Source organism: Marivita sp. GX14005 (assembly GCF_023370775.1).
Classification (GTDB): domain Bacteria; phylum Pseudomonadota; class Alphaproteobacteria; order Rhodobacterales; family Rhodobacteraceae; genus Marivita.
Window position 1 is genome coordinate 1 of record NZ_JAMCCQ010000003.1, and the last position, 223967, is coordinate 223967.

General features: G+C 63.6%; 228 protein-coding genes, 6 tRNA genes and 2 pseudogenes (1 of these 236 running past the window's edge). 110 read left to right on the forward strand and 126 right to left on the reverse strand.

Going from position 1 to position 223967, the window contains the following annotated elements; translation table 11 throughout:
- Window positions 1-53 precede the first annotated feature (53 nt).
- From M3465_RS10125 to M3465_RS10155, 7 genes are all read right to left on the reverse strand, one after another.
- Window positions 54-1085: an AI-2E family transporter gene (locus M3465_RS10125; protein ID WP_249501635.1), complete on the reverse strand. Its 1032-nt coding sequence runs from the start codon at window positions 1083-1085 to the stop codon at window positions 54-56.
- A 199-nt stretch (window positions 1086-1284) separates the two neighbouring features.
- Window positions 1285-2160 carry a translation elongation factor Ts gene (gene tsf / locus M3465_RS10130; RefSeq protein WP_249501636.1) on the reverse strand — a complete coding sequence of 292 codons (876 nt, stop codon included), beginning with the start codon at window positions 2158-2160 and terminating at the stop codon, window positions 1285-1287.
- Between the two features lie 81 nt (window positions 2161-2241).
- The gene (gene rpsB, locus M3465_RS10135) at window positions 2242-3081 is read right to left on the reverse strand and encodes a 30S ribosomal protein S2 (protein ID WP_249501637.1); all 840 of its coding nucleotides are present in this window, start codon (window positions 3079-3081) and stop codon (window positions 2242-2244) included.
- Window positions 3082-3282: 201 nt separating this feature from the next.
- Window positions 3283-4140, reverse strand: coding sequence for a HupE/UreJ family protein (locus M3465_RS10140; protein WP_249501638.1), 858 nt, complete (start codon window positions 4138-4140; stop codon window positions 3283-3285).
- 88 nt (window positions 4141-4228) lie between these two features.
- Window positions 4229-4750: a gamma carbonic anhydrase family protein gene (locus M3465_RS10145; RefSeq protein ID WP_249501639.1), complete on the reverse strand. Its 522-nt coding sequence runs from the start codon at window positions 4748-4750 to the stop codon at window positions 4229-4231.
- On the reverse strand, window positions 4747-5388 hold the full coding sequence (gene gmk / locus M3465_RS10150) for a guanylate kinase (RefSeq protein ID WP_249501640.1): 642 nt from the start codon (window positions 5386-5388) through the stop codon (window positions 4747-4749). The genes M3465_RS10145 and gmk overlap by 4 nt, the downstream gene beginning before the upstream one ends.
- Before the next feature lie 3 nt (window positions 5389-5391).
- A complete protein-coding gene (locus M3465_RS10155; RefSeq protein ID WP_249501641.1) occupies window positions 5392-6282 on the reverse strand; it encodes a YicC/YloC family endoribonuclease in 891 nt (296 codons plus the stop codon).
- Window positions 6283-6442: 160 nt separating this feature from the next.
- Between M3465_RS10155 and M3465_RS10160 the strand changes: the two genes are divergently transcribed.
- On the forward strand, window positions 6443-7027 hold the full coding sequence (locus M3465_RS10160) for a PAS domain-containing protein (RefSeq protein ID WP_249501642.1): 585 nt from the start codon (window positions 6443-6445) through the stop codon (window positions 7025-7027).
- An 84-nt stretch (window positions 7028-7111) separates the two neighbouring features.
- The gene (gene uraH, locus M3465_RS10165; RefSeq protein ID WP_249501643.1) at window positions 7112-7501 is read left to right on the forward strand and encodes a hydroxyisourate hydrolase; all 390 of its coding nucleotides are present in this window, start codon (window positions 7112-7114) and stop codon (window positions 7499-7501) included.
- A 131-nt stretch (window positions 7502-7632) separates the two neighbouring features.
- Here uraH and M3465_RS10170 read toward each other — a convergent pair whose 3' ends face one another.
- On the reverse strand, window positions 7633-9003 hold the full coding sequence (locus M3465_RS10170) for a class II 3-deoxy-7-phosphoheptulonate synthase (RefSeq protein WP_249501644.1): 1371 nt from the start codon (window positions 9001-9003) through the stop codon (window positions 7633-7635).
- Between the two features lie 182 nt (window positions 9004-9185).
- Here M3465_RS10170 and M3465_RS10175 point away from each other — a divergent pair, with 182 nt between their 5' ends.
- Complete coding sequence (locus M3465_RS10175; RefSeq protein WP_249501645.1) at window positions 9186-10196, forward strand: GlxA family transcriptional regulator; 1011 nt, start codon at window positions 9186-9188, stop codon at window positions 10194-10196.
- Window positions 10197-10200: 4 nt separating this feature from the next.
- On the opposite strand, the gene M3465_RS10180 is transcribed toward M3465_RS10175, so the two are convergent.
- The gene (locus M3465_RS10180; protein WP_249501646.1) at window positions 10201-11082 is read right to left on the reverse strand and encodes a polysaccharide deacetylase family protein; all 882 of its coding nucleotides are present in this window, start codon (window positions 11080-11082) and stop codon (window positions 10201-10203) included.
- Between the two features lie 185 nt (window positions 11083-11267).
- Here M3465_RS10180 and M3465_RS10185 point away from each other — a divergent pair, with 185 nt between their 5' ends.
- The 6 genes from M3465_RS10185 to M3465_RS10210 all read left to right on the forward strand — a co-directional run bounded on the left by M3465_RS10185 (window position 11268) and on the right by M3465_RS10210 (window position 17171).
- Window positions 11268-12461 (forward strand): ABC transporter substrate-binding protein, encoded by a 1194-nt coding sequence (locus M3465_RS10185; RefSeq protein WP_249501647.1) that lies wholly within the window; start codon window positions 11268-11270, stop codon window positions 12459-12461.
- A gap of 90 nt (window positions 12462-12551) precedes the next feature.
- A complete protein-coding gene (locus tag M3465_RS10190) occupies window positions 12552-13331 on the forward strand; it encodes an ABC transporter ATP-binding protein (protein ID WP_249501648.1) in 780 nt (259 codons plus the stop codon).
- A complete protein-coding gene (locus tag M3465_RS10195) occupies window positions 13328-14158 on the forward strand; it encodes an ABC transporter ATP-binding protein (RefSeq protein ID WP_249501649.1) in 831 nt (276 codons plus the stop codon). Before M3465_RS10190 ends, M3465_RS10195 begins: the two co-directional genes overlap by 4 nt.
- 99 nt (window positions 14159-14257) lie before the next feature.
- Window positions 14258-15268: a branched-chain amino acid ABC transporter permease gene (locus M3465_RS10200; protein WP_249501650.1), complete on the forward strand. Its 1011-nt coding sequence runs from the start codon at window positions 14258-14260 to the stop codon at window positions 15266-15268.
- Window positions 15265-16554 (forward strand): branched-chain amino acid ABC transporter permease, encoded by a 1290-nt coding sequence (locus M3465_RS10205; RefSeq protein ID WP_249501651.1) that lies wholly within the window; start codon window positions 15265-15267, stop codon window positions 16552-16554. The genes M3465_RS10200 and M3465_RS10205 overlap by 4 nt, the downstream gene beginning before the upstream one ends.
- Complete coding sequence (locus tag M3465_RS10210; RefSeq protein ID WP_249501652.1) at window positions 16551-17171, forward strand: response regulator transcription factor; 621 nt, start codon at window positions 16551-16553, stop codon at window positions 17169-17171. The genes M3465_RS10205 and M3465_RS10210 overlap by 4 nt, the downstream gene beginning before the upstream one ends.
- On the opposite strand, the gene M3465_RS10215 is transcribed toward M3465_RS10210, so the two are convergent.
- Window positions 17168-18466, reverse strand: coding sequence for an ATP-binding protein (locus M3465_RS10215; RefSeq protein WP_249501653.1), 1299 nt, complete (start codon window positions 18464-18466; stop codon window positions 17168-17170). The genes M3465_RS10210 and M3465_RS10215 overlap by 4 nt on opposite strands.
- A 79-nt stretch (window positions 18467-18545) precedes the next feature.
- Between M3465_RS10215 and M3465_RS10220 the strand changes: the two genes are divergently transcribed.
- The 3 genes from M3465_RS10220 (at window position 18546) to M3465_RS10230 (ending at window position 21695) form a co-directional block, all read left to right on the forward strand.
- Entirely contained in the window at window positions 18546-19466 is a 921-nt protein-coding gene (locus tag M3465_RS10220) for an MBL fold metallo-hydrolase (protein ID WP_249501997.1), read from the forward strand.
- 64 nt (window positions 19467-19530) lie between these two features.
- A tRNA-Asn gene (locus M3465_RS10225) sits at window positions 19531-19605 on the forward strand.
- 224 nt (window positions 19606-19829) lie between these two features.
- Window positions 19830-21695, forward strand: a complete 1866-nt coding sequence (locus M3465_RS10230) for a site-specific integrase (RefSeq protein ID WP_249501654.1) — start codon at window positions 19830-19832, stop codon at window positions 21693-21695.
- A gap of 99 nt (window positions 21696-21794) precedes the next feature.
- On the opposite strand, the gene M3465_RS10235 is transcribed toward M3465_RS10230, so the two are convergent.
- The 3 genes from M3465_RS10235 to M3465_RS10245 all read right to left on the reverse strand — a co-directional run bounded on the left by M3465_RS10235 (window position 21795) and on the right by M3465_RS10245 (window position 28271).
- The gene (locus M3465_RS10235; protein ID WP_249501655.1) at window positions 21795-23756 is read right to left on the reverse strand and encodes an AAA family ATPase; all 1962 of its coding nucleotides are present in this window, start codon (window positions 23754-23756) and stop codon (window positions 21795-21797) included.
- Between the two features lie 208 nt (window positions 23757-23964).
- Entirely contained in the window at window positions 23965-26511 is a 2547-nt protein-coding gene (locus M3465_RS10240) for a DEAD/DEAH box helicase (RefSeq protein ID WP_249501656.1), read from the reverse strand.
- Window positions 26508-28271, reverse strand: a complete 1764-nt coding sequence (locus M3465_RS10245; protein WP_249501657.1) for a site-specific DNA-methyltransferase — start codon at window positions 28269-28271, stop codon at window positions 26508-26510. Before M3465_RS10245 ends, M3465_RS10240 begins: the two co-directional genes overlap by 4 nt.
- 500 nt (window positions 28272-28771) lie before the next feature.
- Between M3465_RS10245 and M3465_RS10250 the strand changes: the two genes are divergently transcribed.
- From M3465_RS10250 to M3465_RS10255, 3 genes and pseudogenes are all read left to right on the forward strand, one after another.
- A complete protein-coding gene (locus M3465_RS10250; protein ID WP_249501658.1) occupies window positions 28772-29092 on the forward strand; it encodes a hypothetical protein in 321 nt (106 codons plus the stop codon).
- Window positions 29093-29260: 168 nt separating this feature from the next.
- A pseudogene (locus M3465_RS17195) lies at window positions 29261-29509 on the forward strand (relaxase/mobilization nuclease domain-containing protein); the annotation flags it as partial.
- A 469-nt stretch (window positions 29510-29978) separates the two neighbouring features.
- Complete coding sequence (locus tag M3465_RS10255; protein WP_249501659.1) at window positions 29979-30338, forward strand: hypothetical protein; 360 nt, start codon at window positions 29979-29981, stop codon at window positions 30336-30338.
- 396 nt (window positions 30339-30734) lie between these two features.
- Here the strand turns inward: M3465_RS10255 and M3465_RS10260 are convergent, their stop codons facing one another.
- From M3465_RS10260 to M3465_RS10275, 4 genes are all read right to left on the reverse strand, one after another.
- Window positions 30735-31547, reverse strand: a complete 813-nt coding sequence (locus M3465_RS10260) for a hypothetical protein (RefSeq protein ID WP_249501660.1) — start codon at window positions 31545-31547, stop codon at window positions 30735-30737.
- Window positions 31548-31641: 94 nt separating this feature from the next.
- Window positions 31642-32226, reverse strand: coding sequence for a hypothetical protein (locus M3465_RS10265; protein WP_249501661.1), 585 nt, complete (start codon window positions 32224-32226; stop codon window positions 31642-31644).
- A 139-nt stretch (window positions 32227-32365) separates the two neighbouring features.
- Window positions 32366-32677 (reverse strand): hypothetical protein, encoded by a 312-nt coding sequence (locus tag M3465_RS10270; protein WP_249501662.1) that lies wholly within the window; start codon window positions 32675-32677, stop codon window positions 32366-32368.
- Window positions 32678-32717: 40 nt separating this feature from the next.
- On the reverse strand, window positions 32718-33059 hold the full coding sequence (locus tag M3465_RS10275) for a hypothetical protein (protein ID WP_249501663.1): 342 nt from the start codon (window positions 33057-33059) through the stop codon (window positions 32718-32720).
- 313 nt (window positions 33060-33372) lie between these two features.
- On the opposite strand from M3465_RS10275, the gene M3465_RS10280 reads away from it, so the two are divergent.
- Window positions 33373-33753 carry a helix-turn-helix domain-containing protein gene (locus M3465_RS10280; protein ID WP_249501664.1) on the forward strand — a complete coding sequence of 127 codons (381 nt, stop codon included), beginning with the start codon at window positions 33373-33375 and terminating at the stop codon, window positions 33751-33753.
- Window positions 33754-33784: 31 nt separating this feature from the next.
- Here the strand turns inward: M3465_RS10280 and M3465_RS10285 are convergent, their stop codons facing one another.
- Window positions 33785-33976 (reverse strand): hypothetical protein, encoded by a 192-nt coding sequence (locus tag M3465_RS10285; RefSeq protein ID WP_249501665.1) that lies wholly within the window; start codon window positions 33974-33976, stop codon window positions 33785-33787.
- Window positions 33977-34098: 122 nt separating this feature from the next.
- On the opposite strand from M3465_RS10285, the gene M3465_RS10290 reads away from it, so the two are divergent.
- The 8 genes and pseudogenes from M3465_RS10290 (at window position 34099) to M3465_RS10325 (ending at window position 45163) form a co-directional block, all read left to right on the forward strand.
- Window positions 34099-34635, forward strand: a complete 537-nt coding sequence (locus M3465_RS10290; RefSeq protein WP_249501666.1) for a hypothetical protein — start codon at window positions 34099-34101, stop codon at window positions 34633-34635.
- A gap of 133 nt (window positions 34636-34768) precedes the next feature.
- Complete coding sequence (locus M3465_RS10295) at window positions 34769-35713, forward strand: GIY-YIG nuclease family protein (RefSeq protein ID WP_249501667.1); 945 nt, start codon at window positions 34769-34771, stop codon at window positions 35711-35713.
- Between the two features lie 849 nt (window positions 35714-36562).
- Window positions 36563-36859 (forward strand): annotated as a pseudogene (locus M3465_RS17150) (ATP-binding protein); the annotation flags it as partial.
- Window positions 36860-36930: 71 nt separating this feature from the next.
- Window positions 36931-37920 carry an AAA family ATPase gene (locus tag M3465_RS10305; RefSeq protein WP_349305039.1) on the forward strand — a complete coding sequence of 330 codons (990 nt, stop codon included), beginning with the start codon at window positions 36931-36933 and terminating at the stop codon, window positions 37918-37920.
- A 648-nt stretch (window positions 37921-38568) separates the two neighbouring features.
- Complete coding sequence (locus M3465_RS10310; protein ID WP_249501668.1) at window positions 38569-40386, forward strand: peroxidase family protein; 1818 nt, start codon at window positions 38569-38571, stop codon at window positions 40384-40386.
- Window positions 40387-40401: 15 nt separating this feature from the next.
- Window positions 40402-42645, forward strand: a complete 2244-nt coding sequence (locus M3465_RS10315; protein ID WP_249501669.1) for a GDSL-type esterase/lipase family protein — start codon at window positions 40402-40404, stop codon at window positions 42643-42645.
- A 9-nt stretch (window positions 42646-42654) separates the two neighbouring features.
- Window positions 42655-43695, forward strand: a complete 1041-nt coding sequence (locus M3465_RS10320) for a caspase family protein (protein ID WP_249501670.1) — start codon at window positions 42655-42657, stop codon at window positions 43693-43695.
- A gap of 13 nt (window positions 43696-43708) precedes the next feature.
- Window positions 43709-45163, forward strand: a complete 1455-nt coding sequence (locus tag M3465_RS10325) for a hypothetical protein (RefSeq protein WP_249501671.1) — start codon at window positions 43709-43711, stop codon at window positions 45161-45163.
- Here M3465_RS10325 and M3465_RS10330 read toward each other — a convergent pair.
- Together M3465_RS10330 and otsB are read right to left on the reverse strand one after the other, a co-directional pair.
- Complete coding sequence (locus tag M3465_RS10330; protein WP_249501672.1) at window positions 45160-46557, reverse strand: alpha,alpha-trehalose-phosphate synthase (UDP-forming); 1398 nt, start codon at window positions 46555-46557, stop codon at window positions 45160-45162. The genes M3465_RS10325 and M3465_RS10330 overlap by 4 nt on opposite strands.
- 39 nt (window positions 46558-46596) lie before the next feature.
- Window positions 46597-47376, reverse strand: coding sequence for a trehalose-phosphatase (otsB, locus tag M3465_RS10335; RefSeq protein WP_249501673.1), 780 nt, complete (start codon window positions 47374-47376; stop codon window positions 46597-46599).
- A gap of 166 nt (window positions 47377-47542) precedes the next feature.
- Between otsB and M3465_RS10340 the strand changes: the two genes are divergently transcribed.
- The 6 genes from M3465_RS10340 to M3465_RS10365 are packed head-to-tail and all read left to right on the forward strand — an operon-like array spanning window position 47543 to window position 55293.
- A complete protein-coding gene (locus tag M3465_RS10340; RefSeq protein WP_249501674.1) occupies window positions 47543-48340 on the forward strand; it encodes a UTP--glucose-1-phosphate uridylyltransferase in 798 nt (265 codons plus the stop codon).
- A gap of 39 nt (window positions 48341-48379) precedes the next feature.
- Window positions 48380-49528, forward strand: a complete 1149-nt coding sequence (locus M3465_RS10345; protein WP_249501675.1) for a glycosyltransferase family 4 protein — start codon at window positions 48380-48382, stop codon at window positions 49526-49528.
- Window positions 49528-51774, forward strand: coding sequence for an amylo-alpha-1,6-glucosidase (locus M3465_RS10350; RefSeq protein ID WP_249501676.1), 2247 nt, complete (start codon window positions 49528-49530; stop codon window positions 51772-51774). Before M3465_RS10345 ends, M3465_RS10350 begins: the two co-directional genes overlap by 1 nt.
- A 43-nt stretch (window positions 51775-51817) precedes the next feature.
- Window positions 51818-52777 carry a TAXI family TRAP transporter solute-binding subunit gene (locus tag M3465_RS10355; RefSeq protein WP_249501677.1) on the forward strand — a complete coding sequence of 320 codons (960 nt, stop codon included), beginning with the start codon at window positions 51818-51820 and terminating at the stop codon, window positions 52775-52777.
- A gap of 26 nt (window positions 52778-52803) precedes the next feature.
- The gene (locus M3465_RS10360) at window positions 52804-53241 is read left to right on the forward strand and encodes a DUF1850 domain-containing protein (protein WP_249501678.1); all 438 of its coding nucleotides are present in this window, start codon (window positions 52804-52806) and stop codon (window positions 53239-53241) included.
- Window positions 53242-53247: 6 nt separating this feature from the next.
- A complete protein-coding gene (locus M3465_RS10365; RefSeq protein WP_249501679.1) occupies window positions 53248-55293 on the forward strand; it encodes a TRAP transporter permease in 2046 nt (681 codons plus the stop codon).
- Here the strand turns inward: M3465_RS10365 and M3465_RS10370 are convergent.
- On the reverse strand, window positions 55290-56216 hold the full coding sequence (locus tag M3465_RS10370) for a carbohydrate kinase family protein (RefSeq protein WP_249501680.1): 927 nt from the start codon (window positions 56214-56216) through the stop codon (window positions 55290-55292). The genes M3465_RS10365 and M3465_RS10370 overlap by 4 nt on opposite strands.
- A gap of 150 nt (window positions 56217-56366) precedes the next feature.
- Here M3465_RS10370 and M3465_RS10375 point away from each other — a divergent pair.
- A tRNA-Gly gene (locus tag M3465_RS10375) sits at window positions 56367-56440 on the forward strand.
- Window positions 56441-56555: 115 nt separating this feature from the next.
- Here M3465_RS10375 and M3465_RS10380 read toward each other — a convergent pair.
- From M3465_RS10380 to dctP, 3 genes are all read right to left on the reverse strand, one after another.
- Window positions 56556-57839: a TRAP transporter large permease gene (locus M3465_RS10380; protein ID WP_249501681.1), complete on the reverse strand. Its 1284-nt coding sequence runs from the start codon at window positions 57837-57839 to the stop codon at window positions 56556-56558.
- 3 nt (window positions 57840-57842) lie between these two features.
- The gene (locus M3465_RS10385) at window positions 57843-58454 is read right to left on the reverse strand and encodes a TRAP transporter small permease subunit (RefSeq protein ID WP_249501682.1); all 612 of its coding nucleotides are present in this window, start codon (window positions 58452-58454) and stop codon (window positions 57843-57845) included.
- 69 nt (window positions 58455-58523) lie between these two features.
- Window positions 58524-59204, reverse strand: a complete 681-nt coding sequence (gene dctP, locus M3465_RS10390) for a TRAP transporter substrate-binding protein DctP (protein ID WP_249501683.1) — start codon at window positions 59202-59204, stop codon at window positions 58524-58526.
- Window positions 59205-59214: 10 nt separating this feature from the next.
- Here dctP and M3465_RS10395 point away from each other — a divergent pair, with 10 nt between their 5' ends.
- From M3465_RS10395 to M3465_RS10405, 3 genes are all read left to right on the forward strand, one after another.
- Window positions 59215-59811: a LysR family substrate-binding domain-containing protein gene (locus M3465_RS10395; RefSeq protein ID WP_249501684.1), complete on the forward strand. Its 597-nt coding sequence runs from the start codon at window positions 59215-59217 to the stop codon at window positions 59809-59811.
- Window positions 59812-59917: 106 nt separating this feature from the next.
- Window positions 59918-60625, forward strand: a complete 708-nt coding sequence (locus M3465_RS10400) for a Crp/Fnr family transcriptional regulator (RefSeq protein ID WP_249501685.1) — start codon at window positions 59918-59920, stop codon at window positions 60623-60625.
- Complete coding sequence (locus tag M3465_RS10405) at window positions 60622-61191, forward strand: DUF4202 domain-containing protein (RefSeq protein ID WP_249501686.1); 570 nt, start codon at window positions 60622-60624, stop codon at window positions 61189-61191. Before M3465_RS10400 ends, M3465_RS10405 begins: the two co-directional genes overlap by 4 nt.
- On the opposite strand, the gene M3465_RS10410 is transcribed toward M3465_RS10405, so the two are convergent.
- Genes M3465_RS10410 through M3465_RS10420 form a run of 3 tightly spaced genes read right to left on the reverse strand, consistent with a single transcriptional unit; the run spans window position 61172 to window position 64036 of the window.
- Window positions 61172-61441 (reverse strand): nitric oxide reductase F protein, encoded by a 270-nt coding sequence (locus tag M3465_RS10410; protein ID WP_249501687.1) that lies wholly within the window; start codon window positions 61439-61441, stop codon window positions 61172-61174. The genes M3465_RS10405 and M3465_RS10410 overlap by 20 nt on opposite strands.
- Window positions 61438-61941: a cytochrome c oxidase subunit 3 gene (locus tag M3465_RS10415; protein ID WP_283255034.1), complete on the reverse strand. Its 504-nt coding sequence runs from the start codon at window positions 61939-61941 to the stop codon at window positions 61438-61440. The genes M3465_RS10410 and M3465_RS10415 overlap by 4 nt, the downstream gene beginning before the upstream one ends.
- 55 nt (window positions 61942-61996) lie before the next feature.
- Complete coding sequence (locus M3465_RS10420) at window positions 61997-64036, reverse strand: NosR/NirI family protein (RefSeq protein ID WP_249501689.1); 2040 nt, start codon at window positions 64034-64036, stop codon at window positions 61997-61999.
- 122 nt (window positions 64037-64158) lie between these two features.
- On the opposite strand from M3465_RS10420, the gene M3465_RS10425 reads away from it, so the two are divergent.
- From M3465_RS10425 to M3465_RS10465, 9 genes are all read left to right on the forward strand, one after another.
- On the forward strand, window positions 64159-65910 hold the full coding sequence (locus M3465_RS10425) for a cytochrome D1 domain-containing protein (protein ID WP_502846110.1): 1752 nt from the start codon (window positions 64159-64161) through the stop codon (window positions 65908-65910).
- A gap of 78 nt (window positions 65911-65988) precedes the next feature.
- On the forward strand, window positions 65989-66768 hold the full coding sequence (gene cobA / locus M3465_RS10430; RefSeq protein WP_249501690.1) for a uroporphyrinogen-III C-methyltransferase: 780 nt from the start codon (window positions 65989-65991) through the stop codon (window positions 66766-66768).
- Window positions 66761-67072, forward strand: a complete 312-nt coding sequence (locus M3465_RS10435) for a c-type cytochrome (protein ID WP_249501691.1) — start codon at window positions 66761-66763, stop codon at window positions 67070-67072. The genes cobA and M3465_RS10435 overlap by 8 nt, the downstream gene beginning before the upstream one ends.
- A complete protein-coding gene (locus M3465_RS10440; protein WP_249501692.1) occupies window positions 67069-68217 on the forward strand; it encodes a cytochrome D1 domain-containing protein in 1149 nt (382 codons plus the stop codon). The genes M3465_RS10435 and M3465_RS10440 overlap by 4 nt, the downstream gene beginning before the upstream one ends.
- A gap of 1 nt (window position 68218) precedes the next feature.
- Window positions 68219-69214 carry a siroheme decarboxylase subunit beta gene (gene ahbB, locus M3465_RS10445; protein WP_249501693.1) on the forward strand — a complete coding sequence of 332 codons (996 nt, stop codon included), beginning with the start codon at window positions 68219-68221 and terminating at the stop codon, window positions 69212-69214.
- Window positions 69211-69660, forward strand: coding sequence for an Lrp/AsnC family transcriptional regulator (locus tag M3465_RS10450; protein WP_249501694.1), 450 nt, complete (start codon window positions 69211-69213; stop codon window positions 69658-69660). The genes ahbB (M3465_RS10445) and M3465_RS10450 overlap by 4 nt, the downstream gene beginning before the upstream one ends.
- Window positions 69657-70145 (forward strand): siroheme decarboxylase subunit beta, encoded by a 489-nt coding sequence (gene ahbB, locus M3465_RS10455; RefSeq protein WP_249501695.1) that lies wholly within the window; start codon window positions 69657-69659, stop codon window positions 70143-70145. Before M3465_RS10450 ends, ahbB (M3465_RS10455) begins: the two co-directional genes overlap by 4 nt.
- Window positions 70146-70148: 3 nt before the next feature.
- Window positions 70149-71372, forward strand: coding sequence for a heme d1 biosynthesis radical SAM protein NirJ (gene nirJ, locus M3465_RS10460; RefSeq protein WP_249501696.1), 1224 nt, complete (start codon window positions 70149-70151; stop codon window positions 71370-71372).
- The gene (locus M3465_RS10465; RefSeq protein WP_249501697.1) at window positions 71347-72894 is read left to right on the forward strand and encodes a cytochrome D1 domain-containing protein; all 1548 of its coding nucleotides are present in this window, start codon (window positions 71347-71349) and stop codon (window positions 72892-72894) included. The genes nirJ and M3465_RS10465 overlap by 26 nt, the downstream gene beginning before the upstream one ends.
- Window positions 72895-72905: 11 nt before the next feature.
- Here the strand turns inward: M3465_RS10465 and M3465_RS10470 are convergent, their stop codons facing one another.
- On the reverse strand, window positions 72906-73814 hold the full coding sequence (locus M3465_RS10470; protein WP_249501698.1) for an FAD:protein FMN transferase: 909 nt from the start codon (window positions 73812-73814) through the stop codon (window positions 72906-72908).
- 153 nt (window positions 73815-73967) lie between these two features.
- On the opposite strand from M3465_RS10470, the gene M3465_RS10475 reads away from it, so the two are divergent.
- Complete coding sequence (locus M3465_RS10475) at window positions 73968-74669, forward strand: Crp/Fnr family transcriptional regulator (protein WP_249501699.1); 702 nt, start codon at window positions 73968-73970, stop codon at window positions 74667-74669.
- On the opposite strand, the gene M3465_RS10480 is transcribed toward M3465_RS10475, so the two are convergent.
- A complete protein-coding gene (locus M3465_RS10480) occupies window positions 74638-74874 on the reverse strand; it encodes a DUF1858 domain-containing protein (RefSeq protein WP_283255025.1) in 237 nt (78 codons plus the stop codon). The genes M3465_RS10475 and M3465_RS10480 overlap by 32 nt on opposite strands.
- Window positions 74875-75008: 134 nt before the next feature.
- Here M3465_RS10480 and M3465_RS10485 point away from each other — a divergent pair, with 134 nt between their 5' ends.
- From M3465_RS10485 to aroQ, 7 genes are all read left to right on the forward strand, one after another.
- Window positions 75009-75461 (forward strand): c-type cytochrome, encoded by a 453-nt coding sequence (locus M3465_RS10485; protein WP_249501700.1) that lies wholly within the window; start codon window positions 75009-75011, stop codon window positions 75459-75461.
- A 12-nt stretch (window positions 75462-75473) separates the two neighbouring features.
- Window positions 75474-76844: a cbb3-type cytochrome c oxidase subunit I gene (locus tag M3465_RS10490; protein ID WP_249501701.1), complete on the forward strand. Its 1371-nt coding sequence runs from the start codon at window positions 75474-75476 to the stop codon at window positions 76842-76844.
- A gap of 2 nt (window positions 76845-76846) precedes the next feature.
- Entirely contained in the window at window positions 76847-77644 is a 798-nt protein-coding gene (locus M3465_RS10495) for a CbbQ/NirQ/NorQ/GpvN family protein (protein ID WP_249501702.1), read from the forward strand.
- 6 nt (window positions 77645-77650) lie between these two features.
- On the forward strand, window positions 77651-79549 hold the full coding sequence (locus M3465_RS10500) for a nitric oxide reductase activation protein NorD (RefSeq protein WP_249501703.1): 1899 nt from the start codon (window positions 77651-77653) through the stop codon (window positions 79547-79549).
- Between the two features lies 1 nt (window position 79550).
- Window positions 79551-79727, forward strand: a complete 177-nt coding sequence (locus M3465_RS10505; RefSeq protein ID WP_249501704.1) for a protein NnrT — start codon at window positions 79551-79553, stop codon at window positions 79725-79727.
- Window positions 79724-79951: an NnrT protein gene (locus M3465_RS10510; protein WP_249501705.1), complete on the forward strand. Its 228-nt coding sequence runs from the start codon at window positions 79724-79726 to the stop codon at window positions 79949-79951. Before M3465_RS10505 ends, M3465_RS10510 begins: the two co-directional genes overlap by 4 nt.
- Window positions 79952-80046: 95 nt before the next feature.
- On the forward strand, window positions 80047-80484 hold the full coding sequence (gene aroQ / locus M3465_RS10515) for a type II 3-dehydroquinate dehydratase (RefSeq protein WP_249501706.1): 438 nt from the start codon (window positions 80047-80049) through the stop codon (window positions 80482-80484).
- Here the strand turns inward: aroQ and M3465_RS10520 are convergent.
- Complete coding sequence (locus tag M3465_RS10520; protein ID WP_249501707.1) at window positions 80481-81590, reverse strand: Ppx/GppA phosphatase family protein; 1110 nt, start codon at window positions 81588-81590, stop codon at window positions 80481-80483. The two genes, aroQ and M3465_RS10520, sit on opposite strands and share 4 nt — an antisense overlap.
- 267 nt (window positions 81591-81857) lie before the next feature.
- Here M3465_RS10520 and M3465_RS10525 point away from each other — a divergent pair, with 267 nt between their 5' ends.
- The 4 genes from M3465_RS10525 to M3465_RS10540 are packed head-to-tail and all read left to right on the forward strand — an operon-like array spanning window position 81858 to window position 84843.
- Window positions 81858-82154 carry a virulence factor gene (locus tag M3465_RS10525; protein WP_249501708.1) on the forward strand — a complete coding sequence of 99 codons (297 nt, stop codon included), beginning with the start codon at window positions 81858-81860 and terminating at the stop codon, window positions 82152-82154.
- A 28-nt stretch (window positions 82155-82182) separates the two neighbouring features.
- A complete protein-coding gene (locus M3465_RS10530) occupies window positions 82183-83103 on the forward strand; it encodes a methylenetetrahydrofolate reductase (RefSeq protein ID WP_249501709.1) in 921 nt (306 codons plus the stop codon).
- 1 nt (window position 83104) lies between these two features.
- Complete coding sequence (locus M3465_RS10535) at window positions 83105-83764, forward strand: HAD family hydrolase (protein WP_249501710.1); 660 nt, start codon at window positions 83105-83107, stop codon at window positions 83762-83764.
- Entirely contained in the window at window positions 83761-84843 is a 1083-nt protein-coding gene (locus M3465_RS10540) for a methyltetrahydrofolate cobalamin methyltransferase (protein ID WP_249501711.1), read from the forward strand. The genes M3465_RS10535 and M3465_RS10540 overlap by 4 nt, the downstream gene beginning before the upstream one ends.
- Window positions 84844-84954: 111 nt before the next feature.
- Here M3465_RS10540 and M3465_RS10545 read toward each other — a convergent pair.
- The 8 genes from M3465_RS10545 to tgt form a co-directional block, all read right to left on the reverse strand.
- Window positions 84955-85030 (reverse strand) — tRNA-Val (locus M3465_RS10545).
- Window positions 85031-85144: 114 nt separating this feature from the next.
- Window positions 85145-85219, reverse strand: a tRNA-Val gene (locus M3465_RS10550).
- Between the two features lie 19 nt (window positions 85220-85238).
- A complete protein-coding gene (locus tag M3465_RS10555) occupies window positions 85239-85535 on the reverse strand; it encodes an HU family DNA-binding protein (RefSeq protein ID WP_249501712.1) in 297 nt (98 codons plus the stop codon).
- Window positions 85536-85740: 205 nt separating this feature from the next.
- Window positions 85741-86556, reverse strand: a complete 816-nt coding sequence (locus M3465_RS10560) for a MauE/DoxX family redox-associated membrane protein (RefSeq protein ID WP_502846111.1) — start codon at window positions 86554-86556, stop codon at window positions 85741-85743.
- Complete coding sequence (locus M3465_RS10565) at window positions 86553-87083, reverse strand: DUF305 domain-containing protein (protein ID WP_249501713.1); 531 nt, start codon at window positions 87081-87083, stop codon at window positions 86553-86555. The genes M3465_RS10560 and M3465_RS10565 overlap by 4 nt, the downstream gene beginning before the upstream one ends.
- A gap of 129 nt (window positions 87084-87212) precedes the next feature.
- A complete protein-coding gene (gene lon, locus M3465_RS10570) occupies window positions 87213-89621 on the reverse strand; it encodes an endopeptidase La (protein ID WP_249501714.1) in 2409 nt (802 codons plus the stop codon).
- Between the two features lie 261 nt (window positions 89622-89882).
- The gene (locus tag M3465_RS10575; RefSeq protein ID WP_249501715.1) at window positions 89883-90959 is read right to left on the reverse strand and encodes a PRC-barrel domain-containing protein; all 1077 of its coding nucleotides are present in this window, start codon (window positions 90957-90959) and stop codon (window positions 89883-89885) included.
- Between the two features lie 110 nt (window positions 90960-91069).
- A complete protein-coding gene (tgt, locus tag M3465_RS10580) occupies window positions 91070-92191 on the reverse strand; it encodes a tRNA guanosine(34) transglycosylase Tgt (protein ID WP_249501716.1) in 1122 nt (373 codons plus the stop codon).
- A gap of 97 nt (window positions 92192-92288) precedes the next feature.
- Between tgt and M3465_RS10585 the strand changes: the two genes are divergently transcribed.
- The 3 genes from M3465_RS10585 to M3465_RS10595 are packed head-to-tail and all read left to right on the forward strand — an operon-like array spanning window position 92289 to window position 93423.
- On the forward strand, window positions 92289-92651 hold the full coding sequence (locus M3465_RS10585; RefSeq protein ID WP_249501717.1) for an SUF system Fe-S cluster assembly protein: 363 nt from the start codon (window positions 92289-92291) through the stop codon (window positions 92649-92651).
- A gap of 4 nt (window positions 92652-92655) precedes the next feature.
- Window positions 92656-92994, forward strand: coding sequence for a TfoX/Sxy family protein (locus tag M3465_RS10590; RefSeq protein ID WP_249501718.1), 339 nt, complete (start codon window positions 92656-92658; stop codon window positions 92992-92994).
- 30 nt (window positions 92995-93024) lie between these two features.
- Window positions 93025-93423 carry a HesB/IscA family protein gene (locus M3465_RS10595; protein WP_249501719.1) on the forward strand — a complete coding sequence of 133 codons (399 nt, stop codon included), beginning with the start codon at window positions 93025-93027 and terminating at the stop codon, window positions 93421-93423.
- Window positions 93424-93427: 4 nt separating this feature from the next.
- On the opposite strand, the gene M3465_RS10600 is transcribed toward M3465_RS10595, so the two are convergent.
- Window positions 93428-94336: an isopenicillin N synthase family dioxygenase gene (locus tag M3465_RS10600; RefSeq protein ID WP_249501720.1), complete on the reverse strand. Its 909-nt coding sequence runs from the start codon at window positions 94334-94336 to the stop codon at window positions 93428-93430.
- A gap of 124 nt (window positions 94337-94460) precedes the next feature.
- Between M3465_RS10600 and tpiA the strand changes: the two genes are divergently transcribed.
- Entirely contained in the window at window positions 94461-95201 is a 741-nt protein-coding gene (tpiA, locus tag M3465_RS10605; protein ID WP_249501721.1) for a triose-phosphate isomerase, read from the forward strand.
- A 162-nt stretch (window positions 95202-95363) separates the two neighbouring features.
- Here tpiA and M3465_RS10610 read toward each other — a convergent pair whose 3' ends face one another.
- Entirely contained in the window at window positions 95364-96143 is a 780-nt protein-coding gene (locus tag M3465_RS10610; RefSeq protein WP_249501722.1) for an SDR family oxidoreductase, read from the reverse strand.
- Between the two features lie 138 nt (window positions 96144-96281).
- Here M3465_RS10610 and M3465_RS10615 point away from each other — a divergent pair, with 138 nt between their 5' ends.
- The 4 genes from M3465_RS10615 (at window position 96282) to M3465_RS10630 (ending at window position 101864) form a co-directional block, all read left to right on the forward strand.
- A complete protein-coding gene (locus M3465_RS10615) occupies window positions 96282-96746 on the forward strand; it encodes a hypothetical protein (RefSeq protein ID WP_249501723.1) in 465 nt (154 codons plus the stop codon).
- 46 nt (window positions 96747-96792) lie between these two features.
- Window positions 96793-98400 (forward strand): peptide chain release factor 3, encoded by a 1608-nt coding sequence (locus tag M3465_RS10620; RefSeq protein WP_249501724.1) that lies wholly within the window; start codon window positions 96793-96795, stop codon window positions 98398-98400.
- An 80-nt stretch (window positions 98401-98480) separates the two neighbouring features.
- Complete coding sequence (locus tag M3465_RS10625) at window positions 98481-100208, forward strand: glycosyltransferase family 2 protein (protein ID WP_249501725.1); 1728 nt, start codon at window positions 98481-98483, stop codon at window positions 100206-100208.
- A gap of 198 nt (window positions 100209-100406) precedes the next feature.
- Entirely contained in the window at window positions 100407-101864 is a 1458-nt protein-coding gene (locus tag M3465_RS10630; protein ID WP_249501726.1) for a DEAD/DEAH box helicase, read from the forward strand.
- A 132-nt stretch (window positions 101865-101996) separates the two neighbouring features.
- On the opposite strand, the gene gph is transcribed toward M3465_RS10630, so the two are convergent.
- The 37 genes from gph to M3465_RS10815 form a co-directional block, all read right to left on the reverse strand.
- Window positions 101997-102653, reverse strand: a complete 657-nt coding sequence (gph, locus tag M3465_RS10635; RefSeq protein WP_249501727.1) for a phosphoglycolate phosphatase — start codon at window positions 102651-102653, stop codon at window positions 101997-101999.
- Window positions 102650-104317 carry a ribonuclease J gene (locus M3465_RS10640; protein ID WP_249501728.1) on the reverse strand — a complete coding sequence of 556 codons (1668 nt, stop codon included), beginning with the start codon at window positions 104315-104317 and terminating at the stop codon, window positions 102650-102652. Before M3465_RS10640 ends, gph begins: the two co-directional genes overlap by 4 nt.
- Window positions 104314-105093 carry a type III pantothenate kinase gene (locus tag M3465_RS10645; protein ID WP_249501729.1) on the reverse strand — a complete coding sequence of 260 codons (780 nt, stop codon included), beginning with the start codon at window positions 105091-105093 and terminating at the stop codon, window positions 104314-104316. The genes M3465_RS10640 and M3465_RS10645 overlap by 4 nt, the downstream gene beginning before the upstream one ends.
- Window positions 105094-105105: 12 nt before the next feature.
- Window positions 105106-105840 carry a biotin--[acetyl-CoA-carboxylase] ligase gene (locus tag M3465_RS10650; protein ID WP_249502002.1) on the reverse strand — a complete coding sequence of 245 codons (735 nt, stop codon included), beginning with the start codon at window positions 105838-105840 and terminating at the stop codon, window positions 105106-105108.
- 126 nt (window positions 105841-105966) lie between these two features.
- Entirely contained in the window at window positions 105967-107409 is a 1443-nt protein-coding gene (gene nuoN, locus M3465_RS10655) for an NADH-quinone oxidoreductase subunit NuoN (protein ID WP_249501730.1), read from the reverse strand.
- Window positions 107410-107422: 13 nt separating this feature from the next.
- Entirely contained in the window at window positions 107423-108967 is a 1545-nt protein-coding gene (locus M3465_RS10660; RefSeq protein ID WP_249501731.1) for an NADH-quinone oxidoreductase subunit M, read from the reverse strand.
- Window positions 108967-111114, reverse strand: a complete 2148-nt coding sequence (nuoL, locus tag M3465_RS10665) for an NADH-quinone oxidoreductase subunit L (protein ID WP_249501732.1) — start codon at window positions 111112-111114, stop codon at window positions 108967-108969. Before nuoL ends, M3465_RS10660 begins: the two co-directional genes overlap by 1 nt.
- 4 nt (window positions 111115-111118) lie before the next feature.
- Window positions 111119-111424, reverse strand: a complete 306-nt coding sequence (gene nuoK / locus M3465_RS10670) for an NADH-quinone oxidoreductase subunit NuoK (RefSeq protein WP_249501733.1) — start codon at window positions 111422-111424, stop codon at window positions 111119-111121.
- Between the two features lie 95 nt (window positions 111425-111519).
- Window positions 111520-112122: an NADH-quinone oxidoreductase subunit J gene (locus tag M3465_RS10675; protein ID WP_249501734.1), complete on the reverse strand. Its 603-nt coding sequence runs from the start codon at window positions 112120-112122 to the stop codon at window positions 111520-111522.
- Window positions 112119-112529 carry a carboxymuconolactone decarboxylase family protein gene (locus M3465_RS10680; protein WP_249501735.1) on the reverse strand — a complete coding sequence of 137 codons (411 nt, stop codon included), beginning with the start codon at window positions 112527-112529 and terminating at the stop codon, window positions 112119-112121. Before M3465_RS10680 ends, M3465_RS10675 begins: the two co-directional genes overlap by 4 nt.
- Window positions 112526-113020 (reverse strand): NADH-quinone oxidoreductase subunit NuoI, encoded by a 495-nt coding sequence (nuoI, locus tag M3465_RS10685; RefSeq protein ID WP_249501736.1) that lies wholly within the window; start codon window positions 113018-113020, stop codon window positions 112526-112528. The genes M3465_RS10680 and nuoI overlap by 4 nt, the downstream gene beginning before the upstream one ends.
- Window positions 113021-113031: 11 nt before the next feature.
- Complete coding sequence (gene nuoH, locus M3465_RS10690) at window positions 113032-114060, reverse strand: NADH-quinone oxidoreductase subunit NuoH (RefSeq protein ID WP_249501737.1); 1029 nt, start codon at window positions 114058-114060, stop codon at window positions 113032-113034.
- 7 nt (window positions 114061-114067) lie between these two features.
- Window positions 114068-114442, reverse strand: a complete 375-nt coding sequence (locus tag M3465_RS10695; RefSeq protein WP_249501738.1) for a YNQ4 family lipoprotein — start codon at window positions 114440-114442, stop codon at window positions 114068-114070.
- A gap of 33 nt (window positions 114443-114475) precedes the next feature.
- Window positions 114476-116491, reverse strand: coding sequence for an NADH-quinone oxidoreductase subunit NuoG (gene nuoG, locus M3465_RS10700; protein WP_249501739.1), 2016 nt, complete (start codon window positions 116489-116491; stop codon window positions 114476-114478).
- A gap of 167 nt (window positions 116492-116658) precedes the next feature.
- Window positions 116659-117054 (reverse strand): DUF5333 domain-containing protein, encoded by a 396-nt coding sequence (locus tag M3465_RS10705; protein ID WP_249501740.1) that lies wholly within the window; start codon window positions 117052-117054, stop codon window positions 116659-116661.
- A gap of 93 nt (window positions 117055-117147) precedes the next feature.
- Window positions 117148-117471, reverse strand: coding sequence for a hypothetical protein (locus M3465_RS10710; protein ID WP_249501741.1), 324 nt, complete (start codon window positions 117469-117471; stop codon window positions 117148-117150).
- A 63-nt stretch (window positions 117472-117534) separates the two neighbouring features.
- Window positions 117535-118833, reverse strand: a complete 1299-nt coding sequence (gene nuoF / locus M3465_RS10715) for an NADH-quinone oxidoreductase subunit NuoF (RefSeq protein WP_249501742.1) — start codon at window positions 118831-118833, stop codon at window positions 117535-117537.
- Window positions 118834-118836: 3 nt separating this feature from the next.
- Entirely contained in the window at window positions 118837-119055 is a 219-nt protein-coding gene (locus M3465_RS10720) for a DUF5337 domain-containing protein (protein WP_249501743.1), read from the reverse strand.
- A 29-nt stretch (window positions 119056-119084) separates the two neighbouring features.
- Window positions 119085-119963 carry a helix-hairpin-helix domain-containing protein gene (locus tag M3465_RS10725; protein ID WP_249501744.1) on the reverse strand — a complete coding sequence of 293 codons (879 nt, stop codon included), beginning with the start codon at window positions 119961-119963 and terminating at the stop codon, window positions 119085-119087.
- Window positions 119964-119993: 30 nt separating this feature from the next.
- Window positions 119994-121310: an NADH-quinone oxidoreductase subunit E gene (locus M3465_RS10730; protein ID WP_249501745.1), complete on the reverse strand. Its 1317-nt coding sequence runs from the start codon at window positions 121308-121310 to the stop codon at window positions 119994-119996.
- An 8-nt stretch (window positions 121311-121318) separates the two neighbouring features.
- Entirely contained in the window at window positions 121319-121630 is a 312-nt protein-coding gene (locus M3465_RS10735) for a hypothetical protein (RefSeq protein ID WP_249501746.1), read from the reverse strand.
- On the reverse strand, window positions 121627-121914 hold the full coding sequence (locus M3465_RS10740; protein WP_249501747.1) for a hypothetical protein: 288 nt from the start codon (window positions 121912-121914) through the stop codon (window positions 121627-121629). Before M3465_RS10740 ends, M3465_RS10735 begins: the two co-directional genes overlap by 4 nt.
- Window positions 121911-123140 (reverse strand): NADH-quinone oxidoreductase subunit D, encoded by a 1230-nt coding sequence (locus M3465_RS10745; RefSeq protein WP_249502003.1) that lies wholly within the window; start codon window positions 123138-123140, stop codon window positions 121911-121913. Before M3465_RS10745 ends, M3465_RS10740 begins: the two co-directional genes overlap by 4 nt.
- The gene (locus tag M3465_RS10750; protein ID WP_249501748.1) at window positions 123140-123313 is read right to left on the reverse strand and encodes a hypothetical protein; all 174 of its coding nucleotides are present in this window, start codon (window positions 123311-123313) and stop codon (window positions 123140-123142) included. Before M3465_RS10750 ends, M3465_RS10745 begins: the two co-directional genes overlap by 1 nt.
- A complete protein-coding gene (locus M3465_RS10755; RefSeq protein ID WP_249501749.1) occupies window positions 123313-123942 on the reverse strand; it encodes an NADH-quinone oxidoreductase subunit C in 630 nt (209 codons plus the stop codon). The genes M3465_RS10750 and M3465_RS10755 overlap by 1 nt, the downstream gene beginning before the upstream one ends.
- A 24-nt stretch (window positions 123943-123966) precedes the next feature.
- Window positions 123967-124500 carry a NuoB/complex I 20 kDa subunit family protein gene (locus M3465_RS10760; protein WP_283255026.1) on the reverse strand — a complete coding sequence of 178 codons (534 nt, stop codon included), beginning with the start codon at window positions 124498-124500 and terminating at the stop codon, window positions 123967-123969.
- The gene (locus M3465_RS10765) at window positions 124491-124856 is read right to left on the reverse strand and encodes an NADH-quinone oxidoreductase subunit A (protein ID WP_249501750.1); all 366 of its coding nucleotides are present in this window, start codon (window positions 124854-124856) and stop codon (window positions 124491-124493) included. Before M3465_RS10765 ends, M3465_RS10760 begins: the two co-directional genes overlap by 10 nt.
- Window positions 124857-125095: 239 nt before the next feature.
- Complete coding sequence (locus tag M3465_RS10770) at window positions 125096-125467, reverse strand: hypothetical protein (RefSeq protein WP_249501751.1); 372 nt, start codon at window positions 125465-125467, stop codon at window positions 125096-125098.
- Window positions 125464-126240 (reverse strand): crotonase/enoyl-CoA hydratase family protein, encoded by a 777-nt coding sequence (locus M3465_RS10775; RefSeq protein WP_249501752.1) that lies wholly within the window; start codon window positions 126238-126240, stop codon window positions 125464-125466. Before M3465_RS10775 ends, M3465_RS10770 begins: the two co-directional genes overlap by 4 nt.
- Window positions 126241-126328: 88 nt before the next feature.
- On the reverse strand, window positions 126329-127000 hold the full coding sequence (locus M3465_RS10780; RefSeq protein ID WP_249501753.1) for a glutathione S-transferase family protein: 672 nt from the start codon (window positions 126998-127000) through the stop codon (window positions 126329-126331).
- Window positions 126997-128937 carry an acetyl/propionyl/methylcrotonyl-CoA carboxylase subunit alpha gene (locus tag M3465_RS10785; protein ID WP_249501754.1) on the reverse strand — a complete coding sequence of 647 codons (1941 nt, stop codon included), beginning with the start codon at window positions 128935-128937 and terminating at the stop codon, window positions 126997-126999. Before M3465_RS10785 ends, M3465_RS10780 begins: the two co-directional genes overlap by 4 nt.
- 68 nt (window positions 128938-129005) lie before the next feature.
- Entirely contained in the window at window positions 129006-130607 is a 1602-nt protein-coding gene (locus M3465_RS10790; protein WP_249501755.1) for a carboxyl transferase domain-containing protein, read from the reverse strand.
- Window positions 130604-131098 carry a lysozyme inhibitor LprI family protein gene (locus M3465_RS10795; RefSeq protein WP_249501756.1) on the reverse strand — a complete coding sequence of 165 codons (495 nt, stop codon included), beginning with the start codon at window positions 131096-131098 and terminating at the stop codon, window positions 130604-130606. The genes M3465_RS10790 and M3465_RS10795 overlap by 4 nt, the downstream gene beginning before the upstream one ends.
- On the reverse strand, window positions 131095-132657 hold the full coding sequence (locus M3465_RS10800) for an AMP-binding protein (RefSeq protein WP_249501757.1): 1563 nt from the start codon (window positions 132655-132657) through the stop codon (window positions 131095-131097). Before M3465_RS10800 ends, M3465_RS10795 begins: the two co-directional genes overlap by 4 nt.
- Entirely contained in the window at window positions 132654-132950 is a 297-nt protein-coding gene (locus tag M3465_RS10805) for a hypothetical protein (protein WP_249501758.1), read from the reverse strand. The genes M3465_RS10800 and M3465_RS10805 overlap by 4 nt, the downstream gene beginning before the upstream one ends.
- Window positions 132947-133348 (reverse strand): DUF1622 domain-containing protein, encoded by a 402-nt coding sequence (locus tag M3465_RS10810; RefSeq protein ID WP_249501759.1) that lies wholly within the window; start codon window positions 133346-133348, stop codon window positions 132947-132949. Before M3465_RS10810 ends, M3465_RS10805 begins: the two co-directional genes overlap by 4 nt.
- A gap of 31 nt (window positions 133349-133379) precedes the next feature.
- A complete protein-coding gene (locus M3465_RS10815) occupies window positions 133380-134543 on the reverse strand; it encodes an isovaleryl-CoA dehydrogenase (protein WP_249501760.1) in 1164 nt (387 codons plus the stop codon).
- A gap of 152 nt (window positions 134544-134695) precedes the next feature.
- On the opposite strand from M3465_RS10815, the gene M3465_RS10820 reads away from it, so the two are divergent.
- Entirely contained in the window at window positions 134696-135142 is a 447-nt protein-coding gene (locus M3465_RS10820) for a CreA family protein (RefSeq protein WP_249501761.1), read from the forward strand.
- Between the two features lie 13 nt (window positions 135143-135155).
- Here M3465_RS10820 and M3465_RS10825 read toward each other — a convergent pair whose 3' ends face one another.
- On the reverse strand, window positions 135156-135818 hold the full coding sequence (locus M3465_RS10825) for an HAD-IA family hydrolase (RefSeq protein ID WP_249501762.1): 663 nt from the start codon (window positions 135816-135818) through the stop codon (window positions 135156-135158).
- A 105-nt stretch (window positions 135819-135923) separates the two neighbouring features.
- Between M3465_RS10825 and glmU the strand changes: the two genes are divergently transcribed.
- Together glmU and glmS are read left to right on the forward strand one after the other, a co-directional pair.
- Window positions 135924-137273, forward strand: coding sequence for a bifunctional UDP-N-acetylglucosamine diphosphorylase/glucosamine-1-phosphate N-acetyltransferase GlmU (glmU, locus tag M3465_RS10830; RefSeq protein ID WP_249501763.1), 1350 nt, complete (start codon window positions 135924-135926; stop codon window positions 137271-137273).
- Between the two features lie 3 nt (window positions 137274-137276).
- Window positions 137277-139094 carry a glutamine--fructose-6-phosphate transaminase (isomerizing) gene (gene glmS / locus M3465_RS10835; RefSeq protein WP_249501764.1) on the forward strand — a complete coding sequence of 606 codons (1818 nt, stop codon included), beginning with the start codon at window positions 137277-137279 and terminating at the stop codon, window positions 139092-139094.
- A 6-nt stretch (window positions 139095-139100) separates the two neighbouring features.
- On the opposite strand, the gene M3465_RS10840 is transcribed toward glmS, so the two are convergent.
- Window positions 139101-139571 (reverse strand): hypothetical protein, encoded by a 471-nt coding sequence (locus M3465_RS10840; RefSeq protein WP_249501765.1) that lies wholly within the window; start codon window positions 139569-139571, stop codon window positions 139101-139103.
- Between the two features lie 78 nt (window positions 139572-139649).
- On the opposite strand from M3465_RS10840, the gene moaA reads away from it, so the two are divergent.
- Window positions 139650-140654 carry a GTP 3',8-cyclase MoaA gene (gene moaA / locus M3465_RS10845; protein ID WP_249502005.1) on the forward strand — a complete coding sequence of 335 codons (1005 nt, stop codon included), beginning with the start codon at window positions 139650-139652 and terminating at the stop codon, window positions 140652-140654.
- A 69-nt stretch (window positions 140655-140723) separates the two neighbouring features.
- Here the strand turns inward: moaA and M3465_RS10850 are convergent, their stop codons facing one another.
- Window positions 140724-141137 (reverse strand): SufE family protein, encoded by a 414-nt coding sequence (locus M3465_RS10850; protein ID WP_249501766.1) that lies wholly within the window; start codon window positions 141135-141137, stop codon window positions 140724-140726.
- 133 nt (window positions 141138-141270) lie between these two features.
- On the opposite strand from M3465_RS10850, the gene M3465_RS10855 reads away from it, so the two are divergent.
- Window positions 141271-141786 (forward strand): hypothetical protein, encoded by a 516-nt coding sequence (locus M3465_RS10855; protein ID WP_249501767.1) that lies wholly within the window; start codon window positions 141271-141273, stop codon window positions 141784-141786.
- Between the two features lie 12 nt (window positions 141787-141798).
- On the opposite strand, the gene rnd is transcribed toward M3465_RS10855, so the two are convergent.
- The 3 genes from rnd to purM all read right to left on the reverse strand — a co-directional run bounded on the left by rnd (window position 141799) and on the right by purM (window position 144673).
- A complete protein-coding gene (gene rnd / locus M3465_RS10860) occupies window positions 141799-142956 on the reverse strand; it encodes a ribonuclease D (protein WP_249501768.1) in 1158 nt (385 codons plus the stop codon).
- 80 nt (window positions 142957-143036) lie between these two features.
- Window positions 143037-143630 (reverse strand): phosphoribosylglycinamide formyltransferase, encoded by a 594-nt coding sequence (gene purN / locus M3465_RS10865; RefSeq protein WP_349305037.1) that lies wholly within the window; start codon window positions 143628-143630, stop codon window positions 143037-143039.
- Entirely contained in the window at window positions 143627-144673 is a 1047-nt protein-coding gene (gene purM / locus M3465_RS10870; protein WP_249501769.1) for a phosphoribosylformylglycinamidine cyclo-ligase, read from the reverse strand. The genes purN and purM overlap by 4 nt, the downstream gene beginning before the upstream one ends.
- A gap of 113 nt (window positions 144674-144786) precedes the next feature.
- On the opposite strand from purM, the gene M3465_RS10875 reads away from it, so the two are divergent.
- A tRNA-Ile gene (locus M3465_RS10875) sits at window positions 144787-144863 on the forward strand.
- A 12-nt stretch (window positions 144864-144875) separates the two neighbouring features.
- On the opposite strand, the gene M3465_RS10880 is transcribed toward M3465_RS10875, so the two are convergent.
- Window positions 144876-145580, reverse strand: coding sequence for a sirohydrochlorin chelatase (locus M3465_RS10880; protein ID WP_249501770.1), 705 nt, complete (start codon window positions 145578-145580; stop codon window positions 144876-144878).
- Window positions 145581-145612: 32 nt separating this feature from the next.
- Window positions 145613-146380, reverse strand: a complete 768-nt coding sequence (locus M3465_RS10885; RefSeq protein ID WP_249501771.1) for an SDR family NAD(P)-dependent oxidoreductase — start codon at window positions 146378-146380, stop codon at window positions 145613-145615.
- Between the two features lie 132 nt (window positions 146381-146512).
- Between M3465_RS10885 and M3465_RS10890 the strand changes: the two genes are divergently transcribed.
- Window positions 146513-147442 carry a lysophospholipid acyltransferase family protein gene (locus tag M3465_RS10890; RefSeq protein ID WP_502846112.1) on the forward strand — a complete coding sequence of 310 codons (930 nt, stop codon included), beginning with the start codon at window positions 146513-146515 and terminating at the stop codon, window positions 147440-147442.
- On the opposite strand, the gene M3465_RS10895 is transcribed toward M3465_RS10890, so the two are convergent.
- The gene (locus tag M3465_RS10895; RefSeq protein WP_249501772.1) at window positions 147406-148104 is read right to left on the reverse strand and encodes a DUF1223 domain-containing protein; all 699 of its coding nucleotides are present in this window, start codon (window positions 148102-148104) and stop codon (window positions 147406-147408) included. The genes M3465_RS10890 and M3465_RS10895 overlap by 37 nt on opposite strands.
- A 226-nt stretch (window positions 148105-148330) precedes the next feature.
- On the opposite strand from M3465_RS10895, the gene acnA reads away from it, so the two are divergent.
- Complete coding sequence (gene acnA / locus M3465_RS10900; protein WP_249501773.1) at window positions 148331-151120, forward strand: aconitate hydratase AcnA; 2790 nt, start codon at window positions 148331-148333, stop codon at window positions 151118-151120.
- Between the two features lie 303 nt (window positions 151121-151423).
- Here acnA and M3465_RS10905 read toward each other — a convergent pair whose 3' ends face one another.
- The 5 genes from M3465_RS10905 to ccmA are packed head-to-tail and all read right to left on the reverse strand — an operon-like array spanning window position 151424 to window position 154165.
- On the reverse strand, window positions 151424-151963 hold the full coding sequence (locus tag M3465_RS10905) for a DsbE family thiol:disulfide interchange protein (protein WP_249501774.1): 540 nt from the start codon (window positions 151961-151963) through the stop codon (window positions 151424-151426).
- Complete coding sequence (gene ccmD / locus M3465_RS10910; RefSeq protein WP_249501775.1) at window positions 151956-152114, reverse strand: heme exporter protein CcmD; 159 nt, start codon at window positions 152112-152114, stop codon at window positions 151956-151958. Before ccmD ends, M3465_RS10905 begins: the two co-directional genes overlap by 8 nt.
- Complete coding sequence (locus M3465_RS10915) at window positions 152111-152839, reverse strand: heme ABC transporter permease (RefSeq protein ID WP_249501776.1); 729 nt, start codon at window positions 152837-152839, stop codon at window positions 152111-152113. The genes ccmD and M3465_RS10915 overlap by 4 nt, the downstream gene beginning before the upstream one ends.
- Window positions 152840-152897: 58 nt before the next feature.
- Window positions 152898-153554: a heme exporter protein CcmB gene (ccmB, locus tag M3465_RS10920; protein ID WP_249501777.1), complete on the reverse strand. Its 657-nt coding sequence runs from the start codon at window positions 153552-153554 to the stop codon at window positions 152898-152900.
- Entirely contained in the window at window positions 153551-154165 is a 615-nt protein-coding gene (gene ccmA / locus M3465_RS10925; protein WP_249501778.1) for a heme ABC exporter ATP-binding protein CcmA, read from the reverse strand. The genes ccmB and ccmA overlap by 4 nt, the downstream gene beginning before the upstream one ends.
- A 322-nt stretch (window positions 154166-154487) precedes the next feature.
- Here ccmA and M3465_RS10930 point away from each other — a divergent pair, with 322 nt between their 5' ends.
- The gene (locus M3465_RS10930) at window positions 154488-155126 is read left to right on the forward strand and encodes a LysE family translocator (RefSeq protein WP_249501779.1); all 639 of its coding nucleotides are present in this window, start codon (window positions 154488-154490) and stop codon (window positions 155124-155126) included.
- Window positions 155127-155447: 321 nt separating this feature from the next.
- Here M3465_RS10930 and M3465_RS10935 read toward each other — a convergent pair whose 3' ends face one another.
- From M3465_RS10935 to yajC, 4 genes are all read right to left on the reverse strand, one after another.
- Entirely contained in the window at window positions 155448-155804 is a 357-nt protein-coding gene (locus tag M3465_RS10935; RefSeq protein WP_249501780.1) for an Mth938-like domain-containing protein, read from the reverse strand.
- Between the two features lie 69 nt (window positions 155805-155873).
- The gene (gene secF, locus M3465_RS10940; protein WP_249501781.1) at window positions 155874-156842 is read right to left on the reverse strand and encodes a protein translocase subunit SecF; all 969 of its coding nucleotides are present in this window, start codon (window positions 156840-156842) and stop codon (window positions 155874-155876) included.
- Window positions 156843-156858: 16 nt separating this feature from the next.
- Window positions 156859-158520, reverse strand: coding sequence for a protein translocase subunit SecD (secD, locus tag M3465_RS10945; protein ID WP_249501782.1), 1662 nt, complete (start codon window positions 158518-158520; stop codon window positions 156859-156861).
- A 30-nt stretch (window positions 158521-158550) separates the two neighbouring features.
- Window positions 158551-158841, reverse strand: a complete 291-nt coding sequence (gene yajC / locus M3465_RS10950) for a preprotein translocase subunit YajC (protein ID WP_249501783.1) — start codon at window positions 158839-158841, stop codon at window positions 158551-158553.
- A gap of 204 nt (window positions 158842-159045) precedes the next feature.
- Here yajC and M3465_RS10955 point away from each other — a divergent pair, with 204 nt between their 5' ends.
- Genes M3465_RS10955 through M3465_RS10965 form a run of 3 tightly spaced genes read left to right on the forward strand, consistent with a single transcriptional unit; the run spans window position 159046 to window position 161769 of the window.
- Window positions 159046-159726, forward strand: coding sequence for a trypsin-like serine peptidase (locus M3465_RS10955; RefSeq protein ID WP_249501784.1), 681 nt, complete (start codon window positions 159046-159048; stop codon window positions 159724-159726).
- 44 nt (window positions 159727-159770) lie between these two features.
- Complete coding sequence (gene serS, locus M3465_RS10960; RefSeq protein WP_249501785.1) at window positions 159771-161063, forward strand: serine--tRNA ligase; 1293 nt, start codon at window positions 159771-159773, stop codon at window positions 161061-161063.
- A gap of 4 nt (window positions 161064-161067) precedes the next feature.
- A complete protein-coding gene (locus M3465_RS10965) occupies window positions 161068-161769 on the forward strand; it encodes a TspO-related membrane protein (protein ID WP_249501786.1) in 702 nt (233 codons plus the stop codon).
- A gap of 51 nt (window positions 161770-161820) precedes the next feature.
- Here the strand turns inward: M3465_RS10965 and M3465_RS10970 are convergent, their stop codons facing one another.
- Both M3465_RS10970 and M3465_RS10975 read right to left on the reverse strand, forming a co-directional pair.
- Window positions 161821-162060: an EF-hand domain-containing protein gene (locus M3465_RS10970; protein WP_249501787.1), complete on the reverse strand. Its 240-nt coding sequence runs from the start codon at window positions 162058-162060 to the stop codon at window positions 161821-161823.
- A 188-nt stretch (window positions 162061-162248) separates the two neighbouring features.
- Window positions 162249-163121: an NAD(P)-dependent oxidoreductase gene (locus tag M3465_RS10975; protein WP_249501788.1), complete on the reverse strand. Its 873-nt coding sequence runs from the start codon at window positions 163119-163121 to the stop codon at window positions 162249-162251.
- A 138-nt stretch (window positions 163122-163259) separates the two neighbouring features.
- Here M3465_RS10975 and M3465_RS10980 point away from each other — a divergent pair, with 138 nt between their 5' ends.
- A complete protein-coding gene (locus tag M3465_RS10980; protein WP_249501789.1) occupies window positions 163260-165731 on the forward strand; it encodes a penicillin acylase family protein in 2472 nt (823 codons plus the stop codon).
- A gap of 89 nt (window positions 165732-165820) precedes the next feature.
- Here M3465_RS10980 and M3465_RS10985 read toward each other — a convergent pair whose 3' ends face one another.
- On the reverse strand, window positions 165821-166444 hold the full coding sequence (locus tag M3465_RS10985; RefSeq protein WP_249501790.1) for a thiamine phosphate synthase: 624 nt from the start codon (window positions 166442-166444) through the stop codon (window positions 165821-165823).
- A gap of 143 nt (window positions 166445-166587) precedes the next feature.
- Here M3465_RS10985 and M3465_RS10990 point away from each other — a divergent pair, with 143 nt between their 5' ends.
- Genes M3465_RS10990 through M3465_RS11000 form a run of 3 tightly spaced genes read left to right on the forward strand, consistent with a single transcriptional unit; the run spans window position 166588 to window position 170006 of the window.
- Window positions 166588-167334, forward strand: a complete 747-nt coding sequence (locus M3465_RS10990; protein ID WP_249501791.1) for an RNA methyltransferase — start codon at window positions 166588-166590, stop codon at window positions 167332-167334.
- A 54-nt stretch (window positions 167335-167388) separates the two neighbouring features.
- A complete protein-coding gene (gene ctaA, locus M3465_RS10995) occupies window positions 167389-168537 on the forward strand; it encodes a heme A synthase (RefSeq protein ID WP_249501792.1) in 1149 nt (382 codons plus the stop codon).
- The gene (locus M3465_RS11000; RefSeq protein WP_249501793.1) at window positions 168534-170006 is read left to right on the forward strand and encodes a carboxypeptidase M32; all 1473 of its coding nucleotides are present in this window, start codon (window positions 168534-168536) and stop codon (window positions 170004-170006) included. The genes ctaA and M3465_RS11000 overlap by 4 nt, the downstream gene beginning before the upstream one ends.
- Window positions 170007-170107: 101 nt before the next feature.
- Here the strand turns inward: M3465_RS11000 and M3465_RS11005 are convergent, their stop codons facing one another.
- The gene (locus M3465_RS11005) at window positions 170108-170380 is read right to left on the reverse strand and encodes an usg protein (RefSeq protein ID WP_249501794.1); all 273 of its coding nucleotides are present in this window, start codon (window positions 170378-170380) and stop codon (window positions 170108-170110) included.
- Between the two features lie 240 nt (window positions 170381-170620).
- Here M3465_RS11005 and gyrA point away from each other — a divergent pair, with 240 nt between their 5' ends.
- Window positions 170621-173311: a DNA gyrase subunit A gene (gene gyrA, locus M3465_RS11010; protein WP_249502008.1), complete on the forward strand. Its 2691-nt coding sequence runs from the start codon at window positions 170621-170623 to the stop codon at window positions 173309-173311.
- A 418-nt stretch (window positions 173312-173729) separates the two neighbouring features.
- Here gyrA and olsA read toward each other — a convergent pair whose 3' ends face one another.
- The 3 genes from olsA to M3465_RS11025 all read right to left on the reverse strand — a co-directional run bounded on the left by olsA (window position 173730) and on the right by M3465_RS11025 (window position 175648).
- Window positions 173730-174566: a lyso-ornithine lipid O-acyltransferase gene (gene olsA, locus M3465_RS11015; protein WP_249501795.1), complete on the reverse strand. Its 837-nt coding sequence runs from the start codon at window positions 174564-174566 to the stop codon at window positions 173730-173732.
- A complete protein-coding gene (locus M3465_RS11020) occupies window positions 174563-175333 on the reverse strand; it encodes a GNAT family N-acetyltransferase (protein ID WP_249501796.1) in 771 nt (256 codons plus the stop codon). Before M3465_RS11020 ends, olsA begins: the two co-directional genes overlap by 4 nt.
- A 132-nt stretch (window positions 175334-175465) precedes the next feature.
- Entirely contained in the window at window positions 175466-175648 is a 183-nt protein-coding gene (locus M3465_RS11025) for a DUF3553 domain-containing protein (RefSeq protein ID WP_249501797.1), read from the reverse strand.
- Window positions 175649-175680: 32 nt separating this feature from the next.
- On the opposite strand from M3465_RS11025, the gene M3465_RS11030 reads away from it, so the two are divergent.
- Window positions 175681-176304: a histidine phosphotransferase family protein gene (locus M3465_RS11030; RefSeq protein WP_249501798.1), complete on the forward strand. Its 624-nt coding sequence runs from the start codon at window positions 175681-175683 to the stop codon at window positions 176302-176304.
- On the opposite strand, the gene M3465_RS11035 is transcribed toward M3465_RS11030, so the two are convergent.
- The 4 genes from M3465_RS11035 to M3465_RS11050 form a co-directional block, all read right to left on the reverse strand.
- Window positions 176290-177387, reverse strand: coding sequence for an acetoin utilization protein AcuC (locus M3465_RS11035; RefSeq protein ID WP_249501799.1), 1098 nt, complete (start codon window positions 177385-177387; stop codon window positions 176290-176292). The genes M3465_RS11030 and M3465_RS11035 overlap by 15 nt on opposite strands.
- Window positions 177388-177460: 73 nt before the next feature.
- Entirely contained in the window at window positions 177461-179278 is a 1818-nt protein-coding gene (locus M3465_RS11040; RefSeq protein WP_249501800.1) for an ABC-F family ATP-binding cassette domain-containing protein, read from the reverse strand.
- A gap of 9 nt (window positions 179279-179287) precedes the next feature.
- Window positions 179288-180064 carry a GNAT family N-acyltransferase gene (locus tag M3465_RS11045; protein ID WP_249501801.1) on the reverse strand — a complete coding sequence of 259 codons (777 nt, stop codon included), beginning with the start codon at window positions 180062-180064 and terminating at the stop codon, window positions 179288-179290.
- Entirely contained in the window at window positions 180064-180519 is a 456-nt protein-coding gene (locus M3465_RS11050; protein ID WP_249501802.1) for an outer membrane protein assembly factor BamE, read from the reverse strand. Before M3465_RS11050 ends, M3465_RS11045 begins: the two co-directional genes overlap by 1 nt.
- A gap of 87 nt (window positions 180520-180606) precedes the next feature.
- On the opposite strand from M3465_RS11050, the gene M3465_RS11055 reads away from it, so the two are divergent.
- The 8 genes from M3465_RS11055 to M3465_RS11090 all read left to right on the forward strand — a co-directional run bounded on the left by M3465_RS11055 (window position 180607) and on the right by M3465_RS11090 (window position 186167).
- On the forward strand, window positions 180607-181167 hold the full coding sequence (locus M3465_RS11055; protein WP_249501803.1) for a YceD family protein: 561 nt from the start codon (window positions 180607-180609) through the stop codon (window positions 181165-181167).
- Window positions 181168-181329: 162 nt separating this feature from the next.
- Window positions 181330-181536: a 50S ribosomal protein L32 gene (rpmF, locus tag M3465_RS11060; RefSeq protein ID WP_249501804.1), complete on the forward strand. Its 207-nt coding sequence runs from the start codon at window positions 181330-181332 to the stop codon at window positions 181534-181536.
- Between the two features lie 25 nt (window positions 181537-181561).
- Window positions 181562-182671, forward strand: coding sequence for a phosphate acyltransferase PlsX (gene plsX / locus M3465_RS11065; RefSeq protein WP_249501805.1), 1110 nt, complete (start codon window positions 181562-181564; stop codon window positions 182669-182671).
- Window positions 182668-183639: a beta-ketoacyl-ACP synthase III gene (locus M3465_RS11070; protein WP_249501806.1), complete on the forward strand. Its 972-nt coding sequence runs from the start codon at window positions 182668-182670 to the stop codon at window positions 183637-183639. The genes plsX and M3465_RS11070 overlap by 4 nt, the downstream gene beginning before the upstream one ends.
- Before the next feature lie 94 nt (window positions 183640-183733).
- Entirely contained in the window at window positions 183734-184036 is a 303-nt protein-coding gene (gene ihfA, locus M3465_RS11075) for an integration host factor subunit alpha (protein ID WP_249501807.1), read from the forward strand.
- Window positions 184037-184040: 4 nt separating this feature from the next.
- Complete coding sequence (locus tag M3465_RS11080) at window positions 184041-184877, forward strand: MerR family transcriptional regulator (RefSeq protein WP_249501808.1); 837 nt, start codon at window positions 184041-184043, stop codon at window positions 184875-184877.
- Between the two features lie 59 nt (window positions 184878-184936).
- Window positions 184937-185013 (forward strand) — tRNA-Pro (locus M3465_RS11085).
- A gap of 74 nt (window positions 185014-185087) precedes the next feature.
- Window positions 185088-186167, forward strand: coding sequence for a 2'-deoxycytidine 5'-triphosphate deaminase (locus tag M3465_RS11090; protein WP_249501809.1), 1080 nt, complete (start codon window positions 185088-185090; stop codon window positions 186165-186167).
- On the opposite strand, the gene M3465_RS11095 is transcribed toward M3465_RS11090, so the two are convergent.
- The 8 genes from M3465_RS11095 to M3465_RS11130 all read right to left on the reverse strand — a co-directional run bounded on the left by M3465_RS11095 (window position 186164) and on the right by M3465_RS11130 (window position 194751).
- Complete coding sequence (locus M3465_RS11095; RefSeq protein WP_249501810.1) at window positions 186164-186313, reverse strand: hypothetical protein; 150 nt, start codon at window positions 186311-186313, stop codon at window positions 186164-186166. The genes M3465_RS11090 and M3465_RS11095 overlap by 4 nt on opposite strands.
- 128 nt (window positions 186314-186441) lie before the next feature.
- A complete protein-coding gene (gene scpB / locus M3465_RS11100) occupies window positions 186442-187101 on the reverse strand; it encodes an SMC-Scp complex subunit ScpB (protein WP_249501811.1) in 660 nt (219 codons plus the stop codon).
- Complete coding sequence (locus M3465_RS11105) at window positions 187094-187888, reverse strand: segregation and condensation protein A (RefSeq protein WP_249501812.1); 795 nt, start codon at window positions 187886-187888, stop codon at window positions 187094-187096. The genes scpB and M3465_RS11105 overlap by 8 nt, the downstream gene beginning before the upstream one ends.
- Entirely contained in the window at window positions 187885-188898 is a 1014-nt protein-coding gene (locus tag M3465_RS11110; RefSeq protein ID WP_249501813.1) for a glycoside hydrolase family 3 N-terminal domain-containing protein, read from the reverse strand. The genes M3465_RS11105 and M3465_RS11110 overlap by 4 nt, the downstream gene beginning before the upstream one ends.
- On the reverse strand, window positions 188895-189866 hold the full coding sequence (locus M3465_RS11115) for an SPOR domain-containing protein (RefSeq protein ID WP_249501814.1): 972 nt from the start codon (window positions 189864-189866) through the stop codon (window positions 188895-188897). Before M3465_RS11115 ends, M3465_RS11110 begins: the two co-directional genes overlap by 4 nt.
- 75 nt (window positions 189867-189941) lie before the next feature.
- Complete coding sequence (argS, locus tag M3465_RS11120; protein ID WP_249501815.1) at window positions 189942-191687, reverse strand: arginine--tRNA ligase; 1746 nt, start codon at window positions 191685-191687, stop codon at window positions 189942-189944.
- A gap of 60 nt (window positions 191688-191747) precedes the next feature.
- Window positions 191748-193577: a cation:proton antiporter gene (locus tag M3465_RS11125; RefSeq protein ID WP_249501816.1), complete on the reverse strand. Its 1830-nt coding sequence runs from the start codon at window positions 193575-193577 to the stop codon at window positions 191748-191750.
- Window positions 193578-193590: 13 nt separating this feature from the next.
- On the reverse strand, window positions 193591-194751 hold the full coding sequence (locus M3465_RS11130; RefSeq protein ID WP_249501817.1) for a deoxyguanosinetriphosphate triphosphohydrolase: 1161 nt from the start codon (window positions 194749-194751) through the stop codon (window positions 193591-193593).
- 84 nt (window positions 194752-194835) lie between these two features.
- On the opposite strand from M3465_RS11130, the gene M3465_RS11135 reads away from it, so the two are divergent.
- On the forward strand, window positions 194836-195159 hold the full coding sequence (locus M3465_RS11135) for a HesB/IscA family protein (protein ID WP_249501818.1): 324 nt from the start codon (window positions 194836-194838) through the stop codon (window positions 195157-195159).
- Window positions 195160-195232: 73 nt separating this feature from the next.
- On the opposite strand, the gene M3465_RS11140 is transcribed toward M3465_RS11135, so the two are convergent.
- Both M3465_RS11140 and M3465_RS11145 read right to left on the reverse strand, forming a co-directional pair.
- Window positions 195233-196291, reverse strand: coding sequence for a DUF6902 family protein (locus M3465_RS11140; RefSeq protein WP_249501819.1), 1059 nt, complete (start codon window positions 196289-196291; stop codon window positions 195233-195235).
- Between the two features lie 56 nt (window positions 196292-196347).
- Window positions 196348-196830 carry a DUF6749 family protein gene (locus M3465_RS11145; protein WP_249501820.1) on the reverse strand — a complete coding sequence of 161 codons (483 nt, stop codon included), beginning with the start codon at window positions 196828-196830 and terminating at the stop codon, window positions 196348-196350.
- Between the two features lie 344 nt (window positions 196831-197174).
- On the opposite strand from M3465_RS11145, the gene xth reads away from it, so the two are divergent.
- From xth to grxD, 4 genes are all read left to right on the forward strand, one after another.
- Window positions 197175-197957, forward strand: coding sequence for an exodeoxyribonuclease III (gene xth / locus M3465_RS11150; RefSeq protein ID WP_249501821.1), 783 nt, complete (start codon window positions 197175-197177; stop codon window positions 197955-197957).
- A gap of 72 nt (window positions 197958-198029) precedes the next feature.
- A complete protein-coding gene (locus M3465_RS11155; RefSeq protein WP_249501822.1) occupies window positions 198030-198272 on the forward strand; it encodes a BolA/IbaG family iron-sulfur metabolism protein in 243 nt (80 codons plus the stop codon).
- Window positions 198273-198276: 4 nt separating this feature from the next.
- Window positions 198277-198423: a hypothetical protein gene (locus M3465_RS11160; protein WP_249501823.1), complete on the forward strand. Its 147-nt coding sequence runs from the start codon at window positions 198277-198279 to the stop codon at window positions 198421-198423.
- Window positions 198416-198778, forward strand: a complete 363-nt coding sequence (gene grxD / locus M3465_RS11165; RefSeq protein WP_249501824.1) for a Grx4 family monothiol glutaredoxin — start codon at window positions 198416-198418, stop codon at window positions 198776-198778. Before M3465_RS11160 ends, grxD begins: the two co-directional genes overlap by 8 nt.
- Window positions 198779-198856: 78 nt before the next feature.
- On the opposite strand, the gene M3465_RS11170 is transcribed toward grxD, so the two are convergent.
- Window positions 198857-199261, reverse strand: a complete 405-nt coding sequence (locus M3465_RS11170) for a cell division protein ZapA (protein ID WP_249501825.1) — start codon at window positions 199259-199261, stop codon at window positions 198857-198859.
- A complete protein-coding gene (locus M3465_RS11175) occupies window positions 199261-199809 on the reverse strand; it encodes a hypothetical protein (protein WP_249501826.1) in 549 nt (182 codons plus the stop codon). The genes M3465_RS11170 and M3465_RS11175 overlap by 1 nt, the downstream gene beginning before the upstream one ends.
- Window positions 199810-200047: 238 nt before the next feature.
- On the opposite strand from M3465_RS11175, the gene tkt reads away from it, so the two are divergent.
- Window positions 200048-202093 (forward strand): transketolase, encoded by a 2046-nt coding sequence (tkt, locus tag M3465_RS11180; protein ID WP_249501827.1) that lies wholly within the window; start codon window positions 200048-200050, stop codon window positions 202091-202093.
- A gap of 159 nt (window positions 202094-202252) precedes the next feature.
- Here tkt and M3465_RS11185 read toward each other — a convergent pair whose 3' ends face one another.
- Together M3465_RS11185 and M3465_RS11190 are read right to left on the reverse strand one after the other, a co-directional pair.
- Entirely contained in the window at window positions 202253-202561 is a 309-nt protein-coding gene (locus tag M3465_RS11185) for an N-(5'-phosphoribosyl)anthranilate isomerase (RefSeq protein WP_249501828.1), read from the reverse strand.
- A gap of 46 nt (window positions 202562-202607) precedes the next feature.
- Window positions 202608-203567 carry a DUF808 domain-containing protein gene (locus M3465_RS11190; protein WP_249501829.1) on the reverse strand — a complete coding sequence of 320 codons (960 nt, stop codon included), beginning with the start codon at window positions 203565-203567 and terminating at the stop codon, window positions 202608-202610.
- Window positions 203568-203811: 244 nt separating this feature from the next.
- On the opposite strand from M3465_RS11190, the gene gap (M3465_RS11195) reads away from it, so the two are divergent.
- From gap (M3465_RS11195) to M3465_RS11210, 4 genes are all read left to right on the forward strand, one after another.
- Entirely contained in the window at window positions 203812-204816 is a 1005-nt protein-coding gene (gap, locus tag M3465_RS11195; protein WP_249501830.1) for a type I glyceraldehyde-3-phosphate dehydrogenase, read from the forward strand.
- A 157-nt stretch (window positions 204817-204973) separates the two neighbouring features.
- Window positions 204974-205117: a hypothetical protein gene (locus tag M3465_RS11200; RefSeq protein WP_249501831.1), complete on the forward strand. Its 144-nt coding sequence runs from the start codon at window positions 204974-204976 to the stop codon at window positions 205115-205117.
- A 90-nt stretch (window positions 205118-205207) separates the two neighbouring features.
- The gene (gap, locus tag M3465_RS11205) at window positions 205208-206209 is read left to right on the forward strand and encodes a type I glyceraldehyde-3-phosphate dehydrogenase (RefSeq protein WP_249501832.1); all 1002 of its coding nucleotides are present in this window, start codon (window positions 205208-205210) and stop codon (window positions 206207-206209) included.
- Window positions 206210-206366: 157 nt separating this feature from the next.
- The gene (locus tag M3465_RS11210) at window positions 206367-206531 is read left to right on the forward strand and encodes a hypothetical protein (protein ID WP_249501833.1); all 165 of its coding nucleotides are present in this window, start codon (window positions 206367-206369) and stop codon (window positions 206529-206531) included.
- 69 nt (window positions 206532-206600) lie between these two features.
- On the opposite strand, the gene coaD is transcribed toward M3465_RS11210, so the two are convergent.
- The 3 genes from coaD to M3465_RS11225 all read right to left on the reverse strand — a co-directional run bounded on the left by coaD (window position 206601) and on the right by M3465_RS11225 (window position 208571).
- Window positions 206601-207095 carry a pantetheine-phosphate adenylyltransferase gene (coaD, locus tag M3465_RS11215; protein ID WP_249501834.1) on the reverse strand — a complete coding sequence of 165 codons (495 nt, stop codon included), beginning with the start codon at window positions 207093-207095 and terminating at the stop codon, window positions 206601-206603.
- Between the two features lie 83 nt (window positions 207096-207178).
- Entirely contained in the window at window positions 207179-207613 is a 435-nt protein-coding gene (locus tag M3465_RS11220; RefSeq protein ID WP_249501835.1) for a CBS domain-containing protein, read from the reverse strand.
- A 55-nt stretch (window positions 207614-207668) separates the two neighbouring features.
- Window positions 207669-208571: a LysR family transcriptional regulator gene (locus tag M3465_RS11225; protein WP_502846113.1), complete on the reverse strand. Its 903-nt coding sequence runs from the start codon at window positions 208569-208571 to the stop codon at window positions 207669-207671.
- Window positions 208572-208672: 101 nt separating this feature from the next.
- Between M3465_RS11225 and M3465_RS11230 the strand changes: the two genes are divergently transcribed.
- The 9 genes from M3465_RS11230 to M3465_RS11270 all read left to right on the forward strand — a co-directional run bounded on the left by M3465_RS11230 (window position 208673) and on the right by M3465_RS11270 (window position 217733).
- Entirely contained in the window at window positions 208673-210172 is a 1500-nt protein-coding gene (locus M3465_RS11230) for a CoA-acylating methylmalonate-semialdehyde dehydrogenase (protein ID WP_249501836.1), read from the forward strand.
- A 111-nt stretch (window positions 210173-210283) separates the two neighbouring features.
- Window positions 210284-210733 carry a hypothetical protein gene (locus tag M3465_RS11235; protein WP_249501837.1) on the forward strand — a complete coding sequence of 150 codons (450 nt, stop codon included), beginning with the start codon at window positions 210284-210286 and terminating at the stop codon, window positions 210731-210733.
- Window positions 210734-210886: 153 nt separating this feature from the next.
- Window positions 210887-211327 (forward strand): hypothetical protein, encoded by a 441-nt coding sequence (locus M3465_RS11240; RefSeq protein ID WP_249501838.1) that lies wholly within the window; start codon window positions 210887-210889, stop codon window positions 211325-211327.
- Window positions 211328-211377: 50 nt separating this feature from the next.
- Window positions 211378-212505, forward strand: coding sequence for a carboxylate-amine ligase (locus M3465_RS11245; RefSeq protein WP_249501839.1), 1128 nt, complete (start codon window positions 211378-211380; stop codon window positions 212503-212505).
- Window positions 212506-212583: 78 nt separating this feature from the next.
- A complete protein-coding gene (locus M3465_RS11250; RefSeq protein WP_249501840.1) occupies window positions 212584-213723 on the forward strand; it encodes an acyl-CoA dehydrogenase family protein in 1140 nt (379 codons plus the stop codon).
- 98 nt (window positions 213724-213821) lie between these two features.
- The gene (locus M3465_RS11255; protein ID WP_249501841.1) at window positions 213822-214865 is read left to right on the forward strand and encodes an enoyl-CoA hydratase/isomerase family protein; all 1044 of its coding nucleotides are present in this window, start codon (window positions 213822-213824) and stop codon (window positions 214863-214865) included.
- 4 nt (window positions 214866-214869) lie between these two features.
- Complete coding sequence (mmsB, locus tag M3465_RS11260; RefSeq protein ID WP_249501842.1) at window positions 214870-215742, forward strand: 3-hydroxyisobutyrate dehydrogenase; 873 nt, start codon at window positions 214870-214872, stop codon at window positions 215740-215742.
- Window positions 215743-215821: 79 nt separating this feature from the next.
- A complete protein-coding gene (locus M3465_RS11265) occupies window positions 215822-216025 on the forward strand; it encodes a YgaP family membrane protein (RefSeq protein WP_249501843.1) in 204 nt (67 codons plus the stop codon).
- A 127-nt stretch (window positions 216026-216152) separates the two neighbouring features.
- A complete protein-coding gene (locus M3465_RS11270) occupies window positions 216153-217733 on the forward strand; it encodes a Hint domain-containing protein (protein WP_249501844.1) in 1581 nt (526 codons plus the stop codon).
- Window positions 217734-217736: 3 nt separating this feature from the next.
- On the opposite strand, the gene uvrA is transcribed toward M3465_RS11270, so the two are convergent.
- From uvrA to M3465_RS11285, 3 genes are all read right to left on the reverse strand, one after another.
- The gene (gene uvrA, locus M3465_RS11275) at window positions 217737-220598 is read right to left on the reverse strand and encodes an excinuclease ABC subunit UvrA (protein WP_249501845.1); all 2862 of its coding nucleotides are present in this window, start codon (window positions 220596-220598) and stop codon (window positions 217737-217739) included.
- Between the two features lie 154 nt (window positions 220599-220752).
- Window positions 220753-221865, reverse strand: a complete 1113-nt coding sequence (locus tag M3465_RS11280; protein ID WP_249501846.1) for a sugar-transfer associated ATP-grasp domain-containing protein — start codon at window positions 221863-221865, stop codon at window positions 220753-220755.
- A 221-nt stretch (window positions 221866-222086) separates the two neighbouring features.
- A complete protein-coding gene (locus M3465_RS11285) occupies window positions 222087-222677 on the reverse strand; it encodes a biotin transporter BioY (RefSeq protein ID WP_249501847.1) in 591 nt (196 codons plus the stop codon).
- Between the two features lie 114 nt (window positions 222678-222791).
- Between M3465_RS11285 and M3465_RS11290 the strand changes: the two genes are divergently transcribed.
- Both M3465_RS11290 and surE read left to right on the forward strand, forming a co-directional pair.
- A complete protein-coding gene (locus M3465_RS11290) occupies window positions 222792-223460 on the forward strand; it encodes an SDR family NAD(P)-dependent oxidoreductase (protein ID WP_249501848.1) in 669 nt (222 codons plus the stop codon).
- Between the two features lie 126 nt (window positions 223461-223586).
- Window positions 223587-223967, forward strand: partial view of a 5'/3'-nucleotidase SurE gene (gene surE / locus M3465_RS11295; RefSeq protein WP_249501849.1) — the 5' portion only. It continues 405 nt past the right edge of the window; the window shows 381 of its 786 coding nt (coding positions 1-381); it begins with the start codon at window positions 223587-223589; the stop codon falls past the right edge of the window.

Genomic DNA, 223967 nt, shown 5'->3' on the forward strand with positions numbered 1-223967 from the left:
ACCAGAGTCTTATAATCAGTATTATGTAATTATAAGTGACGGACCACGTCGCATCACACCTTTCCGCTCGCCGATAGTAGAACCGCGATCGGCCGTGTCGTCTTGATTTCCGCCAGCACCAGCACGAGGCTTGCCGTCAGCGGAACCGCCAGAAGCGCCCCCGGCAGACCCCAGAGCGCGCTCCAGACCGCCAGCGCAAGAAGCACGACGAACGGGCTGAGGTTGAAGGCCCGGCCCATCATGCGCGGCTCCAGATAGGCGCCGACGAAGACCTGCGCGGAGGTCAGTGAGATCAGCACGATGCCGACCATCGACAAGGTGCCGAATTGCGCGATGCTCAGAAGCACCGGGAAGATCACGCCGATCAGCGATCCGATATACGGGATATAATTCAGGAACGCGATGAGCACGGCCCAGAACAGCGCGAACTCGATCCCGAGCAGCAGCATGATCGCGAAAGAAATCGCGCCGAGGATCACGTTCAGCACGGTCTTGACGAAAAGATACTGCCCGATGCGTTCGTTGATGCGCGAGAGCAGCGAAATCGCGCGGCTGCCGGCTTCTTCTCCGCCCATCGCGATCATCACCTTGCGCGCCATGACACCGCGCTCCGCGATGAAGAAGCTTGAATAGAGCACGACGAGAAACAGCATCACGCCGAAGCCGCGCAGCGACAGAAGCGCCGGCGCGACCCAAGACCGGAAATCGACCCGGTCGAGCGTCGCGCCGCGCAGGTTCTCCCAGGTCGGTTCGTCCTCGATCCCCAGAAGGCTCGCCGCGCGTGTGACCAGCATCTCGATGTTGGATTCATATCTTGGAAGCGCCAGAGCCACTTGCGCGAGGTTGTTGATGACGAGGATAAAGAACAGAACCACGACGACGGTGAAGACGATGAGGATCACCGCGCGCCGCGCCCAGTCGGGCAATCGCCCGACGATGGGGAGTTTCTTCATGCTCGCCGCCGCGGTCAGCAGGACATAGACCGAGATCGCGGCCGCCAGGACCGGCAGCAGCACGGGCTTGCCGATCCACAAGAGCCATCCCAGCATCAGGGTGAGGGCCACACCATAGGTCACGTTTCTCATGCGTATATCCGGTCTTGTGTCCGGTTGGCCCAAGACCCGCGTGGCCTGCGCGCCCGGCTGTTCCGATCTGTGACCCCTGCCCCTCATCCGGCCCGATGATGCGCATTCACGGCGCGGCTGGCAAGGTGCCGGATACGAAAAACGGCGCAGAAGTGAGCCTCTGCGCCGTTGCTTGCCTGTGACGATATGAAATCGCGCGTCAGCCCTGAGCGGCCTTGGCCACTTCGGCGGCGAAATCCTCGGTCTTCTTCTCGATGCCTTCGCCGACCTCGAGGCGCACGAAACCGGTGATCTCGACACCCGCTTCCTTTGCCGCTTCGCCGACCGTCAGGTCGGGATTGATCACGAAGGACTGGCCCAGCAGCGTGACTTCGCTGAGGAATTTCTTCATGCGGCCTTCGATCATCTTCTCGATGACCTGCTCGGGCTTGCCCGACTCGCGCGCGATGTCGATCTGGATCTGGCGCTCCTTTTCGACCACGGCGGGATCGAGATCGTCTTCGGACAGCGACGCCGGGTTGACGGCGGCGATATGCATCGCGACCTGCTTGCCGAAGCTCTCGTTCTCGCCGGACAGCGCGACCAGAACGCCGATCTTGCCCATGCCGTCGGCCGCGGCATTGTGCACGTAGGACACGACCTGCGTGCCTTCGAGCTTGGCCATACGGCGCAGCGACATATTCTCGCCGATGGTGGCGATCTTGTCGGTGATCGTGTCCTCGACGGTCTTGCCGCCGATATCGGCGGATTTCAGCGCCTCGACATCATCCGCGTTCAGCGCGGCGGTGGCGATGGCATCCACCATGGACTGGAATTCCGCGTTCTTGCCGACGAAATCGGTTTCCGAGTTCACCTCGACGGCGACACCCTTGCCGCCTTCGACCTTCACGGCCACGAGGCCTTCGGCCGCTGTGCGGTCGGATTTCTTGGCCGCCTTGGCCAGACCCTTGGTGCGCAGCCAATCGACGGCGGCTTCCATGTCGCCATCGGTTTCCACCAGCGCCTTCTTGGCATCCATCATGCCGGCGCCGGTCATTTCGCGCAGTTCCTTAACCTGTGCTGCTGTGATCGCCATGTTCGGCTCTCCTTGTCTGAATATCGGGGTGCGGTGCCGCATCCAGGCCGCCCCGCCACGCTAATGCCGAGCGATGCGCGCTCAGCCCTTGTTCTCGAGCTCGTAGGGCGCGTCCTTGGCCTTCACATCGTCGTGGATGGCCTCATCGGAGGGCGCAGCGGCAGGTGCCTCGGTCGTCGCGGGCTCAGCCGGTGCCTCTTCGAGCGCGCCCAGATCGACGCCGGCGGCGCCCAGTTGTGCGGTCATCCCGTCAAGCGCTGCGCGGCTGGCCAGATCGCAATAGAGCGCGATGGCGCGGGCGGCGTCGTCATTGCCCGGAATGATGTAGTCCACGCCATCGGGCGAGCAGTTGGTGTCGACCACGGCCACGACCGGGATGCCGAGCTTGTTGGCTTCGGCCACGGCAAGCGCCTCTTTCTTGACGTCGATGACGAAGAGCAGATCCGGCACACCGCCCATGTCGCGGATCCCGCCGAGCGAGGCTTGCAGCTTGGCCTGATCGCGCTCCATGCCGAGGCGCTCTTTCTTGGTGAGGCCTTCGGCGCCCTGCTCCATCTGCTCATCGATGTTCTTGAGACGCTGGATCGATTTCGACACGGTCTGCCAGTTGGTCAGCGTGCCGCCGAGCCAGCGGTGGTTCATGTAATACTGCGCGCATTTCTCGGCCGCATCGGCAATGGGCTGCTGCGCCTGGCGCTTGGTGCCGACGAAAAGCACGCGGCCGTTCTTGGCGACGGTTTCACGGATCACGTTCAGCGCGGCGTCCAGCATCGGGACGGTTTGCGTCAGATCCATGATGTGGATGCCGTTGCGCGCGCCATAGATGAACTCGCCCATGCGGGGGTTCCAACGCTGCGTCTGGTGGCCGAAGTGAACGCCTGCTTCGAGCAGTTGGCGCATGGAAAACTCTGGAAGAGCCATGTGTCTTTATCCTTTCCGGTTTCAATCCTCGGCGGGGGTATCATCCCGAATGGGACAACCGGTGGACGAACGGGGATGTCTCCCCCGCAGGCCCGACCCCGCCTGCGGTGTCAGTGGCGCGCGTATAGCGCCGGTTATCGCGGGGCGCAAGCCGCGTTTTGCAAAACGCGGGCAAGCGCCTTCGAAGGCGCTTCGCCCCTGTCAGAGGAAAGTGCGTTCGATGAACCACCACGCGCCGATCAGCGCGATGACTGCCGAAGCCGGGCGGGCGGTGAAGCGGCGATAGGCACCCAGCTGATCGACGAGGGTGGCCGAGATCGCGCAAAGCGCCGCAAGTCCGGCCAGCGGCCAGAAGATCATCGGCGCGGGCGCGCCCATCGCGTCGCGGAACATCGGCCCGTCCAACAGCGGCCCGAGCGCCGCAAAACCGATCACGAGCAGAACGTAAAGGAACTGCGCCTTGGTCACATCGCCCTCGCCGCGATCCACCTTGAGCGCATACCAGACCAGCCCGAACGCCAGCGCCAGCACCGCGAGCTGGCCGAATTCGACCCCGATATTGAACCCTGTGAGCGCCGCGATCTCATCGCCCGGTGGCAGGCCGATGGCCATGAGGGCAGCGGCAAGGCCGAGCCCATGCGCCAGACCGAAGCCGAAGATCATCAGCAGCCGCGGCGTGCCGAGCCCTTCCGAACGGTTTCCGGCCGAAAGGACGTTGTCGAGCCCGACATAGACGATGGAGACCGCGATCACCGGCCCCGCGATCTGCACCGGCACCGACCAGAGCCCCAGAACACTCAGCCACAACGCAAGCGAATGGGCGATCGTGAAAGCCGCGATCTGCCGGCCGAGCGGCGCAAGACGGGCGCGGAAAAAGAGAAGCCCGAGAATGAAGAGAATATGATCCAGCCCCTGCGGCAGGATGTGATCGAAGCCGAGCGGGACATAGATGTTCAACGCCTCCGTCCCGTCGCTTGCAGGTGAAGTCGCGATACCTTCTTGCGCCGCTGCGGCGGAAGCCAAGAGTATTGCGCAAACCGTCAGGAGAAGTGGTTTCATCACCCTGTCCTTTGCCCTTTCGCCCTACTCTGCCGCAAGCCGGCACCGGATCAAGGGGTGTCCGCCGCCCGCCCAACGCATCGGGCGTTCAAAGCGGCGTCATGCCATCGCGGAAGCGGCGCATGTTGGCCTGGTAGGCCTTGGCGCTCTGGCGCAGCGCCTCGATGGCGGCCTCGTCGAGCTGTCGCACCACCTTGCCCGGCGCGCCCATGACGAGAGAGCCATCGGGGATTTCCTTGCCCTCGGTGATCAGCGCCCCTGCCCCGATAAGGCAGTTCCTGCCGATCTTCGCGCCGTTGAGCACTGTCGCGCCCATGCCGATCAGGGTGTTTTCGCCGATGGTGCAGCCATGCAGCATGACCTTGTGCCCGATGGTGCACCCTGCTCCTATGGTCAGCGGATAGCCCATATCGGTATGAAGAACGCAGTTTTCCTGGATATTCGTCCCCTCGCCCACGGTGATCGGCTCATTGTCGCCCCGCAGCGTCGCGCCGAACCAGATCCCGACGCCCGCGTTCAGGACGATCCGACCGATCACGTTGGCATCAGGCGCGATCCATGTATCCTCGGCCACCTGCGGGGCGGTGCCGTCAATCGTGTAGAGCGTCATGGCAGATCCTCGAATTCCTGTTGCAGCTTGCGCACATGTTCCACCAGATCCGGCTGCTGCAAGCGCCGGAGCCGCGTGGCGGTGACGATGGTTTTCAAATCCTCGAAGGTGCGATCCAGATCGTCATTGACCAGCACGAAATCATAGCTGCCCCAATGGCTGATCTCGTCCCAGCTTTTCAGCATCCGCTTGCCGATGGTCTCCGCGCTGTCCTGCCCGCGCGCCTCCAGACGGCGGCGCAGCTCGGCGATGGAGGGCGGCAGGATGAAGATCGACAGCGTATGCGGGCCGAGCGAGGAGTTGACGATCTGTTGCGCGCCCTGCCAGTCGATGTCGAAGAGCACGTCGCGGCCCGCCTCGATGGCCGATTGCACCGGCTTGCGGGGCGAGCCGTAGAAATGGCCGAACACATGCGCATGTTCGAGCATGTCGCCCTCGTTCACATCGCGCTTGAAGGCGTCTTCGCTCAGGAAATGGTAGTGCTCACCGTCCACCTCTCCGGGGCGCGGCGCGCGGGTGGTGGCGGAGACCGAAAAGCGCAGGCTCTCGTCCCATTCCAGCAGCCGCCGCGACAGGGTGGACTTCCCCGCCCCCGAGGGCGAGGACAGGATGATCAGAAGGCCGCGCCGGTTTTTCATGTCTCACTCCACATTCTGCACCTGTTCCCTCATCTGCTCGATGACCGATTTGAGATCCAGCCCCACCGCCGTGAGGTCCGACGATTGCGCCTTGGAACACAGCGTGTTGGCCTCGCGGTTGAATTCCTGCATCAGGAAATCGAGCTTGCGCCCCACCGGGCCTTCGGCGGCCAGCAGATCGCGCGCGGCAGCGATATGGGCGCGCAGGCGGTCGATTTCCTCGGTCACGTCGGCCTTGACCGCGATCAGCGCCAGTTCCTGTGCGATGCGCTGCTCGTCGATGCCGTCCTGCGTATCGGTCACCCGCGCGAGCGCGGCGCGCAGGCGGTCCTGTTGCTCCCCGCGCCTCTCCTCGGCGACGCGCGCGGCGGCGGCGGTCAGATGCTCCAACTGGTCCAGTTGATCCGACAGGATCGTTAGCAAAGCCGCACCTTCGGCTTCGCGCGCGGCGATCAAGCTGTCCAGCACAGGGGAAACATCCTCCAGCAGCGCGGCGCGCAGCTTGTCCGGATCGACCTGATCCTGCGGCGCGTCCATCACGCCGCGCAGCGCCAGCAAATCTGCCGCGCTGGACGCGGTCAGGGACAGCCCGCGCATCATCGCCTCCGCCTCGATACGTGACAGCGCATCGAGCACGCGCTCCATCTGCGCGGCGTTCAATTCCAGCGCCGCATCGGCCCCGGCGGACTGCACGCGCAGCGACAGCGTCACGCTGCCGCGCGCCAGGCGCTCGCCCAGCTTCTTGCGCAAGGCCGGCTCCAACCCGTCGATCCAATCCGGCACGCGGATGCGCAGATCGAGCCCGCGCGCATTGACGCTGCGCAGATCCCAGCTCCAGCTCAGCCCCAGCCCCGCGCCCTGCCCCGAGGCGTAGCCTGTCATGGATTGCCGCATCCCACTCTCCTTGCGCTTGCGCCTTCGTGGGTTACGCGCTGGCGCGGGGCGATGCAAGCGAGCGCGGGGCGCTCGGGATTAACCATTTGGGCGATTGGCGCGCGTAAATGCGGCGAATTTGTGTTAATTTGATGGTGGGAAACGGTAAGGGGTGCGGATCATGAGCGGATCGCTTCAGCATGAGATCATCGCCAGACATCAGACGCGGGCGGCACGGATCGTCGAGCGCTATTGGTGCGATCTTGCGGCGCAAGGGGCCATTCCCGAACGCGCGCGGATCGATCCGGCCGAGATACAGGACGCGCTGGAATATGCCTTTATCGCCGAGCATCTCGATTGCGGTCATGCGCGGCTGCGCGTGGCGGGCGGTGCGGTGTCGGCGGTTCTGGGCATGGAAACCACCGGCATGCCGCTTTCGGTCCTGATCGCGCCTGCTGCACGCGATCGGTTCAACGGTCGGGTCGCGCGGGTGTTTCAAGGCCCGGCCCGTCTTGTCCTAAAGCTTCATGCGCATGCCCGCTATGGTCAGCCGCCGCTGGAGGCCGAAATGCGGCTCTACCCGCTCAGGGGCGTTTCAGGCCGGGTGACGCAAAGCCTTGGCACCTTCCTTTGCGGGGGCCAGATCGGCCGCGCCCCGCGCCGTTTCGATCTCGGGTCAGTGACCGAGCAGTCTGCCAGAGCCCCCGCGCCGACCTTTGCGCCGATCCGGCAACACGGCCATTTGCGGCTCGTCGTGTCGAACTGACGCAGGGGCAGGATTCTCGCACCTTGCGCGGAACGGCGGCTTGTCCTGCCGGTTACTCCAACCCAACGCAGGAAAGGAAACGACATGACACGATTGACCGCAACCGGCCTCGTCGCACTCGTCACATGTGCCAGTGCCGCTTCGGCCGAAGACATCTCGACCCATGTTCTCAACATCGCCACCGGCGAAGGCGGCGGCGGGGTTCCGGTCGTATTGCAGATGAAGGAGGGTGACAGCTGGGCCGAAGTCGGCTCCGCCAGCACCCAGGACAACGGCCGCGTCGAGGGCTTCGGTATCACCGCAGAGGACGCGACCTACCGGCTGGTCTTCGACATGACCGGATATGACGCGTTCGAGGGCGATCCCTTCTTTCCCGAGATCACCGTGACCTTCGACATTCAGGACACCGGACGGCATCATCACGTGCCGGTTCTCGTCAGCCCCTACGGATATTCGACTTATCTGGGCAACTGAACGCGCTGCAGAGCCGGCGCTGAGCGGTCATCGCTGGCCGTTTTGAAAGGTCATCGCCGGGCTTGACCCGGCGATCTCCGGGGCCGGGGAGTTCCTCGGGTCAAGCCCGAGGATGACGGAAAACCGCGCCCCTACCCCGCCTTGACTTCTCCTTGCGCCTCGCGCCGGGCGGTCAGTTCCTCGGCAACGAGGAACGCCAGTTCCAGCGATTGGGAGGCGTTGAGGCGCGGATCGCAGGCGGTGTGATAGCGCGCGCTCAGATCCTCCTCGCTGACCGCGCGAACGCCGCCGGTGCATTCGGTCACGTCCTGTCCCGTCATCTCGAAATGCACGCCACCCGGCACCGTGCCTTCGGCATTGTGGACGGCGAAGAACTCCTTGACCTCGCGCAGCACCGCGTCGAAGGGGCGGGTCTTATAGCCGGTCGAGGATTTAATCGTGTTGCCGTGCATCGGGTCGCAGACCCAGGTGACATTCGCCCCCTCCTCGGCAACTGCCTTGACCAGACGCGGCAGATGCTCGCCGACCTTGCCAGCCCCGAACCGCGCGATGAGGGTCAGCTTGCCCTCCTCATTCTCGGGATTGAGGCGCGACATCAACACCTTGAGATCCTCGGCCGTCGTCGTCGGGCCGCATTTCAGGCCGACGGGATTGAGCACGCCGCGCGCGAATTCGACATGCGCGCCATCGGGTTGCCGCGTGCGGTCGCCGATCCAGATCATGTGGCCAGAGCCTGCCAGCCATTTGCCAGACGTCGAATCCTGCCGCGTCAGCGCCTCTTCGTATTCGAGCAGAAGCGATTCATGGCTGGTGAAGAAATCGACCGTCTGCAATGTATGCGCGCGGTCGCTGTCGACGCCGGCGGCCTTCATGAAATCGAGCGTGTCGCTGATGCGGCCGGCCATTTCGCGGTATTTCGCGGCCTTTTCGCCCTCGGTGAAGCCGAGCGTCCATTGATGGACCTTATGCACATCCGCATAGCCGCCCGTCGAGAAGGCGCGCAGCAGGTTCAATGTCGCTGCCGCCTGTGTGTAGGCCTGCAGCATCTTGGCCGGATCGGGGATGCGGGCCTTTGCGGTGAAGGGCAATTCGTTGATGATGTCGCCGCGGTAGCTGGGCAATTCCTGCCCGTTCACCGTTTCGGTCGGCGCAGAGCGCGGCTTGGCGAACTGGCCGGCCATGCGGCCCACCTTGACCACCGGCACCTTGGCGCCGAAGGTCAGGACCATCGCCATTTGCAACATCACCTTGAACGTGTCGCGAATGGCGTTCGCGCTGAACTGGTCGAAGCTCTCGGCGCAATCGCCGCCCTGTAGCAGGAACGCCTCTCCGCGCCCTGCGGCGCCAAGCTCGCGTTGCAGGCGCCGCGCTTCTCCGGCGAAGACGAGCGGCGGATATTTCGCCAACTGGGCCTCGACAGCCTCCAGCCGGTCGGTATCCGTATAGTCAGGCATCTGCACCCGCGGTTTTGCGCGCCAGCCTGATTTTGTCCACTCTGTCATTGTCTCTACTCCGGTCGGGTCCAGTGTCTTTGGTTGCATCGGTCCGCGTGATATACCCAAAGGCGGCCGAGGTGACCAGTCTGGAAATGCCCGGCGGCGCTTGACCCGGCGCGGCAGTTCTGACCATGTGACCGCAACGCGCCGGCATGCGCGGGCAAAGGTCATGGGGAGGGTCTTGATCTATGCTTCCAACACGCCAGAGAGTCGCTCTCGACGATACGCCGGACCGCCCGCGCCGGTTCGTCTTCGTGCTCCTGCCGAATTTCACCATGCTGTGCTTCTGCGCCGCGGTCGAGGCGCTGCGGATCGCCAACCGGATGGCGGAGCGGCAGCTTTACGATTGGACGATCCTCGGCGAAGGCGGCACGGAAATCGCGGCCTCGGCCGGTGTCAGCTTCCGCGTGGAGGACGATCTGATCGAGCTGGCGCGCGACGATACCGTGCTGATCTGCGGCGGGATCGACGTGCAGGCGGCGACCGGCAAGCGCCTGCTGAACTGGATGCGCCGCGAGGCGCGGCGCGGTCTGGTGATGGGCGGGCTGTGCACGGCGGCTCATTCACTGGCGGTGGCCGGGCTGCTCGATGGCAAACGCGCGACGATCCATTGGGAGAACCATGACGGTTTCATCGAGGATTTCCCGGATGTCGAATTGACCAAATCGATCTTCGTGATAGACGGCAACCGGATCACCACGGCGGGCGGCACGGCCTCGGTCGATCTGATGCTCAAGATCATCGCCGACGATCACGGCGAGGAACTTGCGAGCACCGTGGCCGATCAACTCATCTACAACTCGATCCGCACCGATCAGGACACGCAGCGCCTGTCCGTGCCGACCCGCATCGGCGTGCGCCATCCCAAGCTGAGCCGGGTGATCCAAACCATGGAGCAGAATATCGAGGAGCCGATCAGCCCGTCGATCCTCGCTCAACAGGTCGGAATGTCCACGCGGCAGCTCGAACGGCTCTTCCGGCGCTATCTCAACCGCTCGCCAAAGCGCTATTACATGGGGTTGCGCTTGCAGAAGGCGCGCAACCTGCTGATGCAGACCGATATGAGCGTGATCAACGTGGCGCTGGCCTGCGGCTTCGCCTCGCCCTCGCATTTTTCGAAATGCTACCGCGCGCATTACCGCACGACGCCTTACCGCGAACGCGGCGCGCAAGGGGCGCGGATGATGGGTCAGGCCTGAGCGGTCAGCGATCCAGAGTTCGAAAGTGATCGCTGATCGCGCCGGGCGTCGTGAACCAGACGCGGGCATCGGCCCTGTCACGAAGCTCCTGCAGAACGCGCGCAAGATGGTCGAACCGATGCGCCTGCCCCATCAGATAGGGGTGCAGCGCGATCCCCATGACGACCGGCCGCTGCGCGGATTCGCGCAGGTGCAGCGCGAAGGCCGTGCGGATCATGTCGGCGAACGCGCTGGCCTCGCGCTGGCGGGCCATGATCTGCGGCACGTCGTTCAATTCCTGCGGATAGGGCACGGACAGGATCCGGCCGTGTTCGGTCTGCATCCAGACCGGCTGTTCGTCATGCGCCCAGTCGAGCAGATACTCATATCCCGCCTCACAGAGCAGATCGGGCGTGTCGAAGGATTCCGAAATGAGCGGAGCAAGATAGCCCTTTGGGGTCGCTCCAAAAGCATCGGCCAGCCGCGACCGGGCGCGATGGAGCACTTTTGCCTCTTCGGCGGCGGATAGCTGGCCGGGCGCTTGCGTATTTGCATGGCCATGCGCGACGATCTCGTCGCCGCGCGCGCGAAGGCGTTCGATGATCTGCGGGGCATGATCGGCGACGGCGTCATTGACGAGGCCGGCAACTGGAAGGTCGAGCCGGTCGAACAGATCGAACATGCGCCAGATGCCGACGCGATTGCCGTAATCGCGCCACGCGTAATTCATCACGTCCGGCGCCGGTTTGGGCTGCGCGAGCGCGGCACCCTCTTCCGAATCGAAGGAGAACCATTCGATATTCAGCCCGACATAGAGCGCAAGTCGCGCCCCGCCCGGCCAGTCGAAATCGGGCCGCTCGGTGATCGGGGAAAACCCGTAGCGTCCGTGATGTGCGAGATCGGTCAACGCGCGCTCCTTCTTGCGATTTACCGTCCAATGGCGCTTGCCGCCGCATGGTTCCGAAGGCTGAGGTAGAGCTGCGCGCCCGACGCAACGGCAAGCTACCGCAGGTGCGACAGGGCTTTTCTTTTTTTTCTTGCGACTCTAACCTTCGGCTCGAACAGATTGTTGTTCCAACACGGGAGTGAGACATGAAAAAATTGCTGACGGCCACGGCGGCCGGCGCACTGATAACGGGTGCCGCCTTTGCGCAGGATGGCGGCGAGATCAAGATGGGCGTCATTCTGGGCTTTACCGGCCCGATTGAATCCCTGACCCCGGCGATGGCGGCCGGTGCCGAGATGGCGATGCAGGAAGTCACCGAAAGCGGCAAGCTGCTGGGCGGCGCGACAGTGACCCCGGTGCGCGCGGATTCGACCTGCGTGGACAGCGCGGCGGCGACTGCGGCAGCCGAGCGCCTGATCACTTCGGACGGGGTGAAGGCGATCATGGGGGCAGATTGCTCGGGCGTGACGGGCGCGGTGTTGGCCAATGTCGCCGTGCCGAACGGCATGGTGATGATTTCCCCCGCCGCGACCTCCCCCGCCCTGTCGGAGGCCGAGGATAATGGGTTGTTCTTCCGCACCGCACCGTCGGATGCGCGCCAGGGCGAGGTTCTGGCCAATATCCTGATGGAAAAGGGCATCGAGTCGGTCGCGGTCACCTATACGAACAACGATTACGGCAAGGGCTTCGCGGATGCGTTCCAGTCGGCCTATGAAAATGCCGGCGGCAGCGTGACGCTCAGTGCGCCGCACGAGGATGGCAAGGCCGACTATTCCGCCGAAGTGGGCGCGCTCGCATCGGCTGGCGGCGATGCGCTGGTCGTTCTGGGTTATGTCGATCAGGGTGGTGCCGGGATCATCCAGGGCGCACTGGATACCGGCGCGTTCGATCTCTTCGCCTTCGGGGACGGCATGGTCGGTGATCAGCTCACCGCCAATTTCGGCGCCGATCTGGAGGGCAGCATCGGCACCGCGCCGGGCAGCCAGAACGAAGGTGTCGATACATTCGCCGAGATGGCGCAAGGAGCCGGTATCGACGGCACCAGCGTTTATGCCGGCGAAAGCTATGACGCGGCAGCGTTGATGTTGCTGGCGATGGCCGCCGCAGGCTCGTCCGATCCGGCCGATTATGCCGGCAAGATCGAGATGGTCGCGAACGCCCCCGGGGAGCCGATCGGCCCCGGCGAGCTTGACAAGGCGCTCGAAATTCTTGCAGAGGGCGGCGACATCGATTACGGCGGCGCGACCGGCGTGGAGCTTGTCGGCCCCGGCGAGGCCGCCGGCAGCTATGCCGAATACACGATCGAGGATGGCGCCTTGAAAGTGGTCGGCTACCGCTGATCCAACGGCCCATTGGAGGAGATAGGCGGCGCAGGGTTTCCTGCGCCGTTTCAATAGGATGAAGGGCGGAGCTCACGCTTTGAGTAAAGAATGATCGAGGTCAGGAACCTCCACCGGCATTTCGGCGGGTTTCACGCCGTCGATGGCGCGACGCTCAAGATCGAGACCGGCTCGATTACCGGGTTGGTCGGGCCGAACGGGGCCGGAAAGACAACGCTTTTCAACGTGGTGGCGGGCGTTCTTCCACCGACGTCAGGGCAGGTTTTCATGGGCGGCGAGGATATCACCGGCCTGCCGCCGCATGCGCTGTTTCACAAGGGACTGCTGCGCACCTTCCAGATCGCGCATGAATTTGCCTCCATGTCCTGCCGCGAGAACCTGATGATGGTGCCCGGCGGACAGACCGGGGAGACGCTCTGGAACACCTGGTTCGGCCGCAAGCGCATCGCGGACGAGGAACGCGCGCTTCGGGCCAAGGCCGACGAGGTGCTGGAATTTCTGACCATCGAACATCTGGCCGATCACAAGGCGGGCCAAGTCTCGGGCGGGCAGAAGAAGCTGCTGGAGCTGGGCCGCACGATGATGGTCGACGCCAAGGTGGTCTTTCTCGACGAGGTCGGCGCGGGGGTGAACCGCACCCTTCTCAACACCATCGGCGATGCCATCCTGCGGCTCAACCGCGAGCGCGGCTACACGTTCTGCATGATCGAGCATGACATGGATTTCATCGGCCGGCTTTGCGATCCGGTGATCGTCATGGCCGAGGGCAAGGTGCTGTCGAAAGGCACTATCGACGAGATCAAGGCCGATGAGCGGGTGATCGAGGCGTATCTCGGCACCGGATTGAAGAACAAGGATACGGTGGGATGAGCGGCAACCCCTATCAGGACGACCGCGGCAACCGGGACCGGTCCATCACCAACCCGCACGGGCAAGGCACACTGCGCGGAACGGGAACCAAAACGCGCGCCGTTCCGGCGGAGCCGGGCCCCTACCTGATCGGCGAGGCGATGACCGGCGGCTATGGCAAGAGCGGCCCCGATATCCTGCACGGTTGCACCATCGCGGTGGAACGCGGCGAGATCGCCGTGATCGTCGGGCCGAACGGTGCGGGCAAATCCACGGCGATGAAGGCGGTGTTCGGGATGCTCGACCTGCGCGAAGGCCGGGTGCGGCTCGACGGGCAGGATATCACCGAACTGACGCCGCAGGCGCGGGTGCGTGAGGGGATGGGCTTCGTGCCGCAGGTGTCGAATATCTTCACCTCGATGAGCGTCGAGGAAAACCTGGAAATGGGCGCGTTTATCCGCGAGGACGATTTTCGCGGCACGATGGAGCAGGTCTACGAGCTGTTCCCGATCCTGCGCGAGAAGCGACATCAGGCGGCCGGGGAACTGTCGGGCGGGCAGCGCCAACAGGTCGCTGTGGGCCGGGCCCTGATGACACAGCCCAAGGTGCTGATGCTGGACGAGCCGACCGCGGGCGTGTCGCCCATCGTGATGGACGAGCTGTTCGACCGGATCATCGAGGTCGCCCGCACCGGCATCTCGATCCTCATGGTGGAACAGAACGCGCGGCAGGCGCTGGAGATCGCCGACAAGGGTTATGTGCTGGTGCAAGGGCGCAACGGACATACCGGAACGGGCAAGGAACTGCTTGCCGATCCCGAGGTGCGGCGGTCGTTCCTGGGGGGATGACTTTGCCGGACGGGTGCGCGTGAGGGAGATCGGGGATTTGAGTATTTTTGACGAGAAGAAGCAGGGGACGGCACGAATGATCCGAGGCGGGGCGGTCTGATGGACCTTTTGAACGGACTGGTGGCGCTGGCCAATTTCGTGCTGATCCCGGCTATTGCCTATGGCAGCCAACTGGCGCTCGGCGCGCTGGGGGTGACGCTGATCTACGGGATATTGCGGTTTTCGAATTTCGCGCATGGCGACACGATGGCCGTGGGCACGATGTTCGCCGTTCTCGCGACATGGGGCTTGCAAGCCATGGGCGTCGGGTTCGGCCCCCTTCCCACGGCGCTTCTTGCGATCCCATTCGGAATCCTGGGCGCGGCAGCGCTGGTTCTGCTGACGGACCGCTTCGTCTACAGGTTCTACCGCGCGCAGAAGGCCAAACCGGTGATACTGGTGATCGTCTCCATCGGGGTGATGTTCATCTATAACGGCGTCACGCGCATCATCATCGGCCCCGAGGATCAGCGCTTCGCCGATGGCGCGCGTTTCGTGATCTCGGCGCGCGACTTCAAGGAGATGACCGGGCTCGCGGAAGGGCTGGCGCTGCGCACCAGTCAGGTTATCACGGTGATCGCGGCGGTGGCGATCGTGGCCGTGCTGTTCTGGTTTCTCAACAGGACGCGCACCGGCAAGTCGATGCGGGCCTTTTCTGACAACGAGGATCTGGCGCTCCTGTCGGGGATCAATCCCGAGCGCGTGGTGCTGGTCACCTGGCTGATCGTGGCGGCGCTGGCGACGGTGGCGGGCGTGCTGTACGGGCTGGACAAATCCTTTAAGCCGTTCACCTATTTCCAGCTTCTGCTGCCGATCTTCGCCTCCGCCATCGTCGGCGGGCTCGGCAATCCGCTGGGGGCCATTGCCGGCGGTTTCGTGATCGCGTTTTCGGAAGTCGGCATCACCTATGCGTGGAAAAAAGTGTTGGTCTACATGATGCCGCCCGCGCTGGAGCCGGACGGGTTGATGCAGATCCTGAGCACCGAATACAAGTTCGCGGTCAGTTTCGTGATCCTGGTGATCGTGCTGCTGTTCCGGCCGACGGGTCTTTTCCGGGGGAAATCGCTATGAGGGCCTTTCTGCTGTTTGCACTGGTCGCCTGCCTGATCCTCGGCACGGGTGTCCTGCAGAGCTGGAATTCGGCGCTGCTGATCCTCAACATGGGGCTGGTCAGCGCGGTGATGGCGCTGGGTGTGAACCTGCAATGGGGGCTGGCGGGGCTTTTCAATGTCGGCGTGATGGGGTTCGTTGCGCTGGGCGGGCTGGCGGTGGTTCTGGTCTCCATGCCGCCCGTGCCGGCGGCCTGGGCGGCGGGCGGTGTTCAGATCCTCACGGGGCTGGTGATCGGCGCCGCGTCGATCGTGGCTGCGGTTCTTGTCTGGTCGCGTCTGCGCGGGGCTTTGCGCGGCTGGGCGACGGCGGCGGTGTTGCTGGCGGGCATGGTGATCTACCGCATGGTTCTCGATCCGGCGGTGGATGCGGTGGAAGCCGTCGATCCGGCGCTTGCAGGCTATCTGGGCGGGCTCGGCCTTCCGGTGCTGCTGGCCTGGCCGGTAGGCGGGCTGCTGGCTGCCGGGGTGGCCTTGGTGATCGGCAAGACGGCGCTCGGGCTGCGTTCGGATTATCTGGCCATTGCCACGTTGGGCATCGCGGAGATCATCATCGCGGTGCTCAAGAACGAGGACTGGATGGCGCGCGGCGTCAAGAACGTGATCGGCCTGCCGCGCCCGGTTCCCTATGAGGTCGATCTGCAGGCCGATCCCGCCTTCGTAGAGCGCGCGGCGGGGTTCGGGCTCGATCCGACGACGGCTTCGACGCTTTACGTCAAGCTGGAATACGGAATCCTTTTCGCCGTTGTGCTGATCGCGCTTCTGGTGCTGGCGCAGCTTGCGCTCAAGAGCCCCTGGGGGCGGATGATGCGCGCGATCCGCGACAACGAGACCGCCGCGCGCGCGATGGGCAAGGATGTGACCGCGCGGCATTTGCAGGTGTTCATTCTCGGATCGGCCATTTGCGGGGTCGCCGGCGCGATGATGACGACGCTCGACGGACAGCTTACGCCGGGCACCTACCAGCCGCTGCGCTATACGTTCCTGATCTGGGTGATGGTGATCGTCGGCGGGTCGGGCAACAATCTCGGTGCGGTGCTCGGCGGGTTCCTGATCTGGTTCCTCTGGGTGCAGGTGGAGCCGATGGCGCAGGTGCTGATGGGTCTGGTGACGGCCGGCATGGCGGATGGCAGTTGGCTCAAAGGGCATTTGCTGGATTCCGTGCAGCATATGCGCCTGCTCACCATGGGCGTGATCCTGCTTCTGGTGCTTCGCCTGAACCCGCGCGGGCTCCTGCCCGAACGGTGACGGAGACCGCGCCCGAGCCGCCGGCCGCGCTGGTGATCGACGATCACCCGCTTTTCGCGGAGGCCATGGCGCAACTTCTGCGCGGCTTGCGGGATGGACTGCGGATCGAGATGGCAGCGGATCTGGGCAGCGCGTTGGCGCGCATTGCCGATGGGGGGCCATTCGCGCTCATCATCTGCGATCTGGGTCTGCCCGACGCGTCGGGGCCGGAGGTGGTTGCCCGGTTGCGCGCCTCGGCGCGACAGACGCGGCTTCTGGCGGTTCTGGAGCGACCCGACTGGGTGATGGATGCCGCCGCGATGCGCGCGGGTGCCGATCTGGGCATTGCCAAGACAGCGCCCCTGGCAGCGTTCCGCATGGCGCTCGCCGGGCTGGTTCAGGCCAAGGCGGATGGCCACGCGGATCGGCTTGCGAGTTTGACGCCGCAACAGGCACGCATTCTCGCCCTGATCTGTGAAGGCAAGCTCAACAAGCAGATCGCATACGAGCTTTCGATCGCCGAGCCGACGGTGAAAACCCATGTCACGGCGATTCTGCGCAAGCTCGGTGTGCACCGGCGTACGCAGGCCGTCCTACTGGCGCAGAAGGCCGGGTTCACCTGGCCCGGCAAGGGTTAAAGCGCGAGCACGATATCGGCGCGCAAACCGCCCAGCGTGTCGCTTTCGCCGAGCCGCAGCACACCGCCATGCATCCGCGCAATATCGGCCGCGATGGCAAGACCCAGCCCGACACCCGATCCCTTGTCCTGATTGCGCGCGGGATCGAGCCGCACGAAAGGGCGCAGCGCCATGTCGCGCTGCTCGGGCGGGATGCCCGGCCCGTCATCCTCGATGCGGATGCGCAGCGATTTGTCCGTCAGCGCGACCGAGACGTCGCAGCGCGTGCCGTAGCGCGACGCGTTCGCAATGAGGTTCTCGATAGCCCGCCGCATCGCCGTCTGGCGCATCATCGCCTCGCCCTGCCCGTCCGCCGCCGCAAGCGTCACGGGCAGACCGGCGCGCTGGCAATCCTCGACGATGGTCTGCACGAAATCCGGGATCGCGGTGCGTTCCGGCGCGCCGTTGCCCGCATTTCCCCGCGCGAAATCGAGAAAGGCATCGATCAGCCTTTGCATGTCGTCGATATCGCGCTCGAGCGGCACACGCTCGGCTTCCTCCAGCATCGACACACCCAGCCTGAGCCGCGTGAGCGGCGTGCGCAGATCATGGCTCACACCGGACAGCATCATCGTGCGCTGCTCGATCTGTCGTTCGATCCGGCTGCGCATCTCGAGAAACGCATGGCCCGCAGCCCGCACCTCGACCGCGCCCGAGGGGGAATAGGGCACGTGCCGGCCGCGTCCGAAAGCTTCGGCGGCTTCCGACAGCCGGGTGATCGGACGCAACTGGTTGCGCAGGTAGAGATAGGCGATGAGCGTCATCAGCGCGCCGAACACCACCATGTTCACCAGAAGCTGGTGCGGGTTGGAGGCGGAGGCACGTTCGCGGTTGAACTCGATCTTCATCAGCGGCGCACCCTCGGGCCGGACCCAGACGAACACCGTTCGGTCATCGACGAGATGCACGCGCTGAAAGCCGGCGACGTATTCGGCCAGGGTGCGCGCCACGACGATGCCGGAAAAATCATACCAGCGCCGCAGATCGCGCGGCGGCAATTCGGCGGGCGAGGTTTCGAGGAAATCAAGCCGCAGCGCCTCGGCGAGCTCTGCGTTGCGCGGCCAGTCGAGCGCCATCACGGCGTTGATCTCGCGGGCCACCTCGCGGCTCATCTGTTCGGTCACGCCTTCGAAATGCCGCTGGATGAAGACCACGGAAACGACGAGTTGAAGCGCCACCACGGGCAGGATGAGGATCAGCGCGGCCCGCCCATAGAGCCCGCGCGGCATGTATCGTTTGAGCCAGTCGAATGTCATTCCCCACGCTAACGCAGCGCGGCGGCAAACGGAACGCGCCCCGTTGCAATTCGCGCGTCAAGATGCTGCTCTGACGGTCATGCAGTCCGATCTCCAGCCCGATTTCGACCCCGTTCCCGGCGATGCCGAACCGCTCGCGCCCGGCGTGCGCCGCATCCTCGCGCCGAACCCCTCCCCGATGACGTTTCGCGGCACCAATACCTATCTGTTGGGCTGGCGCGAGCTCGCGGTCATCGATCCGGGGCCGGACGATCCGGCACATCTCCGAGCGATTCTGCGCGCCGCCGAGGGTGGTCGGATCACCGCCATCCTGATCAGCCATGCCCATCTCGATCATTCCGCGCTGGCCCGGCCCCTGGCCGAGAGGGCGGGCGCGCCGGTTTACGCCTTTTCGGATGCCTTGGGCGGGCGCAGCGCGCGGATGCAGAACCTTGCGGCATCCGGCCTTGCGCGCGGCGGCGAAGGCGTCGATCTGGCGTTCCGCCCCGATATTGCTCTGGGCGATAACGACTCCGTGACCGGCGATGGCTGGTGCCTGACCGCGCTGCACACGCCGGGCCATTTCGGCAACCATCTGTGCTTCGCATGGGGCGACACGCTTTTTTGCGGCGATCTCGTCATGGGCTGGGCAAGCTCGCTCGTCTCCCCGCCCGATGGGGATCTGACCGATTTCATGGCCTCCTGCCGCCGTCTTCGCGCCGCTCCGTGGTCCGTCTTTTATCCGGGCCACGGCGCGCCGATCGGCCGCCCCGCCGAGAGACTCGACTGGCTCATCGCACACCGCCTGTCACGCGAAGCCGCCCTGCTGGATGCGCTGTCGCAGGGCGCGGCCACATGCACCGAGCTCGCCGCGCGCGTCTATACCGATACGCCCCCTGCCCTGATCCATGCCGCAACACGCAACATTCTTGCCCATATGATTGATCTTCATGGAAGAAACATGGTCTCGGCAGAGCTGCCCTTATCGGCCGAAACACGCTTTCGCCTGCCCCGAAATTAACCCGATTTTTTTCCCGAATCCCACTGGACGCGCCCGCCCACTATTGCTAAACCCCGCCTCGTGTTCCGGCGTAGCTCAGCGGTAGAGCAGTTGACTGTTAATCAATTGGTCGTAGGTTCGATCCCTACCGCCGGAGCCAATTCTACCGCAAAGTATTGATAATAAAAGAAAGCCTTAAACCGCTCCGGTTCAGGTTTTCTTTGTCACACAAACCGTGACACGGTTTGTCACACAAGATGCCCTTTCCTCGACCGGCTGGCTGAATGCGACCTCGAAAGGGGTCAAGTCATGGAACAGGCGTCATATCTTCTAGTCCGAGGGTCAACATGGCAGTATCGTAGAAGAGTGCCGGGTTCGTCCCGCATGATCCAGATACCGCTTGGAACATCCGACCGCGAAGTTGCGGCAAGGCTTTCCCTGCGCCTGACCGCAGAGTTCGAGATGACGCTAGACCGCCTCCTTCGTGCCGACCGCCTTATTCCCGAGGAATTGATCGCGAAATATTTTGACTTTTGTCTACGACGGATTGTGCTGGACCTGAGCACACGAAGCCGTCGAACGCGCATGTCTGGAAAAATTACGCCGGTTGATCGTCGTCATGAAGAGATCACGCGCAAGGTCGTGCGGGACATGATCCAGGACGGACTTTCGGTTGATCTTCCGCCCCACCGGATTCCGGAATACGCCACACCGGATGACCTCGAAATCGCGATGACGGCGCAACGACAGCAGTTCGCCTTTATCTCCCGATCGGCGCGGCGTCCGCATTTCAAGGCGGCGGCGTCGATGATCGTGGGCACGTCCGAAAGAAGTTCGGATCAAGATTTGCAATTGACCGAGGCGTTTTTGCATGCCCATGCGACTGCACTTGAAATCATTGAAAAAGAGCCGAAGGAGAAAGCAACCATCGCAGCCGCGCGATCTGCAGAAGTTTTGTCAGGACTTTATCGTTCGTCGCCTTCGTATGTTGAACCCGCGCTTTCATCTTACACATCGCCCCCAGGGAACAACCGGATACAGATAGATCCGCCGGTCTTGCTAACCGATGGCGTCTCGCTGATAAGTAACCCCCTAACGCATGCTCTCCTCGATGCCCAATTCGATGCAGCGCGGTCCTCTGACGAGCTGCTGGATCGAAGCCCAAGAACCCAGCCTTTTGGCCATGATCTGGCGGGCGCTTGCGAGCGATCGATCAAAAGGGCACAGGCCGCAGGAAAGATGGACGACAAAACCGCAGATGGCCGCCGGATGTCCATAAAATTATTCATGTTCGTCAGTGGGTTGCAGCTAGTAACGGAAGTAGAGCAGCATCATCTCTCGATTTTCGTCAAGGCGCTGAAGGCTCTACCCAGGAACTTCAACCGATCGCTGCATGACCGGAAAAAGTCTTATTCCCAGGTTGTGGCCGAGGCCAAATCATTACCGGTCGACAAGCTTGGTCGTGATCCTGGCACAATCAATCGCCATCTAGAAACGATTGGCGCCGTCTTGAGCCACGCCCGCGTTCAAGACAAAATCGAAGTCGATCGCGACATCGACACGGCGGCCCTCCGCGTTCCCGAAACGAAAAGGGCGAGGAACAAACGTGATGCGTTTGAGCGAACCGAAGTAATGCAACTATTTGAACACCACATCTGGCGAGGCTGCCGCAGCAATGTCAGGCGCCACGAGGCGGGCGACGTCATTGTTAAAGACGGTCTCTATTGGGTCCCGTTGATCGTCCATTACACGGGCGCACGGCTTGAGGAAATTGCCGGTTTGCCAGTTACCGCAATCATGCCTCATGAAACTGATTGGGGCTTCGATATTAGACCGCATGAGGAGCGAAGGTTGAAAAACCTGCAGAGCGAACGGCTGCTTCCTGTTCACGAGCATCTTCTCGAGCTTGGGCTGGTCGAGCATTGGAACAGCATGATCGCTCAAAAAGATGAATTTCTTTTTCCAGAGCTGCGCCCCAAGAGCCAGAAGCTCCCGTTTCATAAGGCGATGAAATACAATTGGGACAAGGCCCGTCGCATGCAGTTAGGCAGCAAAGCCGAAGGACTGACGATGCATAGCCTCCGCCACTACGTGAATATTACCCTCAAGGACAACAAAGCTATCGAAAAATTTGTGCGCCTGGACATCCTTGGCCACGCTGCGGTAGATCTCAACGAAGAAGTCTATACTGAAGGGTCTTCTTTCGAGCAAAAGATGAGCGCAATTAATTCGATACCACGCGCATTTTAAATTGCTACGCGCCGTTGGATTGTTCGGGATGACCAGTTTATCTCTTTCGTAGTCGTTGAATGATGTCTCGCTTCGCAGAAGGCCATGCAAATACTGCGATCAAGCCAGCATCCGATTGTAGACCGAGAACACTTTTTCTGCGCGCTCAAGGGTAGTGAGGATGGCCGCATCGTCACCTTCAAGGATGGTCGGGTTGCGGATCAACCAATCTGCGGGCCGGAAGTGGCTGTATTCGGGTATGTCCTCTGGTAGGATGCGGAAGTAAGCTTCGGCTTGCTTAACCTGCCTCGGCGCGCCTTCGGATGCCGCGAGCTTCGCCCCCGTGATTTCATGTTCGCCGGTTAGGCCGTAGGTCGCATTGATGATCCCGCAGAACAGATCGGGGTGCATGAGGTCTTCAATATCCGCCTCGCCTTGGTCCAGCAGTTCCGCGACCGTATGCAGGCGCTCTGCCGCGAGAACTTCGCTCCTGCGGAGCCGTTCGATCTTGCTCTTGTCGCCCTGGCCTTGGTCGGACAGCACAGCTACGTTCAGATGATTGCCGTGAAACAGAGAGACGAAGGGGCGAACGTTGTCGATGCCGCCCGCAGGGCACATGGTCCACTTCGGGTTGAGGCCTGTGCGCCCGCGACGTTCGAGTTCGTTCGAGAAGGCTTGAAGATAGAGAATGTCGGACGGACCTTCGACAAGAAGGCTGTTCTCTCCGACGAATAGAGATTGCGTGACGGAATACCCAAGAGCCCCTTGCAACGGGAACAAGGTATCCTTGTCGGTGCTCATTACATCTTCCGTGATCTTGGTTCCGAGCGATTGCGGGCGTGTCGGTTCTTTTAGATCAACCACATCCTCGACGACGCGGCAGTCAGCCAAACGTTTCGGCGGCACCATGAACGGCGAGTGCGTCGAAAAGATAACTTGATGCGATGGAAGCAGCTTTTCTTCGATGTAGCGCAAGAGGTCTTCTTGTGCCTTGCCATGCAGTGTCAAACCCGGCTCGTCTAGCAGAATTATCACATTGTCCGTCTCGCGGCGCATCATCGCGAATTGGACGAGGAATGAGAAGAACCACACGAACCCCGCACTGCGCTCCGAGAAAGGCACGCTTGCTCGATGCAATTGATTATATACCCGCGCTCGCGCTACGGCGCCCGCATTGAACGGGGCGGGGTCCTGAGGACGGCCTTCGTTCAGTTCAACTTTAACCTCGAGATATTTGTTCTGCGACCAATACTGGAATATCTGATCGGTAATGTCAGCCGAAGCGGCCTCGCACTTAGCGTTCAATTCCTCATAGCGTGGAGACTGGTTCAACTCGTCAAGGTCTGTTCCGGCAAGACGAAGAAAGTTCAAGAATATTTCATCGCCCGGATCTACCTGACTATGCTGCTTGTCTTGCGCTATTTTCTGCGCCGACAATTGGCCACTCATGCGGTCGTAGTGGGAAGTGTAAAAGAACTTCGGCACGAGACCAGAAACGAGGTCAATGCCCTTGCAGATGACTGACTCCTTTCGATAGCCTGCGAACGTCTCTGAAAGCGCCGCAAGTTTTTCAGAGGGTGTTTCCTGCGCCTTCACAGCCGCAAGAAGGGCGCTGACCGTTGTTGCCTTCTCGACCACCTTCTTTTCCGCGGCGTTCAGGCGTTGCGCGGAAATTGCGTTCTCAATGGCTTTAGCCTCGTCAATGGCAAGCGTCCAACTTGTGCCATCCTGCCGATAACGCTTGCTAATAGTGAACTCGCGCGACGTGATGGCGTCTTTACCAAACTCGTCGGAAAGTAGTTGATGAGCTTCATCTGATAGCTGCCACCAAGTCTCGACGACGACTGCATCTTGATTTGGATGGCGCTCGTCGTATCGCGTCGCAAAACGCCGAGGATAATCCTCAGTCACGCCAAAGGTCGTCTGTGCTTTTCCGAACGGTCTAATGGATTGTAGCGCGGTAAGGGTTGCTGTCTTGCCAGCTTCATTCTTGCCGACGAGGCAGCACAACTCGCCCATGGAGATTTTTCCCGTGTCGAGAATTGACTTGAAATTTTGAACGCGAATGTGGGTAAGTTTCATTCCGGCCTGCCTTTGCTCGCCCTTAAGGTTCAGAAGTTTGGACTATTTGGTGGCGCGCACAAAATATAACGGCCTTACACACGCTATTGCATACAATTACCCGAGTTTCTCCGTGCGTCAACGCGCCCTACCAGATGCATCACCGGATAACGCTCATCGACCGAGACAAGGCATCAAAACACATTCGTAGCGGCATCCGAAGCCGTATTCACTGGATCAGCACCATGTCCTCGATCTCGAACGGTCCGGCGCTGAAAATTCGATTATATGGCTGGTTCCACACAGCTTTCAGGAAGACTCCTTCCGCTTCCCTGAAAGACCAGAAGACCTTCTTGTATTCGCTATGCTCGGAGCGGATTTTGATCGCATTGCTGTCCGAATGCAGCCGCCCGGTTTCTCCGTCATCCTTGATCTCCACCAGTGCGATGCTGTCGCGGGTGCGCCGTCCGCTGACACCGACAACGAAATCGGGGAAGAACCGCTTGCCGGTCGGCAGGATCAGGCGGGTTGCCCACTTCTCGCTTTCCGGGTTCCGCAGCCACCACTTCACCCGACCCGTGTCATCATTGTCCAGCATTTCAACAAAGGCTCGCTCGGGTCGGTTGTAACGACCGATGAAGGCCCCATAGGCCCCCTTCTTGGCCTTCGGAGCGTCCTTCGGGCCAAACTGTTCTGTCGGGATTGGCTCGTTACTCTCCAGGCGGATATGGTGGCCCTGCGCGATACGGACGGCCTCTTTCAGCGCCTGTGGTTGGCGCAGGATGGCCAAGTTGATCGTTCTGCGAATGTCGCGGCTCGTCGCGGCGATACCCTCCTTCTGGCACAGGCGGGCAAGTTCAGCCTCTACGGCTTCGCGGATGCGGCGGGGGTCGATCCCGTCATTGAACATCAGCTGCGCCTGCGCCTGTTCCGCGATCCGGGCTGCCGACATCCTGACGCTCAGGGCGCGCTGATCCGTCTGGCCTGCGTTGAACAGGTCGCGCATCGACAGTTCGGCGTTACTGTTCACCGCCAACAACATAGAGGTCATGGGCACCATGCGGCAAAACTCGCGGGCGATCTGCGGACAAAGGTCGTCTTCGATGTCGAAAAGATTTGGCAATTCCTCTCGCACAAGCGCCGTCGGAATACCCAGGTCTGTGCGCAGCAGATATTTGACCTGATGCTCTTGCGGTGCGGGCTGCGCAGGCGTGACGCGCGGTGACAGGACATCGGGCAGGTCAGGGAAAAGCGGCGGCGAGGCCGGCGCTGAAAATCCCTCGACCGCACTCAAGGCGCTTTCCTGGCGGACGGTAGAGGCGGTGGCATAGTTCGGGTTCAGCAACCCCATCGAAACCTGTCGTTCAGCCCGGTCGGCCTCGGTCTCACCCGGCACGGCCTGCACGGGCGGGGGCGGAAGGGACGTTGCGCCATAGCTTTCCGCCGCGCGCGTGTCGTTGCCCAACACATTCACGTCGAGCGTATCGGTCAGAACCGCGATCCCCTCGCGCACCGCTTTCAGATCGGCGGCAGCTTCATCCAGCCCGACCTGCAACTCGGGGTCCGACATGAAGACATAACCCCGGTCCAGCAGCGGCTCGGTCCCATGCAATGGGCGCACCAGCGGATGCACCCGCATGATCCTGCCGACGATCTGCAAGCCGAAATCCCTGCCGCGAGACGGGCGCACGGATACCAGCGTCCACGCACGCGGCGCATCAAATCCGGTCGCCACGGCCAGCTTGAAAACCAGAACCTCGATCTCGGGGTCATAGGCGAGCGTATGGAACGCCGGGTCCGGCTCGCCCGAGGTGTGGACGGCGATCGCCTTTTCGGGCACCCCGATCTCGATCAACCGCTCCTTTACCCGCGCAACCGGGTCTTCCTTGCCCTCTTGCTGATCCTCGACCTGCACCAGCATAAGCGGCGTCAGACTAATCCCCTTCTCGGCCAGCTTGTCCTTGATGAACGAATGCTGCGACCAACCTGCCGTCAGGGTCGCCACTTCGGTATCAATCAGCGCCCGGTCCTCTTCCTTGAACCGCAGCACGCCGACCATCAGACCGACCTTGTTCAACCCCGCTTTCACCACCGCATCGCGCGCGAAGGTCACACGGCTGGCCACCTTCAGACCGGCATCTTTCTCGAACTTTTCGAGCTTCGCATCGTTGGGCGTTGCTGTAGCCAAGACAGTGTAATCCGGCGACAGGACATTCAGAAAGAAATCAGCCGTGGCCTTGGCGCCCGAGCCGAAATTCAGGTGCGCCTCGTCAATGACCACGCCGATGCGGAAGCCACGCTCGCGCAGTTCGGCGATCATGCTGTCCACCGACAGCGATGCCTCCTTGTCGCTGCGGACCTTGCGGCTTTCCTTCTTGACCACCGCAACCGAGGCCCAGGTCTGCACGAAAACATCGCCATCACGGGCCGCGCTCGCCTCGCGGTCGGCATAGACATCGCGCTGGCGCAATGCGCCGCATTGGGCGGTCAGGGCGCTGCGGGTCTGCGTCACCAGCCCGGCATAGGGGGCGAACCAGAACCAGACCGTTTTGGCGGAAAGCTGCCCGCGCACAGCTTCCAACGCGCGGCCCAGCATCAGGGTCTTGCCCGATCCGGTGGGCGCTTGCAGCAGGATCACCCCCAGCTCGCGCGAGATACGTTCCCGGTGTTCCGGTTCGCGGTCATGCAAGGCTGAAACGGTGCGCAGCGTTTCGGCCATCGCATTGACGGCGTTCTGCTGATACGTCGCGAGCGACAGGCGGAAATCGGCGTTCATTGGCGGAACCGCCCGACAAGTTCGCTGCGCACCGATCGCACGTCCAGGCCGACGACGGCAGCGGTGATCTGGCCCGGAGCCCAGGCATAGACAAAGGCGTTCTCGCGCCGATCCACCACGCCGCGCAGGTGGTCCAGCAGGTCGGTGCCGACCCGGTCCGCGAAGATCAGGGTCTGTTCTTCCGTCTTGTGCTCCTGCCACGGTGCCTGAGTGTAGCAGGTCATGGGCAGGCGATGCAGGGTTTCCAAGGCCGCCCAAACCTCGGCGGGCGCAAGATCCTGGTCGAGATCCTCGAATTCGATCTCGCGGCAGCGCAGATAGGCGAAACCGGCGGCGAGGTCGGCGAATTTCCTGTCGTCCGAGGCGTTCAGGCGGCGGATGCGCTCTGCCGTCACATCGCGGCAGAGGTTCTTGTCGGGGTCGTCCGCGGTCGCCTCGGTGGAGGACACCATGATGAACCGCCGATCCCCGCCATCCTCGGCGTTCAACTCCATCACGGCCTGGGCGGTGGTCGCGGAGCCTGCGAAGAAATCGAGCACGATGTCGCCGGGCCCGGTGGACTGCCGGACGAGTTCGCGGATCAGGGACACGGGCTTGGCGTAGTCAAATGCACGGGAACCGAAGATCGCTTGAACGGTCTTGGAACCCTCTTGGTTCATCCCAGCCGCGATCACATTGACCTCCGGGCCTATCGCCTCCGCATTTGCCCAACTGGACACAGGTTTGGTGTCTTGTTTCAAGTCTTTGAGAAACAACTTCCGGCGAACGCTACCAAGCCCAATCTTCTGTCCCACCCAGAAATCTAGATCAGGAATGTCCCGCCGCAGAAACCGATGCGCCGTTTCCTCATCAATTGCTTGGAGCAATTCAGGGAGGCTCTGAAACTCCTGAAACTCAGTCCGCTTCGTGAAGATGATTTGGCCACTTTCATATAGGTCTTCAAATGTATCCCCTCGCGCCGACTTCATCGAACGCTTCTGGAAACTCCAGACACGATTGGGGTTGCATGGATACCAAAACCCGGTCTCCGGGTCCTGAACCGGGAAATAACTGTTCGGACGCTCTTTGAAGCTGGCATTCTTCTGAAGTGTAGTGCTAGACCAAGGACCTCTTGGATCATTGTCGTCGTTTGAATACTTGCCGACATCAACCGGCGATCCGCCAAAGCGAAAGGCGGACTTTCCATAAACCAAGACATGCTCGTGGTCTTGGCTCAGATAGGCACCTTCACCCTTTGTGCCCGGTCGAGTTTTCCAAACAAACGACCCCACCCGCATCCCCGGCATGGCCTCGTCCATCAGCAATTCCAGCTTCGCCCGCTGCTCGTCGTTGATCGACACGAGGATCACCCCATCCTCGGCCAGCAAATCCCGCGCCAGGGTCAGGCGGCGGAACAGGAATTCCAGCCAGGTCGAATGGAAATAGGCATCCTCGGGGTTGGCGTAATGGTCGTTATAGACCCAATCCTTGGCCCCGGTGTTATAGGGCGGGTCGATGTAGATGCACTTGATCTGCCCCGCCATCGTCATGCGCAGCCAACGCAGGGCGTCATAGTTGTCGCCCTCGATCACCATGTTCCGCCACGGCGCGGGCTTGTCCGACAGGTCCGGAACGACGGTCGCCGCCACAAAATTGGCGTCCACGGCGTTGTCCGCCTCGATCTCATCCCGCTCCCAGACCAGCCCAAGCTTCTTGGTGCGGTCCCGCTTTTTCAGCAGTTCGATCAAATGCTCGCGAGGAAGATCGTCGTATTTGCTCATGCGCGCGCCCCTGCCTTTTTTTCTTGGGGCACCGCCGCGCCCGGTCGATCCGCGTCAGGCAAATCTGCCCGGCGTTCTGAAAGCGATACACTACCCCCGCCCGCGTCTCAACGCCCGAGGCGTGTGTCCGGGGGCAATTTCGATGCGGATGCATTTCCCGCCTGGCCGTGACAGCGCGGGCTTCTCTCCCCGACAAAACGGGCCACCCCTCCGTGTTCGTAAAACACATGCCATCTACCGCCCCGGGGCCGTTTGAAACGGCAGTGTCGCGATCCGTAAAACAGCGGCCCACACCCCCTCGCCTTAGGTTCTTTGCGACAACCAACCGGCCCAAGGCCAACATGGAACGTTGCAAGTCAAACCCGGCAATACGCTGCGCCTCCCACAGCCGGTTATCCACAATAAAACAACTCTCGGGATTTGCGGGATGTCATTTGCACGGTGACAGGGCGGGCAGTCTCCTTATCTCCCCCGCATCGCAACTGGGAAAGACGCAGACCATGCCCGCCAAACCGAAAGCCATGATGAAGACCCTGAAGATGCACGTCCCGATCGAGACGTTGCGGCGGATCGATGAAGCCCGGATCGTAGCCGGCTACACGACGAGAACGGAATATATGATCGATAGCGCACTCAGTGAAACCCCGGTCCATCTGAGAGAGATTGCGCTGCGCATCGGCCAGCTTGGACTGATCTGCAATACTATTCTGATTGGTGATGAGGAGGTCGGGACGGCAACTCTCCAGGGCGAAGATGCCCGGCGCGCTGTTCGCAAGATTATCAAGACCTGTGACGCGGTCCGGTCCGCTTTGGAGGGGTGACGGATGCGGCCCAATCTTCGGTGGCATAGCGACTTGAACGTAGTCCACGGATACGTCCTTAGGCCCGGATCGGAACCGCTGGGCGGCACGATACCGCTTCTTGGTGCGCGCGACCTGAAAAAGCGGCTCCGCGATCTGGTGTCTACCTGTACGGTCCCAGAACCTTTCATGCACTTGACCTTGTCACTTCCTGAGAGTCGTCGGGCCGCAGGAAAGGTCTGGCTGAGACTGGTCGAGACCGCGCTCCGCCTCGTTGGCTGCGAACCCGATGCAATGCCCTGGGTTGCCGCTCGGCACAAAGACAGCTCTTGCGATCACGTTCATTGCATCGTTGTGCTTCGGGAGTTCTCAGGGCGCGAGGTGGTTATTTCGGGAAATCGGGTAAAGAGCGAATCGACCCACAAAGAGCTTTGCCGAATGACTGGCTTGGTGCTGCCGAATTTCTTCATTCCCGAGTTTGGACCGCGGCTGTTGCCAATTACGCCCACACGGAATCTGAACAGCGTCCGTAAAAAGCAACTCCATTCGGATCTTGAGAAGGTGTTTCTGCTCCATCAACCCGAAAGCCTTAGGGACCTGAATCTGCATCTTTCCAAGCGTCCGGGCAGGTATCACGGGTTCCCTGAAAATACATCGACAGGGCATCCGTCCATCGTCTGGCGCAGTATGGAATATGAGTGCTTTACCGGGACACTCGGGCTTGCGTGGAAACCGCGGCTTTTGAGGAAGCGATTTGATCTGGGTAAGACGCTGCGCGCCGTCCGCAATGAAATCGAGCTCGCCAAGCTGGCGACCATCTTTGAAACCCCAACCATGGAGAAGATCTTTGCCAAAACACTCGACGTCGTCCGAACCTGTGCAGCTTCAAAACGAAGCGGCCATGATTTTGGACCAGCTTTTGCAAACAGATCGGAACGTGACCTTTCTGCACCCTCTGATGGATTTGCTTTCCCGGCCTTCGGATCAAAAGGAAACGCTGGGCGAACGGCTGGCGGCACTGCTGGCGGACCTGATCCAGACGCTGAGCAATTTCCAGTCGGAGCAGGCCACGCTGAGCGATGCGCAGGTGGGTCTGACAGAGGCGGTAAACAATGCGAACGAGCGATCCGAGGAGAGATTGATGCAGCTGGAAACGAAGCTGACCAAAATGATCGAAGCGGAGATCGAATCGAGCAGGGAACGTTACGATCGAATGGAGAAGAAGATCGACCGAATGCTCACACTGCTGAGCCTGCCCCTCGACTGACCTTTGCTGCACTCCTGGCCCGCGTCTGCACCGCTGCGGCAAGCTGTGCGGCGGGCTGGCGCGTGAAACCGATGCGCGGCAACCGTGGCGTCGCAATCATTTTCGTTGACAAAAGCGCGGCGAAAGTCGGTCCTGACATAATGAGCATAGCCGCCGACGGAAAAGAAGTCAGGCGTTTCGAAGCGGCCTACCAACCCTACGTCGTGAAGCCAGTGTTAGCGGATCCAGCCGAAGGAGTGGGAAATGCTCCGGATCAGAATGATGGGCCCGGCTTCTAACCGGGCCGCAAGAAGGGTTTTCAGGTGCCGTCAGGTATCACTTGGTCAACTCTGCGATTTCGCACGCCGAACTGAGTTGAGTCGCGCAACGCTCGCACCTCTGAAGTATTGGCGCCGGTCACAGGTCCAATTTCGAGGGGGCGTCATCACCCGTCCCGGTGATCGCATCAGTGATCTGTTTCGCGGCTTCGATCCTGTCCCTATCACGGAGCGCGTAATCCGTAATCGTGAACCGGATGAGTGTGTGCGTTCCCATCTGTTTGAAAGCGACCTCGTATACGACTGAACAGCCCGTCACGACGGTTTCAGGGTCTACGATTTGGAACTGAGCGGGTCCGCCGCAATTCTCCGGCATTGCAGTTGTCTCGCCCGCGGCGATCTTTTCCCCATCAACGCTGTGAATCCAGATCGCCCGGTCAAACCCCAGGTCTTTATCCATGAAGGTGGGTTCACCGAACTCTTGGATCACTTGTTTTCGCAGGGCGTCCAAGCTGGGTGCTTCGGGCAGCGGAATGCCCATGCTACGCGAGACCGATACTGCGACGTTTCCGGTCGCGTTGGTTGACAGGAATCCTTGCATGAACTCAAATTTGGTCTCGTTTTGATACAGATAGGGGTTGTCGTAACCATGCGTCTGGTAACCATAAGTCACATTGAGCCCGATCTGGGTTCCGTTCATTGTGACCGTCATGATGCCTTCTTGCGGATACAGAGGGATACCGCGCGCTGACGCTGCCGCCTCGAGTTCGTCGTAGCTGGCTCCCGGTGCAAGATCAAGGATACGATACGGGTGGTCAGTGACGATATCCGCGGGATCGACTACGGGCGTCAGGTCAAACGACAAGGCAGGCGACGCGGCTAACACGGCGCAAGCCATCAGTGCAACGCGGTAGAAGGTGGACATTGGGATAGGGGCGGATCTCCGGTTCATGTGTCGTGTTCCTTTTTTGAACCATGTTTGAATGATGAAGCGCGGACGATCGCTGCCGCGGGAATGGTCCGCACCGATAAAAGACCGCGATCAATTACGGTTGGGTCAGCAGCTGAAAGATTGCCACAGCGCGGTCGTATTTGAGATTGCGGGCGAGGGTTATCACCTTGGAGCCATACCGGATTCTGACCCGATACCTACGCTTCGCCGAAGACGACGATATCGCGGCGGACGCGCCTAGCATGGCCGAAGTAGTCGCATTCGCCAGCGTTCCCATGACCGCCATCGACGCCCCAGAAACGCCGGATCCGCCAACGATGAAGCCCGGCTGAGCCGTGTAGGAGACGTCCTTGTCCATCGGGTTGTCGATCAACACCTCCGAGACGCGCGGCAGGTCGTAGGCCGCGCCGTCCTTGATGATCGAACCCTGCGTCAACGTGAAAGTTTGGATCTGATACATTTTGTAGATGACAAACCCAATTCCGGCAAACAGGAGAATTGGAAGGAACCAGTAAGATACCGGCAGGATGGAAAGCGACACCGCTAAAATGATCACCATCGATATCGGCAGGATGACATATGCAGACCATGGCAAGCCATCTCCTTTGAAAGAGATGTGTCGTTTGTCCCCGTCGTCGGTGATCGAGTAACCTAGATCGAAATTTGCCTGCTTTGCCATACGTTGATCCTGTGCAGAGTTGGTCGCCGCGCATCGGAAATGCGGGTCGTTGCACCCGTCGGGGTGCCAGTGGTGTTCGTTATGGATGGAGCGACCGGCGTGAGACGGAGGGGGTCTACACTACCTCAGCCGGTCCGCGTCAGCCAGGCACACGCCTGCATTCGAACGTGTCACCGCTCGCCGGGCTATGCCACGTCAGGCTATTTTTCGTCACATCGAACATGGCGAAACGATAGCCATCCGTCATTTCGGCTCCCCAAGCATCTTCGGCGATCTTCTCGATACTTGCGACCGCAACCTTTTTTCCACTGACGACATAGGTTGATCCATCCAGACTGAACTGCATGATCTCGCAATCCCAGTTCCCGTAAACAGGCGGGGCTGTTTCGGCATGTCCATTCGTGGGGGCGAAGAATGTCGCGGTGGCGATGACGATCAGGCTGTGTTTCATTTCTGGCGCCCTTCAAACGGAAAAGATGTCGAATATTTTTTTACCAAGCGCATAGCTTGGCGGTTGTATTGGACCAGCACGCACCGTCCCGGGTGAGCGTTCCGAGCGGATCATGCGCGCGGTTTTCGCCGATCTCCCCATTCCAATACGCAGATGCCTTGCCGTCGCCTTCAACGTAAAGGTAGGCAAAGTGCATTCCGTTCGCGCCGGTAATCTGAAAACTGCCGTCGTTGCTCGAAAGCGTGTGAAATTCGCAAGACCCATCTATGAAGGTTTTACCCTGAACTTCGAGCAAGCATTTGGCTGGCCGCGCTTGCGCCGTGGCCCCGATCGCGATGCTCAAGGTGGATGCGACAAAGAACAGCGACAGCCTGTTTTTCACAATGAAACCCTCCGGTTAAATCAAACGACACAAGTCAGGTGTCGCACAACCCAAGCACGACGGGAATACCCGAAAAAGACGGTATCGAGCGATTGCACAAGGTTAGTCGGCGTGGCAAGTTCGGATTGCGGGTAGCATATTCTGCTCGTGGGGCGTGGAATCCCCTTGATGCGTAGCTCGGTCGACTTATCGGCCGGGTGACCATTGCGTATGTCCAAGCGAAAGCCAAAGGCAATGGTGCCTCGGGCTACGCACGAGGATTCCAACATCCGGCTTTGACCGGAGCGCCTCTTCAACCTGAGGAGTCGTGGCGATGTTCGATAGTTTTCAAGTGCAGCTTTGTGTGACGTCCCGTGATGCTGGACCCGATGCTGACCGGACGCCCTCTTACGATAGGTCAATCGTCAGCTTCAGCACTCCTTTTAAGTCTGACGCGGCACCCGCTGTTCCGAGCCTCGGGACTACTCAGACATGCAACAACCTTGCTCCGATGGCACGGTCGCTTTCCCGACGAGAGGCCGAGGTGCTGCTCTGGGCCGCGCACGGTAAGTCGGCCTGGGAAACCGCGCAGCTTTTGGGGCTGCGCGAAGCGACGGTCAAATTCTATGTTCGAAAAGCGTGCGTGCGCCTCGGTGTGAAGAACAAGACGCACGCTGTTGCCATCGCGCTAACGCACAATCTCATCGAGATGTGACCTCGATCAGCAGGAGCGTTGTGGCCCAAGATCAAGGTTCATAGGAGGTCTCCCGCTTGAGAAACTCGGCCAGAATGCGCCGAATAACCTCTGGACGGGTTGGTAGATCTTCCAGCGTGCGACGATACTCATCGACGGCCGCGATCATCGCTGGCTGCATGCGGATCATGACCGGTTCTGTGTCCGTCGGCGGACGGCCCATCTTCTTCTTTTCTGCAGGCATACGATTTTCTCCGAAAGCTGCTTGACTATCGGATTACATAGTTACATGATACGCAGACCAAGGCAAGAGCAGCAACTCTCGCCTTGGTCCTGACCAAGGCCAATCTTTCACGGAGATCAACAATGGCTGTTTTGATGCCTATCATGCCGCCCGCGGCATTTGAAGTGACTCGCACGTCCGAATTCGGCTGGCACTTTTGTAGCCACCTGATGCCCGCCCTTGCGGCCTACATCGTCGCGGAGCGGGATCTGGATGACGTTGCTGGCGCATATGACCCGGCGTATCTGCAGTATGAGCAGGAGGCAGATAACGCCCGCGCAACACTCACAGACGCGATTGTCGAAAATCTTTTGGTGCCGATCGCGGTCCCGACTGATCGTCCCATGCGCCGTATGGTGATGCTGATCGATGCACTTGTCCGCGCGGAAGACGTCGGCACGTTTAAGGGCTTGCATCGCAGGATGCACTTTTCTTTTTCTGAGTTGTTCCAATCACACGCGGCAGGTCCTTCCGCTCAAGCGGTAAATTCTGTCTTGGAAGATGCTCGCCGCATGGTCGACGCACTGGTTGCCCTGCCGATTTTCGAACGATGGTTGGATGAGGAACTGAGCATCTACCACGCGTCCACTTTCAATTTGCTTGGCACGGAAAGCGTCTAAGCGCCGCTTCCGATCTTCTTCCGCAGCCCGCCGGCCTGTGCCGTCAGCGCGCCGCACGTCCTGCCCCTGCAGCCGGCCACGCGCCGGATGCCACATTCGCATATTCTTTTTCCTACCCAACGGAGGCCAGCCCATGACCGCGTCCAACACAAACACCATGACCATCAACGGAATTTCCTTTCCGATCCATACCGGCACGATCAAACCGGACTGGATCGCGGAGGCTGCCGGGAAAGGGTTTGATATCGTCACCCGCGTTGCCGATCGCTTCCACCTGGCCTTGCGGTGCCGTGTGTGCGGCGGCATGAGCAAGGTCAAGCTCTTCACACTTCGGACGGCGGCGCGACCGCTGTGCTCTCATTGTCTGACGAAAGAATGGGTTGCCGACGCACAGGCGGCGGGGCTTGAGTTCCTGCGGCGCGACCCCGCGAACCGCCACTACGGAATCTATCTGGCCGAATGCGGGCACGAATTGTCGCGCCAGTTTGCCCTTGTGAAGCAAGCGGCCGAGGGGTCGAAGAGAATCCGATGCGGCACGTGCCAGTCCGCGATCGAACATGCCGAGGCGTGCGCCAGGGGGTGGACGCTCGTTGGCCCCGACCCGGCCGGAAACCCCAACTATAGGGCTTACCGCCATGAAGCATGCGGCCATGTGCAGCGGATGGCGCGGGTAAATTTACAATCCGGGCGGCACTCATGCGGAGGATGCGGCGTGGATTGGCCCGCGGCGCCGAGCCACCTCTATGCCATGATGTTCACTGTCGCGAATGGCCGCGAGCTGGTAAAAATTGGCTACTCGAACGACCCTGAAAAACGCCTGCGTTACCATCTCCAGCGCGACCGCGAGATGCCGTGCGAGATCCTGCGCACCGTCGCTGTGCCCACTGGGCAGGAGGCGATCCGCATCGAAAAGGGCCTGCACGCAAAGCTGCGGCGTGAGCACTCGGAATGCGTCGTCGCCCCGGAAGCGTATCGGGGACAGATCCGTGTTCAGTCCGAGATCTATGATGGCAGCCTCACCAACATCATCCTCGCTGAACTCGCCCAGATCGAAGCGCAGCTTTCTGAAGCCGCCTGATTTTCCAGCGTAGCCATTCTTCTGCCCCCGCCCAGTTAGGTGAGGGCCACCGATCCCGTTTCTTAGGAGTGCCCGATCATGGTCAAAACGAAACACATCAACACCGCGTGGCAGGCATACGCATATAGCTTGATCGCGCGCCTGCGGCAGCAACATGGCGTCCTTCCTGCCGGAGGGCATGAGGAATCGGAACTCGACCACCTCTTCAAAAGGTTCCATACGTCGGACGAGACGGCAGACGACGGACCCCTTGTCCCGTCGCGCTACGTTCCGGCACGCGAGCTCCTGATGGTCATCCGCTTCGCGGCGACCATCGGCTCGATCGGTGCGGGACGCGTTATGCGCCAATGCGGCGCGCTGACCGTGATCAACGATGTTCCGCGCGACGAAATCGTTCTGCTCAAGGATGTGCTCAAGATCTGCTTCCCTCGCGATCAACTGGTGCTGGTTGCACCTGAGATTTCCGAGGGCGCCGTCTCGAAACATGCGCATGACCGCTTCGTTCGGCTTATCGCCGAAAGCCTTGACAGGATCGAACCCGTTTTGATCCTCCAGCCTGAAGGGTTGAGCCTACCGAGGCATCTGAAGGTGACCGCCGTGACGACCTTTCCGATGGCACGTATCACGCAAGATGTCGTCTTGACCTATCTTTGCTCAGGTCATCTGGCGGACGAGATGGCAAGCCAACGCGACCCCAAGACGCTGCTGCCCGAGGATCCGGCACTCCGACGCTTGAGCGCTATAGAACTCTGCGTTGCGCTGCGCGCCCCTGATCTGGCGACAGCCCTGCAGCAGCTAGGTGAACTGGCTCAGCCCGACCCATACACGCTAGGACCGAGACTGGAGGACATGGAGGGCGACAGTCCTGCTTTGGCTGCCGCCCGTCGACTGGTGGCTGACCTCCAACTCTGGCGCGCGGGCACAGCTGGATGGCATGAACTCAGCCGCTCGGTATTGCTGTATGGCCCGCCGGGGACAGGAAAGACACATCTGGCGCGCGCGATGGGAAACAGTGCCGGACTCTCGGTGGTCACTGCCAGCTTTGGTGAGTGGCAAGCCTGTGGCCATCTCGGGGACATGCTGCGGGCGATGCGGACCAGCTTTTCCCAAGCGCGCGCGCAAGCGCCTTGTCTCCTCGTCATCGATGAGATTGACGCGGTCGGATCGCGGTCGGACGATGATCGGCACGCGTCGAATTACCGGATCCAGGTCATCAACTGTTTCTTGGCCGAGATGGATTCGATCGCTCGGCAGGAGGGCGTGATCGTGGTCGGCACGGCCAACCACATCGAACGAATGGATCCTGCCGTTGTTTCTTGGCCGAGATGGATTCGATCGCTCGGCAGGAGGGCGTGATCGTGGTCGGCACGGCCAACCACATCGAACGAATGGATCCTGCCGTCTTGCGCGCCGGGCGGATGGATTTGAAGGTGCAGATGCCGATGCCGGATGCGGAGTCTCTTCTGTTTATCCTGCGCGCGCATTTGCGAGATGACATCGCAGACCCTGACTTGCGCGACCTGTCGCACCTCGCTGTCGGCAACAGCGCTGCAGATATCGATGCGGCGATCCGAGCGGCTCGGTCCGACGCGCGCCATTCGCGCAAACTTCTGAGCATTCCTCTGCTGCAAAAGCATCTAGGGATCTCGACGGCATCTGCCGACGAAAGCGTTATCTATCGGGTGGCGGTCCATGAAGCGGGCCACGCCGTCGCTGCGGCTGCTCTGAGTCTCGGCGTAATCACGAGCATGCAGGTCACTGCTGGCGGGGGCATGATCGCTCGGCAACCAGCGCCGCATCATTGCTTGATCGGCGATGTCGACGCCGAAATCGCCTATTCTCTCGCCGGCCGCGCGGCCGAACGCCTTGTCTTCGGCGAGGTATCTGCCGGGGCGGGAGGGCATAAAGATTCTGATCTCGCGAAAGCGACAAGAGCCGCCCTCGAGATCGAGGCTACCTATGGCCTGGGTTTGCTGGGTCCCGTCTGGCACTCCGATCCGCATCAGATGTATCTGGCAACGCCATCTCTTCGAGATCGTGTGCGACAGCGCATCGAGCGCGCGGAAAAACGTGCTGCCGGTGTCCTCTCAGGTCACAGGCAGGCCCTTGAACGACTTGCAAATGAATTGGCCGCAAGACGGTCATTGCGCACCGCCGATATCCGTCGATTTTTGGAAGGCGCGAGTCCCGATCGACAGCACAACTGAAGCAACGCTCCCATCCGATGGACCCGAGTCCGTCTGACAGCGAACAACCTCCATTCAGGAGACTTGCAGTTCCGGCACGGGAGGTTCAACAATCATGCGACGTTCGGGGGCGTCTCTCTCACCCAGAACGTCACACAAAACGTAACACAATCGGTCGCTCCAGCATCACCCAACGACGAAAAGTGCATATATTATCAATAGCTTGCATAAACGCAGGCAATTTTGCTCCGATCCCTACCGCCGGAGCCAGAAATTCCTAGCATTTCAGCTGGGTTGACGACCTCGGGGGGCTTTTCGGGGTCTCTGGTGTCCGATGAGGGCTCGGGTCCTGTCTCGTATTCGGATGAAGGGCGCCCACCTTTGCGTTGTAGGTGATCTATGTCCTTCAGCGATGCCCGCCTGGCGTCGCGTTTCGGCGGAAACAGGCCGGTTTGACCGCGTTCGGTGCGCGGGCGCACGCAGGGCGTGCGAATCGTGGTATAGTAAGGTTCTGTTATTTTGCAGATTTACCAGTACCTCCTTGTTTTCAAATTATTTCAAATCTGGAAGTCATCTGGATCCTGTTAACCTTTCGAGTCACTTTTCGACTCCTGACGACCCGACATCGCGATCCGTGGTGACTTCGATTCAATTCGAAGGATTGTCATCATGCTTTTTACCCTGGGACACGGACAAAAAATCATACTGTCGAACGATGCGGCGCCCGGTGGGGGGCTTGGCGGGCTTGCGCCTGCGGTCGAGGCCGATGCGGTGTCTTATGCGCAGGCCACCGGCGCTGCGCCTTCGTCAGCGCCTTCCGGCGCGGCGGCGATGCCGCAGGCAGGCGGGATGCCGGGCGGACCGTTCGGCTACTTCTTTCCCGATGCGGATGCGGCCCCGAGCGATGCCGATATGGTCGCCCGGCTCGATGCGCTCGCCGATGCGATGGTCGAGGCGCCGAATGATCCGGTCGATGCCGATAGCGCGATTGCGCCGGTCTTTACCTATCTGGGGCAGTTCATCGATCATGACATCACCGCCAATACCGATCGCAAGGCGGATCAGTCGGTCATCGTGCCGCCCGATGGCGACACGCTCGACCCGCTGCCGCGCGATCATGTCACCTCGGCGCTGGTCAATCTGCGCAAAGGCTCGCTCGGGCTGGATAGCCTTTATGGTGACGGGCCGGATGACGGGCCGGCGGCGACCAAGCTGAAGAACGCCCTCCGCTCGCCGGGGTTCGAGGGGATGATGCGGCTCGGTGAGCCGTCGGATGTACCGCCCGAGGTCGGCGTGCGCCCCGATCTTCCGGCCGACGATGCCTGCGACCTGCTGCGGATCGGCACGCTTCTGGACGAAGGCAGCCTGCAGGAAAGCGACATTCTCGGCACGCCGCTGGAGCCCGCGTTTGCAACGAATGGCGCGATCAATCCGGCCGCTGCCGTCATCGGCGATGCGCGCAACGACGAGAACCTGCTGGTCGCGCAGCTTCACGCGGCCTTCCTGCGCTTTCACAACCGAATTGTCGTCTGGCTGCAGGGCCAGGACGATGCGCCGACGGGCGATGCACTTTTCGAAAAGGCCCGCGAATTGACGCGCTGGCATTATCAATGGCTGGTGCTGAACGTTTTTCTACACAAGATCTGCGATGCGTCCGTTGTCTCTGAGGTCAAGGCGAACGAGGCCAAGGCTTACAAGGCGTTCCGCGACCGGGTGATGAAAGGCGCGGGCGGCTATGCGAAGGAGGATCACCTGCCGCTGCCGCTCGAATTTTCGGTGGCGGCGTTCCGTTTCGGCCACTCGATGGTGCGCGGGGCCTATGATCACAACCGCAATTTCGGGCGCGGCGACAACCCGATCACCGAGCGCGCGTCCTTCGACGATCTCTTCCGCTTCACGGGCGGCGGCGGGATGCGCGGATTGCCGACGCTTCCGATCAACTGGATCATCGAATGGGACCGTTTCGTGCATGACCAGCCGAAGGAGGCCGATCACGTCGCGCGCAAGATCGACACCCAACTCGCGCCGCCGCTGGGCAACATGCTCAAGCAAGCCGACGGCGTGTTCAAACATCTGGCCAAGCGTAACCTGCGGCGCGGGCATCGGCTCAACATCCCGTCTGCGCAGGCCTGCATCGAAGGCTTCAACGGCGCGGGCTATGGCAAGATCACGCCGCTCAGCAAGGAAGAGCTGACCTCCGGCCATACCGGGCAGGCCGTTGCGGATGGGAACTTTGCCTATGCGACACCGCTGTGGTTCTACATCCTGCGCGAGGCCGAGGTTCAGACGGGCGGCGCGCATCTGGGCCAGCTGGGCAGCCGCATCGTCGCGGAAACACTGGTCGGCCTGGCGGTCTGCGATCCGTCCTCCTGCTGGCACCAGTCCGGCTCGGATGACGGGCGCTGGCATCCGCAGGACGGCGCGCAGCCCGAAGGTGAGGTCGTGGACGACATGCCGGCGCTGATGCGCGCGGTTCTGTGGCTCTGAGCGGGCGCGCGCGTGATGGCAGACGAACGTCCCCGCCCCGCCCCGATTCCGGTGGACGAATTGCGCCGGATGCTTTTCGACATCGATGTGCCCGAGGAAGACTGCGCCGCCTATATGCTGGTCGATCCGGCCCATAGCCGCGCCTTCGATCCGGCGGTGCGGGTCAACCCGGCGCTTTTGCAACCGCCCGCGGTGGGCAGTGGGCTCGATACCGCGCTGCAGGGCGCCATTGCGCTGGGCGGGCTGAACGGGATCTCCCGGTGGCGGCGCAACCGCCGCTACCGGTCGCGCATTGCCGGCGGCTGGAACGGACTGAAGCTGGTCTCGGAGGGCGATAGCTGGTTTCAGTTCCCTTTCCTGCTGACGGATGTGATCGACCATCTGTCCGAAGAGCACGCGATCCTCAGCCTCGGCGCGGCGGGCGACACGCTGGACGATCTCATCGCGCAGGACGAGGTGGTGGCCGCTGTCATGGCCGAAGCCCCAGACGCGGTGCTCTTGAGCGGCGGCGGCAACGATCTGGTCGGCGGCGGCAATCTCGCCGCCATCGTCCGGCCCTTCGATCCCGCGCTGGATGCGGCGGGTCATATCACTCCTGCGCTGACGGCCGTGCTGTCGGCGGTGATCGGCCATGTGCGCTCCATTGCGACGGCGGTTTCGGCGGCAGCACCGACCACGCCGGTCCTGATCCATACCTATGACCATGCGATCCCCGACAACGGCAAATGGCTGGGTCGGCCCTTGGCGTCGCAGGGTATCGTCGATCGCGGCTTGCAGCGCGAGATCGTGCGCATCCTCATCGACCGTTGGGCAGAGGCGCTCGCGGCGCTGGCCCGCGAGCCGGGGCTTGCGGGAACGCTGCATGTCGTCGATTGTCGCGGCACCGTGCCGGAGGGTGGCTGGCATGACGAATTGCACCCTGAAAGCGGCCCCTATGGGACTGTCGCGGCAAAATTCCAGAGCGTGATCCAGGCTGTGACAGCCCCGCAGCCGGTGGCGGCGCTCGGCGCGCTTGGCACAGGCCGTGCCGTATCCCGGCGCGATCCCTTGCCTGCCACGATCCAGGATCTTGCAGACCGCTTCGACGACAGCGTTCTTCTGTCCGAGATCGGCAGGCGCGCATCGCTCGAACGCATCCAGCCGGCAGGCGTGATGATGGCGCCGCGGGATCCGGGCGGTGTGCCGTCCTCCAGTCTCGAAGGCGGCTATCCGGCGCTGTCGCAGCTCGGACAGCGCATCCTTGCGCGGGCGCACAGGGAGCTGCACAGGCTGCTTTGCGGCGATGACGAGGCCGACAAGGCCGACCGCCAGAGCCTGCGCGACGCCTTCAACATCGGCCAAGGCGCGACTGCGGCGGCGCTTGCGGGGCTTCTGGCGGGCGGCCCGCTTGGCCTGTCGGCCTTCGTTGCCGCGCCCGTGGCCGCACTCATCCTGCGCCGCTTCCTCGCGCCGAGCTGGGAGGAAACCTGCAAGGCCTGGGGCGACATGCTGGACACGGGCGGCTCCGTTCAGGCCAGCCTCGACACCGCGCAACGCGGGCTCGCGGCGGCGCGCCGGAACCCCGACAGGTTCTGCATTGCCTTCAAGAAAGCGCCCTCTGCCGCCGATGCCGAAGCGATGGCGAATTCCAAGGCGGCGGTTCTGGAAAGCGCGAAATGGCCGTTCAATTCGGTCATCCGCATCCGCTTTCTCGAAGGGTCGGACCATCTGAAGGAGCGCGTGCAGCATCACGCGCGCGCATGGATCGCCGAGGATATGGCCGCGCTCACCTTCGAGTTCATCGACAGCGGCGATGCCGATATCCGCATCGCCTTCATACCGGGTGCGGGATCGTGGTCTCTGCTTGGCACAGATTGCAGGAATGAAACCGATCAGAGCAAGCCGACAATGAATTTCGGCTGGCTCGACGACAGTTCTTCCGAAGAGGAGATCCGCGAGGTCGTGCTGCATGAATTCGGCCATGCGCTGGGGCTCATCCATGAACATCAGAACCCCGATGGCGGCATCGAATGGGACGAAGCGGCGGTCGCGGCCGATCTGACCGGCCCGCCCAACTTCTGGGACAAGGACACGATCCGCCGCAACGTGCTCGACCATTACGATCCCGGCAAGCTGATCGCCACGCAGATCGACCCGCTGTCGATCATGATGTATCCGATCCCGGACAAATGGACGAAGGGCGATTTCCAGACCAGCCTGAACAGCCAGTTGAGCCCGACCGACCGTGCCCTGATCCGGCAGGTCTATCCCTCGATCTGAGGCGGCGAAATGGCGCGAAACGACATGGCCTTCGTGATCGGGATCGCCCGATACCCGACATTCGGCGGCAACGCCTCGGACGCCGCGCGCGATCTACAAGGCCCGGTGAACGATGCCGACGCCTTCGTCGATTGGCTCAAGGCGCCCGATGGCGGCGATGTGCCGGAGGCGCATATCTTTGCCGTCACCTCCGATCATTTCCCAGCGGGCGCGCCCGTCGGTCCGGTGGTCCGCGACGTGACGGACAAGCTCGACGCGCTCAGAACGGCGGCGAAGGCGCCGCCCCGCAAGCGGCGTCTTTATATCTATACCAGCGGCCACGGCTTCGGGCGGCGGCGGCTCGAAGGCGGGCTATACCTCGCCGATGCAGCTCCGGCGAACCTGTCGAATTTCTTTGTGTCCGACTATTTCAACTGGTTTCTCGATGCCGCGTATTTCGACGAATGTATCCTGTTCAGCGATGCCTGCATGGATCAGGGCCGTCTTGCCGCGCCCGCCCAGCCGCATTGGCGGCGCGAGATCGCTCCCGGTCGCGGCACGAGCGCGATGGGTGCCTATGCCGCGCGCTTCGCGGGCCGCGCCGTCGAAGGCAGGATGGCCAACGGGCTGTTCCACGGCGCCTTCTCCTATGCGCTGCGAATGGGCCTGCTCGGCGCGGCGGCGGTTGTCGATCCGCAGGGCAAGCGCAAAGTGACCGGCGACAGCCTGCGCGACTACCTCATCGCCACGATGCAGAAATTGATGACCGAGGCCGAACGGCAGGATCCGCGCATCTCGACCGATCCCGATTTCGGCCCGTTCGATCCGGTCACGCTGGTTGAGGACCCGCCGCCATTCGAGCGCCCGGTGACCGTTCTTTTGCCCGGCGCCGTCGCGGATGCGACGCTCAATCTGGAAAACGCGGCGTTCGACAATCTCGGTCCGGTCACGGCAGCGAATGGCTCGCTCGCGCTGTCCCTCCGCCCTGGCCTTTACGCTCTGACAAGCTCCGGCGGCTGGGAAGGTGCGTTCGAATTTACAGGTGTCGAGCAGGAGATCAGTCTCAGATGAAGGAGGTCGCGCCATGCCGAGGTTGACCGTCGAGGCGGCAGACGAAACCGCCGAGATCTTCGTCGTTGCATCGCATTTCGCGCTGGCCGAACGTGGGGTTCGGCGGCTCGAACGGGAGTTGCCTGCCGGGATCTACAAGGTCCGCGCGGTGTCGGCGCGCAGCGAATGGCAGAAAGTCATCGCCCTGCGCGGCGATACCGATATCTCGATACCGCCCATCGAATTCGGTTCTGCCGCGCCGCTTGCACTGACCAACCGGACCCATGAGACGCATATGGCCGCCGCCGAAGACGCGGCGCCTCCCCCGCCCCCCGCGCCGGAAATCGCCGAAGCGGCCCTGCGCCGGCCCGGCGCGCGCCCGGCCGCCGAACACACCGCGTCGTTCAACTTCATGGCCCGCTGGTGGACCCCCTATTATGACGTCGATCCCAAGGGGTTCGCCGATCCGTCCATCGGAGCCAGCCTTCGAAGCGGTGGAGGACGGCGGCTGTTGAACCTCTGGCGACAGGACGAGGCGCAAGGCACGGCCACCAATGCCGGCCCGCGTATATCGGGCGAAGCGTCGTGGTTCGCGGGCGATCTGGACGAGGATCGTTTTTCCGGCGTGTCGTTCAACGCCGCCGCGGGGCTGTATACGCTGAGCCTGTCCGATGGCGACGGCACGATCGAGCAGACCGTGACCCTGCTTCCGGGATGGCGCACGCATGTCTTCGCGCTCTACGAGCCGGATACCGACGCGTTCGGCCACCCGCGCGAGGATGGCGGCAAGCGGCTGGTCGATCTGTCCATCCATATCGCGCGCGGCAAGCTCGAGATGGGCAGCGAGGTCGCGCGGATCACCGATGCCGCGCGGTTCGCGCTGGCCGATGAGCGCTCCACCGCCACGCAGGAGCTTTTGGGTATCGTGCGCGGGAAGTCGGATGCGCCGATGCTCGGGCTCTACGGGGCACATCTGATGCAGCTTCTGAAAGACAAGACGTCAACGGCAAGCGTCGCGCGCTCTGTCGACTACGATCCGGGGCTTTTCGAAGAGGTCGCGCAGAACACCGCCGATTTGTTCGGCCGGAACCATCCCGATATCGTCGCGCTGCTCGGGCCGGAGCCCGGGGCGAAGGCGCAGGTGGTGCCGCCGATGCTCTGGCGGGGCTGGACCGCGCTTCTGGAGCGGTCGCTGGACGCGCCGGCGCTCGTGTCACCGCCGATGTGGCGGCGCACCGCGCTGCGCTCGCACAGCCGGCCGTTCTTTGCCTGGCGCACGCCGCAATATGCCGGAACCGCGACGATGATGCGCGATATCGAACTGACCCGTTCGGTGTTGCAATTTGCAGGCGAGACAGCGGCACTGGAGCCCGATTTCGCCGGGCTGCTCGACGGCACCGTGCCGGATACCCGCCGCCGAGAATTTACCCGGCGTTGCATCACCCGGTTCGAGGCGCCGCGCTCCGTCATCGACATGGTTCTGGGCTAACCGGCCGATTTCATGCCCGCATCGCCCGGTTCGGGCGCAAAGAGCGTTGGCGGGCATTTGCGCAGCCTCGACAGGAAAGCGTCGGCCCATTGCGCGACGTCCGTGCGCTCTACCACCTCCATCAAGGCGGCGTTGCGCTCCTGCCGTTCGGCAAGCGGCATTTCGAAGGCGCGGCCGATGGCGCGGGCCATGTCCTCGATATCGTGCGGGTTGACCAGCAGCGCCGCGCTCATGTCCTCCGCCGCGCCGGCAAAGCGCGACAGGATCAGAACGCCGGGATCATCCGCATCCTGCGCGGCGACGAATTCCTTGGCCACAAGGTTCATGCCATCCGCCAATGACGTGACCGCGCAGGCTTCGGCCATGCGGTAAAGCCGCGCCAATTTCGCGCGCTCCACCTTGCGGTGGATATAGCGGAAAGGTGTCCAATCAAGCTCCGCGAAAGCCCCGTTGAGATGCCCCGCGATGCTTTCCAGCTCGTTCGTGATGTCCTGATAGGCTTTCACCGTGTCACGCGTCGGCGGCGCGATCTGCACAAGGCAGGGGCGCGTGCCTTCGGGCCGGGTTTCAAGATAGCGTCCGAACGCGCGGAAGCGGCCGGGGATGCCCTTGGAGTAATCCAACCGGTCCACCCCGATGATGAACCACTCCGGCGCTTCGCGGCCAAAGGGGTTCGGACCGCCCTCCTGTGCCTGCGCGCGGAAATCCTCGGTCTCGATGCCGATGGGAAAGGCCGCGACCGATGTGATCCGGCTGCCCATCTTGACGGTGCCGTCCATCATGAACTCGGCGCGCGGATCGGCGCGATACATCTCCAGACACCGTGCGACATCGCCCTGCGTCTGAAACCCCAGCAGATCGAAATCGGCCAGCCAATCGGCGAAATCGTCCGGCTTCGGCAGCACCGACAGATCCCCAAGCGAAGGGAACGGGACATGCAGGAAAAACCCGATACGGTTGGTCAGCCCAAGTGCGCGCAATTCCTGCGCAAGAGGGAAGAAATGGTAATCATGCACCCAGATCACGTCATCCGGCCTGGCCATTTGTGCCACGAGCCGCGCCACCCGCGCATTGACCGCGCGATAGCTGCGCTCATAGGCGGCCTGCATGTCCACCAGATCGACCCGGCGATGGCAAAGCGGCCAAAGAACGGAGTTGGCAAAGCCAAGGTAATAGTCGGACATTTCCTCTTCGGTCAGCCGGAAGGCCATCCGCGTCTCCGCCCCGCCCTCCACCGGTTCGAGCCTCTCCTCTCCCGCGCCGGGGTCCGGATGCGCGCCGATCCAGATGCCTTTCGATTGCGCCAGCGCCTCGCGCAGCGCGACGACGAGCCCGCCGGATGCATTTGCGCCGATGGGAATACGGTTGGAAATGGCGATCAGTCTTGATGACATGAATGGTCCTGCGGGCGGGGGTCTGAACGTCTCGGGGCATCAACAATCGCCATCCGCGCTTGTTCCCGCACGCAACGACGCAGAGAGCCAGCCAAGCGCGTCCTGCATGGTGTCCACGCGGTAGCAGGCGCAGGTTTCGCTGCCACCGATGCGCAGCCCGAACCCGCCAAGCGCCTGCGCGGCGGCGATGGCGTCCTCGTCGGTCGTGTCGTCGCCGATCATCACCGGGATACGGCCCTTGAACGGGGAACGGTCCATAAACCCCCGCAGCGCCCGCCCCTTGTCGATCATCGGTAGCGTCGCCTCGCTCACCATATTGCCATGCAGCGCCCGCAGCCCCGTGCCACCGGCGATACGCTCGACAATGGCGCGGCAGTCGGTTTCCATAGATGGCCGCGCCCGATAATGCAGCGCCAACGCGCCCGGCTTGCGTTCGAGCAACAGAGCGTGTTCGGCCGCGAAGGGCCGGAGCGTTTCCCATGCGCGGTCGAGCGCCTCTGTGGACGCCCCTTCGCCTCCCAAAGTCGATCCGTCCGCAGCGCGGCACTCCAGCCCGTGCGAGCCGGAGAGCGCGACGGGAACGCCGCTCAGATGCTGTTCCAGATCCGCCAGCGCGCGCCCGGACAGGATCGCGACCGCGCCGCCGGCGTGTTCGAACAAGGAGAGCAGCAGCGCACGCACCTCGCCGCTCAGGCGGACGTCCTCGGGCTGCGTCACGATGGGGGTCAGCGTTCCGTCGAAATCGAGAAAGAGCGCATGGCGCGACCAGTCGGGGCGCGGCAGCGGTTCCGCCATCTCGTTGATTGTCTCGCCGGACATGGCCGCCCCCCTCTATCACGCCTTTTTGGATGGAGCGGAAACGGGCGGTCGGCGGAATTGTTCCGAACGCGCCGATACGCCCTGCGCCATTCGCTTTATGCGGGAACAATCCCCCCGCGCCCCTGTTCTGTATTCCGACTGACAGCCTGAACGAGGGGAAACCACAATGACACAGCTCGACACGGTGATCCTGCCGATCGCGGGCAACGGCTCGCGGATGCGCCCTGCGACCGATGCGATCGCCAAGGAATTGCTGCCGATCTACGACACGCCGCTCCTGCAATTCGCGCTCGAAGAGGCGGTGGATGCAGGCGCGCGGCGCATCGTTCTCGTCACGCGGGACGACAAGCCGGGGATCCCGGAGTATATCGACAAGCTGCGTGCAAGGCCGGGCGGCCTGCTGGACGGTGTCGAGGTGGTTTTTGCCGATCAGCCCGAACCGCTCGGTCTCGGTCATGCTGTGCTTTGTGCGCGGGGTGATGCCCTGCCCGGCGCCGTGGGTGTCATCCTGCCGGACGATCTGATCCTGGGTGCGCCCGCGCTGGCCGAGATGTGCGGCGTGTATGATCCTGCCTCAATGTCTTGCCTGATCGCGGCGCAGAAGGTGGACCCCGCCGAAGTCGGCAGCTACGGGATTTTCGATCCCGAGGGGGCCGAAAGCCTGTCCGGCCTGCTTCCGGCGCGCGGGCTGATCGAAAAGCCCGCGCCGGAGGACGCCCCGTCGCATTATGCCGCTGTCGGACGTTACATCCTGTCCGATGCGATCTGGGACGTTCTTGAGCAAACGCGCCCAGGCGCTGGCGACGAGATTCAGCTGACCGATGCCATCGCCGCGCTTGGCGGGATCAGCGGGTTCCGCTTCTCGGGATGCCGCTTCGATTGCGGCAACAAGGAAGGCTGGTTCGCGGCGACGGAACGGTTCCGCCGAACCAAGTTCGAGGCCGAAGCAATGGCCGCGGAATAGCCCCGGCGGAGCTGGAGGTGCTTGTAGGGGGAGAATAAGATGAGGATCGCGCAAGTCGCGCCGCTGTTCGAAAGCGTGCCGCCCAGGAAATACGGCGGCACGGAGCGGGTAATTTCAGTTCTGACCCAAGAGCTTAGCTATCTTGGACATGAGGTCACGGTCTTTGCCACCGCCGATAGCGTCGTTCACGGCGAATTGGTGCCTTGTCGCCAGACGCCGCTGGTCGCCGGCGCAGGTGACAGCAGCGAAGCGGCCGATCACATTCTGGAATTCGACCGCGTCCGCAGACGGTTGGACGATTTCGACGTCATCCACTTCCACACCCGGTTTTCGCATTTTCCGATGTTTGAGGATATCGCCCAGCGCACGGTAACCACCTGTCACAACCGTGTCGATTTTCCCGAACTGACGCGGTTTTACACGCGGTTTCGCCATTTCCCGCTGATCGCCCTGTCGCGGGCGCAGCGCAATTCGCGCCCCCATGCCAACTGGGCGGACGTGATCCATCACGGCTACCCGCTCGATTACCTGCCGGCCTATGACCGCCCCAATGCTCGGGACGGGTATCTGGCCTTTCTGGGCCGCATCTGCGCGGAAAAAGGCGTGCTGGATGCGATCCGCATCGCGCGAATGACCGGCAAGCAACTCAAGATCGCGGCGCGGATCAACAATCTCGATCGCGAATTCTGGGATCGCCATGTGCGCAAGCTGGTGGATGGCGAGCAGATCCAGTTCGTGGGCGAGATCTCGGATGCCGAAAAGCCCGAATTCCTCAACTGCGCGTCGGCCCTGCTCTTTCCGATTCAATGGCCCGAACCGTTCGGGCTGGTGATGATCGAGGCCATGGCCTGCGGCACGCCCGTCATCGGCTACGCCACCGGCTCGGTGCCGGAGGTGATCGACAACGGGCAAAGCGGCTTTGTCGTTGCGGATGTCGACAGCGCAGCGGAGGCGGTGCGCCGGCTCGGCGAGATCGACCGCGCCACGGTCCGCGCCTGTTTCGAGGCGCGATTCTCGTCCCGGCGGATGGCCGAACGTCATGTTGCGCTGTATGAAAAGCTCGGTGCGGCAGGCACGAAAAGGAGCGCGAGGGCCATGGTTCAACATCGCGGCGCATTGGATGCCATCACGAACAGTCAAAGCCGCCTACCCGCGCGCGACGAACGACCGCTCGCGAAACCGATCTGATGGCGCATGCAAACAGCACAGAGGCGGTGCCGAACGATTTCGGCCCCGACACGCGCGAGGATTTTCACGTCCTGAAATACCAAAGCGCCTTCGCGGTCTTCACCGGCACCGGCTGCATGAACGGGCCGGAAACCGAATTGCCCGAGATCAACTGCAAGGACGGTCTTTTCGTCGGCGATACGCGGGTTCTGTCGCGGCTGATCCTGCGGCTCAACCGAACGCCCGTGACCACGATGGGCGCGGTCGTCGGGGAAGAAGAAGCGGTGTTTCGCGCCAGCATGGCGAACCGTCAATTTCACGACACGCGCGGACGTCTGGTTGCGCCCTATTCGATCCATCTCGACCGCGAGCGGTTCCTGCGCAACTCGCTGCATGACCGCATGAGCATCACCAATTACAGCGGCGACGAGGTCGAACTGGATCTTTCGCTCGATTGCTGGGCCGATTTTCGCGACATCTTTGAAGTGCGCGGCGTGGAACGCGAGCGGCGGGGCACGCTGCATGCACCGCAAATCGACGACACGCGGCTGATCTTCGGCTATCGCACGCTGGACGATATCGAGATCCGCACGACGCTGGAATTCGACCGTGCGTTCGAGACGCAGGGCGGAAAGGTGCATTTCCGTCTGAAGCTCGCGCCGGGCGCATCGCAGCGCATCGGTGCGGCTGTGCATGTCGAGATGCAACGCGGCGACGCGGTCGTGACCCCGCCGAGCGACGCCTTGGGCGATTTCGAGCGCTGCAAGCGCCACACGGTCGAGGAGTATCGCAACCGCCGCAACCGGCTCAACCTGGTGCGCACAAATCGCCCGGCCTATGATGCATGGCTTGCCAATTCGGCTTCGAACCTCGCATTGCTCGTCACCGAGTTGGATACCGGCCCCTACCCGTTCGCGGGTCTGCCGTGGTTCGCCGCCCCGTTCGGGCGCGATGCGATCATTACCGCGATGCAGGTCTGCTGGCTCTATCCCGAACTGGCGCGCGGCGTGCTCGATTATCTTGCCGCAACGCAGGCAGGCAGCGTCGATCCGCCGAACGAAAGCGCGCCGGGGAAGATTCTGCACGAGGCGCGCGACGGCGAAATGGCCCGCTTGGGCGAAGTGCCGTATCACCGCTATTACGGAGGCATCGACCAGACGCTGCTGTTCGTCATGCTGGCGGAGGAATATTATCGCCGCACCGGCGATCTGGACTGGCTCAGTGGCTTTCGCCCGGCCATCGACAAGGCGCTGGCATGGGCGGCGGAATATGGCGATACCGATGGCGACGGGCTGATCGAGTATCTGCGCAGCACGGATCGCGGGTTGCGCAACCAAGGCTGGAAGGACAGCGGCAACGCGATGTTCCATGCCGATGGCGAGATGGCCTCCGGCCCCATCGCGCTTGTCGAGGTGCAGGCCTATCACCACGCCGCGCAGCGCGCCGCCGGGGCGCTTTATCGGGCGCTGGGCGATGAGGAAGCGGCGCGGCGCTGCGAAGACGACGCGGCGGCGATTGCCGGCAGGCTCGACGCGCTGTTCTGGGATGCCGATCTTGGCGCCTGGGCGATGGGACTGGACGGCGAGAAGCGCCCGATGCGCGTGCTCAGCTCCAATGCCGGGCATGTGCTCTTCGCCGGCGCAACGGATAAGGACCGCGCGGCGCGGTTCGCCGCGGCGTTCGACAGCGCAGACTTCGTCGTCAGGTGGGGCATGCGGACGATCGCCGAAGGCGCGGTGCAGTTCAACCCGATGGGCTATCACAATGGCAGCGTTTGGCCGCATGACAATAGCCTGGTCTGCGCCGGGCTTTGCCGCTACGGCGAAAAGCGCCGCGCCGCGCGGCTGGCAGAGGGGCTCTTCGCCGCCGCGCAGGACTTGTTCGAGCGCGGATTGCCCGAGCTCTATTGCGGCTTCGATGCAAAGGTGATGCCGCATCTTGTGTCCTATCCATCGGCCTGCTCTCCGCAATCCTGGGCCGCCGGCAGCCCGTTCCTGTGCCTCAAATCGCTGATCGGCCTCCAGATCGACGCGACGCGTTTCGAGGGCCGGATCACCCTCTCCGATCCCTGGCTTCCGGCCGATCTCGAACGGCTGGTGGTCCGCGATCTGCGCATTGGGGATGACGCGGCGTCGGTCACGGTGGAGCGTCTTGGACCCGAACGGTTCGAGGCGCGGATCGACTGGGCCTCAGGTGACGGGCACATCGCAGGCCCCGTGCAAAAGCTTGACAGCGCCGGGACTTATGCCGAGCATGCACGCGAGTGACCAGCCGCTGTAAAAGCGGGGGGAACCAATAGGGAGAACCACAATGAGACCATTGAAATACGCGCTGGCCGCGCTGGCGACCGTTGCGAGTGCCGCGTCGGCTCAGGATCTGTCAATCGCCACAGGTGGCACCGGAGGGACATATTACCCATATGGCGGCGGGCTTGCCGAACTGATCGGGCGGCATGTCGAAGGTGCCTCAGCCACAGCGGAGGTGACGGGCGCGTCGGTCGAGAACATGGCCCTGATCGCGCGGCAGGAAAGCGATCTGGCCATCGCGCTCGCCGATACGGTTTACGCCGCCTATAACGGCACCATCGATCCCTTCACCGGCCGCGCGGTCGAAGACGCCCGCGCGCTGGCGTCGATCTATCCCAACGCCGTGCAGATCGTCACGCTTGCCGATAGCGGCATCGAAAGCCTGTCCGATCTTGCGGGCAAGCGGGTGTCGGTCGGTGCGCCCGGATCGGGCACCGAGGTGAATGCGCAGGCGCTTCTCGAGGCGAACGGTATCACCTATGACGATATCGAGGAGCAGCGGCTCAACTTCAACGAAACCGCCGATGCGCTGCGCGACGGCGATATCGACGCGGGCTTCTGGAGCGTCGGGCCGCCCACCTCCTCGATCATGAACCTTGCGGCGACCCGAGATATCCGCCTCATCCCGCTCGCCGAGGCCGAGATCACCAAGGCGGTCGAGATGCAGCCGGTCTTCGCGCCCTACACGCTGCGCGAGGGTATCTATGACGGCGTGGGCGAGCCGGTGCCGACGATCTCGATCCCGAACGTTCTGGTCGTCAATGCCGCGATGGACGAGGAACTGGCCTACCAGATCACCAAGAACATGTTCGAACATGTCGACGAGTTGATCGCCGTGCATCCGGCCGCCAACGATACAACGCCCGATTTCGCGCTCTCCTCCACGCCGATCCCGCTTCATCCCGGCGCGCTGCGCTATTACGAGGAAGCGGGCCATACCGTGCCGGACAAGCTCAAGCCTTGAGCCCGGCGCATTGGGGGCGGCCCTTTATGGCCGCCCTTTTCGTTCTGGCCGGTCCGGCCGCCCCGGACATATTGCGCGTGACCGGCCCGGACGGCACGGCGCTGTTTACCCATCCGGCCCCCGAACGCACGCAGTGGTGCCTGACATGGAACCATTCCGTCACCGGCGGGCCGGTGGCCGATTGCTTTGCCAATCGCGGTGGGCGGATGATCCTGACGCGCAGCTACCTGCATGATTTCGCCGCCGGTCTGGGCGAGGTCGAGGGTCGCGGCCGCTTGCGCAGCGCGGCGGAGGGCGGCTATTGGATCGAAAGCATCGATGAGCCGATAAAGGGCAATACACTGCCCTTGCGCGTTGGCAGCGCGTCGACGGATCATCGGCTGCGCATCGGCGGCACGCAATATGTCTTGTCGCAGATGGCCGCCGGCGCGCGCGTGGCGATCCACCTGACTGACGAGGACTGAGACCTGATGAGCCTGCCCCCTTCCTCCGGCCCCGACACGCCCATCACGGAGCGCGAACAGCCGCGCAGCTTCGGCACCGGGCCAGTGGCGATAACGGTCATGGTGATCGGCGTCGCGCTGTCGCTCTTTCAGCTCTACAGCGCCGGGATCGAGCCACTGGGCCTTTTCTACCAGCGCTCCATCCACCTTGCCTTCATCATGGTTCTGGCGTTCCTGATCTTCCCGGTCTTCGGCCAGCGCCGAAAGCGCGGGGTCATCGGCTGGGCGGTCGATCTGGCGTTCCTCGCCGCCTCGATCGCAAGCGGCGGCTATATCGTCTGGAACCTCGACGCGATCTTCGCCCGCGCGGGGTTCTGGAGCGAGATGGATATCTGGATGGGCATCCTCACCACCGTCACCGTGCTCGAGGCCAGCCGCCGCGCCATCGGGCTCGGGATGACGCTGATCGGCGTGGCCGCCATCCTCTATGCGCTCGCCGGGCCGCGCGGTGCCCTGCCCTGGCTGGGCGAGTGGCTGCCGGGGATCCTGTCGCACCGGGGCAACAGCCTCGACCGGCTGGTGGGGCAGCTTTACCTCGGGCAGGAAGGAATTTTCGGCCTGCCGCTGGGTGTGGCGGCGACCTATATCTTCGTTTTCGTGCTGTTCGGCGCGTTTCTCGAAGTCACCGGTGCGGGCAAGTTCTTCATCGATCTGGCCTATGCCGCGACGGGCCGCAAGCCGGGCGGGCCGGCCAAGGCGGCGGTGCTGGCCTCCGCCGGGATGGGCTCGATCTCCGGCTCGGCGCTGGCCAATGTGGTGACGACGGGCGCCTTCACCATCCCGCTGATGAAAAAGCTGGGCTACCGCCCCGCGCAGGCCGGCGGGATCGAGGCTGCGGCCTCAACCGGGGGGCAGATCACGCCGCCCCTGATGGGCGCGGGCGCGTTCCTGATCTCGGAATACACGCGGATCCCCTATATCGACATCGTGCTTATCTCGATCTTTCCGGCGGTGCTCTACCTCGGGACGGTCTATCTGTTCGTGCATATCGTCGCGATGAAGGCCGGCATGAAAGGCATGCCGCAGGCCGAGCTACCCAATGTCCGGGATGTGCTGGCGGCGGGATGGCAATTCATACTGCCGCTTTTCCTGCTGATCTGGCTGCTGGCCAACAATCTCTCACCAATGCGTGTAGGGTTCTGGGCCATTGTATCGGTCGTCGTCGTCGCGGGGCTGCGCGCCGGGGTCGAGATGATCTGGCTTGATCCGAAACGCGGCAAACCCCTCACGGCGGAGCGTCTGGCGACGGCCGGGCGGCGCGGCGCGGCGCTGCTGATCGAGGCATTGTCGCTCGGCGCGCGCAATGCCGTCGCGGTCTCGATGGCATGCGCGGTGGCGGGGATCATCGTCGGCGTTGTCGGTTTGACGGGACTGGGGCTCAAGTTCTCGTCGATGATGGTGGCGTTCTCGGGCGGCAACCTGGTGCTCGCGCTCATTCTTGTGCTGATCGCCAGCCTGATCCTCGGCATGGGCCTGCCCGTGACGGCCTCCTATATCGTTCTCATCGTATTGGTCGGCCCCGCGCTGTCGCAGGAGTTCGGCATTCCGCTGCTGATCGCGCATCTGGTCGTGTTCTGGTATTCGCAGGACAGCAATGTCACGCCGCCCGTTGCGCTTGCGGGATTCGCCGGGGCGGCCATCGCGAATGCAAAACCGATGGAGACGAGCGTTCAGGCGTGGAAATTCGCCAAGGGTCTCTACCTCATCCCGCTTTTCATGGTTTACAATCCAGAGATGATCCTCGGCGGGCCAATCCTGCTTGTGTTGTGGACGGGGTTCATCGCCATTCTGGCGCTCGCCGCCTTCGCCGCCGCCATCGAAGGCTGGCTGTTCGCACCGATGGATTGGCTCTCCCGTGCTTTGATCGTGCCGGCAACGATTGCGGTATTCCACCCCGATCACGTGATCGAGGCAGCCGGTGCTGCGCTACTCCTCGCGATCCTGGCGGTCAACTGGTGGCGCGGACGCGCGGGCGGCACGCCGCAGGTCGCGCCACGCCGGGCGGAAGGCTAAAGCTCATCCGCCCAGGGCGGGTTCGCCCCGGCGCGGGACACGGTCACCGCCGCCACACGCGCCCCGAAGGCCAGCGCCGCGCGGCCGGCATCGGGCGGCAGGTCGCGCAGCGCCGATTTCGTGAGGAGACCTCGCCCGGCCAGATGCGCCAGAACACCGGCATTGAAGGTATCGCCAGCGCCGATCGTATCGACCACGCGCGCCCGCTCTGCCGGAACATTGAGCCTCGCGCCGCCGCGCAGATAGAGCCGCGCCCCGGCGCTGCCGCGCGTGACGATGAGGAGCGACGGTCCGCGTTCCAGCAGGGTTTCGGCCTGTGCGTCGAGACTGGTGCCGTTGGCCATGATCCACGCCAGATCCTCATCGGACACCTTCACGATATCGGCGAGCGCGATCATTGCCTCCAGCCGGTCGCGATAGCGGGCCTCATCGGCGATGAAACCGGGGCGGATATTCGGATCGAGCATCACGGCCCGCCCCTCCGCGCCCCGTTCGGCCAGTGCGCGATAGGCCTCCGCGCCCGGCTCGCAGGCAAGGCTGATGCCGCCGAAGAACAGCGCCGTCACATCCTTCGGCAGCCTCGGCATGTCGCCGGCGGAGAGCATCCGCCCGGCCGAATTCTCGTCGTAGAACGTGTAGCTGGCTTGACCGTCATCCAGTGCGACGAAGGCCAGCGTCGTCGGCCGGTCGGTCCTGAGGATGAAGCGGCGGTCGACATTGCTGCCTGCCAGCGCTTCATCAAGCTGTTGCCCGAAAAGATCGCGGGACAGTCCGGTGAGCATTCCGGCCGCGGCGCCCAGACGCCCAAGCGCGATGGCGGTGTTGAACACCGCGCCGCCGGGCCGCGGCACATAGCCGAACGCGCCCGATGCGATCCGCTCCGGGACCATGTCGATCAACGCCTCGCCGCAGCACAGGATCATGAAAAGCTCCCTTGTCGCCTCGCGTCGCGCCCCGAGCGGCCGCGAGAGGCAGATCGCACGCGAAAGCCACCGAGTTCAAGCCGGACCGCCCCCATGCCCATCGATTCCGCTTGAAGAGCCCGGCGCCCGAATGATACCACTCCCCTCGCGGCGGGTATGGTGAAAAGGTATCACGCGAGCTTCCCAAGCTTAAGTTACGGGTTCGATTCCCGTTACCCGCTCCAATCTTTCGATCAAGGCAAAAAAACCGCGCCCGAAGGCGCGGCCAGCCAGGGAGGTATCGAAGCTGCGATCCACGATCCTCGCGGTCGATCCCGTTGCCCTGCGCTTCGGTTTCGGTCAGCCGAACAAGTTGGGCAGCCAAAGCGCGATATTCGTGTAAAGCAGCAGCAGGGCGATCATTGTCACGAGTGCCAACAGGAAGGGCAGCGAGCCGATGATCACATCGTTGATCGACCCGCGCGCCCGCACGCCCTGAATGACGTAGAGATTGACCCCGATGGGCGGTGTGATCAGCGCGGTTTCCAGCATCAGCATCATCAGTATACCGAACCAGATCAGATCGAATCCCAGATCAGCCACGATGGGCGCGAGAAGCGGCGTCGCGATCAAGAGGAGGGAAAACGCCTCCATGAAGCAGCCCAGGATCATGAAGGCGATGACGATCACGATCATCGTCTGCATCGGGCTGAGACCCAGACCGTTGATGAAGGCGCTCAGCAGATCGGTCAGCCCGACGACTGCCAGCACGAAATTCAAAAAGATCGCGGCGAAGACGATCAGCATCACCATCGCCGTGGTGCGCATCGTGCTTTCCAGCGCGAGGCGCAGCATCTCGATCTTGAGCGTTCCGGTCCAGGCCGCGAGGCCGAGCGACGCGACGACGCCCAGCGAGGCCGCCTCCGTGGGCGTGGCGATGCCCGCGTAGATCGAACCGACGACAACGAGAAAGATGCCGAGCGGCGGCAAGAGGTCCGGCAGACAGGCCAGACGGGCGCGCCATGTCGTCTTGTCCCGCCGTCCTCCCCAGGCGGGCCTGATCAGACAGGCGACAAGGACCGTCAGCATGAAAAGGAGCGCCAGCATCAGCCCGGGAACGAAGCCCGCGAGGTAAAGCTTGGGCACCGACGTGTCGGTCAGGAGAGCATAAACGATCATGTTGATCGATGGCGGAATGAGGATGCCCAGCGTGCCGCCCGCCGCCAGCGTGCCCATGAAGAGCCGCGGGTTGTATCCGTTCTTCTCGATCTCCGGCATGGCGACGGTGCCGACCGTCGCGGCGGTCGCGATGGACGAGCCGGAGGTGGCGGCAAAGAGCGTGCTTGCGCCGATGTTGGAGTGCATAAGGCCGCCCGGCAGCCACGAGATCCAATGCGTCAGCGCGTTATACATTCGCTCTGCGATCCCCGCGCGGAGCAGGATTTCTCCCATCAGAATGAAAAGCGGCACCGCGATCAGGATAAAATCGATGCTGTTGGTCCAGAAGATATCCCCGGCGGCCAGGTGCAGCGGCATGGGCGAATAGAGATAGGCCAGCACGAAGGCGAGGATGCCGACGACAGCGGCAATCGGAACGCTGAGCGCGATCAATCCGAAAAGAATCCCGGTGGCCGATCCGAGCATGATCTATTCTCCTGCCGATAAGGATGCCGCGCGCGGCGCGGGAGGTGTTACGCCCTTTGTCTCGCCCTCGATCTCTTCCTCCATCGACATTGCGCCGCCCAGTTTCTGAACCTGCCGCGCATCGCCGCGCAGATAGGCGGAGATCAGGCTGACAAGGATGAAGAGAAGCGTCAGGCTGAAAAGGCACCAACCCAGAACCCAGATGCCCTGTGGAATGATGAGCGGTGTTTGCAACGGTGTGATGGAGTGCGATCCGTTTTCCCAAGTGACGCTGACGGTCGCCAGCGCGCGCCAGGTGACGATGACCGCGAAACCGGCGAGCAGCGTGAGCCCAAGAATATCGAGAAGCCCGCGCAGGCGGCGGGGAAAGCGCATGTAAAGCACGTCGATCCGAACATTCGCGCGGTGCAGTGCGGCGTAAGGAAAGGCAAAGGCGGTCGCGATGGCGAACAGATAACCCGAAATCTCGTCCGATCCGCCGAGCGTGACCCCCAGAACCTTTCGGGCGATCACGTCCGCCGACACCATGATCGCCGATAACAGCATCATCGATCCACCGATCCAGACGGCGAATTGCGAGAGGCGGAAGATATAGGCGAAAAGGGTCTGATACATGGACGATCCTTGTCAGGAGGACGCGGGTGGCAGCGCTCCGGTCATCGCCGGAACGCCGCGCGCTTCGGTTCAGCTTTCGGGCGACGGCGCGGTAAAGCCCGCAGCATCCCCGGCGCTTGCGTTCCATGTCTCGACACAATCGGCGCCGCAGCGCGCAGCCCAGCGTTTCAGGACGAAGTTATCGAGGATGGCCTGCCGCGCAGCGGTGTCGCTCTCGCGCGGCTGGTGAAGTTCCGCATCGCCCACGGTGCCCATCGTGCACTCATCCACCGTTCCGGTGAGACAACCGACACCCATCGCCTGTTCGCTCTCGGCGATCTTCCAGCCGCTTGCTTCCATTTCGTCGAAGGCGGTCTGCATGGCGTTGCGCGTGGCCTCATCGAGCCCGTCCCAGAGCTTGGCATTCACGGCAGTGAAGGTGATCGAATAGCCAACCGGCAGCGCGAAGACATGGTTGATAACCTCGTGCCAGCTGGCCTTGAAAGCCGAAACCGGATCGGTGATGGCGCAATCGGCAACGCCTTTTTCGAGCGCCGGAACGACCTCGGCAAAGGGCAATGTAACGGTCACGCCCCCTGCCCCTTCGACAAAATCGCCGAGTGTGGCGGAATGCACGCGCACCTTGCGGCCATCGAGATCGGAAATGCTCTCGATTTTGTCCCGGCAGTAGATCATCGATGCCGGCCAGGGATGGAGCGATTCCGCGCGAGAGGCGCGCAATGTCGCGGAAGGGCGCACGGGGCGTGTCACTGTCGGCTACATGGCCTTCGCGGCCACCGAACTGATGCTGCAAGCGGTCGCTCTATTCGAGCGGCGTCACCCCGAAATCGCGTTGGAGCTTCACTATATTCGCACGCAGGGCCAGAAAATCGCGCTTGCCAATGACGAGATCGATGTCGGCTACTTGATCGGCCCGTATGACAGCAGCGAATGTCACAGCGTCCTGCTCGCTTCAGAGCCGCTTTATGCGGTCACGCCCAAAGGTCACCCGTTGTTGCGCAAGGCGCAGGTCACGCTGGCCGATATCGGCGCGGCGGAGTTGATCCTCGGCGATATGTCGGAATGGGGAGAATTCCGCTACCGGCTGAACGATCTTTTCAACAAGGCCGGTATCGCGCTTGCTCCGAAGCTGGAGGCGTCGAACACGCTGGCGCTGATCGGTCTGGTGACGGCGGGGCTCGGCATCACCGTCTATCCCGAAAGCCTGATCAAGTTTCTGGGCCGCGGGGTCGAAACGCGGCCCATCGCGCAGGCCGGGTATCGCAGCGAGACCGTTCTGGCGTGGAAGCGCAACAACCGCTCCCGCGCTGTGTTGAATTTCATCGAGATCGCAAAGCGGGGTGCCGTCGCGCGCTGAGGCCCGGCCAGATCCGCACAGGGCGGATCATTGGCCTTTTCTTCCGAAAACAGGCATGATTTGAAACGCTCCAATTCGACCAACTTCGTCACAGGACGTCTTAGCCATGGTTCAAAGCCAAGATCGCCGCATCGCCGAAGAGTCCATCCTGATGCGCAACCTGCCCGAAGATGTCAGGGCCGCGCTATTGAAAGAAGCCGTCACGCTCGAATACGGGCGCGGGGAGACGGTGTTCCTTCAGGGCGAACGAGCCGAGGTCATTCACATCGTGCTGGATGGCTGGGTAAAACTTTATCGCATCGCGCCCAACGGCAATGAGGCGGTCGTCAATGTCTTCACACGCAGCGCCAGTTTCGGCGAGGCGGTCGCCTTCAAGCACGAGGATTACCCTGTCTCTGCCGAAGCGGTGACGGAGTGCAAGCTGATGCTCATTCCCGCGCGGATGCTCGTTGCGCTGATGAGAAAGGAGCCGGAGCTTTGCATCGCGGTTCTCGGCTCGACTTTCCAGCACCTGCACGAGATGGTCTCGCAACTCGAACAGATCAAGGCGCAGACCGGGGCGCAGCGGGTGGCCGATTTCCTGGCCGAGCTGAGCACCTGCGACAGCGGCAGCTGCATCGTGACCCTGCCCTATGACAAGGTGCTGATCGCCGGGCGGCTGGGCATGAAGCCCGAAAGCCTGTCGCGCGCCTTTTCGCGGCTGCGCGAGGTGGGTGTGAAAGTAGCGCGCAACCACGCCTCGATCAGCGATATCGACGCGTTGCGCGACTATGCGAATATCGATCCGGCAACAGCTTGGAACAAGGCGCTATGAGCAAGAGAGACACGGCGTTCGACGCCATCGACACCGCCAATGCCCGCGATCCCGATCTCGAGGACGGCCAGCCCGCGAGTTTGCTTTACGGCCAGCGCATGACCGAGGAGCAGCGGCGGCTGTTCCCGGATGCCAGCGAGGCGTTGCAAATCGCGGCGCGCGGGCAGCATATCGAACGCTGGGTGTTGCGCCGCGCCGAATATCCCGAGGGCCGCGAGGGCTATCTGACATGGCGGCGCGATCTGGCGAAGCACCACGCCGAGCGCGTTGCGGCGATCATGGCGGATGCCGGTTACCCGGAGGCGGACAGGGATGCAGCGCGGCGGATGCTGCTCAAGCAGGGGATCAAGCGCGATGCCGAGGTTCAGGCGCTGGAGGACGTGATCTGTTTCGTGTTCCTCAAATGGTATTTCGCGCCCTTCTCGACGACGCAGGATCCCGACAAGCTGTTGCGCATCGTGCAGAAGACCGCGCGGAAGATGTCGCCCGAGGCGCGGGCGCGCGTGCTGCGCGAGTTCGATCTGCCGGACGCGCTTGCGGACTGTTTCAAAGAACCTGCGGCATGAGGTAGAGCCCCAGCAACAGCAGGCACAGCGCGGCGAGTGCGACGTCGAAGCCGCGCTGCCACTCCGGCGCGGTGGCGAGTTCGAGATATTGCGACAGGATGATCCGCGCTTTCCACCAGGCGAGCAGCAGGACCGCAACCCCGGCAACGATCGGCCCCACGGCCCAGACCGCCGAAAGCGACAGCGCGGTCGAGCCGAGGCTGAGCGCGATCAGCGCGGCCCATGCGGTATAGAGCGCGCGCCGGGTCATTGCAGCAGATAGATCACTGGGAAGAGCAGCACCCAGACCAGATCGACCATGTGCCAGAACATCGTTGCATCCTCTATATTGCTGGGGCTGTCGCGCCAGGACACCAGCAGGAGCAGCACTACTCCGGCGGCGACATGCGCGGCGTGAAAGCCGGTGAGCATGTAGTAGAAGTTGAAAAAGGCGTGTGTGTCCCAGACGATGCCCAGGGCGGCCTTGTCGGCATATTCGGCGATCTTGATCCACAGGAACGCCACCCCGAGGCCGGACGCGCCGAACAGCGCCATGCGCGCCTTGCCGCGCTGACCGGCCTTGCGCAGCTGCATCGCCAGCGCGGCAAGAAATCCGCTGGTGATGAGGATGACCGTGTTGATCCCCGCTGCGGTGCGGTTCAGCATGTCCTGCGCCTCGGCAAAGCCGGCCACATCGATGGCCCGCACGGCAAGGAACACGAGCAACCCCGCCCCGAACACCGCGACTTCGCTGATGATGAGGATCCACATCAGCAATTCGCCGGGCAGATCCTCGAACGCGCTTTTTTCGCTCACGCCACTCTCCTCACGCCGCCGTCTTGCGCGCCCTGCGCTTGAGCACCGGGCAGGTTTCCGGATCGTTCAGGATCACCTGGCAGCGCATGCAGAGCACACATTCATTCGGGTTGATCCGCCCCAGCGGGTCGATTGCGCCGACTGTGCATTTGGTCTCGCACAGCCTGCACTCCCGACCACATTGCGGCCGCCGGCGCAACCAGTCGAAGATCTTGAGCTTCGAGGGAATCGCGAGCGCCGCCCCGAGCGGGCAGAGATAGCGGCAATAGAAGCGCTCGATAAAGAGCCCGGCAAGAAGCAGCACAAGTACGAAGGCGACGAACGGCCAGGCCCGCATCATCCGCATGGAGATCGCCGTCTTGAACGGCTCCACTTCAGCGAGGATGAGCGCATCGGTCATCGAATAGAAAGAGACCGCGAGAATTGCCATGAAGAGCGTGTATTTGATGATCCAGAGCCGTTCATGCAGCGCATGCGGCACCGCGATCTGCGGCACGCCGAAGCGCTTCGCGATCATGTTGGTCAGTTCCTGGAGCGCTCCGAACGGGCAGAGCCAGCCGCAAAAGACACCCCTGCCCCAGAAAAGCAGCCCCAGCGCCACGCCCGCCCAGAGGATGAAGATCACCGGCTCGATCAGGAAGGTTTCCCAGCGGAATCCCGTCAGCAGCGATTGCACGAAGGCGATCACCTGAACGACCGAAAGCTGCCCGCCAAGGATCCAGCCCAGATAGACAAGCGTGAGCGTCAAGAAACCGATCCGCAGATACATCCATTGCCGCTTGCGCCGCACCAGCGGTTCCTGAAAGAGCAGGATCAGTGTGAGCGCGATCTGCATGGCCGCGACGGACGCGATGGCGAAGGTGCTGTCCTGCCATGTCTGATGCCAGAGCGGCGCGGCCTCGGGCGGCGGTTTGCGCACGAATTGCGCGGGCAACTGGTAGTCGAGCACCGTGTCGAAGGACACCTCCTCGCCGCTCCCGCCCGCGCGGCTCGCCGTCAGGGTCAACTCGAAGGGTTGCGCGGGGTCGAACCCCTCGCCGCCGATCTGAAACAGACTGCGTTCGCGCAAGGGCGGAGCATCCTCCGGCGCGACCTCGTCGATGCGGGTATAGCCCGCGTCGGTCAGCGGAAAGACAAGGCCGTTCTGACTCAGTTGCAGGCGGTCGAACACGCCGCTGCGCCGCCAGTCGATACCGCGATGCGAATAGACGCCTTGCGATCCGACGAACAGCAGATGCCGGCCCGCGCCCAGTTCGGCGATGGCCTTGTTATAGGCATACTCCCCCAGGATGTTCCGCCCGATGGTCGGCGGGTCCATCAGCCCGGCCCAGAGCGTGATGAAAGGCGCGTCGCCTTCGGGAATCGGCGGGTCGGCCTCGGTCAGCGCGGCGCGCGCCTCGCTCAGGCTCACGCTGCGTTCCTGCACCGCTCCGATGGCGGCCAGTTCCGCCCAGCTTTGCGGCTCGAAACTCAGCTGGTCGATCCCGCCGCCGCCCACCAGACCGCGCCCGATGGCCAGAAGCCGCGCCGTGCGCAGGATCGAATCGCGGATCACGCCTGTCGTGACGGTGGCACGGGAGATGATTTCCGGCATCTCCGGCCCTGCGCCGCGCCCTTCGGGATCGGCCAGATCGATACCCGCGAACCCTCCGACGAAGCGCGAGATGTCCTGGTCCGACAGTCCCAGCGTCAGGATCGGCTCGCTGTGGCGCACCAGTTCCGCGCCTGCGATCCGGCCGTCCATCGAGAGGGCAACCAAAATGTCGATGGGCCGCCCGGAATAGCCGACCGAGCGGATCACCTCCCAGGTGGAGGCGATATGTCCGACTGTCTCCCCGCCCTGCGATATGGCCCAGCCGGGCACCGGCGCGTCGGTGCGCACCACTCCGGGCAGAGTGTCCAGATCGAAGAGGGCCGCCGCGAGAGGCCGCGTGGGCGCAAGCACCGCTGCCTCGTCGCGGGTGGTCGAGGTCGCATCCTGCGCGGGCGCGCCGCCGGGCAAGATGCCGGCGCCAAGGAAGAGCCCGTAAAACAATGCGGAAAGAAGCATTTTTCTGATCATTGCCCCTTTTCGACCCACAACCGGCACGGTGCCTTGACAGAAGTCAAGGAACCGGCGCGCGGCATGGGTCACATTCCCGTCAGGCTCACTTGCTGAATGGAGAAAACCTGATGAAAGCAACGAAAACCAGACGCCACGCCTCGCTTTATGCGGGTGCAGCCATGGCGCTGGGCCTGGCTGTTACTGGCGCATTTGCGCAGGACGCCCCCAAGGAACATGCTGACCAGCCGCAGGATCAATATGTCGGATCGATGACCACGCTCGGCGAGCTTCAGGTCGAGATTCCGGGCCGCAAACCCGGCGATCCCGTCATGACCGACGAGGAATTCCAGAACGCCACGACGATCTATTTCGAGCGTTGCGCGGGTTGTCACGGTGTGCTCCGCAAGGGCGCGACGGGAAAGGCCCTGACCACCGACCTCACGCGCGAGAACGGTTTCGAATACCTGCGCGACTTCATCGTCTACGGCTCCCCGGCCGGTATGCCGAACTGGGGCACCTCGGGTGATCTGTCCGAAGCCGAAGTCGACATGATGGCACGCTACCTGCTGCTCGAGCCGCCCACGCCGCCGGAATGGGGCATGGACAAGATGCGCGAGACCTGGAACGTCGTCGTCGCGCCTGAGGATCGTCCGACCGAGAAGATGAACGATATCGACATCGATAACCTGATGTCCGTGACGCTTCGCGACGCTGGCCAGATCGCGCTGATCGACGGAGCGAACTACAAGATCCACTCGATCATCGATACCGGCTACGCCGTGCACATCTCGCGGATCTCGGCCTCGGGCCGGTATCTCTTCGTGATCGGCCGTGATGCCAAGGTCAACATGATCGACCTGTGGATGGAAGAGCCTGCCACCGTCGCCGAGATCAAGATCGGCATGGAAGCGCGCTCTGTCGAGACTTCCAAGTTCGAAGGCTATGAGGACAAATACGCCATTGCCGGTGCCTACTGGCCGCCGCAATACGTCATCATGGACGGCGACACGCTGGAGCCGCTGCGCATCCAGTCCACACGCGGCACCACCTATGACGAGCAGCTCTACCACCCCGAGCCGCGCGTTGCTGCGATCCTGTCCTCGCACTACCGGCCGGAGTTCATCGTCAACGTCAAGGAAACCGGCAAGATCCTTCTCGTCGACTATTCCGACCTGAAGGCGCTGACCGTGACCGAGATCGACGCCGAACGCTTCCTGCATGATGGCGGTCTCGACCACACGCAGCGGTATTTCATCACCGCCGCGAACGCCCGCAACAAGCTCGTGGTGATCGACACCAAGGAAGGCGAGCTGGAGGCGATCACCGACTCCGAAGGCCTCACGCCGCACCCGGGCCGGGGCGCGAATTTCGAACACCCCGATCACGGTTGGGTCTGGGCGACTTCGCACCTGGGCGACGATTCGGTCGCGCTCATCTCGACCGATCCGGAAGGCGAAAACGCTTGGCAGGTCGTCGAAAGCTTCTACGCTCTCGGTGGCGGGTCGCTCTTCGTCAAGACGCACCCGGAATCGAACCACCTTTACGTCGATGCGACGCTGAACCCCGATCCCGAAATCTCGGCTTCGGTCGCGGTCTACAAGATCGACGAGATGAAGGCGGGCGAAGAGCCGGAAATGATCGTTCTTCCGATCGGCGAATGGGCCGGTATCCCCGAAGGTCAGCCGCGCATCGTGCAGCCTGAATTCAACAAGGCCGGCACCGAAGTGTGGTTCTCCGTCTGGAACGCGAAGGACAAGGTCTCGGCCATCGTCGTCGTGGACGACAAGACGCTGGAGCTGAAGGAAGTGATCAAGGACGAACGCCTTGTCACCCCGACCGGCAAGTTCAACGTCTACAACACGCGCGCCGACGTTTACTAAACCTCTCGCCGGGGGCTGCACAGCGCCGCCCCCGGCACCCCTCACAAGAATTCAAAGGCAGCTTCAGGGATGCGACCTATGACAGTTACGGGCAAAGTTTTTCTCATCGGTTCAGGCCCCGGTGATCCCGATCTGATGACCATGCGCGCCATCAGGATGCTGCAGGAGGCCGATGTCATCGTCTATGACCGGCTCGTTTCCGAAGAAATCCTCGCGCTCGTTCCCGAAGGGGCCGATATGGTTCCCGTCGGCAAGGCGCCCAAACACCACACCGTGCCGCAGGACCGTATCAACAAAATCCTCGCCGAACGCGCGCTCGCGGGCCAGACCGTTGCGCGGCTCAAGGGGGGCGATCCGATGATCTTCGGGCGCGGCTCCGAAGAGGCGGCATATCTCGAAGCGCGCGGCATCGAAGTCGCCTATTGTCCCGGCATTTCCGCAGCGCAGGGCATGGCCGCTTCCACCGGCGTGCCGCTCACCCATCGAGGGCTGGCGACCGGCGTGCGCTATGTCACCGGCCATATGGCCGCCGACCGGACGCTCAACCTCAACTGGGACAGCCTTGCCGATATCGACACCACGCTTGTCGTCTATATGGGCGCATCCAGCATTTCCGAGATTGCCCTGCGCCTGATGCGCGCCGGGATGCCTTCCAGCTTGCCTGTGCTGGCGGTCTCCAGCGTGACCACCCCGCGTGAGACACGGCTTGTCTCCAGCCTGGGGCAGATCGGCGTCGATGCGCAAAGCGCGGAGCTCGAAACGCCGGTGCTGTTCGTGATCGGCCGTGTCGTCTCGCTTTATCAATCGCAGGCGATTCCCGATGAAATTCTGCAAACCATGGCCATCGCCGGTGAATAGACCGCTCGTCCTATCCCTCGTTGCCGCGCTTGCCACCGGGGCCGGCGCGGCCGAGACGCCCCGCGATGCGGAGGCGCTCAAGCATTTCGTGCACCAGGATTGCGGCTCCTGCCACGGGCTGAGCTTGAAAGGCGGGCTCGGCCCCGATATCCGTGCCAAGGCGCTTGAGCATTACGACCCCGAGGTTCTGCGGGAGGTCATTCTCGGCGGGATCCCCGGAACCGCGATGCCCCCCTGGCGCCCGCTCCTGACCGATCCCGAAATCGACTGGATCGTCGACTATCTAATGACCGGAGAAGAATGATGACAATCCGCACAACCGCCGCCGCGCTGGCGCTTGCGCTGATGGGAACCGGCGCGTTCTCGCAGGCCACGGGCGATCTTGGCCTCGTGGTGGAACGCGCGGACGGCGCGCTTCTGGTGGTCGATCAGTCCGACCGCGCCAGCATCGGCCGGATCGAGGGGCTGGGCGATCTTTCCCATGCGTCGCTCGTCTATTCGCCCGACCAGCGCTTTGCTTATGTGTTCGGCCGCGATGGCGGGCTGACCAAGGTGGATATCCTCGAACAGAAGGTGGTGAACCGGGTCATTCAAGGGGGCAATTCCATCGGCGGCGCGATCTCGGATGACGGGCGCTTTGTCGCTGTGTCGAATTACGAGCCGGGCGGCGTGAAGATCTTCGACGCAGACACGCTCGATCTGCTGCACGACATTCCGGCCGAATCCAAGACCGTCGGTCTGGTCGATATCCCCGGAACCCGCTTCGTGTTCAGCCTGTGGGACAAGGGCGAGACATGGATCGTCGATCTGTCCGAAGCCGAGCCCGAAATCACGAAGATCGAAGGCACCGGCACCAACCCTTATGACGCGCTGGTCACGGGCGACGGTCGCACCTATATCGCCGGGCTTTTCGGCGAGGATCACCTGACCGCCTTCGATCTGTGGCAGGACAATCCCGAAGCGCAGGCGATTCTCGATGGCTACTCTGCGGGCCGCGAAGGGCTGCCGGTCTACAAGATGCCGCATCTGGAAGGCTGGGCGCTCGCGGGCGGCGAGTTCGTCTTGCCTGCTGTCGGCCAGCACGAGGTGCTGTGGGTCGATGCGAAGACGTTCGAGCAGACCGGCAAGACCGAGACCCACGGCCAGCCCATCTTTGCCATGGCCCGCCCCGACGGGCGGCAGGTCTGGGTCAACTTCGCGCATCCGCTCAATGACACGATTCAGGTTATCGATACCGTTACGAAAGAGATCATTCACGAATTCAAACCCGGCCCCGGCGTCCTGCACATGGAATTCACCCCGCGCGGGCGCGAAGTGTGGATGTCGGTGCGCGATGCGGACAAGATCATGGTCTATGACACCCAGACCTTCGAAAAGCTGCGCGAGATCGACGCGCGCAGCCCGTCTGGCATCTTCTTTACCGCCCGCGCGCACAAGCTGGGGCTGTGACATGGACGGCGTGACGGATCCCATCACCTCGGCGCTTCTGGACGACTGGCAGCGCGATTTCCCCGTGGAGCCGCGCCCGTTCGACCGGATCGCGGCGGCGCTCGGCATCGAATCGAGCGAGGTGCTGGCGCGCCTGTCGGCTCAGATGCAGGACGGGCGCATCACGCGCGTGGGCGCGACCTGCGCGCCGAACACGGTCTCGGCCAGCACGCTTGCCGCCATCGCCGCGCCGGAAGGCCGGATCGAGGAGGTCGCCGCGATCATCGGTGCGCAGGAGGGCGTCAACCACTCCTATCTGCGCGAGGATGAATGGAACCTCTGGTTCGTCGTCACTGGCCCGGATCGCGCGCATGTGAAGGCAACGATCGCGCGGATCGAGGCGCAGACCGGGCTGCGGGTTCTCGATTTGTATCTGGTGCGGCCGTTCAACGTCGATCTGGGCTTTTCCATGCGCGGCGCGGCGGCTCCGCTCAGCAGTTCGCGCGTGGTGGATATGAGCGCGTTTAAGGATCGCGATAGGCCGATCCTGCAAGCGCTGACCAAGGGGCTGCCGCTGGTGCCCCGACCCTATGTGCAAATAGCGGATGAACTGGGGCGGACCGAACCGGACGTGCTGCACCGCATCGCCGCGCTGGTGCGGGCCAACATCATCTCGCGCCTTGGCGTCATCGTCCGCCACCGCGCACTTGGCTGGCGGGCCAATGCCATGGTCGTCTGGGACATGCCGCATGAGGCGATCACCGAGGCCGGCCCCTTGCTGGCGCGCCAGCCGGGCATTACGTTATGCTACGAACGTGTCACCGTGCCGGGCATCTGGCCCTACCGGCTTTATTCGATGATCCACGCGCGCAGCCGCAAGGACGCTTTCGCCGTTCTGGACCGCGTGCGCGCCCTGCCGGAGTTCGCCGGTGTGGACTACAAACCGCTCTTCTCGACCCGCTGCTTCAAGCAAACCGGCGCGATGATCGACGCAGGCAAGCAGAGGGAAACCGCATGACGCTCGACGAGACAGACCGCCGGATCCTCAACCGGCTGCAAGACGGCTTTCCGATCACCGAACGGCCCTTTGCGCAAGTGGCCGAGGAATTCGGCATCCCCGAGGACGATCTGATCGCGCGGCTGGAGGCAATGAAAGAGGCGCGCGTCATCACCCGTTTCGGCCCCTTCTTCGACGCCGCCGCGATGGGCGGGGCGTTCTGCCTGTGCGCCATGGCGGTGCCGGAGGAGGAGTTCGACGCCGTGGCCGAAAAGGTCAACGCGCATCCCGAGGTCGCCCATAACTATGCGCGCACCCACCGGCTCAATATGTGGTTCGTTCTGGCCACTGAATCCGAGGCCGAGATCGCGCAGACGGCCGAACGGATCGAGCAGGAGACCGGCATCGCGGTGCTGCAATTTCCCAAACTTCAGGAATTCTTCATTCGCTTCCGGGTGGCCGCATGAAACTCGACACGATCGATCGCAGCATCATCACCGCCACGCAATCGGGCCTTCCGCTCGTGCCGCAGCCCTATGCGCAGATCGCCACCGATCTGGGGCTGGACGAGGCAGAGCTGCGCGCGCGCATGCAGGCGATGCAGGAGAGCGGCATCATCCGCCGCATCGCGGTTGCGCCGAACCATTACAAGCTGGGCATGACCGCCAACGGCATGTCCGTCTGGGATGTCGAGGATGCGCGGATTGCAGAACTGGGCCAGCAGGTCGGCAATCTGGACTTCGTCAGCCATTGCTACGAGCGCCCCCGCGCCCTGCCCGACTGGCCCTACAACCTGTTTGCGATGATCCACGGATCGTCGCGCGACGAGGTCGAAACGCTGCGCTCCGAGATCGCCGCCCTTCTGGGCGATGCGTGCCGCGGCGGCGATATTCTGTACTCGACCCGTATTCTCAAGAAATCCGGGCTGCGGCTTCGGCAACAGAAAGGATAGCCCATGTTTCGCATGTCAGAATATATGGAGCAATTGGTTCACCCCACGCCGGTGCGCAAGCGCCGCGGCGCAGGGCCGGTCAAGCCGGTGGTGATCTGGAACCTGACCCGGCGCTGCAACCTCAAGTGCCGCCATTGCTACACGGTGTCTGCCGATGTGCATTTCCCCGGCGAGCTGACGCATGAACAGGCCATGGCCAATGTCGAGGACATGAAGAATTACGGCGTCTTCGCGCTGATCCTGTCGGGCGGGGAGCCGCTGGACCGGTTCGATTTCTTCGATATCGCGCGCGCCGCGCGCCCCCATACGCGGATGCTGGCGCTCTCGACCAACGGCACCAAGATCCATGGCGAAAACGCCGACAAGATCGCCGAGATCGGCTTTGACTATGTCGGCATCTCCATCGACGGGATCGGCGCGACGAATGACTGGTTCCGCGGCGTCGAAGGTGCGTTCGACGATGCCGTGCGCGGGGTGCGCGAATGCAAATCGCGCGGCATCAAGGTCGGATTGCGCTTCACGCTGACCAAGGACAATGCCGAACACCTGCCGGGCCTCTTGCAGCTTTGCGAAGATGAGGGCGTGGACAAGTTCTACCTCTCGCACCTCGTCTATGCCGGGCGCGGGGACAAGAACCGGGGCGAGGATGCGATGCACGCCCATACGCGCAAGGCGCTCGATCTGCTGATCGACCATGCCTGGGCGGGCGCGTCGGGGGCGGGCTACAAGCTCGATATCGTCACCGGCAACAACGACGCCGATGCGGTCTATTTCACCAACTGGGCGCGGCAGCATTTCGACGAGGACACGGTCGAGAACCTGGTGGATCACCTCGAAGCCTGGGGCGGCAATTCCTCGGGGCTGGGCGTCGCCAATATCGACCCGCAGGGCAAGGTGCATCCCGACACCTACTGGTCCGATTACACCATCGGCAGCGTCAAGGACACGCCCTTCTCCGCGCTCTGGAGCGGCGACGATCCGATGCTGGCGCAGCTGCGCACCCGTCCGCGCCCCTTGAAGGGCCGTTGCGGGGCCTGCGCGCATCAATCCATCTGCGGCGGCAACACCCGTATCCGGGCGCTACAACTGACGGGCGATCCCTGGGCCGAAGATCCGGCCTGCTATCTCAGCAACGAGGAGATCGGCATCACGGATGCCGATGCCGACCGCCTGACCGTCACTCCATTCCGAGGAAAACGCCATGATCCGGCGCATCGTTTTACCTAGTCTTCTGGCGCTCGGCGCTATCGCGGCGCAGGCCGATCCGGCGCAGAACTACATCGATTATTGCGCCGAATGTCACGGCGACGACCGCCTTGGCGGGATCGGCCCCGCGCTCATTCCCGAAACGCTAGGCCGGATGCGTGGGCCGAACCTGCACAGCGTGATCGCCGAAGGGCGCGCGGCCACGCAGATGCCCGGCTTTGCCGAGGATCTGGACGAGGTGCAGATTGCCGCCATCGGCGACTACTTGAAAACCCCGCTGGCCGAAACGCCGGTCTGGGAGCCGGACCAAATCGCCGCCACGCGCGAGATGAACCCCGATTACACCCCGGCAGACGCGCCGGTCTTCGACGCCGACCCGATGAACATCACGCTGGTGGTGGAAACCGGCGATCACCATGTCAGCGTTCTGGATGGCGATACGTTCGAGGTGCTCGACCGGTTCGAGACCCCCTTCGCCGTGCATGGCGGGCCGAAATTCAGCCCCGATGGGCGCTATGTCTTCATCATGTCGCGTGACGGCTTCGTGCAGAAATACGACATCTGGTCCCTGCAGGAGGTCGGCCGCGTCCGCGCCGGGCTCAACAGCCGCAACATCGCGATCAGCGCGGATGGCAAGCATCTGGCCGTTGCCAATTACCTGCCGATGACGCTGACGCTGCTATCGGCCGAGGATCTGAGCGTCGAGAAGGTGATGCCGGTGATCGCCAAGTCGGGCGAGCCGAGCCGCGTGTCCGCCGTCTACCAGGCACCGCAACGCAACAGCTTCATCCTCGCGCTCAAGGATGCGCCCGAGATCTGGGAAGTCGCCACCGATCCGAACGCGGAGCCGGTCTACGAGGGCTTCATCCACAGCCGCGAGAAAGGCCGGGTAGAGGCGATCCCCTCATCCGAAGGGCTTTTTGCGCGCCGCCGGATCGTCATTGCCGAACCGCTGGACGATTTTTTCTTCACCGACGATTACCGCCACCTGATCGGCGCGTCGCGCGACGGCGCGCGGGGCGTGGTCGTGAACCTCAATGTCGGGCGCGAGGTCGCCGAGCTTCCACTGCCCGGCATGCCGCATCTTGGCTCGGGCATCAGCTGGGAACTCGATGGCCGCCGCGTCATGGCGACGCCGCATCTGAAGGAAGGCAAGCTGTCGGTGATCGACACGGACGATTGGAGCGTTCTCAAGACCATCGATACCGAGGGGCCGGGCTTCTTCCTGCGCAGCCATGAAAAAACGCCTTATTTCTGGGCCGATGTCTTCTTCGGGCCGAACAAGGACGTGATGCATGTGATCGACAAGGAAAGCCTCGAGATCGTCAAGACGATGCGCCCCGAACCGGGCGCGACCGTGGCGCATGTCGAGTTCACGCGCGACGGGGAATACGCGCTCGTGTCGGTCTGGGAAGACGATGGCGCGGTGATTGTCTATGACGCCGAAACGCTGGAAGAGGTTCGCCGCCTGCCGATGCGCAAGCCCTCGGGGAAATACAACGTCTTCAACAAGATCACATTTTCAGAAGGCACCAGCCACTAGCGCCGTAGCGGTTAAACCAGTGCCTCCAGCCGGGCTTCGGGAAACCGGGCCAGGCTGGCGGCGATCGACGGTTTCGGCATCAGGCAGAACGCGGTCGACAGCCCGTCCGCCACTGCCGCCGAGGGCGCGGAGACGGAAACCAGTTCGTGCAGCGGTTCCGTCTTGCCGCGTGGATCGACGATATGGCCCTGCCCGCCGATCATGCTTCCGCGCGGCGCAGAGGTCGCAAGCGCGCGATCCGAAAGCGTGATCCGCTCCACCAGCTTGCCGCCCGGTGCAGCGATGCCGACGGGCCAACGCCCGCCAGCGGCGATTTCGCCCATATCGACCAGGACGGTGCCAAAGCCACGCGCGCGCAGCAAATCGGCGATCCGGTCAGTGATATATCCCTGCGCGATGCCGTTCAGCGTCAGCGCGCGCCCGGCCCCGATGAAGCGAAGCTCCGCCGGATCGCGCTGCAGCGCCTGCCAGCCGACGCGTCCGATCGAGGCGCGGCGATCCGGCTCGGAAAGCGCGCGGCCTTGCGCGGCGGCCTCCGCCCGCGCGCGCCAGAACGGCTGCACAGCGGGATCGAACAGCCCGCCACTCACCTCGTGCAGCCTGTCGCAAAGGGCCAGCAACTCGGTCAGCTCGGGCGCAGGTGCCCGCAGCACGCCCGTTCGGTTGAGCCGGGCGATCTGCGAGCCGCTATCGTAAAGGCTGAAGATGCGCTCCAGCCGCGCGAGTTCACGCTCCACCGCGCGGAACGTGGCGCGCGCCTCGCGTTCGGTCAGACCGCCGGAGATCGTCAGCCGTGCATCCGCGCCCATCGCGCGGCCGCTCCAGACATGCGGCGCGGCGGCCCCGGCAGGCAGGGCCGCGCAGGCGGCGGTAGAAGCCAGAACGGTCAGAAAACGGCGGCGGGTCGCGGGTTGTGTCATGGTGCCTCAAATCGCATCGGTGTTGCCTCACCATAGGCAGCGGCAGATCGATCCTCCTTGACCGATATCAACCCGCACGGGGATGAAAATAGGGGTCGGCTTTCCCAGTCCGCTCCGCTATCACATGCCGAAAAATCGAACGGGACGGACGCCGTGCGCAAACTCGATGAAAGCCTCTTGTCACATCTTGCCCCTTTCGAAGGCATGGGCCCGGCAGAGATCCGCGAAGTGCTCGATCAATCCATCTCGCACCGGATCAAGAGCGGCGACACCGTGTTTCACGAGGGCGACGCGGCGGAGCGGTTCTTTGTGCTGCTCGACGGATATATCCGCGTCATGCGCATCACCTCTGAAGGCGAGCATGTCACTGTGCTGCATATCCCGCCCGGAGAATTATTCGGCATCGCCAAGGCCTTCGGCCGCAGCCAATATCCCGCCACGGCCGTCGCCGCCTCCGAATCGATCGCGCTGTCCTGGCCGATGCGCCTTTGGTCGGAATTCGCCAAGCGTTTCGAGAATTTCCAGGCTTCCAGCAATCTGGTGATGGGCAAACGCGTCCAGGAAATGAACGACCGGATCATGGAGCTGGCCACCCAACAGGTCGAACAGCGTGTCGCCAATGCGCTCTTGCGCCTGATCCGGCAGACGGGGCGCAAGACCGAAACCGGGATCGAGGTCGATTTTCCCATCACCCGGCAGGATCTGTCAGAGCTCACGGGCACCACGCTGCACACGGTCTCGCGGCTGCTGAGCGCCTGGGAAAAGCGCGGGATCGTGGAAAGCCGGCGCAAGCGGATCATGGTCAGCCGCCCGCACGAGCTTGTCATCCTGGCCGAGAACGCGGCGCTTCGCTGACAGCCTGCGCCAGTTCGCGGCGAAACCTGTCTTCGTTCAGGCGGTATTCCTCGCACGCGTCCGAAATCGTGTGGAACGGGCCCACCTGGCAACCGACGCAGAGCATCCGGCGGCGCAGGAAAACGCGCACCGTGTCCGGGTAGCGCTTCATGATATCCGATAGCGAATCGTCCGTGGTGCGAAAATACTGAAATGTGTCGTCCAAACAGGTGCCCCCCTTTCGTGACGAATTGGAGTTTTTCACACCTATTCAGCGCGAACATTGCGTTCGATCAAAGTGTGCGCAGCCGATCACGAATAGTTTGCCGGCGATAGCAACCAGACAAGGGGGGCCCGTGAATGGCCGAATTCCTGACCAAGTCGCGGGCGCGAAACATCTTTTACGGCGGGTCGATCTTTTTCGTCGTCGTATTTGTCGCGCTGACCGCACATAGCCACAGATATGTGGTCAAAGTATCCACCGCGGGCGCGCCACTGACCGACGAGGTCATTCACGGCAAGCACGTTTGGGAACGCAACAGCTGCATCAACTGCCACACGCTGCATGGCGAGGGCGCCTATTTCGCCCCCGAGCTCGGCAACGTGATGACCCGCTGGGGCGTGCAGGACGATCCCGAGGCCGCCTTCGAGATGATGGACGCCTGGATCGAGGCACAGCCCAGCGGCATCGAGGGGCGCCGCCAGATGCCCTATTTCGAGCTGTCCGAAGAGGACAAGCGCGGACTGGCCGAATTCCTGCGGTGGGCCGATCAGACCGATACCCAGGGCTGGCCGCCCAATGATGCCGGCTAAGGAGGCAGACACATGAAATACAAGACACAACAGATTGCCTATTGGTACTTCTCCGTCGCGATGCTGCTCTTTGGCGTGCAGGTGCTCGGCGGGCTCACGGCGGGCTGGGTTTACGTTCAGCCGAACTTCCTGTCCGAGATCTTCCCTTTCCATATCATCCGCATGGTGCACACCAACGCGCTTATCGTCTGGTTGCTGCTGGGCTTCTTCGGCGCAGCCTATTTCCTCATTCCCGAGGAATCGGAGCGCGAGATCTGGTCTCCGACGCTGGCCTATGTCCAGCTTGCGATCCTGCTTGTCGGCACGCTCGGCGCGGTCATCAGCTATGGCTTCAAGGTGCATGGCGGGCGCGAGTTCCTCGAACAGCCCCTTTGGGTCAAGTTCGGCATCCTCGTTGCCGCGGTAATGTTCCTCGTCAACATCTCCATGACGGTGCTCTCGGGCCGCAAGACCGCCATCACCGGCGTTCTGCTCATGGGTCTCTGGCTGCTCTCGCTGCTGTGGATCTTCGCCTTCATCAATCCGGGCAACCTGTCGCTCGACAAGATGTACTGGTGGTATATCGTCCATCTCTGGGTCGAAGCCACTTGGGAGCTGGTGATGGCCGCGGTTCTGGCCTTTCTGCTGCTCAAGCTGACGGGCGTCGACCGCGAGGTGATCGAGAAATGGCTCTATGTCATCGTCGCCACCGCGCTTTTCTCGGGCATCCTGGGCACCGGGCACCATTTCTACTGGATCGGCCTGCCGGGCTACTGGCAGTGGATCGGCTCGATTTTCTCGACGCTCGAAGTGGTTCCGTTCTTCCTGATGATGGCCTTTGCCTTCGTCATGGTCTGGAAGGGCCGCCGCAACCACCCCAACAAGGCCGCGCTGCTGTGGTCGCTGGGCGCGTCCACCATCGCGTTCTTCGGCGCCGGTGTCTGGGGCTTCCTGCACACGCTGCACGGGGTCAACTTCTATAGCCACGGCACGCAGATCACCGCCGCGCACGGGCACCTTGCCTTCTTCGGCGCCTATGTGGCGATGAACCTTGCGATCATCACCTATGCCATGCCGATCCTGCGGAACCGCCAGCCCTATAACCAGGTGCTGAACATGGCGTCCTTCTGGCTGATGACGGGCGGGATGTCGTTCATGACCTTCACCCTGACCTTCGCAGGCGTCATCCAGACGCACATGCAGCGGGTTCTGGGCGAATACTACATGAGCGTTCAGGACGAGCTTGTGCTCTTCTATGTCATGCGCTTCGGCTCCGGCCTTGCGGTGGTCGTCGGTGCGCTGCTGTTCATCTACTCGATCTTCGTCGTGCGCAAGAAAGAGGTGGTCGAGCCCGGCACGGCCAACCCGGCGCCGGCGGAAACCGACCCGATCCCGGGAGAATGACGATGAACGCCCACACCCAACCGCATGCAGCGCCCTTCTATGCCGCCACCGGCAATGAATGCGCGCTCTTCGATGCGGCTCATAAAAACGGTTTGCCCCTTCTTCTGAAGGGGCCGACCGGCTGCGGTAAGACGCGCTTTGTCGAACACATGGCCGCACGGGCGGGGCGCAAGCTCTATACCGTGGCCTGTCATGACGATTTGTCGGCGGCCGACCTGATCGGCCGTTACCTGCTGCGCGGCGGCGAGACCGAATGGGTCGATGGCCCGCTGACCCGCGCCGTGCGCGAGGGCGGCATCTGCTATCTAGACGAGGTGGTCGAGGCGCGCAAGGACGTCACCGTCGTTTTGCACCCGCTGACCGACAACCGCCGCACGCTGATGATCGACCGCACCGGCGAGGAACTTGTCGCCCCGCCGGGCTTCATGCTGATCGCCAGCTACAACCCCGGCTATCAGAACGTGCTCAAGCGGATGAAACCCTCGACCCGGCAACGGTTCCTGTCCATTACCTTCGATTTCCCCGACCCGGAAACCGAGATCGAGGTTGTGTCGCAGGAAAGCGGCCTTGAAAAAGGGCGCGTGGCACCCTTGGTCAGGCTTGGCGGACATATCCGCAACCTGTCGGGCATGGATCTCGAAGAAGGCGTTTCGACCCGCTTGCTGATCTATGCGGCCACGTTGATGGCGGGCGGCATGGGCGTCGAGAAGGCGCTCGAGGCAGCGGTGATCGAACCGCTGAGCGATGACAAGGACATTCAGACCGCCCTGCGCGATCTGATCACAACTGTATACGGGTAGGACATCATGGCGCTGCATCCTCTTGACCTGATGGAGCCGGAAGAAACCGTCGGCAACCTCTGGCACGACTACGCCAAGGGGATCGGCGCCGAGGCGTCCTTTCCCGATGCGGCGGTCACGCTGTCCGCGCTGCGGCCCAGCCTGACCATGATGTTCCGCGCGCTTGGCGGCGCTCCGGGGGTGGAATTCACCGAAAGCCCCGAGATCGTCGCCAGGCACCGCCGGTCGCAGGCGCGCAAGATGGCCATCGAACGCGACAAGGTCTACCTGCCGATGTTCGACGGCGAACGGCTGCGCTTGCCCCCGGTGATCGAGGCCTTCCCCGATCCCCGTCTCAACCGCAGCGCCTATTTCTGGCTGAGCGGCCTTGCCGCGTTATGCCCGCCCGAGGTGTTCGAGACCGACCACGACACCGGCCCCGCGCGCGATGCGGAAATGATCCGCGCCAATACCGAAACCGGCCAGCGCGTCTTTGCCGCGTGCCCCGGACTGCGCGAGGATTACGCGGCGATGGCGGTGCATATCCTTTCGGCCCGCCCGCGCGTCCGATTGCCCAAGGCCGAGGCACGGATCGAGGAAGCGCTGCGCCGCGCGCTTGGCGGCACCGCACCGACGCTCGCTGCGGATACCGAAGCGTCCCGCCGGTTCATGCCGTTCGCTCCCGTGCCGATCTGGCTCGACTTCAGCCGCGCCGCGCCGGGGGATGCACCCGCCGAAGCGCAGGACGAAACCGCCCCGATACCCGCAGCGGCCGCGACCACAAAGCGCAAGCTGGGGTTCCGCAAGGACCGCGACCAGGCGGGGCGCAAGGACAGTTTCATCATGCACCGTTTCGAATCGATCCTGTCCTGGGTCGAATCGATGAACCTGCATCGCTCCATCCACGATGACGACGACGAGAACGCGCAGAAGGCGGCAGAGGATCACGACAACATCACCCTGTCGAAGAATTCGCGCCGCGCGGCGACGCGGTTGCGGCTGCATCTCGATCTGTCTCCGGCCGATGCCGATCACGAACGGCTTTCGGCGACGCATACCTATCCCGAATGGAACCACCGCTCGCGCGACTACATGCCCGATCATTGCCGCGTTCTCGAAGCGCCGATCGAGCCGGATCCGAACAATGGGTTCGTGCCGAACGCCAAGCGCATGGCCGAGGTGCGCCGCCAGTTCGAAACGCTCCGCCCGCGCCGCATCATGCAGACGCGGCAGATCGACGGATCGGAGCTCGATCTCGACGCGCTGATTTCCGCGCGGGTCGACCTCAAGGCCACCGGGCGCTGCGACGATCGCGTATTCATGGCCTCGCGCCAGACCCAGCGGGATCTGACCGTCGCTTTCCTGGTCGATACCTCCCGCTCCACCGAATCCGCCGTGGGCGATACCTGCGTCATCGACGTGGCGCGCGACGCGCTCGCGGCGCTGGCCTGCGGGATCGATGCGGCGGGCGACAGGCTGGGCATCTGGGGCTTTTCCTCGCTCAAGCGGGATCGCGTGTTCGTCTCGCGGTGCAAGGGCTTCGCCGATCCGATGAACGGTGACGTGATCGACAATATCTGCGCGCTCAAACCCGGCCATTACACGCGACTCGGCCCCGCAATCCGCCATGTCAGCGCGCAGCTGGCCGAAGAATCCTCGGCCCGCAAGCTGCTCATCGTTCTGACCGACGGCAAACCGAACGATCTGGACCATTACGAAGGCCAGCACGGCATCGAGGACAGCCATATGGCCGTCGCCGAAGCGCGGCGCATGGGGCAAACGGTGCACGGCATCGTCATCGACGAGGACGGGCAGGACTGGTTCGCACGTATCTTCGGGCGCGGCGGGTTCCACCTTCTGCCAAGCCCGTCCCGGCTGACCCGCGTGCTGCCGGATATCTATCGCACACTCACTCAGGAGAGCTGACATGCTTCGACTTCTCTGCGCCCTTCTGGTCGCCTTCCCGTCCCTCGCCCTGGCCGAGGAATTCGACCGCCCGATCCCCCAGGCACAATCGGCAACCGCCGAATGGCTGTTCTTCCTCGCCTCGCTGGCACTGGTGGCCGCGCTCGTCGCGGTTCAGATGCTGGTGCGCCGGCGATGACACGCGAAGGCTGGGGCGTCGGGAAGATCGCGCTGGTGCTCTATCCGTTCGGATGGGGCGCGGTCGCGGTCAACCTGTTCTTCTTCAATCTGATCGTCAGCTGGGTCGGCGTTCCGGTCCTGCCGCTGCACTGGGCGCTCTGGGGCGGCGCGGTGCTGGGCGTCCCGGTGACATATGTCTTCGCCCGGCATATCCGCCTGTTGATGGACCGCGCCGATAGCTGACCCATCGGTCACACCGGCGGGCCTGCGCGCGCGGCGCGTCTTGCGCGCGCGGCCGCCGGCTGGCACTGCTGCGCCATCACCAGCGGAGCGGCGCGATGTCCCGGACTGTCTTTCTCATCAACGGCCCCAATCTCAACCTGCTCGGCAAGCGCGAGCCCGAGATCTACGGCATCGAAACGCTGGAGGATGTGACCGCGCGCTGCACCGCGCTGGCGCAGGACGCGGGCCTTGCGCTGGAGGCGATGCAGTCCAACCACGAGGGCGCGATCATCGACATGATCCACCGCGCGCGGAACGAGGCGGCGGCGATCATCATCAATCCCGGTGCCTTCACGCATACATCAATCGCCATTTTGGACGCGCTGAACGCCTATGACGGGCTGGTCTTCGAGGTGCATATCTCGAATGTCCACAAGCGCGAGCCCTTCCGGCATCACTCCTATGTCTCCGCCCGCGCCGATGGCATGCTGGCGGGGTTCGGCGTGCAGGGCTATGAACTGGCGCTGCGCCGGGCCATCAGCCTGCTCGGCTAGAACCCGTCCTCCAGCACCCCGTCCGCCGACATCTGCGCATAGAGAAGCCCCTCGCGCAGCCCCCTGTCGGCCACCGACAGCCGGTCGGTCGGCCAGCAGCGCAAAAGCGCCTGCAGGATCGCCGCGCCGGACATGATGAGCGCCTGCCGGTCGAGCCCGATCCGCGGATCGCGCCGCCGCCCCTCGGGGCCGAGTTCGAGGTAATTGGTGATCACCTTCTCGATCTGGTCCGAGGTCATGCGGAGCCCATCCACCTTGTTGCGATCGTAGCGCCGAAGGCCGAGGTGGCTGGCCGCAACCGTGGTGACGGTGCCGGATGTGCCGACGATCTGGAATCCCTCGCGGGTCTGCTCGTCCTTGTAGGGCGCAAATTCGGTCAGGTTCTCCTCGAAGAACCAGCTCATCAGCGCATAGCGCGCGGAATCGCTTTCGACATCCGAGAACTGGTCGCGCAGCGTCGCCACGCCGAGCGGAACGCTGATCCAATCCACGACGCGGGCCGCCGGGAACGGGCTGTCATTCATGTGAAACCCGGCATGAAGCCGCATCAGCGCGCGTGGGCGTTCAATGGACGGCACCGCGCTCAGGTCGATCCAGACAAGCTCGGTGGAGCCGCCGCCGATATCGACGACAAGCAATTGCTCGGTCTTGGTGCTCACCAGCGGCGCGCAGGAAATCACCGCCAGGCGCGCCTCTTCCTCGGGCTGGATGATCTCGAGCGTCAGGCCGGTCTCGCGCTTGACCTGCCGGATGAACTCGCGCGCGTTCTGCGCGCGGCGGCAGGCTTCGGTCGCCACCAGCCGCATCCGCCGCACCTCGTGCCGGCGCAGCTTTTGCTGGCACACGCGCAGCGCCGAAATCGTCCGGTTCATCGAAGTCCGGCTCAACCGGCCGTATTTTTCAAGTCCGGCGCCAAGCTGCACCGATTTGGAAAAGCTGTCGACCACATGGAACTGGCTGCCCTTTGGCTGGGCCACCAGCATGCGACAGGAATTTGTGCCCAGATCCAGCGCGGCATAAAGCTCGCTCGGATCGGGCCGGGACGGCGCGGGGCTCTCTACCGGTTTCGGGAATGCGCCCGCACCTTTGGGACGCTTTGGCGCCATGACTACGCGCCTTCCGAATATCTAAGTTGCCTTCAACTTAGTGGCGCTTGCGCCTCGGCGCAAGATTCATCGCCAAGAATGCGCGATTATGAAACGCCCTCATGCAAAGCCTTAGAATTTTGGGGCCGCCGCGCCATCGCCTTCGGATCGGGCCTGACGTAATGTGAACCTCGGGTCGCGGAAACGGGCGCAGATGTCGAAATTCGACCCTGCAGCCGCGCCGCGCTCGCATAGGAAGGCACAAGGGATATGAGGGAACGCGAAGTCATGGCGGATGTCACAATCGTCTATTGGCGCGATATTCCGGCGCAGGTCATCGTCGGCAAGGGCCGCCGGGGCGCGAAGGCGCAGCTGGCCGAACGGTTCGAGCAGGCCATCGACCGCGCCGCGATGAAGATCGGCGCATCGGATACCGACAGCTACCTCGCCGAATGGCGCAAGGCGCCGCCCTATGCGGTCGACGGCGACGCGCAGGAGATCTGCGCCGCCGAAGTGGCCCGGATCGAGGCGGAATACGACAAGGCGCGGCTGATCGCGCTGATCGAGAACGAAGGCTGGGCGTGACCGCCCCATGAGGCTGAGGGAGACCATCATGGCATTGCTGAATTTCCGCAAACGCGAGACAGAGCCCGCCGCCACAGGGCTTGAGGCGATGCTTCGCGGCCATTCCATCGAGGTGATGCCCCGCACGGCGGAAAAGATCGCCGATTTCCGCGCCCTGCTGGCCCCCGGCACCCGTGTGTATATCGCCCATATCGACGGCACGCCGATCGAGGACATGGTCGCCACCGCGCGCCGTCTGGCCGAAGACGGATACCCCGTCATGCCCCATTTCCCCGCGCGCATCATCGACAGCCGCGCCACGCTTGCCGATTGGATCGCGCGCTATCAGGGCGAGGCGGGCGTCGATCAGGCGCTCGTGCTGGCGGGCGGCGTGGCCGAGCCGCGCGGCGCCTATCACAGTTCCATGCAGCTTCTGGAGACGGGGCTTTTCGACAAGGCGGGCTTCACGCGCCTGCATGTCGCAGGTCATCCCGAAGGCAACCGGGATATCGACCCGGAAGGCGGAACACGCAATGTCGAGGACGCGCTGCGCTGGAAACAGGCCTTCTCCGAGCGCACCGACGCGCGCATGGCGCTCGCGACGCAATTCGCCTTCGACGCGAAAGCGATCATCGATTGGGCCGATTCGCTTCGGGCCAGCGGGATCACCCTGCCGATCCATGTCGGCGTGGCCGGGCCGGCGAAACTGCAAACGCTGATCAAGTTCGCCATCGCCTGCGGTGTCGGCCCGTCGCTGCGCGTGTTGCAGAAACGGGCGATGGATGTCTCCAAACTGCTCCTGCCCTACGAGCCGACCGAAGTGCTGACGCAGCTTGCGGCGCATAAGGCCGCGAATCCGGAAAGCCTGATCGAACAGGTGCATCTCTTCCCACTGGGCGGTATCCGGGCGACCGCCGATTGGACCGCGGCGCATGGCGGGGCAGATGCTGCTCCGGTTGCGGCGCGCTGACATGCCGGCGCTTCTTTTCGATCTCGACGGCACGATGCTGAATTCGGACGCCATTCACGAGCAGGTCTATCGCGAGCTATGGGCCGCGCGCGGCATGGTGATGGAAGACGGGTTCTACATGGCCCATGTCCACGGTCGGCTCAATGTCGATGTGTTCGCCGAGTTTTTGCCCGAGGAGCCCGACCCGCAAGGCCTGAGCGAATGGAAGGAGGCGCAGTTCCGCGCGCGCCTGCCGCACTCCTACCCCGCTATGCCGGGGTTGCCCGCGTTCCTGACCCGCGCGCGCCGCGCAGGCTGGCCCATTGCTGTCGTCACCAACGCCATGCGCCTCAATGCCGAAGCGATGCTGTCGGCCATCGGCGCGCGCGATGCCGTGCAAACACTCGTGATCGGCGAGGAATGCGCGCGGGGCAAACCGCATCCCGATCCCTATCTGCAGGCGATGACGGCCCTCGGCGTTGCGCCGGACGCCTGCATCGCCTTCGAGGACAGCCCGACCGGAGTGCGATCCGCGTCCCGCTCCGGCGCCTATACCATCGGCATCCGCTCCGCGCTGAGCGATGCCGACCTGCGCCGCCACGGCGCGCAAGCCACGATCGAAGATTTCACAGACCCCGCGCTGCCGGTCCTGCTGGAGCGCCTGAAAGGACAAGCCGCATGACCCGCACGATCATCGAATCCAGAACCAAAACCGCCATCATCGGCTTTGACGAGCCGTTCTGCGTCATCGGAGAGCGCATCAATCCGACCGGCCGCAAGATCCTAAACGAGGAACTGGAGCGCGGCGATTTCTCGCGCGTGGAGGCGGATGCGCTCGCGCAGGTCGCGGCCGGTGCCAATGTGCTCGACATCAACTCCGGCGCGGTCTTCTCGAACAAGATGGCCGAGGACCCGCGCTATGCGGACAACAATTTCGTCGAACCGACGCTGATGCCCGAACTGGTCAAACGCGTGCAGGCCGTGACCGATTGCCCGCTTTGCATCGACAGCTCGGTGCCCGGCGCGCTGGAAAACGGGCTGGCGGCGGCCGAAGGGCGACCGCTTTTGAATTCGGTGACCGGAGAAGAAGAGCGGCTCGAGCTCGTGCTGCCGCTGGTCAAGAAATACAACGTGCCGGTGGTGGCGATCTCGAACGACGACACAGGGATCAGCGAAGACCCGGATGTGCGCTTCGCTGTGGCGAAGAAGATCGTGGAACGCGCCGCCGATTTCGGCATCCCGGCGCATGACATCGTGGTCGATCCGCTTGTCATGCCCGTCGGCGCAATGGGCACCGCCGGCTTGCAGGTGTTCGCGCTCGTGCGCCGCCTGCGCGACGAGCTTGGCGTGAACACCACCTGCGGCGCATCCAATATCAGCTTCGGCCTGCCCAACCGCCATGGGATCAACAATGCCTTCCTGCCCATGGCGATCACCGCGGGCATGACATCGGCGATCATGAATCCGGTCGCGGTGCCGATCGGGCCGAAACGGCTTGCCGAGAAACGGGCGGAGGTCGAAGCAGCGGGTATCGTGCTGCCGGAAGGTATGGACGACGAGACCTTCTGCCGGCTCTTCGGTCTCGGCTCGACCAAGCCGCGCGCGGGCAAGGAAATGGAAGCGATCCGGGCGGCGAATTTCCTGATGAACAACGACGATGGCGGCGCCGCCTGGATCGAGTTCAACAAGCAGCCGCCGAAAGCAGGCCAGGAATCGCGCGGCCGCGCCGGACGCACCGGAGGCCGCCGCCGGCGTGCATGAGGCGACCGGTATCGGGGGACCAGTCCCCCGAACCCCCTGGGATATTTATGGCAAGAAGAAAGGGGGCATGGCCGCGATTTCGGCCATGTGCGCATATGACGGAAGCGGGGATGGTGGGTGATGAGAGACTCGAACTCCCGACATCTTCGGTGTAAACGAAGCGCTCTACCAACTGAGCTAATCACCCGTGCGCTGCGGTTTAGCCAAGGCGTGCCTGGCGCGCAAGGGGATTTTCGGGGGCGATTGCGGCGATGTGAATGCAAAACGCGCGGCCGCTGATCGCGCCGCGCGTTCGCTGTCATGGTGGGTGATAAGAGATTTGAACTCCTGACATCTTCGATGTGAACGAAGCGCTCTACCACTGAGCTAATCACCCGTTGAGGGAGGTCTTAGCGCTACTCGGCAGCTTGTGCAAGAGGCTCCGGGCCATCGGATTGCGCCTGTTCGTTGCGCCTCAGCCGAGTGGTGATGACCTGCGCTTTCGATGTCTTTTTCATTCGCGTGATCTTGAGTTTGCCCATCGGTGCGAGGTTCAGCTCGCGCCCGTCCGCGATCGTTTCTCCGAGCACGGCGAGCATCGCCTCGACCACCGGTTTTGCGTCGCGTTTCTTGACACCGCTGCGCGCAACGACGGTGTCGATCAGCTCTTTCTTCTTCAGGGGCGGCGCGGTGACGGTGGGCGTTTCGCTCACGACCACTTCGGGCGCGGGCGCCGCCGGGGGCTTGCCGCGGGCTTCGCGGCGCTCGTGCGGGTCGTCTTCCGGCTCGTCGCCATATCTTTATCCTTTTGACTGCTCATTCATTCCGCGAATAAATCCCATGATACAGAAAATTCGCACACGATCCAGTGTTCACTCGGACGTGCGCCGCGAAATCTGGGATCGACGCGCAGCGAGCTCAGCCCGCGAACCACTCTGCCAGCATCCAGACACCCATGCCGAACATCACCAGATCCTCGGTCAGGGAGGTGAAGCCGAGCGGCACCTTGGAGCCGCCCCCCACGCAGGCGCAGGTCAGTTCGCGCTTGTCGATATAGGCGGCCTTGATCACCCCAACCGAGCCGACACCACCGATGAAGATCGCAACAGGCGCGACGAGCCAGATGAGCCAGCTGCCAGAGCCGATCAGGGCCATCATGCCGATACCGGAGTAAAGCTCCGCGAAAGGATAAGCGTAGCCATAAGGCACGTAATGTCGCGCCAGGAGGTCGTAGCCGAGAAAGCCGTTCACAAAACCTTCGACATCCTGCAGCTTCTGAATCGCGAGCGCGACCATCGAGGTCGCAAAGAACCATTTCAGCCATGTCAGGACCGGAAAGCCATCATAGAGGTTCAGAACGATGGCAAGGGCCATCAGCGCCGTCGAAGAGAAGATGGCTATGATCGGACGATAGGTCGTGTCGTCCTCATCCAGCACGGTGTAGCCGAAATATTCCTTGAGATCGGTATAGCCGCCGATCCGCTTCCCCGCGATGAAGGTTTGCGGGGTCTCGTCAACGCCATGTTCGCGCTGAAACGCATCGGTTTCCTCGCGCGTGGTCAGGTGCTTGTCGGTCACCTCGAAGCCCTTGCGCTTGAGCAGCGACAGGGATTTCAACCCGAAGGGACAGAGGTGATCGGGCATGACCATGCGGTAGAGAACCGCCGTGTTCTCATCGCTCTTGCTGCGGGCCTGGCGCGGTGTGTCTACGGGATCCGTGGTTGTGTCCGTCATGACCCGTCCTCCTTGCGGCGTTCGGTTCCGGGGGGCGCATCGCCATTGGCTTCGATGTCGGAGATGTAGAATTTCATTTCGGCGATCTCATCGCGCTGCACCTCAATGATGGCTTCGGCCAAGGCCGCGACGCGCGGATCGGACAGTTCGGCGCGCTCGCTTGTCAGGATGGCAATGGAATGGTGAGGGATCATCGCCTTCATCCAGGCGATATCGCCGATTGTGGCCTGCGAACGCACCATCCCGACACCGAGTGCAAAGGCAAGCGCAGCACCGATGAATATCGCGACGTTCATGGTCCTGTTCGAATACATGCCGAGCATGAAAGCGAGCATGATCACCGCCATCGCGCCGCCCATGTAGAGCGCCATCCAGGCGCGGGTTTGCGAGAAGAAGACGTGATCGAGCGCGTAGGTGTTCAGATACATCAGCCCGAACATCACCACGGTCGAGGTTCCGATCATTGCGAAGAAGCGGCCGTAGCCCATGCCGCCTTCGCTGCGTCGTGTCTCAGAATGTTCGGACATCGTTTCCTCCGCTATCGGGTTGATACGTCTTGAAAACGCGATGTGATGCGTGCGGTTCCAATGCCTCCGAAACGAAAATCCCCCGCGCCGTTTAGCGCGGGGGCCATTTCGTTCACGCCGGATCGCGGATCAGTGCGCGATCGTGCCGGCGCTTTGCCCTTCCTTGGACAGTGCGGCAGCGGCGGCGGCCTCCTCGGCGGCCTCGTCCCATTCGATGGGCTCGGGCGTGTCGACCAGTGCCAGCTTTAGCACGTCAGAGACGTGTTTGACGGGGATGATCTCCAACCCCTCCTTCACGTTGTCCGGCAATTCGGCCAGATCCTTCTCATTCTCTTCGGGGATGAGAACCGTCTTGATCCCGCCGCGCAGCGCCGCGAGCAGCTTTTCCTTCAGCCCGCCGATGGGCATCGCGTTGCCGCGCAGGGATACCTCGCCCGTCATGGCGATGTCGCGCCGCACCGGGATCTGCGTGAGGACCGACACGATGGAGGTGACCATCGCCAACCCGGCCGAGGGGCCATCTTTGGGCGTGGCGCCATCGGGGACGTGCACGTGAATGTCCATCTTGTCGAATTTCGGCGGCTTCACCCCGATCTCAGGCGCGATGGAGCGCACGTAGCTGGCGGCGGCGTCGATGGATTCCTTCATCACATCGCCCAACTTGCCCGTGGTCTTCATCCGGCCCTTGCCCGGCAGTTTCAGCGCCTCGATATGCAGCAGATCGCCGCCGACCGATGTATAGGCCAGCCCGGTGACGACACCGATCTGGTTCTCGTCCTCGGCCAGACCGTAGCGGTATTTGCGCACGCCAAGATACTCGCCGAGATTGTCCGGCGTGATCACGACCTTTTCGGCCTCCTTCTTGACGATCTGCGTCACCGCCTTGCGCGCCAGCTTGGAGATCTCGCGTTCGAGATTCCGTACCCCCGCTTCGCGCGTATAGTAGCGGATCACGTCGGTCAGCGCCTCGTCGGTCAGCTCGAACTCGCCCTTTTTCAGGCCGTGGTTCTTGACCTGCTTGGACAGCAGGTGCCGCTTGGCGATCTCTGCCTTTTCATCCTCGGTGTAGCCGGCGAGCGGAATGATCTCCATCCGGTCCAGAAGCGGGCCGGGCATGTTGTAGCTGTTGGCCGTGGTCAGGAACATGACGTTCGACAGGTCGTATTCGACTTCGAGATAGTGATCCACGAATGTCGAGTTCTGTTCCGGGTCGAGCACTTCGAGCATGGCCGATGCCGGGTCGCCCCGGAAATCCTGGCCCATCTTGTCGATCTCGTCGAGCAGGATCAGCGGGTTCGTCGTCTTGGCCTTTTTCAGCGCCTGGATGATCTTGCCCGGCATGGAGCCGATATAGGTCCGGCGGTGGCCGCGGATCTCGCTCTCGTCGCGCACGCCGCCAAGCGAGATGCGGATGAACTCGCGCCCAGTGGCCTTGGCAACCGATTTACCCAAGCTGGTCTTGCCCACGCCGGGAGGGCCGACAAGGCACATGATCGGGCCTTTCAGCTTCTTGCTGCGCTGCTGCACGGCGAGATATTCGACGATGCGTTCCTTGACCTTCTCAAGGCTGTAGTGATCCTCGTCCAGAATACGCTCTGCGCGTCCCAGATCCTTTTTCACGCGGGATTTGGTGCCCCACGGGATCGACAACATCCAGTCGAGATAGTTGCGCACCACGGTCGCCTCGGCGCTCATCGGGCTCATGTTCTTGAGCTTCTTGAGCTCCGCCTCGGCCTTTTCGCGGGCTTCCTTACTCAGCTTGGCCTCGTTGATCCGCGCTTCAAGCTCGGCCACTTCGTTCTGGCCGTCCTCGCCATCGCCCAACTCTTTCTGAATGGCTTTCATCTGCTCGTTCAGATAATATTCGCGCTGGGTGCGCTCCATCTGGGATTTTACGCGCGTCTTGATTTTCTTCTCGACCTGCAGAACGCTCATTTCGCCCTGCATCAAGCCGTAGACCTTCTCCAGCCGCTCACTCACCGCCAGCGTCTCGAGCAGATCCTGTTTCTGCTTTACATCGATGCCGAGATGCCCGGCCACGAGATCGGCCAGCTTGGCCGGCTCATCCGCATCCGAGACCGCGCCGAGCGCTTCGTCGGGAACGTTCTTCTTGACCTTGGCATAGCGCTCGAACTCGGCCGCGACGGTGCGCACCAGCGCCTCGATCGCGGCGGGATCGCCCGGCATTTCGGTCAGATATTCGGCCTTCGCCTCGAAAAACGTGTCGTTGTCGAGATATTCGGTGATGCGCACACGGTTCTGCCCCTCGACCAGCACCTTCACGGTGCCATCGGGCAGCTTGAGCAGTTGCAGCACGTTGGCCAGCACGCCGGCCTTGTAGATGCCATCGGTATTGGGGTCGTCCTCGGCCGGATCGATCTGGCTGGCTAGCAGGATCTGCTTGTCATCGGCCATGACCTCTTCCAGCGCCTGGACGGATTTGTCGCGCCCCACGAAAAGCGGCACAATCATATGAGGGAAAACCACGATGTCGCGCAGCGGCAGCACCGGGTAGGAGGCGTTCAGAGGCTCTTGCATGCTCATATCCTTATCGTTGGCAAGATGGCACCGGCCCCGCTTGGCGGCAGCCCCGGCCATCTCCGGTATCGAAGGTTTAGTTGGGGCGCGCGCGCCCGGATTTCAACCTTGTCCTGTCCGGCCACAATATCTTGATGCGCCGCCATCGCAAGACGGATTGCCCCGTGAATTTTAGCAAATTCACCTGCGGCGCATGTGCAAACGAAAAAAGGGCCGCCCGGAAAGGCGGCCCCCATGGACGTCAGTGTTTCGCGTCAGGCATTACTCGTTGCCCGGAAGCAGATCGCCCAGACGTGTATCCGGCTCCGTCAGGCGCACCTCGTCCTCTGCGTATTCGGGCAGGTTCTCGAGATCGTCCTGCGTGCGGTTCGGCACCATGTAGCCGTTATCGACACGCTGCAGACGGTCGAGCGGCAGGGCGACGTTATGCTCGCCAAGGCCCAGGAATCCGCCGACACCGACGATCGCGACGATGGTTTCACCGCGCACACCGACCTGATCGATCTCGCCGATGGTCTCGCCGTTTTCGCCGTAGACGATCATGCCGACGAAATCGGCAGGCGTCATATCGGCCATCGGGTTGGCAGCGAAACCGGTGACATAGGCTTCACGCTCTTCCTCGGAGGCCATGTTACCGGATTCATCCGTCTCGTAATCGAGAATACGGACTTCGGCTTCGCCCTGCATCACATCGACATCGGCGCTTTCGGCTTCCTCGATATTGACCTCGGGATCGGCCTGGCTGACCTCGACATTGGCATCGCCGCTCTGCTCGATGTTCACATCCGGCTCCGCCTGTTCGACCGAGATATTCGCGTCCTGCGTTTCCTCGACCTGAACGTTGGCGTCAGCCTGCTCGACGCTCACGCGCGGCTCGGCTTCCTCGATGGTGATCTTCGGCTCGGGGCGGATGAAACGCACCTGCGGCTCGGGCGTTTCGACCTGAACATCGGGGTTGGCCTGATCCACATCGACGCTCGGGCGCGGCACGCGGATGGTGATGATCGGCTCGGGGATGCGCACTGTCACTTCGGGCTGCGCCTGCTCGACCGTGATGATCGGCGCCTGCTGCTGCACGCGGACATTCGGCTCCGGCACCTGAACGGTGATTTCCGGCTGCGGCTGCTCGACGGTTACTTCGGGCGCGGCCTGATCGACATCGACATTCGGCTCGTCGATGGTCACGGTGACCTTCGGCTCGCCCTGCTCGACCAAGACCTGGCCGTCGGTCGGGGTGACATCGGCAGTCGTGGTCGTGGTGTCCTGAGCCATTGTCGCGGTGCCGAGCGCAATGGCCGATACCGCACCCAGGATCGAGGATTTCATCGTGATGGTCATAGTGATCTCCTTGTTCTCCAATTCTGGCCAGCGCAGCGCGCCGCCTCATGGAAACAAGGGGTTTGGCCCGTCACAGGTTCCTGAAATAATTCAGGGAACAAAAGCCGCGATCAGCTGTTATGACCCTCTTGTCGCATCGCGTGAAACTCCGCTTCGAACGCCGCGAAAGCGCCTTGTGCAATCGCATCCCGCATCCCCTGCATCAGCTCCTGATAATAATGCAGGTTGTGCCAGGTCAGCAGCATCCCCGAAATCATCTCCTGCGCGCGGAAGACGTGGTGTAGATAGGCGCGGCTATAATTGCGGCAGGCGGGGCAAGTGCATCTTTCGTCGAGCGGGCGCGGGTCGTCCTTGTGCCGCGCGTTCTTGATGTTCATCTGCCCGTAGCGCGTCCAGGCCTGACCTGTCCGGCCCGAGCGCGAGGGCAGAACGCAATCCATCATGTCGATGCCGCGCTTGACCGCGCCGACGATATCGTCGGGCTTGCCGACCCCCATCAGGTAGCGTGGCTTGTCCTGCGGTAACTGACCGGGCGCGTAGTCGAGGCAGCCGAACATCGCCTCCTGCCTCTCGCCCACGGCCAGCCCGCCCACGGCGTAGCCGTCGAAACCGATGGCCTTGAGCGCCTCCGCGCTTTCGGCCCGCAGATCCTCTTCCAGCCCGCCCTGCTGGATCCCGAAGAGCATATGCCCCGGCCGATCCCCGAACGCATCGCGCGACCGCTGCGCCCACCGCATCGACAGGCGCATGGAGGCGGCAATCCGCTCGCGATCGGCCGGCAGCGCCGGGCATTCGTCGAAACACATCACGATATCCGATCCCAGCAGGCGCTGGATCTCCATCGACCGCTCGGGCGTCAACTCGTGTTTCGACCCGTCGATATGGCTGCGGAAGGTCACACCGTCTTCGGTCAGCTTACGCAGTTCGGACAGGCTCATCACCTGGAACCCGCCCGAATCCGTCAGGATCGGCTTTTGCCAGTTCATGAAATCGTGAAGTCCGCCCAGCTTCGCGATCCGCTCCGCCGTGGGGCGCAGCATGAGGTGATAGGTATTGCCGAGAAGGATATCGGCCCCCGTCGCCGCCACGCTTTCGGGCATCATCGCCTTGACGGTCGCCGCAGTGCCCACGGGCATGAAGGCCGGCGTGCGGATCGTGCCGCGCGGCGTGTCGATCTGCCCGGTGCGGGCGGTGCCATCCGTGGCGTGCAGGGTGAAGGAGGTGCTGCTCATGGCGCTGCAATGCCCCAGCCGTGCGGCTTTGCCAACCCTTTACCCGGCGCGCCGCTTTCCCTATATATTTGCTCAGGAACTCACGGGAAGAACAGACATGACCAATGCGAGCCCCAAGATCGAAGGCGCACCGCTGATCGCTCCTTCCAGCACCGACCACCCGCTCCACGAACAGATCGTGGAGGCGTGCCGGTCGGTTTATGACCCGGAAATTCCGGTGAATATCTACGATCTGGGCCTGATCTACACCATCGACATCAATGCCGAGAACGAGGTGAACATAATCATGACCCTCACCGCGCCGGGCTGCCCGGTTGCCGGCGAAATGCCCGGCTGGGTGGCCGAAGCGATCGAACCGCTGCCCGGCGTCAAGCAGGTCGATGTCGAACTCACCTGGGAGCCGCCCTGGGGCATGGACATGATGTCCGACGAGGCGCGGCTCGAACTGGGGTTCATGTAGGCCGGTGGCCGTCAGCGCGGAACAAATCGTCCACCTGCGCGACCTGTTTCGCGATGTGCCGGACCTGTCCATGCGCAAGATGTTCGGCGGGCTGGGCATCTACTCCGAAGGGCGCATCTTCGCCGTGCTCGGCCCCGACGAGGCGCTGCTCATCAAGGCGCGCGGGGCGCTCGCCGAAACCCTCGCCGCCGAAGGCGCAACGCAATGGGTCTATGCAGGCAAATCGGGGAAACGCTCCACGATGCCCTACTGGACCCTGCCCGAAGACGCGCTCGACGATCCTGAAGCGGCCTGCGACTGGGCCCGCCGCGCCTTGGCAGAACTGGATGGCGCACCTATCTGAAACGACACAGCAAACCGAAGGACCAGACCGATGTTCGGCATTCCCGGCAAGCAAGCCGTCACCCTGACACCCAAAGCCGCCGCACAAGTGCGCAAGCTGATGGACGCCAAGGGCCATGCCGGCCTGCGCATCGGCGTCAAGAAAGGCGGCTGCGCGGGCATGGAATACACCATGGATTACGTCGATACCGCCGATCCCAATGACGAGGTGGTCGAACAGGACGGCGCGACCGTGATGATCGCGTCTATGGCGCAGATGTTCCTCTTCGGCACCGAGATTGACTACCAGACCTCGCTCCTGGAATCGGGCTTCCACTTCAACAACCCCAATGTCGCCGATGCCTGTGGTTGCGGCGAATCCATCAAGTTCAAGGACGTGGACGAGTTGGCCGCCGAGCACGGAAACGGCGCGCCGGACCTCAAGTCCTGACGGCTCAGGTCCGCCCCTTCAGGTGCAGATATGTCTCGCCATACCGCCTGGCGAGGTGATCGCCGGCGCTTATGGGCGCGTCCCCCTCGGGCGCGACATTCGTGTCGACATTCGGATTGAAGAAGAGCGGCACCGAGATCCGCTCTCCCGCGCCGCCCGTGACCCGGTGCAGCGTCGCGACGACGCGCCCGCCGGTCCACATCTCCAGCATTTCGCCGAAATTGATGATGAATTCGCCCGGCGCCGCCTGAAGCGGCAGCCAGCCCTCCTGCCCGCGCGGCTTCACCTCCAGCCCGGCCTGCCCATCGGTGGCGAGCAGCGTCAGGCAGCCGTAATCGGTATGAGCTGCGATGCCGAAATCGCGGCCCCCCGCCCAATCGGGGCGCGGCGGATAGTAATTGCCGCGCAACAGCGCCATCGGGCAATCGAACTTGCCTTCGAAGTAATCGGCATCCGCGCCGATCGACAGCGCGATCCCGCGAAGAACGCCGCGCGCCACGATCAGCGCATCGTCGTAGTAGGCCCGGATGACCGGCTCGAAACCGACTGGACGCACCGGCCAGTGGTTGGGCGCATAGACCGGCAGCGCGGCGCGCGGATCGCCCGGCGGCAGGGCAAAGCCGCAATCGAACACTTCCTTGTAATCGGGATTGGCCTCCGGATCGACCTGCTCGGACCCCGGCGCGCCCCAGCCCCGGTTCGAGCCCGTCCGCGCCATGTCGACCTGCGCCTTGACCTCGGCAGGCTGCGCGAAGAACGCGCCATAGGCGGCCAGTACGAACCGTATCCGCGCCGCCGAGAGCGGTGTGTTGAAGAGCACGGCAAATCCGATCTCCTCGGCGGCCCGCCGCATCTCGCGAAGCGTCGGCGGATCGCCGGCGGCCAATGCCTGCATATCGAGTCTGGGGATCATCGCGTGGCCTCCTTGCCCGTTCACACGGCTTTTGCCAGCAGGTGCAGCGCTCCGCAACAACCCTTGACCTCGCGCCGCGCGAAGCGATGATGCACCGAAGCGAAACCCAGACAGGATGACCGTCATGCGCCGCAAACTCGCCGCCGGAAACTGGAAGATGAACGGGCTGCGCGCCGCGCTGTCGGAACTGCAAGCACTGAACGACGCCGCGCCGGACGGGGTCGAGATGCTCATCTGTCCGCCCGCCACGCTTCTGGCCGCCGCGCGGGAACAAGCGGGGTCCCTGTCCCTCGGCGGCCAGGATTGCCACAGCGCGGAAACCGGCGCGCATACCGGTGATATCTCCGCCGAAATGCTCAAGGATGCCGGGGCGAGCTACGTCATCCTCGGCCATTCGGAGCGCCGCGCGGATCACGGCGAAACGAATGAAATCGTTGTAGAAAAGACTAAGGCGGCCTGGCGCGCCGGACTGACCGCGATCGTCTGCATCGGAGAGACGCTGGCCGATCGCGAGGCCGGACAAACGCTCGACGTCATCGGCACGCAGCTCGCCGGCTCCCTGCCGGAGGGGGCGAATGGCGACAACACGGTCATCGCCTATGAGCCCGTCTGGGCCATCGGCACCGGGCATATCCCCGCCATGGAGCAGATCACCGAAGTGCACGATTTCATCCGCGCCGCGCTGGTGGCGCGTTTGGGGGAAACGGACGCCGCCGCGATCCGCCTGCTCTATGGCGGCAGCGTCAAGCCCGACAATGCCGCCGAGATTTTCCGCGTGAGCAATGTGGATGGCGCCCTCGTCGGCGGCGCCAGCCTGAAAGCCTCGGATTTCGCGCCCATCGCAAAGGCGCTGGAGAGCGCATAGCCACCTGCCGGTCGATCCGGGGAAGGCGCTGCGAAATGAGTATTTACCAACGAGAAGAAGGAGTTGTCTCTGCTCCCTTCTTCTCGTTCCAAATACTCAAATTCAACGCCAGCATCCGGCACCCGCTCCCATGGCCTGCGGTGCCTTCTGACAAAAGCGCCTTCAAACCGTCAGATTGGTCCCGCCCCCGTCGATGAGCAGGTTCTGCCCGACGATGAACCCTGCATGTTGCGAGCAGAGGAACGCGCAGGCCTGTCCGAATTCCTCGGGCGTGCCGTAGCGCCGCGCGGGAATCCCCTCCTGACGCTTGCGGCGGGCCTGCTCGATCGAGATGCCCTGCGCCTCGGAGACGTCGCGATCGAGTTGATCGGCGCGGTCGGTTGCGTGAATGCCCGGAAGGAGATTGTTGACGATCACGCCATGCTCGGCGACCTGCCGGGCCGTGCCGGCGACATAACCCGTAAGGCCGGTCCGCGCGGAATTCGACAGACCCAGCTGCGGGATGGGCGCGCGCACCGATTGCGAGGTGATGTTGACCACCCGCCCCCAGCCGCGATCGATCATGCCGGGCATGAGTTCCGACATCAGCGCGATTGGCGTGAGCATGTTGGCATCGAGCGCCTTGATGAAGTTCTCGCGTTGCCAGTCTTGCCAGGATCCGGGCGGCGGCCCGCCCGCATTCGTCACGAGGATATCGACCGCGTCGGCCGCTTCGAGCACGCTGGCGCGCCCGTCTTCGGACGTGATATCGGCCGCGACGGCCCGCACATCGACGCCGTAGCGATCGCGAATTTCCGCCGCCGCCGCTTCGAGCATCTCAGCGCCGCGCGCGTTCATCACGAGCGAAACGCCCGCCGCCGCGAGGGCTTCGGCACAGCCGCGCCCGAGCCCCTTGCTCGACGCGCAAACCAAGGCGCGTTTTCCGCTGATCCCGAGATCCATTCCGACCCTCCCAAAGTTGAATCAAATCGTCTGTATAAAGCCACGCGGCGTTCACGAACCTGACACATTTATCAATGATTTTAAAGATCTGACGTCCCTTCGGGGTCAATTCGGGATCAAGGTGAAAACGGGCCTGCCATGACGTGCCAAACCGCCCTTCTGTCGTTCAAAGCCTACCCCGTTCACGGGTTTCGGACCGAATTCGGTCTTTGCCGCGGCGAACGGATGCACCGGCTGGACGATCTCAACCCCGGCGAGATTTACCAGATACGCCATGACGCTCCTTGCTCTGACGTGTCGGCTGCCGGTGACGCCAGCGTCTTTTACCGTATCAAGGCCGCGAACCTGCCGCTTGAGATATTGACGACCTGCGCGCGGCTTATCTTCATGACGACGACCGGGCGGCGCGTGGACATGCAGGCGGCGCTCTGTCATGGACAATTGCATCTGGTTTCCGAAACGCCCCTGCAGACGGGAACCGAATATGTGCTGATCGAAAAGACGCCCGTCGAAAACCCGCAAGCACCTGCATTGGTGCCCGCCGCGTCAGAGCGTTGCGCACCCCGGCGCTCCAACGTGATCCCGCTCCGCGCCATTGGCTAGCGGCGCCTTATGGACAAGCCGCAGCGCCCCGCCTATACGCGCGACCATGCCCGATACCGCATCAAATCGCCCCGCCCTGCCCGCCGAAATCGCCCGGCGTCGCACCTTTGCCATCATCTCGCATCCCGATGCAGGCAAGACCACGCTGACCGAGAAATTCCTGCTTTATGGCGGCGCGATCCAGATGGCCGGGCAGGTCCGAGCCAAGGGCGAGGCGCGGCGCACGCGGTCGGATTTCATGAAGATGGAGCAGGATCGCGGCATCTCCGTTTCGGCGTCCGCCATGTCCTTCGATTTCAAGGCATACCGCTTCAACCTCGTGGACACGCCCGGCCATAGCGATTTTTCCGAGGACACCTACCGCACGCTGACCGCCGTGGATGCCGCTGTCATGGTGATCGACGGCGCGAAAGGCGTGGAAAGCCAGACCCAGAAGCTCTTCGAGGTCTGCCGGCTGCGCGATCTGCCGATCCTGACCTTCTGCAACAAGATGGACCGAGAGAGCCGGGACACCTTCGACATCATCGACGAAATCCAGGAAAATCTTGCCATCGACGTCACGCCCGCAAGCTGGCCCATCGGCATGGGGCGCGATTTTCTGGGCTGCTACGATCTGCTGCGCGACCGGCTGGAGTTGATGGACCGCGCGGATCGCAACAAGGTCGCCGAAAGCGTCGAGATCAACGGCCTCGACGATCCGGAGCTCGCGGAACACATCCCCGAACACCTGCTCGAACAGCTGCGCGAAGAGGTCGAGATGGCGCGTGAACTGCTGCCCAAGCTCGACCCGAAAGCGGTGCTCGAAGGGCATATGACGCCGATCTGGTTCGGCTCAGCGATCAATTCCTTCGGCGTGCAGGAATTGATGAACGGCATCGGCACATACGGGCCGGAGCCGCAACCGCAATCGGCGACGCCGCGGCAGATCTTGCCGGACGAAACAAAGGTATCGGGGTTCGTCTTCAAGGTTCAGGCGAACATGGATCCCAAGCACCGCGACCGCGTGGCCTTCCTGCGCATGGCATCGGGCCATTTCAAACGCGGCATGAAGCTGACCCATGTGCGGACCAAGAAACCGATGACCGTGTCCAACCCCGTTCTGTTTCTCGCCGCCGACCGCGAACTGGCGGAGGAAGCCTGGGCCGGCGATATCATCGGCATCCCGAACCATGGCCAGCTCCGCATCGGCGACACGCTGACCGAGGGCGAGGCGCTGAAGGTCACGGGCATCCCGTCCTTCGCGCCCGAACTCCTGCAATCGGTGCGCGCGGGCGATCCGCTCAAATCCAAGCACCTGGAAAAGGCGCTCATGCAATTTGCCGAGGAAGGCGCGGCCAAGGTGTTCAAGCCGATGATCGGCTCGGGCTTCATCGTGGGCGTCGTCGGCGCGCTGCAATTCGAGGTGCTGGGCAGCCGGATCGAACTGGAATACGGTCTGCCGGTCCGGTTCGAGCCGTCGCAATTTACCTCCGCCCGCTGGGTGCATGGGCCGAAGGACGCGGTGGACAAGCTCGCGCAGGCCAACAAGCAGCATATGGCGACAGATAATGATGGCGACGCGGTTTATCTCACGCGGTTGCAATGGGACATTGATCGCATCGCACGCGATTATCCCGATGTGACCCTGTCCGCGACCAAGGAAATGATGGTGTAGCGCGAGCGCGTTCGAACGCGCTTCACGGCTTTTCGAAAAGCCGTGTTGCCCGCAAGGCGGCAACGCGGCACTCTGCCCCCATGAGCAGCACGCCCTCCGACACTCCAGCCTATCCCGGCGGTCTGCCCGGTTTGCTTCGCCATTGGGACAAGCGCCGCGATCCGCTGGGCTTCGCGCCGGGTGAAACCCTGCCGCCGCTCGATTGCGATCTCGCTGCAATCGCCGCCACCCGCGTGGCGCCGCCGCCAGAAGACCCGCCCTCGTCCGAAAACATGCGCAAATCGCGCGAACTCGCGCGCGAGCTTCAGGGCGGCAACGCGCTTGTGCATCTCAACGCGCTCCTGATTGCGCATCTGCGCAAGCGCAGCCACCCCGAGCACACGGCTGCGCTGTTCCACCGGATCTGGGCCGAACAATCCGACCTCCTCCTGCGCGAGATGGATTTGCGCTGGAAAGTCTCGAGCCTGACGACCTTCGGCGATCACGGCGTCACGCAAGCGCAGCGCAGTGCCGGACTCGGTCTTTCGACGCTTTTCAACATGATGAAACTCTACGAAAGCGAACGGCTCTATTCAGGGCGCGAAGCGGATCGGCCGTTCACGCTGGACCGGCGCGCGACCGGCCCCCTTCCGCTTGACATGAACGCCTTCTCGCTCACGAATGGCGGGCTCGATGTGAACCTTATCGCAAGCCTGTGGCAGGCCGCCGATGCCGATGCGGTGATCCGGCCGCTGGCGCATGACATGCTGACGCGGCTGGTCGAGGACCCGCGCACCGTGTTCCGCCGATTGCACCGCCTGCGCGCCCGAAAGCTGCGACAGGCGAATGGCAGGGATGTCGAAGGGACCGGCCGCCACGTTCCTGTGCCGACCCCGCTACGGCACCCGCCGCGTTGGGGGCTCGTTTGCACAACAAATGCCCCCCCGCTCGACGTGGCGCGTTTCGCGGCGCATCATCTCGATCTCGGCGCGGCGCGCATCCATGTCTTCCTCGATACGCCCGATCCGGAAACCGCAACGCTCCTGCGCCGGGACAAGCGCATCACCGTGACCCAATGCGATGCCGCCTATTGGAGCCGGCTTGGCCGGGCGCGGCCCGAAACGCATCAGCAAAGGCAGATTTTCAATGCCACGCGCACGCTGGCCGAAGTGTCCGATCTCGACTGGCTCGGTCATATCGATGTGGACGAGTTCATCCTGACGCCCCGCCCCTTCGGCGATCTGCTTGCCGCGCTGCCGGACGGCATGGCGGGCGCCCGTCTGTATCCCGCCGAAGCCCTTGCCACTGCTCCGGGCGCCCTGCCGCAGGGGTTCAAGCTGCGCTGCCTGCCGCCCGCCGTTCCGGCCCGCGCCATTCACGACATCTACCCGACCTTCGGCAGCTACCTGCGCGGCGGGTTTCTCAGCCATCTCGCCGGAAAACTCTTCGCTCGCCCCGGGTTTGGCGGTATGCGCCTTGCCATTCACCGTTTGCGCGCCGCAGGTGAGGATATCACCAATATCGCCGTGATCGATGACGCCCATCTCGGCCATCTTCATGCCCCGGATTGGGAGAGCTTCCGCGCAAAGCTCGAATTTCGCCAGCAGCACGGCTCCTATCGCATTCGCGACGACGCGCCCAAATCCGCGGGGCGTCTGCTCGCCTATCTGCGCGCGCACGAGGGCGAGGCGGGCTTGCGGCAGGCCTTTGACGAGGTTTGTCTCGACACGCCGGGGCTGCGCGAAAGACTGGCTCGGCACGAGCTGCTTTTAACGCCAGAGTTCAATCCCCGCGCGGCGATGGTGCGCGTCTTCGGCCCTTCGGCGTAGACCACCTGCCTGTTGCCCAATCGGCGCCGAAACACGGCGCGCATAGGGCAATTCGCCCTCGAATCGGGGCCGTCATTGACGCCCGCACAGAACGGCGTTACACACGCGCGAGATCTCTACTGTGGGTTGACACAGGGCCGAACGGGCCGGATCGCATCAGACGCACGGGCGCAGTCAGTCCGTGAAAAGCGGATACACATGACAAAATTCTCCGAGCTGAACCTCAATCCCAAAGTCCTCAAGGCCGTGGAAGAAGCGGGTTACGACACGCCGACGCCGATCCAGGCGGGGGCCATCCCGCCCGCCCTCGAAGGGCGCGACGTGCTGGGCATCGCGCAAACCGGCACGGGCAAGACCGCAAGCTTTACGCTGCCGATGATCACGCTTCTGGCCCGCGGGCGGGCGCGCGCGCGCATGCCGCGCAGCCTTGTTCTGTGCCCGACGCGGGAACTGGCCGCGCAGGTGGCCGAAAACTTCGACACCTACAGCAAGCATGTCAAGCTCACCAAGGCGCTGCTCATCGGCGGGGTCAGCTTCAAGGAACAGGACGCGCTGATCGACAAGGGCGTCGACGTGCTCATCGCCACGCCGGGCCGCCTGCTCGATCATTTCGAGCGCGGCAAGCTGCTGCTGACCGGGGTTCAGGTCATGGTCGTCGATGAGGCCGACCGGATGCTCGACATGGGCTTCATCCCCGATATCGAGCGCATCTTCAGCCTCACGCCCTTCACCCGCCAGACGCTCTTCTTTTCCGCCACAATGGCGCCCGAGATCGAGCGCATCACCAACACGTTCCTTTCCGCCCCTGCAAGGATCGAAGTCGCCCGTCAAGCCTCGGCTTCGGAAACGATCGAACAGGGCGTCGTGATGTTCAAACCCTCGCGGCGGGATCGCGAAGGCACGGAGAAACGCAAGCTGCTTCGCGCCCTGATCGACGCGGAGGGCGAGAAATGCACCAATGCCATCGTCTTCTGCAACCGCAAATCGGACGTGGATATCGTTGCGAAATCGCTCAGGAAATACGGCTATGACGCGGCGCCGATCCATGGCGATCTCGACCAGTCGCAGCGCACGCGCACGCTTGAAGGTTTCCGGGAGGGCGCGCTGCGCTTTTTGATCGCGTCGGACGTGGCGGCCCGCGGGCTCGATGTGCCAAGCGTCAGCCATGTCTTCAATTACGATGTGCCGAGCCATGCCGAAGATTACGTCCACCGCATCGGCCGCACCGGCCGCGCGGGGCGGGACGGCAAGGCGATGATGATCTGCGCGCCGAAGGACGAAAAGAACTTCGACGCGATCGAGCGGCTTCTGCAAAAGGAAATCCCGCGCATCGAAAATCCGCTCGGCACAAGCGGCAACGAAGCGCCACCCGAAGACGCCCCGTCCGAAAAGACCGATAAACCGCGCCGAAGCCGCGGCGGACGCGGACGCGGCAAGCAATCTGCCTCGCAGGACACGGCGCAGGAGCAAGCCAAACCGGCCCAAGCCGAAAACGCGCCAGGCAAACCGCGCGCCGAGAAACCCGCGAAGTCCGACAAATCGCGCAGCAGCGGTAGCCGCGGGCGCGGAAATGACCGAGACAACAAAGTCGTCGGCATGGGCGATCATCTGCCCGGCTTCATCGCCAAGAGCTTCGACGAACGCCGCACCGGATAGAGTGCGCCGCACCGTCGAAAAGCGACCCGCACTTCTTCGTTTCAAAAATATCTTGGGGGGAGGCGCCCTGCGCCGGGGGGCAAAGCCCCCCTTCATCGTCAGCCGCGGGCGCAGTTCAAAACGCCTATCGCCCTAAAGCGGGCGCATCGCCCCGAGGCAAATTCCCGGAAGATCGGCGAAATTGTCGAACCGCCGATCATGCGCGATCTCCTCGATCGTTGCGGTTCGGATTCCCTCAGTGAAGAACACGAACGGAACGCCCGCATTCGTCGCCGTTTCCGCATCGACCTCGCTATCGCCGACATAGACCCCCTGCGTCGCTCCGAGTTCCTCGAAGGCAAGGCGCAGCGGCTCCGCATGGGGCTTTCGCAAAGGCAAGCGATCCCCGGCCACGATCGCGTCGAACCATTTCGCGAGATCGAGCGTATCCATCACCGCCGCCAGCGGCTCGCCCGGCTTGTTGGTGCACAGCCCAAGCGCCACACCCGCATCCCGCAACCCCGCCAGCGCCTCCAGCACACCGGGAAAAAGCCGCGTTCGCACGGTGCTGCGTTTATAATGCTCCATGAAACCGTGCAGCAGCTGGTCGAACGCCGCCGGATCGAGAGCCGTTGCCGCGATCAACCGCTCCAGAAAGACACGCTCGCCCATCCCGACGAAGCCGCCGATCCGGGCCTCGGGCAAGGGCGGCAATCCGCGATCCGACAAAACCGCGTTCGCCGCCGCTGCAATGTCCGGCAGACTGTCGATCAACGTGCCGTCGAGATCGAAAACGACAGCGCGGCTCATGCGAGGCGGCTGATAACGACGGTCACTTCCGGTTTCTTGCCGATCTCGTTCATCGCGGTCTGCCGCGCCACGCGCCGAAGTCCGTCCTCGAGCTTGTCATCATCGGTCAGCGTCTTGTCGCCCGCCCGCCCGATGAATTGCGACAGGTCCTCTTCCAGAGCCTCCACGAACGACGCGTTGCCGCGCCCTGTCTCAGGCAGTCCCATGATGTCGCACCACGGCTCGCCCAGCATCTCGTCGTCCTCATCCAGAATGACGGTCACGGTCACATGCCCATTGAGCGCCATGCGAATCCGGTCGCGCACGATTCCGTCCAGCGCACCGATCTGCACGGTTCCATCGACATAGGTGCGCCCGGTATCGACATATTCCGCCACTTGTGCCTCATCGCCGGACAGATCGAGCATCATCCCGTTCACCGCCAGCGCCCCCTTGCGCCCCAGCGTCTCGGCAAGTTTCACATGCTCGCGCAGATGGCGATGCTCGCCATGCATCGGGATGACCACGCCCGGATTTGTGAGCCGGTGCATCACCTCGATATCCGGCCGGTTGGCATGGCCCGAAACGTGATAGGTGCCCGAGCTGTCATCGACCACATCGACGCCCTGCTCGGAAAACTGGTTCATGATCGAAATCACGCCGCGCTCGTTGCCCGGAATGGTCTTGGAGGAAAAGAGAAAAAGATCCCCCTCCTTCATCACCATGCCGTTGTACTTGCCCCGCGCCAGCTGGGCCGAAGCTGCGCGCCGTTCGCCCTGGCTGCCGGTCACGATCAGCATCAGGTTTTCGCGCGGCAGCTGCGCTGCCTCCTCCGGGCTGATGGTCGAGGGAAAATCCTCCAGCACGCCGGTCTTGACCGACGCCTCGATCATCCGCCGCATGGCGCGACCCAGAAGGCAGACCGACCGCCCGGCGCGCACGCCCGCCTCTGCCAGCGTCTTCACCCGGGCCACGTTCGAGGCGAAAGTGGTCGTGACGACCATGCCGCGCGCCTGCCCCACCAGTTCCTCGATCTGAGGTCCGAGCGTCGCCTCCGATCGGCCGGGATGCGGCGAGAAGACATTTGTGGAATCGCAGATCAGCGCCTTCACGCCCGGCTTGCTCACCTCTTCCCAAAGCGCGGTGTCGAACGGCTCCCCCACAAGCGGCGTCGCGTCGATCTTGAAATCTCCCGTATGCACCAGCCGCCCCTGCGGCGTGTCGATGGCCAGACCGGAGCTTTCCGGGATCGAATGCGAGATCGGCACAAAGCCGACCTTGAACGGGCCAGCCTCCACCATATACGGCCAGGGCTGCACGGTCTTGACCGTTTGCGCGGAATGGCCGTGATCCTCCATCTTGAGCCGCGCGATATGGGCGGTGAAGGCTCGCGCGTAGATCGGTGCGCCCAGACGTTCCCAGAAATGCCCCACCGCGCCGACATGGTCTTCATGTGCGTGGGTGATGAAGATCGCCTCCAGCCGGTCGCGCCGCTCGGCCAGCCAGGCGATGTCGGGCAGGATCAGATCGACGCCGGGCGTGCTGTCCATATCGGGAAAGGTCACGCCCAGATCGACGAGGATCAGCCGCTCCTTGCCCGGCTTGCCGTAGCCATAGACATAGGCGTTCATGCCGATTTCGCCGGCCCCGCCAAGCGGCAGGTAGATGATGCGGTCACTGCTCATGAGTTTTCCAATTTCTTGTTATGTGCATATATGACCGTCAACCCGTGCATGGTCAGGTCATCCTCGATCACGTCAAATAGCATCTCGCCCTGCGCGAACAAGGGGGCAAGCCCGCCGGTGCCGATCACCTTCATCGGCTTGCCATATTCCTCGCGGATGCGCCGGGTGATCCCCTGGATCAAGCCGACATAGCCCCAGAACACGCCGGACTGGATACAGGCAACCGTGTTCGTGCCGATCACCCGTTCCGGCTGGGAGACATCCACGTGAGGCAGCGCGGCGGCGCCCTGATGCAGCGCTTCGAGACTCAGGTTCACGCCCGGCGCGATCACCCCGCCGACATAGGCGCCATCCTCGGCGACAACGTCGAAATTCGTCGCGGTGCCGAAATCCACGACCACCACATCCCCGCCATGGCGCTGATGCGCGCCCGCCGCATTGGCGAGCCTGTCCGGCCCGACGCTGACCCCCTCGTCAACGCGCGGCGGCACCGGCAGGGCGCAATCGAGCTTGCCCACCACCCAGGGGCGCAATCCGAAAAAGCGATCGGAAAAGACGCGCAGGTTGAACACGACGCGCGGCACGGTCGAGGAAATAATCACATCCGTTATGTTCGGCTCGATCCCGTAATGCCGGATCAGCGTCGAGAACCAGGTGAAATAGGCATCCGCCGTGCGCCCGTGATGGGTCGAGGTGCGCAGCGTGCACAAGAACCGCGTGCCGTCCCAGATCGAGAAAACCGTATTCGTGTTGCCGCAATCAATCGTCAGAAGCATCGCTTGCCCCTCTCAAAAGAAAATCTCCGCCGCCGCAATCGCCTGCCGGCCCGCGCCCGTCCGCAAGACCATACGTCCTTCGGCATCCACCGTTTCGAAAATGCCGCTGACCTCGCGATCCCCCATCCGCGCCGTCACCTCTTCGCCGCGCCGCGCCGCCCGCGCGAGCCATGCCTCGCGGATCGGATCGAACCCGAATGCGGCAAATGTCGCTTCCTGCGCCGCATAGCTGCTGGCGAGCGCGGCAAGGAACGCCTCGACACCGATCTCGCACCCCGTCACCGACAGTACCGAAACCGGTCGCACCGCCCCCGGCTCGACCTCTGCACCGGAGGGCGCATCCAGCAGGTTGACCCCGATCCCGATCGCTAGATGATCACCGAGGCTTTCCAGGAGGATACCCGCGACCTTGCCGCCTGCGAGAAGCACGTCATTCGGCCATTTGAGCGCCAGCGCATCCGCCCGCCCCGTCAGCGCGACCAGCGCATCGAAAAGCGCCAGCGCCGCCACGAAGCTGCGCAGGGCCCGGAGCTGCGGCTCTTCGCGAGTCGGCAAAACCAGCGTCGCCGAGAAATTCCCCTGCGGATTTTCCCAGACTCGACCGCGCCGTCCGCGGGCCGCGCTTTGATGTCGCGCGCAAATCCATGTCGGCCCGGAAAGATGCGGCGCCTGCCGCGCGGCCTCCAGCATCGTGCTGTCCACCGTGCCAAGCACCTGCCGGTCATATCCCTCCGGCCAATCCATCATCGCGCCATGCGGGCTTCTTTGGGCCACAAATACCTGCGCCGCAGGCACCGCGGCCCGCGCAGCGGGGCGCAAAACAAAAAGCGACGCGCCGAAGGCGCGCCACTTTTTTCACATCCGCACATCGCTCTACTGGACAAGCGTGGCCGCAGCGGCCGCCGCCGCGCCTTCGATCCCGAAGAGGTTGATCACGCCGACCACCATAATGACCGCACTGGCCATCAACATGCCCCACAGCACCGGGGATTTCCCGCCATCGAGCGCCTCGTCCCGTTCTTCGCCGAAATACATGTAATAGACGATCCGCAGATAATAGAACGCGCCGATCACCGACGCGATCACACCGGCCACGGCCAGCCAGGCAAGCCCCGCCTCATAGGCCGCCCGCAGCACGTAGAACTTGGCGAAAAAGCCGACAAGCGGCGGCACACCCGCAAGGCTGAAAAGCAGCACCAGCATCGCCAGCGCCTTCCCCGGTTCACGCTTTGCATACATGTTGAGCGACGAGATACGCGAAACCGGTTTGCCGTCCCGCTCCATCGACAGGATGAAGGCGAAGGTGCCGATATTCATCGTCACGTAGATCGCCATGTAGATCAGCATCGATTGCACGCCGAACGCGGTGCCGGCCGCCAGCCCCATCATCGCGTACCCCATATGCGCGATCGAGGAATAGCCCATCAGCCGCTTGATGTCGGTTTGCCCGATCCCGGCGATCGCGCCGAGGAACATCGACAAAAGCGACAGGAGCGCGATCACCTGGCTCCAATCGCCGACCGCACCGCCGAACGCGTCGAACAGCATCCGCGCGAACAGCGCCATCGCCGCGACCTTGGGCGCCGTGGCGAAAAACGCCGTGACCGGCGTCGGCGAGCCTTCGTAGACATCGGGCGTCCACATATGGAACGGCACGGCCGAGATCTTGAACGCCAGCCCCGAGATCAGGAAGACCAGTCCGAAGAGCAGCCCGAGCGAGACATCGCCCGCCGTCGCTGTCTGGATGATCCCGACGAAAAGCGTCGTGCCGGCATAGCCGTAAACGAGCGACGCACCGTAAAGCAGCAAGCCCGAGCTGAGCGCGCCCAGAACGAAATACTTCAGACCCGCTTCGGTCGATTTCACACTGTCGCGCCGCAGGGAGGCCACGACATAAAGCGCCAGCGATTGCAGCTCCAGCCCCATGTAAAGCGCCATCAGATCGCCGGCGGAGACCATCATCATCATGCCGGTCGCCGCCAGCGCGATCAGCACCGGATATTCGAAGCGCAAGAGCCCGCGCCGGGACATGTAGCCTTCGGACATGAGCAGCACCGCCGCCGCCGAAAGCAGGATCGTGATCTTGGCGAACCGCGCGAAGCCGTCATCGATGAACATCCCGCCAAAAGCGATCCGCGTGCCCGCACCGTTGAGCCCGATCCATACCGCCAGCGCGAGGAACAGCCCGGTTGTCATCCAGACGAGAAGCGAGGCCGCGCGGTCCTTCGTGGTGTAGACAGCGCCGAGAAGCGCCAGCATTGCATAGACCGCGAGAACGATCTCCGGCAGGATTACGTTCAGATCATCCGAGAGCATAATCGCCCCCCCCTTACTGGTTGACGGCGACTTGCGTGGCCGTCTCGGCCGCCGCAAGCGCGGTCTGGTAGTTGGAAACAAGCGCCTCGACCGACGGGCCGATCATATCGAGGATCGGAGCGGGATAGACGCCGAAAAGCAGCGTCGCGATCACCAGCGGAGCGAAGATCGCGCGCTCGCGGCGGCTCATGTCGGTGATGGTCCTGAGGCTTTCCTTGATCAGATCGCCCATCACGACGCGGCGATAGAGCCAAAGCGCATAGGCAGCCGACAGGATCACACCCGTCGTCGCAACCAAAGCGACCCAGGTGTTGATCTGGAACACGCCCACCAGCGTCAGGAATTCGCCAATGAACCCAGACGTGCCGGGAAGGCCCACATTCGCCATGGTAAAGAGCATGAAGATCAGCGCATAGGCCGGCATCCGGTTCACCAGCCCGCCGTAAGCGTCGATATCGCGCGTATGCATCCGGTCATAGATCACGCCGACGCAGAGAAAGAGCGCACCCGAGACGAAACCGTGACTGATCATCTGGAAGATCGCGCCATCGACGCCCTGCTGGTTGGCCGCGAAAATTCCCATCGTGACATAGCCCATATGCGCGACCGAAGAATAGGCGATCAGTTTCTTCATATCCTCCTGCACCAGCGCCACGAGCGACGTGTAGACAATCGCGATGGCCGACAGCCACAGGATCAGCGGGGTGAGCACTTCGGCTCCGACAGGGAACATCGGCAAGCTGAACCGCAGGAAGCCGTAGCCCCCCATTTTCAGCAGGATCGCGGCCAGAACGACAGAGCCGGCGGTCGGCGCCTGAACGTGCGCATCCGGCAACCATGTATGCACCGGCCACATCGGCATCTTCACAGCGAAGCTGGCGAAGAAGGCGAGGAAAAGCAGCGTCTGCAATCCGCCGACGATTTGAATACCGAGGATGCTGAATGTCTCCGACCCGAACTGATGCACCATCAGTTGTTCGATATCGGTCGTTCCGGCCTCGGCGAACATGGCCACCATGGCCACCAGCATCAACACCGAACCGAGGAACGTGTAGAGGAAGAACTTGAACGACGCATAAACGCGGTTCGCCCCACCCCAGACGCCGATGATGAGGAACATCGGAATGAGGCCCGCTTCGAAGAAGAGGTAGAACAGCACCAGATCGAGCGCCATGAAAACGCCGAGCATCAGCGTTTCCAGCAGCAGGAAGGCGATCATGTATTCCTTGACGCGCACGGTCACGTTCCAGGACGCCCCGATCACCAGCGGCATCATGAAGGTTGTGAGCATCACGAACAGCACGGAAATGCCGTCGACACCCATTTTGTATTGCAGCCCGAGCAGCCAGTCGGCTTCCTCGACCATCTGGAAGCCGGTGTTCTGCGGGTCGAACTGGAACAGGATGAAGAGCGAGATCAGGAATGTCGCCGACGTCGCGATCAGCGCGAGCCACTTCGCGTTTCGATTGGCCGCCTCGTCGCTGCCACGCAGGAACACCAGCAGGATCACCGCCGCCAGCGCCGGAAGGAAGGTGACAATGGAAAGAAGGTTATCCATCAGTTTGCTCCTGCGCTGAGCGTCATCCAGGTGATGAGCGCGGCAATGCCGATCACCATGAAGAAGGCATAGGTAAAGATGTAACCCGATTGCGCGCGTGCTGCCGCGCGCGTGAGCCGGGGGATCAGACCCATCGCCAGGCCGTTGATCGACCCGTCGATGACATCCCCGTCACCGCGCCGCCACAGCACGCGGCCGACGCCCTTGGCCGGTTGAACGAAGATGAAATTGTAGATCTCGTCGAAATACCACTTGTTCAGAAGGAAGAGGTAAAGCGGGCGCTGGTTCTCGGCCAGAGACTTCGGCAAGGACGGGTTCGCGATGTAGAAAAGGTAAGACAGGCCGAACCCGATCAGCATCGCCACGAACGGACTCACCTTGACCCAGACCGGCGCGTGATGCGCATCGTCCATCACCGTGTTGTCCGCCGCCGTATAGATCGCACCGTCACCGGGCGCGTAGACATGCGCCACATCCGCCCCGTGATCGGTCTCCGTCGGCTCGGTCACATCGGCGACCGCGCCTTCGACATCGCCCTCGGCCAGTTCCTCGATCGCCTCGCCGACGCCTTCGCCGGCGTCGTCGTCATGCAGGGCCGCTTCGGAATGGGCGCCATTCGCGCCGACACCGAAGAAGGAATTGACGCTGTCATGATTGCCGAAGAAGGAGCCATACCAGACCATTCCCGAAAACACCGCGCCAAGCGCCAGAACACCGAGCGGGGCGAGCATGACCATCGGACTTTCATGCGCGTGCTCATGCGTATGCTTGTCGCCGCGCGGCTTGCCGTAGAACGTCAGGAACATCAGCCGCCAGGAATAGAAACTCGTGAAGAGCGCTGCAATCACAAGCATCCAGAAGGCATAGCCGCCCTGGCTGCCCGCCCAGGCACTCTCGATCACCGCGTCCTTGGACAGGAAGCCGGCAAAGCCGATATGTGTGAGCGGGATGCCGACACCGGTGATCGCCAGCGTGCCGATCATCATCGCCCAGAACGTATAGGGGATCTTCTTGCGAAGCCCGCCATAGTTCCGCATGTCCTGCTCATGATGCATCGCATGGATCACCGAGCCGGCGCCAAGAAACAGCATCGCCTTGAAGAACGCGTGCGTGAAGAGGTGGAACATCGCCACCGAATAGACGCCCACGCCGGCCGCGACGAACATGTAGCCGAGCTGCGAACAGGTCGAATAGGCGATCACGCGCTTGATGTCGTTCTGCACAAGACCCACGGTCGCCGCGAAGAAGGCTGTGGTGGCGCCGATGAAGACGACGAACATCTTGGCCTCGGGCGCGAATTCCATGATCGGCGACATGCGGCAAACAAGGAACACGCCCGCCGTGACCATGGTTGCCGCGTGAATGAGGGCCGACACCGGGGTCGGGCCTTCCATCGCGTCCGGCAACCATGTGTGCAGGAAAAGCTGCGCCGATTTGCCCATCGCGCCGATGAACAGCAGGAAGGCGATCAGGTTCGCCGCGTTCCATTCCGTCCAGAGGAAGGTCAGCTGGGTTTCCGCCAGCGTCGGTGCGGCGGCGAAAATGTCATCGAAGCGGATGCTGTCGACAAGGAAATAGATCGCGAAGATGCCCAGCAGGAAGCCGAAATCGCCCACACGGTTGACGATGAACGCCTTCATCGCGGCGGCATTGGCGCTCGGCTTGCGGTAGTAGAAGCCGATCAGCAGATAGGACGCGACGCCCACGCCTTCCCAACCGAAGAACATCTGCAGCAGGTTATCGGCGGTCACCAGCATCAGCATGGTGAAGGTGAAGAAGGACAGGTAGGCGAAGAAGCGCGGCTTGTAGACCTCGCCCTTCTTGAACTGCGGATCGTCGGCCATGTAGCCGAAGCTGTAAAGATGCACGAGCGCCGAAACGGTCGTCACCACGATCAGCATGATCGCCGTCAGCCGGTCGAGCCGGATCGCCCATTCGGTGCTCAGCGTGCCGCTCTCGATCCAGCGCAGGATATCGACGGTTTCCGTCACGCCATCATGCGCCAGGAACACGATCCAGGACAGGATGCAGGCGAAGAACAGCAGCCCCGTGGCCACCCACATCGCCGCTTTTTCACCGATGAACTTCCAGCCGAAGCCGCAGATGATGGCCCCGACCAGCGGAGAGAACAGGATAAGCGTTTCCATGTCGTCAGCCCTTCATCACGTTGACATCTTCGACCGCGATGGAGCCGCGGTTGCGGAAGAAACAGACGAGGATCGCCAGCCCGATCGCGGCCTCGGCGGCGGCGACGGTCAGCACGAACATGGTGAAGACCTGCCCCACCAGATCGCCCAGATGGGCCGAGAACGCCACGAAGTTGATATTTACCGCGAGCAGCATCAATTCGATGCTCATCAGCAGGATGATCACGTTCTTGCGGTTCAGAAACAGCCCGAAAATACCGGTGACGAACAGCACCGCTGCGACCGTCAGGTAATGCTCAATTCCTATCATCACGTCCCTCCGGGTCTACTGCCCGCTAAAGTATCCGTTCGCCACCGCGACGGCGGTTGCAATGCCGATAGCGACGGCGATCCAGCCGCCCCGGCTCAAAGCCCCTGTCCGGGCTTAACGTCTTTGAGTTCCATCGCCTTCGCCGGATCGCGATACATCTGCGCCAGCACGTTCTGCCGCTTCACATCCGACCGGTGCCGCAGCGTCAGCACGATGGCGCCGATCATCGCGACCAGCAGGATCAGGCCCGCCAGCTGGAACAGCAGGAAGAACTGGTCATACATGATGAGCCCCAGCGCCTCCGTATTGTGCCGGTCGAGCGGCACGATCTGAGTGCGCAGCCCTTCAGCCGCCGCATTGCTTTCCCATGCGCCGAAGGCCAGCGCGAATTGCATCAGGATGATGACCCCGAACAAGAGCGCGAGCGGCACATAGCGCGCCATCTCGGCCTTCAGTTCGGCGAAATCCACATCCAGCATCATCACGACGAACAGGAACAAGACCGCAACCGCGCCTACATAGACGATTACCAGAAGCATCGCCACGAACTCCGCCCCCAGCAGCACGAAAAGCCCCGCCGAGGACAGGAACGCCAGAATGAGCCACAGCACCGAATGCACCGGGTTGCGGCTGATCACCGTGAACAGCCCGCCCGTGATCGTGCTCAGGGCAAAGAGGTAGAAGGCAAAGACGCTCATGTCTCGTCATCCTTTTCGTCGTCTTCCATGACATCGCGCGCAAGCTCCATGGCGCGGGTCATGGCGGGAATACCGGCGAACATCGACATTTGCGCGATGGTCTCGGCGATCTCGTCGCGGGTCGCGCCGGCGGCGATGGCGTGGCGCACGGTCATACGCACCTGCGTTTCGGCCTGCGCGCCCTGCATGGTCAGGCCCGCCAATGTCAAGAGCAGCCGCGTCTTGGCATCGAGCCCGTCCTTGCTGAGCCCCTTGCCGAACCACATCTCCATCGCGTCCTTCGGCATCGTCGGCCACAGCTTCTCGAACCCCTTGGGATCGAAGGAGGATAAAGCCGGGTTGAACGCCCGCGCCATTTCCTGCGCCTGCGCCATCATCAGCTCGAAAGGGGTTTTGCCTTCGCTCATCGGTAGGGCGCATCCAGTTCGAGGTTGCGGGCGATCTCGGCTTCCCAGCGCTCGCCGTTGTCGAGCAGCTTTTCCTTGTTGTAGTAAAGCTCCTCGCGAGTCTCTGTGGAGAACTCGAAACTCGGTCCCTCGACGATGGCGTCGACTGGGCACGCCTCCTGGCAGAAACCGCAATAGATGCATTTCGTCATGTCGATGTCATAGCGCGTCGTGCGGCGCGAGCCGTCGTCGCGCGGCTCGGCATCGATGGTGATCGCCTGCGCCGGGCAGATCGCCTCGCAGAGCTTGCACGCAATGCAGCGTTCCTCGCCGTTGGGATAGCGACGCAGCGCGTGTTCGCCCCGGAAGCGCGGGCTGAGATAGCCCTTCTCATGCGGATAGTTCAGCGTCGCCTTCGGGCCGAAAAAGTATTTCAGGCCAAGCTTCATGCCTTGGTAGAAATCCTGCAGCAGGAAATACTTGGCTGCACGTCCGTAGTCGATAGTCGCCATGTCAGATCTCCTTACACCCAGCGCGCGAATGCGCCCCAGAACCAGTCGAATTTCGCCGCGAAGGACACGAACACCACCCAGAAGAGGCTCAGCGGCAGGAACACCTTCCAGCCGATCCGCATCAGCTGGTCATAGCGGTAGCGCGGCGTGATCGCCTTCACCATCGCGAAGAGGAAGAAGAAGAATGCCATCTTCGCCACCATCCACAGCGCGCCATCGGGAATGCCCGGAATGGGCGACAGCCAGCCGCCGAAGAAGAGCAGCGAGGTCAGCGCACACATCAGGAAGATCGCGATATACTCGCCCGCCATGAAAAGCAGGAAGGGCGTTGCCGAATATTCCACCTGGTAGCCCGCGACCAGTTCGGATTCCGCTTCGGGAAGATCGAAGGGCGGGCGGTTGGTTTCGGCGAGGCACGAGATGAAGAACAGGAAGACCATCGGGAAATGCGGCAGCCAATACCACGAGAAGAAGCCGAAATCGCCGTCCTGCGCGCGCACGATATCGCCGAAATTCAGCGATCCGGTGGTGATGATCACGCCGATGATGATGAGCCCGAGCGAGACCTCGTATGAGATCATCTGCGCCGCCGAGCGCAGCGAGCCGAGGAACGGGTATTTCGAGTTCGACGCCCAGCCGCCCATGATCACGCCGTAGACCTCCAGCGAGGAGACCGCGAAGATATAGAGCACCGCGACGTTGATATCCGACAGAACCCAGGTTTCGTTGAACGGGATCACCGCCCAGGCGATCATCGCCAGCACGAAACTGGTCATCGGCGCGAGGATGAAGACCGTCTTGTCGGCGCCCGCCGGCACGACGACTTCCTTGACGACATATTTCAGCGCATCGGCCACCGATTGCAGCAGCCCGTAAGGCCCGACGACGTTCGGGCCGCGCCGCATCTGCACGGCCGCCCAGATCTTGCGGTCGCCATAGACGAGGAACAGCAGGCTGATCATCACGAAGGCCAGCACCGCAAGGCACTGGGCGACGATAATAATGCCGATCCCGGCAGTCGTGGTAAAGAATTGAGCCATCACGTCCTCAAACCATCGGTATTCCGTTTTCAGCGCAGGCGGCGGTCACGACTTCGGCGTCGATGGTCCGCACTCCGCGCGGCAGCGCCGGCGAGACGGTGTAAACCGCATCTCCCCGCCAGAGGCCAGCCTCTTCCTCGACTTTTGTGCGCAAATGCCGCGCAAATCCGTAGCCCCGGATCAGCGCATATTGGGCCGCCGCACATTCGGCGTAGCGTTCCACGTCCCCCGGCCCGCGCGCGCCGCGCATGGCGACGTCGAACTTCACCAGATCGTCCTCCATCAGCGCGGTCCTGACCCCTTCATAGCTCGGCGCGAAGGGCAGGTTCGCGGGCGCCGGCGCCTCGCAGGCCGAAAGCCCGCCGACGACCATCAGCGCCATGGGAGATATGACCGCAACGCCGCGCATACCGGACTATTCCGCCGCCAGCCGCGTGGTCCTGCGCGCCTTGGCATTGGCCGAAAGCTCCGCCATGAGCGTGCTCGCGCGAGCGATGGGGTTGGTCAGGTAGAAATCCTTGATAGCCGGGCGAAAATCGGCATCTCCCAGCTTGTCCATCGGCTCCGCCTGCCAGTCATTCTCGGGCACGGTGTCGATCTCGGCCAGATGCGGCACCTCGGCAACCAGAAGCTGGCGCAGCTGCGCGAGGCTGTCATAGGGCAACGTCGCATCCAACTCGGCCGAGAGCGCGCGGAGGATGGCCCAGTTTTCCTTGGCCTCGCCGGGGGCGAAACTGGCGCGCAGGGCGAGCTGCGGACGCCCTTCGGTGTTGACGAAAAGCCCCTGCTCTTCGGTATAGGCCGCGCCGGGCAGGATGATGTCAGCGCGATGCGCGCCCCGGTCGCCATGGCTGCCCTGGTAGATCACCAAGGGGCCGGGATCGATCTCGACCTCATCCGCGCCGAGGTTGTAGATCACATCCGCCCCATCGGTCGCGGCCTCCATGCCGCCTTGCGTGGTGCATCCCGCGTCCATCGCGCCGACGCGGCCCGCAGCGGTGTGCAGCACCAGAAGCTTGCCGCCAAGAAGTTCGGTCATCTTCTGCGCCGCCGCCAGAACCGCCGCGCCATCGGCCTCGCGCAAAGCGCCCTGCCCGACGATCACGATGGACGGCGCTTCCTCGTCCGGCGCGCCCTTGTCGATCAGCCCCTGCAGCGCCGCGCGGCCTGTGCCGACATGCGCATAGTCATAGGTCAGATCCACCGGCTCGCCGATCAGCGCGACCTCGGCCCCGGCCGCCCAGGCCTTACGGATGCGCGCATTGAGCACCGGCGCTTCGTCGCGCGGGTTGGTGCCGATCAGCAGTACGCGCTTGGCGGTGTCGATCTCCTCGATCCGGGCGGTGCCGACATAGCCCGAGCGGTTGCCCGCCGGAAGCCGGGCATTGTCGGTGCGGCATTCGACGGAACCGCCCTGCCCCTCGACAAGCTGCTTGAGCGCGAAGGCCGCCTCGACCGGGACGAGATCGCCCACCAGTCCGGCGATCTTCTTGCCCTTCATCGCTTCGGCGGCCTTGTTCAGCGCCTCGGGCCATGTGGCCGGGCGCAGCTTGCCGTTCTCGCGGACATAGGGCCGATCGAGCCGCTGGCGGCGGAGCCCGTCCCAGACGAAGCGCGTCTTGTCGGAAATCCATTCCTCGTTCACTCCGTCATGGTTGCGCGGCAGAAAGCGCATCACTTCGCGCCCCTTGGTATCCACGCGAATGGAGGAACAGAGCGCATCCATCACATCGATGGATTCGGTCTTGCTCAACTCCCAGGGCCGCGCGGTGAAGGCATAGGGCTTGGACACGAGCGCGCCGACGGGGCACAGATCGATGATATTGCCCTGCATGTTGCTGTCGAGCGTCTTGCCGAGGTAATTGGTGATCTCGGAATCCTCGCCGCGTCCGGTCTGGCCCAGATCGGGCACACCGGCCACCTCGGTGATGAAGCGCACGCAGCGGGTGCAGGAGATGCAGCGCGTCATATGCGTCTCGACCAGCGGGCCGAGATCCATATCGACAGCGGCGCGCTTGGGCTCGCGGAAGCGGCTGAAATCGACGCCATAGGCCATCGCCTGATCCTGCAGATCGCACTCGCCGCCCTGATCGCAGATCGGGCAATCGAGCGGGTGGTTGATGAGCAGGAACTCCATCACCCCCTCGCGCGCCTTCTTGACCATGGGCGAATTGGTGCGCACTTGCGGCGGCTGGCCCTCGGGGCCGGGGCGCAGATCGCGCACCTGCATGGCGCAGGAGGCGGCGGGCTTGGGCGGGCCGCCGACAATTTCGACAAGGCACATCCGGCAATTGCCGGCAATGGACAGGCGCTCGTGATAGCAGAAGCGCGGGATCTCGATGCCGGCCATCTCGCAAGCCTGGATCAGCGTCATCGCGCCGTCGGCTTCCACTTCTTTCCCGTCGATGATGATCTTGCGCAAGTCAGACATGCCCGAGCCCTTCAGTTCGCATTTGGCTGGCGCAACCGATGCCTTGCGTGACATGCTGGCGAACGGCTGACGTCGCCTGCCTTCTAGCGCGGCTCTTGGCCGGACGCCAGAGTTAGGGCGAAAAGAAAACGGGAAAATTCGACGCGGGGGCCACCCCTGCGCGGGGCTTATTTCAGAAGCCGCCCAATCGCCGTCTCCGCCGCGATTTCCGCCTTTCCAAAGGCACAAAGCGCCCCGGTGTCCTCGGGCGCGACGCCCTTGGCCTGCAGATAGCGCTCGGCCTTCTGCCGCATCCGCGCCTTTTCGGATTTCGACGTCACGTAAGCCTCGACCTCCTCATCCGAATAGCCCCGCTCCCGCGCCAGCGCCTTGAGCGCTGAAAGCTCGGTATAGGCGCGGATGAGCCGCGCATTGATATTCTTGCAGGACTTGCGGATCTCATCGGCGATCGCGACGGCCATCACAGCATCGTCGATCTCGGCGATGTCGCGCAGCGGCGGCTTTGCCAAGACAGGGCCAGCCGTGATGGCGGCAAGGCAGATAGTCCCGATCAAGACGCGCATGTTTCGACATCCTTCACACTCTTTCGCCTGAATATGGGGGCCGAAGCGCGCATGTTTCAAGCGCCGGTATCGGGAACCGGGCTCCGCGGCGGTTTATGGCTCGTTGCAGCGACCCATCAGGACGAGCATGTCGCCATCGGCGACCAGCACATCCTCGCCCGTGCGCGCCCAGGCGATATCGGAAGTGCCGAGATAGGCGATGCAATGCTGGTTCGCTTGGTAGACCGCAGCCCGGCGCGCGCCTTCCACGCTGACCGAAACCGGCCCGCCGGTGGCGACAAAGGACGCCCTGTCGCTGCGTTCGGCCGTCAGATCGCCATGGAAGACCGCGCCCTCATGGGTGATCGTGTCGAGCGAGCCGCGCCCGCAGGCGGACAGAACCACAAGCGCCGCGATGCCTGCCCAAACCGATCTCATGCCCGTTCCTTTCCTGGTGCATCCGCAGTTTCGAAACTGCGGAAACGCCGCGTCAACGCGGCGTTACTCCGCCGCGACCGCGCTCACCCGGCCGGATTTCTGCGCCTTGATGCGATCCTCGATCTCGTCGCGGAAATTCTTGATCAGACCCTGGATCGGCCAGGCCGCCGCGTCGCCGAGGGCGCAGATCGTGTGGCCCTCGACCTGTTTGGACACGTCGAACAGCATGTCGATTTCCTCGACCTCCGCCTCGCCGCGCACCAGCCGGTCCATCACGCGCATCATCCAGCCCGTGCCTTCGCGGCAGGGCGTGCATTGCCCGCAGCTTTCGTGCTTGTAGAAGGCAGAGAGCCGCCAGATCGCCTTGATGATATCCGTGCTCTGATCCATCACGATCACCGCGGCGGTGCCGAGGCCGGAGCCGAGCTCGTTGCGCAGGTAGTCGAAATCCATGACCGCATCGCGCATATGTTCGCCGCGCACGCACGGCACCGAAGAGCCGCCGGGAATCACCGCCTTGAGATTGTCCCAGCCGCCGCGGATGCCGCCGCAATGCTTGTCGATCAATTCCTCGAAGGAAATGCTCATCGCCTCTTCGACGACGCAGGGATTGTTCACATGGCCCGAGATCGCAAAAAGCTTCGTGCCGGCGTTGTTCTGCCGCCCGAAGCTGGAGAACCATTCGCCGCCCCGGCGCAGGATCGTCGGCACCACGGCGATCGATTCCACGTTGTTCACCGTGGTCGGGCAGCCGTAAAGCCCCGCGCCCGCCGGGAAGGGCGGCTTCATGCGCGGCATGCCTTTCTTGCCTTCGAGCGATTCCAGCAGCGCGGTTTCCTCGCCGCAGATGTAAGCGCCCGCGCCGTGATGCAGATAAAGATCGAAATCCCAGCCCGATTTGGCCGCGTTCTTGCCGAGGAGCCCCGCATCGTAGGCCTCGTCGATGGCGGCCTGCAGCGCCTCGCGTTCGCGGATATATTCACCGCGCAGATAGATGTAGCAAGCATGCGCCTGCATGGCGAAACTGGCGATCAGGCAGCCTTCGATCAGCGTGTGCGGATCGTGGCGCATGATCTCCCGATCCTTGCAGGTGCCGGGCTCGGATTCGTCCGCGTTGACCACCAGATAGGACGGGCGGCCATCGCTTTCCTTCGGCATGAAGGACCATTTCAGGCCTGTCGGGAAGCCCGCGCCGCCACGGCCGCGCAGACCGCTGGACTTCATCTCGTCAATGATCCAGTCGCGACCCTTTTCCATCAGCTTGGCGGTGCCGTCCCAATGGCCGCGCGACTGCGCGCCCTTCAGGCTGCGGTCATGCATCCCGTAGATATTGGTAAAGATCCGGTCCTTGTCGGTCAGCATCGCTCAATCCTCGTCATTCCGGCGCGCGCGCCAGAGTTGGTATGTCATCCATATCCCCAATCCGAAGCCCGCCAGCGCGGCGAGGTCGAACAGGGCGCGGGTGCGCTGGCTCCAGCCATATTGCGCCCCGATCATCGTAATCAGGATCCAGAACACGCCCACTCCGGCGATCAGCAGCCCCACGCGCCGCCCCTTGCGTGCCAGTTCCGAATTGCGGTCCATCTCGTGATCTGTCCTTATCGACGGCGCTGTCAATAGACATCGCCCTTGTCCACCCGCCGCGAGAAATCGGTATCCTCACCGGAGGCCAGGATTCTCGCCTGTGCGACCCAGTCGTCGCGGGTCACGCGTCCCTTGAAGCCTGCGAGATTGTCATTCACCCAAGCGATCTCATCCGCGTTCCAATTCGCGATCTGATCGAAATGGTAGAAGCCCATCCCGTTCAGCATCGCCTCCAGTTTGGGGCCGATCCCCTTGATTTCCTTGAGATTGTCTGGCACTCCATCGCGTGCGCCGTCCAGCGTCTGCGGCTTGGTGCCTTCACCGCCCTCTGTGGGCGCGGACGCGTCCGGCATCTCCAACGGTGCCGGCGGCTGGGTTGCCGGAACGTCGCGGAGTTGCTTCTCGCCCTCCGCTTCGGGCTCGGCATCCGCGCGCGGGGTTTCGGCCTTTGGCGATGCGTCCACCTCATCCTTTCGCGACGGTGTCACCTGCGCGCCGGCCTCCGCATCGGCTACGGCGGGCGCGGCGTGAACGTCGGGCAAGGCATCCTGCGTCTCGGGCGCGGTTTGCGATGGCGCGGGCTTTTCGACGGCCGGGGAGTCCATCGGGCTCGCAGCGGCCTGGTTCGCGGGCACCGCCGAAGAGGCAGCGGCGGCGGTTGCCGGGCTCGGGGCCTGCGACACGCTGCCCTTCGCCTCCGGCGCAGGGTCCGCTTCCCCACCGCCGGTGTCAGGACAAAGCACCTTGACGAGGCCGAACCCCGCCCCGGCCAGCACGATCAGGCCGATGAGGAGCGAGGCAAAAAAACCCCAGCCAGCAGCCAGGAGCAGGATGAACACGATCAATCCCGCGCCCGCGGCGATGATCCATGATTTTCGCTCGCAGCTTATCCCGGTGTTCTGTTGCATATGGCCTCTCCCGATTCCGTGTTACACGGATCACGTCTCGTAGACGTCACCCGTCTTGACACGGGAAGAAAACTCGGTCTCGCCGCCTGACGCAAGGGTCTTGGCCTGCTCGACCCAGTTGTCGCGCGACACGCGGCCCCTGAAACCCTGCAGGTTCTCATCGACCCAAGCGATTTCGGCCTCTGTCCAGCCGGCGATCTGGTCGAAATGATAAAAGCCCAGTTCGTGACAAAGCGCCTCCAGTTTTGGCCCGATCCCCTTGATCTGCTTGAGATCGTCCGGCGTTCCGCCGCGCGGCGCGTCCAGCGCTTCGGGCTTTTGCGCATCCGCAGACGCGGCTTCGGTGCCGGCGGTGCCGTGCGTATAGGTCTCATCGGCCGGAACGGTGGTGCGGTCCGCCTCGACATCGACCTCGGGATCGGTGTTCGGCTTGTTCCCGCTCGTATCGACCGGCGGCTTGCCCTTGGCCGCCACATCCGGAGCCTCGCCGGGCGCTTCGGAGTGCTTGTCCGACGCCTCGCCCACATCGCGCGGCGCGGGCGTGTCGCCTTCGAGCCGTCCGCCCTGCCGGCCATCGGGGCCATCGGGCGGCATCAGATCGTCCTTGCCGGGTTTCGGCGGCTCGGCCTGTTTCACGCCATCACCCAGCCAGGGCGTCAGCAGCGGAACTTCGGTCCCGTCGATCCGCTTGATCGTGTCTGCAAGATCGACGGCGAGTTGCACAGAGGCGTTATATTCATACTCGCCCGACTTGTAGTCCTCCAGGCTCGTCAGGCCCGATTTCGGCTCCGAAGCGAAGCGTCCGTTCTGCGGACCGGGCGTCGGCACCTCGCCGGCGCGAAGCGCGTCGATGATCTCGCCCATGCGCTCGGCCGTCAGATCCTCGTAGTAATCCTTGCCAATCTGCGCCATCGGCGCATTGGCACAGGCGCCGAGACACTCGACCTCTTCCCAGCTCAGCTTGCCATCCTCGGACAGCATATGCGGTTTCGGCGCGATCTTCTCCTTGCAGACGGAGACCAGATCCTCGGCCCCGCAGATCATGCAGGAGGTGGTGCCGCAAATCTGGATATTGGCCACGCTGCCAACGGGTTGCAGCTGATACATGAAGTAGAAGGACGCCACTTCGAGCGCCCGCATATAGGCCATCCCGAGCATATCCGCGACCGCCTCGATCGCCGGGCGGGTCAGCCAACCCTCCTGCTCCTGCGCGCGCCACAGAAGCGGAATGATCGCGCTGGCCTGGCGGCCTTCGGGGTATTTCGTGATCTGCGCTTCGGCCCAGGCCTGGTTGGCCGGGGTGAACGCAAAGCTGTCGGGTTGGTCAAGATGCAGGCGTCGTAACATATCAGATCCTATTGCGTCAGCACGCAGACTACAGGAATGTTGGGAAGGGTGCGGCTCTCGGGCGTGCCGCTCAATTCGGACAGAAGGACGGATTGGCGTTCGGCCTGATCTCCGGCGGTGTCGAGGATGAAGCACAGATAGATCTCGCGCCCCTTGCTCATGCCGAACAGCGTATTGCCCGACCCGCCGGTGCCAAAGGGGATGAACCCGTCGGCGGTCAGTTCGGAGACGAAGCGATACTCCGACTGGCCCACTTCGACGGCAGGAAGGACGCTCGCGGCGCAGGCCATCAGACCGGATATCGCGGCAGCGCGGATCATTCGGCAGCGCATGGCCCCGAGGTCAGGCGGAACCCGCCGCCTTCCAGCGCGACGGCATCCTCCGTCGCAACGCGATATTGCGCCGTTTCGATCACCTGCTCCCAGCTCAGGCCGGTTTGCAACTCGACCGGAAGATAATCGGATTCGCTGACCAGATCGCAGCCGATGGAAGCGACCGCCTCGTCGAAGCTCGCCAGTTCCTCCTGTCCGACACCCTCGGGGGGCATCGCGCAGGCGGCCAGCATGCAGAGCGCGCCGGCCGAAATGATGAAACGCGGCGTCATCGGTCGATCTCCCCGAACACGACATCCATCGTCCCGATGATCGCGGCGACATCGGCAAGCTGGTGCCCCGTCGCGACGTAATCCATCGCCTGCAGATGCAGATAGCCCGGTGCACGAAGCTTGGCGCGATAAGGCCGGTTGCTGCCATCGGCCACCATGTAAACGCCGAATTCGCCCTTGGGCGCCTCGACAGCGGCGTAAACCTCGCCCTCGGGAACGTGGAAACCCTCGGTATAAAGCTTGAAGTGATGGATCAACGCTTCCATCGAGGTTTTCATGTCACCGCGCGTTGGCGGAGTGATCTTGCCGCGCGCAAGGATATCGCCCTGCCCTTCGGGCGCGCGCAGCTTCTCGATCGCCTGCAACATGATCTTCACGCTCTCGCGCATCTCGGCCATGCGGACGAGATAGCGGTCGAAGCAATCGCCATGCTTGCCGACGGGGATCTTGAACTCGAACTCGTCGTAACACTCGTAAGGCTGCGCCCGGCGCAGATCCCAGGCAAGGCCCGAGCCGCGCACCATCACGCCGGAAAAGCCCCAGTCCAGAATGTCCTGCTCCGTCACCACGCCGATATCGGCATTGCGCTGCTTGAACACGCGGTTCTCGCTGAGCAATCCGTCAATATCGTCGATCACCGAGGGGAAATGCGCGCACCATTCCTCGATATCGTCGATCAGGTCGGGTGGCAGATCGGCATGCACCCCGCCGGGGCGGAAATAGGCCGCATGAAGCCGCGCGCCGCAGGCCCGCTCGTAGAAGACCATCAGCTTCTCGCGTTCCTCGAACCCCCAAAGCGGCGGCGTCAGCGCGCCGACATCCATCGCCTGCGTGGTGATGTTGAGCAGATGGCTCAGGATGCGTCCGATCTCGGAATAGAGCACCCGGATCAGCGACGCGCGGCGCGGCACTTCCACGCCGGTCAGCTTCTCGATCGCCAGGCACCAGGCATGTTCCTGGTTCATCGGCGCGACGTAATCGAGCCTGTCGAGATAGGGCAGGTTTTGCAGATAGGTCCGGCTTTCCATCAACTTCTCGGTGCCCCGGTGCAGCAAGCCGATATGCGGATCGCAACGCTCCACGATCTCGCCGTCAAGCTCCAGAACCAGCCGCAACACCCCATGCGCCGCAGGGTGCTGCGGGCCGAAATTGATGTTGAAGTTGCGAATCTTCTGTTCGCCCTGCAGCGCGTCCACGCTGCCATCGTCAAACTTGGAGCCGTCCATCATCGTCTCTCCAATTCCTGCAGTTTCGTGGCCATGACCCAAAGGAGGATCAGGGCACCAAAGGGGATGATCACGCCATACGCCCAGTTCTTGTTAACGCCGAAATGGGGCAGCAGCCTGAGCATCGGAATGATCGTCGCGATCGTGACCGCGACCCAGATCAAAAAGCCCATCAATCCTTGCCTTTCGACACATGACCGTCCGCTGCGGCTTTGTCGTCTCCCGGAAGCACGTATTCCGCGCCTTCCCAGGGCGACATGAAATCGAACTGCCGATATTCCTGAACGAGGCTGACCGGCTCATAGACGACGCGTTTCTTCTCTTCGTCGTAACGGACTTCGGTATAGCCCGTTGTCGGGAAATCCTTGCGCAGCGGATAGCCGCGGAAGCCATAATCGGTGAGGATGCGGCGCAGATCCGGGTGACCGGAAAAGAGGATGCCGAACATGTCGAACACCTCGCGCTCGAACCAGTTGGCGCTGGGATGCACCGAGGTGATCGAAGGCACCATCTCATCCTCGCGGATGGCCAGTTTCAGCCGGATCCGCTGGTTCTGATACATCGACAGGAAGTGATAGACGACGTCGAACCGCTTGGGCCGCTGGGGGTAATCCACCGCCGTGATGTCGATCAGCGACGAGAACTTGCAGGTCGGATCGGTTTTCAGGAAATCCACGAACCCCACGATATTCGACGGCGCGACAGATAGCGTCAACTCGTCCAGAGTGACCTCCCAGCCCAGAACGCAATCGGGCCGCTTCGTTTCGATATGTTCGCCAAGCTCTTGCAAGGTCTCGGTCATGTCGGTGTCCTCACTCGCGCCCGCTCAGCGCACTATCGTTCCGGTGCGGCGGATCTTCCGCTGCAGCGCCATGATGCCGTAAACCAGCGCTTCGGCGGTCGGCGGACAGCCCGGCACGTAGATATCCACCGGCACGATCCGGTCGCAGCCGCGCACCACGGAATAGCTGTAATGATAATACCCGCCGCCATTGGCGCAGCTGCCCATGGAAATCACATAGCGCGGCTCGGGCATCTGGTCATAGACCTTGCGCAGCGCGGGCGCCATCTTGTTCGTGAGCGTGCCTGCGACGATCATCAGATCGGACTGGCGCGGGGAGGCGCGCGGCGCGGTGCCGAAACGCTCCAGATCGTAGCGCGGCATGGAGCTTTGCATCATCTCCACGGCGCAGCAGGCCAGACCGAAGGTCATCCAGTGCAAGCTGCCGGTGCGCGCCCAGTTGACGATATCCTCCGTCGAGGTCAGCAGAAAACCCTTGTCCTGAAGCTCGGCGTTGAGCTTCTGGGTGGCGAATTCGCGGTCCGCTCCGGCGGTGTTGGCGCCTGTCATCACTCCCATTCCAGGGCTCCCTTCTTCCATTCATAGGCGAAGCCGATGGTCAGAACGCCAAGGAACACCATCATCGACCAGAACCCGGTCATGCTCATGTCCTGGAACGCGACCGCCCACGGAAAGAGGAACGCGATCTCCAGATCGAAGATGATGAACAGGATCGCCACGAGATAGAACCGCACGTCGAATTTCATCCGCGCATCGTCGAAGGCGTTGAAGCCGCATTCATAGGCCGAGACCTTTTCCGGGTCCGGCGCCCGCACGGCGAGGATCACCGCCGCCAGGATCAGGACGAGGCCGAGCCCGATGGCTATGACCAGAAACACCAGAATCGGCAGGTATTCGCGCAACATGTCTTCCAAGACGAGGCTCCTTTTCCTTCGCGCCCGGTGGCGCGCCGTCAAGTGGCGAGGTTGACTTCGCCGTGACTTACTCCCGCCGCACGGCGGGGTCAACCATTCGGCCCCCTGCCCGGCCCATGCCGAAGCGCGTTATTTCTAACAGCAATCGCGCCGCTTTTCGATCAGATCCCGTCGGCATGCGGCAATCGGTCAGGGCCATATGGGGCGACATAGCGCAAAGCCACGCCGCCGCCAGCGGATCAGGCCGTCATCACCGCCAGACACAGCGCCGCCAGAACCCAGGTGATCGGCGCCCAGACCGCCCGTTCGCGCCGCGACGGCGTGATGGTGTTGAGCAGCGCCGAGACAAGCTGCACGCCGCTGGCCAGCCATCCGGTCCAACGCGGCCATCCGAGCCCCGGAAACCCCGCCGCCGACAGGATCGCCAGCGCCATGAAGACAAGCACCGGGATCGACAGCGCCGCGATCAGTCGTCCACCGAGCGGCAAGACACCCTCATACCGGCCGCCTTGCGTATAGGCTCCGAGCGGCGCACCGGCGATCAGCGCGATCTGGAAGAACACGATGGCAAGACAGGCCGTGGCGTAGAAATGCGCAAGGTGAACCGTCACGCCCAGCCCGGCTTGCGCTTGCCGAAAAACGCGTTCACCCCCTCGCGAGCCTCCTCGCTCTGCCACCGCGCAGCGAGCGCGTCTATGGCCCGATCCACCTGCGCCTGCGTGACCGGACCGGTCAACTCGCGCATGAGCGCCTTGGCCTCGGCGACGGCACCTGGCGCGCAAGCGAGGTAAGGCGCAACCTCCGCCTCGATGGCGGCATCCAGATCGCCGGCCTCGACCGTACGGGCCAGCAGATTGAGCCGTACGGCTTCCTGCGCGTCAAAGACGCGCCCTGACATGAATATTTCGGACGCCCGCGTCCGCCCCATCCGCGCAAGCACATATGGCCCGATATTGGCCGGGATCAGCCCGAGCCTCACCTCGGTCAGCCCCAGCTTCGCCCCCTGCACGCCGATCGCCACGTCACAAACCGATACCAGCCCGACCCCGCCGCCCAGCGCATTGCCGTGAATCCGCCCGATCAGAGGCTGCGGCAACTCGTAAAGCGCGCCCAGCATGGTCGCGATGCGCCGGCTTTCCGCCTTGCGGGTTTCGGCACCCATCTCGAACTGCTCCCGCATCCAGGCCAGATCGCCGCCGGCGCAAAAGCTCTTGCCTTCCGCCGCCAGCACCACGACCCGCACCGACGCATCCCGCGCCAGATCGCGCGCCGCCGCCTCGATCTCGCCCATCATGCGCGCCGAAAGCGCATTGTGCTTCTCCGCCCGCGCCAGCCACAGCGTCGCCACCCCGCGCGCGTCGGTCTCGCATCTGATCAGGCTCATCCCTGCGCCCCCTGCACATGCGGCCCGGCCACGCACCCCGGGCACGCCCTGTCGCATCTTCTCTTCAAAAATACTCGAACACCCACGCTCACGCCGCCTCCCAGGCCGGGTAGAAGTCCCTCTCGTAGAGCCGCGCGCCGCCCGGCTCGGGCAGGGATTTGACGAACGCCTCCCGCTCGGTGATCCGCCCATACCACTCAGCCACGGCCGGATGCGCATCGAGCCGCTTGAAATGCCGCGCCATGTAAACCGCCTGCCCGACGCAAATATCGGCCGCCGAGAACCCGCTGGTTAAAAGGTAGTCGCGGTTCTCCACCGGGGTCGACAGCCGCGCCTCGATCGCGTCATAACACTTGCCCAGCCGCGCCGCTTCGAGCTTCATCACCACGGGGCTGCGCATCTCGTCCTCGTAAAGCGCGATATGCTGCTGCGTCAGCGCCGCGACATGCTGGCTGATCGTTTCGGCGAAATGCACCCAGACGAGCCAGGCCATCCGGTCGGGCTCGGTCGGCAACCGGCCCATATTCGCCTCGGGAAACCGCTCGCAGAGATAGATCGTGATCGCCCCGCTCTCGAACATCCGCTCGCCATCGATCTCGAGCGCCGGAACCCGCCCGGCGGGCGACAGGCTCAGGTAATCCGGCGCGCGCAGCGACCGGTCGAAGGCACGCACCACCACGTCGAACTCGAGCTCCAATTCGTGCAACAGCCAGAGGATCCGCATCGAACGCGTCTGCGGGCAGTGATGCAACCGGATCATGTCTCTTCCGCCTCCAGCCGAATGAGCGCCGCTCCCGCCGCGACCTGACCGCCGGGCTCGGCCAGCACTTCCGCCACGACACCGTCGCGCGCCGCGCGCAGCGCATGTTCCATCTTCATCGCCTCCAGAATGGCCAGCCTGTCGCCTTTTGCAACCCTGGCACCCGCCGCCACGAAAATCTCGCGCACCAGCCCCGGCATCGGCGCCTCGATCAGATCGCCGCCCGCCCCGGCCTCGCCCGCCTGCTCGAGCGGATCGATCCGCACCACCTCGAGCGGCACCGCCCCGAACAGCGTCACGCGCCCATCCTCGACATGCGCGGCCCGCGCGGCCTGCCCGTTGAACCGCCAGCCGCGCGATCCGAGCCGTGCCGCGACAACCTGGCCCGCGATCGCAACATCGACCCGCCCGGCGCCAAGGACGCAAAGCTCGGCCATCACCTTCTTGTCGCCGACGCACAGCGCGATCCGCTGGCTGAGCGGCTGCCAGAGCGTGAACCCGCTCAACCAGTCACGCGCATCCTGCAGCCCGGCGAGCATCACCGCCGCCTGTGCCAGCGCCGCCGGCTCCGTATCCTCGACCGCGATCAAAATCTCCAGATCGCGCCCGATCAACCCGGTATCGACCTCGCCGCGCGAAAACCCCTCATGCTGCGCCAGCGCGCCCAGAAAGGCAAGATTGGTCACGGTGCCGGCGACCTCGGTTTCCTCCAGCGCGCGCCGCAAACGCCTCAGCGCGACATCCCGGTCCGGCCCATGCACGATCACCTTGGCGATCATCGGATCGTAATGCGGTGAAACCTCGTCCCCGCTGCGCACCCCGGTATCGGCCCGCGCGCCTTCCGGAAACGCCAAGTGCGCCAGCCGCCCGGTGGCGGGCAAGAACCCCGCCGGCACATCCTCGGCATAAAGCCGCGCCTCGAAGGCATGCCCGCGTATCGACAAATCCTCTTGCGCGCAGGGCAACGGCTCACCCGCGGCGACGCGCAACTGCCATTCGACGAGATCGACACCGGTGATCGCCTCGGTCACGGGATGCTCGACCTGAAGACGCGTGTTCATCTCCATGAACCAGAACCCGTCCGGGCGCAGCCCGCCCGATCCGTCGACGATGAACTCCACCGTCCCGGCGCCCCGGTAGCCGATCGCCTCCGCGGCACGCACAGCCGCCTGTCCCATCGCCGCGCGCATCTCGGCGCTCATACCCGGGGCCGGCGCTTCCTCGATCACCTTCTGATGCCGCCGTTGCAGCGAACAATCCCGCTCGAAAAGATGCACGGCGCGCGTGCCATCGCCGAACACCTGCATCTCGATATGGCGCGGCGAGGTGATGAACTTCTCGATCAGCACATGGCCGTTGCCGAACGCGGCCAAAGCCTCCGATTGCGCCGCCTTCAAGGCATCGGCGAACTCTCCCGCATTCTCGACCAGCCGCATCCCCTTGCCGCCGCCGCCCGCCACGGCCTTGATCAAAACAGGATAGCCGATCTTCGCAGCCTCCGATGCCAACAGCCCGGGCGATTGATCGGAGCCCTGATAGCCCGGCACCACCGGCACACCCGCGCGTGCCATCACGTCCTTCGCCGCATCCTTCAGCCCCATCGCCCGGATCGCCGAGGCCGGCGGGCCGATGAAGACAAGCCCCGCCGCCTCGACCGCCTCGACGAAGTCCGGGTTCTCGGACAGGAACCCATATCCGGGATGGATCGCCTGCGCGCCCGTCGCCTGCGCGGCGGCGATGATCGCGTCGCCCCGCAGGTAGCTTTCGGCGGGCGACGCCCCGCCCAGCGACACCGCGACATCCGCCATCTCGACGTGCCGCGCCTGCGCGTCCACATCGGAATGCACCGCAACCGTGCGCACCCCCAACCGGCGGCAGGTCTCCATCACCCGGCAGGCAATTTCACCGCGATTGGCTATCAGGACCGTGTCAAACATAAAGCGCGCCCTTCCTTGCTTCTTTGGGCCTCAAATACCTCGGGGGGCTTGGGGGGCTGGCCCCCCAATCACATGCGGAACACACCGAACCGCGTCTCCCCAACAGGCGCATTGAGCGCCGCCTCCAGCGACAGCGACAGCACCGCACGCGACTTGCGCGGGTCGATGATGCCGTCATCCCAAAGCCGGGCGGCGGCGTAGAGCGGATGCGCCTGCTCCTCGAACATCTCGATCGTGGGCCGCTTGAACGCCGCTTCCTCCTCGTCCGACCAACTCTCCCCCCGCTTTTCCATCGCATCGCGCTTGACGGTCGCCAGCACGCCCGCCGCCTGTTCGCCGCCCATCACGGAAATCCGGCTGTTCGGCCAGGTCCAGAGAAATCGCGGCTGGTAGGCGCGGCCGGCCATGCCGTAATTGCCCGCCCCGAAAGAGCCGCCCACGAGCATGGTGATCTTGGGAACCGAGGTGCAGGCGACCGCCGTCACCATCTTGGCGCCGTGCCGCGCGATGCCTTCGTTCTCGTATTTCCGGCCCACCATGAAACCGGTGATGTTCTGCAAAAAGACCAACGGGATCTTGCGCTGCGAGCAAAGCTCCACGAAATGCGCGCCTTTCTGCGCGGCCTCGCTGAAGAGCACGCCGTTATTGGCGACGATCCCCACCGGCCAGCCATCGACATGCGCGAAGCCCGTCACCAGCGTCTCTCCGAAGCGCGGCTTGAACTCGTCGAAATAGGAGCCGTCCACAACCCGCGCAATCACCTCGCGGATGTCGTAGGGCGTGCGCAGATCGCCCGGAACGACACCGAGGATCTCGTCCGGGTCATAGGCCGGGTCTTCCGATGTCTGACGTATGCCGGGCGCGAATCCGGCGCCGAGCGAGCCGACCGCGCGCCGCGCGAGGGCCAGCGCATGCGCGTCATCCTCCGCCAGATAATCGGCGACACCCGACAGACGCGTGTGCACGTCGCCGCCGCCCAGATCCTCGGCCGTAACCACTTCGCCCGTCGCCGCCTTCACCAAGGGCGGGCCAGCGAGGAAGATCGTACCCTGTTCCTTCACGATGATCGTCACGTCCGACATGGCGGGCACATAGGCACCGCCTGCGGTGCAGGAGCCCATGACCACCGCGATCTGCGCGATGCCCTTCGCGCTCATCCGCGCCTGATTGTAGAAGATGCGCCCGAAATGGTCGCGGTCGGGAAAGACCTCGTCCTGATTGGGCAGGTTCGCGCCGCCGCTATCGACAAGGTAGATGCAGGGCAGATGGTTTTCCTCGGCGATCTCCTGCGCGCGCAGGTGCTTCTTGACCGTCATCGGATAATAGGTGCCGCCCTTCACGGTTGCGTCGTTGCACACCACCATGACCTGCCGCCCCATCACCCTTCCCACACCGGCGATCACGCCGGCGGCAGGGGCTGCATCGTCATACATGCCATGCGCCGCCGTTGCCCCGATCTCCAAGAAAGGCGATCCTAGATCGAGCAGGTTCGCCACACGCTCGCGCGGCAGCATCTTGCCGCGCGCCACATGACGCTCGCGCGCCCGTTCACCGCCGCCGGCAGCCGCCTGTTCCGCCGCCTCGCGCACGACGCGCAAGGCCTCTTCATGCGCGGCGCGGTTGGCCTTGAACGCCTCCGAGCACGGAACGGCTTGCGAGTGCAGCTTCATTGCATCCCCCCCGTCATGTCGCGCAATTCCAGCGCCCTCTGCGCGGTCATCGTCAGGTGGCAATTCGCAGCGACGATACTGCGCATCGTGCCGTCCTGCCAAAGCGCGTAGCGCGCGGCGCAATCGGCATCGCGAAAGGCGATCCAGGCGCGTTGCGCATCGCGCAGCGCGTCGGTTCGGTCCATCACCGGAGAGGCGCCTTGCGCATCCTGCATGGCGTTGAAATCCTGCGTCCGCCCGTATTGTTCGTTCAGGATCGCATCCCAATGCGCGGTTTCGGCCTGGATGCACTCCATCATCCCGATGGTGGTGGAGCCGCCGGGAAGCTGCTGGCACTGGCCGGAGGCCTGCCCGAGACAGGGCGGATAGACGCTTCCCGGCGGGGTGCTGGCGAAACAGCCGCGCACGATCTGCGGATCGGCCCCGAGATTTTGCGCGGCGGCCATGCCGGGAAACGCCAGAGCCGCGATCACGACCATTTTAATTCTCATTCTTCCACCTCCCGCGCCGCGCGCGCCTTGAGTTCCTTGCGGATCACCTTGCCGGTGACGGTCATCGGCAAATTTTCGACAAAGGCGATCTCGCGGGGATAGGAATGGCCCGCCAGCCGCGTTTTGACCCAGTCGCGCAACACGTCTTCGCTGGCCTGCGCGCCGGTCTTGAGCACGACATAGGCCTTCACGATCTCGGTGCGCAGCGCGCACGGCTTGCCGACCACGCCGCAGGTGGCGACGGCGGGATGGGTGAGCAGGCAATCCTCGATCTCGCCCGGCCCGATGCGGTAGCCCGACGAGGTGATGACATCGTCATCGCGCCCGACGAAGCGGATCGTCTCGCCGGTCTGAACGCCCCGGTCGCCGGTCAGCATCCAGTCGCCGCGAAACTTGGCCGCCGTCGCTTCGGGCTTGCGCCAGTATTCGAGAAACATCGCCGCCGATCCGCGCCGGATCGCGATATCGCCCTCACCGTCGCAAATCTGCCCGCCCGCGCCGATCACCGCCACCTGATGCCCCGGCACCGGGCGACCGATGGCACCGGGGACGGTGTCGAAGGATGCGCCGCAGGAAGACAGAACCATGTTGCACTCGGTCTGACCGTAGAATTCGTTGATCGTCACCCCGAACGCCTCCCGGCCCCAATCGAGCATCTCCGCACCCAGCGCCTCGCCGCCGCTGGCGACCGAGCGCAGCCCGCCGATCCGCGCGCCCCCGGCCTTCAGCATCCGCAGCGCGGTGGGCGGGAAGAACACGTTGCGCACGCCGCCCTCGTGGCAGATGCGGGCGCAGTCGGGCGCGCTGAACTTGGCCATGCGCGCCGCGACCACCGGCACACCGATCGCCAGCCCCGACATCAGCACGTTGAAAAGCCCCCCGATCCAGGCCCAATCGGCTGGCGTCCAGATCACATCGCCCGGCTGGCCGAGGAAATCATGGCTCATTTCCACGCCCGGAAAATGGCCGGTCAACACGCGATGCCCGTGCAGCACGCCCTTGGGGGCGCCCGTCGTGCCGCTGGTATAGGACAGCAGCGCGGCATCCTCCGGCCCGGTCTCGACCATCGCGCGGGTGCCGCCCGATGCGCCCAGATCGCTGCGCGTGATGCAGGCGACGCCCAGACCGGCAAGCTGCGCCACCCCTTCGAGATCGGTCACGACGACGCCAAGCCCGGCATCCTCGATCCGGCTGCGCAGCGCGTCCGTCTGGAACAGCTTGAACAGCGGCACCGAGATCGCGCCCAGCCGCCATGCCGCGATATGGGCGGCGGCGCAAAGCGGCGATTGCGAGAGCAGCACGCCCACCCGGTCGCCCTTCATCACGCCGCGTTCGATCAGCGCCGCCTCGACCTGCCGCGAGCGATACCACAGATCGCCATAGGTGATCCGCCGCGCCCGCTCCGGCGTGACCTCGATGATCGCCGTGCGGTCCGGTTCGGTCGCGGCCCAGCCGTCGCAGACCTGATGCGCCATGTTGAGCGATGCGGGCAGATCCCAGTCGAACCCCTTGCGCAACGCGTCATAGGGCGCCGGTCGTAACATGGTGCGGTATGTCATATCGCCGGCCTTTCGCGCACGGGTTCGGTGGAGATCACGCCGCCGAAGCGATTGACGTGATAGGACAGCGCGCCGCAGCGCACGGTGATCCACGCGCCGCGCACCTGCCCCGGCAATCCCGTGCAATCGCTCTGGCGTGCGCCTCCATCCTCCGTGACATAGCGGCGCGACATGGTGTCGATCACATCGCTTTCCGTGAGCGTGGCGGCGATCCAGCCATAGCGAAAGGCCAAGAGCGCACCCAGAACGGTCGCCAGAGCCAGTGGGAGGAACCAGATCCAATGTGCCGTCATTCCCGCTCCACCTCATGCTTGAGCTGTTCGAGTTCGCGATCGAGAAAGTAGGAGGTGATAGAACGGATCACCACCAGAAGCAGCAGGAAGATCAGATCGAGAAACGCAAGGCTGAGCGCGGTGTGGACGACATCCGACACGATGAAGAGCTCCAGCCCGGCGAGGATATAGCGCCCCAGCTCGATCCGCTCGCGGTTCATGCCGCGCACCCTTTCGACGCTCTCGCGCCTGATCTCGGAGCGCGCCACACCGATGATGAACCGCAATGCGCCGATCAGAAGCAGCGCGATGGCAAAGAGATCGACCACCGCCGCCGCCCATTCGAGCCCGTGCACGAGCGCCCCGAATTCGGAATGAAGGATCGTCTCCTCAGTCGCGCTGTTCAGCAGGCTTTCCACCCTCGGTCCCTCCGGTGCCGCTCAGGCGCTCTTAGCCCATCGCCGCCATCATCTCGCGGCCCACAAGCATGCGCCGGATCTCGGACGTGCCCGCGCCGATCTCCATCAGCTTGGCATCGCGGAACAGCCGCGCGACCGGCGCGTCGGCCAGAAAGCCCGCGCCGCCCATCGCCTGCACCGCCTGATGCGCCTGAACCATCGCCTGTTCGCTGGCGTAAAGGCAACAGGCGGCGGCGTCCTGCCGGGTCACATCGCCCCGGTCGCAGGCCTTGGCGACCTCGTAGACATAGGCGCGGGCGGAATTCATCGCGGTATACATATCGGCCATCTTGCCCTGCATCAGCTGGAAGCTGCCGATCGGCTGACCGAACTGTCGGCGCTCGGCCATGTAGGGCATGATCTCGTCAAGACAGGCGGCCATGATGCCCAGCCCGATCCCGGCCAGCACAACGCGTTCGTAGTCGAGACCGGACATCAGAACACGCACGCCCTTGCCCTCTTCACCGAGGATGTTGTCGAACGGCACCTCCACCCCGTCGAAGATCAACTCGGCGGTGTTCGAGCCGCGCATGCCCAGCTTGTCGAAATGCGGGCTTGTGCTGAAGCCCTCCATGTCCTTTTCGATCAGAAAGGCCGTGATGCCCTTGCTGCCCGCGTCCGGGTCGGTCTTGGCGTAAACCACCAGAGTGTCGGCGTCCGGCCCGTTGGTGATCCAGTATTTGTTGCCGCTCAGCCGGTAATGGTCGTTGCGCTTTTCCGCGCGCAGCTTCATCGACACGACGTCCGATCCCGACCCCGGCTCGGACATCGCCAGCGCGCCGACATGCTCGCCCGAAATCAGGCCCGGCAGGTATTTGCGCTTCTGCGCGTCGGTGCCGTTCAGCTTGATCTGGTTGACGCATAGATTGCTATGAGCGCCATAGGACAGCGACACAGAGGCGGACGCCCTTGCGATCTCCTCAATGGCGACGGTATGGGCAAGGTAGCTCATCCCCGCGCCGCCGTAATCCTCATCCACGGTAATGCCGAGCAGGCCCAGCTCGCCCATCTCGGTCCAGAGCTCGGGCGGGAATTCATTGCTCGTGTCGATCTCATGCGCCATCGGCTTGACGCGCTCCTGCGCCCAGCGGTGCACCATCTCGCGCAGCGCGTTCACATCCTCGCCCAGATCGAATTGCATGGCAGCGGTGAACATCGGCTTCTCCCCAGAGCTAATGAGTCCGTTCGAATTTATTGAACGCTTGTTCAAATCGTAACGGCAACCCTTCGCGCCGGTCAAGCGTTGTCAGCCCGGCGTCACGATGAAACACTCGCGACAGGACACAAATCAACCGAAAAGGAATTGCCATGCGCATCGCCCTTGCCGCCGCCCTGATCGGCCTCGCCGCCCCGACCTTCGCCGAAGAGATCGGCGAGGTCGGCGTCGATTGGGTCGGCAATGACATCATCATCGAAGCGGTCTCGGACCCGGAGGTCGAGGGCGTGACCTGCCACATCGCCTATTTCGAGCGCGGCCTGTTCGACCGGCTCAGCAAGGGCAACTGGTTCGAGGACCCCTCCAACGCCTCCATCGCCTGCCGCCAGACCGGCCCGATCACCATCGGCGACATCGACCGGGACGAGGATGGCGAGGACGTGTTCAAGACCTCGCGCTCGATCATCCTGAAATCGCTCCGGGTAAAACGGATCTTCGATGAGAAAAACCAGACGCTCGTTTACCTCGCCCATGCGGCGGAACTGACGGACGGCTCGGCGAAACTGGCGATCTCGACCGTGCCGCTTTATCAGCCGTAAGGGGGCTTTGCCGTCATTTGAGCAACCGTTCCGCCAGCGGCGGCAGGTCGTCGTAGTGATCGAGGATCGCATCCGGCTCCAGCGCGGCCATGTCGCCGCCCGACGGGCCGAACCCCACCAGCACGCAAGGCACGTTCGCGGCGCGGGCCGTGTCGCGGTCGGTGACGGTATCACCGATCAGGCAGCTTCGGCTCACAGCCCCCCCGGCCAGTTCGACGGCGCGCAGATAGGGCGCCGCATCGGGTTTGCGTGTCGGCAGGGTATCCGCGCCGATCAGAGAGCCGAAGGCGCTCCTTACGCCGAGCCGCATCATCAGCGTCTGCGCCAGCGCCTCTGGCTTGTTGGTGCAGATGCCGACGCGGATATCGGCCCGGCGCAGCGCCTCGACCGCGTCCATCGCTCCGGGATAGAGGACCGTATGCACATCGAGCGCCTCGCCATAGGCGCCGAGCAGTTCGGGATACCATTCATCGACCAGCGCCTCGTCGCGCCGGCCCTCGCGCTCCAGTCCGAGCGTCAGCATCGCCCGCCCGCCCTTGAGCGCCGTGCCGGCATCGCGCGCCGGATCGAGCCGCGCGGCAAACCCCATACGCTCGAAGCAATGGTTCGCCGCCGCGATCAGATCGCCGCTGGTATCAGCGAGCGTGCCGTCGAGGTCGAATATCACCGTTTTCACTGCGTCCCTCCTGTCACAACCCGCAATCTTGTGTGAACGTAGTCGGCTTGCGGCACCCGGCCAGAGCGATAAAAGGGCCGTGCGGAAAACACAAAGAGAAACGTGATGAGCCTTGCCCTGATCGTCCTTGCCGCCGGCAAGGGCACGCGGATGGAATCGGACCTGCCCAAAGTGCTGCACAAGATCGGCGGTGCGCCGCTGCTGCATCACGCGATGCTGCCCGCCTCCGCGCTGGAGCCGGAACGCATCGTGGTCGTGACGGGGCATGGCGCCCAGGCGGTGGAGACCGCCGCACGGATCTTCGACGAGAGCGCCATGTGCGTGCGGCAGACCGAGCAGCTCGGCACCGCCCATGCGGTCGCGCAGGCGCGCGGGGCGCTGGACGGGCTTGAGGGCGATGCGATCGTGCTTTACGGCGACACGCCCTTCATCACCACCGAAACGCTGGAGGCGATGCGCGAGGCGCGGCGCGCGCATGATGTGGTCGTGCTGGGCTTCGAGGCGCGCGATCCGGGGCGCTACGGTCGGTTGGTGATGCAGGGCGATACGCTTGAACGGATCGTCGAATACAAGGATGCAACGGATGAGGAACGCGGCATAACGCTCTGCAACTCCGGCGTTATCTGTGCGGATTGCGGCGCGCTTTTCGACCTGATCGATGCGGTGGGCAACGACAACGCATCGGGCGAATACTACCTCACCGACATCATCGCCATCGCCCGCGCGCGCGGACTGTCGGCCACCGCCGTCACCTGCGACGAGGCCGAAACGCTGGGCATCAATTCGCGCGCCGAACTGGCCGCTGCCGAGGCAGCTTTCCAGACCCGCGCGCGGCAAACGCTGATCGAGACCGGCGTGCAGATGCAGGCGCCCGATACGGTGTTCCTCTCCTTCGACACCACCATCGGCCGCGACGCGGAAATCGAGCCGAATGTCGTCTTCGCCCCAGGCGTCACGGTCGAATCCGGCGCGCGGATTCGCGCCTTCAGCCATCTCGAAGGCGCTCATGTCAGCCGCGGCGCGACCGTCGGCCCCTATGCCCGCCTGCGCCCCGGCGCGGAACTCGCAGAGGATGTGCATGTCGGCAATTTCGTCGAGATCAAGAACGCCGCGCTGGATGAGGGCGCCAAGGTCAACCACCTGAGCTATATCGGCGATGCCGATGTCGGCGCGAACAGCAATATCGGCGCGGGCACCATCACCTGCAATTATGACGGCGTGATGAAGCACCGAACGACAATCGGGCGTGACGTGTTCATCGGCTCGAACACGATGCTGGTCGCGCCCGTCACCGTGGGCGATGAGGCGATGACCGCAACGTCAACGACCGTCACGCGCGACGTGCCCGAAGGCGCGATGGCGATTGCGCGGTGCGAGCAGACGAACAAACCCGGCTTCGTGCGCAAGTTCTTTGCCATGCTTCGCGCGAAGAAGGCCGGTCAAGCGAAAGGATAAGCCATGTGCGGGATCGTCGGCGTTCTGGGGAAACACGAAGCCGCCCCGCTTCTGGTCGAGGCGCTGAAACGGCTCGAATATCGCGGCTATGACAGCGCCGGGATCGCGACGGTCAATGACGGCCATCTGGATCGCCGCCGCGCGGTCGGCAAGTTGGTGAACCTGTCGGACCTGCTCGTGCATGACCCGCTGCCCGGAAAGGCCGGGATCGGGCATACCCGCTGGGCCACGCATGGCGCGCCCAACACCGAAAACGCGCATCCGCACCGTTCCGGTCCGGTCGCCGTCGTTCACAATGGAATCATCGAGAATTTCAAGGAGTTGCGCAGCGAACTTGCCGCGCATGGGATCGCACCCCAAACCGACACCGATACCGAAACCATCGCGCTTTTGACGCATCACCTGATCGCGCAGGGCATGTCCCACGTCGATGCCGCGCGCGCCTGCCTTGCAAGGCTCGAAGGCGCCTTCGCGCTGGCTTTCCTCTTCGACGGTCAGGACGATCTGATCGTCGCCGCGCGCCGAGGCAGTCCGCTGGCCATCGGGCATGGCGACGGGGAGATGTTCGTCGGCTCCGATGCCATAGCGCTCGCACCCCTGACCGATACGATCACCTATCTGGAGGAAGGCGATTGCGCGGTCGTCACCCGGGCGACGCTCGACATTTTCGACGCGTCCGGCGCGCCCGTATCGCGCTCGAAAACCCGGATCGACACCACCGCAGCGCGCGTGGACAAGGCCGGGCACAAGCATTTCATGGCCAAGGAAATCGCCGAACAACCGACGGTTCTGGCCGATGCGCTGCGCGCCTATCTGAATGGCGACAGGATCGTGATGCCGGACGCCCTGCCCGATTTCGGCAAGATCGACCGGCTGGTGATGGTCGCTTGCGGAACCGCCTATTACGCCTGCCTGACGGCGAAATACTGGTTCGAGCAAATCGCCCGCCTGCCCGTCGAGGTCGATATCGCGTCCGAATTCCGCTACCGCGAGCCGCCCGTCACCGGGGGCACGGTGGCGATCTTCGTCAGCCAGTCGGGCGAGACAGCGGACACGCTCGCGGCGCTGCGCTATTGCACCGGCAAGGCGAGGAGCATCCTTTCGGTCGTCAATGTCGCCGAAAGCTCCATCGCGCGCGAGAGCGATGTGGCGCTGCCGATCCATGCCGGGGTCGAGGTCGGTGTGGCTTCGACCAAAGCCTTCACATGTCAGCTCAACACGTTGTTCCTGCTGGCTATGCACGCTGCGGAAGCGCGCGGCTGCATCACCGGGGCGGATCGCGGCGCGACGCTCGATCTGCTGCGCGCGCTGCCCGGCGTGTTCAATGCCGCGCTCGACCGCGAGCCGATTTTCGCCGAGGCCGCGCGCCAGATCGCGGAGGCGCGCGATGTGCTGTTCCTGGGGCGCGGGCTGATGTATCCTCTGGCGCTTGAAGGTGCGCTGAAACTCAAGGAAATCAGCTATATCCACGCCGAGGCTTATGCAGCAGGCGAATTGAAGCACGGCCCCATCGCGCTGATCGACAAGTCGGTTCCGGTGGTGGTCATGGCCCCGCATGACGCGCTGTTCGACAAGACGGTGTCGAACATGCACGAGGTCATGGCACGCGGCGGCAGGGTCTGTCTGATCACCGATGCCGCGGGCGCGGCGGAGGCCGGGGCGGACGCCTGGCAAACGCTCGTTCTGCCCGAATTGCATCCCTGGCTCACCCCACTGCTCTACGCGCTGCCGGCGCAGCTTCTGGCCTATCACGCCGCCATCGCGAAGGGCACGGATGTGGATCAGCCGCGCAACCTCGCGAAATCGGTCACGGTGGAATGATCCGGCCTAGCCGCCGGAAAATACCTGCACCTCGGCCAGATCGGTGAGCGGCACCTCCAGAAGACGCATCGCGGCTAGCGACAGGCGGCTGCCTGCGGTTTTCGGACCGTCGATGGGGATGAGATCGACCTGCGACGATTTCCCCGTCTTGGGCGAGACCACCCGCCCGGTTCCCGGATCCGAGACAAGCGGCGTTTCGATCCAGAAGCCCGGCCGTGCGGGATCGCCCAGAGAGGCGGTCGTCGTGCCGAGCGATGCGCCGCCGGCGCTCGCAGGTTGCGCGGCGGCGGCGCGCTCCTGCTCGGTCGTGGTGTCGAATTGCTCGGCCGTGCGCGCCGATGCAGGCGGCCGGCGTTCCGCCGCCGGGCGCGATTGCGGGCGCGTGGCCGCGTCGACCGGCGCCTCAGGCTCGGGTGCGAGCTGCGCGCAGCCGGTGAGGATCACCGCAACCCCCAGAATTCCAATCCTATTTCGCATGGTCCCTCCCGCTCGGTTTCGTTGCCTATCGCGCCGCCATACTTGCCCAGCCCGGCCCGAATGACTAGTCTCATGCGCATGACACCGCTTATCGATCCCTTCCAGCGCGCGATCACCTATCTGCGCGTCTCCGTCACCGATCGCTGCGATTTCCGCTGCGTCTATTGCATGTCCGAAAACATGACCTTCCTGCCGAAGAAAGAGCTTCTGACGCTGGAGGAGCTCGACCGGCTTTGCTCGACCTTCGTGCGGTTGGGTGTGGAGAAACTGCGCATCACGGGCGGGGAGCCTTTGGTGCGGCGCGATATCATGACATTCTTCCGCGCCATGTCTCGCCATCTGGAGTCCGGCGATCTCAAGGAATTGACGCTCACGACGAACGGCTCGCAACTCGCCCGTTTCGCGGATGATCTTTACGCCGCTGGCGTGCGGCGGGTGAATGTCTCGCTCGACACGCTGAACGAGGCGAAATTCGCGGATGTGACGCGCTGGGGGCGCTTGCCGCAGGTCTTGCGGGGCATCGACGCGGCGCAGCGGGCGGGGCTTCGGGTCAAGATCAACACGGTCGCGCTCAAGGGGTTCAACGAGGACGAGCTGTTCACCCTCACCGAATGGTGCGCGGCACGCGACATGGATCTGACCTTCATCGAAGTCATGCCGATGGGCGATATCGGCAATGAGGACCGGCTGGGCCAATACTGGAAACTGAGCGATCTGCGCGATGAGTTACGGCAGCGATATACGCTCACCGATCTGCCCGAACGCACCGGGGGGCCGGCGCGCTATGTGCGGATCGAGGAAACGGGTCAGAAGATCGGCTTCATCACGCCGCTGACCCATAATTTCTGCGAAAGCTGCAACAGGGTGCGGCTGACCTGCACGGGCGAGCTTTTCATGTGCCTGGGCCAGGAGGACAATGCCGATCTGCGCGCGGCGCTTCGCAACCATCCGGGCAGCGATGCGCCGCTCGAAGAGGCGATCCGGGCCGCGATCGCGCTGAAGCCGAAAGGGCATGATTTCGACTATTCGCGGCAAAGCGTCGATGGGCGTGTCTCGCGCCACATGAGCCACACCGGCGGCTGACCTCTTGCCAGCGAGGGGCCAGCCCCTCGCGCTCCCCGAGATATTTTTGAAACAGAGAAGGGACGCGGCTCAGGCTGCGTTCTCGCGCGCGAAGCTGTTGAGACGTTCGATCATCGCGCGCAGGCCGTTGGAGCGCTGCGCCGAGAGATGTTCATTGAGGCCGAGCCGCGCCAGTTCGGCGCGCGCATCGGTGGCGATGACATCCGGGACGGGCTGGCCGTCATAGAGCTTGCGCAGCACCGCGATCAGCCCGTTGACGATCATCGCGTCCGACTCGCCCTCGAAATGCAGCGCGCCCTCTTCGACCCTCGGGTGCAGCCAGACCTGACTGGCGCAGCCTTCGACCTTGGTCGCCGGCACTTTCAGCGCCTCGGGCAGCGGATCCATCGCCTTGCCGAGTTCGATCACCATGCGATAGCGATCTTCCCAATCGTCGAGAAATTCGAAATCCTCCACGATCTCTTCGAAAGCTGGGCTGGCCATGACACTCTCCGGTTTATTTCGCCGTTCGGGCGAGACGTAGTGAGCCGCGGCGCAAAGGTCCAGAGCGGGCAAGGCGCTTTTCAACGCGCGCGCAATCGGTTACGGCTGGGGCGGTTCGGCGGAGGGAAGAGCGATGCGCAAAACGGGGATGCTTGCGATGGTGGCCGTGGTCGCCCTGACCGGGTGCGGCACGATCAGCGAGTCGCGGTTCAACCCGGTCAACTGGTTCGGCCCGTCCGAGCCCGACCCGGCGGCGCTGAACCCGGCGGAGAGCGCGACCAATCCGCTCATTCCAGCGCGCCGGATGTCGATTTTCCGGCGCACACAGCCGGACGCGTTTACCGGGCGGCATATCGCCGATATCGCCGAGCTGTCGATCGAGCCGCGCCCGGGTGGGGCCATCATCCGGGCGACCGGCGTGGCCAGCCGGGCCGGTCCGTTCGATGTGAGGCTGATTGTCGATGAGGCGGCGAGCACGGAAGATGCGATCGTTCTGGACATGCGCGCCCTGCAACAGGCCGGGCCGCGCGGCGTGGGACCGCAGGCACGGCAGGTGACGGCGGCGCGCTGGATCACCGATCAGGATCTGCGCGGCATTCGCAGCATCACCGTGCGCGGCGCACAGAGCGCGCGGACGGTGCGCCGATAAGGACCGGCGCGATCACAGATCGACGATCTGGACCTGTTTGCCCTTGGCGGCAAGTCCGACGCGCCCTTCGCACAGGCGCAGCGCATCGGCGCCGAAAACCTCGCGCCGCCAGCCCCTGAGCGCGGCGATATTGCGGTCTCCCGAAGCCAACGCATCGAGATCCGACGCCGTTGCCACGAGTTTCGAGGCAACGCCCGAGGCATCCGTCTTGGCCTTGAGCAGCACGCGCAGCAGATCGGCGAGCGCCGGGTTCACCTGAACCGATTGCTTGCCATTGTCGATTTCGGGCAAGTCGTCCTTCGGCAGATCCTGCGCGCGTTGCACCGCCTCCAGAATGCCCTTGGCGATATCGCCCTTGCGCGCCTCGCGCAGCAGCAGGCGCGATTTGCCGAGATCGCTCATGTCCTTCGGTTTGGTCGAGGCCAGCTCGACCAGCGCGTCATCCTTGAACACTCGGTTGCGGGGGATGTTGCGCTCCTGCGCGTAGGATTCGCGGAACCGCGCGAGTTCGCGGACAATGGCAAGGAAGCGCGGCGAATTGGAGCGGGTCTTGACGCGCTTCCAGGCATCTTCGGGGTGCGTCACATAGGTTTCCGGTGCCAGAAGCGTGGCGATTTCCTCGGCCACCCATTTGTCGCGGCTTGTATCGGCCAGCTTCTTGCGCAGAAACTCGTAGATCTGCCGAAGATGCGTCACATCCGCCAGCGCATAGGCTTTCTGGCTGTCCGATAGCGGCCGGCGCGACCAGTCGGTGAAGCGCGAGGATTTGTCGAGCGGCTGTTTGGCGATCTTGCGCACCAGCGTCTCGTAGCCGGCCTGTTCGCCGAAACCGGCGACCATCGCGGCGACCTGCGTGTCGAAGAGGGGCTGCGGGATGACGCCGTGGTCGATATAGAAGATTTCCAGATCCTGTCGCGCGGCGTGGAACACCTTGACCGTGCCGGGATCGCGAAAGAGATCGAGCAGCGGCTCGAGCGACAGCTCGCCTTCCAGCGGATCGACGAGGACCGCATCGGTTTCGCCATCTCCCCGGTAGGCCAACTGGATCAGGCAGAGCTTGGAATAATAGGTCCGTTCGCGCAGGAATTCCGTATCCACGGTGATGTAATCGGTTTCGCCCGCGCGGGCGCAGAACTCGGCCAGTTCGGACGTGGTCTTTATGGTTTTCATAATGGGATCGTTCGCTCGGATATGATTTTTCGAGCTTCCCTATCGCGAAACCGGCGCAGTGAAAAGCGCGGCGCGCGGGATCAGCGCAATTCGACGCGCGCCGTGTCACCGGTGGCGAAGCGCCGCAGGACCAGCGGGTAAAGCCGATGCTCTTGCACCAGCACCCGCGCGGCGAGCGTGTCGGGGGTGTCGCCGGGAAGGATCGGCACGCGCGCCTGCCCCAGGACGCGCCCGCCATCGAGTTCCGCCGTGACCTCATGCACCGAACAGCCCGCCTCGGTGTCGCCTGCCGCGATGGCGCGGGCGTGGGTGTCCAGCCCCTTGTATTTCGGCAGCAGCGAGGGGTGGATGTTGAGCATCCGCCCCCGCCAGCGGGTCACGAAACCTTCGGTCAGGACGCGCATGAATCCGGCGAGGCAGATGATGTCGGGGCTGGCTTGCTCCAGCACATGGGTCAGTTCGGCCTCGAACGCGGCGCGATCCGCGCCGAAGCGGCGGTGATCGACGACACAAGTGGAAATGCCGCGCGCGCGGGCCTTCCCCAACCCGCCTGCATCGGGCCGGTTCGACAGCACCAGAACCGGGCGCGCGGGATGATCGCCGGTCATGTCATCAGCCAGCGCGACCATGTTTGACCCGCCGCCGGAGATCAGGATCGCGACCCGTTTGGTCACAAAAGCGTGCCGGAATAGTGGATGCCCTGCCCTTCGGTCACCGTGCCGATGCGGTGGACCGTTTCGCCGGTATCGCGCAGCAGGTTTGTCAGGGCGTCCGCGCGGTCCTCTGCGACGATGAGCACCATGCCGATGCCGCAATTGAAGGTTTTGAGCATTTCCGCCTCGTCCAGCGATCCGCTGCGCGCGAGCCAGTCGAAGACCGGCGGGGCGTCCCATGCCGACAGGTCGATCTGCGCGCCGAGGCCTTGCGGCAACACGCGCGGCAGGTTTTCCGTCAGCCCGCCGCCGGTGATATGCGCAAGCGCATGAACGCCGCCTGCGCGGATCGCCGCCAGAACCTGCGTCACATAAAGCCGCGTCGGCGTCAGCAGCGCGGCGCCGAGGCTGCCCTCGCCCCAGGGGCAATGCGCGTCCCAGCCGAGGCCGGAGACCTCGACCAGCTTGCGCACGAGGCTGTAGCCGTTGGAATGAACGCCGCTGGAGGCAAGGCCAATGAGCACATCGCCTTCGCACACGCCCTTTGGCAGATCCGCGCCGCGCTCCATCGCGCCGACGGCAAAGCCCGCAAGATCGAAATCGCCCGCGGGATACATGCCCGGCATCTCGGCGGTCTCTCCGCCGATGAGCGCGCAGCCCGAGGCGGCGCAGCCTTCGGCGATGCCTTCGATCACTTGCGCCGCGCTGTCGGTGTCGAGCTTGCCGGTTGCGAAATAATCGAGGAAAAACAGCGGCTCCGCGCCCTGGCACACCAGGTCGTTGACGCACATGGCGACCAGATCGATCCCCACGCCGCCAACATGGCCGGTGTCGATGGCGATGCGCAGCTTAGTGCCGACACCATCGGTGGCCGCAACGAGGATCGGATCGCGGTAGCCCGCGCCCTTCAGATCGAAAAGCGCGCCGAAGCCGCCAAGACCGGCCATCACGCCGGGCCGCGCAGTGCGCTTTGCCGCCGGTTTGATCCGCTCGACCAGAGCGTTGCCCGCGTCGATATCGACGCCCGCCTGCCTGTAGGTGATCCCGCCAGTTTCGTCCGTCATCGCGCCACCTTTCGAAAGTTGCGCAGCCCTTAGCGCAGCGGCGCGGGCAAGTCCATCGCCGCGCCCGGCCCTCTTGACGCGCGCGGGCACTCTGCTAGGGAAACGGGCATGGCGGGCCTGTAGCTCAATTGGTTAGAGCAGAGCGCTCATAACGCTTTGGTTGCGGGTTCAAGTCCTGCCGGGCCTACCATTTTCGCCGATTTCACGCGTCCTGCCGCGTGGCGCGCCATGCCAGCGCATCGGCGATCAGCTTCGGCACATCGGGGTGGAGTCCGATGGGATCGAGCACGGTGCCGGTGAACCGGGCCGCCTCCACGGCTTCGGGCAGATCATCGAGCACATGGCCGCGCCGTGCGGCGAAGAACGGCAGGCAGATCGCGGTCTCGTCCAGCCCGGTGAGGGCCGATTCGAGCGACGGCTCCTCCTCGACATAGCCGCAGCGGATGGAGCGCGGGTTCAGGTCCGCCGCCACCTTGTCGGCGAAAGCCTCCGTGGCCTGCGACACGCGGCGCGATTTCCCCGATCCGTGACCGGCGATGACGAGATCGGTTTCCTGCGGCGAGCGCCCGTTGGACGCCGCGACCTCGCGCACCCAGCGCGCCGCCAGCGCCGGCAGGGTGCAATCCATGCCGAAGCTGGGAAGCTGCGGGCCTGCCCCGGGCGCGAGGCGTTTGGGCAGTTGGACTTGCGTGAACCAGCCATCGGCCATGAACAGCGGGTAGATCATCGCGCCGGGGCGCGCCGCGCTCGCCTCTTCCATGCGGCCCGGCGCGGCGAGGGTCACGCCCTCGATCCGCGCCCGCGGAACGTGCCGCGCCACCGCCTCGGCAAGCAGCTTGATTTCAGCCTCGCCGGTTTCGGGATCGGAAGGCTGGCCGTGGCTGACGATGATCGCGTCGAAGGACATGGGAAGGCTCGCTTTCGTGGTTTGGACGGAACTTAGCGCGGCGCCATGCGGATGGCACCATCGAGGCGAATCACCTCCCCGTTCAGCATCGGGTTTTCGACGATATGTCGCACCAGCTGCGCGAATTCCGGCGCGGCGCCCAGCCGCGAGGGGAACGGCACCTGCGCGCCGAGGCTGTCCTGCACCTCCTGCGGCAATGCTTCGAGCATCGGCGTGCGGAAAAGCCCCGGCGCGATGGCGCAGACGCGGATGCCGGTTTGCGCCAGATCGCGCGCCATCGGCAGCGTCATGCCCGCCACGCCAGCCTTGGAGGCGGCATAGGCGATCTGGCCGACCTGCCCTTCATAGGCGGCGACCGAGGCGGTGTTGACGATGACGCCGCGCGTGCCGTCCGCATCGAGCGGGTCGTTCCGCGCCATCATCGCGGCGGCCTGGCTGGCGACGTTGAACGTGCCGATCAGGTTGACCCCGATTGTTTTGGCGAAGAGCGCGGGATCATGCGCCGCGCCTTTCGAGACGGTCTTGGCAGCGGGCGCGAGCCCGGCGCAGTTGACGGCGATGTGCAGCGCGCCCCGCTCATCCGCGATCCGCTCCAGCGCGGCGCGGACGGCTCCGGCATCGCTGACATCGGTTTCGATGAACGTGCCGCGCAGGGCATTGGCGCGCTCCTCCCCGGCCGCCCTGTCACGATCCAGAAGCACCACATGCGCGCCCGCGCCGGCGAGCATCTCGGCCGTCGCCGCGCCAAGCCCCGACGCGCCTCCGGTCACCAGCGCGACCGTGTCCGATCCGATCTTCATCGCAGTTCCTCCCCGTTATTGTCGCCTGTCATATGCCCGCCCGCGCCGCGCTTGCAAGCCGGGGCTTTGACACGCGATTCCGAAATCGCGTATCAAGTGCCTTCGAAGGCGCTTGGCGCCCAGGTTTCAGACGTGGTTTCAGTGGCAAAGAAGAACAAACGGCCCCCCGGCGGTTGGCAGGACTGGCTGACGGATCGCCTTTTGCGCGCCGCGATTTGGGGCGCCCTGCGCCTGCCCCTTCGGGCGCGGCTTTGGCTGATGGGGCGGTTGGTGCGGCATCTCTTGGCGCCGCTGGCGGGCTACCGTAAGCGGGCGATGGACAATCTGGCCCATATCTGGCCGGACATGCCCGAGGCCAAGCGCCGGCGGATCGCCGATCTGGTGGCCGACAATGCCGGACGCACGATGATCGATAATTACGATCCCGAAGGGCTTATGGCCCGAATGGAGACTGCGCCGATCACCGGTGCGGGCGTCGCTGAGATCGAAAAGGCCCGCGCCGAGGGGCGGCCCGTGCTCTTCGTGACCGGCCATTTCGGCAATTTCGAAGCGCCGCGCGCGGCGCTGGTGGCGCGGGGATACCGGATCGGCGGGCTATACCGCCCCATGGCCAACCCCTTCTTCAACGCCCACTACGCCGCCAATATGCACGCGCTGTCCGATCCGGTCTTCGAACAGGGGAGGCGCGGAACGATGGGCCTGATCCGCCATATTCGCGGCGGCGGCATGGGCGTGCTGCTGTTCGATGTCTATGACAGCGCGGGCGTGCCGATCGATTTCATGGGCCAACCCGCTCCGACCTTGACCTCGGCGGCCGATATCGCGATCAAGACCGGCGCGCTGCTGGTGCCGTTCTTCGGCATCCGCAAACCCGACGGCATTTCTTTCGAGGCGGTGTTCGAAGCGCCCGTGCCGCATGGCGACCCGGCGGAAATGATGCGCGAGGTGACGCGGCGGCTCGAGGCCCAGATCCGCGCCCATCCCGAACAATGGTTCTGGATTCACCGCCGCTGGAAACCGCGCCGTCAGCGCAAGCGGGCGGCGGCGAAGATGGGGCCGTGATTCTTGGCCTGCACCAGAACGACGATGGGCTGATCGCCAGAGATCGGAACCGACAGGGACAGATCGTCCAGACCGTTCCAATCGCCGATATCGTGCCATTCCGTGACGATATGGGTATAGGTGATGGATTTGCCCGCATTCTCGCCGCGCGGAATGTCCACGGTCTGGCTGGGGATATAGCGCAGCACGAACACATCGGCGTCGGGCAATCCGCCATTCGCCGGGGCCGCCACAGACAGCGCGCCGCCCGATCGCGTCAGATCGAGCGAGACCGGGAGGCCGCGCTCGGCCTGCGCCTGCACCAGATCGGCCACCTCCAGCGGGCGGTTGCCGACCACATCGGCGGTGCCGTTCACAACCATCTGCGGCGTGTAGATCGAACGATTACCGAAGGCGCGCGCATAGCCCTTCTGGCGCTTCGTAAAGGCGGAGTGGGCAAACTTGTCCTTCCAGCCGATGTAATCCCAGTAATCGACATGCAGCGCGAGCGCGATCACGTTCTCCTTCGCACCCAGATGCGCCAGCATCTCGTCCGCCGAGGGACAGGAGGAGCAGCCCTGCGAGGTGAAAAGCTCGACCACCACCGGCGTGTCGCCTGCGCGCAACTGCGCCCCGCCCATGCCAAGCGTCAGAGCCATCATTGCCGCAAGGATCGTCCTCATGCCGTCCGTGTCCCGTCCCGTTTCGCCCAAGCAGACTTAGCCAGAGCGCGCTGAAATAACCAATCAAGGTTTTGCGAGAGCCTGCGAACTGCGCGACGAACGATGCATCGGCGAAATTGTGTGCAATAGTATACCAAAATCGCCGCACCCCCCTTGATCGGCGCGGGGGCATGAGGCACATAGCTGGCAGATCGCCCTTTTATCCATAGCTTTGAGGAGCCCTGTCATGCCCATCACAGTTGGTCAGGACACAGCCAAGACCCGCAAGTCCCTGACAGCGGGCGGCACGTCCGTCGCCTATTATTCGATCCCGGCAGCCGAGGAGGCGGGGCTGGGAACATTCTCCAGATTGCCGGCCTGCCTGAAGGTCGTGCTCGAAAACATGCTGCGTTTCGAGGATGGCAAGACGGTTACCGTGGACGATATCAAGGCCTTCTCCGACTGGGCCGAGAATGGCGGCAAGGGTGAGGTCGAACTGGCCTACCGCCCTGCCCGCGTGCTGATGCAGGATTTCACCGGCGTTCCGGCGGTAGTGGATCTGGCCGCGATGCGCGACGGGATCGTGGCGCTCGGCGGTGATGCGGAAAAGATCAATCCGCTCAACCCGGTCGATCTGGTGATCGACCATTCGGTGATGATCGACGAATTCGGCAATCCGCGCGCCTTCCAGATGAACGTGGACCGCGAATACGAGCGCAACATGGAGCGCTATACCTTCCTCAAATGGGGCCAAAAGGCGTTCAACAATTTCCGCGTCGTGCCGCCGGGCACCGGGATTTGCCACCAGGTGAACCTCGAATATCTGGCGCAGACAGTCTGGACCGACGAGGACCAGAACGGCGAGCAGGTCGCCTATCCCGACACGCTGGTCGGCACCGACAGCCACACCACCATGGTCAACGGCGCCGCCGTTCTGGGCTGGGGTGTCGGCGGGATCGAGGCAGAGGCCGCGATGCTGGGCCAGCCGATTTCCATGCTCATTCCCGAAGTCGTCGGCTTCGAGCTGACCGGAGAGATGACCGAAGGCACCACCGGCACCGATCTGGTGCTCAAGGTCGTGGAAATGCTGCGCGAGAAGGGCGTGGTCGGCAAGTTCGTCGAATTCTACGGCAAGGGGCTCGACAACCTGCCGCTGGCCGATCGCGCGACCATCGCCAACATGGCGCCCGAATACGGCGCAACCTGCGGTTTCTTCCCGATCGACGACGAGACGCTGCGCTATCTCAAGACCACGGGCCGCGACATGGAACGGATCGAGCTTGTCGAAGCCTATGCCAAGGCGAACGGCATGTGGCGCGATGCCGATTACGCGCCGGTCTATACCGACACGCTGCATCTCGACATGGGCACCATCGTGCCGGCGATTTCCGGGCCGAAACGTCCGCAGGATTACATTGCGCTGGACAAGGCCTCCAAGGCGTTCGGGGAATACGTAAAGGGTATTCGCGAGGGCAAGGACGCGACCGAAACCGCCGAGATCCGCTGGGAAGGCGAAGGCGGCCAGCCCGAACCCACCGAAATTCCGGGCGACGAGGGCCATCACAAGCGCGGTTTCGTGCAGTCCGAGGATGGCAATTACCAGTTGCATGACGGCTCCATCGTGATCGCCTCGATCACGTCCTGCACCAACACGTCGAACCCTTACGTGATGATCGGCGCCGGGCTTGTCGCGCGCAAGGCACGCGAGAAGGGTCTGAACCGCAAGCCCTGGGTCAAGACCTCGCTCGCGCCCGGCTCTCAGGTCGTGTCGGCCTATCTCGAAGCGGCCGAGCTTCAGGACGATCTCGATGCCATCGGGTTCAACCTCGTCGGTTATGGCTGCACCACCTGTATCGGCAACTCCGGCCCCTTGGCCGAGGAAATCAGCAAGTGCATCAACGACAATGACCTAATCGCCACGTCCGTCCTGTCCGGCAACCGCAACTTCGAAGGGCGGATTTCGCCCGACGTGCGCGCCAACTACCTCGCCTCGCCGCCGCTCGTCGTGGCCTATGCGCTGGTCGGCGATATGAATGTCGATATCGCCAATGAACCGCTGGGGCAGGACCAGGACGGCAACGATGTCTATCTCAAGGACATCTGGCCGAGCCAGTCCGAAATTGCCGAGCTGGTCGAAAAGACCGTCACCCGCGAGGCGTTCCAGAGCAAATATGCCGATGTGTTCAAGGGCGACGAGAAATGGCAGAGCGTGGAGACCACGGATGCCAAGACCTATGATTGGCCGCCCTCCTCGACCTACGTTCAGAACCCGCCCTATTTCCAGGGTATCACGATGGAGACCCGCGATATCGAGAATATCGAGGGCGCGAAGGTTCTGGCGCTTCTGGGCGACATGATCACGACCGACCACATCAGCCCTGCCGGGTCGTTCAAGGAAAGCACGCCCGCCGGCGTCTACCTGCGCGAACGGCAAGTGCCGGTGCGGGAGTTCAACTCCTATGGCTCTCGGCGCGGCAATCACGAGGTGATGATGCGCGGCACCTTCGCCAATATCCGCATCCGTAACGAGATGCTCGACAATGTCGAAGGCGGCTACACCAAGGGTCCGAATGGCGATCAGATGTCGATCTTCGATGCGGCGATGGCCTATCAGGAGCAGGGCACGCCGCTCGTGATCTTCGGCGGCGAGCAATACGGCGCCGGCTCCTCCCGCGACTGGGCGGCCAAGGGCACCGCGCTGCTGGGCGTCAAGGCGGTGATCGCCGAAAGCTTCGAGCGCATCCACCGCTCCAACCTCGTCGGTATGGGCGTCATCCCGTTCGAATTCACCGGCGGCGACACGCGCAAGACGCTGGAGCTGACCGGCGAGGAAACCGTCTCGATCCACGGGCTGGACACGATCAAGCCTTTGGCCGAAGTGCCTTGCACGATCACCTATGCCGATGGCACGGAAAAGGAGATCACGCTCAAGTGCCGGATCGATACCGGGATCGAGATCGAATATATCGAAAACGGCGGCGTGCTGCATTACGTGCTGCGCAACCTCGCCAGCGAGGACAAGATCGCGGCGGAGTGATCCGCGCCACAACTCGAAACGTCAAAGGCGGGCCGCGCGGCTCGCCTTTTTCTTTGGAACCGCGCGGGGCGTTGGTGGTTCATCCTGTCGCAGGACGATCCTGTCGCATGTGACAGACTGCCCTCTTCGCATAGCCTGCGTCAACAGGCATGAAAGGTTCGTCAAACCCGACAAAAATATACAGGTATTATCGTGAAACTTTTGACACTCATCCAGACGGCAGCCCTGCTGCTGATCGCAGGCGCAAGCGTCCTTGCGGCGACGCCGGATCCGGCTTTGCTGATCCTGCATTGAGGCGCGTGGCTACTTGACCATCGCCTGTTCGAGGGCCGGCAGGAACCGTTGCTCGTAATCGGACCCCACCAATGGCCCCGCGAAACGGTAAAGCACCGTTCCATCCCCATCGACGATGAATGTCTCCGGCGGCGCGGTCACGCCCCAGTCGATCGACGTGCGCCCTTTCGGATCGAAGGGAACGGCGGCGAAGGGGTTGCCCTCGTCTTTCAGATAGCCCGTCGCATTGGCGACCTGATCGCGGATATTCACGCCGACGATCTCCATGCCCTCGGCCTGCATTTCCAGCAGCTTGGGGTGTTCGGCGCGGCAGGGCGGGCACCAGCTGGCCCAGAAATTGACCAGCGTCACCTCTCCGTCGCCCAGCATATCAGGCGTGAAGGCGGCGTAGCCGGGAAGCGGCTCTTGCGTGATCTCAGGCGCGGGTTGCCCCACACGAGTCGAAGGCAGGCCCTGCGGATCCTCGCGAAACATGCCGACATAAGCCAGCACGGCGAACGCGCCGAAGATCACCGGGGGCAGCACCATCAGCGGCGAAACCCTAGCCACGTTTTCCCCTCCGCTGTTCAACCTCGTCGAGTGCCGTGCGCACCTTGCGCGCCCGGCGCAGGCTGACGAAGACCACCGCGCAGAGCAGCAGCAGCGTCACGCCATAGGAACTGAGCACCTCGAAGGCGTATTTCCCGAGATCCGGCATCATGCCTGCCCCTCCCGCGCCAGCAAGGCGCGCGTCCGGCGGGCGCGAATTTCGGTCTGCGTGCGCAGGAAGACCAGCGCTATGAACAGCAGGACGAACCCCGCGATGCAGACCAGCAGAGGATACCAGAACACGTCCGAAATGTTCTCCTCGGCATCGAGGCTGAGCGTCGCGCCCTGGTGCAGGCCCTGGTTCCAGAAATTGACCGCATAGCGGCTGAGCACCGCAAAGACCGAGCCAACGAGGCACAGGATCGATGTCAGGTCGGCGGCGGTGTCGTCATTTTCGATCGCCTCCCACAAAGCCATGTAGCCGAGATAGAAGAGGAACAGGATCAAAAAGGAGGTCAGGCGCGGATCCCATGCCCACCACGTGCCCCACATCGGCTGCCCCCAGAAGGCGCCGGTGGCCAGCGCGATCAGCGTCATCACCGCGCCGACCGGCGCAGCCGCGCGTGCGGCGAGGGCGGAGACGTGATGCCGCCGCACAATCCAGATGAGCGAGGCGACAAGCATCATCATCCAGGCATTGATCGCCATCAGCGCGGACGGCACATGCAGATAGATGATCTTGACGGTGGAGCCCTGGCGGTAATCGTCCGGCGTCAGGAAGAACCCCCAGACGAGGCCGATGACGAGACAGGCCACCGCCGCGATCCAGAGCCACGGCAGCAGCTTGTCCGTCGTGCGGATGAATTTGACGGGGTTTGCGTATTCCCAAAGCGACATGGCCGTCAGGTAGGCTCTTTTCCGGGCGGCTTCAATTCAAAAAGCCGCATGAGACGCGTTATCGCAGGTTGATCCTCAGCACCGCAGCGCTGGCGAAGGGCAAAAGCGCGATGACCCCGAAACTGATCCCCGCCAGAAGCAGCAGCGGTGTCTGAACCGTCAGCCCTTCGGCCCCGCGCCGCGCCACTTCGGCACCGAAGATCAATGTCGGCACATAGAGCGGCAGAACGAGCAGCGACATGAGCAGCCCGCCGCGCTTGAGTCCGACGGTGAGAGATGCGCCGAAAGTGCCGATGACGCTGAGCGCGGGGGTGCCGACGGCAAGGCTGATGAGAACCCATTGATAGGCCGGAAGCGGCAGCGACAGCAGCACGCCCAGAACCGGTGCCGCAAGAACCAGCGGAAGGCCCGTGGTGATCCAGTGGGCCAGCGCCTTGACGGTCACGATACTTTCCACCGGCAGGGGCGCGGTTGCCAGCAGGTCGAGCGATCCGTCCTCCCAATCGAGCGCAAGGATGCGGTCGAGCGACAGGAGGCAGGCCAGAAGCGCGCCGATCCACAGGATGCCGGGCGCAATTCGCGCCAGCAGTTCGGTTTGCGGCCCGACGCCAAAAGGCACCAGAACCGTGACGATCAGGAAGAACGCAAGCCCCAGCCCGAAGCCGCCGCCCGCGCGAACCGAAAGGATGAGATCGCGGTAAAGAAGCGCTTTCATAGAAAGGCCTCGTCCATCGCGCGCGCCCGCGGTCCGGCCTTGAACGGCGTCAGATCGAGCACCCGTGCCTCCGCAAGACCGAGATCGATATGCGTGGCCATCAGCGCGCTGCCGCCGCGCGCCAGATGCGCCCGCACCGCTTCGGCAAAAAGCGCGACAGAGGCCGCGTCGAGCGATACGGTCGGCTCGTCCAGCACCCAGATCGGCCGGCCCGTCACCATGAGCCGCGCAAGGCCAAGCCGCCGCTTTTGCCCCGCCGACAAGGTGCCGGCCATCCGGTCCCGAAGTTCCAGAAGATCGAAGGCGGCCAGCGCGGGTTCGATATCGGACGTGCCGAAAACCGAGGCCCAGAACCGCAGGTTCTCGGTGACGCTCAACATCGCCTTGAGCCCGTCGGAATGGCCCGCATGCGCAATCCGGTCCTCCGCGCCCGTTACCGTGCCGGCCTCGGCGGGCTGCAGGCCGGCCACGCTGCGCAGCAAGGTTGTCTTGCCGATGCCGTTCGGCCCGCGCAGGACGAGCGCTTCGCGGGGGGAAAGATCGAAGGACACCCCTTCGAGGATGGCAATGCCGCCGCGCGTGACGGCCAGATCTCGGACGGTCAGATTCATGCCCTTCGCTTAGACCAGCAGCGCGCGGGCCGAAAGCGGGAAATGGTCGCCGATCCCGGAGCGCGCTTTTCCGTCAACGGGAAAGCCATGATGCGTCGACGCATCATGCCCCGGCCCGGGCGCTTTTCCGTGGGCAGGAGTGTCTGAGCCGAGCGAAATCGACTTCTGACCCGGACCGGTCTTTCGACCCAACATCCGCGAAAGTGGGTTGTGCGGAGGATCCTGGCTTTCGCTGCGCCGGATTTGTAGGACCAATCGACAAGGGCATGGTTGACGAAAACCTTCCTTGAAACAGCATCACTCCGGCTGCTAGCATTCGGTCATGCCGACCCTCGAACAATTCCTTCTTTTCCTTGCCGCCGACCTCGTTCTGAAGCTCTCGCCCGGACCGGACATGGCGGCCGTCATAGCGCGAGGAATTACTCAAGGACACCGTGCCGGAATTGCATGTGCTATGGGTGTCGGCGCCGCTGGAATCATACAGGTTCCGGCCGCCGCTTTCGGGCTCGGTGCGGTCTTCGCAGCGTCGCCAGTTCTCTACGAGTCGGTGAAGCTGGTTGGGGTATTTTACCTCGTTTGGATCGGGGTCAAAGCGCTGCGCAGGTGCTGGATGGGGGATGTGAGCCTCGGCCAAGCAAACATCGAGAACGCCGCGTTCAAACAGGGCTTTATCACCAATCTGCTAAATCCGAAGATCTACATCTTCCTCATTGCCTTTATACCGCAGTTCGTGTCGCCGGAGACCGGATCTGTTTGGCTGCAAACACTCGTTCTGGTCACGGTGATGAAGCTTAAAGGCACGGCTCTCCTATCTGTCATCGGTTGGGGAGCATCGCGTGTCCGCGGTTGGGTCGCACAGCACTCGTGGTTCCTCCGTGCCCAAAACGGACTTCTGGGAAGCGTAATGCTTGCGCTCGCGGGCTACGTCGCGTTCGGGCCAGACCCACGTTCTGCGCGGTAAATTACGCGCGCGCATAAAGTTCCCCGTGGTGCATCCGTGCAGCTTGACTTTACAGAACAGATTGCCCGTTCCAAGATGCTCAGTTTTCCGCTTTGGAACGGAGAAGGTGGCGAGTCTGACCAGATGAAACGCTCAAACCAGCCGTTCCTGTCCGCCCCGGTAGCATTGAAGGTTTCGGGCTCTTCCAGCCATTCGCTGCCCTGGCCGTAATATCCCATATTCCGAGCCCGCACCCGCGTCGGGTCAAATACGTGTCGCAAAAGTCAGTTTCGCCTGCCTCCGGCAGAAGAAGCCGCGATGCGCCCACGCATCGCGCCGCGCTCAGGTGACAGGAAGCACGGCCAGCCCGACGCGGCGGCCTTCGGAGAGCAGCACGTTATAGGTGCGGCAGGCGGCGGGGGAACTCATCACCTCGACGCCCGTGCCGGCCTGCTCCAGCGCCGCGCGCAGGGCGGCGGGGATATGCGCGATATCGCTGCCGGTGCCGATGAAGAGCACGTCGATCTCGCCCGAGATGTCGAGCAGTGTCGCGACATCCTCGTATCCGCCCCAGGCGCGCGTTCCTCCGGGGCTCGTCAGCAGCGGCGCTTCGCGCTTCTTGCCGCCGATGCGGAAAAAGCCCGCGCCATAGCCGTCGACGGGTTCGGCATCGGTATAGACGACCTCGTTCAATCGCATCGCGTTTCCTTCCTTCCGGGCGGATGATAGCGCAGCCGCGCGGCGAATCAAAACCGTGCCTTGGGGCGATCAGGCATCCACATTCGAGAACTGGTTGCCCGTCGTGTCCGTCGGCTTGGTCCAGTCGCGCTTGACGCCGAGCCAGAGCAGGATCACCGACGCCACGAAGATCGACGAATAGGTGCCGACGATCACGCCCCAGATCATGGCAAAGACGAAGCCCCGGATCACATCGCCGCCGAGCACGAAGAGCGAGATGAGCGCCACCAGCGTGGTGGCCGATGTCATGAAGGTCCGGCTCAGCGTTTCGTTGATCGACAGGTTCAGGACCTCCTTGAGATCCTTCTGCTTGAACTTGATCAGGTTCTCGCGCACCCGGTCGAACACTACGACCGTGTCGTTGAGCGAATAGCCCACGATGGTCAGCAGCGCCGCGATGATCGCCAGATCGAACTTGATCTGCAGCTCGGAGAAGATGCCGATTGTCAGGATCACGTCGTGAAACAGCGCGACAACAGCGCCGACGGCGAACTGCCATTCGAAGCGCAGCCAGATATAGATCAGCACCGCCGCCATCGCCAGCGCCACCGCAATGGCGGCGGTCTGGATCAATTCGCCCGACACTTTGGGACCGACCGATTCGACGGAGACGAACTCGATATCCGGCACCGCCTCGGCGAGTGCGGCCTCGACCTGCTCGATCAACTCGGCGCTGACCGCTTCCATGTCGTCCTGCGCTTGAATCCGCACCATGGAGACATTCTGGTCAGGCCCGAATGTGGGATCGAACACTTCCGAAATGGTCACATCACCGAGCCCTTCGGAGGCGATGGCGTCGCGGTAAAGGCCAACATCCACCGGCTCCGCGCTTTGCGTGCGGATCGTGGTGCCGCCGCGAAAGTCGATGCCGTAATTGAGCCCCTGCAGGATAAAGGACCCGAACGCCACCGTCATCAGAACGATGGAAATTCCGATCCACAGCTTCCAGCGCGAGAAGAAATCGAACGAGGTATCCTGTTTGACCAGTCGCAAACGCATATCGGACCGAACCTTCCTAAACTTCGATTGTCTTGGGGCGGCGGCGCTCGAACCACATCACGATCAGCAGCCGCGTGACGAAGATCGCGGTGAAGACCGAGGTGAGGATGCCCAGACCGAGGGTGATGGCGAAGCCGCGCACCGGGCCGGAGCCCATGACGAAGAGGATCACGGCGGTGATGAAGGTGGTGATGTTCGCATCCAGAATGGCCGAAAGCGCCTTTTCATAGCCAAGCTCGGTGGCCCGCGCAGGACCGCGCGCGGTTTTCAACTCTTCGCGAATACGCTCGAAGATCAGCACATTGGCATCGACCGCCATGCCGACCGTCAGCACGATCCCGGCGATCCCCGGCAGCGTCAGCGTCGCGCCGATCAGGCTCAGCAAGCCGAACACGAGCGCCACGTTGATGATCAGCGCGACATTGGCAAAAAGGCCGAACAGGCCATAGCTCAGCGCCATGAAGATGAGCACGCCCGCAAAGGCCACGATCGTCGCGATCTTGCCCGCGTCGATGCTGTCCTGCCCAAGCTCGGGCCCGATGGTCCGCTCTTCAAGGAATTCCAGACCGGCGGGCAAGGCGCCCGCGCGCAGCAGCACGGCAAGTTGCGTCGATTCCTCGACCGTGAAGCGCCCGGTGATGATGCCCGAGCCGCCGGGGATATGGCTCTGGATCACGGGTGCGCTGATCACTTCGCCGTCCAGAACGATGGCGAAGGGATTGCCGATATTGGCTGCCGTGTAATCGCCGAACTTGCGCGCGCCCGCCGGGTTGAAGCGGAAATTCACCGCCGGGCGGCCGTTCTGATCGAAGGCCGGTTGCGCATCCACCAGCTCCTCGCCGGTGACGACGGGGGCCTGTTCGAGAATGTAATAGGTGTTGGGCTCATCGAGCGATGGCAGAACCTCGTTGCCGACGCCCGCCGATGCGCCCGGATCGTCGGTGCGGCCCACCACCGGCTGAAAGGTCAGCTGCGCGGTGGTGCCGATGATTTCCTTGAGCTCGGCGGCGGAGCCGATGCCCGGAACCTGGATGAGAATCCGGTCCGCGCCCTGACGCTGAATCGTCGGCTCGCGCGTGCCGACCTCGTCGATCCGGCGGCGGATGATTTCGAGACTCTGCATCATCGTGCGCCGATCCGTCGCCGCGCGTTCGGCTTCCGACAGGGTGACGACGATGTCCGATCCGTCCGCCGTCACTTCGAGATCGTTGCTCATCGCGCCGGTGACCGACGCGGTCGGCTGCGCCAGACCGCGCACCAGTTCAAGCGCGCGCTGCATTCCCTCGGGCCGCGAGATGCGCACCCGAAGGCTATCGCCCTGCGACGGTTGAAGCCGGATCGTGCCGACCGTATCACGCGCGTCGCGCAGCACGTCGCGCACCTCCGGCCAAAGCGCCTTGAGCCGCGCGGCATAGACATCCTCGACCTGCACTTCGGCAAGAAGATGCGCGCCGCCCCTCAGATCGAGACCGAGATTGACCAGACCGGACGGCAGGTAGGACGGCCAGCCGTCCCGCTCCGCCAACAGCGCCGGTGTCTCGCCTTGCAACTCGATTGCGGCAACCGCGTCGTTATGTTGCTCGACCCTCGGGTAGAACAGGTTGGGCAGCGCCAGAAACAGTCCCACCGCCACAGTGGTCCAGATCAGGATGCGCTTCCAGAGGTCGATCTGAAGCATGTGCGAAAGGTCCGGCTTTGGGCGAAAGGATCAGGAATTGGCGGCAGGTTCGGTCTTGGACTTCACGGCGGCAATCGTGCTTTGCACGACGCGGACCTTCACGCCTTCGGCGATTTCCACATCCAGCTCGTTATCGTCCTTGACCTTCACGACCTTGCCGATCAGCCCGCCCTGCGTGACCACGACATCGCCCCGGCGCAGCGCCTCGACCATCTTCTGATGTTCCTTGATCTTCTTCTGCTGCGGACGGATCAGCAGGAAATACATGATCGCGAAGATCAGAATGAGGGGAATGAACTGGGCGATTGCGCTACCATCCATGGGCGTGTTCCTTCTCGCTACGCGCGGGTTGCCCCGCATCAAGGGCCGCCCTTGGGGGGCCGTGAAAGTTGCCGTTACCTAAGTCGGCAGATCGCGCAATGCAAGGCGATCCGGCGCCGCGCCCGGCATGGGCCGTATCGCCGGGTCCGACGCGGCGGGGAAGACGCCTTGCGGATCGCACCCGAATGGGCCTTAGCTGCGCTCATGCGCGCCGTTCTCCGCCTCATCACCCTGTGCATTGCCACCGCCGCCCCGGCGCAGGATCTGCCGCTGCTGCCGCTGGAGGATCACGCCGACTGGCAGGCCATCGGGCGCGTCAATGCCGCCGGCTACCGCAAGCGCGAGATGTGTTCGGGCACGCTGATCGCGCCCGACAAGGTTCTCACGGCGGCGCATTGCGTCTCCGGGCTAGACGGGATCGGCCCCGCGCCGGAGCGGATCACATTCGTCGCCGGCTGGCTGCGCGGCACGGCCGCCGACAGCGTGCAGGGGCGGTCGGTCTGGGTGCATCCGAAGGCCTATGCGCGAGGGCGGCTCGATCTGCATTACGATATCGCGGTCATCACGCTGAAGCGCGAGGCCGAGGTCGCGCCGCTGGATCTCTCGCGGCAAGGCCCACGCGCGCCCTTCGCGCTGATCGGCTACTCGGCGAGCCGGCCGCATATGCTCGGGGCGGATTTCGACTGCGGCGGCCGCGAAACCGCGAACCTGCTCAGGCTCGATTGTGCCGTGAATGCGGGGAATTCTGGCGGCCCGGTCCTGGCGCAATCCGGCTCGCGCTGGTCCGTCATCGGCGTCGTCAGCGCGATGGGGGAAACCGGCGCGCTCGCGGTTCCGGTCACACGCCTGCCCGCGCGCGCGCCCTCTACCCATTCCCGGCCATAAGGTGCATAACGCCGCCCGAAAGACGAGTCAGAAGGACAAGACCCATGCATGACATCCGCGCCATCCGCGAGAATCCCGCCGCGTTCGACGCCGCGCTGGCCCGCCGTGGATCGGAGCCGGTCTCGTCCGAGATCCTCGCGCTCGACGAAGCGCGCCGCGCCGCCATCCTCGAAGCGGAAACCGCGCAGGCCGACCAGAACCGCGCCGCAAAGGAGATCGGCAAGGCCAAGGCCGCCGGCGATGACGCGCAATTCGCCCGGCTGCGCGACGAGGTATCGGCCAAGAAGGCCGAGGTCGCCCGGATGCAGGCCCGCGCCAAGGAGCTCGATGCCGAGTTGCAGACCCTTCTGATGGGCCTGCCCAACCTGCCCTACGAGGACGTGCCCGAGGGCGTGGACGAGGAGGACAATGTCGAGATCCACCGCTGGGGCACACCGCGCGAGTTCGCTTTCGCTCCGAAGGAACATTTCGAGATCACGGGCGTTCAGCCGGGAATGGATTTCGAAACCGCCGCCAAACTCTCCGGATCGCGTTTCGTCGTGATGTCGGGCGCTGTCGCGCGGCTCCACCGGGCGCTGGCGCAATTCATGCTGGACACACATATCACTGAAAACGGGCTGACCGAGACATGGACGCCCGTTCTGGTCCGCGACGAGATGATGTATGGCACCGGGCAATTGCCCAAGTTCGGCGAGGACAGCTACCAGACGACGAATGGCTGGTGGCTCGTGCCCACCGCCGAGGTGCCGCTGACCAATATCGTCAATGGCGAGACCCTGGACGAAAGTTACCTGCCCCGCCGCTATGTCGCGCATACGCAGTGCTTCCGCTCCGAAGCGGGCAGCGCGGGGCGCGATACGTCGGGCATGCTGCGCCAGCACCAGTTCGAGAAGGTCGAGATGGTCTCCATCACCCGCCCCGGCGAGAGCCGCGATGAGCTGGACCGCATGACCGGCTGCGCCCAGGGCATCCTGGAAAGGCTCGGCCTGCCCTATCGCACCGTCGTGCTCTGCACCTGCGACATGGGATTCGGCGCGCGGCGCACGCATGACATCGAGGTCTGGCTGCCCGGTCAGAACACTTATCGCGAGATCAGCTCGGTCTCGGTCTGCGGCGATTTCCAGGCGCGCCGGATGAACGCCCGCTTCAAGCCGGCGGATGGCGGCAAGCCCGAATTCCTGCACACGCTGAACGGATCGGGGCTCGCCGTGGGTCGCTGCCTGATCGCGGTGCTGGAGAACGGGCAGGAAGAGGACGGCTCCGTCACCCTGCCGGAGGCGTTGCATCCCTGGCTCGGCGGCAAGAGCCGCATCACGCCCGAAGGAGCTCTGGTCTGATCCGATGACACGCCTCTGGTCCGCCCTCGTCCTTCTGGCCGCGCTCGCCTTCGCGGCCTCGCCGCTGATCTCGGACGGGTTCAACGGGTTCGATCCGAACCTTTTCCCGATCCCGCAAGAGGATCCACCCGTGCAGCCGGCCGGCTATGCCTTCTTGATCTGGGGGCTGATCTATGTCTGGCTCATCATCGGCGCGGGTTTCGGGCTGATCAAACGCAGCGACGATCCCGATTGGCAGCCGATGCGCCCCGCGCTCGCGCTCAGCCTCGCCATCGGGGCGACATGGCTGCCCATCGCCAATATCTCGCCCATCGCAGCGACGATCCTGATCTGGGCGATGCTGGCCTCCGCCTTCGCGAGCCTCTTCCGCGTCGGCGATACCGACCGCTGGCTGCAACAGGCGCCGGTGGCGATCTATGCGGGCTGGCTCACCGCCGCCTCCTGCGTCTCCATCGGCCTGCTGCTGGCGGGCTACGGGCTGCTGGGCGAGACCGTCGCGGCGCTGGTGGCGCTTGCGCTGGCGTTGGTCATCGCCCTGACCGCGCAATACCGCCTGCACCGCGCCCCGGAATACGGCGTGACGGTGATCTGGGCGCTGATCGGCGTGATCGTCGCCAACTCCTCCCCGCTCAATATCGCCGTGGTGGGGCTCTGCGTGCTCGGCATCGTCGCGATCCTCGCGCTGCGCGGCACGGATACCGAATAGCAAAAGGGCCCCGGTTTCCCGAGGCCCGATTGAGCTGCGCTGCAATCCGCGTCAGTTGGCAACGAGGATCTCGGCCTCCTGTGCCGCGCTGAGTTCATCCGCGCTGACCTCGCCGTCGCCATCGGCATCCACTTCGCCGAAAACATCCTCGGTCAGATCGGGATAGGCCACCATCAGCTCTTCCATCGAATAGCTGCCATTGCCATCCGTATCTTCGACGGTCACCTGCGCCTGTGCCAGACCGGCACTCAGCACAGCCACGGTTGTCAGGGTTCCAAAGAAGGTTTTCATGTCGTTCAACACTCCAATGCGGCCTCGCCGCAAACAACGGCTCCATGCCGCCGTCAAAAGAGATACGACAACCGCCCGCGCTTGCAAGATGGCGGGCATCACGGCAACCCACCGCATCGGCAAAGCTCCGCTCATCCTTTCTTCTTGCTGAAAATATCCCGGGGTTTGGGGCAGCGCCCCAATCCGCCCTACCCCATCGCGCGCAAACGCTTGATGAGGCTCGAGGTATCCCAGCGCCCGCCGCCCAGCTTCTGCACGTCCTTGTAGAACTGATCGACGAGCGCAGTCACCGGCAAAGACGCTCCGACCTCGTCCCCGGTATCGAGGCAGATGCCGAGATCCTTTCGCATCCAGTCCACCGCGAAGCCGTGATCGAACTTGCCGTCCAGCATCGTTTCGTAGCGGTTCTCCATTTGCCATGACCCGGCCGCGCCCTGGCTGATCACCTCGACCACCGCGCGCCCGTCGAGCCCGGCCTTCTCGGCGAAATGCAGCGCCTCGCTGAGCCCCTGCACCAGGCCGGCGATGGCGATCTGGTTGCACATCTTGGTCATCTGCCCCGCGCCGCTGCTTCCGATGCGGCGGCAGAGCTTGGCATAGGCATCGATCACCGGCTCTGCGCTGGCATAGGCGCCTTCGTCGCCGCCGCACATGACAGAGAGCGCGCCGTTCTCCGCCCCCGCCTGCCCGCCCGAGATCGGCGCATCGACGAACCCGATGCCCTTCTTGTGCGCCGCCTGGTAAAGCTCGCGCGTGACCTTGGCCGAAACCGTGGTGTGATCGACGAAGATCGCCCCCGCCTTCATGCCGGCGAAGGCGCCATCCGGACCGAGGCACACGCTGCGCAGATCATCGTCATTGCCGACGCAGGCCATCACGAAATCGCATCCCTCGGCTGCCTCGGCCGGCGTGTCCGCCTTGCCGCCGCCATGTTCGGACACCCAGTCCGCCGCTTTCGACGCCGTGCGGTTGTAGACCGTCACGTCATGGCCGGCCTTGGCCAGATGCCCCGCCATGGGATAGCCCATCACGCCAAGTCCCAGAAATGCGATCTTTGCCATCGTCTCGTCTCCTCGCCCTGTCATCAAATTTCAGTCAGTTTTCGCTGCCCTTACCTGCCCGCAAGCCTGCCGTCTTGGCAAGGGGGCGCGTGTTGTGTAGGCCCGGCATCGTTCCCGAGTGCGAAAGGCGATTTGCCGGTGGCGTCCATTTTCAGAGTTCTCGTCTGGCTGACGACGGCCCTTCTGGTGTCCGGCATCGTTATGGTGCTCACGGCCTACTACCTCGCCTCGCGGTCGCTGCCCGATTACGACAAGACGGTTCCCGCACGCGGGATCGCGGCCGAAGTCGAGATCGTGCGCGACAACTCGGCGGTGCCGCACATCCTCGCCTCCGGCGACGCGGATGCGTTCTACGGGTTGGGATATGCGCATGCGCAGGACAGGCTCTGGCAGATGACGATACTGCGTCGCACCGTGCAGGGGCGGCTTTCGGAGATCTTCGGCGCGCGCACGGTCGAAACCGACAAGCTGATGCGCCGGCTCGATCTGAACGCGCTCGCGGTGCAATCGCTGGAGGCGCAGGATGCGGGCGCGATGCGCGCGCTGGACGCTTACGCCGCCGGCGTCAACGCGCGCATCGCCGAGATCAACCGAGACAGCCTGGGCCGCGGCGCGCCGGAGTTCTTCCTGTTCGGCGGTCCGCTTCCACCATGGCAACCCTCCGATTCCATCGCTTTGATCAAGCTGATGGCGCTGCAGCTGACGGGCCATCTTCGGCAGGAGGTGCTGCGCGCGCGCGTCTCGCTGGCGCTGCCCGACGAGGACAGGCTGGCCGATATCCTGCCCGATTATCCCGGACCGGGGATTGCCGCACTGCCCGAATATGCCGCGCTGGTTCCGGGCGCGGGAACGGGCGGGACGCAATTCGCCGCGGCTGGCCGGCCCGGACCGGGCTTGTCGCCGGTTCGGCCCCTGGGGCTCGCCGGCGCATCCAACGCCTGGGCCGCCGATGCCAGCCGTTCGGCCACCGGCTCGACGCTTCTGGCCAGCGATCCGCATCTGCAATTCACGGCGCCGGCGATCTGGTATCTGGCGCGGCTGGAGCTTGAAAGCGGCGGCGTGATCGGAGCCACGATCCCCGGAATCCCGGCGATCCTCGCCGGGCGCTCGGAACGTATCGCATGGGGGCTGACCTCGTCCTATCTCGACGATCAGGATGTGATGATCGAGGAACTGAACCCCGACGATCCCGAACTTTATCGCACGCCCGAGGGTTACCGGCGGTTCGAGACACGCAATTCGATTATCAGGATCAAGGATGCCGCGCCGATCACGCTGACCGCCCGATGGACCGAAAACGGCCCCGTCCTGCCCGGCACGCGCTTCGATCTGGCCTCCGTCACGCCGCCGGGCCATGTCGCGGCGCTGTCCTGGACGGCGCTCGATCCGCAGGATACGTCGGTCTCGGCGGCGATTGCGCTGATGTCCGCCGGATCGGTCGATGAGGCTCTGGAGGCTTCCAGAGCCTATGTCGCGCCGTCGATGAACCTGACGGTGATCGACAAGGACCGCATCGCCATGAAGCTGATCGGCGCGATGCCCCGGCGCGATGCGGATCACGAAAGCCAGGGGCGGCTTCCGGCGCTCGGCTGGCGCGAGCAGAACCGCTGGGACGGGGTTTTCCCGGGCGATGCGAGCCCGGTTTTTCGCGATCCCGAAGGCGGGATCGTCGGCAATACCAACAACAAGCTTCTGGACCGGCCTTTCCCGCTGCATGTCAGCTATCACTGGGGCGACAGCCAGCGCGTGATGCGCTGGCGCCGCATGATGCAGGGGCGCGAGGTGCATACCCGCGACAGTTTCATCGAGGCGCAGCTCGACACTGTCTCCGTCGCTGCGCGCACGCTTCTGCCGTTGATCGGCGCCGATCTGTGGTTCACCGGCGAGGCCGCGCCCGAGGGCACGCCCGAGCGGCTTCGCCAGCGCGCGCTCGATCTGCTCGCCGACTGGAACGGCGAGATGAACGAGCATCTGCCCGAGCCGCTGATCTATGCCGCCTGGCTCCGGGCGCTGCAGGACAGGCTGATCCGCGACGATCTCGGTCCGCTCGCGGACCAGTTCACCCATGTCGAGCCGCTCTTCATAGAGCGGGTCTTCCGCGATATCGATGGGGCTGCCGCGTGGTGCGACGTGATCCGCTCGGCGGTGGTGGAAAGCTGTTCGGATATCTCGCGCCAGGCACTTGACGAGGCGTTGATCTGGATTTCCGAAACCTACGGAACCGCGCTGGAATCGCTCCGCTGGGGGGACGCACATCAGGCCACGCATGATCATCCGGTGCTCGGAGAGGTGCCGATCCTGCGCTATTTCGTCAATATAAGGCAAAGCACGTCGGGCGGGGATTTCACGTTGATGCGCGGGCGCAGCGCCGGGACCGGCGCCGATCCGTTCCGCAACGTGCATGGCGCGGCCTATCGCGGGGTCTATGATTTCGCCGACCCCGATTCGTCGGTCTTCATCCTGTCCACGGGGCAATCGGGGCATTTCCTGTCGCGGCATTATGACGACATGGGCGTGCTCTGGCGGCGCGGGGAGTATATTCCGATGTCGCTTGATGTGGATTTGGCGCGGGCGGCCTCGGTCGGGGTGACGCGACTGGTGCCGGAATAGGTTTCTTCGGACAGCGCATTTCGGGGGCTTTGCCCCCGCGCGCCGGGGGCGCGCTCCCCCAGGATATTTTCGGCAAGAAGAAAGAGAGATCAGGCTTTCATCGCGGCGATGAGCCGGGACAGCGCGTGTTCGGGGGCATCCGAGCGCCAGATCTCCTCGCCGATGCCAAAGAAATCGGTGACCGGAGCGAGGGCGCGGATCGTCTCCTCGTCGAGCCCGCCTTCGGCCACCACCGGCACTTCGATCATCTGCGACCACCATTCGAAGAGCTCGGGCCCGGCGCGCGAGCCGTCGCCGAGCGCGGTTTGCCCGGCCGGGCCGAAGCTGATGTAGTCGGCGCCCGCCTCGCCCGCGGTCATGCCGTCATGGCGGGATTGGCCGCAGAACGCGCCGACGATGGCATCGGCGCCCAGTTCCTTGCGCGCCATGCGCACCGAGCGGGACCCATCGGTCAGGTGCACGCCGTCGAGCCCGAGTCGCTGCGCGAGCACCACATGGGTGTCGATCACCAGCGCCACGTCGTAGCGATGCGCCACCTCGCGCACCGCATCGGCGGCGCGCAGGATCAAATCCTCGTCGCGGCTGGCCAGCGACAGGCGGATACAGGCGATCTCGGCGCTGTCCAGAACGCGGGCCAGCGCGCCGGGAAAATGGCTCAGTTCGAGCTCCGGCGGGGTGATGAGATAGAGTTGCGGCTGCTCCGGTGCGGACATCTGGCGCCCCTTTCCTTGATCTGCGCTCCCTATATCGCGATTTCCCGGCGCGGGCCAAGAGCTTGCGCCGCCTTGAATGGCTTGCCCTCGGAGCGGGGGCGCAATAGTCAGGCGCAACGCCAGCAAGCCGGAGCCCCCAAGTGATGCCGAACGATCTGCCGCAGCTCAGTTTCGTGCTGGTGCGCCCGCAAATGGGCGAGAATATCGGCGCAGCGGCGCGGGCGATGTGGAATTTCGGGCTGGACCGGATGCGGCTGGTCACGCCGCGCGACGGCTGGCCGAACCCGAAGGCGGTGGCGATGGCCTCGGGGGCGGGCCGGCTTCTGGACGAGGCGCAGCTGGTGGAGCGGACGGTCGATGCCGTGGCCGATTGCGCCTTTGTCTTTGCCACCACGGCGCGGCCGCGCGGCATGACAAAGCCGGTCGTCACGCCCGAGCGCGCGATGCAGATGGCGCGCGAGAAAATCGGCGCCGGGCAGAAGGTCGCGGTGTTGTTCGGGCCCGAGCGCGCGGGGCTGGAGAACGAGGATATCGCGCTGGCCAATGCGATCATCTCGGTGCCGGTCAATCCCGAATTCGCCTCGCTCAACCTGGCGCAATGCGTCCTTCTGACGGCCTATGAATGGCGCCGGCAAAGCGTGGATGTGCCGGCGGAGAGTGTGGAGATGGCCGGCACCGATTGGGCCTCGGCGATCGAGATGGACCGGCTGGCACAGCACTACGAGGAGAGGCTCGATCAGGCGGGGTTCTTCTTTCCGCCCGACAAGGCGCCGAACATGAAGCGCAACCTGCGCAATATGTGGAGCCGGATGCCGCTCACACGCGCCGATGTGCAGATGCTGCACGGGGTGCTGCGGCAAATGGTGCGCTGGAAAGACCGGTCCGGCTGACTGGACGGGCCGCGCCACCGGGCCTAGCTTCGGGGCGAGTGAACGGAGAGGGGCATGAGCAGCAAACGCAGTATTTTCGAAGAGGTCGAGGCGCGCGACGCGACCCCGCCTGCCCCGCAGGGCGGAATGATCGACAAGGGCCGCGGCGGCGCGCGCGGGGCGATCCGCATCTGGCTGATGGTGCTTTTCGCGCTTGTCGTGGTGATGATCGCCGTGGGGGGGCTGACGCGGCTGACCGATAGCGGGCTGTCGATCACCGAATGGCGCCCGGTGACGGGGGCGATTCCGCCGCTGAACGCGGAGGACTGGCAACGCGAATTCGACCTTTACCGCGCGATCCCCGAATACCAGTTGCAGAACAAAGGCATGAGCCTGCCCGAGTTCCAGTTCATCTATTGGTGGGAATGGGGGCACCGGCAGCTTGGCCGGGTGATCGGGCTGGTCTGGGCGCTCGGGTTCTTCGGCTTCCTGCTGGCGCGCAAGATCCCCGCGGGCTGGACCGGGCGGCTCGTGTTCATCGGCGCGCTTGGCGCGCTGCAGGGGGCGATCGGCTGGTGGATGGTCGCCTCGGGCCTGACGGGGGCAATGCTGGATGTGGCGTCCTACCGGCTGGCCACGCATCTGGGGCTGGCCTTCGTGATCCTTGGCTTCATCGCCTGGTATGTGTTCCTGCTGGGGCGCGAGGAGCGCGATCTCATGCAGGCGCGGCGGGCGCGCGACGGCAAGCTCTTCGGGCTCGGCACGGGGCTGCTGCATTTCTCGTTCCTGCAAATCCTGATCGGCGCCCTGGTGGCGGGGATCGATGCGGGACGCACATACAACGACTGGCCGCTGATGGCCGGCGGTGTGCTGCCGCCCTACCCTTTCGATATCGACCCCCTGTGGCGCAACTTCTTCGAAAACGCGGGGCTTGTGCAGTTCATGCACCGCGTGGCGGGATACCTGCTTTTGGCCTTCGGCATCGTCGTCTGGCTCCGGGCGCGTAAATCGGCCAATGCCGACACGCGGTTCAGGTTCAACGCGGTCTTCGCAATGCTCTGGCTTCAGATGGTGCTGGGGATCGTCACCGTGCTTTACATGGCGCCCTGGCAGATCGCCATCGCGCATCAATTCGGGGCGGTGATCCTCTGGGTGTTGATCCTGCGCGCACGGTTCGCGGCCGGCTACCCGGTCGCGCAATCGGTTCGGGGGGTGCGGGCATGAGCCGAGCGTATGACGCATTGATGGCCCATGCGCGCCAGACCGAAGCACTGGCGCAGATCGCGGGGCGGCTTGGCTGGGATCAGGAAACGGTCATGCCGCGCGGAGCTGCGGCGCAGCGGGGCGAGGAGATGGCGGCGCTGGAAGCGGTGCTGCACGCGCGGCGCACCGATCCGCGTGTCGGAGAATGGCTCGAGGCGGCAGAGCCCGACGGAGCGGAGGCCGAGGCCAATCTGCGCCTCATCCGCCGCAGCCATGACCGGGCGCGCAAGGTGCCGGGCGAGCTTGCCGCCGAGCTTGCGCGCACAACCTCGGTCGCGCAGGGCATTTGGGCCGAGGCGCGGGCGGCGGACGATTTCACCGCCTTCGCGCCGACGCTGGAACGCGTGCTCGATCTCAAGCGGCAGGAAGGTGCGGCACTCGCGAATGGCGGCGATCCGTATGATGCGCTGCTGCAGGATTACGAACCCGGCATGACCGCAGGCGAGCTCGATGCGATGTTCGGCGCCCTGCGCCCGCGCCTTGCGACCTTGCGCGACAGGCTTTTGGAACGGCCGGCTCCGGCGGGACTTCAGGGCCGTTTCGACGAGGCGGCGCAGATGAAGCTGACGCGTCTGATCGCCAGGATTTTCGGCTACGACATGAGCCGGGGCCGCGTGGACAAGGCGGTGCATCCGTTCAGCTCCGGCTCGGGCAACGATGTGCGCATCACCACGCGCACCGATCCGGCCGATCCGTTCAACTGTCTGTATTCGACCATTCACGAGGTCGGCCATGCGGCCTATGAGCAGAATATCGATCCGGCCTATCTGCTGACGCCCTTGGGCGCGGGCGCATCGATGGGTGTGCATGAAAGCCAGAGCCGCATCTACGAGAACCAGCTGGGCCGCTCGCGCGGGTTCACGAATTGGCTCTTCACGCAGATGCAGGAAGCGTTCGGCGATTTCGGCATCGCGGATGCCGAGGCGTTCTATGCCACGGTAAACCGCGTGCATCGCGGCTTCATCCGCACCGAAGCCGACGAGGTGCAATACAATCTGCATGTGCTGATGCGGTTCGATCTGGAGCGCGAGCTCATCGCCGGAACGCTGGACGTCGCCGATCTCGAAGAGGCGTGGAACAGCCGCTTCGAGGCGGATTTCGGCTATCCGGTGGACAGGCCGTCGAACGGCGTGCTGCAGGATGTGCATTGGTCGGTCGGGCTCTTCGGCTATTTCGCGACCTATACGCTCGGCAATGTCTATGCCGGCTGTCTCCATGAGGCGATACGCCGCGCGGTGCCCGAGCTCGATGCGCAGCTGGCGGCAGGCGATCTGTCGGCGGCGACGGGCTGGCTGCGCGACAACGTGCAGCGGCATGGCGGGCTCTATGAGCCGCGCGAGGTGATCGAACGCGCCTGTGGATTCGTCCCGAACGAGGGGCCGCTTCTGGACTATCTCGACGCGAAGTTCGGCGGGATTTACGGTCTTTGATATTCGCTGACCGCCTTGGGCGAGCTTGATCCGAGGCTCCGATCACTCGTCATCACCGGGTCAAGCCCGGTAATGCTGGCGTTTGCGCAAGCGCCGCCAGCTCAATGGAGCGTGAATTCGCCCACCACCTGCCGCCATTCGCCGGGCGCGATCATCTTGCGATGCGTGAATTGCACCGAATGGAGCGGACCCTCGATTTCCGCCTGCCAGAATTCGATGAAGCCGAAGAGCTTCTCGTGATCGGGGGCGATGTCGTAATCCTGCCAGACAAACGTGTTCAACACGTTCTGGTAATCCGGCATCCTGTAGAACAATTGCGCCGTGGTCAGGCCGTAGCCTTTCAGCAGCATTTCCGTCTCGGTCATCTCACTCATGCCAACCTCATGTTTTTCTTGTATTTCCAAGACTGCCATTCTTTTGTGAAATTTCAATAAATACAATTTGTTAGCCATATCTTTCGGTGAGTGCCAAACGCTTGGACACGAATAATCGGGCTATGTGATTGCGGGCTACATGCTGCATCTGATATAGGTTCGGGTAACAAAATATAGGTCCGAAGACAGCAGGTCATCCACGTGAGCGACACGCCAGAAACTCCTGAAAACGCTGAAGATATGCCGCCCGAGCGTCCGCGCTACGATGGCCCGCAAGTGTCCATCGCGGAGGAGATGAAATCCTCCTATCTCGATTATGCCATGAGCGTGATCGTGTCCCGCGCCATTCCCGATTTGCGCGACGGGCTGAAACCCGTGCATCGGCGGATTCTCTACGCGATGCACGAATCGGGCAACAGCCACGACAAGCCCTATCGCAAATCGGCGCGGCCCGTTGGGGACGTGATGGGCAAATACCATCCGCACGGCGACAGCGCGATCTATGACGCGCTTGTGCGCATGGCGCAGGATTTCTCGATGTCGCTGCCGCTTCTGGACGGTCAGGGCAATTTCGGCTCCATGGACGGCGATAACCCGGCGGCGATGCGCTATACCGAAGTGCGCATGGACAAGCCGGCCGCCTATCTGCTGGCGGATATCGACAAGGAAACCGTCGATTTTCAGGACAATTACGACGGCAAGGACCGCGAGCCGACGGTCCTTCCGGCGCGCTTTCCCAACATGCTGGTCAATGGCGCTGGCGGCATCGCCGTCGGCATGGCCACGAATATCCCACCACATAACCTTGGCGAGGTGGTCGATGCCACGCTCGCCTTGATCGAGCAGCCGGATCTCAGCTCCGAACAGTTGATCGACTATATCCCCGGCCCCGATTTTCCCACGGGCGGCATCATGCTGGGCCGTTCGGGCGCGCGCAAAGCCTATCTCGAAGGGCGCGGCTCGGTCATCATTCGCGCCAAGACGCGGGTGGAGGAAATTCGCCGTGACCGCTGGGCCATCGTGATCGACGAGATTCCCTATCAAGTGAACAAATCCACCATGATCGAACGCATTGCCGAGGCCGCACGCGAAAAGCGGATCGAGGGGATCGCCCATGTGCAGGACGAGAGCGACCGCAACGGCGTGCGCGTCGTGGTGGAACTTAAGCGCGATGCGACGGCCGAGGTGGTTCTGAACCAGCTTTTCCGCTTCACCCCGATGCAGACGAGTTTCGGCTGCAACATGCTGGCGCTCAATGGCGGCCGGCCCGAGCAGTTGACGCTGCGCAAGTTCCTGAACGCCTTCATCGATTTCCGCGAGGATGTCGTGGCGCGGCGCACCGCCTACCTGCTCCGCAAGGCGCGCGAGCGCAGCCATATCCTCTGCGGTCTGGCCGTCGCCGTCACCAATATCGACGAGGTGGTGGCGACCATTCGTTCCTCCGCCGACGCCGCCGAGGCGCGCGAGCGGCTGATGACGCGGCGCTGGCCCGCCGCCGATATCCTGCCCTATATCAAGCTGATCGATGATCCGACCCATACCGCGAACGAGGACGGCACCTATAACCTGTCCGAAGCGCAAGCCCGCGCGATCCTTGAACTGCGCCTGCAACGGCTGACGCAGATCGGTGTCAAGGAAGTCACCGACGAGTTGGAAGAACTCGCCGGCAAGATCCGGGAATACCTCGAAATCCTGGGCAGCCGCGACCGGATCATGGGCATCATCGCCGACGAGCTGCGAGAGGTGCGAGAGCTTTTCGCCGTGCCGCGCCGCACCGAGATCGTCGATTGGTCCGGCGATATGGAGGACGAAGACCTCATCGAGCGCGAAGACATGGTCGTGACCGTCACCCAGTCCGGCTATATCAAGCGCACGCCGCTGGCCGATTTCCGCGCCCAGAAGCGCGGCGGCAAGGGGCTGTCGGGGATGTCGACCAAGGATGACGACGTTGTCACGACGCTTTTCGTCGCCAACACGCACACGCAGCTTTTGTTCTTCACCACCGAAGGCATGGTCTACAAGCTCAAGACTTGGCGTCTGCCGCAGGGCGGGCGCACGGCCAAGGGCAAGGCCATCGTCAACATCCTGCCGATCCCGACCGGCGTGTCCATCGCGGCAATCATGCCGGTCGATCGGGACGAGAAGGATTGGGCCGATCTTCAGATCGTCTTCGCCACCAGCGCGGGCGACGTGCGGCGCAATGCGCTGTCGGATTTCACCAACGTGATGCGCAACGGCAAGATCGCGATGGACCTGCCCGAGGGCGTGGAACTGGTGAACGCGCGCATCGCCTCCGAGGAGGACGACGTGATGCTAGTGACGGATTCAGGCCGTGCAATTCGCTTCCCCACAACGGCGGTCCGGGTTTTCAAGGGCCGCAAATCCACCGGCGTGCGGGGCATCCGGCTCAACAATGGCGACCGCGTGGTCAGCATGTCGATCATCAGGCACACCGACTACACGCCCGAGCAACGCGCAGCCTATCTCAAGATGCGCCGCCTGATGGCCGGCATCGCGGAGGATGACGCCGGGGACGAGGACGCCGTGGCCGATCCAAATTTCTCCACCGAACTTTACGCCGAGATGTCGGCGGCCGAGAACCTGATCCTGACGATCACCGCAAAGGGCGCGGGCAAGCTGTCCTCCAGCCATGACTACCCCGTGCGCGGGCGCGGCGGTCAGGGCGTGCAGGCCATCGACAAAGGCTTGCGCAGCGGCGCGATCGTCGCATCCTTCCCCGTCGAGATGGATGACCAGATCATGCTCGCAACATCGAACGGTCAATCAATTCGCGTACCGGTTGATGGAATCTCGTTCCGCTCCCGCAGCGCGGGCGGAGTTCGGGTGTTCAACACCGGAAAAGGCGAAGAAGTTGTCTCTGTCGCGTGGATTGCAGACCAAGGCGGCGAGAACGAAATCGAAGAGCCGTGACAATGAGCCGACCGCGCTAACCTGTTGATCCGAAGGCGGTTATCCACAGTGACATTCGGGTGACAAAACCTTCGTTCTTCCGAATATGTGCTTCCGTTTGCAGTTGACACAAATTCGGTCAGCGAATTCACGCCATTTTCACACCCGATTCGGCGCCGAATCGCTTATCAAGGTAATGCGCTTACCCGGCGTAATGTGCAGAAAGGCGGTAAAAGGACGAACCACGCAGCACTTGCAACCGAAGTTATTGTCTCTCCCGGTCGGTTGCTGCGACGATATTACCCAGGTCGAAAGCGTGGTCGTATTTGTTGAAGCTATTTTTAAGCAGACCTTTTCAATTCGCGTCGGCGGCGATCCTCATCCGTTGTCGGAGCACCTTTTCAGCACCAGAGCCCGATCGCCCACCTCGCGGTCGGGCTTATTCGGCGACCGATGCTCGGCTTCCATGTGCCGCGCGAACTTGTGTTTCGACATGGCGGGCCAGCGCCTTTCGGTTCGAAAACTCGCGCACCCGCACAGGTTCGTGATAGGTCAAGCGAACCGCACCCTGTCGCTTCTGGGCGAGCACCTTGAGCAGATGAGGACTGAATGCCATATCTCCCCACCATGCATAAAACCGTGGGTCCGAGGCTGCGGGTGTGTCATATGACACAGTCACGGCCTGTATCTTGAAATCCTGCCCCAATCCGCCCGAAAGGAACGCCTCGAATAGCGTCGGTTTGAACGGCAGAACGCGCAGCCCGTCGCTCGACGTGCCTTCGGGAAAGAAAAGCAGCCTGTGACCCTGTGTCAAACGGTCCTCGAAAAGCCGCGCCTGCGCGCGCGCCTCGCGCCTGTCGCGCGCGATGAAGACGGTTCCCGTCGCGCGGGCAAGCCAGCCGATAAACGGCCAATGCGCGACCTCGGATTTCGAGACGAAATAGACGTTCTCGCGCGCGTTGAGCGCGAAGATATCGAGCCACGACGCATGGTTGGCCACCACCGCCCCCGGCCCCGTCATGCGCTGGCCTTCCATACGAAGCGGAAGACGCAGGATCACGAAGGTCAGGCGACAGACGGCTTGCGTGATATAGGGTGTGATCGGTCGCCTCATTCCAAAGAGAGGGCGCTCCACCAAACGCAGCACGAGCATCAGCGTGAGCCCTGCGATCAGAACGACGCCCAGGGCGCCACCGCGCCACGCAACGCGCAACCAGCCGCCAGCCGAGATGCGCCCGACCTCGGGCGGCCCATCGCCGTGCCAGGTCGGCGTCACGCCCCGGCGCGCAACCGGCGCGCGACCGCATTCGGCTGAAGGCGGTTCACCGGCAGGATGAGGCACAGATCGGTCGTGTTGAACGCATGGTCGGGATAGACCCCCTGCCCGATCATGCCGCCGAGCTTAAGATAGGATTTGATGAGAGGCGGCACCTCGCGCATCGCCGCCTTGGAGTCGATCTGCTCGAGAGCAAGGAGCGGCAGGCAATCGGGCGCAAGGGTCCGCACACGAAGCGGTTCGGGCGCAAGATGAAGGTTGTGCAGATGCGAGAGCGCATTCTGCAAGCGCGCCAGATCCGTGCCATGAAAGCTGGCCACGCCGAACAGCGTCTCGATGCCGCGCGCCTCGACATAGCGCGCGAGACCCTGCCAGAGCTTCATCAAGGCTCCGCTGCCGCGATAGGCCGGGTGCAGACAGGATCGTCCCAGCTCCCCCAATGCTCCGCCGTTCCGCATCAGCGGTTCGAGATCGAATTCCGAGGCCGAATAGAACCCTCCGGCCGTCACCGCCTGCTCTCGTGTCATCAGACGGTAGACGCCCACGACGCCATCTGTATCGTCGCCCCTGCGGGCCGGATCGCGCAGGAGAAGGTGATCGGCATGTGCATCGAAACGGTCGGTCTCAAGTCCGGCCGCGGCATCCACGCCCGGCCCGGCACCGCCCAATTCCTCCACGAAGACGCGATAGCGCAGCCGCTGCGCCGCGCGGATATCGTCTTGGCTATGGGCCAGCGTCAGTTCGAGATCCAGAGGAGCATGCAGCATGGAAACGGTCGCAATCTTCAGATCTCGGGTTATGTAAGCTTTGACGCGCAGACGCGCAATAACGTCGCCCTGATCGGAAAACAGCCTAAATCGTCACGAAGTTAAGCCTTCATCAACCTTTGGCTGTGATGTTCAGTCATCGAATACAGGAAGGAGACCGATGCGCGACCCGTCGATCACGACCTTGCCGGCCTCGCGGAAATTCACCGTGATGCGGCCGCCGATATTGGACTGCACCTGCCCGATCCCCCATTCGGGACAGTCCGGATGCCGCACCAGCGATCCGGGTTCCAGCACACCATTCAGATCGGACATTCCCTGCCTCCCACGACAGATTGGAGGATTTCGTGCAGCATGACAAGGCGTCACTCGCCGCGCTCATCGGATCGCGGATTTGTCACGACCTGATCAGTCCCATCGGCGCGATCTCGAACGGGCTGGAGCTCGTCGCGATGACGACGCCCGATCCGGCCAGCCCCGAAATGTCGCTCATTCAGCAAAGCTGCGACAACGCGGCGGCGCGCATCCGGTTCTTCCGCATCGCGTTCGGCAGCGGCGGCGATAGGCAGCCCGTCGAAAGCGCCGAGGCGGCGCGCACTTTGGCCGATCATTACGCCGGAACGCGCATCGCGCCCGAATGGCGGATGAGCAGCGACGTTGCACGCGGGACGGTTCAACTGGCCTACCTGGCCGCGCTCTGCCTCGAAGCGGCGCTTCCCCAGGGGGGAAATATCGCCCTTTCGATCGAAGAGAATATGCTCGTCGCGCAGGCCCAGGGCATGACGGTCCGTCTGGACGAGGATCTGTGGTCGATGCTGCAAGAGGGTGCACCGCATGCGCCGCGCGATTTGCGCCCCGCCCATGTCCAGTTCGCCCTTCTGGCCCAACTTTGCGCGGATGCCGGGATCGTTCCCGATCTTCGCCACGCCGCGCAAACCGCCGAGGTTCGACTCCCGCTAGGACAAGCTTGAACGCATCGTGCAGACCTTTGCGACGTGACGGACCTCTTCCGAGATTGGCCCCGGCCGCGGGGGATCAAGCAAAGTGGTGAGCATGGCCTCCGACGGTTGCGCCTTGCGCGCCCATCGAAGGCCGCGCAAAATGACTTCGGCCTCGGGTGGCAAACGCTCCGGTATCTCCCGCCCGGCCAGCACGGCCCAGGCACAGGCCCAGGCGCGCCCAACGGACCAGGGGTTGTAGCCGCCGCCGCCCGATACGATCAGGCGCGGCGACATTTGGCGCAATGCCGTGATCGCGCGTATATGACATCGGTTCGACAGCGCGAGCCGCGATAGCGGATCTTCGGACACGGCGTCCGCGCCGCATTGCAGGTAGATCGCCTCCGGTGCATGCGCTTCGACGGCAGGCAGGATCACCTCTTCAAGCAGCAGGTCGAATTCGCTGTCATTGAAGCCGCGCGGCACGGGCAGGTTGATCGCCGCGCCGCCCGCATCCTCTCCAAGCGCGCCGGTGAACGGCCAGCGTCGCGCCTCGTGCACCGAGATCATGCGCACCGCGCGCGAGCCGCGAAACGCCACCTCCACCCCGTCGCAGTGATGTGCATCGATATCGACATAGGCGACGCGGCGCAGGCCCATTTCCAACAGATGCCGGATGGTCAGAACCGGCTCGTTGATATAGCAAAACCCGTTCGCCCGATCGGGCAACCCGTGATGCGTGCCGCCGCCGGGGTTGTATGCGACGCCGCCATGACGCACCCATTCCGCCGCCAGGAACCCGCCGCCGGCAGCCGTCGCCGGGCGGCGATACACCTCCGGAAAAACCGGGTTGGACAGGCTGCCGAGATCAAAGCGCGGATTGGCGCGCTGCGTCGCCTCCGCCTCGATGAGCGCGGCAATATACGCCTCGGTATGAAAGGCGCGGAGCGCGGCGGGCTTGGCGCAGGGGCTCGTGCGGTAGCGTTCGGCCGGCAACCAGCCAAGCGCCCGGCAGAGATCCGTGACCGTCGGAACACGCGGGATCGAGAGCGGATGACGCGGACCGTAGCTCGATCCACGGTAGATGCGCGCGCCGATGAAGATGGGATCGTTCATGGCAGAGCAGCCACGGCAGGTCCGGGCGGGCAAAACGCGATGTCGCGTTTTATCACATCCTTGCAAGGATGTGTCACCCGGCTTCGGCCTTTTCCGACAGATCGAGCCACAGATCCTCCGCCTCGGACAGCGCCGTTTGCCGTTCGGCCAGCGCCTCGGACGCCTTGCGGAATTTCATTGGCTCGCGTGTGAAGAGATCGGGATCGGCCAGCAGCGTTTCGAGCTTGGCGATCTCGGCCGTCAGCCGATCGATCTCGGCCGGGAGTTCCTCGAGCCGGTGCTTTTCGGTGAAACTGAGCCCCGATTTCGGTTTCGCCGCCGGGGCGGATGGCTTGGCTGGTTTGGCTGCGGGTTTCGCTTCCGCCACGGGGGCCGGCCCATCTTCGCCGCGCTGCGCGCGATAATCGCTCCAGCCGCCGGCATAGACGATGGCGCGCCCCTGCCCCTCCATCGCAACCGTGGTGGTCGCGACGCGGTCGAGGAAATCGCGGTCATGGCTGATCAGCAGCACCGTGCCGTCATACTCGCCCAGCAGATCCTGCAGAAGATCGAGCGTTTCGACATCGAGATCGTTGGTCGGTTCGTCCAGTACCAGAAGGTTCGATTCCCGCGCCATGATCTTGGCAAGCAAGAGCCGCGCCTTTTCACCGCCCGATAGCGAGCGCACGGGCGCGCGGGCCTGCGCCTCATCGAACAGAAATTCCTTGAGGTAGCCGACCACATGCTTCGGTGCGCCGCGCACCATGATCTGATCGGCCTTGCCGGACACGCGCATTTCGGGATCGCCGGTGAGGTTCTCCCACAAGCTGAGATCGCCATCGAGCCGGGCGCGGGTCTGATCGAACACCGCAGGCACCAGGTTGGTGCCCAGCTTCACCGTTCCGGCATCCGGCTCGATCTCGCCCATCAGGATGCGGATCACCGTCGTCTTGCCGACGCCATTCGGGCCGACGAAGGCGACCCGGTCGCCGCGCTGTACGGTGAGCGAGAAATCACGCAGGATCACCGTGTCGCCGAAGCGCTTGGCCAGCCCCTTGGCCTCGATCACCTTGCGCCCGGATTTCGGCCCCGATGCCAGCGCCATCGCCGCCGTGTCGGGCCGTGCGATCATCGCCGCACGCTCGCTGCGCAGATCCTGCAAGGCGCGCACACGGCCCATGTTGCGCTTGCGCCGCGCGCTGATGCCTTCGACCGCCCATCTGGCCTCGGCCTTGATCTTGCGGTTCAGCTTGTGGCGCTGCTGGTCCTCCTCCTCCCAGACCCGGTCACGCCAGGCTTCGAAGGCGTCGAACCCCTTTTCCTGCCGCCGCACCTGCCCCCGGTCGATCCAGAGCGTCGCGCGGGTCAGTTCGGACAGGAAACGCCGGTCGTGGCTGATCAGCACGAAGGCTTTGCGGGTGCGCTTGAGTTCGTCCTCCAGCCAGCCGATCGCCTCGATATCAAGATGGTTCGTCGGCTCGTCCAGCAGCATGAGTTCGGGATCCTGTGCCATCAGGCGGGCCAGCGCCGCGCGGCGCCGCTCGCCGCCAGAGGCGGTGCCGACCGGGCGCGCAGGGTCGAATTTCAGCCCTTCGCCGGCGCGTTCGACCTTGTAGAACTCCGCAGGGTCCAGCCCGTGCATTGCGTAATCGCCCAGCGTCTCGAAGGAAAACAGGTCGGGATCCTGCTCCATATAGCCGGTGCTGGCGCCCTGCGGCACGATGCGCTCGCCGCTGTCGGGCTCGACCAGCCCGGCCATCACCTTCATCAGCGTCGATTTTCCCGACCCGTTCCGCCCCACCAGCGCCACGCGGTCGCCCGGTTGCACCACGAGGTTCAGACCGTCGAACACCGGATCTCCGCCGAAGGTGAGCGAGATGTCGTTGAGTTGCAAAAGAGGGATCACAGCCATGATGTGGCGCTACGGCGCGGCGTTTGCAAGGTCAAGGGGGCGGGCCATCTGCGCCAGCGCGCGCACGCGGGCCTTGCGCCGGGGCGGGATGGCATTGATGTTCAGCGCGGTGAAGATGTGCAGCCGGTCGAGATCCGTGTCGCGCACGGCATGATCGCCGACCCATCCGCCCAGGTTGAGATAGCTCCGCATGAGGCGCGGAAGCCCGGCGGGATCGGCCGCGGCCCTGGGAAGTTCCACCGCGTCCGCTGACTTGCGGCGCGGGCGTAACCCCGCAGGCCCCAAACGGTGTGCGCCAAGCCAGGCAAGCGCGGCGGCGTGACGTTGCGGGTCCGCGCCGGGAAAGGAGCTGCAACCGAAGATCATCCGCACGCCCGCTTGCTCCGCCGCCGCGCCGATTGCTGCCCAGCCGAGCCGCAGCGCGTCCGGTCCGGCGGTGCCCGATTGGCAAAAACGCCCCAGTTCGAGGAACGGGCCGCGCGCGGCCATCAGGGGAGCCAGATCGTAGTCCTGTCCGGTATAACAGGCCGGCAACTCCGCCGGTGTCTCTATGAGTGTCAACCGGAAGGCCAGCACCGCCGCGCCGCCGGGGCTTTCGACCAGCCCGTGCAGGCACTGATCGTCATGGGCATCGCGATCCATCGCCCCCGCGCGGAATGCGGCAGAACGCAGCTTAAGCGCGGTGCGCGCGAGCCCCGGCGCCGAGCCGATCCGCGCGCGATAGCCCGCCAGCGCGAGCGAGACCGCCGGAGCGCGCCGCGCAAGCGCCGGGCAAGCCAGGGTCATCAGTTGAGGAAATCCGCCGCGTTCAGACCGCCGATATTGCCGAACAGCTTGCGGATGAAGCCGATATCGCCGTCGCCCGACCGGGTGATACGGCGCGTCAGAGGCACCACGCGGCCATCGCGCAGCCCGTAGCGTTCGATATTCTGAACCACGCCCGCACCATCGAAGGTGATCGCGAGAACCTCCCGGTTCACCACTTCAGGGCGCTGCCACGCGAAATGGCGCACATCGCTTTCGACATAATAGAAGCCCGAATCCTTCAGCGTGCCGGAGGTCGACGGCACGCCGATCATGTCCTCGACCGTCGCCCGTGTATCGACGCCGGGCACGATCTGTTGCAAATCGGCATCCGAGGGCACATATCCGTGCGAGCGGATACGCTCGGAACAGCCCGCAAGCGCGACGAGCGCAAGCGCTGCCACCCCGATCCTCAGCGTCGATCCGAAACCCTGCATGGCGCCTCTCTTGCGTTGGCGTTCTCTGCCTTTTATCCCGATTACACGGCCTTTGGCCGGCGTTCAAGCAAAGGGTTCGTTTCATCCATGTCCCAGCAAACCCCGAAATCGGCCGAGTTCCGCGTCAGCGCGCTATCCACCCGGCAACCGACCGCCTTCGATCTCGACCCGAGCCCCGAGGAGCGGCAGGCCATCGCCGAAGAGCTTGGCATCTCCGCGCTGAAGAAGTTGCGGTTTCAGGGGCAGATCGCCGCCGATGGCGCGCGCGGCTGGCTGCTGACCGCGCAGCTTGGCGCGACGGTCGTTCAGCCCTGTGTCGTCACGCTGGCCCTGGTGACCACGCGGCTCGACGAAGACGTGCGGCGTAGTTTCGTGCCGCCCGAGCAGATCGCCGAGCCGGAGGACGGATCGGAGACCGAGATGCCCGAGGACACGACGCTGGAACCTTTGGGCCGCAGCATCTCCGTCTGGGCGGTGATGATGGAATCGCTCTCGCTCGCCCTGCCCGATTATCCCCGCGCTCCCGATGCCGAGCTTGGCGAAGCGGTCTTTGCCGAAGAGGGCGTGGCGCCGATGCGCGACGAGGAGACCAAACCCTTTTCCGGCCTTGCCGCGCTGCGCGAAAAGCTCGATAAGAACGGCGGCTGAAAGGCAGCAGAAAAGGCTTGCGCATTTCGCGTTTGCCCCTATGTTCGCGCCTTCATCTGAGGTGGGGTTGCACCCCGGCACGGTTTCCCCGTATGAGGCGGACACACCCTGAAACGCGGCATGGCGCACATGCCAGTGATTATAGACAATTGAGGTTGAGACATGGCTGTCCAACAGAACAAAGTATCCAAGTCGCGTCGTAACAACCGCCGCGCACATGACGCCCTGAGCGCCGCGAATCCGAACGAATGTTCGAACTGCGGTGAACTCAAGCGCCCGCATCACGTCTGCCCGTCCTGCGGCCATTACGCCGATCGCGAAGTGATCGCGCAGGCCGACGAAATCGACCTGGACGAAGACGCGGCATAAGCGACGATAAGGCGTATCCCTCCGCATGACCTCCTCGCAGGATCATAACCAGGTGGGTGATGCGCCGATCATGCTATCGATCGACGCGATGGGCGGCGATCTGGGGCCGGCGGCTGTTGTCGCCGGCATGGCGCTGTCTGCGAAGGCACATTCCGAAATCCGCTTTCTGGTCCACGGGCCGGAGGCGGAATTGTCGCGTCTGATCGCGCGGCGCGATACGCTGTCGGGCCGCTGCACCATTCGCGATGTCGAAGGCGTCGTGTCGATGGAAGACAAGCCGGCGCAGGTGCTGCGCAACGGGCAAGGCACCTCCATGTGGTCCGCCATCGACGCCGTGCGCGATGGCGAAGCGACGGTCGCGGTGTCCTGCGGCAACACCGGCGCGCTGATGGCGCTGTCGACGATCCGGCTGCGCAAGCTGCCCGGCGTCAATCGCCCTGCCATCGCGATTCTCTGGCCCTCGCGCAATCCGCAGGGCTTTAACGTCATGCTGGATGTCGGGGCCGATATCCGCGCCGATGCCCGCGATCTTTTGCAATACGCGCTGATGGGCGTGTCCTATGCCCGCAACGGGCTCGATCTGATGCGCCCGCGCGTCGGCTTGCTCAATGTCGGGACCGAGGAACACAAGGGCCGCGCCGAGCTCAAGGAAGCGCATGAGCTAATCGGCAAGGCGGCCGACCGAGCAGAGTTCGATTTCGTCGGTTTCCTCGAGGGCGGCGATCTGCCCGGTTCGGTCTGCGACGTGATCGTCACCGACGGTTTTACCGGCAATGTCGCGCTGAAAACCGGCGAAGGCACGGCCCAGATGATCGGGGAGCGGCTGCGCGAGGCCTTCGGGCATTCGATCCTGTCGCGCCTCGGCTCGGTCGTGGCCCTGCCCTCGCTGCGCCGCTTCCAGCGCCGGATCGATCCGCGGCGCAAGAATGGCGGTGTCTTTCTCGGGCTCAATGGCACGGTCGTCAAATCGCACGGATCGGCGGATGAAACCGGCGTATCGGCCGCCATAGAACTGGCGCTGCAACTGGCGCAGACCGGGTTTTCCGAACGGCTCGCCGCACGTCTGGAATCGATCACCGACATCACCGCCGACGCCATCGCGGAAGCGGATCCCGGCGAGGAGGGCCAGGCATGACCATGCGCGCAACCGTCACTGGGGTCGGTCATTACCTGCCCGAACGGATCATCCCGAACTCCGAGTTCGAAACCTCGCTCGATACGTCGGACGAATGGATCCGCTCCCGCTCGGGCATCGAGCGGCGGCATTTCGCGGCCGAGGACGAAACCACCTCGGATCTGGCGACCCATGCCGCCCGGCGTGCGCTTGAGAACGCGGGACTCGCGGCAAATGATCTCGATGCGATCATACTCGCGACCTCCACCCCCGATCTGACCTTCCCGTCGGCGGCCACGATGGTGCAATCGGCACTCGGCATGACACGCGGCTTTGCCTTCGACGTGCAGGCGGTCTGCGCCGGTTTCATCTATGCGATGAGCACCGCCAACGCGATGATCCTGTCCGGACAGGCCCGGCGGATCATGGTGATCGGGGCCGAAACCTTCAGCCGCATCATGGACTGGACCGACCGCAGCACCTGCGTTCTCTTCGGCGATGGCGCCGGCGCGGTCATCCTTGAAGCGCAGGACGGGCACGGCGACAAGGCCGATCGCGGCATCCTGTCGGTCGATCTTCATTCGGACGGCCAGCACCGCGATATCCTCTATGTCGATGGCGGCGTGAGCACGCAAAGCACCGGGCATCTGCGGATGCAGGGCAAGGAAGTGTTCCGCCACGCGGTCGAAAAGCTCGCCAAGACGGCAACGAGCGCGATGGACAAGGCCGGCATATCGCCCGATGAGGTGGATTGGATCGTGCCGCATCAGGCCAATATCCGCATCATCCAGGGCACCGCGCGCAAGCTCGGCCTGCCGATGGAACGCGTGGTCGTGACCGTTCAGGATCACGGCAACACCTCGGCGGCCTCGATACCACTGGCGCTGTCGGTCGGGGTGGAAAACGGCCAGATCCGCAAGGGCGATGTCATCGTGACCGAGGCCATCGGCGGCGGGCTGGCCTGGGGCGCCATCGTCCTGCGCTGGTAGGCGGGAAACCCCGTAAATCGCGGGCTCCAAGCCGTTGATATTGACTCGGAAAATCGCACGCCCCATGCTATCGCAAACGAACGGGGGGTGCCGCATGGGGCAAAATACACTGACTCGCATGGATCTCAGCGAAGCGGTCTTTCGGGAAGTGGGCCTGTCGCGCAATGAAAGCGCGGAGCTTGTGGAAAGCGTGCTGAACTACATGTCCGACGCGCTCGTCGCCGGGGAGCAGGTGAAGATCTCGTCTTTCGGCACCTTCTCCACCCGCGACAAGGCGGCGCGTGTCGGCCGCAATCCCAAGACCGGGGAGGAAGTGCCGATCAATCCGCGCCGGGTGCTGACCTTCCGGCCCTCGCATCTGATGAAAGACCGGGTTGCCGCAGGCAACAAGAGGTAGCCCGATGAACAAATCGGCAGATGCGTTCCGCACCATCAGCGAGGTTGCCGACTGGCTGGAGACCCCCGCGCATGTGCTGCGGTTCTGGGAAAGCAAGTTCACGCAGGTCAAGCCGGTCAAGCGCGCCGGCGGGCGCCGCTATTACCGCCCTGCGGATATGCGGCTTCTCGGCGGGATCAAGAAATTGCTGCACGAGGATGGCATGACCATCAAGGGCGTGCAGAAGATCCTTCGCGAACAGGGGATCCGGCATGTCGCGGGGCTCTGCCCGCTCAACGTCGCAGAGGACGAGGAAACCGGCGAGGAGATCGATCTGATCGATGCGCCTGCGGCCGATCCCGTGGATACGGTCGTGCCCTTCGCCAAACGCGCGCCGGAAAGCCAGCCGCAGCTTCCCATCGAACCCGAACCCGCTGCTGCGCCGGAAATGGCCGAGGCGGCTTGCGAAGACCAACCCGAACCGGAGAGGCAACCGGCAGAGAGGCCCGAGCCGGTGGCCGAGCAACTCACCCCGGAGCCGGAAATCGCCGAGCCCATGCCGGAGGTGGAACGCACCGCCGCCGAAGCAGAGGACACCGAACCTGCCGAGGCCGCGCCGGATACCGGTGCAATCGCAACCGACGCGCCCGTCGAGGTCGCTGAAACCCCTCCGCCGCCCGCCGACGAACCGGACGCAGCGCCAATAAACGGCACTCCGGCACCCTCGCCCGCCAAGCAGCCCGATCAGTCCGAACCGCGCCCCGGCGCGCTCAGTCATTTGTCGAAACTGGTGCATTTGTCGCCCGACACGGCCCGGCGCATCGCACCGCTCGCCGAACAGCTCCGGCAGCGTATCCGCTGACGCGAAAGCTGAAATTCGCACTTGCGGCGCGGGTCAGATCCGTTATGACAGGCGGCAGTCGGGCTATGGCGCAGCCTGGTAGCGCGTCCGTCTGGGGGACGGAAGGTCGCAGGTTCGAGTCCTGCTAGCCCGACCAATTCAGCCTACCACATTCCCTATCGTCACGCTGCGAAACCCTTGCTATGCAAATCAAAAGGGGAATCGCGCGACATGACAGGCGTTTTGGCCAACCAGCAGATTCGTGGCCTGATCGATGGCGGAATGATCTCGGCGGAGGCGTCCTTTGTCGACGGCCAGGTCCAACCGGCCAGCCTCGATCTGCGGCTCGGCGAGACCGCCTATCGCATCCGTGCCTCCTTTTTGCCCGGCAAGGGACGCCGGATCGAGGATCGCCTGCCCGATCTGGAAATGCACCGCATACCGCTATCCGGCGGCGCGGTTCTTGAGAAAGGCTGCGTCTATCTCGTGCCTCTGATGGAACGGCTCGCCCTGCCCTCCGGCATCAGCGCGGTGGCCAATGCGAAAAGTTCGACCGGACGGCTCGATCTGCTGACCCGAACGATCACCGATGACGGCACCGAGTTCGACCGCATTGCGCCCGGCTATGCCGGCCCGCTTTATGCCGAGATTTGCCCGCGCTCCTTTTCGGTTCTCGTGCGCCCCGGCATGCGGCTCAACCAGATCCGGTTCCGCAACGGGCAATCGGTGCTGAGCGACGACGCGCTGCGCGCCTTGCACGAGGCGGAAACGCTGGTCACCGGCGGTCCGCCGACCATCGGCGACGGGCTGGGCTTTTCCGTCGATCTGCGCCCAGAGCGGGGCAATCTCGTGGGATATCGCGCCAAGCCGCATACCGGGGTGATCGATCTCGACAAGCTGAACCACTACGCGCCGCAGGAGTTCTGGGAAGAGCTGCGCAGCGACGATGGCCGGCTCATTCTCGATCCGGATGCGTTCTATATTCTCGTCAGCCGCGAGGCGGTGCATATCCCGCCCAATTACGCCGCCGAAATGGCCCCGTTCCTGGCGATGGTCGGCGAATTTCGCGTGCATTACGCCGGCTTCTTCGATCCCGGTTTCGGCCATGACGCGGCGGGCGGGCTGGGCTCGCGCGGTGTGCTGGAAGTGCGCTGCCATGAGGCGCCGTTTGTTCTGGAGCATGGCCAGATCGTCGGACGGCTGGTCTATGAGCAGATGGACGAAGCCCCGAGCCAGCTATACGGCGCGGGAATCGCGTCGAATTATCAGGGACAGGGGCTCAAGCTGTCCAAGCATTTCGCCAGCGCCTAACGGCGGGGCGCATCCTTTGGCGGCGCGGGCTTGCGGCGCTTGGTGATGGCCTTGTGCCCGGCGTTCATTCCGGCGTTGATCCCCGAATTGACGACCCGGCGCATCACCGTGCGCAGAACCATGTTGATGATCTGGTTGACGTTCATCGCGTCCTCCTGCCTGTCCTGACTGCTTTCTTTTTAGCTTATCGGACAATTAAGACGATTTTCTGACATTGTGCGCGCTTTCGATGCATCGATGCATCGAAGGCTTTCCGTCAACGGAAAGCCTCGCGTCAGTCTTCGAAAAGTTCCGATTGCCCGGTATCCGGTGCCTCCTGCGCGTCGACATCCCCCTCACCCGGCTGAGGCAAGGTTCCCGGCGGTGGTCGATTTTCGAGCAGACCGGCAGAGCGCAATTCCTTCAGTCCCGGCAGGTCGCGCGCCGATTCGAGTCCGAAATGATCGAGGAAATCCTGCGTCACCACGAATGTCACAGGCCGCCCCGGCGTCATCCGCCGCCGGCCGAAACGCACCCATTCCATCTCCAGGAGCTGATCCACCGTGCCGCGGCTCACCGACACGCCGCGGATCTCCTCGATCTCGGCGCGGGTGACGGGCTGGTGATAGGCGATGATCGCCAGCGTTTCGATCGCCGCACGGCTCAGCTTGCGGGTCTCGACGGTTTCCTTTTGCATCAGGAAACCCAGATCGGCCGCCGTGCGGATCGCCCAGGCATCGCCGACCCGCACGACGTTGACGCCGCGCCCCGCATAGCGGTTGCGCAGATGCCGCAGCGCCTCGGCGGCATCGCTGCCATGCGGCAGGCGCGCGTTCAGCTCGGCCACGCTGACCGGCTCGGCGGTGGCGAAGAGGATGGCCTCGACCATCCGCTCCTGTTCGCTGAGCGGTGGAGCCTCGAAAAGGCTCTTTTCGGTCGCATCGTCCTTACTCACCTCGCGGCTCCCTCCGGCGCAGCTCGATCGGGGCGAAAGTGTCTGTCTGGCGCAGTTCGACCTTGCCCTCCTTCGCCAGTTCGAGAGAGGCGGCGAAGGTCGACGCCGTGGCCGAGCGCCAGCGCGCCGGATCGGCGGTCCAGCCCTCGGGCATGTAGGTCGCGATATCGGTCCAGGTGCCGGCGAACCCGATCAACCCGCGCATCCGCTCCAGCGCCTCTTCCATCGTGAAGACCGCATCGCGATCCATCACGAAGGGGCGGAATTCATCGCGCGTGCGGATGCGCGCATAGCCCTGCATCAGATCGAGCAGCGTGGCGGTGTATCGCACCTTGCGCACGCGCTCCACCTGTTCGGGCAGGCCGCGCGCGAAGAAATCGCGCCCCAGCCGGTCGCGCGCCATCAGCCGCGCCGCCACATCGCGCATGGCCTGGAGCCGTTCGAGTTGAAAGGCGAGATGCGCGGCCAATTCCTCGCCGGACGGTCCGTCTTCTTCGGGATCGGGCGGCAGGAGCAAGCGCGATTTGAGAAAGGCGAGCCAAGCCGCCATGACAAGGTAATCGGCGGCCAGCTCGATCCGAAGTTCCTTGGCCTTTTCGACGAAGCTGAGATACTGGCGTGCCAGTTGCAGCACCGAGATCTTGCGCAGATCGACCTTCTGCGTGCGGCTCAGGCTCAAAAGCAGGTCGAGCGGGCCTTCGAACCCGTCAACATCGACGATCAGCGCCTCGGCGGCAAGCCGTTCGGCCACCGCGTTCCCGATTGTCTCCACGCTCCCGCCGGTCATGCGCGCGGCTCCTGTTCCAGTGCTGCCAGCTTGGCGGCGCAGGCGCTGATGTCAACCTGAGCGGGCTGCGGGCGTGCGCGCAAAGCCGCCTCGGCGCGGATCTGGCCCGCCTCGCTCATGGAGCCGATCCGCGCCATCAGTGCCACCCGCTCTGCCAGATCGCCGTTGCAATGCAGCACCAGATCGCAGCCCGCCGCGAGCGCCGCCGCGCCGCGTTCGGGGATCGTGCCGGTGAGCGCCTGCATGGAGATATCGTCTGTCATCAAAAGCCCGCCGAAACCCAGATCGCGGCGGATGCGGGCGATCATCGAAGGCGAGGTCGTGGCCGGTTCGGTTTCCCCCAACGCGCTGTAGACCAAATGTGCGGTCATGCCCATCGTCAGGTCGGCGAAGGGGCGAAATGCGGCGAAATCGGTGGAGGCCAGAACCTCTGCCGGCGCGTCGATCCGGGGCAGGTCGAGATGGCTGTCCATCTGCGCGCGCCCGTGGCCGGGCAGGTGTTTGAGCACGGGCGCCGCACCGCCCGCCAGCAGCCCGTCCGCGACGGCGCGGCCGATCCTGATGACGGTGTCCACATCCGAGCCGTAGCAGCGGTTGCGCAGGAACGGATGCGTTTCAGGCCGCGCGACATCCAGCATCGGGGCGCAGTTCACATCGATGCCGAGCGCGCGAAGCTCGGCGGCGATGATCGTATAGCGTAGCGCCATGCCCTCGGCGGCGTTCGGGCCAAGTCGTTCGACATGATCCAGCGGCGGCAGCCAATCGCGCGCGAGCGGCGGGCGCAGGCGTTGCACCCGCCCGCCCTCCTGATCGATGAGGATCGGCGCATCGCGCCCCAGAGCCGCGCGCAGATCTGAGGTCAGCGCGCGGATCTGATCCGGCGTTTCGAGGTTCCGGTCGAAGAGAATGAAGCCGAACGGGTTCGCATCCGCGAAAAACGCGCGCTCGTCCGGGGACAGGCGCGCGCCATCGCAGCCGAAGATCGCGGCTCCGAAAGACCGGTGGCTCACCGGCTGACCACGGGGATACAATCGGCCCCTTCCGCCAGCAGCGCGGCGCAGAAGCGGCGCGAGTCGCTCAGATCGGCAAAGCCATGCGCCCGCAGCCGGTAGAACACGCGCCCGCCGGAGCTGGCCTTTTCGATCACGCGGCTTTTCTCATCGAGATATTCGTCGAAGCGGGCATCGAGCTTGGCCCATTGCTCGCGCGCGATCTCCGCGCTGTCATAGGCGCCGAACTGGACCAGCCGCGTGCCGGCGGGAATGTTGTCCGGCGAAAGCTCCGCCGCTGCGGATGGGGCGGGCTCGGGGGCCGAAAGCGCAGCTTGGCGCAATCCGCTCGGGCGCAGGGAGGGGCGCAGCGAACGCGCTACACCGGGAACGGAGGCCGGAATGAGCGCGGCGACCTCTATACCTTCGGAGAAACCGCCAGATGCCGCGTCAATCTCGCCCAAAGGTTCGGCCTTCGCGGCGATCTGATCGGCCAGTGCCTTGATCGGGTCCTCGGCATTGGCGATATCGGCCTCTGCCAGCGGCATCGGATCGCCTGCGGCATCCTGCTGGAAGGACGCGAGCGCGACCTGTTCGGTATCCTCGAGATCGATCCCGGCAGCCTCGCGCGCGGCGGCCAGCTGCGCGACCGGCACATCCTCGTCGGTGATATCGAGCGGTTGCGGTGCGAGGACCAGTTGATCGGGCGGCGGCGCGGAGGTGCTGGTTCCGGCGATATCGTTCACCGCCAGCCCATTATGCCGCGCGATCTTGCCGCCCGGATCGTCGGGTGCCACGCGCATCGGCCCTTCGATGGCGCGCACCACCGGCACGCCCGAGACGTCGCGCATGATGAGCCTGTATCCCCAGACCGCAACGCCGACGATCAGCGCCAGCGACATCGCCGCGCCAAGCCAATTGGCCGCCGATGCCAGATTTCGGGGCGCCCCGCCGGCATGGACGGGGCCCGTCATGTGAATGTCTGCCATGTCTGCCTCACTGCCCGGTGCGTTTGCGTACCGGTCGTTTCTTGCCTTTGCCTCGGCCAGCCACGGCGCTTTTGATCAGCGCATTTCTTCGGCTGGCGTGACACCCAAAATACCAAGACCGGCGGAAATAACAACCGACACAGCCTTAGCGAGGGCGATTTTCGCCTGCGACGCTTCTGTGTTGCCTTCCTGCAAAAACCGCAACTCGGGCACGTCATTGCCCTTGTTCCAGAGCGCATGCAGCTCGGAGGCCAGTTCGTAGAGGTAGAAAGCGATCCGGTGCGGCTCGTTGCTGCGCGCCGCGATCTCCACCAGGCGCGGCCATTCGGCGAGTTTCCGCGCGACCGCCAGTTCGCTCTCATGCGTCATGCCGGACAGATCGGCACCCTTTAGCGCGGCGTCGCTCACATCCATACCGGCCTCGTGCGCCTTGCGCAGCACCGAGTTCACCCGCGCATTGGCGTATTGCACGTAGAAAACGGGGTTGTCCTTGGATTGCTCCAGCACCTTGTCGAAATCGAAATCGAGCGGCGCGTCGTTCTTGCGCGTCAGCATGACGAAGCGCGTCACGTCCGGGCCGACCTGTTCGACCACGTCCGACAGGGTCACGAATGTCCCTGCCCGCTTGGACATCTTGTAGGGCTCACCGTTCTTGTAGAGCTTGACCAGCTGCGTCAGCTTGATGTCGAGCGGTGTCTTGCCGTCCGACAGTGCCGAAACGGCGGCCTTCATGCGTTTGACGTAGCCGCCGTGATCGGCGCCGAAAACGTCGATCAGCAGGTCATAGCCGCGCTGGATCTTGTCGTAGTGATAGGCGATGTCGGGGGCGAAATAAGTCCAGCTTCCGTCGGATTTCTTGATCGGCCGGTCCACGTCATCGCCGTGCGCGGTCGACTTGAACAGCGTCTGCTCGCGCGGCTCCCAGTCCTCGGGGGTCTTGCCCTTGGGCGGCTCCAGCACGCCGGTATAGATCAGGCCCTTGTCATCGAGCGCCTGAATCGCGGCTTCGATCTTGCCGGTGCCGTAGAGCGATTTTTCGCTGAAGTAATTGTCCATCTCGACGCCCAGAAGCCCGAGATCGACCTTTATGAGCATCATCATCGCGTCGGTCGCGTAGTCGCGCACCTCTTCGAGCCAGACCTCTTCGGGCTGTCCGATATACGCATCCCCGACGCGATCCTTGAGCGCCTCCCCGACCTCGATGAGATAGTCGCCGGGATAGGTGCCCTCCTCGAACGCAACTTCCTGCCCGTGCGCTTCGAGATAGCGCAGATACACCGACCGCGCGAGCACATCGACCTGCGCGCCGCCGTCGTTGATGTAATATTCCCGCGTGACCTCGTAGCCCGCGTATTGGAGCAGCGATGCCAGCGAATCCCCGAAAACCGCGCCCCGAGTATGCCCGACATGGATCGGCCCTGTCGGGTTGGTGCTGACGAACTCGACATTGACGCGCTTGCCCTGCCCGATGACGGAGCGGCCGAAGTCGGCACCGTTGGACAGGATCGTTGCGGGCAATCCCTGCCAAACGCTGTTTTCCAGCCGCAGGTTCAGAAACCCCGGTCCGGCCACCTCGGCGCTTGCCACGCGCGGATCGGCGGTCAACCGGCCCGCCAGAGCCTCCGCAATCTCGCGTGGTTTGCAGCCGGATGGCTTGGCCAGCACCATCGCGGCGTTGGTTGCCATGTCGCCATGCAGCGGATCGCGCGGCGGCTCGACCGTCACGTTCTCGAAGCCAAGCCCGTCCGGCAGATCGCCATCCGCAACCATCGCGTTCAAACTGTCGATCACCAGCGCCCGAATGTCGGAAAAGAGGTTCATGTCATGCGTCCTTTGTCTCGCATGTCCTCTATCATTCTGGCGCGCGGCGTCAAACGCTGCTCAGGCCTGCCCCTCGGCCCGCGCCCGCTTCTCGCGCATCGGCACCATGGCGATGATCCTCGTGCCGTCCTCGTCCTTCGGTTCGCTTTCAGGGCCGAGGATGCGCAGCGTGCCTTTCGGTCCGATATCGGCCAGCAAGATGCCCTTGGGGTTCTTCTCGCGCCAATCGTCTATGGTGAACTCCTCCGACAGCGTGGTCGCGCGGATTTCCCAGTTGTCCCACATGCGGTTCTGCACCTCGAGGAAGGTCTCGCCCGCGCCGATGGGACGCCCGCCCAGCTTGGGCGGCAAGGCATAGCGTTCGCTGTCCGAGGTCTCGCGGGTGATCTGAAACACGTTCTCGCGCCCGAATTCGGGGGCCAGATCGGTCGCGACGAGCGTGTTATAGGCATCGTTCCCGGTTGCGGCGATCACCGTTTGATAGGCCATAAGATCGAGCCTGTGTTCGGCCCCTTCCGAAAGAATATCGCCCGTATAGACGCGCAGCCCCGCCTTGCGCGCGTCGCGCAGATGGCGGTGGTTGGGATCGGAGATCATCACCGGGAACTCCAGCTTGTCGAGGATCTTGCCGAACTCGACGCTCCAGCGGTTGCCGCCCACGATCAGCACGCCCGGAGAGGACGCCGCCGTCAATCCGAAATAGCTGGCCAGCGGTTTGAGCGTGAAGCCGTGAAGCACCACCGTTCCGGCGACCAGCGCAAAGGCAAGCGGCGCGATACCGGCGGCATCCTCGATCCCCGCCTGCACAAGACGGTCGCCGAAAAGCCCCGCCACCGCGACGAGCACGACCCCGCGCGGGCCGGTGAAGGCGATGAGCAGGCGTTCGGAGTAAGGCACGTTCGAGAACGCGAGGGAGGCGACCACCGTGACCGGACGCGCGATGACGATCACCGCCAGCACCGTCGCCACCGTTTGCCAGTTCAGGCTGGCCAGCGTCTCGCGGCTCAGGTTCGAGGCGAGCAGGATGAACACGCCCGAGACGAGAAGGATCGTCGCATGTTCCTTGAAACGGTGCATTTCGGCATGGCTCGGCAGGTTCGCGTTGGCGATCCAGACGCCCATGATCGTCACCGCCAAAAGCCCGCTTTCGTGCAAGACCGCATCCGTTGCGGCGAAGGTGCCCAATACGGTCACGAAAAGCACCGGAACCTTCATGTATTCCGGCACCCATCCCTGTTTGAAGGATTGCGCCAGCCCCCAACCCGCGAGAACCCCAACGATCACCGCCACGACGAGGCCGACACCGAGATCGAAGGCCGCCTCGCCGAGCGTTTCGGAGGCTTGCCAGACCAGAACCACCTCGAAGGCGAACACCGCCGCAAGCGCGCCGAGCGGATCGTTGACGATCGCCTCCCACTGCAAGAGCGCCGCCGGCCGCCGTTTCAGCCGTGCCTGGCGCAGGAGCGGCGAGATCACCGTCGGTCCGGTCACGATCATGATGCCGCCGAACACCGCCGATGTGGCCCAGCTCAGCCCGCCGATGAAGTGCAGCACCAGGGTCGAGACCAGCCAGCCCATCGGCGCGCCGACATAGACGAGCCGCCGCACTCCGACCGCCGCATCGGCAAGGCGCCTGAAGTTCAGCGTGAGCCCGCCCTCGAAGAGAATGATCGCCACGGCGATCGCGATGATGGGTTGCAGCAGATCGCCGAGCGCCGCGGAGGGATCGAGGATTCCGAGCACCGGGCCGACCACCAGACCGGCCCCCAGCATCAGCACGATGGCCGGCAGGTTCAGCCGCCAGGCGAGCCACTGCGCGCCCACGCCAAGAACGCCGACAAGAGCGAAAGCGGTCACCGGGCTCAGGCCGGCCTCTGCGGGTGTTGCCATGTATCTCTTTCCTTCAGGGTCGGTTCATCAGCACATCCGATCCTGTCAGGCGTGCATGTTCCTGCAGGGCGAACCTGTCGGTCATCCCGGCGATGTAATCCGCGACGATGCGCGCAAGTTCCGTGTCCGAGCGAATTTCGGCGACATCCTTGCGCCATTGTTTCGGCAGAAGCGCCGGATCGGCCATGTAGAGCGGGAAAAGCGTCTCGATCACCTGCGTGACCTGCGCGCGCATCTCGACGACATCCGGCGCGCGATACATCCGATGAAAGAGGAAGCTGCGGATCGTTTGCAGATCGGACCAGAGCGCGGGCGAGAATTGCACCATCATGCGCCCCGCGCGGCGCACATCGCCGGGGCTTTGCGGTTCGAGTTCGGCAAGATTGCCGTGCGTGACGGCGATCACGTCAGAGACCAGTATGCCGAAGAACCGCCGCAATGCCTCGTGCCGGCGCCGGTAATAATTGAGGTCGGGATAGAGGCGATCCACCTCCGCAAAGCAGTCCGCGACAATGGGAAGCCCGGCCAGCTCGTCCGTTGAGAACAACTCGGCCCGCAACCCGTCATGCAGATCGTGATGATTATAGGCGATGTCATCGGCCAGGGCCGCCACCTGTGCCTCGGCACTGGCATGGGTGGAAAGCTCCAGATCGTGCCGCGCGTTGTAATCGGCGAGAGCATAGGGCACCGGATCCCCGACAGGCCCGTTATGCTTGGCGATCCCCTCCAGCGTTTCCCAGGTCAGGTTCAGACCGTCGAAATCGGCGTAATGGCGTTCCAGCGAGGTGACGATGCGAATGGCCTGCGCGTTGTGATCGAAACCGCCATAGGGCTGCATGAGTGCATTGAGCGCGTCCTCGCCGGTATGGCCAAAGGGCGTGTGGCCGAGATCATGCGCCAGCGCGACCGCCTCTGTCAGTTCCAGATCGAGGCCAAGCACCTTGGCGATGGTGCGCGCCACCTGTCCGACCTCGATGGAATGGGTCAGCCGGGTGCGGAAGTAATCGCCCTCGTGTTCGATGAAGACCTGTGTCTTGTGTTTCAGCCGCCGGAAGGCCGAAGCGTGGATGATCCGATCCCGGTCGCGTTGAAAGCAGGAGCGGAAGGCGCTTTCCTCCTCAGGATGGAGCCTGCCTCGTGATCCGCCCGGATCGCACGCAAATCGCGCTGTCATCGCAGCCCCGCCTGTTCTTGTCGCCTGTCCCGACTGCCCTTATATTCGGGGTTGGACGCGAATTAAAGCAAACCCGAGGACAAGATGCAGTTGCCGCCCAAAGTCACCGACCGCGCCTTCGAACGGCTTTCCGAAATCGGCGCCAGCGCCGAGGGCAAGGCCCTGCGCGTCGCCGTCGAAGGGGGCGGGTGTTCGGGGTTTCAATACGAGATCAAGCTCGATGCGCCGGCGGAGGACGATCTGGTTCTCGAAGGGCGCGGCGAAAAGGTGGTGGTGGATTCGGTATCCCTGCCCTTCCTGGCCGATGCGGTGATCGATTTCTCCGAAGAGATCATCGGCGCGCGTTTCGTGATCGAGAACCCGAACGCCGCGTCCTCCTGCGGCTGCGGCACCAGTTTCTCGATGTAGGGAAAAAGGGGGGCGCTGCCCCCCGGCGCGATGCGCCTCCCCCCGAGATATTTTTGAAACAGAGAAGCCGGGATCAGGTGCCGCGGGCGAAACCGTGGAAGAAATCCTCGAAATGACGCGATGAGAGTTCGGCCTGCGCCAGAACGTCCATGGCCTGCGGGGAAAGCGCGTCTTCCATATAGGGCCGCATCGACAACCAGTCGCCGCTGCGCCCTTCGTCGAGATTGAACATCGCCTCGGACATCTCGCGCATGGGCGTGGCGCGGGCGTCACTGCGGTCAAAGCGCATCCGGCCTTGCGTGAAGCCCTTGGCGAAGGCGGCATCGCCTGCGGTGGCCTGGTGCCAGTTGCAGACCAGGAATTCGTGGTAGTCGTCCTGGATGCTCACGTCTTCCCCCGGCGTGACCGCAAAGAGCGCGGTTTCGCGTTTCAGCCAATCGGTCCACATCGGCGGCGGCGTATCGCCGGCGTGGCGCAGCGCGATGCAGATTTCCGACAGAAGATCGGCATTCTGCTCGATGAAGGCCAGAAGCCCGGCGAAATGCAGGCTGCGCTTCGCCGCTTCGTCGAGTTGCGGATCGCGGCGGCCGTATTCGCTGAGATAGAAGACGATATGTGTCAGCTCATAGGCCGCCTTCTTGTTCGGCAGCGCGAATGTGTCGGAACGCGCCATGAACTCGCGCACGCGGCTGTGCAGCGCCGGAATGTCGCCCCTGGGCGTGATGCCGCGCCGCGCCATCAGGCGCACCGCTTCAAGCCGCTGCAGATCGGAAAGCTCCGCCTGCGGAAGGTTTTGCGCCTCCGTCCAGCGCACCAGCGCCTCCGCCGTGTCCCCGGCCATGCCGAGATCTTCCAGATCGAGCGCGATGGACAGGAAGAAGCGGTAATATTGCGGGAAAAAGCGCATCCGCTTTTCGATGCTGCGGTAGAATTCGACATAGGGCGCGAGCGCAGCCTCGCCCGGTGCGGCCCCCGTGCATTCCAGGATATTCAGGATCTCGGCGTTTTCCTTGAGCCAGAACACATCGTCGCCAAAGCGCCGGTGATCGGCAAAGCAGCCCAGAAGCGCGCCGAGACGCGCTTCGGGAGTGTCGATCCGGGACGGGGGGGTAAGTTGAATGACATTAGTCATATCCGTGCCTCCATTTGGGTCGAAGGACGGGCCGCCCCGTCCCGGGTCGGTTCCGATCAGGACGCCGAGGTGAAGAGCGCGCAGCCTTCGCCCTGATGCGTCTTCTCGAGCGTGACCGGACCGGACGCCGAAGTGAACGCTTCGACCGCGTTGCCGGTGCTGGCGCCGGAGGTCGTCGGCATGGACGCGGAGGTGAACGCTTCGACCGCGTTGCCGGTGCTGGCGTCGGAGGTCGTTGGCATGGACGCGGAGGTGAAGGCCTCGACAGCGTCGCCGGTGCTGGCGCCGGAGGTCGTCGGCATGGACGCGGAGGTGAACGCTTCGACCGCGTTGCCGGTGCTGGCGACGGAGGTCGTCGGCATGGACGCGGAGGTGAACGCCTCTACGGCGCTGCCCAGGAACGCGCAGCTGCCGAGCGGGCCCGAGGCCGAGGTGTAGAGCGCGGTCGCATCGCCCTCGTGAATATCGCTGTGGCCGGCAATATTGCGCTGATCCTGCACGAAGAATTCGGTAGTCTGGATTTTACGAACTGCGGTCATTGGTGCCTCCTTTGGCGTGGTTGATGGAGACAGGCTGGCACGCAAAAATTGAAGTTGAGAAGATAAATTCTTGCTTAGGATGTGTTGCCGCAGGTTATCCACATGAACACTCTCCTATAGGTTGTTTTGACGTCAGGTGAGTTTTGGTTATCCACATGAGCGAAAAAACTGGGGATAAGTTTTCGGTGCCCTAACAACCCACAGGCGAGCCGTGAAAAGCGGTATCACTTTCGGGCTGATCCGCCTCGCGAGGCCCGGAATCACCGCCCCTCGATTCGCGGCTTTGCGCCTTGCAGGCGGGCTGGCCAGTTGGGATAGAGAGGCAAAAGCCCCGGAGATGCCCGATGAAGATCGCGACGTTCAATATCAACGGAATCAAGGCCCGCCTGCCCGCCCTGATCGATTGGCTGCAGGGTAGCGCGCCCGACGTGGTGCTTTTGCAGGAGATCAAGTCGGTCGATGAAGGCTTCCCGCGCGAGGCGATCGAGGATCTGGGCTACCGGGTCGAAACCCACGGGCAGAAGGGCTTCAACGGGGTCGCGATCCTGTCGAAGCTGCCGCTCGAGGATATCGTGCGCGGCTTGCCCGGCGATTCCAGCGACGAACAGGCGCGCTGGATCGAGGCGACGGTGATCGGAGACAAGGACGCGGTGCGGCTCTGCGGGCTCTACCTGCCCAATGGCAACCCGGCGCCGGGGCCGAAATACGACTACAAGCTGGCCTGGATGGCGCGGCTGAAGGCGCGGGCCGAGGCGCTGCTGGCCGATGAGATGCCGGCGCTGATGGCAGGCGATTACAATGTCATCCCGCAGCCCGAGGATGCCGCGCATCCTGAAAGATGGGTGGATGACGCGCTCTTTCTGCCGCAAACGCGCGCGGCGTTCCGCGAGATCCTCAACCTTGGATTCACCGAAGCCTTCCGCGCCCGCACCCAGGGCGGCGGGCATTACTCCTTCTGGGATTACCAGGCCGGCGCATGGGAGCGGAACAACGGGATCCGCATCGATCATTTTCTGCTCACGCCGGGCTGCGCCGACATGATGACCGATTGCTGGATCGAGAAAGAGGTTCGCGCCGGTGAGAAACCGTCGGATCACGTGCCGGTCTGGGTGACGCTCGACGCCTGACCTCGCGCCGCCTTGCGCTACATGGCGCGGCGGCATACATGCATTTGCAATACCAATAACGGAGGGCGCCACATGGCCATGCAAGCGCAGGAGATCGAGGATCTGATCCGCGCCGAGTTTCCCGACGCGAAGATCACCATCACCGATCTTGCCGGAGACGGGAACCACTATGCCGCCGAGGTCGTGGACGAGAGCTTTCGCGGCAAGAACCGGGTGCAGCAGCAGCGCGCGGTCTATGCGGCGCTCAAGGGCAAGATGGACGGCTCGCAGGGCGAGCTGCACGCGCTTGCGCTGACCACGAAGGCGCCGGAGTGATCCGTTGGACCGGGTGCTGAGCATCCTCGCCAACAGCTGGCCGGTTCTTGCCGCGCTGGCGATCGTGGGGGTGATTACCTTTGGGGCGACGATGCCCTACATTCGGCGTGATCGGAAACGCCGCGAAGAGATGGAGCAAGACAATGACTGACGCCAAACAGCAGATCGAGGACACCGTCAAAGCGAACGATGTGGTGCTGTATATGAAGGGCACAAAGGCGATGCCGCAATGCGGGTTCTCGAGCCGCGTGGCCGGGGTGCTCAACTACATGGCCATCGACTACAAGGATGTGAACGTGCTCGAGGACGAGGCGATCCGGCAGGGCATCAAGGACTATTCGGACTGGCCGACCATTCCGCAGCTTTACGTCAAGGGCGAGTTCGTCGGCGGGTGCGACATCATCACAGAAATGACGCTCTCGGGCGAGCTCGACAAACTGTTCGAGGAAAACGGCGTGGCCTATGACAAGGACGCCGCCGAGAAAATCCGCGAAGCGAACGCCTGAACGGACCGCTCCCCGAAACGACGAACGGCGCCCAACGAGGCGCCGTTTTTTGTATCTGAGCCCTCGCGGGTCTGTGGATCAGGACGGCTCCTGCCCGGCCTTCTCCTCGACATCGCGGGCAAGCGCCTCGGTCCGAGCGGCGATCTCCTGCAGGGTCTCGGTGACTTCGGTGGGCACCACGGGCACCTCGATGCGATCCGGCTCGGGCGGCGGCGCGTCCTTCAGACTTCGCAGCTCGGCCTGATAGGCGGCGGCGCGGTCTTCCAGTTCGCGCAATTTGTCCTCCAGCCCGGCGGTCTTGTCGGCAAGCATGAGCCCGGCCATCAAGAGCATCCGCGATTCCGGGATGCGCCCGACCTGCTGGCCCAGCACCTGCGCCTCGATATCCAGCATCCGCGCGGCAGAGAGCAGATATTGTTCCTCGCCTTCCTGGCAGGCCACGTCGAAATTGCGGCCGCCGATGGTGATCTCGATCTCCGGCATCACGTCGCCTCCTGTTCAATTGCCGCCTCTTCGAGCAACGGCGCGAGCGAGGCAAGGACCGCTTGCGTCTCGGCCGCCTCGACCGCGCGCTCGGCGCGCAGCCCTTCGAGCTCGGCCAGCATCGCCTTGTTGATCAGATGCGGCTCGCCGACATTCTCGGCCAGCGCGCTGCGCAATTCCTCATTCGTGGCGCGCAGCATCTCGTTGGCCTTGCGCAACCGCTGCATTTCCTGATCGAGCGCCGCGATGTCCATTGCCGGCGCCGCTTCGCTCGAAGGCTGAGGTGCGGCCTCGGCCCGCGCCGCGTCGAGTTCCTGCCGATGCGTCTCGCGCAGCTTGCGCACCCGTTCCTCGAGCTGCGCATTGGCAAGCTTCTCTTCCTCGAGCGCCTCGCGCAGCCGTGACACCTCCTCGGCATCCGGCTCCGATGCCTGCCCGGCCGGGGCGGGAGACGCTTCGGCCGCGCGCGCCTCGATCCGTGCGACGCCTTGCGCCACACGGTCCAGCGCCGCGGTGATGCGGTGTTGCAAATCGTCGATCTGGGTCATCTGCCTGATCCCTGCTTTTCCGGCGCGCCGCCGCGGTCTGGCGCGGCAATCCGGGATTTTTTCCGTTCTTCCGAAACGAATCGCTCGGTTCTCTTGATGTGAAAGTTTAACAACCCGGCGGCAGAAATGCGCCCCCCTTCGCGCGCCATGCGCGGGGCTGCGCCTTGAACTCTGCCGCGACGCTGCTATTGAGCGCCGTGACTGACCTTCCTCTCCTGACGACAAGGACGTATGGCACGTGGATATCGAGACCCTCAAAGCGCAGAACCCTGACCACTGGACCAAGGCCGCCGCGATCCGCGCCCTTACGCTGGATGCCGTGGCCGAAGCAAATTCGGGCCATTCCGGAATGCCGATCGGCATGGCCGATGTTGCCACCGTTCTTTACCAGAACCACCTGAAATTCGACGCCGCCCATCCCGATTGGCACGACCGCGACCGGTTCATCCTTTCGGCGGGCCACGGCTCGATGCTGCTGTATTCCCTGCTTTACCTGACGGGCGATCCGGAGATCACGCTGGAGGAAATCAGGAACTTCCGCCAATGGGGCGCGAAAACCGCCGGGCACCCCGAGAATTTCCTCGCCCGCGCCATCGAGACGACGACCGGCCCGCTCGGTCAGGGCATCGCAAATTCCGTCGGCTTCGCGATGGCCGAAGAAGCCCTGCGCGCGCGGTTCGGCAAGAAGCTGGTCGATCACCATACCTATGTGATCGCAGGTGACGGTTGCCTGATGGAAGGTATCAGCCACGAGGCCATCGGCATCGCCGGACGGCAGAAACTCTCGCGGCTGATCGTCTTCTGGGACAACAACAACATCACCATCGACGGCAAGGTCGATCTGTCCGATTGCACCGATCAGGTGACGCGGTTCGAAGCCTCCGGCTGGCATGTCCAGGAGATCGACGGGCATGACCCCGCCGCCATCGACGCTGCGATCACGGCGGCCAAAAAGGACGATCGCCCCTCGATGATCGCTTGCAAGACGCATATCGCGCTCGGCCATGCGGCGCAGGACACCTCTAAGGGCCACGGCGCGCTTACCGATGCCGACCAGAACGCCGCCGCAAAGGCCGAATGGGGCTGGACCACCGGCCCGTTCGAAGTGCCCTCGGAGATCAAATCCGCCTGGGAAGAGATTGGCCGCCGCGGCGCGGACGCGCGCAAGGCGTGGCAGGAACGGCTGGAGGGCATGTCTTCCTCGAAACAGGCGGAATTCGCCCGCACGATGGCCGGCGACGCGCCGAAAAAGCTGTCCTCGACAATCAAGGCACTGAAAAAGCAGGTCAGCGAAACGGCGCCCAAGGTGGCAACGCGCAAGTCCTCGGAAATGGTGCTGGAGGTCGTCAACCCGATCCTGCCGGAAACCTTCGGCGGCTCGGCCGATCTGACCGGCTCGAACAACACGAAAACCGGCGATCTGGATGTGTTCGATGTGGGCAACCGCAAGGGCCGCTACATGTATTGGGGCATCCGCGAACATGGCATGGCCTCGGCGATGAACGGCATGGCGCTGCATGGCGGCATCCGGCCCTATGGCGGCACGTTCATGTGCTTTACCGACTACGCCCGCCCCGCAATGCGCCTTGCCGCGCTGATGAAGGTGCCGACGGTCTTCGTGATGACCCATGACAGCATCGGCCTTGGCGAGGACGGCCCGACGCACCAGCCGGTCGAGCATCTGGCGATCAGCCGCGCGACGCCGAACACGCTTGTCTTCCGCCCCGCCGACACGGTGGAAACGGCGGAGGCCTGGGAAATCGCGCTGACGCAGAAGGCCACGCCTTCGGTGCTGTCGCTCACCCGGCAGGGGCTGTCGACGGTGCGGACCGAGCACAAGACCAAGAATCTCACCGCGCAGGGCGCCTATGTTCTGGCCGATGCGGAGGGCAAGCGGCAGGCGATCCTGATGGCGACAGGCTCCGAGGTCGAGATCGCGATGGCCGCGCGGGACATTCTGCAGGATGAAGGGATCGGCACGCGCGTGGTCTCGATGCCGTGCTGGGAGCTCTTCGAGGAACAGGACGAGAAGTATCGCAAGCGCGTGCTGCCCGGCGGCCCGGTTCGCGTGGCCATCGAGGCCGGCATGCGCTTCGGCTGGGATCGCTGGCTCTTCGGCGAGCGCGGCAAGCGCGAGAAATCGGGCTTCGTCGGGATGCACGGCTTCGGTGCCTCGGCCCCGGCGGACAAGCTCTATGAAGAGTTCGGGATCACGGCGGACGCTGTCGCTCAAAAAGTGCGCGACCTCGTCGCCGGACATTGGCAACCCGATCCGCGCGTTTGACTTCGGGCGCCGCGATGGGCCCAGGGTGTCGATGCGTCAACGCATCGAAGAAAATGCGTCGCCGCATTTTTGCGCTTGCTTCGCCGAAGCGCTGACCGTGACCCGCTCGCATGTCGCGCGGGATGCGGAAGCGCAATTCGGTCTGGCCCGCCTTGCCGCTCAGCGGTGAGGCGCGGCGCCCTCCGGCGCGGCCCGCCGGAAGACCGGCCGCGCCCGTTCCGACAGTGGCGGAGGGTCACGGTCCACGATCAGGCGCACGGGATCGCGGTTGCAGAAGATGACGAATTGATCGCCGTTTTCGACAAGTGTGAAGCCGCGTTTGAGCACTTCCTGAGCGAACGCCTCGCGCCCGACATAGCGTTCCACATCGCGCACCGCGCGATGCAGGACGCCGCCCCGGCCCACCGCCTTGGCGGAGAAGACGTTGCGGACCCAGTTTTCCGATTCGAGATAAGCAGGTATGGTCATGACGCGATCTAACCGCGCGAAGATTTAGGATCGGTTAATGCGCGTTCTAGATCCCCGAGGGCATGATCGCGCGCCAGATCGGGGCGACCAACTTCGTGCCGATGGGGATGAGCACAAGCCCCAGCGCCAGCCCCAGAACGCCGTCCATCGCCGCGATCGCCGCCCATTGGCCGAACCCGCCGCCGCCGCCCGAAATCGCGACCGCGATGTCGTGGATGACGTGCTCCGGCGCGGCCCAGCCCAGTTCGGCCAGACCGTGCACGATGATATTGCCGCCCACCCAGAGCATTGCCGCCGTGCCGATCACCGTCAGCGCCTTGAGCAGTTTCGGCATCGCGCGCACGACCCCCCGGCCGAACCCGCGCGTCGCGCCGAGCCGTCCGTTCTGCGCCAGCCAAAGCCCGATATCGTCGAGTTTCACGATCAAGGCGACGCTGCCATAGACCGCCAGCGTGATCATCACCGCCACCGCGGCAAGTGTCGCGGCCTCCATCCAGAACGTGCTTTGCGGGATGGCCGACAGCGCGATGGTCATGATCTCGGCCGACAGGATGAAATCGGTCTTGATCGCGCCCTTGATCTTCTGTTCCTCCAGATGGGCCGGATCTCCGATGGCGTGGCTGCCATCCGGCCCCGGATCGTGACCGCCGCTGGAGAAAAGCGCATGCGCGATCTTCTCCGCGCCTTCGAAACAAAGATACGCCCCGCCGAGCATCAGCAGCGGCGGAATGGCCCAGGGCGCGAAGTTGGAAAGCGCGAGCCCCACCGGCAAAAGAAACACCAGCTTGTTGATGATCGACCCGCGCCCGATGCGCCAGATGATCGGCAGCTCGCGGCTCGCCTCGAAGCCCGAGACATATTTCGGCGTCACCGCGGCATCGTCGATCACCGCGCCGGCGGCCTTCGATCCGGCCTTCATCGCCTGCCCCATCACATCGTCCACCGAGGCCGCCGCGATCTTCGCGATCCCGGCCACATCGTCCAAAAGGGCAAGCAATCCGCTCATCTTCGTCTCCCGTCCATGCGCCTCAAAGCCTAACGTCTCGGCGCGCGCGCCGCCAGCGTGCAGCATCCTGCACCCAACGCCGGACGTGCCGATCCGTTTCCGCAGATCACGCGCGCGTGTTAGCGCAAGCAGGCGCCGGCGCGCGACGTTTATCGCTAACATCCTGTAGAAAAACGGTTTTTGCCTTTCGCCACCCAATCTCCGACGCTATAGCGGGCGGAGAATCTTGCAGGAGAGATGGGTCATGACAGTCACACTTGGGATCAACGGGTTCGGGCGGATCGGCCGCTCCACGCTGGCACATATCGCCGAAAGCTCGCGCAATGACGTTCAGGTGGTGAAGATCAACGCCACCGGCCCGATCGAGACCAACGCCCATCTTTTGCGCTATGACAGCGTGCATGGCCGGTTCGGCGGCGACGTGAAGGTGAGCGGCGACACGATGGATCTCGGGCGCGGCCCGATGAAGGTGTTCTCGACCTACGATCCGTCCGAGCTCGACTGGTCCGGCTGCGACGTGGTGCTGGAATGCACGGGCAAGTTCAACGATGGCGACAAGGCCGGCATCCATATGGAGCGCGGCGCGAAATCGGTTCTGATCTCGGCACCTGCGAAAAACGTGCAGAAAACCGTTGTCTACGGCGTCAACCACCGCGATCTTGCGGCGGGGGACGTGATGATCTCGAACGGCTCCTGCACGACGAATTGCCTTGCACCGCTGGCCAAGGTGCTGGACGAGGCCATCGGCATCGAGAGCGGCGTCATGACGACGATCCATTCCTATACCGGCGATCAGCCGACGCTGGACCGGCGTCACAAGGATCTCTACCGCGCCCGCGCCGCTGCGATGGCGATGATTCCGACCTCGACCGGCGCGGCAAAGGCGCTTGGCGAAGTGCTGCCGAACCTCAGGGGCAAGCTCGACGGTTCCGCCATGCGTGTGCCGACGCCGAATGTCTCGGCGGTCGATCTGACCTTCTATGCAGGCAAGGACGTGACCGTCGAGAACGTCAACGAGGTGGTTCGCGAGGCTGCGGCGACGCATATGGGCACGGTGCTGTCCTATGATCCCGAACCCAAGGTCTCGATCGATTTCAACCACACCACGCACAGCTCGATCTTCGCGCCGGACCAGACCAAGGTCGTCGGCAAGCGCATGGTGCGCGTGCTGGCCTGGTATGACAACGAATGGGGCTTCTCGGCGCGCATGGCCGATGTCGCCGGTGCAATGGGTCGGCTTCTGCACTGACTCTGTCCAAACCGAGCCACGGTGATCGCGGGCCCGGATGCGTCGACGCATCCGGGTCTTTTCTTTGAAGAAAAGACCCTGCGCAGCGGCCCGGATCGGGCGTGACAATACGGCGGCGCTCTGTCAGGATCGTGCCAAACGCAGGACCGAGGGCTTCATGACCAACAGTATCGCGATCGGGCTGGGAACGCTGATCCTTGCGGGCATCGCGGTCGATCTTGCCGTCAGCGGCGGCGATGGCGCGCTGTTTCTTGCGGCCAAGGGTCTCGATCTGCTCGATTGGGTGGCGTTCTGGCGCTAGGCCGGATCCGGTCTTGACTTGCATGCGCCGCGCGCGATTGTTAGCGGTAACGCAACCGGCGGCTCCGCCGATCAAGCGAGGAAAGAGGATATGACCACGAAAGTTGCCATCAACGGATTTGGCCGCATCGGCCGCAACATCCTGCGCGCGATCATCGAATCCGGCCGCACGGATATCGAGGTGGTCGCGATCAACGATCTCGGCCCCGTCGAGACGAATGCCCATCTGCTGCAATTCGACAGCGTTCACGGCCGGTTTCCCGCCGAGGTCAAAACCTCGGAAGACAGCATCGATGTGGGGCGCGGCCCGATCAAGGTCACGGCAGAGCGCAATCCCGCCGATCTGCCTTGGTCCGACGTGGATGTGGTGCTGGAATGCACCGGCATCTTCACCTCGAAAGACGCGGCGCAGGCGCATCTGGAAAACGGCGCCAGTCGCGTTTTGATTTCGGCTCCGGGCAAGGATGCGGACAAGACCATTGTCTATGGCGTCAACCACGAGACGCTGACCGCCGATGACCATATCGTCTCGAACGCCTCCTGCACGACCAATTGCCTCGCGCCGGTGGCTTATGTCCTGAACGAGGCCATCGGGATCGAGCGCGGCTTCATGACGACGATCCATTCCTATACCGGCGACCAGCCGACGCTCGACACGATGCACAAGGATCTCTACCGCGCCCGCGCCGCCGCGCTCAGCATGATCCCGACTTCCACCGGCGCGGCCAAGGCGGTGGGGCTTGTCCTGCCCGAGTTGAACGGCAAGCTCGACGGCGTGGCGATCCGCGTGCCGACGCCGAATGTCTCGGTCGTCGATCTGACCTTCACCGCGTCGCGCGACACCAGCCTGGATGAGATCAACGACGCGATCCGCAGCGCGGCGGATGGCAAGCTCAAGGGCATTCTCGGCTATACCGACCGCAAGCTGGTCTCCTCGGATTTCAACCACGATCCCCATTCCTCGATCTTCGCCACCGATCAGACCAAGGTGATGGACGGCACGATGGTGCGAATCCTGACCTGGTATGACAATGAATGGGGCTTCTCCAATCGCATGGCCGATACCGCCGTGGCGATGGGCAAGCTCATCTGATCCGGGCAGGGGCGGTTTCGCGCCGCCCCTCCTGACCCTTGCATCAATTGCAACCCGCCTATTCGGTCCGGGCGCTTGTGCTGCGCCGCAGCATGGTTATCTGTCTCGCGTGTTCGTTAGCGCGAACATATGACGCCAGAGCAAGAAAGGACTGACGATGGCCCAATTCATGTCTTCCCTGCGCGCCCGGCTGAACAAGCGGGCCGCCTATAACCGCACGGTTCGCGAGATCCGGGCGATGCCCCGCGATGTCGCGCTCGATCTGGACATCTATCCGGGCGATGCGGAAAAAATCGCGCGCAAGGCTGTTTACGGGATCTGACCCAAGCGGCCTCGCCGACGCCACCCTGCCGCGCGTCTTCGCGCGGCTTTGTCGTTCAAGACGCCCGGTTCAGGTTCCGAACTTCCCCGCCAACGCATCTTGCACGGGTTTCGTGACGAACTTGCTGACATCGCCGCCCAGTCGCGCGATTTCCTTGACTAGTTTCGAGGCGATCGCCTGGTGCCGCGCTTCGGCCATGAGAAAGACGGTTTCGATATCGTCGTCCAGTGCACGGTTCATGCCGACCATCTGGAACTCGTATTCGAAATCCGAGACCGCCCTCAGCCCGCGCACGATCAGCGTCGCGTTCACGTCATTGGCGCAATCGATCAGCAGGTTCTCGAACGGATGCACGACAAGCTCGATCCCGGTCTGCCCGGACAGGGTCCGGCATTCGGCCTCGATCATCTCGACCCGCTCTTCGAGATCGAAGAGCGGACCCTTGTCACGGTTGATCGCAACGCCGATCACAAGGCGATCCACCAGAACGCTGGCGCGGCGGATGATATCCACATGGCCCAGGGTGATCGGATCGAACGTTCCGGGATAAAGACCGATGCGCATGGGCGCCCTCCGAATAGTGCCGTCTCGCGCCTGAATGGCACCGGAGCGGGCGGCGGATCAAGCCGATCCGCCGAAAAACCCGTTCAATGGCCCATGATCATGCCTTCGAGGGCACTCTTTTCCATCGCGAGTTCCGTTAGCCGCGCCTTGACCACGTCGCCGATGGTGATGAGCCCGACCATCTTGCCCTCCTCGACCACCGGCATATGGCGAAAGCGGCCTTCGGTCATCTGCGCGAGGATGTGGTCTGCGTCGTCATTGCGTGCGCAGGTCACAAGTTCCGATGTCATATAGGCCTTCGCCGGTTCGGAAAGGCACCCCGCGCCCTGCCGCGAAAGCTCGCGCACGATATCGCGCTCCGAGAGGATGCCGAGCGCCTTTTCGCCATCATCGGAGATCACCACCGTGCCGATACGCTTTTCAGCGAGGATCTTCGCTACCTCCGCGATGGCGGTGTCGGACTTGACCGAAACGACCGCATCCGTGGCCTTGCTTTTGAGAATGTGGTGCACTTGCATTGTGGTGGTCCTCCGATCCCGTGTCACCCCAGCGTTCCCAGAGCGCGGGAGCATGTCAAGTGTTTCCAGCCAGAGCCTCAAGCCGCGACACCTCGCTGCGGACCGCCTGCACCAATGCGCGCGCGAAGCGGCTGATCCGGTCGAGCCGCCGATCCTCGGCATGGCGCACCAGATAGAAGCTGCGCTTGAAGGAGACTTCACCGGCAAGAACCCGCTCGACCCCCGGCGCGAAGGGCAGCGCGAAATCATGCGCGACCCCGATGCCGCCATGCCGGCGCAGCAGGTTCAATTGCACCGAGGCGGAGTTCGACGCGAGCGCCACGCGGTCCAGCCCCAGATCGCTGAGATAGTCGAGCTCCTTGTCGAAGATCATGTCGGGGATGTAGCCGACGATGCGATGCGCGCGCAGATCGGCCGGCGCCTTCAGGGGCGGCGCACCGGAGAGATAAGTCCGGCTGGCGGCGAGGTGCAGGTGGTAATCGGAGATCCGCTGGAAGGACAGCCGCGCGGCGGCGGGCGGGCTGACGGTGATCGCCATATCCGCTTCGCGTCGTGACAGGTTGACCACACGCGGCAGGGCGACGATCTGCAAATCCAGCCCCCTATGCGCCTGCCCCAGATCGGCCAGCACCCTCGGCAGGACGAAATTCGCACAGCCATCCGGCGCGCCGATGCGGATCTGGCCCGAAAGCGTTTCCGCATCACCGTCCAGCGCGGAAGCCGCGCCCTGCATCGCGCGCTCGGCATCCTCGGCAGGGGCGACGAGCCGCGTTCCTGCATCCGTCAGCGCATAGCCGCGCGGGCTTTTGACGAAAAGCGCCTGCCCTACTCTCTCTTCAAGCCGGGCGATGCGCCGCCCCACCGTCGCGGCATCCATCCGCAAGGCGCGCCCCGCGCCCGAGAGCGTTTCGCTCCGCAGAACCGCGAGGAAAATGCGCAGATCGTCCCAGCTTTCCATCGGCATCCTTTGCAAAAACGCAAAACCTCTTTGGAAGATTGCCCCTTTTCCCCGCATTTTTGCAAGACTAACCTGCGCCCGAAGCCCCAAAGGAGGATCCCATGCATGAGTTGACCCATTACATCGACGGCGCCCATGTCGAAGGCACATCAGGCCGCACATCGGACGTCTTCAATCCGGCGACGGGCGAGGTGCAGGCCAAATGCCCCCTCGCCTCGAAGGACGAAGTCGCAAAGGCGGTCGAGATCGCCGCCGCCGCGCAGCCTGCCTGGGCCGCCACCAACCCACAGCGCCGCGCGCGTGTGATGATGGAGTTCGTTCGCCTGCTCAACCGCGACATGGACAAGCTCGCCGAGGCGCTGAGCCGCGAGCATGGCAAGACCCTGCCCGATGCCAAGGGCGATGTGCAGCGCGGGCTGGAAGTTGTGGAATACTGCATCGGCGCGCCGCAGATGCTGAAGGGCGAGTATACCGACAGCGCCGGGCCTGGCATCGATATGTATTCGATGAAACAGCCCCTGGGCGTTACCGCCGGCATCACGCCCTTCAACTTCCCCGCCATGATCCCGATGTGGATGTTCGCGCCCGCCATCGTCTGCGGCAATGCCTTCATCCTCAAACCCTCCGAGCGCGATCCCTCGGTGCCGCTGATGCTGGCCGAGCTGATGGAGGAAGCCGGCCTGCCCAAGGGCATTCTACAAGTTGTCAATGGCGACAAGGAAGCGGTCGATGCGCTGCTCGATCACCCGGTGGTGCAAAGCATCGGTTTCGTCGGCTCGACCCCGATCGCCGAATATATCTACGGCAAGGGCTGTTCCAACGGCAAGCGCGTGCAGTGCTTCGGCGGTGCCAAGAACCACATGATCATCATGCCCGACGCCGATATGGACCAGGCCGCCGACGCGCTGGTCGGTGCCGGTTACGGCGCGGCGGGCGAGCGTTGCATGGCGATCTCGGTCGCGGTCCCGGTGGGCGAGGAAACCGCCGACAAGCTGATCGAAAAGCTGGTGCCGCGCATCGAGAAGCTGAAGGTCGGCCCCTACACGGCGGGCGACGACGTAGATTACGGCCCGGTCGTCACCGCCGCCGCCAAGCAGAACATCCTGGGCCTGATCCAGTCCGGTGTCGATCAGGGCGCGGAACTGGTGGTCGATGGGCGCGATTTCAGCCTGCAAGGCTATGAAGACGGGTTTTTCCTCGGCCCGCACCTCTTTGACCGCGTCACGCCCGATATGGACATCTACCGCAAGGAAATCTTCGGCCCCGTCCTGTCGACCGTGCGCGCAGGCTCGTACGAAGAGGCCATCCAACTGGCCATGGATCACGAATACGGCAACGGCACAGCGATCTTCACCCGCGACGGCGATGCGGCCCGCGATTTCGCCAACCGCATCAACATCGGCATGGTCGGTGTGAATGTGCCCATCCCGGTGCCGCTGGCCTATCACACCTTCGGCGGTTGGAAGAAATCCATGTTCGGTGACCTGAACCAGCACGGGCCGGATGCCTTCAAGTTCTACACCCGGACCAAGACCGTCACCTCGCGCTGGCCCTCCGGCATCAAGGAAGGCGGAGAGTTCAACTTCAAGGCAATGGACTGATCTGCGAGGGATCGGCGCGATAGCGCCGATCCTGCCCGTACCGGCGCCAAGGCTCCGGGAAATGGGTCGTTACGTGGTATGATAGGCTCCTTCAATCAAGGATTTCATATCATGGTCTTTTCAAATCATTTCCGGGCAGCCGCCCTCGCTGCAGTCAGCCTTTTCGCTTTCGGCCCTGCTGCCGACGCACAATCGGCAGATACCGGCGCCTCCCTGCTCTCCAGACTCGACACGCTCGCCGCCAAGACCACCGAAGAGGATCTTGCCCTGTCGGATTATCTTTCGCGCATCCGGCACTGGGCCGCTTTGGCGGAGCGGGGGGACGACATGCAACCGGCAGAGCGCAGCCTGCTCACCGCCGTGACATCTCCGATCAACACCGCCCCAGCGGCGTTCGCCATAGAACCGAACCTTCCCAAAAGTTGCACCAACGATTGCTACAAGGAGCTTCAGGACAACGACGCGGAAAGCTGCGGTGACGATGCGGGTATTTTCGATTCCTGCCATACCGGCCCGAATATCGTATTCGCGGCCTGTCTGGCCGATTGCATCCTGGATTAAGCCTATCTGAACCGCTGGCCGGGCATAGCGGGCGCGGAATACTGGCGTGTAAATAGGATCGAGGACGCGTCGCCCGACGCACTCGATTGATTGCCATGCGAATTTCGTAAAGACTGGGCGGGTTTCGACCTGCCCATTTTTTTCGTGAGATTTATGCCTGTCAGCTTCCAGATCCTGCCCCTGTTCAACCTCGTTTACACCCGGTATTCCGTTACGATGAAGGTTTCCGAAAGCCTCGTTTCGTTTCGCGAATACATGGATCACCCCCACATGCGACCCGGCCAGCGGCATGTGATCGATCTGCGCGGGATCGTCGAGATGGATCCCGATCTCGCTGCCGTCATGGCGCTCGAGGCGAACAAGGCCGAAAATCTTGTCCTGCAGGAAGCCGACACGATGGTCATCTACCTCGCCGATTGTCCGCTGTCGCGCCGGGCGGCGTCCCTTGCCTGTAATGCGTGGGAAGCGGAGCATTACGTGACTGCCGTCATCCTTGAGACGGAAGAGGCCGCACTCAACGTCCTCGGGCTTCCGCACCGCGCGCTTTGCGAGATTTTCCCGAATGCCAGCTCGCCGACGTCGCAGCACGGGTGACAGGCATCACGAAACGGCTAAACTGCGAACATCCAGCCTGAGGAGAGAAGATGCAGGAGCCGGAATTCAGCCTTGGAATCGAAGAGGAATACCTGCTTGTCGATCTCGACAGTTTCGAGCTGGCGGAAGCTCCAGAGGAGTTGATGCGCGCCTGCACGGCGGAACTCGAAGATCAGGTCAGCCCCGAATTCCTGCAATGCCAGATCGAGATCGGCACCAAGGTCTGCGCCGATATCGATGCGGCTCGCGACGATCTCAAGCGCCTGCGCAGCACGGTCGCCCGCTGCGCCGCCCAGCATAACCTCGCCCCGATCGCCGCCTCATGCCATCCGTTCGGCGACTGGAAAACCCAGGCCCGCACCGAGAAGGACCGCTACGAGGATCTCGACAATTCGCTTGCCGGGGTGGTGCGACGCATGCTGATCTGCGGCATGCATGTGCATGTCGGGCTTGGCGACGATGCGCTGCGTGCCGATCTGATGGGGCAACTGGCCTATTTCCTGCCGCACCTGCTGGCACTGTCCACCTCCTCGCCCTTCTGGCAGGGGCAGGATAGCGGGCTCGCCTCCTACCGCATTTCGGTCTTCGACAACCTGCCCCGCACCGGCCTGCCGCCGCAATTCGACAATTGGGCGGATTTCGAACGCTCGGTCTCCGCACTGGTCGATCTGGGGCTGATCGAGGACGCCTCGAAAATCTGGTGGGATCTGCGCCCCTCTTGCCGCTTCCCGACGCTGGAGACGCGCATCATGGATGTGCAGCCCCGGCTCGAGGATACGTTGACGCTCGCCGCGCTGAACCAGTGCCTGCTGCGGATGCTTTGGCGGCTGCGCATCCGCAACCAGCGCTGGCGGCGCTACGACCCGTTCCTGATCGACGAAAACCGCTGGCGCGCGCAACGCTATGGGGTCACCGACGGGCTGATCGATTTCGGCCGCGGCGCCATCGTCCCGATGGACGAGTTGGTAGGTGAAATCATCGCCTTGGTCGAAGAGGATGCCGGTATCCTCGGCTGCGCCCGCGAGATCGAACGGGCGCGCGATCTCGTCCGGAAGGGCAATGCCAGCATCCATCAGCGCGCGGCCCATGCCCGCGCGAAAGAGGCCGGCGCCGATGCGGCGGGGCAGATGCAGGCGGTGGTGCGCCACCTTGTGGAAGCCTTTCACGAGGGGCTGTGAAAGCCGCTTGCAAATCTTCTGCAACAATTGAAAATTAAACAGGCGTTCAATTCACCACATCCAGAGGGGAGCGCCGCGATGGATTTCGCCCTGACCGAGGAACAATCCGCGATCTTCGACATGGCCCACGCCTTCGGGCAGGAGCACATCGCGCCCCATGCGCGCGACTGGGAGGCGCAGGGCACCATCCCCAAGAAGCTTTGGCCGAAGGTGGGCGAGTTGGGACTTGCCGGCATCTATGTCTCCGAAGACAGCGGCGGCACCGGGCTCTCGCGGCTCGACGCCACGCTGGTTTTCGAGGCGCTCAGCATGGCCTGCCCGTCGGTCGCGGCTTTCCTGTCGATCCACAACATGTGCGCCAGGATGATCGACGCCTATGGCTCGGATGAGATGAAGGCTCGCGTCCTTCCGAAGGCACTGACGATGGAAACGGTGCTCGGCTATTGCCTGACCGAACCCGGCAGCGGATCGGACGCCGCCGCGCTGAAAACCCGCGCGGATCGCACCAATGAAGGCTACACGCTGAACGGCACCAAGGCGTTCATCTCGGGCGGCGGCTATTCGGATGCCTATATCGTCATGGCCCGCACCGGCGAGGACGGCCCGCGCGGCATCTCGGCCCTGCTGGTCGAGGACGGCGCGCCGGGGCTGAGTTTTGGCGGGCTGGAAGACAAGATGGGCTGGCGGTCACAGCCGACGCGGCAGGTGCAGTTCGACGATTGCCGCGTCGCATCAGCCAACCTGCTGGGCGAGGAAGGGCGCGGCTTCAAATACGCGATGGCGGGGCTCGATGGCGGGCGGCTCAACATCGCCGCCTGTTCGCTGGGCGCGGCGCAAGCTGGGCTGGATGCCACCCTGGCCTACATGGCCGAACGCCGCGCCTTCGGCAAATCTATCGACCAGTTCCAGGCGCTGCAATTCCGCCTTGCCGACATGGAGATCGAATTGCAGGCCGCACGCACCTTTCTGCGCCAGGCCGCCTGGAAGCTCGACAACGCCGCACCGGACGCGACGAAGTTCTGCGCCATGGCCAAGAAATTCGTCACCGAAACCGGCAGCCGCGTTGTCGATCAATGCCTGCAACTGCATGGCGGCTACGGCTATCTCGCGGATTACGGCATTGAGAAACTCGTCCGCGACCTGCGTGTTCACCAGATCCTCGAAGGCACGAACGAGATCATGCGCCTGATCGTCGCGCGCGAGATGCTTGCGACCTAGCCGTTCGCGCGCTTCTCTGTTTCAAAAATATCTCGGGGGAGTCGCGCTTGCGCGACGGGGGCAGCGCCCCCCGCCCCGCTCAATACAGGCAAAGGCATATGACAGATATCGATATCCGCCAGGACGGCCATGCCGGTCGTATCACGCTGAACCGCCCCAAGGCTCTGAACGCGCTCACGCATGAAATGTGCCTGTCCATCGAAAGCGCGCTCTGGGACTGGCGGGCCGATCCCCGGATCAAGCTCGTGCTGATCGATGCCGCCGGCGACAAGGCGTTCTGCGCGGGTGGCGATATCGCCGAGATGTATGCCACCGGCATGGCCGGCGATTACGCCTATGGCCGCAGCTTCTGGCGCGACGAATACCGCATGAACGCCCTCATCGCCGAATATCCCAAGCCCGTGGTCAGCTTTTTGCAGGGCTACACGATGGGCGGCGGGGTCGGGATCGGCTGTCACGGCTCGCATCGCGTCGTCGGCGAAAGCGCGCGGATCGCCATGCCGGAATGTGGCATCGGGCTCATCCCGGATGTGGGAGGCTCGCTGCTACTGGCGAACGCGCCGGGGCGGATCGGCGACTATCTCGCCCTGACCGCCGAGCGGATGGGGCCGGCGGATGCGATCCATGCCGGTTTTGCCGATCTCTTCATTCCCGAGGCGGATTGGAACGGGATCAAGGCGCGGCTTTGCGTCTCCGGCGAGGTCGCCGGACTGGCCCGCGCCGCCGCCGAGCCGCCCGCTTCCCAATTGCGCGAAAAGCGCGCGCAGGTCGACAGGCTCTTCAAAGCCGGCACCTATGCGGACCTCATCCGAACCTTGCGCACCAGCGACGCGGACGGCGCGGGCGAGATCCACGGCGCGCTCTCGCGCAATTCGCCGCTTTCGATGGCCTGCGCGCTCGCGATCCTCAGCCGCCTGCGCCGCGAGGGGGCCGGGATGCGCCGGGCGCTGGAATTGGAATATCGCTTCACCTCGCGCGCGATGGAACATGGCGATTTCCTCGAAGGCATCCGCGCCGCGATCATCGACAAGGACAAATCGCCGAAATGGCGGCATGATCCGGGCGATGTACCGCAAGGCGACATTGCGGCGATGCTGGCCCCGGTGGAGGGCACGCCGCTGACATTCGAACGACAGGAGTAAGGCCATGAAGATCGGGTTTATCGGGCTGGGAAACATGGGCGCGCCGATGGCGGCCAATCTGGCGCTGGCGGGTCACGAGGTCACGGGGTTCGACACCGCCGGGATCGCGGTCGACGGCGTGCACCTCGCCGGCAGCGCCGCCGAGGCGGCCCGCGATGCAGCAATCGTCGTGACCATGCTGCCCAATGGCGAGATCCTGCGCGATGTGGCCGCGCAGGTGATCCCCGAAATGCAGCGCGGCGCCGTGTTGCTCGATTGCTCGACGGTCGATGTGCAAAGCGCGCGCGCGGTCGCGCAGGAGGCGGAAAAGGCCGGGCTGCTGTCGCTCGACGCGCCGGTTTCGGGCGGGATCGGCGGCGCGCAGGCCGGCAGCCTGACCTTCATGGTGGGCGGGCCGGCGGACGCCTATCGCACCGCCCTGCCCCTGTTCGAGATCATGGGACAAAAATCGGTCCATTGCGGCGCTTCAGGCAACGGGCAGGCGGCGAAGATCTGCAACAACATGATCCTTGGCGCGACGATGATCGTGACCTGCGAAGCCTTCGCGCTGGCCGACAAGCTGGGTCTGGATCGGCAGGCGATGTTCGACGTAGTGAGCACGTCCTCGGGCTATAGCTGGTCGTTGAACGCCTATTGCCCTGCGCCCGGTATCGGCCCGCAGAGCCCTGCCGACAACGACTACAGGCCGGGCTTTGCTGCGGAACTGATGCTCAAGGATCTGCGCCTGAGCCAGCAGGCCGCCGAAAGCGCGGATGCCGACACGCCGATCGGTGCGGCGGCGACCGATCTCTATGCCCGGTTCGTCGAGGAAGAAGGCGGCAAGGGCCGCGATTTTTCCGCCATGCTTCCGCGCTTCGAAACCCGCCGCAGGGGCTGAAGGCGAGTTGATCCAGATCATATGCCGTTTTTCGAAGATGTCATAACCTGAACGAGATCACATGATTCAGGAGTTTGACATGCTGAAGAAAAACATGGGCACGACCGATCGCGTGTTGCGCGTCATCGTCGGGCTGGCGCTGCTTCTGGCCTTCTTCATGGGCGTGGGCGGCGATCTGAACTGGCTTTTCTTGATCGGGATCATCCCGGTCCTCACCGGGCTGGTGGGCTCTTGCCCGGCCTATACGCTGTTCGGGATCAACTCCTGCCCCAGATCGCGATGAAATTGTGGCGGCGCAGGAAACAGTCGCCGCCCGACTTGCTAAAATTAACCTAAATTTCAGCGCATTAAGGCCGTCTTGCCCGGCGATACCGAGGTAAATCCTTGGTTAACGGCAAGACGGTCCCATCATGCCCATCGCGCAAGAACTGCCGATCAATACCTCCGCCAGCGCGCTCGACATGGCGAACACGATCTTCGGCGCGGGCATCACGGTCAACAGCGCCAGCTATACGGGCGATTCGCGCTCATCGGGCGTCTACACCAACGGCGACAGCGTTTCGCCCGATCTGACCCCCGGCGATACCGGTGTGATCCTGTCGACGGGCCGCGCGGAGGACGTGACGAACGACCCGCGCTGGTGGCAGCCGTCGAACACGAATTTCAGAGGAAACACCTCCACCAACACCTCCGGCACCGGCGACAGCGATTTCACCGCGATTGCGGGCGCCAGCACCTTCGATGCCTCGTTCCTCGAAGTCACCTTCACGCCGAACGGCAACACGCTGACGCTCGATTTCGTCATCGCGTCCGAGGAATATCCCGAATATATCAGCTCGCAATTTCTTGACGTGGTCGGCATCTGGGTCAATGGCACGCAGGCGACGGTGAATGTCGGATCGGGGCAGGTGTCGGTCGGGAATATCAACGGCAACACCGCCAACAACCTGTATCGCGACAATACGAACGATCAATACAACACCGAAATGGACGGTTTCACCGTCACATTGAGCGTCGTCGCGCCGGTCAATGCAGGGGTTCAGAACACGATCAAGATCGGCATCGCCGATGTGCAGGACAGCAACTACGATTCCAACCTTCTCATTGCCGGCGGCTCGGCGCAATCGAGCCTCGTGGCGGATGACGACACGCTCAATATCGGGCTGAACAGCACCAAGATTGTCGACGTTCTGGCCAATGACAGCACCACCGCCGGGACGATGACGATCACCCAGATCAACGGCATTGCGGTTGTCGCGGGCGATTCGGTCACCCTCACCTCCGGGCAAGTGGTGACGCTCAATCCCGATGGCACGCTGAGCGTGCAATCCGATGGCGATACCGAAACCGCGTATTTCAATTACACGGTCGAGAACGGGCTGGGCAATTCCGACACGGGCGTTGTGCAGGTCACGCAGATGCCCTGCTTCGTCGCTGGAACGCTGATCGACACGCCGCGCGGGCCGGTGGCGGTGGAAACGCTCCGCCCCGGCGATCTGGTGTTGACGCTCGACGATGGCGCGATGCCCGTTCGCTGGGCGGGGGCCCGCGAAACGGTGGCGGAGGGGCGGTTCGCCCCGATCCTCATCAGCGCCGGAAGCTTTGGCGCAGAGCGCGACGTTCTGCTTTCGCCGCAGCACCGCGTGCTGATCCGCGACATTTGGGCTGAATTGCTTTTTGGCGAGGCGGAGGTGCTCATCAAGGCGCGCGATCTGGTCAATGGCTGCACCGTGCGGCAGGTGACGACAGGCGCGCCGGTGACCTATGTTCACCTGCTCTTCGACCGGCATGAAATCCTGACATCCTCGGGGCTTGCCTCGGAAAGCTATCTTCCCGGCCCGATGATGGCACAGAGTTTCGACGCCGAAGCCCAGGCCGAGATCATCACGCTCTTCCCGGAGCTTGCCGATCACGCTGCGCGCAACTGGACTGCCGCACGACCGATCCTGAAAAGCCACGAGGCGCGCGCCTTGCAAGCCCGCGCTGCCTGATCCCTATTCCGCCGCCATCGGTTTTTTCGCCTCCAGCATCGGCTTGAGGTAGCGGCCGGTATGGCTCTCGACCACCTCGGCAACCTGCTCCGGCGTGCCGGTCGCCACAATCCGCCCGCCGCCGTCGCCGCCTTCGGGGCCGATATCGATGAGCCAATCGGCTGTCTTGATGACGTCGAGGTTATGTTCGATCACCACGACCGAATTGCCCTGCTCGACGAGTTCATGCAGCACTTCAAGAAGCTTGCGCACATCCTCGAAATGCAAGCCGGTTGTCGGCTCGTCCAGGATATAAAGCGTCCGCCCGGTGGACCGTTTCGCCAGTTCCTTCGACAGCTTGACGCGCTGCGCTTCGCCGCCTGAAAGCGTTGTCGCCTGCTGACCGACCTTGATATAGCCAAGACCCACGCGGCATAGCGCGTCCATCTTCTCGCGAATGGACGGCACCGCCTTGAAGAACTCCTGCGCATCTTCAACCGTCATATCAAGAACGTCGGCTATGCTCTTGCCTTTGAACTTGATTTCCAATGTCTCACGGTTGTAGCGCGCGCCCTTGCAGGTCTCGCAGGTGACGTAAACGTCGGGCAAAAAATGCATCTCGATCTTGATGACACCATCACCCTGACACGCCTCACAGCGCCCGCCCTTTACGTTGAAGCTGAACCGCCCCGGCTTATAGCCGCGCGCCTTGGCCTCGGGCAGCCCCGCGAACCAGTCGCGGATCGGGGTGAAGGCACCGGTATAGGTCGCCGGGTTCGAGCGCGGCGTGCGCCCGATAGGCCGCTGATCGATGTCGATCACCTTGTCCAGATGCTCCAGCCCCTTGATCGTCTCGCAGGGCGCGGGCGTCTGCCGCGCACCATTGAGCCGCATCGAGGCGGTCTTGAACAATGTCTCGATGGTCAGCGTCGACTTGCCCCCGCCCGACACACCCGTCACGCAAACGAACTTGCCGAGCGGAAATTCGGCAGTCACGTTCTGCAAATTGTTGCCTGTCGCCTTCACGACCTTGAGCGCCTTCCGGTTCCCCTTGCGGCGCTTCGCCGGCACCGCGATCTTGCGCGCGCCGCTCAGATATTGCCCAGTCAGCGAGGCCGGATCGTCCGCGACCTCCTGCGGTGTGCCCTTGGAGACGACCTGCCCGCCATGCACCCCCGCGCCGGGGCCGATATCGAAAACGTAATCGGCCTCGCGGATCGCTTCCTCGTCATGTTCGACCACGATCACCGTATTGCCCTGATCGCGCAGGTTCTTGAGCGTTCCGAGCAAACGGTCATTGTCGCGCTGGTGCAGCCCGATGGACGGCTCGTCGAGCACGTAAAGCACGCCGGTCAAGCCGCTGCCGATCTGGCTGGCGAGCCGGATCCGCTGACTCTCGCCGCCCGACAGCGTGCCGGCATTGCGCGACAGGGTCAGGTATTCGAGCCCGACATTGTTCAGAAATCCAAGCCTCTCGCGGATCTCCTTGAGGATCGCCACGGCAATCTCGTTCTTCTGCTGGCTCAGATGATCGGGCACGGTCTTGCACCAGTCGAACGCCTCGCGGATCGACATCTGCACAACCTGGCCGACATGCAGACCCGCGATCTTGACCGCCAGCGCCTCCTGCCGCAGACGGTAGCCGTCGCAAGTGCCGCAAGGGCGGTTGTTCTGGTAGCGCTCGAATTCCTCGCGAATCCAGCTTGAATCCGTTTCGCGGTAGCGGCGTTCCATATTGGGAATCACGCCCTCGAATGTCCGCGTGACGTTGTAGATGCGGCCCCCTTCGTCATAGCGGAAGGGGATCTCCTCATCGCCCGATCCGTAAAGGAAGACCTGCTGCACATGCGCATCCAGATCCTTCCAGCGCGCATTCTTGTTGAACTCGTAATGCCGCGCGATGGCATCGATGGTCTGCAGGAAATACGGTGATTTCCCCTTGCGCCACGGTGCCAGCGCGCCATCGGAGATCTTGAGCGTCGTGTCGGGAACAACGAGGTTGGGATCGAAGAAGAGCTCAACCCCAAGCCCATCGCATTCCGGGCAAGCTCCGAACGGCGCGTTGAAGGAAAAGAGGCGCGGTTCGATTTCGGGGATGGTGAATCCGCTGACCGGGCAGGCGAATTTCTCGGAGAACGTATGCCGTTCCGGCTCGCCTTCACTCGGCGCGGTTTCAAGGATCGCAATGCCGTCAGCCAGATCGAGCGCGGTGCGGAAACTGTCCGCGAGTCGTGTCTCAATTCCCTCTTTCACGACAAGACGGTCCACCACCACATCAATGTCATGGCGGAACTTCTTGTCGAGCGTCGGGGGCTCGTCCAACTCGTAGAACTGCCCGTCCACCTTGACCCGCTGGAACCCCTGCTTGCGCAGCTCCAAGAACTCCTTGCGATACTCGCCCTTGCGGTCGCGCACGATGGGCGCGAGCAGGTAGGCGCGCGTGCCCTCCTCCATCGCCATGACACGGTCGACCATATCCTGCACCTGCTGCGCCTCGATGGGCAGACCGGTGGCGGGGCTGTAGGGGGTGCCGACGCGCGCGAAGAGCAGCCGCATGTAATCGTAGATCTCCGTCACCGTGCCGACGGTCGAGCGCGGGTTCTTGGAGGTCGTCTTCTGTTCGATGGAGATCGCGGGAGACAGCCCGGTGATGTGATCCACATCCGGCTTTTCCATCATGTCGAGGAACTGCCGCGCATAGGCCGACAGCGATTCGACATAGCGGCGCTGTCCCTCGGCATAGATCGTATCGAAAGCGAGGCTCGACTTGCCCGAGCCACTGAGCCCGGTGATGACCACAAGCTGGTCGCGCGGAATATCCACGTCGATATTCTTGAGGTTATGCTCGCGCGCGCCGCGCACTTCGATGTTCTTCAATTCGGCCATTCTGCCCCCCGGCTCTTGCAAGGGTAACACATAGGGGGTCCGGCCGGTTTCGCCAATGGCTAAATGAGAACGAAGATGGAACAGAACCGCAAGCTCAAGAAAACGGGAACGAACCCCGCAACGAACAGGGCCGCAAGGTTCCGGACTTTCCCGTTTACTTCAAGGCGACGCCGCAGCTGCGGAAAAAGGCCAGGATTTCATCCGTGAGGAATCCTTCTCCTGTTGCCATCTGGATCAACTCGAAGGCGCAGCCGTTATTCACCTCGACGATCACGGGGCCGTCATCCGTCAGGGCGATATCGGTCGATCCGAACCGATTCGCACCATGTATCAGGGCGACAGTCTCGTTCATCGCGCGCAGCGCCTCCCAATGCGGCAGCGTTTCGCCCAGCAGCTTGCGATCCGAACCGGGCAGACCGTCCAGTTCCGTCAGGTCGCCATCATGGTTCGCAACGATCCGCAACACCTTTCCGCTTTCGGGATCGAGCAGACAAAGCAGATTGCCCTTGCGCCAGAAATTGTCGGCGATATTCCCGGCCATCGGCAGCTTGAGCAGCGTGAACGGAGTTTGCAGACCCTCATCGCCGATGAGATTGAGGCAGCGCACCGTCGCGACCGAGTCGGTGATACCATCGAAGAACCGATGCGGCCGAACGCAATGCTGGATGAGATAGCTGCGATCGGAAAAAATGTCGCTCGCCAACTCGTCGAACGTGACCGGCGCGCGGCCATCGATGAGAACATGCGTATCCGTGCAGCCCGAAAGCCGAACCGCGCCCGCGCTCCACATGCCATTAAGGTTCTTCGCGAAAAGCGGAAACGCATCGCAACGCGTCAGGAAGTCCCTGAGCGCTGCGGCATCATGCAGCTTCGGCACGTCCGGATAAAGCCTCGGCCCCGCATCATAAACCGCAGCATTGCGCGGCTGCGCGATGCCATGCGCCGCCAGGATCGAGGACGAGAGCCATTTGTCTTCCGTTACCGACCACCATTGCGGATCGTTACAGGGCGCGATCGTCGGCCAATGAACATGCGCGGAAATGAAACGCGACCGATCGTCGTCGGAAAACCTGTCCCGGTCATAAAGGCCATACATCAGGTATTCGTAAAAGCGCAGCCGGCCGCGGGTCTTGCGCAGCTTGAAAAAATCGAAAGCGATCGACAAAGGGCTGCGCCCGCTGGCTTTGGCCGCAGCCGCCAACCGGCCGGCGATATTCCCGCCGGCTTTTCCTTCGATAAGCGCGATATCTTCAACGTATACCGACATGCCCGATCCCATCCGCTTGTTTCCGATCACGCTACTCGGCCTTGGTGATGACAATATGGCAAAGGCGGATCGTTTTGCGGGCGTCCGAATTCTCTGTTTCGAAAATATCTCGGGGGGCGGCGCGCAGCGCCGGGGGGGGGGCTGGCCCCCCTGGCCCGGCGGGCAAGAAAAACCCCCGCAGCGGAGCGCTACGGGGGGGATGTCATCGGATTGTGAAAGGCTCAGCCGCGCCGCGACGCCAGTGCGCGCCATGCGCCTGTGACGATCAACGCCGCAAGAACCGATTTGACCGCATCGCCGATGACGAAAGGTGCAACGAAATGGGTCCAGTAGAACCCGATCTCCTGACCGGCCCAACCGGCGTCGATCCCGGCCAGTTGCGAGAGCGCCATTGGCCAGACGGTGCCGGGAACGTAAAGCAACGCCGAAACGCCGAGGGCAACGGCTGCCGCCGGCACGACGCCACGTGTCCAGCCTCGATCGGCCGCCAACCCGGCAAGACCGGCCATCAGCACGAAACCGAACAAAAAGCCCGCGGTCGGCCCGGCGAAGGCCAGCCCGTTCATGCCGCCGGCAAAGACGGGCAGGCCCATCGCGCCATAGCCCAGATAGGTCAGCAGCGTCGCCGTGCCGAGCCGCGCGCCGAAACCGAGCCCGACGATCAGGATCGCCATTGTCTGCAGCGTCATGGGCACGGGGAAAAACGGCACGGAGACCTGCGTGGCAAGCGCGATGAAGGCCGCACCGCCAAGCGCCAGCAGCGTCTGACCGAAAAGCGTCGTTTTGCCGAAAGCGGCTTGGGATAGCGTCATGGGGATATGTCCTTCGACTGTCGCGATTTGTCACAGCCGTTAAACCGGCAAATACGGGGCCAAGTCAAGCGCCGCCCCTTGCGGCAGAGCCCGCAAGAAGGCATGTCACGCGCCATGACAGATCATCCCGGCTCCGCCCCCCGCCCCATTGCCCTCGTGACAGGCGCTTCGCGCGGCCTCGGCTTTGCCTTGGCCGAGGCGCTCGCCGACACGCATCACATCGTCGCCGTCGCCCGCACCGTCGGCGGGCTGGAAGAGCTTGACGACCGCATTCAGGCGAAGGGCGGCAGCGCGACGCTCGCGCCGATGGACATCACCAAGGCGGACGCAATGGCGCAGCTCTGCCGGTCGGTGCATGAGCGTTGGGGACAGATCGCGCTCTGGGTGCATACGGCGATCCATGCCGGACCGCTGACGCCGGCGCATCACATCGACGCCAAGGACTGGGATCGTTCCGTCTCGATCAACCTCGCCGCGATGGGGCATCTCGTTCCCTATATCGGTGCGCTTTTGGCCCGGGACGGGCGCGCAATCTTCTTCGAGGACGACCACGCGGGGGAAAAGTTCTACGGCCATTACGGCACCACCAAATCGGCGCAGATCGCTCTGGCGCGCAGCTGGCAGGCCGAAACCGTCTCCACCGGCCCCAACGTCAGGATACTGGCGCCACATCCCATGGCAACTGCGGTGCGGGCGCGGTTTCACCCCGGAGAGGATCGCGGCGCGCTGGCCAGCCCCGCCGATGAGGCCGCACGGCTTGTGCCGGACATCCTGAACGGCTGACAAGGATCCGGATGCGTCGACGCATCCGGGATTTTCCGTCAACGGAAAATCGCGCTGCACCGGCGCGGCGCGGACTTGCTGCATGTTGGGGCTTGGCCTATTCAGGGGCAAAGCAAGGCAGGGCGGATGCGCATACTCATCACCAATGACGACGGAATCAACGCTCCGGGGCTGGAGGTTCTGCTCGAAATCGCGACCGAGCTTGCCGGGCGGCGCGGCGAGGTCTGGACGGTCGCGCCGGCCTTCGAGCAATCGGGCGTCGGCCATTGCATCAGCTACACCCATCCGATGATGATCTCCAAGATGGGCGAGCGCCGCTACGCTGCGGAGGGAAGCCCCGCGGATTGCGTGCTGGCCGGCCTGCACGACATGCTGCGCGGCGCGCCGCCTGATCTGGTGCTTTCGGGCGTCAATCGGGGCAACAATTCGGCCGAGAACGCGCTTTATTCCGGCACGCTGGGCGGCGCGATGGAAGCGGCGCTTCAGGGCATCCCGGCCATCGCGCTG

Bases quoted from the DNA above. Each gene is read 5' to 3' on its own strand.
- M3465_RS10465 (WP_249501697.1), top strand. From the start codon at position 71,347: ATGATCCGGCGCATCGTTTTACCTAGTCTTCTGGCGCTCGGCGCTATC.
- ahbB (WP_249501695.1), top strand. From the start codon at position 69,657: ATGAAACTCGACACGATCGATCGCAGCATCATCACCGCCACGCAATCG.
- M3465_RS11210 (WP_249501833.1), top strand. From the start codon at position 206,367: ATGGCCCAATTCATGTCTTCCCTGCGCGCCCGGCTGAACAAGCGGGCC.
- M3465_RS10495 (WP_249501702.1), top strand. From the start codon at position 76,847: ATGAACGCCCACACCCAACCGCATGCAGCGCCCTTCTATGCCGCCACC.
- M3465_RS10395 (WP_249501684.1), top strand. From the start codon at position 59,215: ATGGCCTTCGCGGCCACCGAACTGATGCTGCAAGCGGTCGCTCTATTC.
- M3465_RS10610 (WP_249501722.1), bottom strand. From the start codon at position 96,143: ATGGATCTCGGGATCAGCGGAAAACGCGCCTTGGTTTGCGCGTCGAGC.
- M3465_RS10250 (WP_249501658.1), top strand. From the start codon at position 28,772: ATGCCCGCCAAACCGAAAGCCATGATGAAGACCCTGAAGATGCACGTC.
- M3465_RS10280 (WP_249501664.1), top strand. From the start codon at position 33,373: ATGTTCGATAGTTTTCAAGTGCAGCTTTGTGTGACGTCCCGTGATGCT.
- M3465_RS10695 (WP_249501738.1), bottom strand. From the start codon at position 114,442: ATGGCGCTGATGGTCGTCGGCGGGCTTTCGGCCTGCGAGGCGCCGGCG.
- tpiA (WP_249501721.1), top strand. From the start codon at position 94,461: ATGCGCCGCAAACTCGCCGCCGGAAACTGGAAGATGAACGGGCTGCGC.
- M3465_RS11220 (WP_249501835.1), bottom strand. From the start codon at position 207,613: ATGCAAGTGCACCACATTCTCAAAAGCAAGGCCACGGATGCGGTCGTT.
- xth (WP_249501821.1), top strand. From the start codon at position 197,175: ATGAAGATCGCGACGTTCAATATCAACGGAATCAAGGCCCGCCTGCCC.
- M3465_RS10220 (WP_249501997.1), top strand. From the start codon at position 18,546: ATGCAGTCCGATCTCCAGCCCGATTTCGACCCCGTTCCCGGCGATGCC.
- M3465_RS10780 (WP_249501753.1), bottom strand. From the start codon at position 127,000: ATGATCCGGTTGCATCACTGCCCGCAGACGCGTTCGATGCGGATCCTC.
- M3465_RS11245 (WP_249501839.1), top strand. From the start codon at position 211,378: ATGCAGGAGCCGGAATTCAGCCTTGGAATCGAAGAGGAATACCTGCTT.
- M3465_RS10500 (WP_249501703.1), top strand. From the start codon at position 77,651: ATGGCGCTGCATCCTCTTGACCTGATGGAGCCGGAAGAAACCGTCGGC.
- M3465_RS10385 (WP_249501682.1), bottom strand. From the start codon at position 58,454: ATGTATCAGACCCTTTTCGCCTATATCTTCCGCCTCTCGCAATTCGCC.
- M3465_RS10815 (WP_249501760.1), bottom strand. From the start codon at position 134,543: ATGTTCACCGCTGCCATGCAATTCGATCTGGGCGAGGATGTGAACGCG.
- mmsB (WP_249501842.1), top strand. From the start codon at position 214,870: ATGAAGATCGGGTTTATCGGGCTGGGAAACATGGGCGCGCCGATGGCG.
- M3465_RS10205 (WP_249501651.1), top strand. From the start codon at position 15,265: ATGAGGGCCTTTCTGCTGTTTGCACTGGTCGCCTGCCTGATCCTCGGC.
- M3465_RS11175 (WP_249501826.1), bottom strand. From the start codon at position 199,809: ATGACCCAGATCGACGATTTGCAACACCGCATCACCGCGGCGCTGGAC.
- M3465_RS10380 (WP_249501681.1), bottom strand. From the start codon at position 57,839: ATGCTCGGATCGGCCACCGGGATTCTTTTCGGATTGATCGCGCTCAGC.
- M3465_RS10355 (WP_249501677.1), top strand. From the start codon at position 51,818: ATGAGACCATTGAAATACGCGCTGGCCGCGCTGGCGACCGTTGCGAGT.
- tsf (WP_249501636.1), bottom strand. From the start codon at position 2,160: ATGGCGATCACAGCAGCACAGGTTAAGGAACTGCGCGAAATGACCGGC.
- nuoN (WP_249501730.1), bottom strand. From the start codon at position 107,409: ATGCTCTCGGATGATCTGAACGTAATCCTGCCGGAGATCGTTCTCGCG.
- M3465_RS10990 (WP_249501791.1), top strand. From the start codon at position 166,588: ATGCCGAACGATCTGCCGCAGCTCAGTTTCGTGCTGGTGCGCCCGCAA.
- M3465_RS10490 (WP_249501701.1), top strand. From the start codon at position 75,474: ATGAAATACAAGACACAACAGATTGCCTATTGGTACTTCTCCGTCGCG.
- uraH (WP_249501643.1), top strand. From the start codon at position 7,112: ATGACACGATTGACCGCAACCGGCCTCGTCGCACTCGTCACATGTGCC.
- M3465_RS11235 (WP_249501837.1), top strand. From the start codon at position 210,284: ATGGTCTTTTCAAATCATTTCCGGGCAGCCGCCCTCGCTGCAGTCAGC.
- M3465_RS10370 (WP_249501680.1), bottom strand. From the start codon at position 56,216: ATGATCCTGTGCTGCGGCGAGGCGTTGATCGACATGGTCCCGGAGCGG.
- M3465_RS11290 (WP_249501848.1), top strand. From the start codon at position 222,792: ATGACAGATCATCCCGGCTCCGCCCCCCGCCCCATTGCCCTCGTGACA.
- M3465_RS10420 (WP_249501689.1), bottom strand. From the start codon at position 64,036: ATGCTTCTTTCCGCATTGTTTTACGGGCTCTTCCTTGGCGCCGGCATC.
- M3465_RS10345 (WP_249501675.1), top strand. From the start codon at position 48,380: ATGAGGATCGCGCAAGTCGCGCCGCTGTTCGAAAGCGTGCCGCCCAGG.
- M3465_RS10415 (WP_283255034.1), bottom strand. From the start codon at position 61,941: ATGTGGATCCTCATCATCAGCGAAGTCGCGGTGTTCGGGGCGGGGTTG.
- gap (WP_249501832.1), top strand. From the start codon at position 205,208: ATGACCACGAAAGTTGCCATCAACGGATTTGGCCGCATCGGCCGCAAC.
- M3465_RS11000 (WP_249501793.1), top strand. From the start codon at position 168,534: ATGAGCCGAGCGTATGACGCATTGATGGCCCATGCGCGCCAGACCGAA.
- M3465_RS10215 (WP_249501653.1), bottom strand. From the start codon at position 18,466: ATGACATTCGACTGGCTCAAACGATACATGCCGCGCGGGCTCTATGGG.
- M3465_RS11025 (WP_249501797.1), bottom strand. From the start codon at position 175,648: ATGTCCGATCTGAATGGTGTGCTGGAACCCGGATCGCTGGTGCGGCAT.
- ctaA (WP_249501792.1), top strand. From the start codon at position 167,389: ATGAGCAGCAAACGCAGTATTTTCGAAGAGGTCGAGGCGCGCGACGCG.
- M3465_RS10320 (WP_249501670.1), top strand. From the start codon at position 42,655: ATGGCGCGAAACGACATGGCCTTCGTGATCGGGATCGCCCGATACCCG.
- M3465_RS10970 (WP_249501787.1), bottom strand. From the start codon at position 162,060: ATGAAAACCTTCTTTGGAACCCTGACAACCGTGGCTGTGCTGAGTGCC.
- gyrA (WP_249502008.1), top strand. From the start codon at position 170,621: ATGCCGCCCGAGCGTCCGCGCTACGATGGCCCGCAAGTGTCCATCGCG.
- nuoL (WP_249501732.1), bottom strand. From the start codon at position 111,114: ATGGAAACGCTTATCCTGTTCTCTCCGCTGGTCGGGGCCATCATCTGC.
- M3465_RS10965 (WP_249501786.1), top strand. From the start codon at position 161,068: ATGACACGCCTCTGGTCCGCCCTCGTCCTTCTGGCCGCGCTCGCCTTC.
- M3465_RS10400 (WP_249501685.1), top strand. From the start codon at position 59,918: ATGGTTCAAAGCCAAGATCGCCGCATCGCCGAAGAGTCCATCCTGATG.
- moaA (WP_249502005.1), top strand. From the start codon at position 139,650: ATGACACCGCTTATCGATCCCTTCCAGCGCGCGATCACCTATCTGCGC.
- coaD (WP_249501834.1), bottom strand. From the start codon at position 207,095: ATGCGCATCGGTCTTTATCCCGGAACGTTCGATCCGATCACCCTGGGC.
- M3465_RS10485 (WP_249501700.1), top strand. From the start codon at position 75,009: ATGGCCGAATTCCTGACCAAGTCGCGGGCGCGAAACATCTTTTACGGC.
- serS (WP_249501785.1), top strand. From the start codon at position 159,771: ATGCATGACATCCGCGCCATCCGCGAGAATCCCGCCGCGTTCGACGCC.
- M3465_RS10840 (WP_249501765.1), bottom strand. From the start codon at position 139,571: ATGCGAAATAGGATTGGAATTCTGGGGGTTGCGGTGATCCTCACCGGC.
- M3465_RS10620 (WP_249501724.1), top strand. From the start codon at position 96,793: ATGCCCGATACCGCATCAAATCGCCCCGCCCTGCCCGCCGAAATCGCC.
- M3465_RS11095 (WP_249501810.1), bottom strand. From the start codon at position 186,313: ATGAACGTCAACCAGATCATCAACATGGTTCTGCGCACGGTGATGCGC.
- M3465_RS10440 (WP_249501692.1), top strand. From the start codon at position 67,069: ATGATGACAATCCGCACAACCGCCGCCGCGCTGGCGCTTGCGCTGATG.
- M3465_RS10680 (WP_249501735.1), bottom strand. From the start codon at position 112,529: ATGAGCGAAGGCAAAACCCCTTTCGAGCTGATGATGGCGCAGGCGCAG.
- M3465_RS10525 (WP_249501708.1), top strand. From the start codon at position 81,858: ATGGCGGATGTCACAATCGTCTATTGGCGCGATATTCCGGCGCAGGTC.
- M3465_RS10530 (WP_249501709.1), top strand. From the start codon at position 82,183: ATGGCATTGCTGAATTTCCGCAAACGCGAGACAGAGCCCGCCGCCACA.
- M3465_RS10740 (WP_249501747.1), bottom strand. From the start codon at position 121,914: ATGACGCCGCGTTTCATCATTTCGGCCGGCGCGCTCTGCATGCTGGCC.
- M3465_RS10535 (WP_249501710.1), top strand. From the start codon at position 83,105: ATGCCGGCGCTTCTTTTCGATCTCGACGGCACGATGCTGAATTCGGAC.
- glmU (WP_249501763.1), top strand. From the start codon at position 135,924: ATGAGCCTTGCCCTGATCGTCCTTGCCGCCGGCAAGGGCACGCGGATG.
- ahbB (WP_249501693.1), top strand. From the start codon at position 68,219: ATGGACGGCGTGACGGATCCCATCACCTCGGCGCTTCTGGACGACTGG.
- M3465_RS10735 (WP_249501746.1), bottom strand. From the start codon at position 121,630: ATGATCCGCGCTGCCGCGATATCCGGTCTGATGGCCTGCGCCGCGAGC.
- M3465_RS11225 (WP_502846113.1), bottom strand. From the start codon at position 208,571: ATGGAAAGCTGGGACGATCTGCGCATTTTCCTCGCGGTTCTGCGGAGC.
- M3465_RS11185 (WP_249501828.1), bottom strand. From the start codon at position 202,561: ATGACCATACCTGCTTATCTCGAATCGGAAAACTGGGTCCGCAACGTC.
- gap (WP_249501830.1), top strand. From the start codon at position 203,812: ATGACAGTCACACTTGGGATCAACGGGTTCGGGCGGATCGGCCGCTCC.
- M3465_RS10760 (WP_283255026.1), bottom strand. From the start codon at position 124,500: ATGGGAGTGATGACAGGCGCCAACACCGCCGGAGCGGACCGCGAATTC.
- M3465_RS11240 (WP_249501838.1), top strand. From the start codon at position 210,887: ATGCCTGTCAGCTTCCAGATCCTGCCCCTGTTCAACCTCGTTTACACC.
- M3465_RS10710 (WP_249501741.1), bottom strand. From the start codon at position 117,471: ATGAGATCGGTTTGGGCAGGCATCGCGGCGCTTGTGGTTCTGTCCGCC.
- M3465_RS11170 (WP_249501825.1), bottom strand. From the start codon at position 199,261: ATGCCGGAGATCGAGATCACCATCGGCGGCCGCAATTTCGACGTGGCC.
- M3465_RS10795 (WP_249501756.1), bottom strand. From the start codon at position 131,098: ATGAGAATTAAAATGGTCGTGATCGCGGCTCTGGCGTTTCCCGGCATG.
- M3465_RS10260 (WP_249501660.1), bottom strand. From the start codon at position 31,547: ATGAACCGGAGATCCGCCCCTATCCCAATGTCCACCTTCTACCGCGTT.
- M3465_RS10675 (WP_249501734.1), bottom strand. From the start codon at position 112,122: ATGAGCGTCTTTGCCTTCTACCTCTTTGCCCTGAGCACGATCACGGGC.
- rnd (WP_249501768.1), bottom strand. From the start codon at position 142,956: ATGAAAACCATAAAGACCACGTCCGAACTGGCCGAGTTCTGCGCCCGC.
- M3465_RS10930 (WP_249501779.1), top strand. From the start codon at position 154,488: ATGCCGACCCTCGAACAATTCCTTCTTTTCCTTGCCGCCGACCTCGTT.
- M3465_RS10185 (WP_249501647.1), top strand. From the start codon at position 11,268: ATGAAAAAATTGCTGACGGCCACGGCGGCCGGCGCACTGATAACGGGT.
- M3465_RS10645 (WP_249501729.1), bottom strand. From the start codon at position 105,093: ATGCTTCTGACGATTGATTGCGGCAACACGAATACGGTTTTCTCGATC.
- cobA (WP_249501690.1), top strand. From the start codon at position 65,989: ATGACAGTTACGGGCAAAGTTTTTCTCATCGGTTCAGGCCCCGGTGAT.
- ccmA (WP_249501778.1), bottom strand. From the start codon at position 154,165: ATGAATCTGACCGTCCGAGATCTGGCCGTCACGCGCGGCGGCATTGCC.
- M3465_RS10720 (WP_249501743.1), bottom strand. From the start codon at position 119,055: ATGGACCGCAATTCGGAACTGGCACGCAAGGGGCGGCGCGTGGGGCTG.
- nuoK (WP_249501733.1), bottom strand. From the start codon at position 111,424: ATGATAGGAATTGAGCATTACCTGACGGTCGCAGCGGTGCTGTTCGTC.
- plsX (WP_249501805.1), top strand. From the start codon at position 181,562: ATGACCTCCTCGCAGGATCATAACCAGGTGGGTGATGCGCCGATCATG.
- M3465_RS10660 (WP_249501731.1), bottom strand. From the start codon at position 108,967: ATGGATAACCTTCTTTCCATTGTCACCTTCCTTCCGGCGCTGGCGGCG.
- M3465_RS10585 (WP_249501717.1), top strand. From the start codon at position 92,289: ATGACCAATGCGAGCCCCAAGATCGAAGGCGCACCGCTGATCGCTCCT.
- M3465_RS11035 (WP_249501799.1), bottom strand. From the start codon at position 177,387: ATGAACGATCCCATCTTCATCGGCGCGCGCATCTACCGTGGATCGAGC.
- rpsB (WP_249501637.1), bottom strand. From the start codon at position 3,081: ATGGCTCTTCCAGAGTTTTCCATGCGCCAACTGCTCGAAGCAGGCGTT.
- M3465_RS10405 (WP_249501686.1), top strand. From the start codon at position 60,622: ATGAGCAAGAGAGACACGGCGTTCGACGCCATCGACACCGCCAATGCC.
- M3465_RS10265 (WP_249501661.1), bottom strand. From the start codon at position 32,226: ATGGCAAAGCAGGCAAATTTCGATCTAGGTTACTCGATCACCGACGAC.
- M3465_RS10360 (WP_249501678.1), top strand. From the start codon at position 52,804: ATGGCCGCCCTTTTCGTTCTGGCCGGTCCGGCCGCCCCGGACATATTG.
- M3465_RS11005 (WP_249501794.1), bottom strand. From the start codon at position 170,380: ATGAGTGAGATGACCGAGACGGAAATGCTGCTGAAAGGCTACGGCCTG.
- M3465_RS10160 (WP_249501642.1), top strand. From the start codon at position 6,443: ATGAGCGGATCGCTTCAGCATGAGATCATCGCCAGACATCAGACGCGG.
- M3465_RS10155 (WP_249501641.1), bottom strand. From the start codon at position 6,282: ATGCGGCAATCCATGACAGGCTACGCCTCGGGGCAGGGCGCGGGGCTG.
- M3465_RS11105 (WP_249501812.1), bottom strand. From the start codon at position 187,888: ATGACCGGCGGGAGCGTGGAGACAATCGGGAACGCGGTGGCCGAACGG.
- M3465_RS10935 (WP_249501780.1), bottom strand. From the start codon at position 155,804: ATGCGATTGAACGAGGTCGTCTATACCGATGCCGAACCCGTCGACGGC.
- M3465_RS10820 (WP_249501761.1), top strand. From the start codon at position 134,696: ATGCGCATCGCCCTTGCCGCCGCCCTGATCGGCCTCGCCGCCCCGACC.
- M3465_RS11230 (WP_249501836.1), top strand. From the start codon at position 208,673: ATGCATGAGTTGACCCATTACATCGACGGCGCCCATGTCGAAGGCACA.
- M3465_RS10730 (WP_249501745.1), bottom strand. From the start codon at position 121,310: ATGTTACGACGCCTGCATCTTGACCAACCCGACAGCTTTGCGTTCACC.
- M3465_RS10725 (WP_249501744.1), bottom strand. From the start codon at position 119,963: ATGCAACAGAACACCGGGATAAGCTGCGAGCGAAAATCATGGATCATC.
- M3465_RS10330 (WP_249501672.1), bottom strand. From the start codon at position 46,557: ATGTCATCAAGACTGATCGCCATTTCCAACCGTATTCCCATCGGCGCA.
- gmk (WP_249501640.1), bottom strand. From the start codon at position 5,388: ATGAAAAACCGGCGCGGCCTTCTGATCATCCTGTCCTCGCCCTCGGGG.
- M3465_RS11055 (WP_249501803.1), top strand. From the start codon at position 180,607: ATGTCCCAGCAAACCCCGAAATCGGCCGAGTTCCGCGTCAGCGCGCTA.
- M3465_RS10915 (WP_249501776.1), bottom strand. From the start codon at position 152,839: ATGTCGCTTTGGGAATACGCAAACCCCGTCAAATTCATCCGCACGACG.
- tgt (WP_249501716.1), bottom strand. From the start codon at position 92,191: ATGAGCAGCACCTCCTTCACCCTGCACGCCACGGATGGCACCGCCCGC.
- M3465_RS11070 (WP_249501806.1), top strand. From the start codon at position 182,668: ATGACCATGCGCGCAACCGTCACTGGGGTCGGTCATTACCTGCCCGAA.
- M3465_RS11115 (WP_249501814.1), bottom strand. From the start codon at position 189,866: ATGGCAGACATTCACATGACGGGCCCCGTCCATGCCGGCGGGGCGCCC.
- M3465_RS10625 (WP_249501725.1), top strand. From the start codon at position 98,481: ATGAGCAGCACGCCCTCCGACACTCCAGCCTATCCCGGCGGTCTGCCC.
- M3465_RS10640 (WP_249501728.1), bottom strand. From the start codon at position 104,317: ATGAGCAGTGACCGCATCATCTACCTGCCGCTTGGCGGGGCCGGCGAA.
- M3465_RS10895 (WP_249501772.1), bottom strand. From the start codon at position 148,104: ATGAGGACGATCCTTGCGGCAATGATGGCTCTGACGCTTGGCATGGGC.
- M3465_RS10855 (WP_249501767.1), top strand. From the start codon at position 141,271: ATGCGCAAAACGGGGATGCTTGCGATGGTGGCCGTGGTCGCCCTGACC.
- ihfA (WP_249501807.1), top strand. From the start codon at position 183,734: ATGGGGCAAAATACACTGACTCGCATGGATCTCAGCGAAGCGGTCTTT.
- M3465_RS10785 (WP_249501754.1), bottom strand. From the start codon at position 128,937: ATGTTTGACACGGTCCTGATAGCCAATCGCGGTGAAATTGCCTGCCGG.
- M3465_RS10270 (WP_249501662.1), bottom strand. From the start codon at position 32,677: ATGAAACACAGCCTGATCGTCATCGCCACCGCGACATTCTTCGCCCCC.
- M3465_RS11285 (WP_249501847.1), bottom strand. From the start codon at position 222,677: ATGACGCTATCCCAAGCCGCTTTCGGCAAAACGACGCTTTTCGGTCAG.
- nirJ (WP_249501696.1), top strand. From the start codon at position 70,149: ATGTTTCGCATGTCAGAATATATGGAGCAATTGGTTCACCCCACGCCG.
- M3465_RS10600 (WP_249501720.1), bottom strand. From the start codon at position 94,336: ATGATCCCCAGACTCGATATGCAGGCATTGGCCGCCGGCGATCCGCCG.
- argS (WP_249501815.1), bottom strand. From the start codon at position 191,687: ATGAACCTCTTTTCCGACATTCGGGCGCTGGTGATCGACAGTTTGAAC.
- M3465_RS10880 (WP_249501770.1), bottom strand. From the start codon at position 145,580: ATGTCCTTCGACGCGATCATCGTCAGCCACGGCCAGCCTTCCGATCCC.
- otsB (WP_249501673.1), bottom strand. From the start codon at position 47,376: ATGTCCGGCGAGACAATCAACGAGATGGCGGAACCGCTGCCGCGCCCC.
- M3465_RS10350 (WP_249501676.1), top strand. From the start codon at position 49,528: ATGGCGCATGCAAACAGCACAGAGGCGGTGCCGAACGATTTCGGCCCC.
- M3465_RS10850 (WP_249501766.1), bottom strand. From the start codon at position 141,137: ATGGCCAGCCCAGCTTTCGAAGAGATCGTGGAGGATTTCGAATTTCTC.
- uvrA (WP_249501845.1), bottom strand. From the start codon at position 220,598: ATGGCCGAATTGAAGAACATCGAAGTGCGCGGCGCGCGCGAGCATAAC.
- M3465_RS11045 (WP_249501801.1), bottom strand. From the start codon at position 180,064: ATGACCCTGGCTTGCCCGGCGCTTGCGCGGCGCGCTCCGGCGGTCTCG.
- M3465_RS11270 (WP_249501844.1), top strand. From the start codon at position 216,153: ATGCCCATCGCGCAAGAACTGCCGATCAATACCTCCGCCAGCGCGCTC.
- M3465_RS11080 (WP_249501808.1), top strand. From the start codon at position 184,041: ATGAACAAATCGGCAGATGCGTTCCGCACCATCAGCGAGGTTGCCGAC.
- M3465_RS10575 (WP_249501715.1), bottom strand. From the start codon at position 90,959: ATGACCATCACGATGAAATCCTCGATCCTGGGTGCGGTATCGGCCATT.
- M3465_RS10775 (WP_249501752.1), bottom strand. From the start codon at position 126,240: ATGAGCCTGATCAGATGCGAGACCGACGCGCGCGGGGTGGCGACGCTG.
- M3465_RS10510 (WP_249501705.1), top strand. From the start codon at position 79,724: ATGACACGCGAAGGCTGGGGCGTCGGGAAGATCGCGCTGGTGCTCTAT.
- M3465_RS10200 (WP_249501650.1), top strand. From the start codon at position 14,258: ATGGACCTTTTGAACGGACTGGTGGCGCTGGCCAATTTCGTGCTGATC.
- M3465_RS10365 (WP_249501679.1), top strand. From the start codon at position 53,248: ATGAGCCTGCCCCCTTCCTCCGGCCCCGACACGCCCATCACGGAGCGC.
- M3465_RS10560 (WP_502846111.1), bottom strand. From the start codon at position 86,556: ATGACGGACACAACCACGGATCCCGTAGACACACCGCGCCAGGCCCGC.
- M3465_RS10790 (WP_249501755.1), bottom strand. From the start codon at position 130,607: ATGAAGCTGCACTCGCAAGCCGTTCCGTGCTCGGAGGCGTTCAAGGCC.
- M3465_RS10425 (WP_502846110.1), top strand. From the start codon at position 64,159: ATGAAAGCAACGAAAACCAGACGCCACGCCTCGCTTTATGCGGGTGCA.
- M3465_RS10245 (WP_249501657.1), bottom strand. From the start codon at position 28,271: ATGAGCAAATACGACGATCTTCCTCGCGAGCATTTGATCGAACTGCTG.
- M3465_RS10800 (WP_249501757.1), bottom strand. From the start codon at position 132,657: ATGACATACCGCACCATGTTACGACCGGCGCCCTATGACGCGTTGCGC.
- M3465_RS10295 (WP_249501667.1), top strand. From the start codon at position 34,769: ATGACCGCGTCCAACACAAACACCATGACCATCAACGGAATTTCCTTT.
- M3465_RS10145 (WP_249501639.1), bottom strand. From the start codon at position 4,750: ATGACGCTCTACACGATTGACGGCACCGCCCCGCAGGTGGCCGAGGAT.
- M3465_RS10170 (WP_249501644.1), bottom strand. From the start codon at position 9,003: ATGACAGAGTGGACAAAATCAGGCTGGCGCGCAAAACCGCGGGTGCAG.
- M3465_RS10230 (WP_249501654.1), top strand. From the start codon at position 19,830: ATGATCCAGATACCGCTTGGAACATCCGACCGCGAAGTTGCGGCAAGG.
- M3465_RS10340 (WP_249501674.1), top strand. From the start codon at position 47,543: ATGACACAGCTCGACACGGTGATCCTGCCGATCGCGGGCAACGGCTCG.
- M3465_RS10315 (WP_249501669.1), top strand. From the start codon at position 40,402: ATGGCAGACGAACGTCCCCGCCCCGCCCCGATTCCGGTGGACGAATTG.
- M3465_RS11140 (WP_249501819.1), bottom strand. From the start codon at position 196,291: ATGACTAATGTCATTCAACTTACCCCCCCGTCCCGGATCGACACTCCC.
- M3465_RS10650 (WP_249502002.1), bottom strand. From the start codon at position 105,840: ATGATGGATTGGCCGGAGGGATATGACCGGCAGGTGCTTGGCACGGTG.
- M3465_RS11020 (WP_249501796.1), bottom strand. From the start codon at position 175,333: ATGCTGCATGCTCCTCTGGATCTCGAACTGACGCTGGCCCATAGCCAA.
- M3465_RS10955 (WP_249501784.1), top strand. From the start codon at position 159,046: ATGCGCGCCGTTCTCCGCCTCATCACCCTGTGCATTGCCACCGCCGCC.
- aroQ (WP_249501706.1), top strand. From the start codon at position 80,047: ATGTCCCGGACTGTCTTTCTCATCAACGGCCCCAATCTCAACCTGCTC.
- M3465_RS11130 (WP_249501817.1), bottom strand. From the start codon at position 194,751: ATGACAGCGCGATTTGCGTGCGATCCGGGCGGATCACGAGGCAGGCTC.
- M3465_RS11265 (WP_249501843.1), top strand. From the start codon at position 215,822: ATGCTGAAGAAAAACATGGGCACGACCGATCGCGTGTTGCGCGTCATC.
- M3465_RS10125 (WP_249501635.1), bottom strand. From the start codon at position 1,085: ATGAGAAACGTGACCTATGGTGTGGCCCTCACCCTGATGCTGGGATGG.
- M3465_RS10140 (WP_249501638.1), bottom strand. From the start codon at position 4,140: ATGAAACCACTTCTCCTGACGGTTTGCGCAATACTCTTGGCTTCCGCC.
- M3465_RS10985 (WP_249501790.1), bottom strand. From the start codon at position 166,444: ATGTCCGCACCGGAGCAGCCGCAACTCTATCTCATCACCCCGCCGGAG.
- glmS (WP_249501764.1), top strand. From the start codon at position 137,277: ATGTGCGGGATCGTCGGCGTTCTGGGGAAACACGAAGCCGCCCCGCTT.
- M3465_RS10235 (WP_249501655.1), bottom strand. From the start codon at position 23,756: ATGAAACTTACCCACATTCGCGTTCAAAATTTCAAGTCAATTCTCGAC.
- M3465_RS10630 (WP_249501726.1), top strand. From the start codon at position 100,407: ATGACAAAATTCTCCGAGCTGAACCTCAATCCCAAAGTCCTCAAGGCC.
- M3465_RS10410 (WP_249501687.1), bottom strand. From the start codon at position 61,441: ATGACCCGGCGCGCGCTCTATACCGCATGGGCCGCGCTGATCGCGCTC.
- M3465_RS10565 (WP_249501713.1), bottom strand. From the start codon at position 87,083: ATGTCCGAACATTCTGAGACACGACGCAGCGAAGGCGGCATGGGCTAC.
- M3465_RS10450 (WP_249501694.1), top strand. From the start codon at position 69,211: ATGACGCTCGACGAGACAGACCGCCGGATCCTCAACCGGCTGCAAGAC.
- M3465_RS11145 (WP_249501820.1), bottom strand. From the start codon at position 196,830: ATGACCGCAGTTCGTAAAATCCAGACTACCGAATTCTTCGTGCAGGAT.
- lon (WP_249501714.1), bottom strand. From the start codon at position 89,621: ATGCAAGAGCCTCTGAACGCCTCCTACCCGGTGCTGCCGCTGCGCGAC.
- nuoG (WP_249501739.1), bottom strand. From the start codon at position 116,491: ATGTCTGACTTGCGCAAGATCATCATCGACGGGAAAGAAGTGGAAGCC.
- M3465_RS11255 (WP_249501841.1), top strand. From the start codon at position 213,822: ATGACAGATATCGATATCCGCCAGGACGGCCATGCCGGTCGTATCACG.
- M3465_RS10175 (WP_249501645.1), top strand. From the start codon at position 9,186: ATGCTTCCAACACGCCAGAGAGTCGCTCTCGACGATACGCCGGACCGC.
- M3465_RS10195 (WP_249501649.1), top strand. From the start codon at position 13,328: ATGAGCGGCAACCCCTATCAGGACGACCGCGGCAACCGGGACCGGTCC.
- M3465_RS10540 (WP_249501711.1), top strand. From the start codon at position 83,761: ATGACCCGCACGATCATCGAATCCAGAACCAAAACCGCCATCATCGGC.
- M3465_RS10595 (WP_249501719.1), top strand. From the start codon at position 93,025: ATGTTCGGCATTCCCGGCAAGCAAGCCGTCACCCTGACACCCAAAGCC.
- M3465_RS10705 (WP_249501740.1), bottom strand. From the start codon at position 117,054: ATGCGCGTCTTGATCGGGACTATCTGCCTTGCCGCCATCACGGCTGGC.
- yajC (WP_249501783.1), bottom strand. From the start codon at position 158,841: ATGGATGGTAGCGCAATCGCCCAGTTCATTCCCCTCATTCTGATCTTC.
- secD (WP_249501782.1), bottom strand. From the start codon at position 158,520: ATGCTTCAGATCGACCTCTGGAAGCGCATCCTGATCTGGACCACTGTG.
- nuoI (WP_249501736.1), bottom strand. From the start codon at position 113,020: ATGGCGACTATCGACTACGGACGTGCAGCCAAGTATTTCCTGCTGCAG.
- M3465_RS11135 (WP_249501818.1), top strand. From the start codon at position 194,836: ATGCAGTTGCCGCCCAAAGTCACCGACCGCGCCTTCGAACGGCTTTCC.
- nuoF (WP_249501742.1), bottom strand. From the start codon at position 118,833: ATGCTGACCGACAAGGACCGGATCTTTACCAATATCTACGGGATGCAT.
- M3465_RS10290 (WP_249501666.1), top strand. From the start codon at position 34,099: ATGGCTGTTTTGATGCCTATCATGCCGCCCGCGGCATTTGAAGTGACT.
- M3465_RS10310 (WP_249501668.1), top strand. From the start codon at position 38,569: ATGCTTTTTACCCTGGGACACGGACAAAAAATCATACTGTCGAACGAT.
- M3465_RS10285 (WP_249501665.1), bottom strand. From the start codon at position 33,976: ATGCCTGCAGAAAAGAAGAAGATGGGCCGTCCGCCGACGGACACAGAA.
- M3465_RS10240 (WP_249501656.1), bottom strand. From the start codon at position 26,511: ATGAACGCCGATTTCCGCCTGTCGCTCGCGACGTATCAGCAGAACGCC.
- M3465_RS10190 (WP_249501648.1), top strand. From the start codon at position 12,552: ATGATCGAGGTCAGGAACCTCCACCGGCATTTCGGCGGGTTTCACGCC.
- grxD (WP_249501824.1), top strand. From the start codon at position 198,416: ATGACTGACGCCAAACAGCAGATCGAGGACACCGTCAAAGCGAACGAT.
- rpmF (WP_249501804.1), top strand. From the start codon at position 181,330: ATGGCTGTCCAACAGAACAAAGTATCCAAGTCGCGTCGTAACAACCGC.
- M3465_RS11155 (WP_249501822.1), top strand. From the start codon at position 198,030: ATGGCCATGCAAGCGCAGGAGATCGAGGATCTGATCCGCGCCGAGTTT.
- M3465_RS10520 (WP_249501707.1), bottom strand. From the start codon at position 81,590: ATGGCGCCAAAGCGTCCCAAAGGTGCGGGCGCATTCCCGAAACCGGTA.
- secF (WP_249501781.1), bottom strand. From the start codon at position 156,842: ATGCGTTTGCGACTGGTCAAACAGGATACCTCGTTCGATTTCTTCTCG.
- M3465_RS11040 (WP_249501800.1), bottom strand. From the start codon at position 179,278: ATGGCTGTGATCCCTCTTTTGCAACTCAACGACATCTCGCTCACCTTC.
- M3465_RS10975 (WP_249501788.1), bottom strand. From the start codon at position 163,121: ATGGCAAAGATCGCATTTCTGGGACTTGGCGTGATGGGCTATCCCATG.
- M3465_RS10745 (WP_249502003.1), bottom strand. From the start codon at position 123,140: ATGGACGGCTCCAAGTTTGACGATGGCAGCGTGGACGCGCTGCAGGGC.
- M3465_RS10615 (WP_249501723.1), top strand. From the start codon at position 96,282: ATGACGTGCCAAACCGCCCTTCTGTCGTTCAAAGCCTACCCCGTTCAC.
- M3465_RS10885 (WP_249501771.1), bottom strand. From the start codon at position 146,380: ATGAAGATCGGATCGGACACGGTCGCGCTGGTGACCGGAGGCGCGTCG.
- M3465_RS10470 (WP_249501698.1), bottom strand. From the start codon at position 73,814: ATGACACAACCCGCGACCCGCCGCCGTTTTCTGACCGTTCTGGCTTCT.
- M3465_RS11280 (WP_249501846.1), bottom strand. From the start codon at position 221,865: ATGTCGGTATACGTTGAAGATATCGCGCTTATCGAAGGAAAAGCCGGC.
- acnA (WP_249501773.1), top strand. From the start codon at position 148,331: ATGCCCATCACAGTTGGTCAGGACACAGCCAAGACCCGCAAGTCCCTG.
- M3465_RS10505 (WP_249501704.1), top strand. From the start codon at position 79,551: ATGCTTCGACTTCTCTGCGCCCTTCTGGTCGCCTTCCCGTCCCTCGCC.
- M3465_RS10755 (WP_249501749.1), bottom strand. From the start codon at position 123,942: ATGACCGAGACCTTGCAAGAGCTTGGCGAACATATCGAAACGAAGCGG.
- gph (WP_249501727.1), bottom strand. From the start codon at position 102,653: ATGAGCCGCGCTGTCGTTTTCGATCTCGACGGCACGTTGATCGACAGT.
- M3465_RS11250 (WP_249501840.1), top strand. From the start codon at position 212,584: ATGGATTTCGCCCTGACCGAGGAACAATCCGCGATCTTCGACATGGCC.
- M3465_RS11050 (WP_249501802.1), bottom strand. From the start codon at position 180,519: ATGCAGGGTTTCGGATCGACGCTGAGGATCGGGGTGGCAGCGCTTGCG.
- M3465_RS11200 (WP_249501831.1), top strand. From the start codon at position 204,974: ATGACCAACAGTATCGCGATCGGGCTGGGAACGCTGATCCTTGCGGGC.
- M3465_RS10750 (WP_249501748.1), bottom strand. From the start codon at position 123,313: ATGGGCTTTTTGATCTGGGTCGCGGTCACGATCGCGACGATCATTCCG.
- ccmD (WP_249501775.1), bottom strand. From the start codon at position 152,114: ATGATGCCGGATCTCGGGAAATACGCCTTCGAGGTGCTCAGTTCCTAT.
- nuoH (WP_249501737.1), bottom strand. From the start codon at position 114,060: ATGGCTCAATTCTTTACCACGACTGCCGGGATCGGCATTATTATCGTC.
- M3465_RS11125 (WP_249501816.1), bottom strand. From the start codon at position 193,577: ATGGCAACACCCGCAGAGGCCGGCCTGAGCCCGGTGACCGCTTTCGCT.
- M3465_RS11090 (WP_249501809.1), top strand. From the start codon at position 185,088: ATGACAGGCGTTTTGGCCAACCAGCAGATTCGTGGCCTGATCGATGGC.
- M3465_RS10805 (WP_249501758.1), bottom strand. From the start codon at position 132,950: ATGACGGCACATTGGATCTGGTTCCTCCCACTGGCTCTGGCGACCGTT.
- M3465_RS11190 (WP_249501829.1), bottom strand. From the start codon at position 203,567: ATGAGCGGATTGCTTGCCCTTTTGGACGATGTGGCCGGGATCGCGAAG.
- ccmB (WP_249501777.1), bottom strand. From the start codon at position 153,554: ATGAAAGCGCTTCTTTACCGCGATCTCATCCTTTCGGTTCGCGCGGGC.
- purM (WP_249501769.1), bottom strand. From the start codon at position 144,673: ATGACGGACGAAACTGGCGGGATCACCTACAGGCAGGCGGGCGTCGAT.
- M3465_RS10325 (WP_249501671.1), top strand. From the start codon at position 43,709: ATGCCGAGGTTGACCGTCGAGGCGGCAGACGAAACCGCCGAGATCTTC.